This window comes from Fictibacillus nanhaiensis, assembly GCF_036213205.1.
In the GTDB taxonomy this organism is placed as follows: domain Bacteria; phylum Bacillota; class Bacilli; order Bacillales; family Fictibacillaceae; genus Fictibacillus; species Fictibacillus nanhaiensis_E.
The window spans coordinates 57,672-288,357 of record NZ_JARMFC010000001.1 but is presented as its reverse complement, the minus strand read 5'-3'; the positions used below and the strand labels follow the sequence as shown (position 1 = coordinate 288,357).

Here is a 230,686-nt window from a genome sequence, read left to right as displayed (position 1 = left end):
ACGATTGACGTATATGCCCCCGTTTAGTAAACTAACCTAAGGATTATGGGGGTGTCTACATCATGGATTTGCTATTGCCGCAATTCATTATTTCAATGTTGCTGTTTATGGTTCTATTCTTTGGAATCGGTTTCTTATTTAACATGCTTTTACGTGCTACTTGGTTTATGGTTATTCTATATCCAATAGTCGTCATTATGATAGTAGATGACATTCGGTTTTTTGAGTATTTTACAAAGCCAGGTACGAGTCTTCAGTTACTTGGAAGTGATCTTTTGAATTTGTCAGCATCAGATATAACGATACTTGCTTGTGGATTGATCGGTGCGGTTCTTTCTGGAATTGCCATTAAGATGCTACGAGTACGCGGCTATCAGATGTTTTAAAAAGCCCCTCATTTAGGGTTTTTTTTATTTGCACTTTTTTCCTTTTTATTTCAAACGGGTATACATAATAATCTACCGGGGAAGGAATAGATAGGAGAGGAGTGGACAATTTTTGTTGATTTTAAGAAAAATTGTAAAGAGAACCACGATCGTTATCCTATTTATATGTGCAGTATTTACAACATTTCGTTCCATTTCTGGTGTAGAGGCAGATGATCTAGCAACTTGGCTAGATAATAAACAGTCAGACAACAAGATTATTGAGACTACACTAAGTGTTTTAACAGCGTCTCTAAAGACTATGCCTACGATCTATAAACCTAACGTGATGATTTCATCTGCTGAGGTGAAACACCGATCCCTTGAAGATGAGATAAATCTTAGTCAATATCCTTCAGTTAAAGTGACAGCAACAGGCTATACGGCTGGTCATGAGAGTACGGGTAAGACGAAAAGTCATCCTGCATACGGAATCACCAAATCAGGATTAAAGGTGAGAAGAGACCTCTATTCTACCATTGCAGCAGATCCTTCAATCTTTCCGATCGGCACTGTTCTATGGGTTCCAGGATACGGTTATGGAGTAGTGGCAGATACAGGATCAGCCATAAAAGGAAACAGACTAGATCTTTTTTACAATACGGTAGACGAAGTGTATAAAAAGTGGGGCAAGAAGAATATTGATGTATATATTGTCGAACGTGGAGACGGAAAGATTACAGAAGATGAACTGAATAGTCTAAACGAAGCAAAGTCCATGCAAGTGTTTAGGCAGCAATATTTATATAAATAATAAGAGCTTCAGGTTTAAGTGACCTGAAGCTTCTTTATGTAGATTTCCTCTTCTTCTGGTAAGAATGCAGGGTAGTTATGTGGATGAACAAGTGCAGCTAATCGTTTCATTCCGATAATTAATCGCGGTGATGGCCGGCAGAATAGAGCCTCTTCAAGCTTGAAAATTTTAGTGCAGACACTAGCCTCTAATTGGTCCCACCCTTCTCTTTTCTTAATGTGAGAAATCTGCATCTTTTCTGTTTTTACACCGACCCAAACCATTCCTATAATATCTGGCTTACGGTTTACAACATCTTCCCAAGATGTTTGAACACTTGCCAGTTCCACGTCTCGAAAAGAGTTTTCCCCGCCAGCTAGATAAGCGATTTCTGTTAGCCAGTTCACTTTACCAGGTGTAAAGACGGGTTTTGGCCACCATTCAAAATACACTTTTTTTCTATTTTTTATGGTGTTGCTTATTGCCTCGTATTGAATGATCTCATTTTCCATCCATTCAGATACTTTCCTAGCTTCTGATAAATTATTTGTTCTTTTACCCAAATCGAGCAGATCATTTTGGATATCAGTTAGACTTTGTGGATTATAAACGACATGTGGAATACTGCGACGCTCTAATTCCTCTATGTTTTTCTCCATTCCAGGTACACTCAAACTAGCTAGTACAAGATCAGGTTCTAGAGATTGAAGTTTATCCATGTTAATCGATAAATCAGGACCTAATCTTGGAAGTTTCTCTATTTCAATTGGCCAATCTGAAAAGTCGTCGACTCCGACCAATTTTGAAGTTAATCCTAAAAAATGTAGCAGTTCCGTATTGCTTGGGCAAATTGAAATGATTCTCAAAGAGAAGAACCTCCTATAATATAAACAACCATGCCAAAAATAACGTTTGAAGAATTCCAAGAAGTCCACCAAAGAATACTTCACTAGGACGATGTCCGAGAAGTTCTTTTAATTCTTTCCTTTGTTCTTCCACCTTTTTTTCCTGAAATTTCTCTGATTCCCTCACGTGGTTTCTGAATTCCTCTACTAAGTCATTCAATACGGCTGCTTGTTCTCCTGCATGCCAACGTATACCTTTTGCATCGTACATGACGATGATTGCAAACATGGCGGCGATGGCGAAGAGAGTTGAACCTGTACCGTGCAAGGCTCCAACGGCTGTTGCTAAGGAAGTAACAGATGCTGAATGTGAACTTGGCATTCCTCCCGTACTAATAAGTAACTCCCATCTAATTTTTCTAGTATGATAAAAATGTATAGGTATTTTTAGGAATTGTGCTGAAAATACACCAAGTAAAGCTGCTATTAATGGAAAGTTCAATAATATATCTGGCATGAGGACGATCCTTTCAATATGGTGATTTTAGTATGGCTGTTTTAGATAGTTGTTACCCGATTTAGGTTCAGTTCAATCGTTACATCACATTGAACGAAAAAAGGAGGAAGCAAGAATGGAGTATTTTCCTCAAGAATATTACGAGTTTTTTATTGTTTTTAACGATGGAGATTATTACACAGGACACGATCTGCTAGAAGCAGTGTGGCTTACAGATCGCAGTAACTTGTTCATCAAGGGGCTGCTACAAATGACTGTAGCTCTCTATCATTATGAATACGGAAACCTTAAAGGGGCTAGAGAAATGATGAGGGTTGCTAAAGAGTATCTAACTCCATATAGACCATCATATTGGCAGTTGGATGTGGAGAGAGTATTAAAGTTTATTGATCATTGTCTTGAAGTCATACCTAACCTTCCTGACAGGGTAAAATTTGAAGCAGTTGCTCAACTGCCAGACCTGCCAAAACTTTATATAAATTTAGAAGAATAAAGCAACGTGAATTCGAAATATTCTAATAGAAAGAGTATAATGAGAAGCAGAGCTTTATAACGAATAAGGGGGAACTTTAACATGTTTACGATCAAACAACTCTGGAACACTAGCGAACAAGAAGAAGTCCTACTGGTCGGTTTATTTCAAGAACCAAAACTCACTGGTGTAATGGCAGAGATGGATAATAACTTAAACGGATCAATTACGGATCTTATAAAAGAAGGTGATTTATCAAATCGCCTAAAAAGCATTAAAAAGCTTAATACGTTAGGTCAACTAGGAACGAAAAGGATCTATTTTGCTGGTTTAGGAAAGCGTGAAGATTATACGTATGACAAGGCTAGAAGCACGTTTGGAAGAGCGGTTCAAGAAATCACAAAAGAAAAGAGAACGCAATTCTCTATATTGCTGGATACGTTCCATACGGATCAGCTTTCGATCGAAAAGCTTGCCCATGCTTTTAGTGAAGCAGCGGGCACCGCTGTTTATAAATTTGAAGACTACAAGAAGAAAACGAATGAACCGCAAAAACGGCTAGAAGCCATTACTGTTTACACGGAAAACAATGGAGCAGAAGCTGGGCTGACGAGCGGATTTGCTTATGCGAAGGGAATTAACTTTGCGCGAGATCTTGTGAACACACCTGCGAACCTTCTTACACCTACAGACCTTGCTGCAGAAGCCATTGATGTGGCGCTTGAATATGGCATGGAATATGAGATCCTTGAAAAAGAAGACATGGAGAAGCTGGGAATGGGAGCGATACTCGCTGTTAGTAAAGGATCAGAGCAGCTTCCTAAATTGATCACGGTAAAATATCAAGGTGGTAAAAAGGAAGATTCATATGTTGCCTTAGTCGGAAAAGGCTTAACATTTGATGCTGGAGGTTATTCAATTAAACCTGCTCTCAACATGCATGAGATGAAAAGTGATATGGGAGGAAGTGCAGCGGTATTAGGAGCGATGGAGGCGATCGGCCGACTGAAGCCTGAGATTAACATTATGTTTGTGATTCCATCTTCAGAGAACTTGATCAATGGAGAGGCTATGAAGCCAGGAGATGTGATCACTTCACTGAGTGGAAAGACAATTGAAGTTCGAAATACGGATGCAGAAGGACGTCTCATACTAGCTGATGCGATTACGTATGCAAAGGAACAAGGAGCAAAGTATATTGTTGACGTTGCGACTTTAACTGGCGGAGTGGTCGTTGCACTAGGAGATTGTACAACAGGTGCTCTAACGAACAGTGAAGGCTTTTATGAACATATTAAGCAATCGGCAGCTGATGAAGCAGAATTATTATGGCTACTTCCAAGTTTTCAGCCATTTAAAGATATGTTAAAAACAAGCGATGTTGCTGATCTTAACAACTCAACAGGCAGACTTGGTCATGCCATTACAGGTGGATTGTTTGTAGGTGAGTTCGCTGAAAATACACCTTGGGTACACTTAGATATAGCAGGTACCGCCTATTCCGGCAAATCTACAGAGTTAGGTCCAAAAGGAGCGACAGGTGTTATGGTTCGAACACTTGTTAACTTCGTAAGAAACTTTAAAGCATAATAGTTAAATAAAAACTGGTTCTCATCAATGAGAACCAGTTTTTTATTTTGGGTTTGACAAAATCCCTTTATCCATGATACTTTGTTAAAGGTTTAACATATTAGTGATTTAGCGAAATAAAGCAATAAAGTTATTTGAGGAGGAAATGAAATGAATGCTGTGGTATTAGCGGTAGCTGTTATGCTAGTACTTAGCCTTTTACGTATACATGTTGTTGTAGCCTTGTTAATCGGAGCCTTAGCTGGCGGATTTGTAGCAGGAATGGGTTTAACAGAAACCATAACAGTATTTACTGAAGGCTTAGGATCGAATGCCGTTATCGCACTAAGTTATGCGTTATTAGGAAGTTTTGCCGTTGCGTTATCTCGTACGGGGCTTCCAAAACTGATGGTTGAAAAAGCAATCGTCTTGGTCGGAAAAGAAGGGGAATCAAATAAGAAGTCATTATCAAAAGTACTAATCCTTTTTATCATCCTTATGATTTCTTCATTCTCACAAAACTTAATTCCAGTTCATATTGCGATCATTCCAATATTCATCCCGCCATTATTGCACGTTTTAAATGAATTGCAGCTTGATAGAAGATTAGTTGCGACTGTAATTACGTTTGGTTTGATCACGCCGTACATGTGGTTCCCGGTAGGCTTTGGAGGAATCTTTCATGAGATTCTTCAAACGAACATGAAAGATAGTGGGCTGACTGTAAAGATGGATCAAATCCCTACTGCGATGACGATTCCATCCCTAGGAATGATTGTTGGTCTATTGATCGCTGTCTTTATAACGTATCGTAAACCACGACAATATGAAGATAGAACGACCGGAATGACTAAGAGTGATGATGAATCTTATACTGCTCGTTCGATCACAGTAGCTGTTTTAGCGATTGTGGCTACATTGTTTGTACAACTACAAACAGACTCAATGATCTTCGGAGCATTATCAGGGATCATTGTTCTGTATTTTAGCGGTCAGTTAAAATTGAATGCTTCAGATGCGATATTAACTGAAGGTATGAAAATGATGTCGTATATTGGATTTGTTATGATCTCTGCTGCAGGTTTTGCCGCAGTGATGCGAGAGACAGGGGAAGTTGAAACATTGGTTAAAGATAGTGCAGAATTAATCGGAAACTCAACTGCTCTCGGCGTTTTGTTAATGCTAGTTATCGGATTGCTTGTAACGATGGGAATCGGCTCTTCGTTTTCAACGATTCCGATCATTACAACCATTTTTGTACCACTAGCTGGAGAACTAGGATTAAGTGTTATGGCGACGATCGCCTTAATCGGTACAGCCGCTGCTTTAGGTGATGCAGGCTCTCCTGCTTCTGATAGTACACTTGGTCCTACATCTGGTCTGAATGTTGATAATCAGCATAATCACATCTGGGATACGTGTGTACCGACATTTTTGCATTACAATATCCCTTTAATCGGATTTGGATTTATTGCTGCAATGGTATTATAAAAAGTTTGTTATCACTAAAAAACCGCCTTGTGCGGTTTTTTGTTTTTATCAAAAATTTATCGGTTCATCACATGCTATTTTTCAACATAAATACACATGCTAAAACCAAGGAGGGAAAAACCATGACAAAACGTAAACACTCTTGGGATGCAGCAGCGAAAAACAACTCAACACCAACAGAAAGCATGACAAGCGTAGAATTCTCTGATGAAAAGTTTAGTGATGAATTACCAAAAAGAGATACCCAAAGCCCAAGATCAAAAGGAAAATAAAAATAAGCTGACTCCTAAAAATGTAGGAGTCAGCTTTTTTATACACGATTATTCAAAAAAAGTAAGTTCGGGAACCCACTGCTTCATATGTGTTTTTATTTCTTCGTAAGATTTTTTCATTGCAGGTAAGTCTTTCATCGGGTGAATTACAAAAGGTCGGTCTACATAGGTTGGCAGAAATTTCGGTTCTGATAATTCGATGGTTTTTTCCGATCCTTTTTGCCGTTTCGTTACTTTCAGCTGTACGACCCCACCGATGTCTTTATATTCTCGTCTCTGACCAGATAAGAAATTACCGAGAGAATAAGCGACGAACGTTTTTGATCCGTCACTTGCGGTCTCCCATTTTACAGGTTGCAGAACATGTGGGTGGTGCCCGATGATGATGTCTCCGCCTGCTTCGGTTACTACTTTCACGATATTTTTTTGAAACTCATTCGGCATCCTCTCATACTCGTTTCCGAAATGAAGAGAAACAACATTAACATCAGATAACTTTCTAGCTTCTTTAATGTCGCGCTTGATCCGCTCTACTTCAATCAGATTGACAAGATGATTCTTGCCTGTAGGTACAGGAATTCCGTTCGTTCCGTATGTATAACTCAAAAAGGATAACGTAATGTCATTTCTTTTGATCAGTCTAATATTTTGTCTGTCTTTGTCTGTTAAATATGAACCGGTGTACATCACATCTATTTGATTCCAATAGTTCAAGGCACTTACGATAGCTTTTTCTCCACGGTCAAGTGTATGGTTATTTGCTAATGTAACGAGATCAACACCGTTTGCTTTTAAAGCATCACCTACTTCATGTGGTGAATTGAACGAGGGATAGGACGATAGACCAAGCTGTGTACCACCGATCATTGTTTCTTGGTTAGCAATCGTAATATCAGGCTCGGTTAAATATGATTTTACTGAGGTGAAGTTGCGATTAAAGTCATAGCCTTTTGCAGTTTTCGCTTTATTATAGACCGTATCATGAATCAAGATGTCACCAACTGCAGCAAGTGTGAGATCCGTTGTTTTTTCTTCAGGCTCTTGAGAAATCGGCTCTGTCTTTATTTCTTTTGGCTGAGATGTATTTTCTTGTTTCGGTATCTTTTTTTCTTCTACCGTTTGTAAATCTGCGTTATTATACATATATATAAATGCGATTGTCGAAAAGAATACGACTACAATTCCTGTGAACCACCAAATACGTTTCAGTGGTAACACCCCCTTTCTGTCTATCATAATGGAAGAAGTGGGGATATGTATATGTCAAATTACTCGGTATTGAAAACGGTTCCAATTCTTGCATTCGGGAGGAAAGTACAAAATGAGACAAATCACAGCGCAAACGGTAGACCTTATGGACCAAAATGATGAACTGGCTTCTTTTAAAAAAGAGTTCTATACAAAAGATGAATCGATCTATCTAGATGGAAACTCACTAGGTCTTCTATCTAAACGTGCAGAACAATCCTTGCTAGATGTATTAAATGACTGGAAAGAGCATGGAATCGACGGATGGATGGGTGGAAAATACCCCTGGTTTACGTTAAGTGAAAAACTTGCTGAAAAACTCTCTTTACTAGTTGGAGCTGAAGAAAAAGAAGTAATCGTAACAGGTTCAACTACCGTAAACCTTCATCAATTGGTAGCTACTTTTTTTGAACCGAAAGAGGGGAGAACGAAGATATTAGCAGATGAACTCACTTTCCCGTCTGATATCTATGGCTTACAAAGTCAGTTGAAATTGAAGGGGCTAAATCCTGACACCGATTTGATTCAAGTTGGAAGCAAGAATGGATTAACGCTTGATGAACAAGATATCATTGATAGGATGACAGAGGATGTAGCCCTTATTCTACTTCCTTCTGTTCTATATAGAAGCGGACAATTATTAGATATAGAACGTTTAACGCGTGAAGCACACAAAAGAAATATACCAATCGGATTCGATCTTTGTCACTCGATCGGAGCTCTTCCTCACGAACTTAGCAAATGGGGCGTTGATTTTGCATTTTGGTGCAATTACAAATATGTAAATGCAGGTCCTGGTGGAGTCGGAGGATTGTACGTTAATAAAAATCATTTCACGAAAACGCCTGGGTTATCCGGTTGGTTTGGCAGCAAAAAAGAAACGCAGTTTGATATGGACCACCACTTTGATGCAGAGAATTCTGCCGGCGGTTATCAAATTGGAACACCGCATATGCTGAGCACAGCTCCATTGATTGGGTCGTTATCTATTTTTGAAGAAGCCAAGATCGATCGCATTCGTACGAAATCTTTAAAGTTAACGACTCTGCTCATGGACATGTTGAATCAAGAGCTCCAAAACGAGTTTACAATTGTAAATCCACTGGACGATAAAAGAAGAGGCGGGCATGTTGCTCTTATGCACAATGATTCTGCGAGAATTTGCAAGGCATTAAAAGACAATGGCATCGTTCCAGATTTTAGAGCACCTAACATTATTCGTTTAGCTCCTGTTGCTCTGTATAATTCTTATCGGGATGTATTTGAAGCAGTCCAAATCTTAAGCAAGATCATGAAGAATCGTGAATATGAGAAGTATGAAAATAAAAGAGAAGTTATTGCATAGGGAGTGGCAGATTTGAAACTATTTGATATATCCATGCCGCTTTACAACGGAGTACCGGGTTGGCCAGGGGATACACCGTATCATTTCGATCTTGCTTGGACAAAAGAAGATTCTGGTTCTGTAAACGTTGGAAAAGTGGAGATGAGCACACATACCGGTACACATATTGATGCACCTTATCACTTCACGAGTAGCGGCGAAAGAGTCGGAGGTTTGAACCTCGAATTATATGTTGGGCGAGCAATAGTTATTGAAGTGACGGATATGAAAGAGATAACTGCTGAGCTTCTAAAAGATAAAATACAAGCTGGTACGAAAAGAGTTCTGTTCAAAACAAAATGCTGGAAAGATAGATCCGTATTTCCTAAACAGATCGTGCCCCTATTACCTGAAGCAGTTAAATGGTTGAGCGAGTGTGGAGTCGGCTTGGTGGGTGTAGATATGCCATCCGTTGATCCACTAGATAGCAAGGAGTTAGGAGCACATCATGCTCTTTATGAGCACAACATTCATATATTAGAAGGCATTATTTTAGATGATGTACCTGAAGGAGAATATGAGCTGATCGCTCTTCCGCTTTCGTTTGACGAGGCTGATGGAAGTCCTGTGAGAGCCGTTCTTAGAGAACTAGCAGAATAACATTCCATATGAACAAACACATCATTTCGTGTTTGTTTTTTCTTTTGTGTTAATAAAAGATGAAGGTTTCGCAGTAAAACCTGCTTTTTTGAGATTTTACCTATTGTTCCTTATAATAGATGAGAGATACTACTTGGAGGACAGCTATGTACAAATATGGATTTACTAATTATTTTGAAGGAATTTTACATTTTACTGGGCATGATGTGGTGCAGGTAGGCCAATGGACAAATGTATATGTTTCTTTTGAGATAGATAATCTTGAGATTTTGCCTGAAGGACTCAATGAGCCGAGTGCGTTAGTTGTCTATGATGGAAATGGTGAGCTGCAAGAAATCATTGCTCACGATGAGGGTGTTGATTGTGAATATAAGTTCACGGATAAGGAAAAAGAACAGATCAACGAATATCTGCTACACATAGATTTGAAACACGAAAATGAGGAGTGAGTGAAAATGAAAATTACTGGTATTGAACCAACTCCAAGTCCAAATTCAATGAAGATTAATCTAACAGAAACTCTACCGGGATCTGAACGTTACAACTATAAGAAAGATGAAGCTGAGAATGCTCCAGAATTTATTCAGGAGATCCTTAAAGTGGACGGGGTTAAAAGTATTTATCATGTTGCAGACTTCATTGCACTAGAACGAAACCCTCGTGCAAAATGGGAAGATGTACTCGCGGGAGTTAGATCCGTTTTTGGTCAAGAAGAAGAGCTGGATACATCTGATCAGCAAGCTCAGCAAGAAGATGAGATAAAAGAAATTACGGTTCTTGTTCAAATGTTCAGAGGACTTCCTATGCAGATCAAACTTAAAACCGAACAGGAAGAAAGACGAGTAGGACTAGCTGAGCGATTTGCTAAAGCTGCACTAGAGGCTCAAGATTCTTCTGATAACCTTGTTATGGAAAGACAATGGGAAGAACAAGGAGTACGCTATGGTACATTTGAACAAGTAGGTAGTGAAGTAGCCGAAGAGCTATTAGCCGTATATCCTCAAGAGCGATTAGACCAATTAGTAAAACAAGCATATGGCTCAAACACAGAACAACAAGTTGAAGTAGAAACACTTACCACTTCAGAAGTAGCGAGAAAACTTCTCGACTCAGATTGGCAGACGCGCTATGCCGCATTAGAAAGAATAAACCCATCCATTGATGATGTTATGGTACTGAAACAGGCTCTTAAAGATGAAAAACCTTCTATTAGACGCTTGGCAGTCGTCTATTTAGGCATGATTGAGGATGAAGCTGTGTTACCTCTTCTATACTTAGCTCTCGAGGATAAGAATGTTTCTGTAAGACGCACAGCTGGTGATGCTTTATCTGATTTAGGTAATGCAAAAGCAATCCCTGTAATGTGTGATGCATTATCTGATAAAAATAAACTAGTAAGATGGAGAGCAGCGCGCTTCTTATTTGAAGTTGGTGATGAGACAGCACTTCCTGCTTTAAAAGCGGCTCAGGATGATCCTGAGTTTGAAGTGTCACTACAAGTAAAAATTGCAATTGAGCGAATTCAAAGCGGTGAAGAAGCAGCTGGTACAGTGTGGCAACAGATGACAAAGAGTCGCGAACAATAAGAAAGAGGTTGGCCAATGAGGACATGGGCCAACCTCTTTTACTATTTGATCAAGATGTTTCTTTTTGAAATTCAGTACTTTGAGTGATTCCTTGCTCAATAAAACGTGTGATTTCACTGCATATTTCTTGCGGCTTTTCTTCCATCAACAGATGTCCACATTTTTCGTAAACGATAAGTTCAGCGCTAGGAAGATCACGTTTTAAACGAAAACCTGTTTTAACAGGCATCACTTTATCCTCTTTTCCCCATAACATCAATACGGGCTGTTGAACCTGATTTAAGTCCTGTGAGCACATATCTCCTTCTCGTTGGCGTAGTAATCTGATTAAGGAATGGATGAATGCTACTTCGCTAATGGGTTTCTTATAACTTTCAATCATCTCTTCCGTTACCAGCTTTGAGTCATGTAAGACAGAAAGTAAATTTTCTTTTACATCTTTTCTTTTAATCCAATTGCGCATTCCCCAAGTAAACAACGGTAGGTAAGAACATGCGATTAAAGAACGGCTTGCTCTTTTTACATATGAACAACAGCCAAGAAGAATTAACTTTTCAATTCGGTCTGGAGACAACTTTGCTGCATGCATAGAGATTTGGCCGCCCATCGAATGTCCGATTAGAATGGCGTTTCGAATGTTTAAAGCGTCTAAGAAATCTATAATCAATTGTCCATAGTTAGAAAGCTTGTAGATGAACTTTGTCGATTTTTCACTTTGTCCGAACCCAGGAAGATCAATAGACACGACTTTATACGACTTAGTTAACTGTGGAAGCAATTTTCTAAAACTTACTGTTGAAGATAAAAATCCATGCACGAGAACTACCACTTTTGCATTTGGGTCTTCATGATCAAAGTATTCATAATATATTTGAACATTGTTAACATTAATTCGATATCCTGGATAATAATTGTGCTTTTCATTAAGAGCCATGAATGCCTTACCTCCGTCCGCAGAATTCTATGAGTAGTTTCACCAATCGACCCACAAGATACAACGAGAAATTATTTCCTCTTTTTTTTACTTCCTAAAAAATTTTGTATCCGTATAAAGTTACATTGATGCAGTTGATTTCCGCTCCAGGTTGCACGCTTTCCATGGGGCGATCGGTGAGCCTCCTGTCTAGTTGCAGTGACTAGCCCTTCGAGGTCAAAAGTTAAACGGTCAAGAAGGCAAAGTACGCCTTCCTAGGTTTGCTTGTCGGGGCTAAATGACACTTCCACTTTTCGGACTGCCGCTTTGCGCCTTTAAGGGTCTCACCTGACCGCTCGACCCATAGGAGTCGGAAACCTTACGCTCCAATCAACTTGCATAGAAGAAAGAGAAAAAGAAAACATCCAAAACAGCCTTTTAAAACTTAAAAAAAGTAATGGAAAGCCAAAATATGTGCGTTTGCCTCTATTCCTCTTTACCCACTTCGTACATATTTTAATAAGGAGTAAGAACGCATAAAGAAATAAGAGGAGGTAGCAGGATGGCATTTCCATATTATCCTTACTATACCCCGTATGCTTATGGAGCTTACGGTTATGGCGGCTATGGTTACGGTTGGATCTGGGCTGTAATAATTATAGTATTTATTCTCATCTTGATATTTGGTGGCTGGTGGTGGTGGAACACCAGAGACTAACAGATTAAGGCTTGGAGGTAGGGTCTTCAGGCCTTTTTTTGCTTAAGTATGGATGAACAGTTATGCGGGGATAATGAAAGAAAAAAATGGAGAGATGTTATGCATAGTCGACAAACAGTCCGCTATATATGTGAAGAATACGTAAGCGGTAACTGTTATTATTACAAAAGTGAAATCATTACACATGATAACTGGAAAAATCTTGACTCCCTTTCCTGGTCAAGGCCCCGTCCAATATCGGAAAAGACCTTTCTGAAACAGAAGAAAGCAGGATTTAGAACTGAGCATAAGTTTATAAAAAAAGAACCTGCTGTGGTCGTTTCACTGCACAAAACAAAAACCGTCTAACATGGCGGTTTTTTTGTTTGCAAAAATTAATTACATAGTAAAGGTGTTTTTGGAAAAGGGTTACATCTTTTTTTAGAAGGGGATACAAGTAATAAAGATACTGAAGGAGGTAGAGATTTTGGATAAATTTCGAATTGCCAAAGATACGTTGGGAGAAGTAAGGGTCCCTAAAGAGGCATATTATGGAGCTCAGACACAACGAGCGGTAGAAAATTTTCCGATCAGCGGTATTCGGTTACCGTTTTCTTTTATAAAAGCACAAGCCATCATTAAAGCTAGCGCAGCATTCGCTAATAGAGAATGTAAGGCGTTGAGTCAAGAAAAAGCGAATGCCATTATTTCGGCAGCTGATGAAGTAGTTAACGGAATCTTGAAAGATCAATTTGTTGTAGATGCCTATCAAGCAGGAGCTGGCACTTCTCAAAATATGAACATGAATGAGGTTTTGGCTTCACGTGCTGCTGAAATATTAGGCGGGGAGAAAGGTGATTATTCACGTGTTCACCCTAATGATGATGTAAATATGTCACAATCCACCAATGATACGATTCCGACAGCTATACAAATTTCAGTTGCATCTGAACTTCAAGCAACCCTTTATCCTGCTCTTTATCGCCTGATTCAAGTCTTGAAGGAAAAGGAAATAGAGTTTCACGAGATAATTAAAGCAGGCAGAACCCATTTACAAGATGCTGTGCCTATACGATTAGGCAGTGAATTCAAAGGTTACAGAGGCACCCTAGAATCTGTAAAGGATGCTTTAGAACATTCAGAGAGTTATTTATATGCTCTAGGATTAGGTGGCAATGCTGTAGGAACAGGAATAAACGCTCATCCTGAATATGCACAACTCGCCATAAATCAGATAGCACAAAAAACGAAGTTACCGTTTACACAGAGTAACAATACATATTCATTTATGCAGAATACGAATGCAGCGATTCGAGTAAGCGGCCACTTAAAAGAATTAGCTCTCCACCTAATAAAGATATCGAGTGACCTCAGACTGTTAAGCAGTGGTCCAAGAACAGGTTTTGCTGAGATCATGCTGCCAGCTGTACAGCCAGGATCATCGATCATGCCAGGCAAGATCAACCCGGTCATATTAGAAAATATGTATATGATCTGTTCCCAAGTAATAGGCAATGATGCATGTGTATCTACTGCTGCAATCGGAAGTCAGTTAGAGATTAATGCAATGATGCCTGTGATCGGTTTTAATGTACTCCAATCTATCACAATCTTGAGCAATGGTATCACTATATTCACAGAAAAATGTTTAAAAGATATCAAAGCAAATGAAGCGAATATACAAAATTGGTTACAGCAGAGTCTGTCACTCGTAACAGCACTAAATCCTCATATTGGATATGAAAAAGCAGCAGCTGTAGCAAAAACAAGCTTTGAGACAGGTAAGACATTAAAGGAAGTGCTGGTTACAAAAAAAATCTTAACTAGTGAAGAAGCTGACAGAATCTTGGATCCAAATTCAATGATTTAAAGTTATGTTGTAACTTTTAAATCGCTTTTCTCGACAAATATAGTACAGATTTCTTGTTTTTCATATTATTAACAAATAATTAGTGAAGATTGGAATTTACAGAGGTATAATAGAGGAGTTCATTCACATATAAAGGGAAAAAAATAATATTCTGGAAAACCAATTAGTTAACTTGGTTTAATAAATGAAAAGTGGACATTTGAACTGTTTTTTGGGGAGGAACTTGAAAATGTGCGGTTTTATTGGATATATGCTAAACACGCCTGAGACGGTAGAACAAACAGAAACTGAACAATTAATCAATATGACAAACATCATTACTCATAGAGGTCCGGATGATAGTGGTCATTTTGTAGATCAGTATGTACGCTTCGGTTTTCGCCGTCTAAGCATCATTGATATTGAAAGTGGTAAACAACCACTCTCATACGAAGATGACCGATATTGGATTATCTTTAACGGAGAAATATATAATTATGTTGAAATAAGAAAAGATCTGGAAGAAAAAGGTTATGTATTTAAAACACATTCAGATACCGAAGTTATTCTTGCTCTATTCAGCGAGAGAAGAGAAAAAGCTTTTACTGAACTTCGAGGAATGTTTGGCTTTTTAATCTGGGATAAAGATAAGAGAGAACTTTATGGAGCAAGAGACCGTTTCGGTATCAAACCTTTTTTCTATCTTGAGGATGATGAGGGACTTTACTGTGCTTCTGAAAAGAAAAGTATTAACGTTATTAAAGAGAAGCAAGAAGTAGATGCTGAAGCCCTTCACCATTATTTGACGTATCAATTTGTACCAGAGCCAATGACCTTAACAAAGGGGATCAAAAAGCTCGAACCGGGTCATTATTTTGTGAAAAAAGCGGGTAGACCCATTTCTATTCAATCGTATTGGAAGCCTAGTTTTAAACCAAGTAATATGTCACTTGAAGAAGCGAAGAAGGAAATTCGCTCTGTTATGCGCGATTCAGTAAGTGTTCATATGCGTTCTGATGTTCCAGTTGGTGCTTTCCTATCCGGAGGAATAGATTCAAGTGCAATTGTTGCTTTAGCTAGTGAACTGCATCCATCTCTAAAGACGTTTACAGTCGGATTTGAAAGAGAAGGATTTAGTGAGATTGATGTAGCTGTTCAAACTGCAGCTGCATTAAATGTTGAAAATATCCACTATTTAGTTAAACCTGAAGAATTTATTAAAGAGCTTCCAAGAATCATTTGGCATATGGATGATCCAGTAGCAGATCCAGCTGCTGTTCCCCTGTATTTTGTCGCTCGTGAAGCAGCAAAGCACGTGACGGTAGTTCTTTCTGGAGAAGGTGCGGATGAGTTATTTGGAGGATACAACATCTATCATGAGCCACACTCTTTAAGACATCTTTCTTCATTACCAAAAGGTGTTGCGAAGGGTCTAGCTGCCATTGCGAGCGTATTGCCTGAAGGTGTTAAAGGTAAAAGTTTTCTACAGCGAGGAAGTATGACAATTGAAGAACGTTATATTGGTAATGCAAAAATGTTCTCAGAAAGTGAAAAAAGTAAGCTCTTAAAAGAATATCGTCCTGCTTACAACTACAAAAATGTAACTAAGCCATTGTATGATGGAGCGAGAGCTTTTCATGATGTTCATAAAATGCAATACATTGATCTGCATACTTGGATGAGAGGCGATATTCTTGTTAAAGCTGATAAGATGACGATGGCTCATTCGCTAGAATTAAGGGTGCCTTTCCTTGATAAAGAAGTATTTGATGTTGCTTCCAAATTGCATCCAAGTCTTACAGTAACGAATGGAACAACAAAATATGCACTAAGGGAAGCGATGAACGGAATCGTTCCTGATTCTGTGCTGCATCGCCGTAAATTAGGATTCCCTGTTCCAATCCGTCATTGGTTAAAAAATGAGATGTATGATTGGGCTAAACAACTCATTCAAACGAGCCAAACAGAACAATATCTTGTTAAAGATGTGGTTTTAAATCTGTTAGACGGGCACCGTGATGGCAAAGGCGATTACAGCAGAAAAATATGGACCGTGCTCATGTTTATGTTATGGCATCAAATAAATATTGAAAAAACGTATCACTTTGGTGAAGACCTCTCGCCAAAACAAGATCAAATTCAAGAAATGATGGTATCAAGTCGTTAGAACACACTCTTTATTAGTTTTGCTTGTATGATTTAGTTATGTTATACTTAACAGGTTAAAAAATAGTTAGGAGTGTTTTCATGAATTTTGAAGTAGGTAGCATTGTTGAAGGTAAAGTTACAGGCATTAAGCCTTTTGGTGCGTTCGTTGCATTAAATGATAATGTACAAGGTCTTGTACACATCTCTGAAGTTTCACATGGTTTCGTTAAAGATATTAACGATGCATTGAGTGTTGGTGACGTTGTGTCAGTAAAGGTTCTTTCTGTTGACGAAGACAGCAAGAAGATTTCACTGTCCATCCGACAAACACAGGAAGCTCCAGCTCCTGCACCTAAAAAAGAACGCCGCCCAGGTGGATTCAACAATAATAACAAAAAGAGCAACACAAACAATCAAGACGCTAACAAAGGTTTCAACACTCTTGAAGCTAAACTTAAAGATTGGTTGAAAGAGTCTACAGATCGTCAAGCTCAACTAAACAAGCGCCTTAAAAAGTAATAAAAAAACCTCTCGATCGAGAGGTTTTTTTTATATCCAAATTATACCCGACTATGTTCTGTATGACCTTCTCGGCTAAGTTCTTCGGAAGGTTTAAACAATAGTGTTAAACAGTAAAGACCAGAAAGACCTACTAGACCATAAACGATGCGGGCAAGAAAGGCATCTTGACCTCCAAAAATAGCAGCAACTAGATCAAACTGAAAGAAACCGATTAAACCCCAGTTGATGGCTCCAATGATAACTAACGCAAGTGCGAAACGCTGTAATCCACTCATGTAATTCCCTCCTCATTTTTAAAATAGAAGTGCTTTTTTAGGTTTACATTAAATGCCTATATTTATTCATTCCCTTAATCACTGGCATGAAACGATTCAATAAAACACATGCTAGTATTCGGTAAGCTAATTACTTTACATTACATTTTATGTCCCACATAATTCGGATTAACCATGTAAGAAGGAGAGATATCGATGAACGAATATATATATTACAATCCAACTCGATTAGTATTTGGGAAAAATCAAATTCAAACTTTAAAGGACGAACTAGGGAAATTCGGAAAGAAAGTCCTTGTTGTATATGGTGGAGGAAGCATAAAACGAAACGGTTTGTTCGATGAAGTCATGAATGAACTAAACAAGATGGATGCAGATGTTAGTGAGCTTTCAGGTGTGGAACCGAACCCTAGAGTATCTACTGTTCGAAAAGGCGTAGAAATTTGCAAAGAAAAAGGCATCGATGTTTTATTAGCCGTTGGTGGCGGAAGTGTTATTGACTGCACAAAGGCAATTGCAGCTGGGGCAAAGTATGATGGAGATGTTTGGGATATCATTACTCTAAAAGCTCAAGTAGAAGAAGCACTTCCGTTTGGAACAGTTCTTACGTTAGCAGCGACTGGATCTGAAATGAATTCAGGTTCTGTTATCACGAACTGGGAAACGCAAGAGAAATATGGTTGGGGAAGCCCACTTGTTTTCCCTAAATTTTCAATTTTAGACCCTACTTATACGTTCTCAGTACCTAAAGATCAAACGATTTATGGAATTGTAGATATGATGTCCCACGTATTTGAACAATATTTCCATAACGCTACAAACACACCACTACAAGATCGCTTTGCTGAATCTATTCTACTAACAGTAATGGAAACTGCACCTAAGCTTTTAGATGATCTTGAGAACTATGAGTTGCGTGAAACAATCCTCTATAACGGAACGATGGCCCTAAACGGTACACTACAAATGGGTGTTCGAGGTGATTGGGGAAGTCATAACATTGAACATGCTGTTTCAGCAATTTATGATATTCCACATGCTGGCGGCTTAGCTATTCTTTTCCCTAACTGGATGAGACATAATGTGGATACGAATGTAGCTCGCTTTAAGCAGTTGGCAGTTCGAGTATTTAACGTTGAAACAGAAGGCAAGTCGGATAAAGAAGTGGCTCTTGAAGGAATTGACCGTCTTTCTGCGTTCTGGACGTCGCTCGGAGCTCCGAATGCTCTTAAAGATTATGACATTGATGATTCAAAGCTTGATCTTATTGCAGATAAAGCGATGGCAAGAGGTGAGTTCGGTAACTTCAAGAAGCAGAATAAAGAAGATGTACTAAACATTTTAAGAATGTCTTTATAAATGATATGAAATGTAAGCCATATAAAAAGGGGGAATTGATCCTTCTATTTATATGGCTGATTTTTGAATATTTCGTCTTTTGTAAAGAAACCGATTACATTTGTCCGGTTTCTTGATTTGGTCCTTGTACTTGTATAAAGTGAAAGAATAATGATGTTCTAGGAGGCTTACATATGACAAAGAAACTTAGTTTTGATTATAGCAAGGCCCTTTCTTTTATTGGTCAGCATGAAGTAGATTATCTTACAGGCGCGGTAAAAACGGCTCATGAAGCGATTCATGAAAAAACTGGTGCAGGAAATGACTTTCTTGGCTGGGTTGACCTTCCTGAAAACTACGATCGTGAAGAATTTAGCCGAATCGTAAAAAGTGCTGAAAAAATTAAAAGTGATTCTGATGTACTGATTGTTGTTGGAATCGGTGGCTCATACTTAGGAGCACGTGCAGCGATCGAAATGTTAAATCATTCATTTTATAACCTTTTAGCAAAAGAAGACCGCAAGACACCGCAAGTATTCTTTGCTGGACAGAACATTTCATCCACATATGTTAAAGAACTTTTTGATGTATTAAAAGATAAAGATGTATCTGTAAATGTGATTTCTAAATCTGGGACAACGACTGAACCAGCGATTGCGTTCCGTATCTTTAGAAAGTTCTTAGAAGAAAAGTACGGAAAAGATGAGGCTCGTAAACGTATTTATGCAACTACTGACAAAGCTCAAGGTGCACTGAAAACTTTAGCGAACGAAGAGGGCTATGAATCCTTTATCATCCCTGATGATGTAGGTGGACGATATTCAGTGCTGACTGCTGTTGGTTTATTACCGATTGCAGTAAGTGGCGTGAACATTGAAGAGATGATGAACGGAGCGAAAGAAGCTGCAGCTGATTTCAACAACCCTAACCTTGCAGAGAACGAAGCTTATCAATATGCTGCTGTTCGTAATGCTCTTTATAATAAAGGAAAAACCATCGAACTAATGGTAAACTACGAGCCGGGTCTTCACTATGTTTCCGAGTGGTGGAAGCAACTTTACGGAGAAAGTGAAGGAAAAGACTACAAAGGCATCTACCCAGCGTCAGTTGACTTTACTACAGATCTTCACTCAATGGGGCAATACGTGCAAGAAGGTCGTCGTGATCTTTTTGAAACCGTGCTATACGTAGATCAAGCACGAGAAGAAATCACGATCGAAGAAGATGATCAGAATTTGGATAAACTGAATTTCTTAGCTGGTCAGACAATGGACTTTGTTAACAAGAAAGCATTCCAAGGAACTATGCTTGCTCATACAGATGGTGGAGTTCCAAACTTAGTAGTAAGTATTCCTGAAATGACACCTTATCATTTTGGATATATGGTCTATTTCTTTGAAAAAGCGTGTGCGGTGAGTGGCTACTTGTTAGGTGTTAATCCATTCGATCAACCGGGAGTAGAAGCATACAAGAAGAATATGTTTGCTCTACTAGGTAAACCTGGATTTGAAAAAGAAAAAGAAGAATTAGAAAAGCGTCTATAATCACTTAATAGCCTGACTCAATCAATCGTTGAGTCAGGCTTCTTTTATAAAATAAAGTTCAAATAATCTCTTGTTTAATTGGATACGCTAAGAAATAGATCATGAAGGGGTGACTTTGATGAAACCAATAAAAAGTACGCTTGAAAATGAGTGTTGTGCATTAAATGAAGCTGAAGATGTGTTGAAAGGGATGGGCTTTTCTTACGGTGGGAACTGGGATTACGATCACGGATATTTTGATTATAAACTGGATGATGAAGTAGGGTATACGTTTTTAAGAATTCCTTTTCAAGCTATTGATGGCCAATTAGATAAAAAAGATACGACTATTCAATTTGGCGAACCCTTTTTGTTGGCTCACAAATATCAGGTAGGGCTCGACGACAATGCCGAGACTGGTAATATCTCAGGAAGCTTTAATCAGTTTTCAGAACCACAAGACCCTGATGCAACAGTTGATCAAAAATGGATTGGTATCGCCAAAGGTTTAGTGAAAAAAGTAGAAACTACTATATTAAATTAAAAACAGATAGTCAATATCGGCTATCTGTTTTTCTTATACAATCTCATTTGCAAGGCTAGAAACCATTGCGTTTGAAGCAAGGTTTGAAGTGTGTATAATATGGTCTGCACCAGCACGTGTTGCGTTTGCTGTTTGCTCTGTTGTTAATACTTCTGCATGAATAGATACTGTGGGATTCAATCCTCTTGCTGTAAGAATAGAAAGAATCGTATTCGTATCAGCCTCTAATTCCTTTAAGTTTGCATCAGCTGTAATTAAGATGGTATGAGCTTGTTGAATATGAGCCATTATCCAAGTACGATCTTCGCTAGGCTTAGCATGGATAAAATGAATGCCTTCAACGTATAATGGGTTTTCTTTTAAAGACTCGTCGATTAAAACAATATGGTTTGACTTCAGTTGATCTTTAAGAGCTTGAATCGTATGTCTAGCTCTTTCGTTCCAGCCGACTATAATGAAATGATCCTTATTTTTATACATATTTTTCCCCTCTATAAAACGATTTTCTCTTTTAACAACTGAACTTGCCAAATGAACCGTCAAAAAGGCAAAAAAAGACGCGCCAATGAACACAAGGAAAATAGCTAGTACCCTTACTTTAGTTGATTCAGGAGTGAAATCGCCATATCCAACTGTGCCAGCCGTAATTACGGCCCAATAAAATCCTTCAAAGATTGTTGGAAATGTTTTTGTTTCAAAGAAGTGAGCTAAAATAGCGCTTGAAAATAAAATGCTAAAAAGGATAATGGCAAGTCGAATGAGCATCGGCATTCTTAGATAAGCATAATAAATAGACCGCATACAAACACTCCTCCTATTATCACTATTGCCATAAAAGTTAGGTGTCTATACCGATCGAAAACAAAAACCCCATGACTAAAGTTAGTCTGGGGTTTGCCGGTTATGATGCCTCTTCTAAAGGTGGTGGTTCTTCAATTGATGAATCTGATACGACTTCATTTTCTGTTGTCTGTTGTAACTCTTCAGCAGCTTTAGTTTGTTCAACTTCTTGTATGGATGCTGAAGTTGGTGTAAGACATGAATGTTCTTTTGAAGCATTTTGATGATAAGTGGCTAATGCTTTTTGTTTTAACTCAGCATCGGTAACATGGGATGTTACTTTAATGCGCACTTCTATAACGATACCATCAATAATAATTTCAATATATATCCAGTGTTCTTTAGGTGTTTCCTCTTTAGGTGTTTCCTCTTTAGGTGTTTCTTCTTTAGGTGTTTCTTCTTTAGGTGTTTCCTCTTTAGGTGTTTCTTCTTTAGGTGCTTCTTCTTTAGGAGCCTCTTCTTTAGGCTTTTCTTCCTTCGGAGTATCTTCCTTCGGTGCTTCTTTTGGAATGTTTTCTTTTGGTAGTTCTGGTTTAGGCTTTTCCTCTTTTGATACTTCCTGTTTTGTTTTTTCTTCCTTCGGTGCTATGATGACAGGCGTACTCTTCGTTGGTGCCTTGTGTGTATTCTTATCCTGCTCACCGCTAGAGGTAGAAGGAGTATTTACATGTTTTTCTTGCTCATTCTTAACCGGTTTTTCAGCTGGCTTCTCTTCCTTTTTTGGAGCAGTAGGTATTTCAGCATGACTGACAGGTAATTCGAACGTTTTCTTTTTCTGAGGTTCTTGTACTTTTTCTTGAACAGGTATTACTTCCTTCTCAATCGTTACCTCGTTACTCGAATCTTTTGTATCTAAGATAGGTAGAGGTGGTTCGTATACAAGATCTTCTTTTTTATCTCCAGAAGCATCAACTGCTTCAAGATCCTTTTTTAAGAGCTCTTTTATAGGACCCACTTTTTCGGAAATCTCTTCTATTGTAAGATTTGAAATCTCGTTCTTTGTAATTTTCATACCAGACTTCTTAGCTGCTTTATAAATGGCATAGTGACCAGGTGACATTTTCATCTTTTTAGATTGCTCGCGTTCCTTAGAACTCATCACGACAGTTGTCATGTCAATCGATTTCTGTTTAGCTTTTTCAGTCATTACTTTGTTAACTTTTTGTTTGATTTCTACTTCTTTATCTGCAGGTATTTCTTCTGATAATGTTGTAGTAATTAAAACTTCTTCCTTTGCCTTTAGATAGCCAAGGTCTTCACACGTCTCAAAAATAAGATCAGTTACATGGTCAATGTTTTCATTCTCCCAATTGTCTAACTGATCAAGAACCATGTTTCCTTGCTGATTATAAGCCAAGATATCAAGTACTCTCATTTCTTCATCAATCTTTAATTCAAGACTAGGATCCATGTTTATGCCGACATATGCATAAGCCCCAGGTCCTGATACTGGTGCGAGTACCTGAAAGAACAAGAGAAAGATTGCCAGTGCTACAGCAGTTCCTGTTTTCCAGTTTACGAAAATAGAGAAAATAGACTTTTTGTTCTCTTGCCTTACTGGAAGACGAATTTCTTGGCCGACCATATAGGCTGCATTGGTATTTTTAATCTTTTTGAATTCTCCGCCTTCAGCAAGAACGATGACATGGCGTTTGTTAACTTCTACAATAATCGCTTTGTTCATTAGTGTTTTCCTCCCGTGCCAGGAACATATTGCAGCAACACTTGATAGTTTTCTATAAAGATAAGGGTAAGAGCGGTTATGTATTCTCGCTGTTTTTTCATGGTGTACTTTTGATGCTGTGTACTTTCATTGTGAAGAAGGGGCAACCGTTTCCACGTTAGAAAGTAAGTCCGCATCTCAGGATCTTTCGAGATTTCTTCAGCAACTTTTATGGCTTGCTGTCTGTTTTCTAAATCCTTAGGAGTACTGGAGACTAAGTGACTAAACTCTATTCCATATTCTTTTAAGCGCATCTTAAAATGCGATATTTCTTTTACAGGATCTGGTTCATCCGTGGTATTCGTACATAGACTCAACGATGAATTTGAAGACGGTGTTTCAAACACAGGCTGCAATGATTTATTTTTTTTCGTAAACCAACGGCGGATCAAATGTTCCCCCTCCTTCCGAAAAATATGTAAAATTATATATTTCAAGATAATAATAACCAAATTATTATAGTATACTTTCCTATGAAAAAATAGGGAAAAAAGTCACAAGAGTAAATGTTTACGAAGTTTGATAGCACGAATAGATGGAAAAGCTGTGAATGGGTGATGAAGCTTGAAATATAATAAGGAAGATCGAGAAAAATATAGTGAAGCTATAGACCGCATGCAAGAGGGATTAGACAGCATGATTGATTTATACAATGAAGCAGAAGATGATGAAGAGCTCATTCAATATGATGAAGAGGTAATTGTCGCAATCAGGCAAGCAAAAGAAAGCTTTGGAGGTCAATTTATCGACCAAAAGATAAACACGATCGTCAAGGAAGTGCTGTCGTTCATGCAAGGGGGACAGACCCCCGACAAAGACAAATAGCGCTATTTTGTCCATCTAAAGAGGACACTTCGAACCAAAACAACCGCCTTCAGAAAGCAACTGAAGGCGGTTGTTTTGGTTCATCTTATAAAACATACAAGAAAATCGGAAACATGTTCCAACAAAACCAGAGTGTGAGGATAAACAGAATAGAGATAGGAACAGAAACTGTGTATTGGATCCATCTCGTCGTTTCAGAACTGAGCTGCCACACTCTACGAACAACTAGAATCAACACAGGTATGGTTAAGACGAGAAAGAACAATCTTACCCAATATTCATAAGTCACTGAATCAGGTGTTAATGAGAGTAAGCTGATCATACTCACGATGCCTATCATTCCGTATGAGGGCCAGATTACTTGTTTCAACTTCTTAGAATCGTGTATCGTTAGAAGATAGAAAGCAAACATGCAGAGTAAGGTGAATACGATCATAGGAGACCTCCTAACTTGTTATCTTTTACTCTATTCTTTGTTTATTTTTTTATGAGAATGCTATTCAATCATCCTTTTCATGAAGAGAGCTTCTACCAATTAAATTACGAATAAGAAAGGTGATAGGAATGAAAATTGCAGTTATTAACGGCAGCTCTAGAGAACATGGCAACACGGAAGCACTAACTCAAAAGGCACTACACGGAATTCAGCATACTTCTTTTTACCTCAAAAACTATAAAATCAACCCTATAGATGATCTTCGCCATGATGCAGGTGGATTTGTTAAGGTAGATGATGATTACGAAGAATTGATCAAACAGATTCTACAATACGATGTCCTTATTTTTGCTACACCTGTTTACTGGTACGGAATGAGCGGTATTATGAAAAATTTTGTAGATCGATTCTCTCAAAGTTTAAGAGATGAAACACTTAACTTTAAGAAAGCAATGAGTGATAAAAAAGCTTATGTTGTTACAGTTGGAGGAGATCATCCACGAATAAAAGCGCTACCGTTGATTCAACAGTTTCAGTATATATTTGACTTTTTAGGTATAGATTTTGTTGGTTACTTAATAGGAGAAGCAAACGCACCTGAGGAGATATTATCTGACTCTAAGAGCTTAGTAGATGCTAAGTCATTTAGTACAGCTATATTAAAGCACACTGAAAAATAATCAGTGTGTTTTTGTATTTTCATTACGAAAAATGTACGAAGGGATTTCTTAAAAGTGTTCTTAGAGTGGTTCTAGTTATTACGTAATAGAAACATCTCTAAGTCTTTATTGACGATCAAGTTGAATCCAAAAAGAGGAAAATAACTCTTGTGTTTTTTTGAATTTAATAGAAAAATAAAGAAAAGGCATTTCTTGTAAATACTTAAAAAAATAATTCAACAAGGATGTAGAACATGCGAGAGACTTCGTTTGAATTACAAAATAAAAAACAAATGATGCATACGTTCTATGAAGCGGTTAATAGTGGGATTATCGTTTTAGAACCATGTGGCACAATTCTTTATGCTAATACAAAAGCGTATAGCATGTTGAGATTGACTGATTCAGAAGTAGAAGGCTCATATATATTTGAGTTGCCATTTTTTTTAACAGATTCTAACAAAGAGAAATGGTCACTTCAAGAAGCTTACCATCAACATGTGAAGAGAAAAAAAACAGTATATGAGATTGAAATTGATCTTATATGTAAAAACACGGGCTTTTCGTCTTCGTTGTCAGTTTCTATCAGTCCTCTTACTGATAGTAGGAGCGATCTATCGGTGCTCACTCTAACAGATAACCGGCAATTAAAAAGTACGGAAAAAAAATTAAATCGCAGTCAGCAACGCTTTTATTCACTAGTCAATTCAATGGAAGACACTGTCTTTACGTTAGACACTAATTTTGTACATACAGGCATCTATGGACGTTGGATGGAGAAGCATGGTGTGAAGCCAGCCTACTTCTTAGGTAAAACCGTTCGCGAAGTTTTTGGTGATGAGATTGCTGAAGGTCAAGAGAAAGCATGTCGTCTTGTATTGCAAGGTAAATCTCAATTTTATGAGTGGAGTAATGTGCGTGCTGGTGAACGTCTCTATTATCAGGCTATCCTATCTCCCATTAATAATGATCAGGGTCAAGTGGAAGGGATTGTAGGTGTTTCGAGGGATATCACCCAAAGCAAAAGGATGGAACTAGGACTTCGAGAGAGTGAGGAGAGGTTCCGTCAGTTTGCCGAGAATGCAAAAGACATCTTTTGGATGCAAGATTATAAAACGCATCAGCTACTTTATATATCAAAGGCTTATAAGCAAATATGGGATGCTGAAGAGAAGGATCTGATTGAATCTGTTTTTACAGACGTCCACTCGGAAGATCAAGAAGCTGTTTCAGCGTTCATTAATTTAATCGCGCAAGGTGAATCACAGATTGAATATCGGATACATGGAAAAAATAACAGAGTCCGATGGATCAGAACAAGAGCATTTCCGATCACCAATGACGAAGATGAAATCTATCGAATAGCGGGTATTTCAGAAGATATTACAGATTTAAAAGAAAAAGAAGAATTGCTGAGAAAATCAGATAAACTTACTGTCGTTGGTGAGTTAGCGGCAGGGATCGCTCACGAGATTCGTAATCCGCTTACAAGTATCAAAGGATTCGTCCAACTCATGAAAGCAGACATGGAAGATCTTCATAGTGAGATCATCTTGTCTGAAATGGATCGGATTGAATCGATCATTACTGAATTTTTAGTATTAGCTAAACCGCATCAGGAAACCTTTTTTCAGCATAGAAACGTGAATGATTTTATTAAACAGACGATCACGCTGTTAGATTCAGAAGCGAACCTTAATAACGTTCAATTCGAAACGCATTTAATGAACGTACCTCAGATTCTTTGTGAAGGAAATCAAATAAAACAAGTGATCATTAATGTGATCAAGAATGCTATAGAATCCATGGATAGCGGAGGCACCATTTTTGTAGAAACTGGAGCACATGATGAAGGCTATGTCTTTATTAAAGTTACCGATCAAGGAGCTGGGATCAGCGAAGAGCGACTTGCAAGACTTGGCGAACCCTTCTATTCCAATAAAGAAAAAGGGATAGGATTAGGGCTGATGGTATCCTTAAAGATCATTGAGAATCATCATGGAAACATCACATTTGAAAGTATGTTAGATATTGGGACAACGGTTACAATATTGTTACCGACTAAGCTTTTACCATAAAGATTTGATCATGCGCATTTCAATATATTTGAAATGCGTATTTTTTTGCTTGCTAAATAAGTGTTTACGAGTTTTTTGTAAAGGGTAACCATATACAAGATGCATGAAAAATCTGACCTTTTAGATAGGTGAGAATTTGCGTAAAATTGAGAACATTTCCAATTCATGCCACCCTTGTCTAGTAGGGGAATCTACAAAATGGGATATTCAAGGAGGATAAGAATGAAAGATTTCAAGAAGAAGATCGGGATTTTAGCTGTAGTTTTTTCAATGTTTGTACTAGCTGCATGTGGCAGTAGTGAATCAAGTGACGGGGGTCCGGAATTAAAGAACGAAGGTGAATTTAACTTTATCGTATCAGGAGAGTTTCCACCATTCAGCTCTGTTGATAAGGAAGGGGAACTAACAGGTTTTGATGTTGCAGTCGGTAAGGCGATTGCTAAAGAACTTGGTTTAAAGCCTGTTCCAGAAAAGTTTAAATTCCACGGCGCTGTATCCGCTATTAAGGCAGATCGTTTTGACGCAGCAGTGGCAAGCCATACAATCACTGAAGACCGCAAGAAAGCAGTGAATTTTAGCGAGCCTTATTATTACTCAGGTCCGGTAATCTTTACAAGACCAGACAGTGATATTAAAACAAAAGAAGATTTAAAAGGAAAAGAAGTTGCTGTTTCAAAAGGTTCTACCTATGAAAAATCTGCACAAGATTTTACAGATCAAATTAAAAACTATGACAGTGATGCTACAGCATTGCGTGCTTTGAGCGAAGGTAAACACGATGCGGTTATTACTGACGCAATCACGGGTAAACAAGCGATTGAAAAAGGATTTAAGATCGTCGAACAAGAGCAGCTTGGTACGAGTGAACAAGCGATTGCCATTAAAAAAGAAGATAAAGAATTGCTAAAAGCGATAAATAAGGCATTAAAGAAAATGAAGGATAACGGTGAGCTCGCGAAGCTTAGTGAAGAATACGTCGGTGCTGATATCACAAAGAAGCCTGAATAATGGTGGAGCCGCCCTCATGAAGTTACGTGCAGGGCGGTTTTCATTTATCTAAACAATTCTAATTTCACACCATTTACAAAGATAAAAAGGGGAGGACAATGGCATGTTTGATCTCGCACACATTTTAGACGTATTAGCAGAAAGTTATCCGCTCTTCATGAAGGGACTTTGGATCACTCTACAACTTACCTTTGTATCTATCTTGATCGGTACCGGGATTGGACTTATTTTTGCGTTATTTAAAATCTCTGGAATTAAAGTCCTAAATTGGATCGCGAATATTTATATTGCACTGATTCGTGGTACGCCGTTAATCGTACAGATTTTCATTTTTTACTTTGGTCTAGCCGAGTTAGGCATTTCTGCTTTTTGGTCAGCGGCTTTTGGTCTTGCTATGCATAATGGTGCTTACATTGCTGAGATATTCAGAGGGTCCATTCAGTCTGTTGATAAAGGACAAATGGAGGCTGGGCGCTCTCTAGGTATGACTTACGGGCTGACGATGAGAAGAATTATCTTACCTCAAGCCTTTAAACGAGCACTACCACCTCTAGGCAATCAATTTATTATCGGTCTGAAGGATTCATCATTAGCATCCTTTATTGCCCTAAACGAGTTGTTCAGCATAGCAACCACACAAGGATCGAGGACATTTGACGAGATGACGTACTTGATTATTGTAGGTGTGTACTATCTTATACTCGTACTTCTTTTCACATTACTTGTTAACCTTTTAGAAAAGAAACTATCAGCTGGGGAATAGGAGGTGTCTGATTTGAAAAAAGAAATGATACGCATTGAAAACTTAAAAAAGAGTTTTGGAGATCTAGAAGTATTAAAAGAAGTAAATTTAAACGTACAAGAAAGTGAAGTTGTCGTCTTGATTGGTGCTAGTGGATCTGGCAAAAGCACGTTGCTTCGATGCATTAATTTCCTTGAGATTAAAAATGGAGGTAAGATCGTCATCGAAGGAGAAGAAATTGATCCTAAAACACATAACTTAAACGAAGTACGTCAAAGAGTAGGGATGGTTTTTCAGCACTTTAACTTGTTTCCGCACAAGACGGTATTGGAAAATGTGATGGAAGCTCCTCTTAATGTGAAAAATCAGAATAAATCAGAAGCTGAACAAGAAGCAAAAGCTTTACTTGGAAAAGTTGGTCTTTCAGATAAAGCAGATGTTTATCCAGCAAAATTATCTGGTGGGCAGAAGCAGCGTGTTGCTATTGCAAGAGCGCTTGCGATGAAACCAGATATCATGCTTTTTGATGAACCGACATCGGCACTCGATCCAGAACTTGTAGGAGAAGTGCTCGCCACGATGAAAGAGCTAGCGCAAGAAGGGATGACGATGGTGGTTGTGACTCATGAGATGGGCTTTGCAAAAGAAGTTGCAGATGAGGTCGTTTACATGCACGATGGGCAGATCTGGGAAAGAGGAAAGCCGGAAGAGCTTTTTGATGCTCCAAAAGAAGAGCGTACGAAAGACTTTTTGAGCTCTATTTTATAATGAAACAAAAAGGTGTAGCGTATAAGCTGCACCTTTTTAATGTCTGTTTTGTACGATGGAAGTTTGAATGTCTTTCTCGTTTCTTTCTTGGATCATAAGGACAGCGCCAAGCACAAATAGAATACCGATAATTTGAACGAAGGAAACAGCCTCTTTATACAGAATCAGTCCCATCAATGTAGCTACAACCGGTTCAATAGTAGATATGATAGCTGCTTTACTTGCATCCATCTGCTTTAAGCCTTGTGTATAGAACCAGTAAGCGAATACGGTTGGGAAAAGTCCAAGTCCGACAATATTTAATAAAACGGAGGAATTAAAGACTAGTGTATTAGCGGAAGTTATACCGCTGATCGGAAATAAAGCAAGCATCGCAAAGAAAAAAGTGTAGATGCTGATGGTTAATGTTTCATACTTTCGACTAGCTAACTTTCCAAAAATACTGTAAAGCGAATAGCCAAACCCGGCTCCTAAGCCAATCAGAAGACTAGTAATCGATAGTTCTAATTTAGAGGAGAACAGACCTGAGACGAGTGTGCAGCCAATAAAAGTAGCGATAAGGGCTAACAGCTTCTGATGAGTCAATTTTTCCTTAAATACGATACTAGAAATCACTAGCACAAAGGCTGGTGCCGTATAAAGGAGAATAGCTGCTATGGCAAGTGATGACGTTTGTATCGTCGTAAAATAACACCAATTAAAGAAAGAAACACTTAATATCCCCGTTCCTAGGAAATACCAAGTATCTTTTAGTGAAATTTTTAATAATGCAGGATCTTTTATAACAATCCAAAGAAGAAATAATAGGAAAGCACTAATAGCTCGTAGAAAGACGATTTGTAATGATGTAAAACCTGCTAGTGAGAGCTCTTTAACGAAAAAACCGATGATTCCCCAAAGAGATGCGCCGATCGCTACATATAGAAGAGCAAGTTTAGTTTGATAAGCCAAATTGGTTCATCTCCTATAAAGAAAATTATAATCCTACTGAAACTCTAACAAAAAACACCTTTACTGTATATCACAATAAAGGTGTTTCGGAGTTTCTACTACTATTCCATCTTATGCTTTATCTTTTCTACTTCCTCTTCTTCCTCTTTAACGATATTATCATCAATGTCTTCTTTAAAAGCAAAAGAAAGTAACAAAGATACTAATATCCCTCCACCGATCAAGTTGCCGATTGTTGCAGGAATTAAATTAAGTAGTATAAATTCATACCAACTGTATTCAAATCCTTCCAACACTGTAATACTGAAATATCCCATATTCGCCACGGCGTGCTGGAAATTCCCTGCTTCAAAAATAATAACCGGTAATAAGATGCCGAATATTTTACCCATCACATCTCGTGCAGCTGTAGCGAGGACGGCTGCAATTCCGATGAGCCAGTTTGCAAGAATACCAGAGAATAAAACTTGAAACCAACCCCATGTTCCTCGTTCAGTAAATTCCATCTTTTTTTCCATGAACTTTAAAAGGGTTTCATAAAACTCTTTGTCTAATGAACCTGACATATTTAGAAGGAACCCAACAAATAATGCTCCTAAAAAGTTACCAATATAACAGATCCCCCAAAATCGCAGAACCTTTTTACTAATCCAGTACTTGCTCTGTAGAATATAGCTGGGAAGTAAAACATTAATTTCCGTAAAGAGAATAGACCCAGATAAAAAAATCATAGTATAGCCGATCGCGAATCCAACACCTGATAGGAGGTTATAGGTACCAGTTGTGTCTACTCCTATAGATAACAAAACAGAACCTAGTGCACCAAATGCGATAAATGCTCCTGCCATAAAAGATAAGATGAATTGTGCTAAGTTTGTAATCTGTAAAGAAGCTTTGCCTTCTTCAATAAAATACTCAATAATCTGTACGGGGAAAAAGTATTGTCGATCTGGAACATCTGCTTTTTTGTTATTTTTGTTATCCTGATTCTCTTTCATTTTTGCATTCCCTCTTGTTTTGTCATCCTCGTCCTATTACTCTTCCCATTATTAGAAGCAAGCAAAACCAAATCTAAATAAATTTATACAACAAATCTTATTATTTACTTTTATATACCAAATTTATATGTAATTTGACTTAATTATGGTAAACAAATTGAAATATTAAAGGCGACTATCCTCATGCGAAGCCGTGCTACTCCTTATCTATACTATTAATATATTCAAATAATTTTATAGTGTATTGAAAGGAGATAACAGATTGAAAAAAGGTCTAGTGTTGTTTATGGGGATATTGCTTGGGAGCTTATCATTTTGGAGTTATAAGGGAGAAGCAGCAAGCTATGTAAATCCAAATCAGACGTATACATATGAAACGATGACGAGTAACATTAAAACACTTGCTCAAAAATACCCAGGGTTAGTTCAATACCGTTCAATTGGAAAAACACCTTATGGCAGAGACATCTGGGCGGTAAAGCTAGGAAGAGGTGATGCTACGGTCTTATACAATGCATCGCATCATGCCAGAGAATGGATGACGACTAATATCGTGATGGAAATGATCGATCAATATAGTGAACGTTATGTTTCGAACGGTACGATGGACGGCTATAATGTTGCAAACGTATTGAACAATACGTCGATCTGGTTTGTACCTATGACGAATCCAGATGGTGTCGTCCTTCAGCAAAAAGGATTGTCCGCTTTTCCTACATCAGCTCATGCCAATCTCATTAAGATGAATGGTGGAAGCAAAGATTTTAAAAGATGGAAGTCGAATGCCCAAGGGGTTGATCTGAACAGACAATATCCTGCACGTTGGGAACAGATTTCAAATAATGCAAAGGCTCCTTCTTATAAAGATTACAAGGGTAGCGCTCCACTTGTAACGAAGGAAGCAAAAGCGGTGTCGGCTCTCACTTATCTAGTAGATCCTGAAATAACAAATTCTTACCATACAGCTGGAAGAATACTATACTACCATTTTAATTATGGAACCAACACCTTTGAAGGGGACAAAACGCTCGGTACAACCCTTGCAAACATGACAGGGTATCGACTAATCCCTCCTGATACACAGTTATCAAGTGGTGGTGGATATAAAGATTGGTTCATTCAAACCTTCAAACGGCCGGGCTTTACGTTTGAACTTGCTCCATATGCAGGTGAAACGAATCCTCCGATCACGATTATTAATGAAGAATGGACAAGGAACAAAAAAGCAGGACTTTATATGGCAGTAGAAGGGGATAAGCGTTGGGAGAAACGTATAACACCATTGACCAAAACCATCACTCTTACTCAAAAAGTTCCTTTGCATGACCGTCCTAATGTAAATCATAAAATGGCAGCAGCAAGTCTCTATCCAGGGACTTATAAAGCGAATGCAGCGTATGGAAATTTTTATCGTATACAAACGATCCTAGGACCTAAATGGATCGCAAATTAATAATGACAAAAAACAAGCAGCCATCCAACTGCTTGTTTTTTGCTTTCAATCTTCCAATATTAGCTGCAGTATTCCTTAGTAAAGAACACTTTAGGAATAAACCTAGAAAAGTTTGGAAGGATAAGGTTTGAATAAAGAATTAAGGAGGCTGTACTATGCAACAACAAAATCCAAATCCAATGCAGAATCAACAACCGACCTACCAAACACCGCCACAAGTAATCACTGGAAAAGATTTGAATTATGTAAAAGACATGTTGTCATGGAACTTGCTAGGTATGAAAAAGGCACACTTTATGGCTGGACAATGTCAGGATCAAGAAATAAGAGCGGTACTTGAGAAAGCTTGTCAAATGCATGAAAATCACTATAAACGGATTATTACCCATATTTCTGGTCTACCAGAAATGATGAACCAGTCAACACCTGGTTTGAAAAATTAGGAGGGAAATTAGTAAATGAATCAAAATAATAAAATTCAAAATCCGGAAACGGTGGTTGCCAAGACACCTCAGATGAATGATCGAGATTATATCAACGATGTTCTATCATATGAAAAATATATGACAGATTCTTATTCAACTGCATTAAATGAGGCTAGTCACAATGCACTATATCAAGATTTGCTTGCTATATTTAACGAAACACAGAATATGCAGAGAGAACTTTATAACATGATGTTTAAAAAGGGTTGGTACGCACTTGAGTCTGAGGATACTCAAAAAGTTCAACAAACGTATCAACAATTTTCTAATTATATGAACCAATTCCCTCATCAAGGATCAACTCATTAATTTCATAACTTTAAAAAAACTGCCCTCAAAAAACTTTTGAGAGCAGTTCTTTCTATGCACTGATAGAATGGGAAGAATCTACTTTTGGTTCTGGAACAAACATAAGGATCGTAATACCTATGATAAACAGAACGACAAGACTAAACACAGCACTAGCGGAATTTCCGGTAACTTGAGCGGTTACAGCTATTAACAACGGCCCCATAATAGAGGCGAACTTGCCAAAAATATTATAAAAGCCAAAGAATTCGTTCGAGTTTTCTTTCGGTACTAGTTTAGCGAAATACGCACGGCTCAGCGCTTGTATTCCACCTTGAGAAGTAGCGACTAGCATGGCTAAAATCCAAAAGTCCATTGTTGTTTTTAAGAAGTAAGCATAAATACACACGATGATGTAGACCACAATTCCAACGTAAAGCATCTTCTTACCTGTAAATCTCTCTGCTAATCTTCCGTATAGAATGGCAAACGGGGCAGCGACCACTTGTGTTACAAAAAGGATGATTAAAAGATTAGTAGAACTGATTCCAAGATCTGAACCATAAGCGGTGGACATCGTTATGATGGTCCCGACGCCATCGATATAAAAGAAATAGGCGAGCAGAAATAAAAACAGAGCTCGATACTTTCTGATTTCTTTCATTGTTTTCCCTAAACGTTTAAAGCTGTTGATCAGAGGTTTAGGCTCTCGTTCAATACCGTACTTCTGATAAACGTTCTTCAGCATAGGAATCGTAAAAACTCCCCACCATATCGCAGTAATCAAAAATGCAATCTTACTAGCTAAAGTAGTTGAGATCGGCAGAACTTCATTTTGTGCCAACACAATAATTGCGATACTGATTAAAAAAGGTATCGTACTTCCGATATACCCTAATCCAAAACCTCTTGAAGACACTCTGTTCATTCTTTCTTCCGTTGTTACATCGGTTATAAAAGCATCATAAAAGACATTGGATCCGCTAGAACCGATAGCAGTCAATGTATAAAAAATTAATAATAAGTGCCATTGATCACTTGGAATAAAAGCTAAAGAAGCGGTAGAAATAACACCAAGTGCCACAAAGAAAGTGAAGAAGCGTTTCTTTAATCCTTTGTAATCAGCGATCGTTCCTAAAACAGGACTCAGCATCGCTAAAATAAACGTGGCAATCGCGATGGTATATCCCAAATAGGCTGTAGAATCTGATGAACTGACACCTGCATTTGTTGCAGCTGCTTTAAAGAACAAAGGAAATACAGCTGTTGAGATAATAATAGAATACGCTGAGTTTGCCCAATCATAGTACATCCAGCTATTCTCTTCTTTCGTAAACCGTTTCATAGGTTTTGTCCTCTCTCTACTAGAATTTTAGTAAAAAACTAGTGGGTTAAAAAATCTTGTACGACTTTACCATCCGTTTTTCCTAAATCTAGACCTAATAGTTTAGCAAACGTTGGCCCTTCATCAATTAAATGCATGGAAGGAACTACAACATTTCTTTTTATCCCTTTACCTGCTAATAACAGAATAGTGGTGTAGTCTTCTTTTTGTGGAGAATAACCATGACAAGCATGCGTGTAACGTTTTGCCCTCACATCTTGATCTGTAATGTGGTTTAGAAAAGAGCCTTCATGATCCTCGTTAAAATAAAAACCTCGTTTCGCTTCTACCATAAACACACAACGATCATCAGCACCTGTTGCAGCCGCTTGTTCTTGATTGTAGATTTTTTCAATACCATTTTTCTTATCAATCCATAAGTGGTTCAGAAGCTTTTTTAATACCTCCTTTGTTTGTAAATCAGATGAATCCTTAAGGTAAATATATGCTGATCCATCACAACTTTTGCAATAGGCTTTCCAATTTTGTATTGTGCCTTTTGAATCAGTGTCTATTAATTGATGTTCCTTAAATACCACATTCAGTTTAATAGCTTTGCTCTCATCGAGTGCGCTATGATCTCCTAATACAGCGATCGTCGTTTCTTCATAGATACCGGCTTTCTGTAAGGATTCGATAATTTTGCCAAGTCTGTCGTCATGTCTCTTAATCGCATCCATCGCTTCACCAGAAGAAAAGCCATGGTAGTGCCGCTGTGAATCTAAATCCACAAAATGCACAAGCAATAGCTGAGGTTTTTTATTTTTAATCGTATGTATTGTGGATTCTAAAACAAAATCATCAAGCTCAGGCTGGTTCAAACCACTACGCAGATGTCCAAATCGACGGTTCATATCAAGTTGATATCTTTTACTTCCGTTTAAGAGAGAAACAGGAATCTGGTGGTGCCACTTTCGGTTTGCAAAGATCTCAGGCATATTGTAATCGATGTTCGCTCTTGCAGTCACTGGCCAAAGAAGAGCACCGGTAGTCATACCTGCTTTTTTAGCTTCATCGTATAAAGTAGTTCCTTTAATATGTTTTCTGTGCCAATACCAATCAGGCGAAGCTTTCCCTGGCTGTGTTAACGTGTTGTTAACAATTCCGTGGTTTTTTGGATACCTCCCTGTAACGATTGAAGTATGACATGGATACGTTACAGAGGGATAGATGGTCTCTACTTTTTTGCAATGAGAGCCTCGATTTAAAAATTCTTTAAAATGCGGAAGCTGCTCTAACGTAGGAAAATCAAGGGAAGAAAGACAGTCAAAAGAGATGACAACTAAATGATTGGTTAGACGGGACATAATACTCCTCCAAAAGTTGCTAAGATTAACCATTCTAAATTAAATGATAGCATAAGGGAATATAACGCGTGTAAAGTCTGTGTGTGAATTATAAAAAAACATACCATTCCCTTTCCAAACTTTGTAAGTTATGTTATGAATGAATTATCTCATTATATAGCGGGTGATGAAGTGATCAAATGGTGGTTAGGTGTTGTAGTGATGTTTTTTATCACAACTGGGGTAATTCTTTACGTCTTCACGATGGATTATGCTTCTGAAAAAGCGATGATAGAAATCACAAAAGAATTAAAGTCGAATGAAGATGAGATCACGAAACTTCTAGAAGACCCAGAAATTAGAAAGTACATAGAAACAGGGAAGCCTCCAAAGCAGAAGTTACCATTTACTACAAAAAATGATGCTGTTCAATTCATCTCTGAGAGATACACGATTCAAGAATTAGCTTCCATTAGAGAGAAGGTAAGTAAAGGCTTGAATGAGGATGAAAAGCTAGCTGTATATGAAAAGCTGTTAGAAAAAGTAACGGATAATGAGCTGATGGCGCTTAAAGTAGTCGCTTTAAAAGAGATAAAGAAAAAATAAAAAAAGCCCCCACAGGGCTTTTTTCTATGCCATTAAAACGATACTCTAATCTTCCCATCAACTTTTGAAATATGATAGCCCTCAAATTCACCAGTTTTAACTTGAATCTCTTTCCCTGTTTTAATGACTTCTTGAATCTGATCTTTAATCGTAGGGTGCATATCGTATAAAACCTCTACGTTTTCGATAGAAGCCATATTGATACCCGTGCTAAAACTCATAATCATTTGATCTGTAGAATTATCAAACATAACAAAACAATCGCTATCTTCAATCGCATAAAGAGTGGCATTATGTTTCTTTGCGATGGCTACTAGATGTTTTAAGTTCTCATGTGTATCATCCATTAAGCTAACATATGTGTAGTCACCGATGATTTTAGTTTCTGGTAACTTCGTTTGTGCTTGCTCTTCTTTTGGTTTTGCCTCCACATTTTTTGTCTGTGGTTGTACAGCAGACTTTGTTTTAGGTTGTGTTGTTTGAATTTTATTTTCTTTAGGCTTATCGGAAATCTGTGGCTGTTCTACTTTTTCTTTTACAACTTGTTTTTGAACTATTTTTTCAGGTTGAACAGGAACGTTCACTTTCGATGCGGCTACCTGTTTTTTATTTTCTTCAACAGCATTTTCTTTTAGTGTAAGGTCTTCATTTAATCGCTCTGGAGTAACTACCTCATGTTTAAGAGGAGCGTTTTGTTCGGTTGCTCTTACTTTGCTCTCAAATTCGATATCATTTAATACCCCGATTGTTAGTAATGCTGTTGCTGTAAAAATGACCGTGCGTTTTTTGAATTTCAATGTTATGTCCTCCTCATTATCTTGTTATTTATTAGACGAAAGAAGGACTAATATGGTTTCACTAATATTACAGAAATATTTCATAAATGTTACAAAGTACATTTTCCTATAAAAAAACTTGAACCTTAAAGGGGATTCTAGGGATAGAAAGAAGTCATATAATACGTCGGTGTGAGGGGGAATAAGGCGAGCATACTATCTTTACATATTTATGAAAGCGCATTCAAAGTATATTGTCTTCACATTTATTTCATTGGAGGGGATTATGTTTATGCTAGGCATGGAAGATGGACTTATCGCATTTGTATGGGTAGCTACCGTAGTTTCAGCATTAGGGTGTGTTGTCTTTGGTGGAATCATGTGGAACAGAGGAGGCGATGACTCAAAATGAATTTTGCAGTTCTCATTCCGATTCTTCTTGTATATATGAGTATCATGTCTTTGTTGGCATATTATGGATATAAAAAGACGGTAACAGAGTCAGATTATTTAGTAGGCGGGAGAAATATTCATCCTGCGATCATGGCATTATCATACGGAGCAACTTTTATTAGTACGTCTGCCATTGTTGGTTTTGGTGGTGTGTCAGCAGCTCATGGATTTAGCTTATTATGGCTAGCTTTTCTGAACATCGTACTAGGCATATTTGTCGCTTTTGCCATTTTTGGAACGAAAATTAGAAAACTTTCTCTAGATCTAAATGCTACAACTTTTCCTACTTTGTTAGGGAAAAGGTATGACTCCAAATTTATCACAGTGTTTTCGGGTGCTATGATCTTTATTTTAATGCCAGCGTATACAAGCATCGTTTTGATCGGTGGAGGAAGATTTCTTCAAGAGTCACTTTCGATGAATTTTAACCTCGCTCTTATCCTATTGGCTGCAATCATTGGGATCTATGTCGTAACAGGTGGAATTAAAGCCGTAATGTATACCGACGCGTTCGGAGCGGTTGTTATGTTAATCGGTATGGCTATTTTCCTATTCGTCACCTATCAAGCAGTAGGAGGCATTATGGAGGGGCATGACGGATTAACCGCGATGAAAAATCTAGTTCCTCAAGTTCTTGTTGATCAAGGCCATCAAGGTTGGACGAGCATGCCTGAATTCGGATCTCCGCTTTGGTGGACCATTGTAAGTACCATAATTATGGGAGTTGGAATAGGTGTTCTAGCGCAGCCTCAACTTGCTATGAGATGCATGACTGTAAAAGATGATCGAGCACTTTACCGATCTGTATTAGTCGGTGGGGTTTTTATCTTTTTTATGACAGGTGCAGCATTTGTGATCGGCCCGTTAAGTAATCTATACTTTTATGAGAAAACAGGGGAGATCGCGTTAACAGCCGCAAAGGGCAACGTTGATCTTATCATTCCAATCTTTATAAACCAAATCATGCCTGAATGGTTTATTTATCTCTTTACACTCACCTTATTATCCGCAACAATCTCCACGATAAGTTCACTAATTCATGTACAAGCAACGGCTTTTGGTCAAGATATTTTAAAAACACTCGGTGTAAAATCTCTATTTGGTTCTAAGCTTAACCCTTCGAGAATCGGTGTGCTTATTGGAGTGATTGCTGCAGTGATATTAGCTTATTTGCTTCCCGCTGGAATCATCGCCCAAGCGACTGCTTTTTGGTTTGGTATTTGTGCGGCAGGATTCATGCCAGCTCTGATTGGAGCACTATATTGGAAAAGAGCTACGAAGACTGCAGCTACAGCAAGTATGATCGTTGGTTTTTCTGTCAGTATTATCGGTTTCTTATTCATACACCTTAAAGAATCTGCTGCTATTGGATTATCACAGGCTTGGTTCGGAAAAGCAGCCATATTTCCTTTTCCATGGACACATATAGATCCTCTTTTCTATGCCTTACCTTTGTCTTCAGCCGTATTTATTATCGTTAGCTTACTCGATAAAAGAACTAGCTTTACACAGAAAAAAGAAAAAGAACCGATAATTTCAGCTGTATCTAAATAAAAATTTTAGAAGTAAATTCATTTAAATTGAAGAAGTATGAACCTCCATTATTTGTTGCAAACTAGGAACAGATTAAGGAGGTTTTTTTTCATGGAACAAGTAAAAGTCATTATAATGAAATTTATTGTGTGCCTTATCGCATTTTGGATCGGACTCGATCTGTTCTTTGACGCTTCGCTCAGTGATATTGTTTCTTTTGCGGTTACGACGACTGCAATCACATATATTGTAGCGGACCGTATTTTGTTACCGAGAATAGGTAAGAACAACACGTTGATGGCGGAATTTATTCTAGCGTATGTAGTGGTCTGGATTTTTGGGTCGATTCTTTTAAATGGCTACATGCAGATTGCGTGGGGAAGTGTAATCGCAGCGGGTATTATTACCGCTACTGAAGTTTTTGTTCATCAATACTTATTAAAGCATATGCCTTCAAAAACAAGAGAGAAAACCCAAAGGCAACAAAGAAGATTCAGACCAGGTTTTCGTTATGCAACAGAATTTGCTGAAGAACAAGATCCAAGGGATAACAAGAAAAATGATTAAAGTTCTATTGTAGAACTTGTCCAAAAAAGTACCTTGAGACACTAGTCCCACGGTACTTTTTGTTATCTATTTTGTTTCTTAACACCGCGTGAAGTCGCTACTTTTCTAATCCATACACCATTCGTATTCGGGTTGATCGTACGACCCAACGTATTCGGTTGCTGTTCGCCAGCAATCGTATCTGTGACGCTGTTAATGTGTATGGTAATGGGTGTAATAATCGTACTCTGTTCGATTCTAGAATTACAGATATTAACAGTCGTAAGATTTTTATTTCCATTTAAAATATCTTTTGCGATCCATGTGTTGTCTTTAACGATTGGTTTTTGAAAGTTCCCCATATGCATTCATCCTTTTTAAACAAAACTCATGGAACATAAAGCTCCATTTATATAGTGTATGCATGCTTTTAGAATGGGGAAAGGCTCAAGGAATTATTTGTGACAAATGAAGTGCAAAATATGCGCATGCACAATTTCTTTTCAATAAAAAATCCCTTGCCGGTTCGTTCTCAAGGGATTTAGAAGTTCTTATATATGGTGGAGACTAGCGGGATCGAACCGCTGACCTTTTGGCTGCCAGCCAAACGCTCTCCCAGCTGAGCTAAGCCCCCGAATCTTACTGACATACAAAAGTATATAATTATTCTGAAAATGGAGCAAGTCCTTTTTGGATAAATTTGCATACCTTCTTCTGTAACTTCAAATAATGATTAAGATACATAAAATTAGAACTTAAAGATTCTAATTCTCTTCTAAATGACACTTTCACAAAAAGATATAAGTCTTTTTTACCTTAAAAGTAATGTCGATAAAATTGGTATAGACAACTAGTCCTAGTAGTTACAAGGACTTAAGTTCTGTTTTGTCTCCATGCGACAGGAACCGCTTTTTTTCTACCGAAAAGTGACAAAGAAAGAAAGCGCTACCAAATTTCAAGGAGGTTAGTAATGTGAAAACATCAATAAACATTCGGTATGTTCTTTTGATTGCCCTATTGATCATTCCTATGTTTGCTGGAGTTGGGAAGGCTGAAGGTGTGTCAGCCAAACATAAAAGAAATGAAGGCTTAATGATTGCTCAAAATATGCCGCAACTAAATAAGCATATTAACGGCGATACAGTAGATTTAGCAGCATTGATAACAAGTGAAGATGGAACATATGTCGAAGTGACAAATCATTTAATATGGAAATCCCTTAATAAAAAAGTTGCCTCTGTAAACAGTGATGGCCATGTAAGCTTAAACGGTAAGAATGGTACAACAATCATCATAGTAACAGATGGTAAGTCGTTCGACAAAATCGGAATACGTGTTAAAAACGGAAAGGCAGAATTTTTAAAACAAAAACATTCAAAATATGACTTGATCACAAAAGCGATAAAGTCTATGACAGTTAAAGAAAAGATAGGACAAATGTTGATGCCGGATTTCCGTAATTGGAATGGGCAACCTGTAACAGAAATGAATGATGAGATTAGAGAACTTGTAAAAAAATATCACCTCGGTGGGGTTATTCTATTTAGGGAAAATGTAGTAACTACAGAACAAACAGTCAGATTAGTTGATGAATATAAAAAAGCAAATGAAGAGTACGGATTATTAGTTTCAATCGACCAAGAAGGTGGAATTGTGACACGTTTGCAGAGCGGTACCGATTTCCCAGGAAATATGGCGCTTGGTGCCACAAGATCATCGGAGATGGCGGAATCTGTCGGACATGCCATTGGATCAGAGCTTCATTCTTTAGGGATTAATATGAACCTTGCTCCTGTCTTGGATGTTAACAACAATCCAGATAATCCCGTCATTGGAGTACGTTCATTTGGTGAAGATCCACAGTTAGTCGCTGATTTAGGCACCGCTTATACAAAAGGATTACAAGATTCAGGTATGGCTGCCACTGCTAAACACTTTCCAGGTCATGGAGACACGGCAGTTGATTCCCATTTAGGTCTGCCTTCTGTTCCACATGACAAAGAAAGGTTATTAGAAGTTGAGCTATATCCTTTTCAGCAAGCGATGGATGAAGGTATCGATGCAATTATGACAGCACATGTTACCTTTCCTAAAATTGATCCGACAACTGTTATTTCAAAGAAAGACGGAACTGAAATAGCTCTTCCTGCAACTTTGTCACATGAAGTCTTAACGAACTTAATGAGAAACGAAATGGGCTTTAATGGTGTTATTTCTACAGATGCACTAAATATGAAAGCCATAGCCGATCATTTTGGTGCAGTTGATGCAGTAATTCGTGCAGTAAATGCTGGAACAGATATCATATTAATGCCAGTGGGATTAGAAGAAGTCGCAAACGGTTTATATGAGGCAGTCGATAATGGTGAAATTACAGAAAAAAGATTGAACCAATCTGTCGAGCGTCTATTGACGTTAAAAGCGAATCGAGGTATTTACAAACAAGTAAATGAGACACCAGTTGAAGAAAAAATTGATCATGCAGAGAAAGTGGTTGGAAACCAAGATCATAAGGCTTTAGAAAATGAAGTGGCGAGAAAGTCAATAACACTCGTAAAGAACGATAATCTTTTACCGGTTAATAAGAACGAGGTTAATTCGTTAGTGGTTATAGGCAACACTTATATTGAAAACCTTCAAAAAGCGTTAGCTTCTCACCACTCATCGGTCGAGTTGATTAAAGCAGATAAACCATTAAATGCAGAACAGTTGGAAAAAGTAAAAGATGCCGACCTCGTTGTACTCGGAACCTATACGTTTAACGTGGCTGGACGCTCACCGTCTTCACCTCAAATGCAGATGATCAATCAAGTTATGGATACAGCACCAGATAAAACAACAGCTGTAGGTATAAGAAATCCTTATGATATTATGGCGTTCCCTGAAGTTACAGCTTATCTTACACAATACAGCTTCAGAGATGCGAGCTTTAGGGCAGCAGCAGAAACCATTTTCGGAATGAACAATCCTTCAGGTAAGCTGCCTGTTACGATCTATGAAGATGGTTTAGAACAGATTCTATATCCGTTTGGTCATGGAGAAAGCTACTAATAGGAGGAGAATAGACAATGAGAAAATGGGGAATTTTTTTAGCGCTATTGATGTTATTTTCTTTTATGCTGCCAGGTGCTCAAGCTTCGAACCACAACGGTTTTGATCATAAGACAAGATTTAAAACAGGCTTAGAACAACTCTTGAGTCATGAAATGAAGGTATTAAAAGGCAAGAAGGTCGGTTTAATCACGAACCCGACAGGAGTAGATCGTAACTTGAACAGTATCGTTGACGTTTTATACAATCATCCAGATGTAGAGCTAAAAGCATTGTATGGACCTGAACACGGAGTACGAGGAAGCGCTCAAGCTGGAGAATATGTTGAATTTTATAACGATCCAAAAACAGGTCTTCCTGTATATAGTTTGTACGGAGCCACGAAAAAGCCAACTCCTGAGATGCTTGAAGGTATCGATGTTTTAGTGTTTGATATTCAAGATGTAGGTACACGTTTCTATACGTATATTTACACGATGGCTTATGCGATGGAAGCAGCAAAAGAGAACGATATACCATTTGTCGTACTCGATCGTCCGAATCCACTAGGAGGTAAAGAAGTAGAAGGGCCAGTATTAGATCCTGCGTATTCTTCATTTGTTGGTCTCTATCCTATTCCGTTAAAACATGGAATGACTGTAGGAGAGTTGGCAAAATTATTTAACAAAGAGTTTGATATTGATGCAGATTTAAAAGTGGTAGAAATGAAAGGATGGAAGAGATCCTGGAGCTATGAAGACAGTGGGCTCCAATGGGTGTTGCCTTCTCCTAACATGCCAACAAAGGATACTGCACTTGTGTATCCTGGAAGTGCGCTGATTGAAGGGACAAATGTATCAGAAGGTCGCGGGACGACTAAGCCGTTTGAATTGATCGGTGCTCCATTTATTAACGGAGATCAACTAGCTGAGAAATTAAATAAAGAAGCTCTGCCTGGCGTTACATTTAGAGCGGCTTCGTTTACACCTGCTTCATCTAAGCATGCTGGAAAGCTATCTCACGGAGTAGAGATTCATGTGAAGGATGAAAGGTTATTCCAGCCTGTGCTTACTGGAATCACGCTTGTAAAAAGCATTCATGACCTTTACCCAAACGAGTTTGAATTTAGGGCAGAAGACAGTAGAGGGATCTCTTTCTTCGATCTATTAGCCGGAAACGGATGGGTTCGAGAATATATTGAGACAGGACGAACTGTAGATGAAATCGTTTCTAGATATAATCAAGAACTTGAGGATTTTAAAGATTTAAGAAAAAAATATTTGTTGTATTAAGTGTGAGAAAGAGCTAAGGCGTTTCTTTAGCCTTAGCTTTTTATTTGAATTTTCTGACTGGTATAGACAACTAGTCATAAGAATGTTAGGCTAGGCATAAAGTGTTAAAGGGGAGTGGACATGAAACCTAATATATTACTAGTTGGAAATTTGATTAACGAAGAAGGACAGCTTGTTAAAAACGGATATCTGTGGATTCAAAAAGATAAGATTCACCATGTTGGTCCTACAAACCCTTTTTCACCAGATGCAGAAGTTACAAGATATGACTTGCCTCAGGACTGTATCATCCTCCCTGGTATGATTGATATTCATATTCATGGTGCTGCTGGAGCAGATTTTATGGACGGAACGCAAGAAGCGCTAGAGATTGTTGCAAAACATCTCCCAGCAGAAGGAACGACATCCTTTTTAGCAACAACGATGACAGAAGACACTCCTGTTATTCATAAAGCACTGAATGCTGCTGCAAATTTCATAAAACAATCTCAGTGTTCAACCGCTGAAATGATTGGCATTCATCTTGAAGGACCTTTTATTTCCCACAAACGAGCTGGCGCGCAGCCTAAGTCTTTCATTCTGAAGCCTGATGTACATCATTTTAAAGAATTTCAAAAATCGGCTAGTGATCTTATTAAACTCGTTACGCTAGCGCCTGAAATGGATGGTGGATTAGAGCTTACAAAGTACTTATCATCTCAAAATGTGATTGCGTCGATCGGTCATAGTGATAGTTCTTTTTTGGAAGTGAAAAAGGGAATCGAATCAGGTGTTTCTCATGTCACTCATTTATTTAACGGAATGCGTGGCATGCATCATCGAGATCCAGGCGTTGCAGGTGCCGCTCTTTTACAGGATGAATTGAAGGTTGAGATGATCGTTGATGGTGTTCATGCTAGTCCAGAGATGATTCGTCTGGCTTATCAATCTACTGGTTCGGAACGTACTATTTTGATTACAGATTCGATGAGAGCAAAAGGTCTAGGAGAAGGAACTTATACACTTGGTGGTCAGCTCGTAACTGTAAAAGCTGATGAAGCTAGATTAATTGACGGAACTCTAGCAGGAAGTATTTTGCCGATGAACGTCGCTGTGAAAAATATGATGGATTATACGCATTGCTCTTGGTCGGATATTGTGAAAATGACGAGTGAGAATGCTGCAAAAGAGCTACAGATCTTTGAACAAAAAGGAAGTCTTTCGGTGGGTAAAGACGCCGATATTACGGTGTTTACCGAGGAATGCGATGTACTTATGACATTTTGTCGAGGCGAACTTATGTATCATCGAAAGGGGGAACGTGTTTGAGATTAATTAAAGTTTCCGACGAAGATGAGCTTGGAAGAATGGCAGCTGAATATGTGTTTTCAAAAATAAAGAGTTCAGAAAGAATTGTACTTGGCCTTGCAACAGGTAGGACACCTTTAGGCATGTACCGACACCTTTCAAAATATAGTAAAGAGTATAAGCAGTCCTATTCTCATGTGCACACTGTAAACCTTGACGAATATGTCGGATCGAGTGCTTATCATAATTACATGCAACAAAACTTTTTTGACCATATCGGAATCCATAAGAATCAAACTCATCTCCCAGATGGTATCGCCGTTGACCTTGAGAAAGAATGCACTCGGTATGAAGAAGTGATTCAACAACTGGGTGGTATTGATCTACAGGTGCTCGGTATTGGAGAGAACGGGCATATTGGTTTTAATGAACCTGGTACAGATTTTAATTCTCGCACGCATGTAGTGAAGTTAACAGACTCCACATTAAGCGCGAATGCTAAATATTTTACACAAGAGAAGCAGCCCCAAAAAGCCATTACGATGGGAATCAGCACGATACTTGAGAGTAAAGAAATTCTACTTCTTGCTTCTGGTGAAAAAAAAGCAAGGGCATTAAAAGAATTATTTCAAGGTATCCTGAATTCCGATATACCAGCGACAGCTCTCAATCAACATCCTAACGTTACTGTGTTAGCTGACGAAGGTGCGAGGAGTCTTTTAGAAGAGGAGAGTTAAGTATTTTTATGATAGATAAAACATCACCAATGCCACTTTACTTTCAGATCGAAGAAGCGATTAAGCAAAAAATCGATAAAGGCGAATGGGAATCTGAAACCATGATACCCTCTGAAAGAGAGTTTGCTCTAAGCTATGAAGTAAGCCGCATGACAGTTCGGCAGGCTATCAATAATCTTGTAAATGATGGCTATTTAACTCGTAGAAAAGGAAAAGGAACGTTTGTAGCTGAGAAAAAAATAGAGCAAAAGCTTCTAGGTCTTACAAGCTTTACAGAAGACATGAAGTCACGAGGCTATAAGCCCGCATCTAGACTCATATCTTTTCAAAAAACAATCGCTGAACACAGAGTAGCAAAAGCACTTGAAATCGAAGAAAACCAAGAAATCTATGAGATTAAACGTGTTCGCCTTGCAAATGAAATACCAATGGCGTTCGAGACGACTTACGTTCCCGTGGATCTTCTTGAATTAAATGAATCACATATAAAAGAAGGTTCTTTGTATTCTGAAGTTGAGAATGCAGGCTTTGTAATAGATTATGCGACACAAAGTTTAGAAGCGTCCATTTCGCGTGAAGCGGAAAGCGAGATACTTGAGATTACTAAAGGCGCAGCAGTTCTTCTTATCAAGAGACAAACCTATTTAACGACAGGTAGGCCACTTGAACTTGTTCAGTCTGTGTATCGAGGCGATCGCTACAAATTTATGATCGATATGAAACGCTGATCATAAGCGTTTTATATAAAAATGAAAGCGTTTACTAAAAGGGGGAAGAAGCATGGGGAAAGAGCAGCAAATGGCTCAAGGTATCATCGAAAAACTTGGAGGTTCTTCAAACATCCAATCGTTGATGCACTGTATGACGAGAATTCGGGTTAATTTACACGACCCGTCAAAGGCAGATCTAAAAGGTCTTAAAGAAGTAGATGGTGTGTTGGGTGTCGTTGAAGATGATACACTGCAGATCATTGTCGGACCTGGTATCGTTAATCGCGTCACGCTTGCGATGAGCGAGGAAACGGGTATGAACATCCAATCTGTTGATGAGACGGATCCTATGGACCTCGAACAGATTGCCCGGATGAATAAGGATGCTATCAACAAGAAGAATGCAACACCTTTCAAACAGTTTTTACGCAAGATCGCTAGCATCTTTATTCCGCTGATTCCAGCAATCGTAGCGTCTGGTTTAATAGCTGGATTTTCAAACGTAGCTGTAAGAAGTGGTGCTGACCCAGAATCTTCAATCATGCAGATGCTCAGCTTAATTGGATGGGGTGTATTTAGTTACCTAGCTGTGTTTGTTGGTATAAATACTGCCAAAGAATTCGGTGGAACTCCAGCATTAGGTGGAGCAGCAGGTATTTTGCTTATTAACCCGGGTCTTGCGAATATTACCCTCTTTGGAGATCCACTTGTAGTAGGACGTGGTGGATTGATTGGTGTAATGCTTGCCGCGGTTTTAATCGCCTTTTTGGAAAAGCGTATTAGAAAGTTTGTACACCCTTCAATTGATATTATTGTTACGCCAACATTGGCCTTATTAATTACAGGCTTTGCTACGCTATTTGTTCTTCAGCCAGTAGGCGGATTTTTGTCAGATTTAATTACTAAAGGTTTGTTGAATTTAATTGATATTGGCGGTATTTTCTCTGGACTTATCTTAGCAGGAACATTCCTTCCATTGGTTGTAACAGGATTGCATCAAGGTTTAACACCAGTGCATATGGAGCTTATTAATACGATCGGTGATGATCCATTATTACCGATTCTAGCCATGGGTGGTGCAGGGCAAGTTGGTGCGGCTTTTGCGATCTACTTTAAGACAAAGAACCAACGTCTTCGTAAAGTTATCAAAGGTGGATTACCTGTAGGTATGCTTGGAATCGGTGAACCGCTAATCTTTGGTGTTACCCTTCCGCTCGGGCGGCCGTTCTTAACAGCATGTCTAGGAGCAGCAGTTGGTGGAGCGTTCCAGGCATTCTATGAAGTTGCTACGATTGCCATCGGTGTGTCAGGCATTCCACTCGTATTCCTTGTAAACGCAAATGAAATGGTTCTCTATTTAGTAGGTTTAGTAATTGCTTATTTCTTCGGATTCTTATTCACATGGACGTTTGGATTTAAAGAGAGTATGGCAAAAGACATCTAACGAATCAGGAGTGAACGTTTTGTGTTATGGGATTTCAATTTACCTGAGTGAATCAGACACTTTTAATAAAAACTGGATGGAGAAAGCCGCTAAAAGTGGCTTTCAATACATCTTTACTTCTCTTCATATTCCTGAAGAAAAAGATGTGGATTACGTTAAACAAATTAAATGGTTAGGGAAAACGGCTCAAATGTTTCATATGGAAGTAATGGCTGATGTATCACCGGCTTCTCTTGAGCGGTTGGGTTTATCTTTCTCTGAACTGCCGTCCTTAACAGACTGGGGCATTTCGGGTATCAGGATGGATTATGGGTTTACAGCCAAGCAGATCGCTTGGCTGTCTCACCACCTGAAAGTTGGCCTGAACGCAAGTACCATTGACGAAGAACAGCTTAAGAAGTTGATAGATGAGGGGCTTCAACCGAATCAAACAGAGGCTTGGCACAACTTTTATCCAAAACCGTTTACAGGTATCTCAAAGCAATCTCTTTATGAGAGAAATGCTCTGTTTCATCGGTTTGGAATCAAAACGATGGGATTTATTCAAGGTGATGAAAAATTACGCGGACCTCTTCATTTAGGGCTTCCTACAATTGAGAATCACAGACATGTATCACCAGCACTTGCTGCATTGGAACTACAAGAAATGAATACGGACAAAATCTGTGTAGGAGATTTAAACCTGACGAACAAAACTTTGCAAGAGTTAAAGTTTTTAATGGAAGGTACTGTCCCTCTTTATGCCGATTTGAACAAAGGATACGAGACATTCGATAACAAGGTTCATACGAATAGAATGGATGCTGCAGAGTATGTGGTCAGGTCCGTTGAGTCACGACATCAGCCTTCTCATTTTCAACCAGAAGCTCATGAATTAGATGTATTTAATGAAGGAACGATAACGGTTGAAAACGAGTTATATGGTAGATATGCGGGCGAACTTCAGATTTGTTTAGAAGATATTCCTGCTGATTCAAAAACGAATGTAGCGGGTCGTGTTAATAAAGAGAGTTTGTCACTGATGAAGAAAGTTGGAAGTGGCAAGAAATTTGTGTTACTGACTTCTTCCGTGAAATAAATAACAACCATAATAAAGGAGATCAAGATGGACTTAACCAAATTGGCTACAGAAAAAAGAAACCCTGACACGTTAACAATTGATGAACTTACAACTTTAGAAGTGATCCAAAAAATACACGAAGCCGATCTGGGAGTAGCCAGTTGCATTACTCCTGTTTTAAATGAAATCAGTTCTGTTGTTGATAAAGTAGTCACCGCTTTTGAAAATGAAGGTCGATTGATTTATATCGGCGCTGGAACGAGTGGACGGTTAGGTGTGTTGGATGCATCGGAGTGTCCTCCCACATACGGCACAGATCCAAAGTTAGTAGTAGGGGTAATTGCAGGCGGTGATTATGCCCTTCAGCATGCAATTGAAGGAGCGGAAGATGATGCAGAGTTAGGTCAATCCGATCTTGAAGCTTTAAAAATAACTGAAAGAGACGTTGTTGTTGCTATTGCGGCTTCTGGCAGAACCCCATATTGCTTGGGTGCGATGAATTATGCCAAAACAAAAGGCGCATTAACTGCAGCTCTTGTTTGTTCTCTGAATTCACCGATGGAAAAGCTTGCGGATATTAGCATTCCTGTTATTACGGGGCCAGAAGTGGTCACAGGCTCTACCAGAATGAAAGCAGGCACCGCTCAAAAACTCGTGTTAAACATGATCAGTACGGCCAGCATGGTGAGATGGGGTAAAGTTTACAGCAATTTAATGGTCGATGTTCAACCAACGAATGAAAAACTAAGACATCGAGCTAAAAATATTATTATCGAAGCTACTGGAGCAACTGATAAAGAAGCGGAAATGGCTTTGCAAGAACAAGGTGGCAACACAAAGGCTGCTATCTTTCAGCTTGTTACAGGCGTTACTCCACATGAAGCTAAATTACAACTAGAACAGCATAAAGGAAAGTTAAAAGAAGCAATACGTAATTTTACTCAAAAGTGAGAGGGGTAGGTATGATGTTAGGTTTCTTACAGCGGATTGGTCGGGCGCTCATGCTTCCGATTGCAGTTCTTCCTGCAGCTGGACTTTTGCTACGTTTTGGTCAAGACGATTTATTAGACATACCATTCTTAGTTGCTTCAGGAAATGCGATTTTCGGTCATCTAGCACTATTATTTGCGATAGGCGTCGCAGTAGGTCTATCAAGAGATGGAAGTGGAGCTGCTGGACTTGCAGGAGCAATCGGTTACTTTGTATTAACAGAAGGAGCGAAAACATTTGCCGAAGTAAACCTGAATTATGACGGAAAGTTTGATATGTCCGTTCTAGGAGGTATTCTCGCAGGGGTCGTAGCCGGACTTTTATATAATAAATTTTATAATACGAAATTACCAGAATGGCTTTCTTTCTTTGGAGGTAAACGATTTGTTCCAATCGTAACGGCCGGAACGATGGTGCTTCTAGCGCTTGTATTTGGATTTATCTGGCCATACCTTCAGATGGGGTTAGAGAACGTTGGTACTTGGATCACTAGTGCAGGAGCAATTGGTGCAGGTATATTCGGTTTCTTTAACCGCTTATTGATTCCACTTGGACTTCATCATGTACTCAACAGCTTCTTATGGTTTGTATTTGGTGAATTTACAGGTGAAAATGGAAAGGTGGTTACGGGTGACCTGTGGAGATTCTTTGCCGAAGATTCTAAAGCAGGCTTCTATATGGCTGGATTCTTCCCAGTAATGATGTTCGGATTACCAGCTGCTTGTTTAGCCATGATTCATACAGCAAAAAAACATCGAAAGAAAGCAGTTGCTGGTATGTTGGGAAGTTTAGCACTTACTTCCTTTGTAACTGGAATCACAGAACCAATCGAGTTTGCGTTTATGTTCCTATCACCTTTACTGTATGTGATTCACGCTGTATTAACCGCTGTTTCTATGTCGGTTGCAGTATTATTAGATATTCATCATGGCTTCACGTTTTCTGCAGGAGCAATTGATTACTTCTTAAACATCGGTATCTCACAGAACGGTTGGTTGTTACTTCCGATGGGAGCGGTTTATTTTGTCCTGTACTATGGTATATTCCGTTTTCTGATTGTGAAACTGAACTTGCAAACACCAGGCAGAGAAGATGAAGAATCCATTGAATCAGAAGCTGCAGCAACTTCTACAGCAAGTGAAAAGTACGAAACAGCAGCGTCAGCTTATTTGAGTGCGCTCGGTGGAAAAGACAATATTGTACTGCTAGAAAACTGCATTACTAGATTAAGAGTACAGATTAAAGATTTGTCACAAGTTGATGAGGAGGCACTAAAAAAAGCAGGATCAAAAGGGTTAATTAAGCTTAATAACCAAAATATACAGGTGGTTGTCGGATCAGAGGTAGAACCGATCGCGGATTGTATGAGAGATAAGCTATAAAGCTAAAAAAAAGACCGCCATCTTCTTTTAAGAAAATGGTGGTCACTTCTTTATTATACGTTCCAATAACCACTTACTGGTACGTTTGCCGCGTATCCATAGGAACATGGGTAAGCATATACGCAGCAGTTTCCATTAAACGAGACGGCTCCGACAATAATGAGCAGCACGAATAGTACCACATAAAGCGTAAAGCTATCAGAACAGTACTTTCTTGACGACATATTTTCACTCCTCTTCTTGCATGTGAGAAGCCGATTTCTCTCCTCAGCTCATTTTATGCAAGTAGGATGAGCATAGAAACGGTGATAAACGCCTCATTTTAAGAGAGTTGCCGTCAAACAGAAGTCTATTTATATGCTTCATCTAAGATAATATATAAGTAATCTACGAATTCACCTTTTGAGAACATCGTAACTTCATATACATTACCAAGGTCGTTGTACACGTAAGCGGTGTCTGTGTCCGTTGTTTCTTCAACATCTACAGGTAGACCAGCAAGTTCAAGTGCTCTAGTCATTTCTTCTTCATTAAACAAGATTTCTTCATCTATTACAGAATATACAAGACGAGCTGCTTTTCCTTCCACAAACGTTACAGCATACTTATCATTTTGATAATAGTTTACAATAGCAGGAACGAATTCAGTCGTGCCTGAGTAGCGGAACTGAATCTTTTCAGACCGGTTAGGCTTACCCCACCTGTCACTTATTTGTTTTTCGGAAGAATTCGTTAGTTCACTGGCAACAAATTGATGTTCGCTAGTTAGATAGTCCTTTTGCTCACTCTCATCATTTTCTGCTTCACCTTCAGCAGTGCTGTTTTCATCTTCAGTTGTTGTTGTCTCTGTTGCTTCTGAGTCTTCTTTTTCTAAATCAGATGTGGAACTATCAGTAGATTCTTTCTTCTCTGCTTTTGTTTCTGAGCTTCCTTGTTCATTTTGTTTCGTATCCTTTGAACAAGCTGTTACAAAAAGTAACCCAATTATAAGAAATAGTGTTATAAGTTTTTTCATGATACTCCCTCATTATGTAATTCATATAGTTAAACAGACACTTCCAATGTTAACAAAAGAGTATAAAAATTGAAAATGAAAAGTTTGGCAAATGAAGAAACTTATATGCATTTAAGAATAGAATGACATTTAAATACCTCATTTTCATAAAATAAGGATATACATTTCTCAGTATGAAAAGCTGTTATCGTTTTTTTGTTTTGAAAGTATCCGCTTACATCTCGTACTTATCTTTCACTGGAGAAGCGCTGAGTAATACTTTTAGGAAAGAACTCATTATCAGTCGAATACACGTACGATTATTTCATTTTGTTAACAAATCAACTACAATATATGGTAGACATCCATTTTATAAGCATGAATGCGGAAGGGCAGGTGGAATAGGATGCAGTATATTGTGTATGATTTAGAGATGACAAACCGGCTCTCAGAGATTATTGAGATTGGTGCTATTCGAATGGTCGAAGTTGATGGTGAACTTAAAATTTTGGATACGTTTCAATCATTCGTTCAACCTAAAATGGATAAGTTGAATACACGAATTACAAATCTCACTGGTATCACAAAAAAAGATTTAATTTCCGCTCCTGTTTATACAGAGGCTATTGAAAATTTTAGATCCTGGATCGGTTTAGAAGAATATTATCTTTGTTCTTGGGGACCAGAAGATAAATGGGCACTTATTACTGATTCAACTTTTCATAAAGCAGACACAGATTGGATTATCAATCATAATGATCTGCAATTTCATTTCAGTATCCTACACGATAGTGAAAAGGGATTTCGATATGGATTGTCGCGTGCACTCCAAGCTATGGAACTTGTATATGAAGGATCTAAACATAGAGCACTAGACGATGCCATGAATACAGCTAGAATTCTCACTAAGATCTATCGAAAGATCAAATTTGTCAAAAACCCGACTTCGTTTTTAGAATCAAAGCTTTTTGAGCCTGAAAAGCTAGTATATAAAACCAAGTCGGAAGTAAATGAATCACCCTTTGCTTCCTTATCAAAGTTATTTAACTAAAGTAATTTTAGTTTTAAATGTAAACTTTTCAATGCAAATAGTTTACTCATATGGACGCGATAGGACTTATTTCCTGTTCCTTCGACCTCCTTCGACAAAAATGTGTAGGTATTATAGGGTAAAATCCATAAAAAGTAAGATATGTCGTCATTTGACGAATTGTTTTTGTAGGAAAATGACCTTAGTTTCGATAATAATAGTAAGCGTAGGGGGTGTTTGTTGGTGGATACTACATATTACATAACCAATAAAAACAATCAGTTGTTGGAACTATTGAACACGATCGACCATTGCTTATCGGATGCAAGACTTGAGGAAGTGGATTCAATAATCAAGCTTAAAGAGGAATTGTTAGCAAACGATGGTATACATATAACTCCAGAGCAAATTAATAACATTATTTCTTTACTGTTATCATTCGTACCTAATACAGTTAGAGAAGTTGGTTAATTGAGAATCTCTTCTTAAAGAGGTTCTTTTTTTACTGCCTAAACTTTTATTCGTCTGAAGGTTATTTTTTTAGGGGGTAGAAATAGAAAATAAGAAGTGATTCACTTCTTATTTATATACCTCAACCTCTTCTTTTGTCTTTAATTCTTTCATCTCATTTTTAAATCTTTCTTGTAAACAACTTTTGTGGCCATACAATACGAGCATGTCACCTTCTTGGATTTTGGTCGTATAACTATCCTTTCTTACTGTTACATCTCCTCGCTTAATAAAAAGAACAATCAGATCATCATCTTCTTCAATGATGTCTTTTAATTGTTTCCCCATTATTTTTGAATCTTTATGTATGGGAAGCTCAACTACGACATCATCTTCTTCAAAATACATAACATCTCTTAAAGGAAGATCAGCTAAGTTATAATTTTTTTCCATGTGACTTTCGAACGTTCGCTTCATGTATTGTTTTAACTTTGGGACGCTTAAGATTACATATAAACTGATGAGTACTAAAATAATGATTCCGAGTTCAATCGAACGAAATTCATCTGATAAGATGTTGCTTATTGATGAGATGATAACCGCTAATGAAAAGACTCCGAACAAGATAAGAAACGTACTTAATCGTCTGCGTACTGGATGTTCTAGGATCAACTCTGATTCTCCGGTCGTAAATCCAGTGGCGGTAAACATTGAGATGACCTGAAAGCGAGCGATCTCTTTTTTAAGACCAGTAAGTGTGAATAATAGAACGTTAATTTCAATTACAATTCCTATGATTGCAAAATAAAGCAAAGTGAATAAAAAACCCACAAAGGCACCTCCGTTAAAATTCTTCTTTACCTGTATACCCTTATTTTCTATTTATATAGAGGAAATAAAATATTTTATTCGTTTCATAAACATATATAGCCCCTCATATAGTTTGGTACAGGAGGGATGTAGATGATCGGTTTTCTTATTACCTTAGTGCCCGCAAGTCTATTGTGTGGAGGAGTTGCTATGTTAATTCATACTTTTGTGAAGACAGATACCTATCATTATGATCAAGAAAATCTTTGGGAAGATACATCACTTACATCTGAAGACTATCGTTTGAAATAATCCATTAACACATTCATTACTTGATATTTTCCCTCGTTATGGTAAAAAGTAATATAACAATAACTTGTAACAGAAACGAGGATTTGATGTGCGGAAAGTATCAAAAAAATGGTTAATTGGTGGTACAGGACTAGCCCTCATACTATTCCTTATCTTTCAATTTTATGGAGAAACAGAAGGAGCGAGCGATACACAAACCATAAAGGTTGTCGCTCTTGGTGATTCATTAACATACGGAGTTGGTGACCCATCTAAAACAGGCTATATTGGAATCGTTAAAAGAAATATTCAGCAGCAAACAGGCAGAAATGTAATCATTAATAATTTTGGAATCAGTGGACAGCGTTCCGATCAATTGTTAAGACAATTGGAAAATGGAGTCGTGATCAAGTCATTAAGACAAGCGGATCATATCTTTGTTTTTATAGGTACTAATGACTTTCGCCACGCTGCCAGTTGGAACTTTCGCCAGTTGCCTCAGCAGAAATTAACACTCGGAAAAGAAAAGCTAAGAAACAACTTAAGTAAAACACTGACAGTTGTGAGGGAAAACAATTCGTTTGCCCCGGTTTATGTATTAGGTCTTTATAATCCTTATTTCGGAAAAGAATACGATCCAACCGCTGCAGAAAGTATTAAGACTTGGAATGAAGCGATCGTTGAGGCAAGCAAAGAAAGCACGCTTACTAAGTACATTTCCACCTTTGAACTCTATGAAAATGTTGAGAAAGAATTGTATTTTTCTGATTCTATACATCCCAATAGAAGGGGATATAACAGATTAGGTAACTGGGTTTATAATCAATGGAAGCCTTTAAATCAGGAATGACCTCGTAGAAGCTTATACTTCTAAGAGGTTTTTTTATTTATACATCGATGCTCTTTGAAAGTTGTTGATTTCCGCTCACAATTGCACGCTTTCTGGCGATCGGGGAGCCTCTTGCCGCTTTTCGGCATTAGGTAAAAGAAGTGTCTTAAGTGTTAGGCAAGCCCCTTACATTCCAACCAACTGTCAAAGAAGACAAGTTTTCAAAGTAACAATCTTTTAGAGAAGATCATTTTTAAAAAACGATTGACTTGAGAATGATTATCATTATAATTAGAAGTGAAGTTGATAATCGTTTTCAATTACTTATACATAGAAGGGGTAACTGACTTATGTTTAAAAAGAATATTTTCACTGCTGTAGTAATGGTCCTACTAGCTGCTTTAGTCTTAGCTGGTTGTGGTAAATCTAACGAGGGTGCAAGTTCAAGTGACAACGATGCAAAAAAAGAAGAGAAAAAAAGCGGGGAAGTAAATTTATATACAAGTCGTCATTATGACGTTGATGATAAAATTTTTGCTGATTTCACAAAAGAGACTGGTATTAAAGTAAACCTTATTAAAGGTGAAGAAGATGAATTGATCGAGCGTCTCTCTAGAGAAGGGAAAGCAACAAAAGGAGATCTTTTCTTCACATCTGATGCTGGCCGTTTGCACTGGGCAAAAGATAAGGACCTACTTCAGAGTGTTGAAAGTGATACATTGAATAATAATATCCCTGAGAATTTAAGAGATAAAGATAATCAATGGTTTGGTCTAACAAAGCGTGCACGTGTAATCGTATTCGATAAGAAAAAAGTCGATGAGTCTGAACTTTCTACTTATGAAGCATTAACTGAGGACAAATGGAAAGGTAAAGTATTGATCCGTTCGTCTGAGAATATTTATAATCAATCATTAGTATCTTCATTTGTTTCATTAAACGGAAAAGATGAAGCAAAGAAGTGGGCAGAAGGAATCGTGAACAACATGGCTCGTGATCCACAAGGTGGTGACCGTGACCAAGCAAAGGGTATCGTTGCAGGTGAAGGTGATGTTGCCATCATGAACTCTTATTATTTCGGTCAGATGCTTAACTCAGAAGACCCTGAAGAAGTGAAAGTTGCTAAACAGCTAAGTGTATTCTTCCCTAACCAAGAAACAACAGGTACGCACATTAATATTAGTGGTATTGGTGTTACGAAACATGCTAAGAACAAAGAGAATGCTATTAAACTAATGGAGTATCTATCTAGTCCAGAAGTACAAAAAGTATTTGCGGAAGCAAACTACGAGTATCCGGTTAATAAAGAAGTTGAACCTTCAGAGCTTTTAAGATCTTGGGGTAAATTTAAAGAACAAGATCTTAACCTCTCTGAGCTAGGTGAAAACAATGCAGACGCTGTTAAGATTATGAATGAAGTTAGCTGGAAATAAACATTAAATGCCGTATCACGATCTGTGATACGGCTAATTCCATGTAACAACAAACAACAAGAACAATGCTGATGAGTAAAGAAGGTGAAGATTATGTATTTAATTCGAAAAATAAGATCACAGTTTAATAGTTGGGCTTTGCTTAGTGTGATTTTTTCTATATTAATCCTTTTACCAGCTTTGCTCATCATGGTTCAATTATTCGCTGGGAGTAACGAGAATTGGGAACACATCAAAGAATTTATGTTAAAAAACTATATCGTAAATTCAGTGACACTTGTAAGTTTTACAGGTCTTTTCACAGTTCTAATCGGGGTGAGTGCGGCATGGCTAATTTCTGCATATAAAGTTCCTATGCATCGTTTCTTTAAATGGGGTCTCATACTACCTCTTGCGATTCCGCCATACATTGGAGCCTATACGTACCATGGAATTTTAAATTACACGGGAGTCATTCAGACGACATTAAGGAACCAGTTTGGTATAAAAGTAGATCAGAAGTTTTTTGACATCATGAACATCCCAGGTGCTGTTTTCATTTTTACGATGTTTCTTTATCCGTATGTATATATCATTACAAGAAGTTTCTTAGAAAATCAGTCATCATCACTGATTGAGAATGCACGTTTGTTAGGAAAAGGATCGTTCATGACGTTTACTCAAGTCGTACTTCCTGTGTCACGTGCAGCGATCGTTGGTGGAGTTAGTCTTGTGATTCTTGAAGTCTTTAACGATTACGGAGTAGTTAAATATTTTGGTATTCAAACGTTTAGTACCGCCATATTTCAAGCTTGGTTTGGAATGGGAGATATCTATTCGGCTATTAAGTTAGCGGGTACCTTGATGTTGATTGTAGTGTTGATTTTAATACTAGAAAAAGTGATAAGGGGCAGGAAGCAGTATAGCTATTCCACTTCAAAAGTACGCCCCTTACAACCTAAAGAACTTAAAGGTTGGAAAAAATTCGCTGTGCTTAGTTTTTTCATCTCTTTATTTGCTCTAGCTTTCGGAATTCCTTTCATACAGCTTATACACTGGGTGTATATGACTTATGACGTTATTTTAAATACAGCTTTTGTTGACTTGATATGGAACTCGATCTTTGTTGCTGCTATAGGTTCAGTTATTATCATTATTGTCGCCCTAATCATCGCCAACTTTAGCCGTCTATCAAAAGGATGGATGGGAAAGCTTTTTTCAAAAATAACGGTTTTAGGGTATTCGATTCCAGGAGCTGTAATAGCAATAGGTGTACTGACTTTATTTCTTTCACTAGACGAAAAGGTATTTACGGTATATGAATGGTTGGGGTTAGAGCCAACCCTTGTACTGAGTCTTAGTATTAGTATGCTGATCTTTGCCTATGTTGTGCGCTTTCTTGCAGTTGGTTTTAACTCGATTGAATCGGGTTTTGATAAGGTAGGAACGGTATTCACTGAAGCTTCAAGAACCCTAGGGATGTCGGTTACGAAAACGTTTTTTAAAGTGGATATTAAGATGATTAAAGGTGCTATTGCTGGTGGTTTTATTCTTGTTTTTGTAGATATTTTAAAAGAGCTGCCTCTTACTCTTATTCTTCAGCCTTTTAATTTTTATACGTTGGCTACAAAAACATTTCAATATGCTAGTGATGAACGTATTCATGAAGCATCTGTTTCATCAATGGTAATTATATGTATAAGTGCACTTTCCATCTTCTTTTTACACAGAGTTTTAGAAAAGGAGCCAAAATAATGTTTGTTCAAATCAAAAACTTAACGTTTCATTACAAAAATTCGCAAAAACCTTTGTTTGAAAACCTTTCTCTAAGCTTTAAGCAGGGAGAAGTGTCAGTGATCTTAGGAGAAAGCGGAAGTGGGAAAAGTACGTTACTTCGTCTTATAGCAGGGCTGGAAGTGCCATCAAAAGGATCGATACTCATCGATCAAGCAGTCATGAACGATAACTTCCGTTTTGTTCAGCCGGAAAAACGTGGTGTAGGTTTGGTTTTTCAAGATTATGCTTTGTTCCCTCATATGACTGTTGAAAAGAACATTAAATTTGGCCTAACGAAAATGAATCGAAAACAGAAACAAGCACGTATGGAAGAATTATTGGCTATTGTGGGAATGGAGGACTATGCATCTCGTTATCCTTATGAGTTGAGTGGAGGGCAGCAGCAGCGTGTTGCACTAGCAAGGGCTATGGCCCCAAATCCATCTTTAATCATGTTTGATGAACCATTTAGCAATCTTGATTCTAAGCTTCAACTACAGATTCGGAATGAATTGCAGGAAATTCTTAAACGTACTGGAATCACTTCTATTTTTGTTACTCACGATGAAGAGGATGCACGTGCTATAGGTGACAGGATCATACTGATGAACAATGGAAAGATACAGGATGAAGGGCGTCCAGAAATGGTATTAAAAAGTAATAAAGAACAATTATCATTGGCATATGTATAAAAAAAACCGGGATATCCCGGTTTTTATTTTTTGAATTGATTATCTAATTTACCGTTCATGTCGATTAAAAATCCGATTTCCCGTCCTAGTAACTCACCTAGTTCTTTTGCTTTTTTTTCACTTTCGTTCTTTATTTGTTCAATCGTAAGTTCACCTTTTAATTTGGATGCTCCAACGATAATGCTTAATTCACCTTTTTCATAAAATACGATCTTCATTGATTAATACCTCCCTGAGAAATAGAACCTTATATATATTTCGTTTTTTTCTATATGCTTATGGGGTAGAAGTGAGAATATGGAAAAACATTCATCATGAAACAATTAATTGGAATAAATAAGCATAGCGAGTATTCTTGACAAAAATTTATGTATGTTGATAAAATTAGAGCATATTATATATGATTCGCTGAATTCGGTTGTTCTATTCTATAGAACATTCTGAAGCGGGGGAACCACGATATGGCTTTAAAGCCTCGGGATGAATCTGTGCATGCACAGAAGGGACAACTCTCAATTTCCTAATCCGACAGCTAACCTCGTAAGCGTTTTTGGAGAGAGAACTCTATACATGGGCTCAGTCTATGTGTTGCGGTGTATTCCCACGGAAAATCCTCTCTATTTTCGGTGGGTTTTTATATGCAGCAAATAGGGCATGTATTAGTATAAATTTCTTCAGAGTTACTTCACACAAAATAGTAAGAAAATTTTAACAAAGGGGGTATTTTAATATGAAATTATCAACTAAGATCTTGATCGCTCTGGCACTTGGGGTTGTTGCTGGTCTCATTCTTAATCTAGCTGTGCCTGATGCTTTCTCAACACTGGACAAATATGTATTAAAGCCAGTTGGGACATTATTCTTAAACCTTATTAAAATGTTAGTTGTTCCAATTGTTTTCTTCTCAATCGTACTTGGAACTGCAGGATTAGGTGATCCTAAGAAACTTGGAAGAGTGGGTGCCAAAACAGTTGGCTACTTCTTGGGAACTACAACGATTGCAATTATTATCGCTATGGCTTTAGCACTTGTCTTTAAACCTGGTGTAGGTGATTTTAAAACAGAAGGTGCTAAGTTTGAGCAACAAGAAGCACCAGCGGTAACTGACACGTTGCTGAACATTATTCCTACTAATCCGATACAAGCAATGGCTGAAGGAAACATGCTTCAAATTATCGCGTTTTCCGTATTTGTAGGATTTGCTCTAACGATGTTGGGGAGCAAAACAAAAGGGATTATGGATTTAATTGAACAAGGTAACGATATCATGATGTATCTTGTAAACCTAATTATGAAATTTGCTCCATATGGCGCTTTTGCATTAATAGCTTCAGCAGTAGGTAGCCAAGGAATGGATGCGATTAAAGCGATGGGCTTATACATGAGCGTAGTTATTCTAGCTTTATTCGTTCACTCTGTAGTCGCGTATGGAGGTTCAATTGCTCTATTCGCAAAGAAAAGCCCGCTCTGGTTCTTTAAAGGGTTTGCACCTGCAATGTCAGTAGGATTCAGTACGTCTAGTTCGAATGCTACACTTCCTATTTCAATGAAAACTGCTCAAGAGAATCTTGGTGTACGAAAATCAATAAGTGGTTTTGTACAGCCGCTTGGTGCAACGATTAACATGGATGGAACAGCTATCATGCAAGGTGTCGCGACAATTTTTATCGCTCAAGTATATGATGTTAACTTAGGTTTAACACAAATGCTTACTGTTATTTTAACGGCAGTCCTTGCTAGTATCGGTACAGCAGGTGTTCCTGGAGTAGGATTGATCATGTTAGCGATGGTATTGAACTCTGTAGGATTACCTGTCGAGGGCATTGCGTTAATCCTAGGTGTTGATAGACTTCTCGATATGCTTAGAACAGCTGTTAACATTACTGGTGATGCTGCTTGTGCGGTTATCGTTGATAAAGGTGAAGACAAGCATCTTGGAACTCGTGAACAAGAAGTTAGTGCTTAATTAAATGCTAAAAAGCCACAGTGGTTAAAAACCTCTGTGGCTTTTTTAATATGCCGATTTCCTTAGTTTACAAATTATGAGTAAATAAATGTAAGCACTGACGAAAAAACATGGTAAAATAAGAAAATACATAATGAGATTTCGGAGTGATCTTCTTGGAAAAATGGCTAGAGATACTAACGCTTGCAGCAAAGATCATATGGGTACAGATTCAAACCGTAATTAATCCTATCATCGAGTTAACAGAGAGCGCGATGAATTCTTTTTGGTTTGTTTTTTCACTCACGATCATCATAGGATACGTATTACTGAAGCTTGTACAGAACGCAATTACCTTCTATCAAGCTCACAATTTTATTCACCGAAAAATGAATAACGAACCCGCTAATGATATTGAATTCACCTTATTTATGAAATCTCTTTGGAAGAAAGATCGATCTAGAGGTTTAGTAGCAAATGCTAAAGTAGCTAAAAGCAGATACCTTCAGTTTAATGCACAAGAACGTTTATCCCTGCAGACCTACTTGCAGTATAGGCTAAAATTTTTACGTGCGAACCAGCCGTTGTTCATCTTGGGAGCAGTTGTAATTGGATTGCTTTCAAGTATTTCAGTGAATGTTTTACCGATTGAAGCAGCTGCACTTACTGCTGAAAATGTAATAAAAACAACGCTGTTCATCCTTTTTTGGCTGTTCATTATGCAAACTAAATACGTTTCTATGAAAAAACAAACGTATCATCATCTGGCATGGATGCAAGATACCAATCGGACAACAGCGGTTGATTACATGCAAGAAGAGAATGTTATGGATTCAACGAACAAAGAAAACAACCCTGCGTATTAACGAGATACGTAAGGGTTGTTTTTTATCCAAAACCTAAAAGGATAATGAACGGCTTCTTCGGCATACTGTATACCTATACGAGGACCTGAAATAATTTCATTCGGTACTAATTCAATTCCTTCTTCTATTCTTATATTTCCCTCATTCATTTTCTTACCATAATCATTTAGTGTGAATCCCATTGCTTTGCTTAATTTACCTGGGCCATTTGTTAGCTGGATTTTGTTCTTTATTCCCACTCTTCGTTGCTTCATTTTTTCTATTCCTTCTATTGGTTGTAGAGCTCTAATTAGTATAGCTTCAGGTTTATTAACAGGTCCTGAAACGATATTAAAGCAAACGTGCATCCCATAAATAAAATAGGTGTAAATTGTACCTGCTTCACTGTACATCACTTCTGTTCTATCTGTTCTTCGGTTGTTAAAGGAATGAGCAGCTCGATCTTCAGGTCCTAGATAGGCTTCTGTTTCCACGATATAACCAGATGTTATTCCATCATCATCGACATGTATCAATTTCATTCCTAAAAGTTCTTTTGCTAGCTCTAGAGTAGGTAATTCCCATAAATTCATTTTCTTCTCCTAGCTATGTATGACATGTTTTATTATTAAGTACAATAACAACAGGCTCTTGCTCATGTAAAATTATGTTTCCTTTTGTCGAAGTTTTACAAACCTTAAAAAAGAGGAAATGACGAAAGAAAAAAGAATATTTTTTATAAAGCAGATGAATAGGAGGCGTTTAATATGGACGGTTGGGTGAATGAAACAGGAATTTATGAAAATCTCTCCAAACGACGCTGGGAGTACTGGGAAGTAAGTCAACATGGAATTAAAACCATGGTTTCCTGGCTATGCTGGAATGCCCCTAATTCGGTTTATGAACAATGGAGTAAATCTGTCTTACACTAGCAATAAACTCGTTTAAAGTTCCTTTTCTTATAAGGAGCTTTTTTGTTTGCTAATCAGGCTTGAATCTTCTTTTATGTGGTTAGAATGGATAACAATGACTCACAAAAAGGAGAAGATTTTATATGGATTCCCATAAAGGGCAATTGCGAAGAGCGGTTGAAGGACGTAAACAACGACTCATTCAACATCTGATTCATAGAGGTTTATATGGGTATGAAGATCACAGGCATCTAACGGATTTTACATTAAGTGAACTCGAATTAGAATGGAAAAATGCTCAATTCATTGATCAAGAAAACCATATAAGCTAAATCGTTTAAATAGTAAAAAAATAATGAGTCCCTTTAACTATTTTCTGATATAATATACCTATTAAATAGGGAAAATGTCTTGAGTATTGAAAATTACTAGGACATATTTCCATAAATCGTTTGATAAAGGCAAACTCATTGAAAAGTGAGGACGCAAAGCTAAAGGGGCTTCATTTTGCAAATATGCCAGCCAGCTACCTTACGAAATTATCCTTCGATTTATAAAATCATTTAGGAGGGATATCATTGAATCAGCACTTATTATTCTTTTCATGGTCAGCGATTGGCTTTTATTTTGCAATCATTATTTTTATCGCGCTCTTGCTATTTTTCACTGGAAACAAGCTTAAAAAAGATAACAGAATTATAGATGTTTTTACTAATATTCTAATCATCATAGGCGCTATCGCATGGGTGTTTATTACAAAATAAACAATGAATTTTTAAAATTTCCAAATTTTTAGTAAGGATAAGCACAGAACCCTCACGTTATAATGAATACATCAATGAGAGGGGGATTAACAATTGGGAGCTAAAGTGAAAGTAAACCTTACAGACGAAGATAAAGAATTGTTAGTTGAAGCATTGTTGAGCCAAGGGTATGCATACGAAGTTGTTGATTCTGAGCTAAAGGATCTAGAATACGAGCTTAAGCCAGGCTATGAATCAAAAGTAAAAAGATTAAACGCACTTATTAAAAAATTACATAATTAAAAAATAAAGCAAAAGACCTTTTCTCAAGGGTCATTTGCTTTTTTTGTTAAGTATCATGTATCTAATAATCCTTTTCTTCTAGCTTCCATACGCCATTCAGCTTCTTTTACTAATCTTCTTGGCAGTTTACCTCTATTTTTTAAGAAGGACCAATATGTTAAATATTGTTTAGGTCTCGAAACTGGTGAGACATTTCTAGCATACTCCCACCAAGAAATTTCGTTTGCCTCTAAGCGTATTAAAAAAAGATCGTCGCCTTTTACCATAAAACTCACTCCTGTCTTGCCTTTCATTACCAATAGTATTGACTCATTTCAATAAAATAACCGAAAAAAATCATGGCACTTTATTTTATGCAATCTGTTATCTAACGTTTAGGACAAAAAGTAATTTTTTATTTTGGCAGGAAATAAGTTATGAAGCTTGAATCTTTAAGTTACTAAAGGAAGGTCGTGCTAATGACATAGGGGGGTGGTCCAGTTGGAGCAAGTACTCATGTTTTCATCACTATTAGCTCCTTTGGTTACAGCTATGATGGAGCTCTTAAAACGTACTTTCCCGATTCCGAAAAAATATATACCAATTATTAGTTTTTTTATGGGGTTAATCATTGGATTGCTAGCTGCTCCTGTGACAGATATGAATGTAGAACTACGATTGTGGTCTGGAGGAATAGCAGGATTGGCTGCAACAGGATTGTATGAGATCGGCAAGAAAAGTAAAAAATATAAGAGAGCAAGTTAATGAGTTCTGTTGTAATTTTTATGGCAGCACATACAACGATCTTTTAAAAAGGGTTTAGAATTTCGAAATCAGTGAATAGATTATAGTAAGAAAACAATGTAAGGCGGTGAAATGTCATGAAAGCTTTTCTAGCACTATGTTTGGCTGTAATGCTATCATTCATCATTGTCCCTAACATTCCTGAAAACGTTCAAGAAAAGTCCGGTGCTTCGGACAAGATTATTACTCAGCCAGTAACGGCTGAAGAAAAGAAAGAAAAGCAAACTGTACCTGTATTTTCTGAGGAAGTCGCGAAGAAACAGGCGAATGGCTTTATTGAAGCGCTTAAGCAAGAAACGGATGAAAACTATAGAGTTTTAAATTATTCTAATAAAGAAGAATATATGACTTACTTAACGAATTTTGTGTCAAAAGATCTAGCTATTTATTATACGGATGGTTTGTTTGAGGAACGCGAAAGTTCTCTATACATTATACCAACTGAGCTTCCACCGTGGCTGGAGGAAAGTGAACCGGTAATTATTAAACAGCTTTCAGATCATTCTTATAGAGTTCACCAAAAAAATGAGTCTGACCTATATGGATCATATGAAATTACGCTAGGATATGAGTACATCGATGGAAAATGGATCATTACATTTGCATCTGTAGATTGAAACATGGGTGTCACCACCCATGTTTTTTTACGATTAGATTGAATAGACTAGGTTTGTTGCATAATAGATATGAGGTAAATTGTTAACTCTAGTCGCTTACATTTGGAGAACTGCAATTAAAATAAATGGACTTCAAATGTTGTGAACTTTACAATAAAGGAAACAGTCGAGATGGAGTAGTGTGATGGATATAATTACATTTAAAGATTTCTATAACAACACTGTACAATTGTCGTTTTCAGACCACCCCTTTTCGGATACGCCAAAACACGTTTGGTGTTTGTGTAAGTTTAAAGATCAATGGTTGCTGACAGAGCATCCGAGACGTGGAATTGAATTTCCTGGTGGAAAGGTAGAACCTGGAGAAACAGCAGATGAAGCAGCCGTTCGGGAAGTTTTTGAAGAAACGGGTGGAAGAGTATCAGATCTTAAATATATTGGTCAGTACTTTGTCGATGGAAAAGGCGGAAAGATCATTAAGAATATTTATGTAGCTACTGTGGATAAAATCCTTTTAAAGCATCGTTATTTTGAGACGAACGGGCCAGTCCTTATGAGTGAGTTACCTGAAGATGTATCTACGGATAAAACGTTCAGTTTTATGATGAAAGACCAGGTGCTGAAGGAGAGCATGAAGTATGCTCTCAAACATTCCCTGGCCTAACCATGAATTTATGTGCGGTGCTTAATAAGTTTTCGCTCCAGAAATTCTACTCCTTGGTACATAACAGTAGCCATTACAGCAATGATCAATAGGCTCATGAGTACAAGGGTAAAGTTAAAGACTTGGAAACCGTAGATGATCATGTAGCCTAGGCCTTGCTTTGATACAAGAAACTCACCTACAATTACACCAACCCATGACAACCCCACATTTACCTTTAAAGAAGATATGATATTCGGAAAACAGGCTGGAAGGATAACCTCCTTAAAGCACTGTTTTTTATTTCCTCCAAAAGAGCGAACTACTTTAATATAGTTGGCATCCACATTTTGAAATGCCGTATATACGACGAGTGTTGTAATGATTATCGAGATTAAAATGCCCATTGCAATGATCGACCCAAAGTTCGGACCAATCGCAACGATTAAAATAGGTCCCAACGCTACTTTCGGCATGGCGTTTAGAACGACAAGATAAGGATCAAGGACTTTAGATAAAAAAGGCGACCACCACAGAAGAGCGGCAAGTAAAGTCCCAAGCAATGTACCTAATATAAATCCTAATACAGTCTCACCTAGAGTGAAAATAACGTGAATATAAAGTGATCCATCACCAATCTTTTCAATAAAAAGAGTTCCGATCTTTGTTGGTGAACTAAACAGCAAAGGATTGATCCACCCTCGTATAGATGATAATTCCCACAAAGAGAAAAAGCTGATAAAGATAAATAGTTGAACAAGTCGGATATTTCGATTCTCTTTTTTTATCGATTCCAGATACTCTTTGTGTATCTTACTCTTTATCGTTTTGTTCAATGTGCTCCAACTCCTCCCATATTTGCTGAAAGGTTGCAGAAAAGTCTGGATGCTGACGAGCTTCAAAGGGAGGGAGAGTCTTTAATGTTTCAGGCATCTTAAATGTCCTGAAAATACGTCCAGGATTTGTTGATAACAAGATAACGGTATCGCTCATCGCGATTGCCTCACCGATATCATGTGTGACTAAGATCGCTGTCTTTCCATGTTCTCTAAGAGTAGAAGATACGAGATCTTCAAGTTTTAATTTCGTTTGGTAATCAAGCGCTGAGAATGGTTCATCGAGCAATAGAATCTTAGGCTGTGTTGCGAGTGTTCGAACTAGCGCTACCCTCTGTCTCATTCCTCCAGAAAGCTCTGAAGGATACTTTGTTAATGTATGATCTAATCCGATCTCTTTAAGAAGTCTAACAGCTGATTGAACGTTTTCTATTGTATATTGATTCCTCAGTTTCAAACCAAGGGTAATGTTATCCTGAATTGTTTTCCATGGAAACAAATAGTCTTGCTGAAGCATATAACCAATCTTTGGGTGCGGAGAAGTAACAAGTTGGTTATTCACCATTACTGATCCCACCGTTGGAGTTAGTAGACCAGCGATCATAGATAGAAGTGTAGATTTACCACACCCGCTTGGTCCTAATATGGATATAAACTCACCTTCTTGTACAGAAAGCGTAATATCTTCTAAGGCCGTTGTGGCAGACGTTTTGGAAAAGTAAGTTTGCCCGACTGATTTTAGTTGTAATAAAGCCACGACGATCCCTCCTGATCTCGTATTTGGACTTCCAAAAAACCACCTGTGAAGCTTCTTGTGTAAAAGTGCTACAAGAAGCTCACTTTGGTAGCTTTGTTTGTATATAGAGGCGTATTGTTTCTTTACTTAATGGCTTTCTTGGCTATTGAAGTATCAACAAGAATGGTATAATCCACTTTCTTCGGAAGTTCTCCTGCTTCGTCCATAATGGTTTGTAAATTGTTCCACTCTTCTTCATCTAATATCGGGTTAAGAGCGAAACTGTGCTGACTCTTATATCGATCTACAACCGTTTCAATAAGTTCCACAGAGGTATCTTCAAAATAAGGTGCGATTACTTTTGCGATCTCTTTTGCCGAATGATTCTCGACCCATAACTGCGCTTTATATAAGCCTTTTGTAAATTTTTCTAATGTTTCTTTGTTTTCTTTCATATAGCTTTGTTTTGCCATGAATGTTGTATAAGGAATCTTTCCAGACTCGGCTCCGAACGAAGCGACAATGTGTCCAATTCCTTCTTGCTCAAAAAGACTTGCTTGTGGCTCGAATAGTTGAACGTAATCTCCAGTTCCAGAGGCAAAGGCGTTTGCAATGTTAGCAAAATCAATATTTTGAATCATTGTTAGATCTTTCTTAGGGTCGATTCCGTGTTTCTTTATACCAAACTCACCTGCCATTTGAGGCATGCCGCCTTTACGCTGGCCTAAGAAAGTACTGCCTTTTAGTTGATCCCATGAAAAGAATTCCGGTTTTTTCCTTGCAACTAAGAAAGTACCGTCAGTCTGAGTAAGCTGTGCAAAGTTAATAACAGGGTCTGTCGATTCTTGTGCGTGTACATAGATCGTGGTTTCAGAACCAACGAGTGCTACGTCTGCTCCATCAGATAGAAGGGCCGTCATCGTTTTGTCGCCGCCCCAGGTGGTAGTCAGCTCAACCTCCAAACCTTCTTCTTTGAAAAAGCCTTTTTCTATGGCAACATATTGCGGAGCATAAAAAATGGATCGTGTTACTTCGGCGATTCTGATTTTTTCTTTTTGGGGGCTTGAGGTATTGCACCCTGCCAGCAGCATGGAGAAAGCTAGTAAACAAGTGAAAAGTATCATTAGTTTCCTTTTTAAATATTTCATGTTGATCCTCCTGCACATAGGGATGAAGTCATGACTTTTATGTAATAATGTATGTGATTGGTGCAAATGTGTGTTTGCCCACAAAAATAAAGGAGTGTAGGAATGAAAAAAGCAAAAATGATAGAGTGGCAGCGATTTCCTTCTCCACATCCTACCATTCGCTTGTATGTAGTTACTTATTTAAATGATGGGTTAAAAATAAAAGGACTAGCAGCACTTCCAGAAGGAAAAGGACCTTTTCCAGGTTTCCTTTATCTTAGAGGCGGAATCAAGTCCATTGGCATGGTAAGAATTGCTAGGATTATTCAGTTTGCCTCACAAGGCTTTGTTGTGATGGCTCCCTATTATCGAGGAAATCAAGGGGGAGAAGGCAACGAAGATTTTGCTGGAGAGGATCGGACAGATGCATTTGCAGCTTTCGAGGTATTGAAGCAATTTCCTAAAGTAGATTCAGAGAACATTCATGTGTTTGGCTTTTCTCGCGGGGGTCCTATGGCGTTATTTACAGCGATAAAATTTCCTGAGATTCGATCAGTCGTCACATGGGGCGGTGTGACTGATATGGCCATCACTTATGAAGAGAGAGAAGACCTGCGCAGGATGATGAAGAGAGTTATTGGAGGAACACCTGTGAAATATCCAGAAGAATATGGATGGCGTTCACCTCTTAACAATTGTGAGAAATTAGATACACCGTTACTTTGCATTCATGGTATGAAAGATGAAAATGTAAGCGTAGAGCATACACTTAAGATTGAAAAAAGGCTAAAAGAGCTCGGAAAGCCATGTGAAACATGGATCTATCCTGAGTATACACATTATTTTCCGCCAAAAGAGAACCGGAAAATTACATATGCTTTGTGTGAATGGATGAAAGGACATGGAAAAGAGCTAAAATAAGTGCTTCAGCTCCTTTAACTAATTTGCGCATATTCGCAAAATAAAAAGACCTTCCATTGCTAGAATGAAAGGTCTTTATTCAGTATATTAAACGAGTGGTCCAGCTTGAGATATCTCTGCTGATACAGACTTGAATTTTTCAAAGTTCGCATTAAATTGACCTGCAAGCTCTTTCGCTTTAATGTCATAAGCGTCTTGATCACTCCACGTTTTCTTCGGCTGAAGAACTTGATCTGGTACGCCAGGGCAATGTGTAGGAATATGAAGTCCAAATATAGGATCTACAACTGTTTCAACAGAAGCAAGTTCACCTTCTAGAGCAGCCTGCACCATTGCGCGTGTATGACCCAAATTCATACGTTTTCCAATACCGTACTCTCCACCTGACCAGCCTGTGTTAACAAGATATACTTGAACGTTGTGCTGATCGATCTTCTTGCCAAGCATCTCAGCGTAGACGGTAGCAGGTAGCGGTAGGAATGGGGCGCCAAAGCATGTTGAGAACGTAGCTTGTGGTGAGGTTACGCCTCTTTCTGTTCCTGCAAGTTTGCTCGTGTATCCTGATAAGAAATGATACATCGCTTGCTCTTTAGTAAGCTTGCTGATCGGAGGCAATACACCGAATGCATCAGCTGTTAAGAAAATGATTGTGTTCGGGTGTCCGGCAACACTTGGTTGAATAATGTTTGGAATAGCATCAACAGGATATGCAGCACGTGTGTTTTCTGTTAGTGAAGAATCTTTATAGTCTGCTTCTCTTGTAACTGGATCGATCATTACGTTCTCTAAAACGCTTCCAAAACGAATCGCATTCCAAATCTGTGGTTCTTTTTCTTTAGAAAGATCGATTGTTTTTGCATAACATCCACCTTCAATATTGAAAACACCAGTGTTAGCCCAACCATGCTCATCATCTCCGATTAAACGACGGTTCGGATCAGCAGATAATGTAGTTTTTCCAGTTCCAGATAAACCGAAGAATAAAGCTACATCTCCTTCATTCCCAACGTTTGCAGAACAGTGCATAGATAGGATGCCTTTTTCAGGAAGAATATAATTCATTACAGAGAATACAGATTTTTTAATTTCACCTGCATATTCTGTTCCACCGATCAGAACAATTTTCTTTTCAAAAGAAACGATAATAAACGTCTCAGAGTTTGTTCCATCTTCAGCCGGATTAGCTTGGAATCCTGGTGCTGATATCACAGTGAATTGAGATTCATGAGAACCTAGCTCATCGTGGTTCGGGCGTACAAACATTTGGTGAGCAAAAAGGTTATGCCATGCATACTCATTAATAACTTGGATAGGAAGGCGATACTCGCGGTCTGCACCAGCAAACCCCTTGAATACGAATAATTCTTCTTTATTTCCTAAGTATTGGAGTACTTTTTTGTATAATTTATCAAAGTTTTCTGGTGAAAATGGTTTATTTACCTTTCCCCAATCGATTGTATCTTTAATGGAGGCATCTTCAACAATAAATTTATCCTCAGGGGAACGGCCTGTATATTTCCCCGTTGTAGCTTGAAGTGCTCCTGTGGATGTAAGGATGCCCTCGTTGCGTTGAAGAGATTTTTCTACCAAAACCGGAACAGGTAAGTTCTGGTGAGTTGTTTCACGGGTCACAAGATCGTTTAAGGTTGTCGTAAATTCCAAAGTATTCATATGAGACAGTACCATCCTTTATCCTAGAGTGATATATTCGAAAATTAGTATAACACATTGATTTAAATAATGTATACTATTTTATGAAAGTGCATCAAAAAAGTTCTTACTTCAGAAAAAAAGAACAAAATTATGTGAATTATCCATCTTATTTAAAACGCTTTCATTCTATAGAATATAATACTCCAAACTTATTGCTATTCATAGGGTTTTCTATTGACAGAGAGTGAGCATTACGCTATCATATTTCGAGAACGGCTACTCTTATTCTGAGTAGGTGGAGGGACAGGCCCTATGAAACCCAGCAACCGACATGAAAGTGGCAACTATAACGCCACTGGAAATGAAAAGGTGCTAACCTGCAAGGTGAAAATAACCTTGGACAATAAGAGGTTGAAGGCATTTTGGTTTTAAAACCTTTTCCCTCATGAATGTATGTGAAACAGGGAAGGGCTTTTTTTATGCCTTTTTCAGGTTGAGAACATAAACTGTGTGAAATAGATAAGAATAAAGTACCGTATCATACTTAAAAGCAGTTAAAGGGAGGATATTAACTTGTCCAAAAAAGTTAGTCGTCGTTTATTTACATCAGAATCCGTTACAGAAGGCCATCCAGATAAAATCTGTGACCAAATCTCAGATGCGATTTTAGATGAAATTTTAGCTAATGATGCAAATGCTCGTGTAGCATGTGAAACATCTGTAACTACAGGTCTTGTACTTGTTGCAGGTGAGATCACAACTTCTACTTATGTAGATATCCCGAAAGTTGTTCGTGAGACAATTAAAGAAATCGGTTATGACCGTGCAAAATATGGTTTCGATTCTGAAACATGTGCAGTATTAACTTCTATCGATGAGCAATCTGCTGATATCGCGATGGGTGTTGACCAAGCTCTTGAAGCAAGAGAAGGTTCTATGACAGATGCTGAGATCGAAGCAATTGGTGCAGGTGACCAAGGTCTAATGTTCGGATTTGCTTGTAACGAAACAGAAGAGCTTATGCCTCTACCAATCTCACTGGCTCATAAATTATCTCGCCGTCTTACAGAGGTTCGTAAGACTGAAGAGATTCCATACTTGCGTCCAGATGGAAAAACTCAAGTAACTGTTGAATATGATGAAAACGATAAGCCTGTTCGCATCGACACGATCGTAATCTCTACTCAGCACCACCCTGAGAACACGCTTGAAGAAATTCAAAAAGACATCAAAGAAAAAGTAATCACGCCGGTTGTTCCTGCTGAACTAATCGACGAGAACACAAAATACTTTATCAACCCAACTGGCCGTTTCGTAATCGGCGGACCACAAGGTGATGCTGGTCTTACTGGACGTAAAATCATAGTAGATACTTACGGTGGATATGCTCGTCACGGTGGCGGTGCATTCTCTGGTAAGGACGCAACTAAAGTTGACCGTTCTGCTGCTTATGCTGCTCGTTATGTTGCTAAAAACATCGTAGCATCAGGACTTGCTGATAAAGTTGAAGTACAACTTGCTTATGCAATTGGTGTTGCTCAACCAGTATCAATCGCAGTAAACACGTTTGAAACAGGTAAAGTTTCTGAAGAAGTTCTTGTAGAACTAGTTCGCAACAACTTCGACCTTCGTCCGGCTGGAATCATTAAGATGCTTGATCTTCGCCGTCCGATCTACAAGCAAACTGCTGCATACGGCCACTTTGGACGTACTGACATCAACCTTCCTTGGGAGAACACAGATAAAGCTGCAGAGCTTAAGAAACAAGCGAATATTTAATGATAGCAAAACCAGACTTCCTTTTGGGAGTCTGGTTTTTTAATGTGGTAAGCAATCTGTCAGTTTAGCAATCTTTGTTGAAAATCGGATAAAAAATTTTATGTACGGAATTATTCGTCATTTTTACGGATAAATGTGTCTTATCTCCGGATATATTTGTGATTACCTCGTATAAAATTTTGGTGTGTCTTCCAAATGAACATCTGAATCGCTAATGTTCATCGGAGGGATACAAAGTATATATAAATGTAATTTTAAGAAAGTGATATCTCAATTTTGAAATATCCCCTCATTTTCGTATTCAGATTATTCTCTTCATGCTACGCAATAACCGTTTTATTTTTATTCTTCTTATAAATTGCTTCCTCATACTGCATCAAAAGGTTTCCGAAAATAGCTGACCAGGATTGAGTCAACGCATAGTTTCTCGCTTTTAATTTCATAGACTGCAAGAGCAAAGGGTCTTCCATCAAAGAGACGATATTTTGAATGAATGAATTAGCATCTCCAGCTGTGCAGATCTTACCCGTAATTCCATCTTGAACAATCTCAGTAACACCTCCAGAGTCTGATACAATGCTAGGCAACCCAGATGCAGCTGCTTCTAGAACAACATTACCGAACGTTTCAGTAGAAGAAGGAAAGACGAACAGATCGGCTGTAGCATAAACTTGCGCGAGTTCTACTCCAGATAGATAACCTGCACATGTTACATTTGAATGTTTTTTCTCCCAATGATCGACAACGTTTCGACTAGGACCATCACCGACAATCAACCAATGAACACACTCTCTTAAAGTGGTAGGCAATTTGTTTATTATCTCTTGTAGAACATCTAGATCTTTCTCTGGTGCGAGTCTGCCAACAAACAAAAAGATATACTTTTCTGTGATTTTATATTTTTCACGGACATGATAATCGCGATTTTGAGGTGTGAACATATCACAGTCAACTCCTCTAGACCATATTTCAATATTGGTAAAACTTTTTGAATACAAAACTTTCCTTGTTTCTTCACTCGGTACAAATATTTTTTCAAAAGGTCTATGAAACCATTGTAGATATCGCCAAAGCAAGGGGAATAAAAAATCAAGATGGTAGTGTGCTAGGTAGCGGTCAAAATGTGTATGATAGGAGGCAACCATGGGAATGTTTTCTTTTTTTCCGTATCTCATTCCGAACAGGCCAATATTAAAAGGAGTAGCGACGTGTAGGAGGTCAGGTTTGAATTTATTTAATTCTCCATCCAATGCTTTCAACTGGGGAATGGCAAGCCTGCACTCTGGGTAAAGAAAGAGTGGCAGGCTTTTCATTCCATAATATTGTTTGCATTCTGTTTCTTGATTCATCTCTTCAAAAGAAGGCATGATAACTTTATATTCAACACCATTGATTTCTAGGTAATCCGTTAGTCTTTTTAAAGTACGAGCAACTCCATTAATTTGTGGATGAAACGTATCTGAAAAAAGAGCAAGCTTCATTTCTTCATCTCCTTTTTATAAGAAATAAGGCAAGATAAAGCTATTCACTAAAAATAAAGAAAAGAAGCTGGAGCTGATGCCTAGAATCATCCCTGCAAGTACATCTGATGGATAGTGTAGCCCTAAATACATACGAGAGATGGCAACCAATAGGGCAGCGACCAATAAAAATATTCCGAAAAAGGGATTCAATAGTATCAAAGGCGTGACGATTGAAAAAATAGCTGTGGTATGACCGGATGGAAATGAATGATCTTTTAATGGATTATCGCAGATGTTCGTATCAGGAAGACTTAAATATGGTCTCTTTCTCGGATACATTTTCTTAGAAATCGCAACAGGAATGTGGCTGATCAATAATGACAGCATACAAACGATTCCCCAAGACTTTAAATGCATAGGGAGAAATAACAGAAGCAGAATACTTGTTGAGATGGTGGCTGTTGCACCACCAAGGTGCGTCCACAAGTGAAAGAAATGATCCATTGAATTCCTGTGCAGTCTTCCATTAATTAAACGGAAAAATGTACACTCTTTTTCATAAAGCCAATCGATTACTTTTGCCATGAATATCCCCCTTAACATTCTTTTTGTGTTCGATACTATAATAATAAAATACAATTGTAAGGGGAACATGAAGACAATATGAAATTATTATAAAAAATCCATCCTGCGAGTGCAGAATGGTTAGAAATATATTTTCCTGTCACGTTCTTCTGTTAAGATTTCCACTCCAGAATTAATCCGTTGTGAGCACTCGTAGTTCGAATTCATCTCAAATCATTTGTTTCTATGTTAAAATTATGGGCAAAACATACAGAACATACAGAGAGATGAGGTGGAAGTACATGTATGCAGGAATACACCATGTATCCTTACTTGTTACAAACCTAAAAGAATCACTATATTTTTATGAGGAAATTCTCGGTTTCAAACAAAATAAAAAACGCCCGCAGTTTGATTTTCCAGGCGTTTGGTATGATATCGGTGATACGCAGCTTCATTTGATCGTTCATCCTAAAGGTAAAGCTAGAAGAAATACGACAGAGATCGATAGTAGAGACGGTCATTTTGCGATAAGAGTTACCGACATGGACAAGCTGTTAAAAACATTAGATTTGCATAATATTTCTTATGTGAACAAACCAACAAACAAAACAGATTGGCATCAGGTTTTTGTAAGTGATCCTGATGGTAACCTGATCGAGTTTAACGTTTAGGCTTTAGTGATTTATAATACTGTCCTTTCTCGTAATATTCACGTCGGATGCGGTTCATGTCCGTGATATCTTCTTCAGTTAATTCTCTGATTACCTTAGCAGGCCGACCGAAAGCTAAGGTATTAGGTGGTATCTTTTTTCCTGGTGGAACAAGACTTCCTGCACCAATAAAAGCTCCTTGTCCGATGTGAGCTCCATCGAGCACGAGTGAACCCATTCCAATCAATGCGTTCTCTTCAATGACACAGCTATGTAAAATCACACTATGACCAACTGTAACGCCATCTTTTAAATGAAGAGGGCGGTTAGGGCTTTGGTGAAGTACTGAATTATCTTGAACGTTTACATAGTTTCCGATGATGGTCGGGGAAACATCTCCTCGTATGGATGTGTTAAACCATATAGAAGAATATTCGCCAATCTGAACATCACCCGTAATGGTTACATAGTCTGCAATAAAGGCAGTTTCTGAAATCTTAGGTTGTTTATCTCCGAATGGATAAATCATCTTTATACACTCCTATTATCATTTATTTATCTATCTACAGTTTAGCAAAATCATTAAGTCTTATGAATAGAGAAGAGGGTGGAGAAATGTGGACTTGGAAAACAAAAAGGAATGCAATCGGAACAATCGTTGTCGTGCATGGAGCAAATGAACATCACGGCAGGTATGATTGGGTAATCAAGCAATTGAACGAGGCGGGCTTGCATTGTGTTTCAGGAGATCTTCCGGGTCAAGGTACGACAACAAGAAGAAGAGGGCATATAGATGCTTTCGGCGATTATATTCAAACGATAGAAAAATGGTTTATAGAAGCTGAGAAATTTGGCCTTCCCGTTTATATTTTAGGACATAGCATGGGTGGCTTAGCTGTAATCAGAACCTTGATGGAGAAAAGGCTTGACGTTAAAGCGGTTATCTTATCTTCTCCTTGTTTAGGGTTGGTTCATTATCCATCAAAAGGCAAAGAAGCCGTTTCTGTCCTATTGAACAAACTCGCTCCGAGTGTAAGGTTAGCGACTAACTTACCTGAAGGCAGTGCTACAAGGAACGAAGAGATACGTGTTCGTGATAGAGAAGATAAGTTGATCGTTAAGAAAGTTTCTGTTAGGTGGTATCGAGAGTTGATTAGTTCGATCAAACATGCTTTCGATCATTATAAAGAATTCCCAAATGTACCTTTAATGCTTTTACAAGCGGGGGATGATCGAATCGTGGACAAAATGAAAGTGTTGCAATGGTTTAACGCCGTAGACTTAGAAGAAAAATGGTATAAGGAATTTCCATCACTATATCATGAAGTATTAAACGAGCCTGAAAGAGATCATGTGTTTAATTATGTAAAAAAATTTATATTTCTGCATAGCGATGTCCATTAAAGAAAAAGGTAAGGAAGAAATAAATAAAAGGAGCCATCTTATGAACAAAGTTCCGGTTCACCCTTGGGGATTGATGTATTCCGTTTATACGCATATTTTTCCGGCTGTCAGTCATCTGCTTAAGACATGGCATGACAGAGCTGAAAAAATTCCGAACCCAGAATTAAGAAGACAGGCAGTTAGCAGCATTTCGGATAAAATGTTTCATTGTGAAGGAGGAGCTATCCTTACCCTTTTAGCAGGAAATCATCGTAAAAAAGCGATCGAGTTTGTAGTAGCGTACCAAACAATCAGCGATTATTTAGATAACCTGTGTGACAGAAGCACTTCACTGAATGAAAAAGATTTTCGAGCACTTCACGAAAGTATGTTTCATGCCCTATCTCCTGGCGCTGTTCCGACTAATTATTATCGTTACAGAGATGAACAGGACGACGGTGGTTATTTAAACGAACTAGTCTACACGTGCCAAAGCATATTGTCAGAGATGAAAGCTTATCCGAATATCGCAAGTGAACTAATCGGACTTGCTTCGATCTATTGTGACTTACAAGTACATAAACATGTAATCGTTCAAGAGAGAGAGCCGCGTTTGATCAGTTGGTTCGGAGAGTATCAATCTGTTCTGCCAGATATTACTTGGTACGAATTTTCAGCTTGTGCAGGTTCGACGCTTGGCATCTTCTGTTTAGTCAGCTATGCGTTTCAAGGAAACTTCACGAAAGAATCTGCTGCAACAATAAAAAAAGGATATTTTCCATGGCTGCAAGGTCTTCATATTCTTTTGGATTATTTTATTGATCAAAATGAGGACAAGTTAGAGGGCGATCTTAATTTTTGTACGTATTATAAAAATGATCAGCACATGTTAGAACGAATGGTTTATTTTGCGGAAAAAGCCGAGAAAAGCTGTGCAAACCTGCCTAACTCAAGGTTTCATCGCTTGATTCAAAGAGGTCTTTTAGGAATCTATCTTGCGGACAAAAAGGTGTCTGAGAGCCCTGGAATTAAAAAGATGGCAGCAAAGCTCGTTAAAGTTGGAGGAGCGACAAGTTACTTTTTTTATGTGAATCGAAAATTATATCAAAGATTAAAACCTTCTATCTCATAGTTGTTGCACTTGTAAGTGGTTGATTGTCGATATAGGATGCTTCGCTTTAAGGAGAGGGGTATGTGTAGGTAGTAGCGAGTGCGCAATATGTCGAGGAATGTAAACTCGTGGATAAAGGACAAAAACTTTTGGATTGAGAGACAAATCTCGTGGATAAACAGATGAAATTTCTGGATTGCGTGCTCAAATTTCTGGATTGATGATGCACAATACCCTAGGGTGTATATATGACGACGAGTTTCTGATACATGAAAAAAGGCTGAATCAACTTTAATTAGTTGAATTCAGCCTCTTTTTTCGATTGCTACTACAAATGGCGGGTTGTTTTTTTGATTAATAAATTCATATTGTAAAACATGAGCCTGTTTTTGATCCAGCTGTGTTACATAATTCATGACTAGTTCTTTTTCTCTTTTACCCTCTTCATGTCCATGATAGATCACGAGTATGATTACTCCTTCAGGTTTTAATAGTTGCAAGAGCTGTTCAATTGCACCGATGGTAGATGATCCTGTTGTTGTAATCGATTTGTCGCTTCCAGGCAAATAGCCGAGGTTAAAAATAGCGGCTGTTACTTTTGAATGAAGGTCACTAGGTAGCTTATTTGTAAACTCTTCATGCGAGGCATGAAAAAAGGTAACGTTAGGATCAGCTCCTTGATCGGTCAGGCGCTGTTTTGAGTTGGCAATGGCTTGTTCCTGAATGTCAAAAGCAAATACATGGCCATCTTTGCCAACTAGTTTGGATAGAAACAACGTGTCGTTTCCGTTTCCGCATGTGGCATCAATGACGAAATCGCCCTCTCCACAAAACGATTGAAGAAGCGTTCTTGCAAACGGGAGTACACCCTCTAATTTCATTTTGTGTTCACCTCAGACGTATTATAAAATTTCCCTTGAAAACTATTTCTGTTTTTAAGCTCACTTTCAATGGCGTTTAACACTTTCCATTTGTTAAGACTCCACATTGGTCCGACCAATAAATCAGATGGACCGTCACCAGTTAATCGATGAATCATCATTTGAGGTGGAAGAATCTCTAGCTGGTCACAAACAAGTTTTACATACGTGTCAAAATCAAGAAATTCTAACATGCCTTGTTCGTATTGTTTGACCATAGGAGTCTTTTTTAGAAGATGAAGCAAATGAATCTTGATTCCTTGAACATCTAGCTTCGCAACTTCTCGTGCTGTTTCCATCATCATTTCAGGAGTTTCTAATGGCAATCCGTTAATAATGTGAGAACACACTCTAATGTTGTGTTTTCGAAGTTTTTCAACACCTTCTACATATGTTGCGTAGTCATGAGCTCTGTTTATGAGCAGAGCTGTTCGCTCGTGTACAGTCTGAAGTCCTAACTCGATCCAAAGATACGTTCGTTTATTTAAGTCAGCTAAATATTCAATCACATCATCAGGTAAACAATCAGGTCTCGTAGCAATGGAAAGTCCAACAACGCCTTCTTGTTCGAGTACCGTTTCATAAAGCTCTTTTAGTTGCTCAACAGGAGCGTACGTGTTGGTGAAAGCTTGGAAATAGCCTATATATTTACCATTTTTCCATTTAGAATGCATTCTTTCTTTAACGGTGTGAAATTGTGTGATGATATCATCACGCCGGTTCCCAGCAAAATCTCCTGAACCACTTTGAGAGCAGAAAGTACATCCTCCAAATGCCGCGTTCCCATCACGATTCGGACAATCGAATCCTCCGTCTAGTGGCACTTTAATAATTTTATCTCCGAAATGGGACTTTAGATGCTGATTCCATGTGTAATATCTTTTTTCTCCAAAATAATCTGGTTTTTCAATAAGGTGTGTCATCTTTCTCACTCCTTCATACGGTGATGAGCACCATATGACATTGTAGCATGTTCGCGCTGTGAGCGGCAAAGCGAGTTGTCAGTACTTTCAAATTGTAAAGTACAGGAAAAAGGAATAAAATACAGAGTGGATTTATGACATCTTAGTTAGCAAGCGGGGGATATTTATGCCAGCGAAAGTATGGCTGCTCATTATTGGAATGGCGCTTAATGTAACGGGCTCAAGTTTTTTGTGGCCGATCAATACGATTTTTATACATGAACACCTTGGTAAATCGCTTACCGTAGCAGGAATTGTTCTATTGTTAAATTCCGGTGCTGGAATCATCGGTAATTTAACAGGAGGGTTGTTGTTTGATAAACTAGGAGGCTACAAAACGATTATGCTCGGAGTCTCCATTTCTTTTACAACTTCCTTCTTATTAATCTGGTTTCATGATTTTTGGATGTACAGTGTGCTTCTTGTTTTTATGGGATTTGGAATGGGGATCGTCTTTCCGTCTATGTATGCATTAGCAGGTACGATGTGGAAAGAGGGTGGAAGAAAGGCGTTTAACCGAATCTATATTGCGCAGAACGTAGGGGTAGCACTCGGTGCTGCTCTTGGTGGTTTTGCAGCGTCTTATTCTTTCACACTATCTTTCATCAGTTGTTCTACTTTATCTTTTGTATTTTTTATTATTGTGTTGTTCGGCTTTAAAGACATTGATGAAACAGAAGAAGCATCTGTGCAGACTGTTTTTTCTCAACGAAAAAGAATTCATAACAAAGAAGCTTTCATGGCACTATTGATTTTATGCGGCGGGTATCTGTTAGCTTGGATTGGCTACGTTCAGTGGCAGTCCACGATTGCTGCTTATACGCAATCATTAGGAGTAACATTAAAAATGTACAGCTTGCTTTGGACTGTTAACGGTGTGTTTATCGTTCTCGGTCAGCCGCTAGTTAATCTTTTCTTAAAAAAGTGGCTGCACTCTACAACATCGCAAATTTTGGTCGGGTATTGTATATTTGTCATCTCTTTTGTGATGGTTGGAAATGCAAAGGACTTTAGCGGCTTCATGTTGGCGATGATTGTACTTACTATCGGTGAGATGCTCGTGTGGCCGGGCGTTCCATCTATCGCAGCCGAACTCGCACCTGAAGGCAGAGCAGGATTCTATCAAGGAATTGTAAATTCAACAGCGACAGGCGGCAGAATGCTCGGTCCGCTCTTTGGAGGAATGATTGCTGATCTATTCAACATATCCGTATTGTTTCAAACGATTATCGGCTTGATGGTGCTTGCTTTCATATTGACGATCATATACAGCAAGAGTCGACATGCCATACAGCAGACTGAAATTCCTCAACAAGCTTCTTGAGGTTTATAAATAACGTAAAATGAAGAGACCGTGATGTGATGATCACGATCTCTTCGTTTTTTATTGAATTAAGCGGCTCTTGTCTCTTCTTTTGAAAGAAGTTTTGCAGACATCAATCTTCTTCTTATCGTAATACCAAGAACAGCTGCTAAAAGGGCTTTAATTACACCTACAAGCAGAAAAGGAGTTACTCCAAGATTCATCGCTTGTTCCCAGCTTAAGCTTGCAATGAACTTTAATTGAACGGCACCGAACACAAGTGTGATCACCATACCCACAATGTTTGCAACAATAGCTGGCATAAGAGTAAAACTTGTCTTTTCTAAAATGAGGCCAGTGATATAAGCGGCGATAATGAATCCAACGATATATCCTCCTGTTGGACCGATCAATACCATGAACCCACCTTTAGCTTCAGAGAAAACGGGGAGACCGATCGCACCCATAGCGACGTAGATCATCACAGCTAGTGTGCCGTATTTACGGCCTAAAATGGTAGCACAAAGCCCAATCGCTAAAGTCTGACCTGTAATCGGAACCACTGGAAGTGGGATGGTTAGTTGGGCGAGAATTGCTGTAATTCCTGCCATAAGTGCTGCGTAAAGTGACATCTTCAGTTTTTTGTTGCTTTCATGCATGTTTGTTGCACCCCTTTAAAATGTTAACGTAAAAATAATAACAGTTAACATTACATTAAACAGCTCTATAATGTTTGTCAAGATAACGCTTACAACAATACAACCTATGTTTTAAAGTGGTAAAAATAGGTTATTATACTTCTAAACAACCTTGACATTTTAGGAAGTTATTCATAAAATACAAATTAGCATCTAAATTTTTAATAACGATGATAGGGAGTAGTAAAAAAAGAATGGAAAGTTAGAGAGTTGACGGCTGGTGCAAGTCAACCCGGACTTTTTTGAACTCGCCCTTTAGTTGCAAGTGTGAATGAAGTAATACTTGCCGTTCGCCGCGTTAAGGTATGTTCCGAGTGAATGCGATTTTTGCATTAATCAGGGTGGTACCGCGGCAGGTTTAAATTGTTAACTAACCTTTCGTCCCTAATGTTTATTAGGGGCGGGAGGTTTTTTGTTTTTTTAAAAGTACAGTTTTTTAAGGAGGATCGGTTATGTATTATAACCACAAAACAATCGAGAAAAAGTGGCAGCAGTTCTGGGATGAGAACAAAACGTTCCAAACAAAAGAAGAATATGATAAAAAGAAATTTTACGCGCTAGACATGTTTCCATACCCATCAGGTGCTGGTCTTCATGTAGGTCACCCAGAAGGTTATACGGCGACAGATATTTTATCTAGAATGAAGCGTATGCAAGGATATAATGTACTTCATCCAATGGGATGGGATGCTTTCGGACTTCCTGCAGAACAGTATGCACTTGATACAGGAAACGATCCGGCAGAATTTACAGAAACAAACATTAACACGTTCCGCAGACAGATTAAAGAGCTTGGTTTCTCTTATGACTGGGACCGTGAAGTAAATACAACGGATCCTTCTTATTACAAGTGGACTCAATGGATCTTTATCCAACTTTACAATAAAGGCCTTGCTTATGTGGACGAAGTACCTGTGAACTGGTGTGAAGCACTTGGAACAGTACTTGCAAACGAAGAAGTCATCGATGGGAAAAGTGAACGCGGAGGTCATCCTGTAGTTCGTAAACCTATGAGACAATGGATGCTTAAGATTACAGCGTACGCTGACAGACTATTAGAAGATCTAGATGAACTAGACTGGCCAGAGAGCTTGAAAGACATGCAACGAAACTGGATCGGTCGCTCAGAAGGCGCTGAAGTTCACTTTGATGTAGATGGACATTCTTCTAAAATCACTGTGTTCACAACACGACCAGATACACTTTTCGGAGCAACATACTTAGTTTTGGCTCCTGAAAATAAACTAGTAAACGAAATTGTAACAGAGGATCAAAAAGAGGCAATAACCGCTTATCAAAGACAAGTAGAAACAAAGTCTGATCTTGAACGTACAGAACTTGCAAAAGAAAAATCTGGAGTGTTTACAGGGGCATATGCCATTCATCCTGTAACAGGTGCTAAATTACCGATCTGGATTGCAGACTATGTACTAGCAAGCTATGGAACTGGAGCAATCATGGCAGTTCCTGCTCATGATGAACGTGATCACGAATTCGCAGTTAAGTTTGAACTTCCGATCGCTGAAGTGGTTGCCGGCGGTAATGTGGCAGAAGAAGCGTACACAGGTGATGGGGAACACGTTAATTCAGATTTCTTGAATGGCATGCAGAAAGAAAAAGCGATTGCAACTATGAACGAATGGCTATCACAGAACGGAAAAGGTGAGAAGAAGATCACGTATCGTCTTCGTGACTGGTTGTTCTCACGTCAGCGTTATTGGGGTGAACCAATTCCGGTCATCCACTGGGAAGATGGCACGATGTCGACGGTTTCAGAAGATCAACTTCCTCTTCTTCTACCAGTTGTTAAAGAGATCAAACCTTCTGGTACAGGGGAATCTCCACTTGCTAACGTTGAAGAGTGGGTAAACGTTGTTGATCCTGACACAGGAATGAAAGGACGTCGTGAAACGAATACGATGCCGCAATGGGCAGGAAGCTGCTGGTATTACCTTCGATATATCGATCCGAAAAACGAGGAGCAATTAGCATCTCCTGAGAAGCTTAAGCATTGGCTTCCAGTTGATATTTATATCGGTGGTGCGGAGCACGCAGTGTTGCACCTTCTTTATGCTCGTTTCTGGCATAAGGTTATGTATGATCTAGGTATCGTTCCAACAAAAGAGCCTTTCCAAAAGCTCTTCAATCAAGGGATGATTCTTGGAGAAAATAATGAAAAGATGAGTAAATCTAAAGGGAACGTTGTAAACCCAGATGAGATTGTATTAAGTCATGGTGCCGATACGCTTCGATTGTATGAGATGTTCATGGGGCCACTTGATGCTTCCATCGCATGGAGTACAACAGGTTTAGACGGGGCGCGCAGATTCCTAGATCGTGTTTGGAGATTGCTTCTTGCTGAAGATGGAGAGAAGATAAACCCTTCCATTCAAGATACACAGGGCACAGATGCCTTCAATCGTCTCTATCATATGACGGTTAAGAAAGTAACAGAAGATTATGAAGGGCTGCGCTTCAATACAGCCATTTCACAATTGATGGTTTTTGTAAATGAAGCAAACAAGCAAGAAGTTCTTCCAAAGGATCTCATGCAAGGTTTTGTTAAGATGCTTTCACCAATCGCTCCGCATATTTGTGAAGAGCTTTGGGAAATGCTAGGTGGAGAAGGCAGCATCGCATATGCATCTTGGCCAGTATGGGACGAAGCGCAACTTGTCCAGAATGAAGTGGAAATTGTTGTTCAAGTTAACGGCAAACTTAAAGCGAAGATGACGATTGCCGCTAACATCAGCGGCTCCGACATGGAAGAAGCTGCTCTAAAAGATGAATCAGTTCAACAAAGCATCGAAGGAAAGACGATTCGCAAAGTCATTACAGTTCCAGGTAAGCTTGTGAATATCGTTGCGAATTAAAGGAGGCATATGCTCATGGAAGAGTTAAAAGAAATTTCACCAACAGAAGTAAAACAATTGCTCCAAGAGGGAAAAAAGATTTCTCTGATTGATGTTCGCGAAGATGAAGAAGTAGCTGAAGGGAAGATCCCAGAGGCAGCGCATATCAAAATGGGTGAGATTCCTGTTCGTTTAGATGAAATAAACAAAGACGAAGAGCACATCATCGTTTGCCGTTCCGGACGACGCAGTGAGAATGTAGCTTATTTCCTGCAAGATCATGGATTTAAGGTAAAGAATATGACAGGTGGCATGTTGGAATATAATAAGAATGAAAACTAAAAAAAACTCTCTGCTCAAGACTTGAGCAGAGAGTTTTTTTGATCCTTAAGTTTACTTTATTGAAGAATGTTTAAATTTCCAAGAAACAGCCGATAGAAAGGGTATACTTATTAGCCTTGGAGGCTTACAAATGCCATTAAAACACGCAAAAACTAAAAAATGGACCTATATCATAGCGATTTTGTTTACGTTACATACTGTAAGCACAATTGGATTAATGTACAATCAGAGCTATTTGATGTATGGGATCGATCTAGGAATTGTCGTTCTTTTTGCAATTTTGATTTATAAGATGTTAATCGTAAAAGATAGCTATGCAATAAATTTAGAGCATGAAATTTCAAATCACAAAGAAACGTTCGCAGAATTAGAAGCGAGCAGAGTGAAGCTTCAAAATATATTCGACAGTATCGATGTTGCGATATGGTCTCACAATTTAAAGACGAATAAACTTATGATCACATCTGGGATTGAAAAATTATATGGTTATCCTTTGCAAGCTTTTTATGATGACTCAGAATTATGGAAAAAGGTCATTCATCCAGACGATGATGAGATCATTATAAACCGAGGCATTGCGATTCAAAGCGGATTGATTACTACAAGCGAATATCGAATCATGAAACCGAACGGTGAAATACGCTGGATTCAAGATCGAGGAATTCCTTTTTTGAATGCGAACAGCGAGTTAGTTGACTTTAACTCTATTCTTATTGATATAACAGAAAGAAAAAGAGCTGAGATTACGATTGAGCATATGGCTTATTATGATGAATTAACGGGACTGCCAAATCGTAATGGCTTTATGCAGGCGATAGAAAAACAAATAATAGAAGCAGACCTACAGAATCAAAATCTAGCTCTCTTATATGTAGATCTAGATCGGTTTAACGTTCTAAATGATACCCTTGGACATAGCTTTGGCGATCTGTTGCTTCAGAAGGTGGCAGAACTGTTAAAGGTTACGGTTTCTTATAACGGTACTGTGTATAGAAGAGGCGGAGATGAATTTCTGATCTTGTTAAACTTTACAGAGATCAGTGAGATCAACCAAAAGGCAGAACAAATCATTCGAGCTTTTACAAGACCGTTTAAGTTGAGTGGACATGAAGTATTTACAACACCAAGCATTGGTATCAGTACTTATCCAGCGAATGGTTCAGACAGTGAAACACTCTTAAAACGTGCTGACTCTGCTTTGTACCAGGCGAAAGAAAAAGGACGAAACAACTATCAATTTTTTGCAGAACAACGTGATGGGAAGATGGAAAGAAGGTTAAATCTCGAGCATGGTTTAAGAAGAGCTTTAACGAACAAAGAATTCTTTCTCGTTTATCAGCCTTTGGTTCATATAGGTAATAATAAAATTCTAGGTGTTGAAGCATTATTGCGCTGGAATAAAGAAGATGAAGGGATGATCTCTCCTGCGGAGTTTATTCCGATAGCTGAAGAAACGGGGATGATCCTACCAATCGGAGAATGGGTATTAAGAGAAGCCTGTTTGCAAGGTGTGAGTTGGCATAAAAATGGTTATAGCGACCTCTTAATCTCGGTAAATATTTCGGTTAGACAGCTATTAGAAGAAGCTTTTATTGAGAGAGTGGAAAGTATCTTAGCTGAGACTGAATTTCCTCCTACTTCTTTGGAGTTGGAGATAACTGAAAGTACGACGATGCAAAATATGGAGGAAGCTCTCCCTATATTGAATTCTTTAAGAGCAAAAGGAATTCGCATATCAGTCGATGACTTTGGTACAGGTTACTCCTCTTTAACGTATTTGAGACAATTGCCTGTCGATACATTAAAGATTGATAAGATGTTTATTGATGATATCTTAACAGATTCAAAAGCAGGAGCGATTGTAAAAACGATAATTGATATGGGACACAATCTTGATTTTAGTGTAATTGCTGAAGGGATCGAAAGCCGTGAGCAGATTGATTTTTTAATCGAACAAGGGTGTGTATACGGACAAGGCTATCACCTTTTCAAACCTCTTCCTGCTGATGAACTCAAAAAACAATTACATAACAATGTTGTTATGAATTAGCAAAAAGCTTAAAACACCGTGGTTAAAACGATGTTTTAAGCTTTTCAATTGATTATCAAGTCTCTTTTTTCGAAAGAGGTTCGTAACTTGACCCATAAACAATACTTCAATTACACAACTAAATGTTTTATTAACTTCATTTCGTGAAACACTACATAAGTAGACAAATAGAAGGAGTGGATATGTAGTGAATGTATTAGTGATCGGAGCGAACGGTAATATTGGTAAAATGACGTCTAACATACTAGCTGATCAAGAACACTCTGTAAAAGCGATGGTGAGAAAGAAAGAACAGCAAGATCATTTTCAGCATGAGAATATTACTGCCGTTTTAGGTGATTTGGAACAGGATTTTGAACATGTTTATGATGGGATTGAAGCTGTCATCTTCACTGCTGGTTCTGGTGGTCATACAGGACCCGAGAACACGGACGCTGTAGATTATGAAGGAGCGGTAAAGTCCATACAATTAGCGGAAAAATATAAAGTGAAACAATTCATTCTAGTAAGTTCGGTTGGTGCAGACACTCCTGAAAAAGGACCAGAAGGACTTCAGCATTATTTAGAGGCAAAAGGAAAAGCCGATCAAGAATTGATTAACAGCACATTGAATTATACGATCTTGCGTCCAGGTGCGCTAACAGATGAAGATGGAATGGGAATGATCCAAGCCAAAGAAAAACTGAACGAGCGCGGATCTATCCCTCGAGCAGATGTAGCAAGAACACTTGCAGCATGCCTTGGAAATGAAAAAGTTAAACACAAAGTCTTTGAATTGATTGAAGGTGAGGTACCTATCCAAACGGCTCTTGAAAATCTGTAAGACAAAACTAGTCAAAACACAACAAAGGATAAGCATCTCCGAAGGCCGAAAGAGTATCAAAACTCTTGGCTAAAAGGGGATGCTTTTTATGATTCAAGTAAAAGTCTTTGATGAAGATCATGAAGAGGATTTAGAGAACGCTTTGAATGAGTTCTTGAGTATCGTTCCTCCTGAAAATATTGTGGATATCAAGTATCAAATAGCCGTATGTGATAATGTGCACTCAGAGGATGATACGATGTTTTCTTTTTCAGCAATGATCATCTATAAAAAAATAAGTTCTCCTAAATAAAGAAGAGCAGCAACCACTATGTTGGTTGTCACTCCTCGTATTTTGTAAGGCTCTAGCTCTAGCTTAGCTCAATGCATGGTAAGCTGCGTTAGTTCCCGCAATATTTCCTGTTACAAAAGCAACGGTTATATTATAACCACCTGTGTATCCGTGCAGATCTAAGATTTCACCACAGAAGAATAAGCCTTCTTGTTTCTTAGATGCCATCGTTTGAGGTGCGATTTCTTTAACTGAAACGCCGCCTCCTGTAACGAAAGCTTTTTCGATAGATAACGTACCGTTAACCGAAAAAGAGAAACTCTTCATTTGTGCAACAAGCTGACGAAGGTATTGTTTGGATACTTGATCAGCAATGGAGTCACCATCAATCTCAGCGCGTTCGATTAAAAAGTGAAGAAACTTTTCTGGAAGCAATCCTTTAAGTACATTTTTAAAGGCTTTTTTAGGTTCAGAATCTATTCTTTTCTGCAGGGAATTAAGCAATGTTTCTTCATTTTCATCTGGAAACGAATCAATTCTCATCTCGATAGAGGGTACATCGAACTTCTTCAACGCTTTGACTACATATTGACTGCACCGCAATGCTGCAGGTCCGGATACTCCAAAATGAGTAAAGATCATGTCCATCTGATGGGCCTTGATCATCTTGCCTTTTGGATTCCAGACAGAGAGTGCAACATTTCTTAACGAGATACCTTGTAAGGTCTTTTGTTTGATGAAGAGTTCATTAGAAGTGATGGGAACCTCAGTCGGATAGAGCTCTGTGATTGTGTGCCCTGCTTTCTTTGCCCATGCATAACCATCCCCTGTGGATCCCGTATGTGGAACAGATTTGCCACCTACGGCGATTACGATCGACTTCGTTTGAATTACTTCTCCGCTATGGAGAATGATCTCATGAATATCTTCTCCAAAATGTATCGTTTTTACAGGGGTGTTCGTTCGCATCGTAACACCAAGCTGCTTTATTTTTTGTAAAAGGGCAGCAACAACATCAGTCGCTTTATTAGTAACTGGAAACATCCGTCCATGGTCTTCTTCCTTCAATTGAATTCCTAGTCCTTCAAAAAATTGAATAATGTCTTCGTTGTTAAAAACGGAAAAGGCACTGTATAAAAAACGGCCGTTACCTGGAATGTGTTTAATAATTTCTTCGACAGGCAAACGGTTTGTGACGTTACAACGTCCTCCACCCGAAATTGCAAGTTTACGACCTAGCTTTTCTCCTTTATCAATTAATAGTACACGAGCACCATTGGTAGCAGCACCTACACTCGCCATCAGGCCAGAGGGTCCACCGCCGATCACTATACAATCATAAATCATACGATCCCAACTTTCTTATACGTTCAATAAAAATCATTTCATACAATAGCATAGCTTAATCAAAAAGACTATAAGTTTCATAATCCTTACTTTTTTGCAAAAAGTTAAAGTAGGTTACATCCGCTTTTAATGTGATACAATATCAATAATGTTTTTTAGGATGATTAGTAGGAGCTGAAAATAGTTGTCTCGATTACTTCGTGGAACATTGATTTTATCCGCTGCGACGTTTTTCTCAAAATTCATCGGATTGATCTTTGTAATTCCATTTACAAATCTAGTAGAAGAACAAGGTATGGCTCTATACGGCTATGCTTATATTCCATATACCATATTACTTAGTATTTCCACAATGGGGGTTCCACTTGCTGTTTCCAAATTTGTTTCTAAATATAATGCATTAGGAGATTATGCAGCAGGAAGAAAATTGCTGAAATCCGGTCTTCTCGTCATGACACTGACAGGGACTCTAGCTTTTGTCATCTTGTATATGTTAGCGCCTATACTTGCTAATCAGATCATTGATGAAAAGGGTGGACAAGGTAACAGCATCGAAGATATTACTTTAGTTATTCGGATGGTAAGTACTGCTTTGATCGTAGTTCCTTCCATGAGTCTGATTCGCGGTTATTTCCAAGGCTTTCAATCAATGGGGCCAACAGCGGTGTCGCAAGTCGTTGAACAGATCGTTCGAATTGTGTTCATCTTGGTTGGAAGTTTCGTCGTAATCTCTCTAATGAACGGGGAAATCACTACAGCCGTCGCGCTTTCTACATTTGCAGCTACACTAGGTGCAATCGCAGGCTTAGCCGTTCTTATCTGGTATTGGATAAAAAGAAAACCGCATCTGGACAAGATGTATAGAGAAAGTAAACCTGTTGCAGATATATCCTTAAAAGATATATATAAGGAAACGATTAAATATGCGATTCCGTTTGTAGCTGTTGGTCTAGCTATACCGCTCTATCAGATGGTAGATCAGTTTACGATCGTTAACACGCTTGATAAAAGTCTAGATTATACACTAAAAGAAGCGGAATCAGTATTTGCCATCATCACACAAATCGCCCATAAGCTTGTTATGATTCCCGTATCATTAGCAACTGCTCTTGCACTAACCTTAATACCTGTGATTACGAAATCTTTTACTCAAAACGATGATGAAATTCTTCACAAACAGATCACGCAAACGTTTCAGATGGTGCTGTTCTTAACTGCACCAGCAGCGATCGGGTTAACGGTACTTGCGTATCCTGCATATGGAGCACTTTTTGGGTTATCGTCTATGGAAACCGGTGGTTATTATCTTCAATGGTACGCGCCGACTGCGTTATGGTTTGCGATGTTTACAGTTACGGCAGCAATACTACAAGGGCTTAATCAGCAACGTTATGCGTTTATCAGTTTATCCGCTGGCTTTTTAGCAAAATTAATATTAAACAAGCCTTTATTATTGCTGTTCGGTGGGACTGGCTCTGTCATTGCGACAGACATCGGATATACACTTTCTATCTTGTTTAATCTGTATATCATCAAAAAATACAGCGGATTCTCATTTAAGTGGGTATATCGAAGAGCTGTTCTGATCACGTTATTTTGTGCAGCGATGGCAGTTACCGTTATGATTGTATCCACGCTTTTAGGAGAGGCAGAAACAAGGTTTGATACGATCATTACATTAACGATGGGTATTTTAACTGGTGGAGCGGTGTACGTGTTCTTAAGTCACCGATCAGGACTATTAAATATCATATTAGGAGATCGCATTCCTTTCTTGAAACGCAGAAAATAAGCATAAGAAAAAAGAAGGCTGATTATAGGCCTTCTTTTTCTGCGATAGTCTTTATTTACTCTGATTATTCTGTTCATCGTACCATTTAAGTTGATTACCGATACTGTAGCCTTCGAGCGGGACTTCAAATTGAAAACCTGCTCTTTCAAGCGCGGGCTGTAAAAATTCTCGGTATACCCAACCACCATGAATATAAATCTTACATTGAGAGGGCTTGATGATTTGTTCAAGGTCTTGAATAACGTGATGAGCCCATTCCCGTTTTTCAGATGTCTTAAAATTTTTGATAGAAACATTATACGGTTCAATGTATTGGTCTTTCGTTACTAGTCCTTCTTTTGCACTAAAAAAGTAAAAATCATCATAATGGTCTTGTGCGTATTGAACAGACTTAACGAATAAGGGACTTATGTATAAATCTATAGCTGCAGAAGGGGTAGATGCTTTTTTTCGTGCAGTTGCTAGAAGACCTATTTTCCTTTTCATTCCAATTCCTCCTATAGTACTAAACTACCCTGTTTCTTCAAAAATCAATCAATTTTTTACAATAATATAGGAAAAAAAGATCATTAATTTAGGAGGTTTTATTATGAGAATTGATAAATGGTTATCAAATACAGGTTATGGAAGCAGAAAAGAGGTAAAACAACTATTAAAATCAGGTGCAGTTACGTTGAACGGTGTTATTATAAAGGATGCAAAAACTCAAGCGAAACCTGATCTTGATCGTGTAATGGTGCATGGTGAAGAAGCTGTATATAAGGAGTTTATCTACTTGATGATGAATAAGCCTCAAGGAGTAATTTCAGCGACTGAGGACTCTAGGCACGAAACGGTAATTGATCTGCTTTATATGGAAGATCAGAATTTTGAACCGTTCCCTGTTGGAAGATTAGATATTGATACAGAAGGATTATTGATCTTGACTAATGATGGCCAGTTGTCACACTCTTTGTTATCACCCAAAAAACATGTTCCTAAGACGTATTACGCCAAAATCAATGGATCGATACCAGACGATGCATTCGAAAGCTTTAAAGAAGGTGTCATCTTAGATGATGGGTATAAAACAAAGCCTGCCTCTTTAAAAATCCTAACCAATAATGACAAAGAATCTGAGATCGAGCTAACGATAACTGAAGGGAAGTTTCATCAAGTAAAAAGAATGTTTGAGTCAATCGGTAGAAAGGTCGTTTACTTAAAACGAATTCAGATGGGCCAACTTAAGCTTGATGAAACGCTAGAGTTTGGAATGTATCGAGAGCTTACAGAAGAAGAACTAACCTTACTTTCTGTAAAAGAGGATGTTTTTGAATAATATTTAAGGGGTATCTTCCAATAAAAAGGAGATGTATACCTATGAAATTATCTGCAGAAAAGTTAATGGGTGCAAAAGCTCAAAATTATATGACATCGACTGAACAAACTGAGCATAAGATCAACGATATTTTATTTAATATGTACGACCATCGTTTATGTTATTTTACGTACACCGTTGACAACGGAATTAATCAGCGTGAAGAGATTCCCTCAGATAAACATATGGAAACAGTAGTAGCTGCCACTTCAGGCATCGGTACACAACATACTCCATTTACAGGAAATTCCAATCTTGCTGCTAATCAGAACTATACGAAAGAAACCTTTTTTATCCCTTGGCATCAAGTAAAAGAATTTGATGAAGATAAACTCGTTTTTTCTGGAAATGAGTTACAAAGAGATGAACCTAAAGAGTGTTATTCTTATATGGCTATAAAAGATTGGACTGTTATCGATCAAGATGGTGAAAAAATCGGAAAGATAAAAGATTTAATCATTGATACAGATCGTCAGCAAATCATCGGTTTTTCTCTTTCGGAAGGATTTTGGAAAAATTTATTTGGGCAAGATGATAAGTATATGCCAGTTTCAGGAACGCCAAATTGGGAAAACCGTGAATGGAATATTGAAAGAACGCCTGATCTGCTCTTAAAAGACAACAAGGATGAACTTTAAAATGATTTGTTAATAACAAAAAAAGTCCCCGCTAATTAATTAGCGGGGATTATTTAATGTAAGAACTTATCCGAAATTTTATTTTATCTTTTTAAGATACTTTTACTTTTTTTCCTGTTGTTTCCCACATACCTCGGGCAGGACTGGTTACTAAATTGTTATAAGAGAGGACGTTAAGATCTCTCTGGATGGTACGCTGCGTAGTTCCAAATTCTTCAACTAGTTCTCGTGTTGTTACAGTACCTTTCTTGCGAATAAACAAATACAGGGCTTTCACACGATTCAACATTCTGTCAGTTGAAGGACTCAAAAAACCACTCCTTGTTATTTAGATAGTTGTTAACACACTATATGATACCAGTCTAAAGTTAATGAAATATGAACGTTGTATTACATTCTTTTTAATTCTTAAGACCCATCCTTTTTAAAAAAAATAGCGAAGAATCCGTATCGGTTCTCCGCTGCTTAAGCCATTAGATGTAGTAGAAACGTTCAAAAAGATGTCTGTGCGGCTAGGCAGCAAAACCTCATAACGAACATATGATCCTAAATATAAAGATATAGAGGAAAATTGTTGGTTAACCCACACAACACCTCCTGTTTGGCACAATTATACACTAAAATATCTATTTGTCAATACCCCATAAATCCCGAGTAAGCCAATTCATCTAACCTTTTTAGTGGGAATAAGGTACAATAATAAGGTCATTAAAAACTATATTGCGTTAGGAGCGATGAGGTGTATATATTACAAAAGCTGATGAATAAACTTATCGTTTTGAATAAGTTGGGAATTTTTTCGTTTACCTTTTTTATCGTTATCTTTTCGTCAGTCGTTATGCATTTTTTAGAGCCAAAAACATTCCCTAACTGGTTTGACGCCCTGTGGTATGTAATGACCACTGTTACTACAGTCGGTTATGGTGATTATTATCCAGTAACCACAGCAGGTAGAATCTATGCGATCTTTATCTTTTTAATCGGTATCGGTATTGCTGGTCTGGCTATTGGGAAACTGGTAGAAGCATTAAGCGCTCATCGTAAGCGTAAGGAGGAAGGAAGATTGAGCTTTAAAGGTAGAAATCATTTTGTAATTATCGGATGGTCTGAAAAAGCAAAATATGCGGTTAGTGAGATTATTGAGACTCATCCTGATATTGAAATCGTACTTATTGATAACTTGCCTGTTACACCGATCACACACCATAATGTATATTACGTTCAAGGTGATCCCTCTATAGAAGGCACTCTCGTACAAGCTAACTTAAAAGAAGCAAAATCAGTACTTGTGTTTTCAGATGATTCAATTCATGATTCAGCACTCGCTGATGGAAAAACTCTTTTGATTGTCACATCCGTAGAACGCTTAACTCCACACATACATAGTACGGTTGAAATCAAAAAAGAGGAACATATTAAAAACTTTAGGCATGCTAAAGTAGATGAGTTTGTCTTAAGTCACGAAACCGTTTCCCGTATGGCTGTGCGATCCGCCTTTTCTAAAGGTATTACAGAAATCTACACACAGCTTCTTTCTCATAAAGAAGGAGAAAATTTATTTGAGGTGCGAAAACGATCAGAATGGGTAACGTATAAAGACGCTTTTGACAGTTTGCTGAAACAGGGTGCTACACTAATTGCGGACGGCAACGATCTTTCGATTAACAAAAAGTTGGATCAGACAATTCCTGATGATGCACGTCTCTATATTATCTGCAGCAAAGATGAATACGAATCAATCATATAACGGTGATTGAAAAGATAATCGTAATGAACAATTTCTTTTGAAAGGATGTAAGTGATGAATCAGATCAATTGGAAAGAAGAAGTTGAACTGAGAAAGAAAGACCTTATGGAGGATTCACAAGGCTTACTACGTATTCCTAGTCTGCTCGATGAAGAAAATGCCAAAGAAGGAGCTCCATTTGGTCCGGAAATAGAAAAAGCTTTGTCTTATATGTTAGACCTTGGCAAAGAAAGTGGAATGATTGTAAAAAATGTGGATGGATATGCCGGTCACATCGAGATTGGAAGTGGAGACGACATCGTAGGTGTTCTATGTCATGTTGACGTAGTACCACCCGGTGACGGCTGGTCTGTAGAGCCTTTTGGAGCAGAAGTGAAAGATGGGAAGATCTTTGCACGAGGTGCAATTGATGATAAAGGACCTACAATGGCAGCTTTTTATGGTATGAAAATCATCCAGGAATTAAAGCTTCCACTCTCGAAGAAAGTCCGCATGATCATTGGTTGTGATGAAGAAAGCAACTGGCGATGTGTGAGACATTACTTTACGAAAGAAAAAATGCCAGCGATTGGCTTTGCACCCGATGCAGATTTTCCGATCATCTCTGCAGAAAAAGGTATCTTTGACGTAGAGTTTCGCCTAGACAACAATCAAAAGGAAGAAACAAGTGGCCTTCAATTGCTTTCTTTTAAATCGGGTCAACGTTTAAATATGGTTCCAGATTACGCGGAGTCTAAAATTCAAGGAAGCGATTTAGACGAAATTCAACTTTCATTTGAAGCATTTGGTGAGAAATCTGAAATAGAATATCAAGCTCAAATCGAAGGTGATGCTTTAACTCTAAAAGTTAAAGGCAAATCTGCACATGGTAGTACACCAGATATGGGTAAGAATGCAGGTCTTATTCTTGGTGAATTCTTGAACTCTCTTCCTTTCACTGGAAACGCTAAGTCATTTCTTCGCTTGTTGGACGAACTTACAGGCGAATATACTGGAAATAAACTAGATATCGCTGCAGAAGATGAGGCGAGCGGTAAGCTAACAGTCAATGCGGGAATCCTGTCGTATGATCAAGCAAAAGGCGGAAAAGTAGGGTTAAATATACGCTATCCAGTTACACATGATAGCAAGAAAATCGAAAATGCTTTATCGACAAGAGCGAAGACTGATCATTGGTCGGTGAGAATTATTGAAAACAACCCACCTAACTATGTTGAAGAAAGTCACCCATTGATTCAAACACTTCAAAAGGTTTACGAAGATCAAACCGGGAAAAAAGGTGAGTTGATGGCTATTGGCGGTGGTACTTATGCTCGGTCATTGGAAACAGGAGTTGCTTTTGGAGCGTTGTTCCCTGGGCGAGAAGATGTGGCTCATCAAAAGGATGAACACATGTTTGTAGAGGATTTACTTCTTGCTGCTGCCATATACGCTCAAGCGATTTACGAACTAGCTAAATAGCAAGTGAAAGAGGGTACATCATGATTAATACGTCCGATAAAACCTCTATCAGTCTAAAAGGCTTTTATCTTTTAAGTTTTTTTGGTCTAGGGAGTTTATTTCCGTTATTAGGTGTTTATTTTAAAGATTCAGTAGGTCTCAGCGGGACAGAAATTGGAACCTTAATGTCCATCAGTCCAGTCGTCATGATCTTTGCTCAGCCTCTATGGGGTGTGGTTACAGACTATTCAAGGCGTCCAAGGTCTGTGTTAGTTCTATCATTACTGTTAACAGCTGGGTTTGGGTATAGTATCTACCTGTTTGAGTCCTATTTTTGGTTGATCGGGATACTTATCGCGTTTTCATTTATGCAGAGTGCTCTAGTCCCTGTTTCTGACAGTATTCTTTTGAATTATGTACAAAAAGAGAACAAGCAGTATGGAAATTACAGACTTTTTGGGGCGGTTGGGTTTGCAGTAGCTGTATATATAGCTGGAAAACTTTCAGATTCCATTGGAATTCAAGTGATTTTCTATATGTTTACGGCCGTTCTTCTTCTCTGTATTTTATTTGTAATCAAAATGCCGAAAGATAACCAATCGCTCCGTACAGATCTAAGGAGGGGGATTGGGCAGCTAGTCAGGATGCCTTCCTACCTAGTTTTTCTCGCTGCTACTTTTTTGGTGTTTGGTCCTATCTTTGCTAATAATTTTTACTTTGGATTTTATATTCAAGAAACAGGCGGAACTCTAGCAGGTGTTGGACTAGCCTTCTTGATCGCTGCTGGAAGTGAAGCTCCGTTTATGAAATTTGCTGGACTCACCATAAAAAGGTGGGGAATGATGCATATTATGGTCTTTGCAGCGACGGTTTCTGCTGTTCGTTGGACCTTTTATTTCTTTGAACCAACGTACCAGATCGTACTAATGACAACCATCGTACAAGGATTTTCAGTCGGGTTGTTTATTCCAGCAGCGATGGAATATGTTCGAACCTATACACCAGTAGAAGTGAGAGCAACCGCAGTTTCCCTATACACAGCTGTAGGGAATGGCTTAGGCTCTTGGTTTTGTACGTTTGTAGGCGGTGTGATCTTTGATAAATACACCATCTTTTATACGTATTTATTTTTTGGCGCTTTATCGTTTATAGGACTGATAATGGTGTTAATCCTCACAAAGATGGAAGTGCAAGGTCGAATACTGATTCAAAGATCTCTGTAAAAATTTTTTTGACCTGAAGTGGAAAGTAACCACCCTAATCTGAAATAATGTACAACAAAAGCATCCCAATTCTGTTTGGGATGCTTTAGTCTTTTATTCAAATTGAAATAGATCACTCGATAAATAACGTTCACCTGAATCACACGTCATGCAGATTACAACTTCACCTTTTTTACGTCTTTCCGCAATTTTTAAAGCGGCATAAACAGCTGCTCCTGATGATGGACCGACCAGGATGCCTTCTTCTGAAGCAAGACGTCTTGTAACTGTATATGCGTCTTCATCATTAACTTGAACAATCTCATCATAAACCTCTTGATTTAAGATAGCAGGGATGAAACCAGGACTTGTACCTACAAGCTTATGTTTCCCAGGCTTTCCACCGGAAAGAACAGGAGACCCTTTAGGCTCTACGACATGAACAGTTAAATTCGGAAAAAACGTTTTAAGTTGTTCACCCGTACCTGTAATCGTTCCTCCTGTACCAGCAGGTGCGATAAAAGCCGTAAAGGGCTTGTTTAACTCTTCGATGGCTTCTTTAATCTCAATCGCTGTGCTTCCTCTGTGTGCATCCGGGTTCGAAGGGTTCTCGAATTGCATAGGCATGTAGCTGTTAGGAATTTCATCAGCAAGCTCTCTTGCTTTTTTTATTGCTCCAGGCATCTTTTCATCACCAGGTGTTAACACCACTTTTGCTCCATATGCTTTTAAAAGATTAATTCTTTCTTCTGTCATCGTATCAGGCATCACAATTATGGAAGAATAACCTCTAGCGGCTGCATTCATAGCGAGTCCGATCCCTGTATTTCCTGAAGTAGGTTCGATAATCGTAGAGCCTTCTTTTAAAATGCCTCTCTGTTCTGCATCAATGATCATATTATAAGCAGCTCGGTCTTTCAGGCTCCGGCTAGGATTGTAATATTCTAGTTTTACATAGACATCCGCTCCTCCTTGATGAGGAAGTCGATTTAACTTTACGATAGGCGTATCACCGATTAAATCCGCGATATTTGTAACAACTCTCATAAACTGCACTCCTTTTCCTTGCTGATTTAATTATAACAAATAAGTCACGCGGGAAAAAAGCAGATGTATCATAGTTATTCTTTGATAAAATAAATGAAGGTGCGTGAGAAGTATGCAAAGACATTATTTTTTGGCAGTCAAGCTTACTAATGAGATTAAATTAAAGCTTGCTGAAATCTGTAACCGTACAAAGAATGAACATCACTTTAAAACATGGGTACATCCAGAGGACTTTCATATCACTTTAGCTTTTCTAGGTGCTGCTTCGTCAGAACAGCTTCAAACTCTTCATAAGTTACTTAACGAAGAGTTAAGTATTACAGAGAATAATTTTTCTCTTCAAATAAACCGATTCGGCTTTTTCGGAAACGAACAACACCCACGAATCTTTTGGGCAGGTGTTGAAGAAGAACACTGTTTATATAATCTGCAAAAACAAGTTGCTTATGTATGTGAGAAGGTAGGTTTTCAACTTGATAAAAGACCTTATGCTCCACACATTACCTTAGCAAGAAAGCATATAGAGTCAGATCATATTGCGGTGGATTCACAACAATGGTGGAATTGCTATGGCGAGAACGTATCATTCATAGCAGACGAGATCGTTCTCTATGAAACACATGTTGATAAACAGCCCAAATACCACGTTATACACTCATATTCTTTTTAGAGATGAAACAGAGGGGAGATCCAATGGCGCAACTGGTAAAATTACTTGATTACGTATCAAGATATGAAAACAATTTATATCACTATCAATCTCTATTTATGCGAATTAAAGAAAATCGCTGGAAAGCATTTCAACAACAAAACGAAACTGACAACCGCAAGCGCTCACATCAAGAATTTCGAGAAAAATTATTCCATCATCAGATGAACTGGGCGACTTCGACTGTAAAAGAGATCTCAAATTGGGATAAAAAATATCTTTTTGATGAAACGCTAAAGTTGCTCATTAAAGGACTTCCTGATAACTACTTTTTGTTCTATGAACCTGTTTTTCAAGTGAAGAATGCAGGAGTGGAACTAAATATAATTTTAGTAGGGCCTACAGAGGTGTGGCTGATCGTTTGGATGAATGGAGAAGGAATTTGGCAAGAAGCAGATAACAAACGTTTCTGGAAAAATGTTCGACATGAGCAAAAGGAGACCGTTTTAAGTCCTTTTATTCGACTCGAACGCATGCAATCTTTAGTACGAGAAACTTTGGAATCCTATCAAAAACAGTTGTCCTTAAAGTCATGTATTGTTGCACCTGACTCATTTATTGATTTTACGAGTGATTGGAGAAGAGTAGGATATGTAGATAAACGTAATTTTAATGAGTGGCATGCACTTCTGCAACAAAATCCGGCACCCATTAAAGGTCTGCAATTAAAATTCGTGTCTGATCTCCTCAAACGAGGCGTAACAAAATCTTTATACAGAAAAGATCCGTTATCCAGTGAGTCTGAGTTTCATTTTGAAGGTATTTGAGAGATTTTGTCGAAATACTTCTAAAAACATAAGATTGAGGACGCACTGAATGAAAAAATATTTCTTTATCATCAACACAAACAACGCAAAAGCGCTTTATACTTTTGATCAATTAAAAAAGGCAATGGACGAGGAAGAGATAAGCTATAGAACGTTTTATACAGAGTATAGCGGTCATGCCACAGAAATTGCGAAGAAGATTACATACATAAACAAAGATGATATTAAAGCTGTTATCGCTGTAGGTGGAGACGGTACGATACATGAAGTTTTAAACGGTATGAAAGAAAATCCTAGCATTCCTTTAGGATTTATATCTGGAGGATCTGGCAATGATATCGTGCGAGTACTAACAAAGGATGTTAGGGGGTTAAGAAAACAACTTGAATATTTAAAGCGCAATCGAATGGTCAAGACTGACTCGGGAAGTCTTCAACTTTTAGGAAGAAAAAATAAAATCCAGTCTTTTATAAGTGCTGTTGGTATAGGTTTAGATGGAGAAGTAGCAAAGGTTACAAATGAAGCGTCTTATAAAAAGTATTTACATAAGCTAAGATTAGGTTCACTAGCATATGTTTTTACATTGTTTAAGGTTCTAAAGTTTTATGTGCCTGACTCCATGGAAATTAGAATCGATGGACAAGAACATAAGTTTACGAATGTCTGGCTTGTAGCTGTTGGTAACATGCCCTACTATGGAGGGGGCATGAAAATTTGTCCTTCAGCTAAATGTAATGATGGAGTTTTAGATGTTTGTGTTGTACATGATCTATCTCTCTTCAAACTTTTATTGCTCTTTGTTTCTGTATTTTGGGGTGGTCATGTTAACGTACAAGGTGTATCTCAGTTTACGGGTAAAGAGATTGAAGTGATAACACGTAGATCAGTAGCTATTCATGCAGATGGTGAATATAAAGGGACTACTCCAGTTCGTATCGACGTTCAACCGGGTACAGTTTCAGTTAAAATATAAATTATTAAAAATGAGTGGGGATAAAAATGAAATGGACAGATTTTTTTAATATTGCTCTTTTTGCATTCCTTTGGGTTATGTTGATTGAAAAGAAGTCAGGTTTGAAGAATTGGATTTTAGATGTAACCAATGACCATCTAATTCTTGGAATTGTTGTACCTGTCATCGTTTACGCGGCAATTGTTATTGCCGGAAGAATCATGAAGAATAAATATTTAAATGCGGAGTGAAAATGAAAAACTCTTTTTGGTTATCTTCGCCAAAAGTGTGAGGCTGCCTAAAGTAATCCAATCTTACTTTTGGGATGGGCCTCTTTTTTATATAAAGGAATAACAAATTCATTTTACGTTCAATATGATGTAATAGCGATAAAAAGGGGTGAGTTCGTTGAAAAGTGATCACAATTCAATGTCCGCATATATCGATGATTTTTCGATGATAACCATTGTAGTTAATAAGCCCTTTTCGATCATCCCGTCTCTTTCATTGGTAGATGATAAGAAGGTATTGCAGCCATTAACCATCGATAAACAAGAACACTATCATGATCAGGTAATCTATAAATGTAGAACAAGAATGCCAATCGATCTAAAAAATCAATATTGGGTAACATATTACGATAAAAGAATTCCCTTAAAGATTGGTAGCATTGTTCGTACAGCAAAGTTCGATAGCCTCTATTATGATGAAAGTAGTCTAGGAGCGAATTACACACCAGAAAGTACAACATTTAAAGTTTGGTCACCTGTTGCTTTTGCAATGATTCTCAAGTATAAACATCAGCATTCTAATGCCTTTATTGAACAAAAGATGTTAAGGACTGAAAGAGGAGTCTGGCAAGTTACGTTAGAGGGTGATCATCACCTAACAGAATATATGTTTGCTGTAAACGTAAATCATGAATGGGTAGATACAACTGATCCTTATTCTAAGTCTGTTACTGCAAACGGAGTACATTCTGTTGTAATCCATCTACCTGAAACAGATCCTGAAGGTTGGAATCGATCTGAAAAAAAGATCAACCTTCGTTCAAAAACGGACAGTATCATTTATGAGGTTCATGTTCGGGATATAACCATTCACACAGATAGTGGTGTCTTAAATAAAGGAAAGTATTTAGGATTAACAGAACATGGAACAAAAACATCTAATGGATATCCTACGGGATTGGATTATTTAAAAAGCCTTGGAATAACTCATGTTCAGCTGTTGCCTGTTGCAGACTTCGGAAGTGTTGATGAAAAAAATCCTAATTCAGCGTACAACTGGGGATATGATCCTGTTCATTTCTTTTCCCCAGAAGGATCGTACGCTACGAACCCTTATGATCCGATATGTCGAATAAAAGAACTTAAAACAATGATTCAAACACTGCAACAAAATGGGCTCTCAATCATTCTAGATGTAGTTTACAACCACGTCTATAAACGTGAGGAATCATCATTTGAAAAGCTTGTGCCAGGCTATTATTTTCGCTATGACGATGGTGGTAACCCAGTTAATGGAACGGGCGTAGGAAATGATACTGCATCCGAAAGGAAAATGATGCGCAAATTCATCTTAGATGCGCTAATATTTTGGATGAGTGAATATAAGGTGGATGGATTTAGATTCGATCTGATGGGGATTCATGATGTTGAAACAATGAATCAGGCAGCAGAAAAGTTAAAATCTATGAACCCAGGCGTATTTTTACTTGGAGAAGGCTGGGATTTAAATACAAATTTAGAGCCGGAACGAAAAGCTACTCTCGCATCCGCCAAGAAGATGCCATCTTATTCATTTTTTAATGATGCGTTTCGTGAACATGTTAAGGGCAGTATCTTTCCTGAGGGTCAAAGCGGGTTTATTAATGGTAATGAAGATGAACGAATCAAACATCAGATGATTCATGTGATGAAGGGTTATGCAGGACATCATGTTACGTTTATAAAAGCAGAACAAAGCATTAATTATACAGAATGCCACGATAATCACACATTGTACGACCTTTTGTACATTAGGCACCCCTTTGAAGGTGATGTAATGAGAAGGAAAAGGCAACAGCTTGCGTTAGCGTTTACTCTTTTTGCACAAGGTGTCCCATTTATCCACTCGGGGCAAGAATGTTTTCGAACGAAAAAAGGAGAAGAGAACAGCTATAACCTCCCTGACACGATCAATGCGATCGACTGGAACCTTGTTGAGTCTCTCCATCAAGAAGTTGACTATTTTAGACAGCTGATAAGGATAAGGAAATCACAGCCTATCTTTCGTGATAACTCTGCTGAGCTTTTAGAATGGGTGGTACCAGATGGTGGATTAGGATTTAAGTTGCACCTTCCTTCCACCGATATAAAGAATGGTTCTTCTTATTGGAGCAAAGCCTTATTACTCTTCAACCAAACAGCTAAACCAATAAGCATACCTATAGAACAAAATAGATGGACGATAGCTATTGAGGATGTTAAATACACTAATCAAATTTTAAACAAGGATTTGTACAGATTAGAGTCGTTATCTTTTTCTTTACTTTATTCTGTTTAGAATTGTAAAGAATCAAGAATCAAGTGCTTTTCTACATTTTTTGTGTTAAAATAATGACTTCGCAGTAATTTAATTTGATACGGAAATGCTATTATTTTTGATAGAACAACTATAAAAAAACGGATTTCGTAACTAGACAAGAAGGTGAACATTTTGGAACAGATTTTGGGAGAAGATTGGCAGGTTTCCCCTGCTGGCGGAGCGACGGGAGAAGCATATATAGCTGAATATGGGAACCAAAAACTGTTTTTAAAGCGTAATTCCTCTCCGTTTTTAGCTGTTCTTTCTGCAGAAGGAATTGTTCCTAAACTTTTATGGACGAAAAGATTAGGGAATGGAGACGTAATAACAGCTCAACAATGGCTAAACGGTCGTGAATTGAAAGCAGCAGATATGAAGAGTGAGAATGTAGCCGAACTTCTGGCAAAAATTCACCGATCTCAAGAACTGCTGGGCATGATGAATCGCTTAGAGAAAAAAAGATTAACGCCGGTTGACCTTTTAAACGATATACAATTGCAGATGCGTAAAGAGAAAGACTATCTAGAAATCATCAATGATTCCTTCGCTTATTTAATGGAGACGGCGTCTGAGGTAGAAGTCGATAATTTGGTTGTATGCCACTGTGATGTTAATCATAACAATTGGCTGCTAAGCGATTCCGATGAATTATATTTGATCGATTGGGATGGAGCCATGATTGCTGATCCTGCTCTTGATCTTGGAATGCTTCTCTATAGCTATATTCCTTACGAAAAATGGGAAGAATGGCTCGAAAAATATGGGGAAACACTTAATGATGATTTAGAAAGAAGAATGCATTGGTATGTTTTGGCACAAACCATAAGTTCATTTTTCTGGTATAAAGAAAAAGGACAGTCTAAAGAGACTGCCCATTTTGCAGAAAGTATTAAGAAACTTGCTGGTTCGATCTAACACTGACAATATATAAGTTCATCTGACACTATTTCCTAGGGAATAGTGTCTTAATATGGATGATGTGTTTGAATCGTGTTGATCCATGTTTCTAAATGAGGACGATGATTAGTAATATGTTCTTCTAAATGCTGATGTGAAAATCCGGTATGACTATATTCGTTAATATTGGATAAGATGCTTCGTACTTCTTCATGAACTGCACCGTTCTCCATTAAATGTGCAGCAAGACGTTCTAATTGAGCACATTCGGATGGTGAACCAGCACAATCGGTATAATGGTCTTGAAGAAGATCTCTAATGATATGCAATTGATCGTTATGATTTAATGGCATTTTGCTGCACATCCTTTCATTGCATAGCATATGGATTTTGCCAAAAAATATCCTTCATTAGACGAATAAGAAACAAGTGTTATTGTTTATAAAAGTGTGAAAAGTGGGGAGAAAATATGCGTCAAAGATTTAAACCTTGGGCTAAAGATAAATTAATTGATCATCCTGAATACGTTTCAGTAGAGCCAGAAAAGATGAAAGGAAAATGGCACTCTTTTTTTGGGAACGACAATCCGATTCATATTGAGGTTGGAACAGGTAAGGGACAATTTGTTAATGGTATGGCTAAACAAAACCCTTCTATAAATTATTTAGGGATGGAGCTTTACGACAGCATCATCATCACTGCATTGGACCGTATTCTAGAAGACGAAAAACCAAACGTTAAACTGATTAGAGCAGATGCATCACAAATGCTAGATTACTTTGAGCCAGGTGAAATTGAGCGTGTTTACCTCAACTTTTCAGATCCTTGGCCAAAATCCAAGCATGCAAAAAGAAGATTAACGCATGAAAGTTTTCTTAAGAGATATGAGACGGTATTAAAAAAACCGGGTGAAATTCATTTTAAAACGGATAATCAAGGGTTGTTTGAGTATTCACTTCATAGCATGTCAACCTATGGTATGTTCTTTAACCAAGTAAGTCTAGATCTTCATAAAAGTGATATGCAAGACAACGTTATGACAGAATATGAAGAGAAATTCTCAGAAAAAGGATATCGAATTTACCGTATGGAAGCACAATTCCGTTCATAAAGCACAATTCCGTTCATAAAGATTCAAGCATATGCTTGGGTCTTTTCTTTTCATACCATCCTTGTTTCTTATGATACACTTGAACAGAGATCGAAATGAAAGGAGACAGAAAATATGGATCAGTGGAAAATTGGTACGAAAACATTAACATGGTTGGATGGCGGGGTCACACATATGGATGGCGGTGCTATGTTTGGAGTCGTTCCTAAACCGCTTTGGGAAAGAAAATATCCTGTTAACGACAAGAATCAAATTGAGCTTAGAACTGAACCTATTCTTGTTAAGGGTTTTGAAGGAAAGAACATACTGATTGAGTCTGGGATCGGTTATGGAAAATTAACAGAAAAACAAAAAAGAAACTATGGCGTTACAGAAGAATCCCTTATAGAAAAAAGTTTAAAAAAAGAAGGATTAACAACAGCTGACATTGATATTATTCTTATGACACACATGCACTTTGATCATGCTTCAGGGCTATCAAGATGGGAAGATGATCAATTAGTACCTGTTTTTGAAAACGCTATTATTTATACTTCTGAAACAGAATGGAATGAGCTAAAGAATCCAAATATCAGGTCTCAGAATACATACTGGAAAGAAAATTGGGAACCTATTCAGCAACAAGTAAGGACGTTTAAAGAAGAGATAGAGATTATGAAAGGTATCAGAATGGTTCATACAGGTGGTCATAGTGATGGACATTCGCTGATCGAGCTAACGATAGAGAATGGAGAAAAGCTCTATCACATCGGTGACATCATGCCAACGCATGCACATCATAACCCATTATGGGTGCTTGCTTATGATGATTATCCTATGACTTCGATCTTTCAAAAACAAAAGTGGATAAAGCCTGATACATGGTATTTCTTTTATCATGATTGCATTTATCGTGCAGTTAAGTGGGATGAAAAAGGAGACATGACAGAAAGAATACCACGTTCCCCGAAAATGTAAAAAAACCGTCACATATTTTCCATTTTCAAGTGAATGTCGAAATCGACAGGATATGTTAAAATATGAGAGGCATGTATTTATGAACTTTATTTATATCTTAAAGGGTAAAAAATGAGAGGGGATTTGAAAATGAAAAAACAGTTAGTTGCCATTTTTACCGTTTTAGCACTGTTTTTATCCATGGGTACTTTCGTATCTGCTGAACAAGCTACAGATGAAATGAAGAAGACGATTGAAAAGGGAATTGAAAGTAAGCACAAAGATTTAAAAAAGGGTTCTCTAACTTTAACAGATATTGAAACATACCCAAATCAAGACTCAGAATTAGATGCATCAGAAGTAACAGTTGCTATTGCTAACTATGACACAGTCAGAGATAACATCTTTTACTTCGATCACACAGAAGTTGTTTTCTATGATGCTGACAAGAACGAACTTTTAGCTGAAGCGGCAGTTGCTAAAGCAAATTCTCAAATTAAAGATTATAAAAAAGCACACGAATCAGATCTTGGAACACATATGGATTGGATCGTTGTTACAGCACTACTATTTGTTTTAATTCTAGTTCCATTATTCATTTTAACTGTTTGGGAAAAGCGTCAGTATCTTACTACGAAATTTAAGATTGATAACAATCTTTACGACCAAACAAAATTATATCGTTAATCTCTATAAGAAAACCCTTAGGAAAAATGTCCTAAGGGTTTTCTTTACTTTTGAACGAGTTCTAACAGACTTCCAGTTGAAGCATCGATTAAGAATTCGAAATGCGACGCTTCCCTTCCAGGTGATGAGTTTGAAAAGCCACCCTTAAATACAGAGTATGGAAGGCCATGCACGTTCTTTTCTTCAGAGTTAACCATGATCCAGGCTCCTGAGATTGTGTAATGATCTCTTGCTTTTTCCTTAAATTGTTTTAGCGCTTTTTCTGGTGTGATGGCTTCTGTCTGTTTCTTTGTAACAACATAACCGATTGCAGCACCTGTAAGGCCTGCTAGAATCAGGTTTCTCCAATTCATTACTATTCCCACCTTATGTATATACATTTTTCAAATCATATAGTTCCTTCATTATCAGTATAACAAAGAAAAGCCTTCTTTTTCTTGGGCTTTTTTGATAAGATACACTTGATAAAGCTGGAGGGTTCGAAATTCCCACCCCTCTTAAAACAAAACTAGGGAGCGTGAAGAATGAACATTTACACTCTCTGCGTTATTAGCAGAGTTTTTTTGTTTTCGTGCTCCATTCGAAAGGATGAACTGGAATGACTTATAAAATTCCAACAGATGTTCAAATACTGGGTCGCGACATTAAGAGCGATCAGTTAAAGTACCATAATAAGCGGGTTGCAGTATGCAAAGAGTTTACGTTTGATGCGGCTCATCATCTGCATTGCTATGATGGAAAATGTAAAAATCTCCATGGTCACACATACAAACTAGTTATTACAATGAGCGGATTTGTAAATTCAATCGGCATTGCCGTGGATTTTGGAGAGATAAAAGAAATCTTTAAATCAGCAATTGACAGTAAATTAGATCATCAATATTTAAATGAAGTTCTTCCGCCGATGAATACGACTGCAGAAAATATGGTAGTTTGGATTTGGGAGCAAATAGATCATGAACTAAACGAACGAGGTCTAAGTGAACAAGGTCACAGGTTAGAAGAACTTAAACTGTATGAGACACCTACTAGCTATGCTGTAATGAAAAGAGAATGGATGGTGGAAAAGGATGATGTTTAATCTGCCGTCTAAAGACGTTTGGAAACACTGGAAAGTTCCTATGGTCGAGATTTTTGAAACGGTTGAAGGTGAAGGGTTACAAGCAGGGTATCCAACAGTCTTTGTTCGTGTTTTTCATTGCAATCTTCGCTGCACATGGTGTGATACGACATATAGTTATGCGCCTGCTAAGCCAGAGTTTGAAGCAACGATAGAAGAGATTGTGAATACGATCAAGACGTTCCGCTCACAACGAATCTGTTTCACAGGTGGAGAGCCTTTAATCCATAGAGAAAAGTCAGCTGCCTTACTTCTAGCTATGGCTGACTTGGATCATATTGTAAATATCCATATAGAAACGAATGGAGCTATTGATTTACAGCCATTTGAGCAATTGCGCAACTCTCACCATGATTTACAAAAAAAGATGAGATTCGTTATGGATTACAAGCTCCCAGCTTCAGGTGAGATGGACAAGATGCACATGGAGAATTTCAAAGAGCTTCAACACCAAGATGAGATTAAATTCGTAGTTGGATCAGAGAACGATTATGAGATAACGAAACAAGTAGTCTCTAAACATTACAGAAATGGTCAGATTTGTGTAAGTCCGGTATGGGAAAGTATGCCTCCGAGACGTCTTGTTGAACTTTTATTGGAGAATCCACTACCAAATGCGAAGCTCAGTCTTCAGCTTCATAAAGTAATTTGGCATCCGGAAGAGAGAGGGGTTTAACCCATGAACAAAAAAGCGGTTATTGTTTTAAGTGGAGGACTTGATAGCACAACCTGCATGGGAATTGCAAAGGCGGAAGGGTATGACTTATACCCGATCACCTTTCACTATGGGCAACGACATAATCGAGAAGTTGAACAAGCCATTGAAGTCGGTAAATTTTATGGTGTAGCAGATCACCGAATTGTAGATCTTACTTTCTTAAAAGATATTGGCGGAAGTGCCCTTACAGATGAAAAGGTAGATGTTCCAACTGAGGCAGAAGAAGGAATTCCTGTAACATATGTGCCTGCTAGAAATATGATTTTCTTATCTCTCGCAAGCGCTTATGCTGAAGTCATTGGAGCCACTGCGGTTTATACAGGTGTTTCAGCGGTTGACTTTAGCGGCTATCCAGATTGCCGTCCAGAATTTATTCAGAGCATGGAAGAAACGATTAATCTAGCAACAAAAGCGGGTGTGACAGGAATAAATATATCAGTTGAAACACCATTGATCTCTTTATCTAAAAAGGAAACGATTGAAAAAGGTCTTTCTCTTGAAGTGCCATATGATCTAACAACATCTTGCTACAATGGGAAAGAAGCAGCTTGCGGACAATGTGACAGCTGTGTATTACGTTTAAAAGGTTTTAAAGAAGCAGGAGCGGTCGATCCGATCATTTACGAAATCTAGAACATTCATAAGTATAGAAAACCCCTTCTTATAAGGTGTACAATAAAAATGTACATGTGACTAATTAGAAGGGGTTGTTTTTATATGAATAAAGAAACACTCGACTTGTTTAAAACATTGACTGAATTGCCAGGAGCACCAGGCTTTGAAAGAGATGTTCGTAAGTTTGTCCGAAAAGAGATCGAACCTGTATCCGATGAAATTATTCAAGATGGTCTTGGCAGCATCTTTGGTGTTAAAAAAGGAAATGGTCCAAAGATTATGGTAGCGGGGCACATGGATGAAGTCGGTTTCATGGTTACGAAGGTTACGAAGAACGGTATGCTTAAATTTCAAGAGTTAGGTGGCTGGTGGAGCCAGGTTCTGTTAGCTCAACGTGTAAATATTTACACGGATAAAGGTGATGTTATTACAGGTATTATCGGCTCGACTCCACCTCATCTTCTTTCTGAAGATCAGCGAAACAGACCGATGGGTATAAAGAATATGTACATAGATATTGGCGTAGATAACGATCAAGAAGCTCATGACCTAGGTGTAAGACCTGGACAGCAAATCGTTCCGATCTGTCCGTTTACACCGATGGCCAATCCAAAGAAAATCATGGCTAAAGCATGGGATAATCGATATGGTGTAGGATTAGCGATTGAACTATTAAAAGAACTTAAAGATGAAACGTTGCCTAACGAATTGTATAGCGGTGCTACGGTTCAAGAAGAAGTAGGACTTAGAGGATCCAAAACAGCAGCTAACTTAATTCAACCTGATCTATTTTTCGCATTAGATGCAAGTCCAGCGAATGACATGATGGGGGATAAAAGTGAGTTCGGGCAGCTTGGGAAAGGTGCATTATTAAGGATTTTAGACAGAACGATGGTAACTCACCGTGGAATGAAGGAATATATTTTAGATACAGCCGAAACGCATAGAATTCCCTACCAGTACTTTATCTCTCAAGGTGGAACAGATGCTGGAAGCGTACACATTTCCGGAAATGGTGTACCTTCCGCAGTGATAGGGATATGTTCACGTTATATTCACACGCATGCTTCAATGATACATGTTGACGATTATGCCGCTGCAAAAGAATTGCTTATTCGACTTGTTAAAACAGCAGATGAATCCACATTAAGAACAATCTTAGAAAATAGCTGAGGATGAACGAACAATGAAAATCGGAATTGGATCATCTAACCCTGCAAAAATTAGGGCAGCTCATCCTTTTATTACCCATTTTGAGGAATCAGAACTCGTATCCTACTCATCGGAATCATTAGTTTCTGCACAGCCTTTTTCTGATGAGGAAACCAAGATCGGTGCAATCAACCGTGCAAATGATTGTGTAAAGCAAGGAGCGGACATCGGTATTGGTTTTGAAGGCGGTGTTATGGAGATGGAAGATGGCATGTATTTATGTAACTGGGGAGCGGTGGCTGACCAAGATGGAAACGTCTATTCAGCTGCAGGAGCGCGCATTCTACTACCATCGGGAATCGTAACAGGTCTGAAGCAGGGTAAGGAACTTGGAACATTAATGGGTGAATTAACAAAGGACCCGGAGATTAGAAAAAAGGATGGAGCGATAGGTGTCTTCACTAGTGGCATGCTATCTAGGAGTGAGATGTTTTTGCATATTTCCACGATTCTTTTGGGGCAATATGTATATAGTTTAAACAAATAAATAGAAGCGTGCGTTCTATTGCGCGTGTATCTTTCAACAAGAAGGTTGTTAGTAAGGTTTGTACCCCTTACCTAACAACCTTTTTTGAATGAATAAGAATAATCAGGGAAAATTAGAAACAAAAACGTAAGGCGGATTTTAACTTTGAACTTATATTTGAAAAGAGTGCTGATCTTTTTTGTTATCCTCATCGCTTTTTGTGCAGGGTGGATCATATATGAAGTTTCACCCCCTGACGGTACGGCGGAGAAGGCTTTTGTTATAAAAGAGAACAGTGATTTTAAAACAGTATCCAAAAGTTTAAATGAAAATGGATTTATTAAAAGCCCTTTTTTATTTACAGTTTATGCGAATTTTACTGGGAAGAAAAATAGCGTTGTAGCAGGAGAACATACGATTAAACAAGGAAAAGGGTATAAAGAGATCTTACAAGATCTTTCTACTTTAGCAAATGAAACAGAAGCCTTAGAAGTGATTATTCCAGAAGGATTGACTGTATTAGAGATTGCAGAACGTTTAAATAAAGTGGGAGTTGTGGATAGAAAGCAATTCCTTAATGAAGCAAAACCGTGGGAAACATTAACTGAAGATCAACAAGAACAATTAGGAATTAATAATAAAGTCAAGAAATCCAATATTAAATTTGCAGTTGAAGGACTTCTTTTTCCAGACACTTATTATTTTGAGAAGAAAATGAATGCAGATGAAGTGATTCATCAAATGATTCAAAGGATGATTGAAGAAACAAAGGAAATCTCAATTACTACTGATCACACTCCTTATGAAATGATAACATTAGCGTCAATTATTGAGAAAGAAGCACTATTGAATGAAGAGAAGCGTAAAATCGCTGGTGTTTTTATGAATAGGATAGAAGAAGGGAAGAAGCTGCAATCATGTTCTACCGTTCAATATTTGCTTGAAAAACCAAAAGCAACATTAAGAAGAAAAGACCTTAAAATCAAAAGTCCATACAATACGTATATCAACAGTGGTCTACCACCAGGACCGATTTCAAGTCCGGATCTTCCTTCATTAAAGGCAGCAGCCGATCCAGAAGATCATGACTATTATTACTTTGTTGCAAAACAGGATGGTACATGGAGTCATTTCTTTGCAAAAACGTATAAACAACATAGAAAATATACTCAATTGAGTGGAAATTATTAAAACCCGGTGGGTGATCACCGGGTTTTATAACTTAGTCTTCTTTTTTAGATTCACGATCTAAAGAATGATCAGTCTCCGTGATATTCTCTATTTCCTCTTGTATCTCCTCTTCGTCAACATGGTGAACAGGAGCTATTTCTCTGTCTGCTTCCATTTCTTCTCGGTATTCATCTTCTTGAACTACAAACTCTTCTACATCACTATCATCAACTGTAGCTGCAGCTTCATGGTAAGTATCCATAAATTCTACCTCTTCATCAGTGGTTAGAGATTCTCTTTCACCTAAAGAAAATTGATCTACCTCTTCTTGTAAAGTAAGCGCAATTTCTTGGAGTTCTGTCGCAGCAACGTTTACTTGGTGGATGGCTTCTTTTTGGTGAATACTTGAAGCACTAACTTGTTCACTTGTAGCAACAGATTCCTCAGATATCGCACTTACTTCAAAGAGCTTTTCAGATAAGTTTTCATTAGCCGATTCAACACGATCAATCGCACTTTTTACTTGAGAGATTCTTCCGTTAATTTGAGAAACATTTTGAATGATGCTTGAAAACGCTTTTTCTGTCTGCTGAACGGATTCTACTTGATCAACACGATATTGTTCAAAGCGCACCGTTTCTTTTGATAACAATTCCATTTGATTTGTCATGGATTTTACCAGCTGCTGAATTCTTAGTGCTTCATTCTTAGAACGCTCAGCAAGCTTTCGAACTTCACTGGCAACAACTGAAAAGCCTCTTCCAGCCTCACCAGCTCTTGCAGATTCTATGGCTGCATTAAGTGCAAGAAGGTCTGTGCTTCCAGCTATCTCTTGGATCGTTTCAACGATTGAATTGATCTGTTTGGATTGTTTGCTCGCGTCTTGGATTTCTGAAATAAGGCTTTGAGCTAATTCTAAAAAGTTCTCAGAATGTGTATTTAGTTGATGGACGATGCTGGAGCCAGCTTTTCCGTCATTTTCAGCTTGCATAGCATCTGAAGCAATCTCGTCACTGATCGATGCGGTTTCTTTTATATATCCAGTCACATCAGAAAGCAGAAGTGTACATTCCTGCAAGTGATCAGCCTGACTTTGAGCTCCTGTTGCCACTTGTGAGATCGCTTCTGTCACTTCATCACTTTGTGCTGTGGTTTCTTCTGATACGGCTGCTAAGTTTTGAGATGAACTCGTTAGTTTCTCCGCTGCATCCTTTACTTCGTTCATTGATCTTTGCATTTTTTCTGCCATGCGATTGAAGGTTTGAGCTAGTTCTCCCATTTCATCTTTAGAATTTGTCTCTACTCGATAAGAGAGGTCCCCATCACCAATAATGGAAGCACCTTCTTTTAGAACGGAGATAGAAGATTGAATAGATCGTAATAGCCAAACACCGATTACACTTAATATCGATAAGATTACGATACTTAAACCAATTAAACTGATCGTTAGCCAAAACTTAACTGATTTTTGGTTTTTAGTTAGTTCTACATTTTCCTTCTGCAAATTATTTTCTGCATCTTTCGTTGATTGATCTACAACATTAGCGATCTTTTCAAAAGTCGAAATATCATCCCCGATTTTTTTTGTGATCGATTGGATCGTATCTGCAGAAGTTGTATATTTTAATAAATTCGATTTGAAAGTAGACAACTGATCGGCAGGCAGGTTTTTCTCATCTAACATTCGATCAAACGTTTGAGCACTTTCTTTAAAGCTTTCAACCGTCGTGCTGTCATACTTAATATGAACATCTTTTTCATAAGTTTGCATTTGCAGCAGTGTGATCAATAAAGTTTGGTCGTTCATGGCTTTCACTGATTCATAAAAGTTGTTAGATGTTTCTGTCATCATCTGCTTTAATGAGTTAAGTTGAGTGGTAAGACTTGTAGCAGAATTAAATGACGTTTGATAAGCAGACAAGTCTTTTTCTATTCCTTTAATTGAAGAATTTTTCGTTTCTTTAGCTACTTTACTCGTTTCTTTTTGTAGGTCACTTAATGAAGATAGAACCTTTTCTTTAGACTCTGTGTTAGGGTCTCTTAAATACTCTTGTTCAAGTTTACGCACTTCATTAAATGCACTCTGAATATCATTACTAGACCGTAATGTTAATTGTACTGAATCTCTTTCTTCTTCCATTTGGGTGTTCTGCCATAAAAATAATCCAATAAATGCAAGTATTAGTACCATTCCGGCTAAACTGATGAAAAGCATCAGTCGCACTCTTCTTCGTATCGACATGTTCATATGAATCCCCCCTGCCATTTTATCGGTCTTTTTTGAATTATTTTAAGTTTCGAAGTAAAAAGAATTGTATGTAAAACTAATTAACTTTACACCTGTCTTTACATGAGTTTAAAACAAGTTATAATGTTTGAGGGACATGTTTAACAGAACAGCTAAAGGAGTCATTTCACATGAGGAAATTTTTATATAAAAAAGGGGTAAGTCTATCACCCAAAACGTATTTTATTACGGGGTTTCAATATTTTGCATTAGGATTGATGGCATCGCTTATCGTAGGACTGATTCTAAAGACGATCGGTGAACAACTCTCGCTTCCATTTTTTACAGAGATGGGACAGCTAGCGATGACTTTGATGGGTCCAGTGATCGGTACGGCAGTGGCGTACGGATTGAAAGCACCCCCACTCGTTATTTTTTCAGCAGGTATAGCGGGGGCAGCAGGAGCAGATCTTGGGAGTGTTGCGGGCTGTTATGTAGCAGCATTGATTGCTGTTGAAGCCGGAAAGCTAGTATCTGAAGAAACAAAATTTGATATTTTAATTACACCTGCAGTTACAATTTTTACAGGTTATACGATTGCTACATTTATTGGACCGGGAATTGATCAATTCATGAAGGCGTTTGGTCAGCTTGTTATGTGGTCAACCGATCAGAGGCCATTGATCATGGGGATATTAGTAGCTCTATTGCTTGGCTTTGCGCTAACAGGTCCGATTTCTTCAGCCGCAATTGCGATGATGCTAGGCCTAGAGGGTCTAGCCGCTGGTGCAGCAACAATTGGATGTGCAGCTCAAATGATTGGGTTTGCAACAAGTTCATACCGGGAAAATGGATTTGGAGGGTGGCTAACACAAGGGATCGGAACATCAAAACTGCAGTTTCCGAATGTGGTAAGAAATCCGTATATCTTAATTCCGCCAACGGTTGCAGGCATACTACTAGCACCGATCGGAACTCTTTATTTTCAAATGAAGAACATTTCAGCCGGAGCAGGAATGGGAACGAGTGGTCTCGTAGGGCAAATTATGACGCTCAGGACGATGGGCTTTACCTTTGAAACGTTTCTTGCTATATTTATTTTGCATTTTATAGGACCAATTATCATAAGTCTGATACTTTCAGAATGGTTAAGAAAAAAAGGATATATTAAATTTGGCGATATGAAGCTGAATCAATAAGGAGACGGTCTAAATGGAAAACATCAAATCGATCGAACAATTTAATGAAACAATCAAAAAGGATGTTACAATAGCTGTTTTTTCTGCAGACTGGTGTCCAGATTGTGTGGTAATTAAGCCGATTCTACCAGAAATTGAAGAAGAATACTCAAACTATCAATTTGTCTATGTGGATCGTGATGAACTGATCGAACTTTGTCAAGAGCTTGATATTTTTGGTATTCCAAGCTTCTTAGCCTTCAAGGATGGCGAGGAGATCGGACGATATGTGAATAAAGAGAGAAAAACAAAAGAGCAGATTGTTGCCTTTTTAGAAGAGCTTAACATTCCTTCAAAATAGGTCAAAAGAGTATGTTATAATAACAAAAAAATGATTTTTTTAGGTGAAGGGAAGTTTTTTGATGGCTAAAGTTGAAGTAAATCACAGCAAATATGAAGGTATTCGTTTTGACATCCAAGATGAGAACGTAATCCTTGTTGATATATTAGAAACAATTCCTTATGAGTATGTAGGAAAAGATACAATGGTAACCATTCCTACGACTGAATTTACATCTGTATGTCCTTGGTCAGGTCTTCCGGACTTTGCTGATATCATCATCAGCTATATTCCAAATGAAGATCTAGTAGAAATGAAGTCTTTGAAGTATTATCTAACTTCATATCGTAACGTTGGAATCTACCAAGAGCATGCTACAAATCGTATTTTGGAAGATCTAGTTAAGCTCCTTAAACCAAAATATATTAAAGTAGTTGGAAACTGGAACGCGCGTGGCGGATTAGGAACAGAAGTAGTAGTAGAATATAAAGAAGAAAACAGCAAGTAAACGAACAAAAACCTCCATTAGGAGGTTTTTCACGTTACGAGTAACGGTCGTCTAAGAAAGGAGGATTCATACATGAGCAGTTCCATTAAACTAAAGAAAACATTACAAGAGAGACTTATGAGTCCAACCCGAGAATTTTCATATGATAGGGAAGATGAAACACTTCGAATTACGAATAAGGTAACGGGGAAAGGTGTATCCTTATCTCTCGGAGGACTCAGTGCGCGCTGGTCGAAAGAAAAAGATGAACTTATCGATAAACTTGTTTATTACGTAGAAGAAGGGTTGAACGCCGCTTCTCATGAAGAAGAAGGTTCTAATAGCTTATCACGCATCTTCCCAGTCATACGTTCTGCTTCCTTCCCTACAGAAACACAAGAAGGAGAAGAACTGTTCTATCAAGAGCATACAGCAGAAACAAGGATTTATTATGCTTTAGACCTAGGCAAAACCTACAAACTTCTAACGAATAATAAGATGAGGGAGTTGAAGGTAGAAAAGTCTCAAATACTTGATGCTGCTAGGTTCAATGTTAAAAGGTTATCAACAGATCATAAAGAAGACCAAGTTGCTGGAAATACGTTTTACTTTTTAAATCATAATGATGGCTACGATGCTAGCAGAATTCTAAACGTTAATTTCTTAGAAGATATGAAGAAAAATATCTCTGGAGAAATGGCGGTTGCCATACCACATCAAGACGTACTGATCGTTGCAGATATCAAAAATAAGCAAGGATACGATATCTTGGCTCAGATGGCGATGCAATTTTTCATGAACGGACGAGTGCCAATTACAGCTTTACCGTTTGTGTATGAAAACAAAGAGCTAGAACCAATCTTTATTTTAGCCAAGAATAAACCAGTAGAAGAGGAAACAACAGATTGATTTATAATAAAAGCCGCTAGAAACATCTAGTGGTTTTTATTTCTTATCTTTTTACACGCATGTGCTATAGATGAATATTTAGACTATTGTTTCTCTTCTATTTTCGCTACAATAAAGAAACAACCAACAGAAATAGGTGAGAAGATGAGTTGGATAAAAAAATTAATGAACACGTTTTTTGACGATGAAAATGAAGATGACTCCTACTATGAGGAAGAGAGAACCAGAAGCCAAGAGCCTGTTAAAAAACAGCAAGCTATTGAAAGAGTGGAAAATACTCAGAAAACGAAACCAGCTCCTTTTGCAAGCAATGGAAGAAAAACGTCTCAATCAAATATACAGCATCCTGCGAAAATGCTGCATAAGTATCCTGAGAATGCGCCATTTCGTTTTCCTGTAATCCCTGATGAAAAAAACTCAAAACCAGCTGCACAACGTCATACATATCAACAGAAAGAAACACAACAATTTAATACCCCTGTCAGGGAAGAAAAATCATATCGAGAAGAGCGCCCTGTTCGTGAGCAACGATCTTTTCAAAATGACAACAGAAGATCTCAAGCAAAATCCACTAATTTTAACCAAGAACCAAAACGTCAAGCATTTAAAGCATCTAACGTTCCATCGCCTGTTTATGGATACGAGAGAAGAAATAAGAGTGATGCTCAGATTAAACCAGAACAAAAGGAGACCACTCCTGAGGTTAAATCTCGGTTTACGCCAACAGATGTACCATCCCCTGTATACGGATATGGAAAGAGAAAGCCAGAAGGTATATTGTTCATCGGTAGAGATATACCTGAAAAGGATTCTGTTACAGAAGAACTTTTAAAGACTGTTGAAGAAGTGTTACCTGCTGCAACAACAAAAAGCTCAATGGGTATACAAGAGATTGAGCGTGAGACCTCTCAATTTCAAGAATTGAATCAAAGTATGGTTAAATCAGAACAATTACCTGTTGAAGATGAAGTAATCTTGGGACAGGATGTAGTATCCCAAGAAGAACAGCACATTGAGTCGCTTGAAATGGTTGCTGAATCACCAGACTTGTATGTGTCGGAGGATAATAGCGAGGTTTACTCTTTGAACGTAGAGAAACAGCACCAAATGATTGAACCTGTTGATGTGTCTGAAGTTGCCGAGAAACGAACGGAAAACCCTGAAGCGCAACATGTTCAAGAGATAACTCCTATTAAGGTTGAAGAAAAGCAAGAACGAGAAAATGTAGTAATTGAACAAACACAGCCGAAGAAAGAAGCTCCAAAAAGTGGCGGACAATTTGTTCCTTTTAATGTGCTAATGCTAAAAAAAGACAGGAAGTCGCTAGCACGACCTGCTTCAAATTCAGAAATACGTCAGCCACAAAGCAGACAAATCGCAAGAACAGAACTAAACACTCATCAAAGCGCTGAATCTGTAAACAATCAGCTGTTTGTTCCATTGTCATTATTGAATAAAGCGAAGGTTTCACTTGAAGATGATGATCTGTGGTTGAACGAACAAAAGCATACACTACAGTCAACACTAGATAACTTCAATGTGAATGCAAAAGTAGTTCATATGACAAAAGGTCCTGCTGTTACACGTTTTGAAGTTCAACCTGCTCCAGGCGTTAAGGTAAACAAGATTACAAATCTTACAGATGACATAAAACTTAGCCTGGCTGCTCGCGATATAAGAATTGAAGCCCCGATTCCAGGAAAGAATGCAATCGGTATAGAAGTGCCGAACCAGCATAGCAGAGCTGTTTATTTACGTGAGATTATTGAAGATGATGTGTTTAAGGATTCAGCATCTTCCTTAACAGTGGCTCTCGGTTTAGACATCTCTGGAGCACCAGTGGTGACTGATCTTCAAAAGATGCCGCACGGACTTATAGCAGGAGCTACTGGATCAGGAAAGAGCGTTTGTATCAATTCTATACTTGTGAGCTTGCTGTATAAAGCAAAGCCGGAAGATGTTAGACTTTTACTTGTCGATCCTAAAATGGTCGAACTCGCACCATACAATCATATTCCGCATCTAGTGACCCCTGTTATTACAGATGCAAAAGAAGCTACGGCTGCATTAAAATGGGCGGTCGAAGAAATGGAACGCCGCTATGAAGAGTTTGCAAAAACAGGTGTACGTGAGATCAAGCGTTACAATCAAAAGATGGAAGAAGAGCAACATTATAAAAACAAGATGCCATATATTGTTGTAGTGATTGATGAACTAGCTGACCTTATGATGGTATCACCACAAGAGGTTGAAGAAGCGATCTGCCGAATTGCTCAGAAGGCAAGAGCATGTGGAATCCACCTTCTACTCGCAACACAGCGTCCATCCGTCGATGTTATCACTGGCCTGATCAAAGCCAATGTACCAACTCGTACGGCATTCGCAGTTTCGTCCGCGATCGATTCTCGTACCATTCTAGATATGAGTGGTGCAGAGCGCTTATTAGGGCGAGGCGATATGCTCTTTATGGAGAATGGATCGAACAAAGCAGTCCGTATTCAAGGTACCTTTGTTTCTGATGAAGAAATTGAAGAAGTGACACGCTACGTAAAAGAAGAGTATCAAACAGAATATCTTTTTACGCGTGAAGAACTGATTCAGCATCAGCAAACAACAGAAGTAGAGGACGAGCTTTTTGAAGAAGCGTGTTACTATGTAATCGAAGTAGGCGCTGCGTCATCTTCTAGCTTGCAACGAAGATTTAGGATCGGTTATAACCGAGCAGCAAGATTAGTAGACATGATGGAAAGTTTCGGTCTTGTCTCTGAAACGATGGGAAGTAAACCAAGACATGTTCTTCTTACACAAGAAGAACTAGAGAATCGATTATATAGCGGTGTTGAGTAATAAATTTATAGGAAAGAGCTGATTATAGGGGACGCCTTACATCGGCTCTTTCTTTTTGTAAGCAGATTGGCTTAGTCTCGATTTAACAGAAAGTAAGGGTATCGGCAAAATTAAAATTATATCGCCAAGAAACAGATTATATCAGCGAAAAAAACTTTTTATAGGCAAAATTTCGATTATATCGGCAAATTTAGCTGATTATCATTTTTTTTAACTTTCTGGTCACTTTCTAAAATACTCTATTAAATGATTTTCTTGAGTTATTGTGCCTTGTTCGCTATTATAGTGTGGGGAATAGTTCCCTTCTTTTATACCTTGGAAAAAGTCATGAGGAGTAAATTAATGAAAGAGATAGAATTAAAGCTGCAAGGAAAAATCAAGCGGCTCACGAATAAAACATTTAAATTTGATGAACGGATCAGAGAAGGCTGGTTCTCTGCTGTTTATTTTCTTAAAACCTGTGAAATTGTAGAATCATTTAAACCAGACAATATCGTAACGATGCAATTCTTTCAAAAAAGTGACGCCGTCTTGTGCGGTTCAGATGAAGCGATCGCGCTAATTAAAACCTTTGCTAAGGATGTAGATTCTTTAGAGATTCATTCTTTAAAAGATGGAGATAAAATCTCTCCGTTTGAAACGGTTTTAACGATAAAGGGACCTTATCAAAATTTTGGTTTCTTAGAAGGAATGATTGATGGAATTCTAGCCAGAAGAACATCAGTTGCTACGAATGTTTATAATGTTGTAAAAGCTGCTAGCAAATCTGGTATCCAGAAGCCGGTCATTTTTATGGGAGACAGAGACGATCATTTCGCACAGCAAGCTGGAGATGGCTATGCATCTTATATTGGTGGCTCAACTGCTCAGGCTACACATGCGATGAATGAATGGTGGGGCAAAAAAGGTATGGGTACGATGCCACACGCCCTCATTCAAATCTTTAATGGGGATATTGTAGAAGCTACGAAAGCTTATCACGCGAAATACCCGGAAGATGATCTGATCTCTCTCGTTGATTACAACAATGATGTGATAACAGATGCTTTAAAAGTTGCAAGAGAGTTTGGAGAGACCTTAAAAGGGGTAAGGGTTGATACTTCAAGAACGATGGTCGATCAATATTTCTTCAGAAACCCTGATGTACTAGGGTCGTTTGATCCTAGGGGTGTGAATCCAGAACTGATCTTTGCACTTCGAAAAGCGCTGGATGAAGAAGGCTTCCAACATGTTAAAATTGTAGTTAGCGGTGGATTCAAAAAAGAAAGAATCGAGCAGTTTGAGGAACAGAAAGTACCCGTAGATATTTATGGGGTAGGCAGCAATCTATTAAAGATCAATATTGGGTTCACGGGTGATAACGTTATGATGAACGAACAGCATCAAGCAAAAGCTGGAAGAATCTATCGCCATAATCCAAGACTAGAACTAGTGGAATAACATATCATTATTTTAGAGAAGTTGGGAAAAATAGATAAACAGCTCTATTAGACTTTTATCATTTGTCTATCATGGTGATGGGACAACAACTTTGCTATAATGGTTCAAGTATTCCGAATCAAGCCTGACTGTGCATAAATAACCGTTTCATTCAGCAGGCATATAATAATACAAATAGGCCTTTTAGAAGGTGTTCTTTTTGTGGAGGGCTATACATGACAAAATACCATTTTATTGGAATTAAAGGGACAGGAATGAGCCCGCTGGCACAAATCCTTCATGACACTGGTCATGATGTTCAAGGATCTGATATTGAGCAATATATCTTTACTCAAACAGCACTTGAAGAGAAGAATATTCCAGTGTTACCGTTTGACAAGAACAACGTTGAAGAAGGTCAAACGATTATCGCAGGTAATGCTTTTGGCGAACAGCATGAAGAGATTCAAGCTGCAAATGAGAAAAATATACCTATTCATAGATATCACCATTTTCTTGGAGAGTATCTATCTAACTTTACATCGATTGCAGTAACAGGATCGCACGGAAAAACGTCAACAACGGGATTATTAGCACATGTTGTAGGAGCAGCAAAGCCTACTTCTTATCTAATCGGTGATGGAACAGGAAAAGGAAGCAAGGGTAGCGAATACTTTGTGTTTGAAGCATGTGAGTATCGCAGACATTTCTTATCTTACAATCCGGATTACGCGATTATCACAAACATTGATTTTGATCATCCTGATTATTTTTCTGATCTTAAAGATGTAATCAGTGCATTTCAAGCCATGGCGATGCAGGTAAAAAAAGCGATCATCGCATGCGGTGATGATGCAAATCTTCAAGAGATTCATGCACAAGTGCCAGTTGTATTTTATGGTTTTGGTGATCATAATGATTTCCAAGCCAAGAACGTTAATCGTGGTGATGAAGGGACAACATTTGATGTGTTTGTCCGCAACACGTTTTATGGGACGTTCCAGATTCCAGGATACGGCACACATAACGTATTGAACGCACTTGCAGTCATTGCGATCTGTCATTATGAAACATTACCTATGGATATTATCAAAGAGCAATTAAAGAGCTTCACAGGGGTTAAAAGACGTTTCTCTGAAAAATCAGTTGGCGATCAAATCTTGATTGACGACTATGCTCATCATCCAACGGAGATTAAAGTAACGATTGAAGCGACAAAATATAAGTATAAAAATCGTGAAGTGGTAGCGATCTTCCAACCGCATACATTCACACGAACAAAAACGTTCTTAGATGAATTTGCAGCAGCCTTAAGTGAAGCAGATCATGTATATCTCTGTGATATATTCGGCTCTGCAAGAGAGAATGCTGGGAATCTTTCAATTGAGAATTTGATAGAAAAAATTCCTAACGCTCAATTCATTACAGAAGATAAAGTTGATGTATTAAAAAAATACAAAGATGGTGTTTTATTGTTCATGGGAGCTGGAGATATTCAGAAGTTCCAAAGAGCTTACGAGGAAACACTAACTGCTAAACCATAAGAAAAAAAGACTTGCCGGCTGGCAAGTCTTTTTTGTATCTTCTTTTGATTAATTCGTGAAAGTTTATACCTGTGAAGGCTTATGCTTCATTGACAAGTTAACTGTAGTGCAAGGTGGGAGACTCCTGGTGGCTCACCGCATGCCCCCCCGGAAAGCGAGCATCCTGGAACGAAAATCAACTACTTACATGAGGTTTTTCTACTAGTATTACTTTAAATTCTCAGGATTTAATTGCACTAATTCAGGTAGAACGAAAACGCCATCTTTACGGATCAACACATCGTCAAAGAAAATCTCCCCGCCACCGTATTCTGGACGTTGAATCATAACCATATCCCAATGGATGTTTGATTCATTACCGTTATACGCTTCTTCATATGCTTGACCAGGCGTAAAGTGGAAACTTCCATCGATCTTCTCATCGAAAAGGATATCTTTCATCGGATGCTTGATGAACGGATTTACACCGATTGCAAATTCACCCACATAACGAGAACCTTCATCCGTATCAAAAATCTTGTTAATACGCTCAGAATCGTTTGCTGTGGCTTTTACGATCTTCCCGTTTTCAAACGTTAGTTGCACATTTTCAAATGTAAAACCGTTATATGGAGATGGCGTGTTATAGAGAATCGTTCCGTTAACGGAATTTTTAACGGGAGCTGTAAACACCTCACCATCTGGAATGTTGTTTTGTCCTGAACATTTGATGGATGGAATATCTTTAATCGAGAACGATAGATCTGTTCCAGGTCCTGTGATACGAACTTTATCCGTCTTATCCATCAAATCTTTTAGTGCGGTCATCGCATCATCCATTTTTCCATAATCAAGGTTACATACTTCAAAATAGAAGTCTTCAAAAGCTTCTGTACTCATGCTAGCAGATTGTGCCATAGAAGCGTTTGGATAGCGTAGTACACACCATTTCGTCTTTTTAATACGAATATTACGGTGCATTGCAAAGATTGTTTTTTCGTAAAGTGCCATTTTTTCGGAAGGAACATCAGACATTTCGTTGATGTTGTCACCAGATCGAAGGCCGATGTAAGCATCCATCTGGCTCATAAGCTCACCTTCGTGCTTCGCGATTATCTCCATCTGCTCTTCTGTTGCTTGTGTGTATTGAGCGCGCATTACTGAATGGTCTTTTAGTAAAACGAATGGGAAACCGCCAGCAGCATATGCTTCTTGAACAAGTGCGTTCACTAGTTCTTTTTGCAGCCCGAAGTTTTCAATCAATACTTTTTCACCTTTTTGCAGGTTTACCGAATATGTAATCAAGTTTTTTGCTAGTTGTTGGATTCTTGGATCTCTCATGTTGAAGAAGCCCCCTATATATTTGATATCTTCTTTATTTTAACTTAATTTAAACAATTTGTAATGTTCTAGAAAAGGATTTTAATGAAGTGGTAAAGAATACTATAAAAAACACGTTTTCTTTGATAAAAACTCGGGAAAAAGCAATAATATACTTTCAGGAGGTGTCTCGAATAATGGATATCATTATTTCAATCAGTGTAGCATTAGTCGCAGTTGCATTTGTCGTACTCGTTTATTTTTTATCAGGGGCTTTAAAATCTCTACAAATCACCCTCAATCATGTCGCGGTAACGCTAGAAAGTCTAGAGAAGCAATTAGATGGCGTAACGCGCGAGACAACCGATTTGTTACATAAAACAAACCAGTTAGCCGAGGATGTTCAAAAGAAATCAGATTCTCTTAATAACGTGTTCTCTGCAGTTCAAGATTTCGGTCAATCCGTTCAAAAGGTGAACCAATCTGTCCGCAAAGTAACAGACCAGATTACGGTTGAAACAGAGCGACAGTCTAAACAAATATCGCAAGCGGTTCAATGGGGAAACGCAGCATTGAATTTATGGGAAAAATACAAACTCAAAAAATCCAATGTTGACACAGCTACAAATCAATATTCCAGAGGAGGAGTGTAAATGAGCAACAACAACAATCAAAACATCGACAGCAAAGATTTTATTATCGGTGCTCTTGTTGGAGGTATGTTAGGGGCTGCTGCTGCGCTATTATTAGCGCCGAAAGCAGGGAAGGAATTGCGAAGCGATCTGAATGAACAAGCTGTCTATTTAAAGGATAAGAGTAATGAGATCTCTCATTTGGCTCGTGAAAAATCCTCAAACATTGTTAAGACCGTATCTGAGCAATCGAACCAAGTTGCTACGAAGGTTAAAGATCTTACTTCAAACTTACGCAAGGATATTGATAAGTGGCGTGCGAAAGAAGAACAAAACGCGTCTGAACTGTATGGTGAGATTACAGACGATTTACAAGATGAAGGTAAGTTAGATTATGATCATGCAAATGAGCAAGAATTAGTAGAGCAAAAATATTGATAAGTATGGTGTGAATATGAAAAGATAAGAAAAAGAACTTGTTTCTTTTTCTTTTCTTTTTATTATGGAGGTAGAAATCGATATGTCACTCATTCAATTACAAAACGAACAAGATTGGAACCTAGTCAAAGAACAAAGAAATCGCATTATTTTAATGAAAAACAGTACAACATGTCCTGTAAGTCATGAAGCTTTTAAAGAATTTCAAAAGTTTGCAGCGGATAACGAGAACGAAACGTTGTATTATTTGAACGTTCAAGATTCACGACCGCTCAGCAATGCGATTGCTGAGCAAACAGGAGTGAAGCACGAATCTCCTCAAGTATTGATTTTCGATGGTGATAAGGTGGTTTGGCATGATTCCCATTGGAACATCACAAATAAAAAGCTTGCACAAGCGAATGAAAAAACAAAAGCGTAGCAGAAATTGCTACGCTTTTTCTTCGATTTTTAAACAAGGATTTCGAATTTTAATAGTAAATGATCACCCGTTTGGATTTCGGTTTGAAAGCCGGCTTTTTCCCCGTTCTTTAACAAAATCAAGCTCTCACCAGATTTTGGTTGTAGTGTAAATTCCACTTCTGTAAAAACATCTTGAAAAATAAACGGTTGTAGATCTCTCTTCTTCATAACAAGTCTTTCCTGAGCATGAAGAACCGAATCGATACACAGTTTTTCGTCATCACGGTAAAATGTATAAAGTGGTCGTACAAGAGTAAGTTTTTCTTCATTAAAAATAACCGTACATGACTGATAAAGGTTTAGGTCAAGTGCATTCGTTACATGTTTCAAAGTTATTTGCTCTGCTTCAGAACGTTGATAAGCTAATTTATCTCCGTCGTTCCATGTTGTATGAAGGGTAACACTTTGATTGTTAAGTTGCACCTTACTCGTGATTGTAGTAGGAAGTGAGAGAGGATTACCATCTACAAAAATAGTAAAATCCGAATTCTTTGTTTCACTACTCCACTTTTTTAGATCAAATATATCTGAAAGGGTCGAAGGGAAGCGATAATAACAATCATCTCTATCAGATAATAACGTATTAGCGCTTACACGTTGTTCATTTACATAATAATGTGTTTCAAACGTCTCAGCTTTGCCGTTCACCCATAACGTTTTTACAGAGTGGTCGCCAAACGCCTCTTTTACCGTGATCTCTGCATCCTCGCCATTACTTCCTTGTTCATAATGAATCGATGCATCCTCAGAGACTTCATCTGAAAGTGTACAAGGAACGCCATTCATCTCAATTGATGGAGTTGAACCAATCCTTCCTTTAAACATCTTTACTTCACCATTCAACTGAACCATCAATCCCATTCCTGGTTTACCGTAAAGTTTTGAAAGATCAGCTCCACCGGCAATCAAAGCATCACCGATTGTAAGTTTTTTTACTTGAAACAAGCGTATAGTTTTTCCATTCACAGAAACCGTTACATATTTAACGGGATTTTCTTTGGCGGCTATTCCTATACCTACAGGTGTTACGAGTTCAGGACCTTCTTCTTTTAAGGAAGGGATCAAGGATTGGATAGCGTTAAGCCCACGAATCGCTACGCGCTCAATAGGCAGATTAAGCTTTTCAGCCACTTTCTCACGTAATTGAGGTGTTAAACTGCCTCCTCCTACAAGCATGATCGCCTGTGGTGCTTTAGCGTTCAATCGAAGGACTTCATTTGTGATCCCTTCTGCCAAATTATCTATCGAATACGAGATATTCGAAATGACTTCAGATGTATTTTTCTCAGATGGAAAGCCTAAGATGTCTGTGTAAGTTACAACAGCCTCTTCCGTTAACGAACGTTTAATCTGCTCAGCTACAGGAAAATCCAGCAAAAACGCAGAACTGACTGCTTCTGTAATTTCATCTCCTGCAACGGGAACCATTCCATACGCAATGACTGTCCCTTGAGCGGTTATCGCAATATCTGAAGTACCTGCTCCAATGTCAACAAGAGCTACATTTAACTTTCTCATAGAAGGTGGAATCAGCACATTGATGGCTGCGATCGGTTCTAACGTTAGAGCTTCCATCTCGAGTCCAGCTTCACGTAGAGCTTTCATCAAAGAATCTACAACCACTCTTGGTAAAAATGTAGCAATAACTTCTACACTAGCTCTGTTTCCTTGCTGCCCGATAAAGCTCCCGATCTCCTGCTCGTCGAGATAATAATGCAGGACAGAATATCCAACACAATCGTAGAGTAGATTTGTCTTTTCATCTAAAAGGCTGGCTAACTGAAATTGAGCTTGCTGAACGGCTGCAAGTTCCATTTGGATCACTTCTTCATGAGAAGAGATATCACCAAGTGAAAGGTCTTTTTCAGCACGGCCACTTACTGTCTTAAGAGCTCGTCCTGCTGCAGCCACACAAACTTTTGTAAGTGAACCCACTTCAAGTTCGAGCTGTTCTTTTATGGTCCTGATTACTTTGGCAACAGCTGGTATGTGGTGGATCTGGCCATCAAGCATAGACCGTTCTTCATGTTCGATCATTTTTTTATGTAAAATCTCATACTTTCCGTTTTCATGCTGTTTTAAAATCATACCGACCACGGAACGTGTCCCGATATCTAGTGCGAATAAAAGATTTTTGTCCACGAAGGCACCTCTTTTTGTTACGATAGATGTATAGGTAGTCCTATAAGTGATAGAAAACGTCCTAATTATTAGAAATGTATCATATTTCTTACATTATATAAATACTGAGGTGCTAAGATATGAATCATCTAGAATTAAACACGTTACGAGCAGAACTTGATGATGTGAATAAAGAGTTATTAGCGATTATCAATAAACGTGGTGAGCTTGTTCAGCGTATCGGTAAGATTAAATCTGATCAAGGTATGAAGAAGTATGATCCTGTCAGGGAAAGACATATGTTAGATCTCGTTTCATCAGAAAACGAAGGTCCTTTTGAAACAAGTACACTTCACCATCTTTTTAAAGAAATATTTAAAGCAGGTCTAGAATTACAGGAAGTAGATCACAAAAAGGAGCTTCTTGTCTCTAGAAAGCAAAGACCTGAAGATACGGTTATTTCTGTTAAAGGAATGGAGATTGGACACGGAAATCCTATTCTAATTGCTGGTCCATGTGCTGTAGAAAGTTATGAGCAAACGGCTTCTGTAGCAGATGCTGTTACGAAAAGAGGAGTAAGACTATTACGAGGCGGAGCGTTTAAACCTCGAACGTCACCTTACGATTTCCAAGGATTAGGTGTGGAAGGACTTCAGATCCTAAAAAAAGTAGCAGATGAATACAATTGTGCTGTGATCAGTGAAATTGTGCATCCACAAGATTTGGAAATGGCATGTGAGTATTTAGACATCATTCAAATTGGTGCTCGAAACATGCAGAACTATGAGTTATTAAAAGCAGCAGGAAAGCTCAATAAGCCTGTTCTATTAAAAAGAGGACTCGCAGCAACGCTTGATGAGTTTATTAATTCTGCGGAATATATCATGTCACAAGGAAACGGTCAGATCATCCTTTGTGAAAGAGGTATTCGAACGTATGAACGAGCAACACGAAACACGTTGGATATTACAGCAGTGCCCATTTTGAAGCAAGAAACACATCTGCCAGTATTTGTTGATGTAACGCACTCAACAGGAAGGAAAGACTTGCTCCTTCCTGCTGCAAAGGCAGCTTTTGCTATCGGAGCGGATGGAGTGATGGCAGAAGTACATCCTGATCCAGCAGTGGCTTTATCTGATGCTGCACAGCAGATGAACATCGAAGAATTTCAAAGCTTTGTTGAAGAACTTGTTCCTCTCGTTTTCTTAAAATAAATCAAATGGTTTAACATGTGGTCAATACAGAACCGGCAGCTTATGGATGTAACTGCCGGTTTTTTGTATAGGAATAACAACTGTGAAAATGCGTATGATTCTGCCTTTTTTCGCCAAAAATAAGTAAAATAGGTGCATTTTAATTTATTCTATTTTTAATGTATGAATAAATAGTGAAACATGTCTCTATTCGTTGCCTACTTTACTACTTTATCGTATGATAATAGCATTACATAGCTGTCGGATATGCAGTATATAAGGAGGATTTTTTTTGAATACAACAATTTATGATGTAGCTCGTGAGGCCGGTGTCTCAATGGCAACGGTTTCTCGTGTTGTTAACGGAAACCCAAACGTCAAGCCATCTACTAGAAAGAAAGTACTTGAAGCGATTGAAAGATTAGGTTACCGTCCGAATGCTGTAGCAAGAGGACTAGCAAGTAAGAAAACAACAACGGTCGGCGTTATCATCCCAGATATCTCTAGCATCTTTTTTGCAGAATTAGCTCGTGGGATTGAAGATATTGCAACCATGTATAAATACAATATTATCCTTTGTAACTCTGATCAGAACAAAGAAAAGGAGATCCACCTTTTAAATACTTTACTAGGTAAGCAAGTGGACGGAATTGTTTTCATGGGTGGAAAGATTACAGAAGAGCATGTAGAGGAATTCAAACGTGCGGCTGTTCCGATCGTTATGGCAGCGACTGTTGATATGAACGAAGAAGTACCATCAGTTAATATCGACTATCAAAATGCTGTTTATGAAGCCGTTTCTCACTTGCTTGAAAGAGGTCATTCATCTGTTGCGATGGTAACAGGACCATTGGAAGACCCAATCAATGGCTATTATAAGTTTAATGGTTACCGTAAAGCTTTAGAAGAGCATGGTAAGAAGGTTGACGAAAGCCAAGTATTCGTTGGTGAATACACATATGATTCTGGAATTGAAGCGGTTGAAAGCTTCTTGGACAGTGGAAATAAGCCTTCAGCTGTATTTGTAGGTACGGATGAAATGGCATTAGGTGTGATCCATGGTGCACAAGACCGAGGTTTGAACGTACCAGACGACCTTGAAGTAATTGGATTCGATAACACAAGACTGGCAACAATGGTTCGTCCAACATTATCTACGGTAGTTCAGCCGATGTATGATATCGGAGCTGTTGCGATGCGCTTATTAACAAAACTGATGAACAAAGAGACGGTTGAAGAACATACGGTAGTATTACCTCATCGTATTCAATTTAGAGATTCTACAAAACAATAACGAAGTGTTGAGGTGGGCGAAGTGAGGATTGGCATCATCGGTGCGATGGACGAGGAAATCGTTTATATGAAAGAAGCACTGGATATTTATGGGGAAAGTGTTTTTGCTCAAAATAAATTTTATGAAGGTACACATCATAATAAAGAGATCGTTTTATGTAAGTCTGGCGTAGGGAAAGTAAATGCAGCGATTACCACACAGATTCTTATCGATCGCTTTCAAGTCACTCATGTTCTTTTTACAGGAGTAGCAGGTGCACTTGATCCTGAACTGGAAGTAGGAGATATCGTTATCTCTTCAAGTGCAATGCAGCACGATATGGATGCCTCTGCGTTAAGTCCAGATTTTCCTAAAGGAACAATTCCAATGTTTCCGTTTGATTCTGAGTTTAGAGCAGATGCTCAGCTAGTAAAACTGGCAGAAGCTGCGGCAGAAAGATTACAAGGGCCTAAAGTGAAAATCGGAAAAGTACTAAGTGGTGACCAGTTTATAGCAGATCGTGAACTTGTTGAATTATATTCTGCTCTTTTCCAAGGAACTTGCATCGAAATGGAAGGATCAGCAGTAGCTCAGGCTTCATTCTTAAATGAAGTACCCTTCGTGATCATACGCTCGATCTCTGATAAAGCAAACGGTGAAGCGCCAGCTAGTTTTGCTGAATTCACTGCACTAGCGGCACGCCGTTCTTCAGACATGGTCGAAAGCATTATTGAATCATTATAGAATGACTCTGGAAAACTGACCCGTCAAATGGATGGGTCAGTTTTTTGGTTGTGGTGGGTATTGTTGATTCTTGTCGAAAAGTGGTTTGAAATTTTTATCCATGAAATTATTTTAAATTACCGTGAAATTAAACCAGATTACCGTGGATATATTTATGATTACCGTGAAATTATGAACTTGCACATGGATTAGAAGGTCTCAAACAACTGCAATTAGGCAAATAAGCATAGAAAAGAGGACTAAAAAATTTTAGTCCTCTTTCTTTATGAACTCTTTTTAATGGAGTACAAGCTTTTCTCCAATGTTGCTCTGTTTTTTGACGTGATCTCGTCTTTTCTTGGAATCGGCTTATAGATTCCAGATTCATCTTCCCATGTATGTGGAAGAGGATGCTTCGCCTCGTTCGTCCAACGCTTTAGCCAGTTTTCTGCGATTTGACCTGAAGGTGCCTGATCGTTCATCACACACCAAAGATAAGACCAAGCCCTCGGAACGACTCGCCAAATATCATAACCTCCACCACCTGTTGCTATCCAGCGGCCGCCGCAATATTTTTCAGCGACTTTCTTTGCAATCCTTGGAATTTCAGTATACGTTTTCATCGTTACAGACAAATGAGTCAAAGGATCATAATAATGAGCGTCAACACCATTTTGTGTAATGATGACATCAGGTTTAAAGAAATCGGCAACTTCCCACAAACTCTTTTCATAACATTCTATAAAGGACTCATCTTCTGTAAAGGCATCAACAGGAACATTGAAGGAAAAGCCATAGCCTTTTCCAGCACCTTTTTCATGGATAGAGCCTGTTCCAGGAAATAAATATCGTCCTGTTTCATGGATGGAAAGTGTACAAACATCTGGATCATCATAAAAAGCCCACTGCACACCATCACCATGATGGGCATCCGTATCGACATATAAAACACGTGCATTATATTTTCGTTTCATATATTCAATCGCGATTGAGCTGTCATTGTAGATACAGAATCCAGAAGCTTTTCCTCGAAAACCGTGATGCAGCCCTCCGCTGAGACTAAGAGCGTGCTTGGACTTCCCTTCCATCACATGATCTACTGCAGTAAGAGTGGCTCCTACAATCCAGCTGCTTGCTTCATGCATGTTTGGGAAAATAGGTGTATCTTCTGTACCAAGTCCATAGTTTAGAGCGATCTCTCGGTTGAGCTGTCCTTTTCCAGACTGCTTTACGGCTTCTACATACCCTGAATCATGAATCATCATGATCTCTTCATCTGTAGCTTGTCTTGGCTTAATAATCTGATCTTCATCCAAACACCCTGAATCTCTTAACAATTCATAAGCTAGCTGTACTCTGAGCTGATTGAAAGGATGCGTCTCACTGAACTTATATCCTAGAAGTTCTGGTGAATAAACAAAAACAGAATCATTTTTCATCGCGTTCACCCGGAACAGGTGGCCACTTCACTTCATAGCCGTTTTCTACCAAGTGTTCAATGACCGGAAGCGGGTTCATCGTTCCAACACGAAAAACGATAATCTTTTCTCGCTCATTTTGAGAAGGATAGACAAGAACAGAGCTGATGTTCAAGTGAAAATCTTTCAATACACTAGCAACCTTAGCCAGTTCACCAGCTTCGTTCGGAACGGCCACCTCTAAATGAGACCCAGGTTGATGAGTACCTGTTAATAAGATAAAAGCATGCAGCATCTCTCGTTCGGTTACTAGACCGACTAACTTCGTTTCTTCAAGTACTGGAATACAGCTTACACTATGTTCATAAAAAATCGTGGAAAGTTCCTCTGCGATGTCGAAAGGATGAGCTGAAAAGATGGATTGTTTCATTATGCTTGAAACGGGCTTCTCAAAATCTTCTGGATGCTCATTCTGATGAAAGATAGATGGACTCGCATCCTTTACTTCACGATCTGTTACCAGCCCTAGTAAGTCTCCATTTTTATCGATCACAGGCAAGTTTCGAACGTCTTTATCTATCATTAGTTGAATAGCTGTACCGATCGTTTCATTCTCATGAATCGTTACAACATTTTTTTGCATCATATTTTGAACGATCATATCGTAACACTCCCATTTGATTTTCTCTCTCGTCTATCGATTAGATTAGTACATAAAACGATTTTTAAAACGTAGTCGGTCAAACTGTTGAATCGTGTCTAAGTCGATCCTTTTTCCGATACGGACCATCAAGCAGTTGGCCGGATGTGAACTGATTTCAGGGTCATCTGTTGCCATATACTCCAGGTCACCTGCGTTCATCATCTTTTCCATGACTTTTCGATAATCCCAAACGGATAGTTTCGTTCCTTTTAAGTCCCAGTGCCAATAATATTCTGTCGTGATAATAATATAATCTTCCATGGCATCATCCATCATGGAAACTTTTAATAACGTTTTTCCGACTTTAAAGTTGCGATAATCAGGTATGACCTCGATCGCACCTAATTCAAGTAAATTTTCCATTTTTCCTTCAGACCATCGCTCTAACGGATCTGGATAGACGTATGTAACATAACCGACAACAGTATCCTTATTTCTTGCGATTATGATTCTTCCTTCAGGTAGTCTAGCGATTTCAGTTACTGCTTTTTTTTGCTCTTTGGCGGGCCTGAATGCTTTTAAATCTTCATGGAAGGAAAGACCATCTAACGTTTCAGCTGATACAGGTCCTTCGACCGTAATGGTTCCGTGACTCGTCTTTAGTGCTACACAGTTGTATGTTTTTGTATGTTTCATTTTTACACCACCTAGGTTGGTTTCCAACTTCTATTATACATTATAAAATCATGTTGTAAGGGTTTACATAGCGGTTTTTATAGATAGTTCTAATAAGTTAAAAAATTTAGATAATATGATATAATTAGAGAGATATTCAAAAGGGAAGGGAGATTTGGCAATGAAACTGGAAGCGCTTCCGATAATAAAAGGTGATTTTAATCTACAAGATTATGAGGCTACATACGGAGCATTTGATTGGAAAGACATTGAAAAAGAATTCTCCTGGCACAAAACAGGACGAGTTAATATGGCATATGAGGCTATAGACCGTCATGCAGCATCCCATCGTAAAAATAAAGTAGCGCTGTACTTCTCGGATCAAAATAGAGATGAGAAGTACACGTTTAAAGACATGAAAGAGATGTCTAACAAAGCGGGTAACATGTTACGTCAAATAGGTGTTGAAAAAGGAGATCGTGTCTTTATCTTCATGCCGCGTTCACCTGAACTTTACTTTACGTTCCTTGGCGCGATCAAGCTTGGAGCGATCGTTGGCCCATTGTTTGAAGCATTCATGGAAGGGGCAGTTAGAGACAGACTTGAAGATAGTGAGGCAAAAGTGCTTGTTACCACGCCAGCGCTTTTAGAGCGTGTCCCGGTTGATCAACTACCGAAATTGAAGCATGTTATTTTGGTAGGAGAAGATGTTAAAGAAAAGGGGCCATATGTAAACTATTTTGACCGAATGAAAAAAGCATCAAAGGATCTAGTTATTGAATGGGTGGATCGCGAAGATGGATTAATTCTTCATTATACGTCTGGATCGACTGGCAAACCAAAAGGTGTACTTCATGTTCATAACGCGATGCTTCAACATTTCCAAACTGCAAAATGGGTTCTTGATCTAAAAGAAGACGATGTGTACTGGTGCACGGCTGATCCTGGCTGGGTGACAGGAACTTCTTATGGAATATTCGGTCCATGGTTGAACGGCGCGTCAAGTGTCATTCGTGGTGGACGTTTCTCACCAGAAGACTGGTATGGAACGATTGAGAATTATGGAGTAACGGTCTGGTACAGTGCTCCAACTGCTTTTCGTATGTTGATGGGCGCTGGTGATGAAGTGGTAAAGAAATTCGATATGTCCTCACTTCGACATATTTTAAGTGTAGGTGAACCTCTTAACCCTGAGGTCGTTAGATGGGGCATGAAGGTGTTTAACTTACGCATACATGATAACTGGTGGATGACAGAAACAGGTGGTCAGCTGATCAGCAACTACCCAGCGATGGAAATTAAGCCTGGTTCTATGGGTAAACCGTTCCCAGGGGTAGAAGCAGCGATCATTGACGACCAAGATAACATATTACCTCCATATCGAATGGGCAATCTTGCTATCAAAAAAGGATGGCCATCCATGATGCGTGCAATCTGGAACAATCCTGAAAAATACGACTCATATTTTACGCCAGCTGGCTGGTATGTTTCCGGAGATTCCGCGTATATGGACGAAGATGGATACTTCTGGTTCCAAGGTAGAATTGATGATGTTATCATGACTTCTGGGGAGCGAGTAGGGCCGTTTGAAGTAGAAAGCAAGCTAGTAGAACACCCAGCTGTTGCAGAAGCTGGTGTTATCGGAAAGCCAGATCCTGTTCGAGGAGAGATCATTAAAGCGTTCATCGCTCTCCGTTCTGGTTATGAAGCAAGTGATGAACTGATTGAAGAAATACGTAGTTTTGTAAAAGCTGGTCTTGCTGCACATGCTGCGCCGCGTGAGATCGAATTCCGTGATAAGCTGCCGAAGACAAGAAGCGGTAAAATTATGCGTCGCGTTCTTAAAGCTTGGGAGCTTGATCTTCCAACAGGTGATCTCTCTACGATGGAAGATTAATTCTAACGATGAAAAAACCCTCGAATTCAATTCGAGGGTTTTTTCTTATGGTTTTGTGTTGTTGCTGGAGGCGGATCACCTGTGCCAGGATCTGCAGGTTCAGTTGGTGGCGGTGGATCTTGTGGCTCATCAGGCTTACCACCAGCTCCATCTGTTGGTGGAGCTGGTGGTTCAGCTGGTGGTTTCTTTTCACCAACTTGAACTTTTGTTTGTGCAGGTGATTCTTTACCTGCTATATCCACTGCTGTAACATAAACGACGCCAGGAGGTACTTTGGCAGAAGTTTTATCAGCGGTTACAGAGCCGATTTTCATAAATGATGTACCATCTGATGAGTGATAGATGCGATAACCGATTACATCATTCTCTCCGTGTGATGCCCAAGATAGCACGCCATCTGACATTTTCGCACCTGCAACAGCGGAAGGAACTTTGCCGTTCTCTTTTAACTCTTTTTCAGGAACAATGTTGTTCAATAAATTCGTTGTATTTGTTAATTTGTTTAGTGCTTCTAAACCAAGCTCGCGAAGGAACTCTTCCTTGATCAGAACACCATCTTTTGTGAACTCTTGTGGTGTTGAAGGAAGTGCTTTATACTTCGCATCGCCTACAAGCACATAACGACCTTTAGTGAGTGTGTCGTCTACTTCATTAGGTGTGAACTTCGCATTAAAGAGATCAGTCGTAACGAGTCCAGCACTTCTACAAAGATCAGAAGGCAGTTTACCCGATATTCCACAAATCTCACGACGCACGATTCCTGAAGGCATCGCGAATTGCTTGTCAGGATCCATTAATTGTGGTGAATGCTTATAAGCTGCGTTTGCAAGTAGGGACCAAATTCGTTGATTTCTTTTCCCAGTACCGCCGTTCCCTTTAGCTAGTGAATCAGGCGTATCATATCCTATCCATACTCCAAGGGAAACGTTAGGATTTGTTCCTACAAACCAAGAATCAATATCATCGTTCGTCGTACCTGATTTCCCTGCCCAATCGGTGCTAAAGGAAAGATAACGGTTAATATTATTTCCTGTACCACCATTTACAACGTCACGCATCATATCTAGCAATAAGTAAGATGTTTGAGGTGAGTAAACTTGAACGGGATTTGCTTTATGCTGATATATTAATTCACCATTATTTGATTCTATTTTTTCAATCATGTATGCATCTACGAAATTACCACCGTTTGCAAACGTCGCAAATGCATTTGTGTTCTCTTCAACAGTAACACCATTGGTCATTCCTCCGATAGCAAGTACAGGTACTCCTCTATCATTTGGGCTTAGAGAGGAAAAACCCATCTTTTCCAGTCGGTTAAGAGCTTCATCTGTATTTACTCTCAAATAACTTCTAATTGCAGGTGTGTTTCTTGACCATTTTAAAGAGTGTCTAACCGAAACAAGTCCATCGTATTTACCATCCCAGTTACCAATTGAGTGAGATCCAGATTGGATAGGTGTATCAGGAACGATTGACCCTGGCTGCACCTTACCTGTTTCAAGAGCTAGAGAATAGGCTAGCAATGGCTTCATTGTGGAACCGTTCTGTCGCTTCATATACGTAGCATGATTTGTTTGCTCACGATTAAAGTCACGGCCGGCAACGAAACTAATAATCTTACCAGTCTTGTTGTCTATTAAAGATGCTCCTACTTCTTCGGGTTCTGGTTTATCTAATTTTTTACCTCTAACATATTCATTAGCTGGACCAAAAAGATTATCATTTGCTACTACTGCTTGCATCTCGTCGTATATTTTTTGATTTATCGTCGTATGAATCTTAATCCCTTTTTGACGAACTTGAATTCTAGCATTGTCTTTGTATTCCTTTAGTTCTTCAGGTGCTAGTTTATCAAATTTCTTACCGTCTTTTTCAGCTTGAATTTTTGCCAAAATTTCAACTGTACGGTTTTGAACTTCAACCGTTAATGCAGGATATTTCTCATAAGAAGATTGCTGCTTAGTCGTAAGATTCTTTTTAACGTCGTATTTTATCGCTTCATCATATTCTGCTTGCGTAATAGAGCCTTCAGATAGCATTCTATTTAGGACTGTTTGCATTCGTTTAACTCCAGCAGAGATGTCTTCTTTAGGAACACCCCCATTACTAAAAGGGGTATATACGAATGGGTTCTTTGGGAGTCCAGCTAAATAAGCTGATTGAGCTAGATTTAGCTTAGAAGCTGGTACCCCGAAAATTCCCTCTGCAGCAGCTTGAATACCTGCTACATTTCGCCCTGAAGAATTTCTTCCGTACGGTACTATGTTTAAGTAAGCTTCTAAAATCTGATCTTTTTTAAGTACTTTCTCAAGTCTCATGGCTAATAAGATTTCTTTTGCTTTTCGATCAAAAGAAACTTCATTTGTTAGAATTTGATTTTTAATTAGTTGTTGAGTTAAGGTACTTCCGCCAGTAACAATAGGTGCACCAGAAAACTCTTCATACATGGCACGGAAGATTGCTTTAGGAACAACACCTTCATGTTCATAAAAGTATTGATCTTCTGTAGATATGACAGCTTTTATGACAAAAGGAGAAACTTCCTTTAAACTAACCTCTTGTCTATCTAAATCTGATTGAAGTTTACCCATGTATTGATCGTTGTCAAAGTATACGGTACTCGTTTCTTCATAATTATAAATATCTTCTTTCATAGAAGTGTGAGCTCGCACGGGTTCGTCTTTTACAAGAGAAGCGAAGAAACCAGCTCCTACACCTGCTGCGAAAACACCACCGAGGATAAGTAATACAGTTACAATCAAGAACATGTTCCATGTGACATTATATGTAATTCGTGCTGTTCGAATAATTCCTTTTTCTTTCAAAAAGTGGACAAATTTCTCCCATTTTTGCTTCAATTCATCAAAACGAGACATCATTTGGTAATCCCTCCCCCTCGTGTATTATAACATAAGGTCGATTTATGATAGAACACCGTTTTTGAAGATGAAGATTGACATGAAATTCAACTATGTGGTAAAAATAAATGAAGATTATTATATGTTGAAAGCGAAGATAGGAATGAGTAGCAGGTGTCTCCCTGTTTCAGAAAGCTGGTGGTTGATGCGAACCAGTATAAAGGCATGCTGTGAATTACCTCCTGGAGCTGTCTCTGTGAATGTTTAGTAGCAGAGAACGGATAAAACCGTTACGAAATGAAGTGAAAAGCCTTTTCTTTGGCTTTTAATTAGGGTGGTACCGCGAGATTGTCATCACGTCCCTTTCCAACAGGAGAGGGACTTTTTTTATTGTCATTAAACATCATCATTAAACAACGGAAGGAAAGATAGGCATGAATATTCTACAAGATCTAGAATTTAGAGGTCTTCTTAATCAAGTAACTGATCAAGAGGGATTGCAAAAAGAACTTGAAAAAGGAATCGTAAAGCTTTATTGCGGATTTGATCCGACTGCAGACAGTCTTCATATTGGAAACCTGTTACCGATTCTTACACTCAAACGTTTCCAAGAAGCTGGACACCAGCCGTTTGCGCTAGTTGGCGGTGGAACAGGTTTAATTGGGGATCCAAGTGGTAGACAGACAGAAAGAACATTAAATGAAGCCGAGATTGTTGTTCAATGGACTGACAAGATTAAAAATCAGCTTTCAAGGCTACTTGATTTTGAAAGAGAAACCAATCCAGCGAGAACAGTGAATAACTATGAATGGTTAAGTCAACTTACGATGATTGAGTTTCTTCGTGACGTTGGAAAGAATTTCTCAGTTAACTACATGCTTGCCAAAGATTCAGTTGACTCTCGTTTAGAAGCGGGGATCTCTTTTACCGAGTTCTCGTACATGATTTTACAGTCGTATGATTTTCTTAATCTTTTCCAAAAAGAAAACGTAAAACTTCAAATAGGTGGAAGTGACCAATGGGGGAATATTACAGCTGGTATGGAATTGATTCGTCGTTCTGGCGAAGAAGAAAAGGCTTTTGGACTAACGATTCCGTTAATCACAAAAGCGGATGGAACGAAGTTTGGTAAAACAGCATCTGGAACGATCTGGTTAGATGCAGAAAAAACAACTCCATACGAGTTCTATCAGTTCTGGGTAAACGCAGCCGATGCGGATGTGATAAACTGGCTAAAATACTTCACATTCTTATCTAAAGAAGAAATTGAAGTACTTGAAAAATCATTAACTGAAGCACCAGAAAAGCGTGAAGCGCAAAAAGCGTTAGGTCGTGAAGTTACAACATTAGTTCATGGTGAGGTAGCTTACAAACAAGCAGTAAAGATTACGGAAGCACTTTTCAGTGGAAATCTTTCTGACTTAACAGCTGCTGAGATCGAACAAGGATTTAAGGATGTTCCTTCTTTCATGGCTTCAAATACAGAAGACGTAAACATTGTAGATCTTCTTGTTGATGCAAAGATTTCACCTTCTAAAAGACAAGCGAGAGAAGATGTAACGAATGGTGCTGTATCGATCAATGGCGAAAAGGTTCAAGATACAGCTTATATGATTGGTGAGAATGACCGCATAGAAAACAAGTTTGTCATTATTCGTCGCGGTAAGAAAAAGTACACGTTGATCAGATACTAAAAAGAGTAGGAATCCTTTGGTGAGGGGTTCCTCTTTAAACTTTATTAAGGGATGTGTTTGTTTTGAAGAAAATTCAATTGGCAGAAGACCTCCAATTTTCACAGATCGTTCACGGTCATTGGCGTTTAGCAGAATGGGATCTCTCTCCTGAAGAGCTTGTTACACTTATGGAAAGATGTATAGAAGCAGGAATTACAACGTTTGATCATGCTGATATTTATGGGAACTACATGTGTGAGGAACTCTTTGGACAAGCCCTAGCTCTTAAACCTTCTTTAAGAAAAGACATTCAGATCGTAACTAAGTGTGGCATTAAACTCATATCTGAAAATCGTCCTCAACATACGATAAAATCCTATGATACGAGTAAAGAACATATCATCTCTTCTGTAGAAAATTCATTGCAAAAAATGAATACAGACTATGTAGATGTATTGTTGATTCATCGCCCAGATCCGTTTATGGACCCATCTGAAACAGCAGAGGCGTTTCACATTTTAAGAAAAGAAGGGAAAGTGAGACATTTCGGTGTTTCTAACTTTACTCCTAAACAAATGGAAATGCTGCAGAGTGAGTATGATGGACCACTTGTAACGAATCAGATCGAGTTGTCCGTTCTTCATGAACAGCCATTCTTTGATGGTACGATCAATCACCTTCAAAAAGAGAAAGTTAGACCGATGGCTTGGTCACCTCTTGCTGGAGGAAGATTATTTAAAGGAAACGATGAAAAATCAGTACGAGTGAAAAAGGCTTTAGAAAAAGTTGCTCGTGAAACAGAAGCCTCTTCCATAGATGAGGTAGCTTATGCGTGGCTGTTGAAGCATCCATCACAGATTATGCCGATTGTTGGTAGCGGAAAAATGAATCGTATTGAAGCTGCGATAAATGCAGTGAACTTACCGCTAACACGCGAGCAGTGGTTCTATATTTTACAAGAAAGTATGGGTAAAGAAGTAGATTGATTTATACTTTAAACATACAATATTAATCCAAAATCCACACAGATGCTGTGTGGATTTTTTTATTATATTTATAGAACATTTTATTAGTAATTAGTTCCTTAGTAGTATAATATTAGAAATAAATATTAAAAGATGGGGATGCAACAATGTTAACATTAAGCAATAACCGCTCTACGAAGAGTACACAAGTTCTGAATGAAAGCGCTGTACTAGCAGCAATCGATCGATCTGTAGCTATGATTGAATTTGACCCACATGGAAAAGTACTATGGGCAAATGAAAATTTTGCAACTACGATGGAATACAATGTTGATGAGATGCCGTTATTGATACATAAAGAATTTTGTACAGAAGAGTTCTTGCGAAGCGGTGAATATGATCGTTTTTGGAGAAGTCTTAGAGAAGGTAAAACATTTCAAGAAAAGATACAACGTGTAACCAAATCAAATCGTTTAATCTGGCTGGAAGCTACATATACCCCTGTTTTGGACGAGAATCAAAAAGTGACAGCTGTAGTTAAGATCGCAACAGATATTACGAAAAGAGAAAATAATACGATCACGGTGGCATCTGATCTTCAACAAATGTCCCTAGAGTTGCTTACACGCGCGGAAGAAGGAATAAATAAAAGTAATGAGATCTCTATATCAACTGAAAAATTAGTATCTGAATCCAAACAAAATTTATTGATTTTAGATTCTCTGAAAAAACAAGCTACTTCCATTGAAGATATTGTTAAGACGATTCGAGAAATTGCGGCACAAACAAATTTGTTAGCTTTAAACGCAGCGATAGAAGCTGCTCGGGCTGGTGATCACGGAAGAGGATTTAATGTTGTAGCGGTCGAAGTGAGAAAACTTGCTAATCGTGTGCAAGACTCCATTCAAGAAGTAAATGCACATATTTCAGGAATTACAGGCGAGATCAACAAGATCAATGATGTGACTCACCGATCTCAAGAAGGTATAACGAATAACAAGCAATTGATTGAACAAGCGATGCAAGAGTTTTTAGGTATTGAAACTGCTGCGCGACAATTAGAGTCACAGGCAAGTAAGTTTAAGGAACTTTTATAAAATGATAAGATAGTCTGATTTCACTCCTATCAACTATCAAAGCAGATAGGTAATTGAATGCTATCTTGTGTGAGAATAACGCTAAAATAAGAAAAACCCCTAATTCCTTTAAAAAGGATAGGGGTTTCTTTACTCTTATTAACGAGAGTAGAATTCAACGATAAGTTGTTCTGTGATCTCAGCTGGAAGTTCAGAACGCTCTGGTAAGCGAGTGAAAGTACCTTCCAATTTGTTCTCATCAAATGTTAAGAAATCAGGTACGAAGTTGTTTACTTCGATCGCTTCTTTAATAGCAGAAGAGTTGCGAGATTTTTCACGAACACCGATTACATCGCCAGCAGATAGACGGTAAGAAGCGATATCAACACGCTTGCCGTTTACTGTGATGTGACCGTGGTTTACTAATTGACGAGCTGCACGACGCGTACGAGCAAGACCAAGACGGTATACTACGTTGTCAAGACGAGATTCTAAAAGAATCATGAAGTTTTCACCGTGGATACCAGTCATTTTACCAGCATCATCAAAAATGCGGCGGAATTGACGCTCGTTTACACCGTACATGTAACGAAGCTTTTGCTTCTCTTGTAATTGTAAACCGTATTCAGAGATTTTTTTACGTTGAGTTGGACCATGTTGTCCTGGTGCGTATGGACGCTTAGAAAGTTCTTTCCCAGTTCCGCTTAGAGAAATTCCAAGACGACGAGAAACTTTCCATGTTGAACCTGTATATCGAGCCATTATAGACTCCTCCTTCACATGTTTGTTTGTGTTAAAACAACAACAGTGACTATGACCTTTTCATAAGCATATTTTGTATAAAAAACATCTTCACTTCAGCAGCCTATGAAGCTACGTGATGTTCCCGAATTAATAAAAACCCAAGTACAAAATAAAAACTGATGATGGACACAGTGCCGCTTATTTTACACAAAGAATAGTATAAGCTTTTTGGTTATACCGTGTCAACTATATCTACAAATACATAAAACATTTTCAGGGACAAATTGTAAAAACATTAAAATTCATATATGATATGTTTAAGAAAGCGCTTACATTTATATTGCCTTTAAAGGAGAAGTAAAAATGGATACGAAACGCTTTGAAACAGATGTGATTCATAAAGGGTATAACGCAGAACAACATAATGGGAGTTTAGCTCCTCCTATATTTCAAACCTCAACTTTTGTTTTTGATAGCGCAGAAACGGGTGCTGCACGATTTGCTGGCGAGCAGGATGGTTATATCTATTCAAGACTCAGCAATCCTACCGTTGCGATGTTGGAAGAGCGGATTGCAGCGATGGAAAGAGGGGAGAAAGGACTAGCGTTTGGATCTGGCATGGCAGCAGTGTCAGCTATTCTGCTCGGCTTAACGAAAACAGGTGATCATATTCTTTGTTCAGAAGGAGTATATGGTTGTACATTTGGCCTTCTACAGCTTATGGAAGAAAAGTATCATATTACACACAATTTTCATCCTATGAACGATGAGAAGTCGATACGTTCAGCGATTAACGATCATACTACTGTCATCTATATTGAATCTCCGATAAATCCGACGATGAAACTTGTTGATCTAAGTATGGTGGCAAGAATTGCAAAAGAATATAACATTCCCGTTGTAGTTGATAATACATTTTCATCGCCATATCTTCAGCGTCCACTTGAATTAGGTTGCGATATTGTTTTGCACAGTGCGACGAAATATTTGTGTGGTCATGGGGATGTCATCGGAGGTCTAGCGGTAGGTAAGCAAGACATGATGAATAATCTTGCAATGACCACCCAAAAGGATATAGGTGGAGTAATGTCTCCATTTGATGCCTGGCTGCTTTTAAGAGGAATCAAAACTCTCCCTGTTCGAATGGACCGTCATTGTGAGAATGCGAAAAAACTTGCAGACTTGTTAAAGAAACACCCTGCAGTAAAACGAGTTGTGTATCCAGGTGATCCTGATTTCCCACAATATGAGCTTGCGAACAGACAAATGTCTAACGCTGGTGGTCTGATCAGCTTTGAAATAAGAGGAGATAAAGCGGTCGCTCAAAAGTTTATGAATACATTAAAACTGATTAAGATCGCGGTTAGTCTTGGTGATGCCGAAACACTTATCCAGCATCCTGCTACGATGACGCACGCTGTCGTACCTCGAGAGAATCGTATTCAGATGGGGATCAGCGATCAGCTTCTACGCTTATCGGTTGGCTTAGAAGCATGGGAAGATATCTGGGATGATATCGAACAAAGCTTAGATTCTTTATAAAAAAAGCCCTGCGCTCATATTGGCGCGGGGCTTCGTTAATAGGTAAGAGAAATTAGATATATCGAAGTAAAACCTCACAAAACTTTTCTAAGTTCTCTTTGTCGATCTCATCAAATCGTTCTTTCTCTGGACTATCAATATCTAGAACACCTAACAGCTGTCCGTTTTTAACTAACGGAACAACGATCTCGGATTGAGAAGCTGCATCACAGGCGATATGTCCAGGAAACTCATGAACATCCTTTACTACTAATGTTTCTTGATTTTGAGCGGAAGTTCCACAAACTCCTCTTCCAAGCGGTATTCTTACGCAAGCTGGCAGCCCTTGAAAGGGTCCAAGAACTAATTGCTTCGTCTCTTCTTCAAGAGTATAAAAACCAACCCAGTTTACTCTGTCTAAGAATTGATTCAATAAAGCAGAGGCGTTTGCAAGGTTTGCAGTCGTATTTCTTTCACCTTCTAGTAAAGCAGAAAGTTGTTTCAACAGAAGAGAATACCCTTCATTTCTGTCTGTGCTATATTGCTGAACGGAAAACATCAAGATTCCTCCTAACTTGATAAATTGTTTATTCTATCCTATCAAATAATGTTGAACTATACACCCAAAAGCCCTTATTTGTCGAGCGATTATTAAAGGTTTATGTCTCTCGTCCAAGAATTTTATACAAGAGGGAAGGACGGTGGAAGAAAATGAAGGCAGATCCGATGGAAACGAAACTTAAAATAGCGGAAGCAGCGATTGCTCTTTTTACAAGCCAAGGTTTCAAAGGAACGACTGTTAGGCAAATAGCTAAAAAAGCAGGAGTCAACCTAGCATTAATTTCGTATCATTTTGGAGGTAAAAAAGGGCTTCTCGAAGAATTGATCACTTCATTTTTTGAAGGCTATATTAGAAGGATTGAAATCATATATCATACTTCGAGTTCCCCAACGGTTAAAGGAAGTTTTATTGAAGTGGTAGAAGCTTTGCTGATCTATCAACAAAGAAACCTTCCTCTAGCACGATTTGTTTATCGCGAAATGACGCTTGATTCAACATTAGTTCGTGAACTCATGTCAACTTACTTAATTAAGGAAAAGTACTTTTTGCAAACTCTGTTCGAAAAAGGGATGAAGAAAAAGGAATTCAGAAGGCAGCCTGTGGACTTTTTAAGCATTCAGTTCAAGGATATGATGATGCTTCCGTTCTTGCATCCATTATATTTAGCTGAGGTGTATCAGATAAATGCTGAAACAGAGACGTTCATTCAACCTTATAAAAAATGGATGATGAACTGGTTTGATAAATGTGTTTGTCTTCCTGAAAGAAAAAACCCCCTACTTTCTGCTGTTCAAAAGCCTTTATTTGGCTCTATTCAAGAGAAATGGGGAAGTTAAAGTTGCTGTTGTTTCTAATTGATCCAATCCTTGACCGAGTCCCTTAGCACTGTGGGCATCAGACCCATAGACGAGAGGGATCTTTCTTTTTTGTGCCTCTTTTACGATCCAATTAGAAGGATAAGGCTCCAAACAATAAGGCTTAACTGCGCCTGCTCCGTTATAATCGAGATACATATTACGTTCAGTCAAGATTGTTAAAATTTCTTCTACTTCCTTTTCATAACTAAAATCTGGAGGGAAAAGTGTCTGAAACTTCTTCGCTAATGTGATATGACCTATCCTTTTTGGCTGGTGCACTCCAAATGAATGACTAATTGATTTTTTAACAGTTTGAAAGTAGAGGGAGTAGACAGCAGAAAGACTACCTGACTGTTCAATCAATTCTCTAAAAACGTTCTCATCGTAATCCATGCAGAAGTGCTTATTTTTGACCTTAAGAAAATGAACAGAGAGAATGGCATCATCGAGCTCTGGCCAAACTTCTTTAAGAAACGTGTTTGTCTCCTCTTCATATCCATCGATAAAATCTATTTCTAAACCAGTAAATATCTCAATTTTACTTTTGTAATACCTCTTAACTTCCCTCAACGTGTCAAAGTATCTTCCTAGTTGTTCATATGTCATGCTACTATCTTTCGTTGGAGCAGGATCGTTAAATGAAAGAGGCAGCGGTGCATGCTCTGCAAAGGTAATACCCTTCACGCCTAAAGAGATAGCTCTTTCGATATACATTTCAAATGTGTCTGTAGACCCATGCGGGCAAAAAGGCGTGTGGACATGTCCATCATAGTACATCTTTCTTACTCCTCCTTTCGACAAAATCTTCATTAAATTGGAAAAAAATTATCAGATTATGCAATTTTTTTGCGTCAAATGTTTGTTTACATGTTATCATAAAAGCATTAAACTGCAATTTTATAGAAATAAAAATTAAATATAATCATTAAAGTGATATAAACAAACGAATACATAATATAGGCAATATAGAATTTGAACAGATAGAAAGGGTGCCTCTGATGATATACATAGTCATTGCCATCGTTACATTCCTAGCATTGATCCTGTACGGTGCCATGTCACGCCGAAGAGTGTATAAAGAAATAGATCGACTTGAAGCATGGAAGATGCAAATTATGAATCGCCCATTAACAGAAGAAATTTCAAAAGTTAAGGGTATGGCGATGATTGGTGAAACGGAAGAAAAATTTGAAATGTGGCGTCAAGAATGGGATGAGATGGTAACGACTCAACTTCCTAATTTAGAAGAAGATTTATTTGATGCTGAGGAGTATACAGATAAGTATCGTTTTAAAAAAGCTAAATCTATTTTAGCTGGTGTAACTCAATCACTTGAAAAAGTTGATATGAGAATTAAAGAGATTACTTCTGAGATCAATGAATTAGTTACGAGTGAGGAACTGAATCGAGAAGAAATCGTTGAAGCGAAAGAAAAACTTCAAGAAACAAAGAAGTACTATTTAACACATATCCGTGCTCTTGGACAGACAGCACCTATTTTTGACAAAGAGCTGGACGAGATCAAAGCGTTGATTGAAACCTTTGAATCATTAACTGTACAAGGAAGCCATCTAGAGGCTAGACAAAGACTTGTAGAAAGTTTAAATCGTATTTCAGATTGTAAAACAAAGATGCAGGGTGTTCCTGAACTTCTTGTGATCCTGCAGTCTGATATACCAAATTCACTGAAAGAACTAAGCGCAGGTTTTACTGAGATGGAACAGCAAGGCTACGTTCTACATCATATCGGTATCGAAAAAGAAATCAGTTCTTTGAAAGATCTTAACGAACAAGCACTGAACCGAGTGTTAGATCTGGAGCTTGAGAGTGCTCAAAAAGATATGGACGAAACGGTACAGAAAATGGATCAGCTCTATGAAATGCTTGAGAACGAAGTGCACTCTAAACAATTTGTAATCAGTGAAAGAGAAGTGTTTTTCACTTCTATTCAAGATCTACAAGATAGAATTGAGAATTTAAAGCAAGAGACTCAAATTGTTTCTTCAACTTATTTAATCGAACAAAATGAAGCAGAGATGCAAAAGAAAATTGAAAAACTGTTTCATAAGCTACAGAGCCGTTTCTTAATCATTGAAGATTCAATAGACGAAAAAAGAGAGTCTTATTCTGTTATCCGCGAAATGATGGAAGAGATGCAAAAACAGATGGAAGAGCTGCAACGTTCTCAAAAAGTATATGAAGAAATGCTTCATAACTTAAGAAAAGATGAGCTTGAAACGAAACAAAGCTTAAGAGAGCTAAGAAAGAAATTGCTCGAAGCAAGAAGAATGGTACAAAAGAGCAACCTTCCTGGACTACCGGAACACTACTTGATCACCATCGGGAAGGCAGAAGAATATATCATTGAAGTTTCTAAAAAGCTGGATGAGAAACCTCTTGAAATGTCAGATGTTTCTTATGTGCTAAACAAAGCTCACGAAGCAGTAAACGAAGGTTACGATGAAACTTCTAAGATGATTGAGAATGCTTTCTTAGCAGAGAAGCTCATACAGTACGGAAATAGATTCAGAAGTTCTTATCAATCTGTTTCCGTTCGATTGATTGAAGCAGAGATCGCTTTTCGAAATTATCAGTATGAAGATGCTCTTGAGATTGCAGCTTCTGCGATAGAAAGTGTTAGACCTGGAATCCTTAAAGAGATGGAAATCAATTTAAAGTCACATGTATAAAAACTGTTAGGATTCAATTCCTGCAGTTTTTTTGCTGTTTAAAAGAAATTTATTTTAGTGAGTTAACAAAACTAGGAAGTAAGTGGAGATGTGCACGATAGCTAAATTATGGTATGATAATGAAATGTGTGTTTTAGAACGGTTTGGAATGGATAATTGGAGGATTCAACAATGATTTATTTGGATAATAGTGCAACAACAAAGCCATATAAGGAAGTACTTGATACGTTCGTTACGGTGTCAGAAAAGTATTTTGCCAATCCATCTTCCCTTCATTCAAAAGGAGGCGAAGCTGAGAAATTGCTTGGTCAGGCCAGAAAGTCAATTGCTCAGTTACTGGAGGTTGCGTCAACAGAAGTCGTTTTTACCTCTGGTGGTACAGAAGGCAACAATATTGCGATCAAAGGGATTGCTTTTCAACATCAAAATCGAGGTAAACACCTTATAACATCTTCTGTTGAGCATGCATCGAGTCATGAATCCTTTCAATATCTTGAATCACAAGGTTTCGAAGTAACGTATCTTCCAGTAGATCACAACGGTTTGATTTCATTAGAAGAACTGGAGCGTTCGATCCGGCCAGATACGATTCTTGTTTCACTTATTCATGTAAATAACGAAACGGGAACCATTCAACCTATTCAAGAGATAGGTAAGATCTTGAAAGAGCATCCGAAGATTTTTTTCCATGTCGACAATGTTCAAGGTGTCGGTAAGGTTGACCTGCCACTAAAAGAGTGGGGGATTGATCTATGCACGATATCTGCACATAAAATTCACGGTTTAAAAGGAAATGGAATTCTGTTCCTGAAGAACGGTGTGAGTGTCTCTTCTTTATTCACTGGTGGGGAACAAGAATTAAAGAAAAGAGCCGGAACTGAAAATGTTGCAGGTATTGTAGCTATGGCAAAAGCGTTAAGGTTAATTCTTCAAGAGATGCAGGAAAAGAAAGAAAATTTATTTGAGATTAAACAGTTCTTAATTGAAGAGTTAAATTGCATAGATGGAATAGACATCAATACTTCTATGAAGTACTCAGCTCCTCACATTATTAATTTTTCAGTGAAGGGTATCAAACCAGAAGTGTTAATCCATTCCCTTGATAAAAGAGATGTGTATGTATCTACTCGATCTGCATGTTCGTCAAAACAAGGTGGAGCTAGCCGTATCTTACTAGAGATGGGGTTAGGAGAAAATCGTGCTTCAACGGCCATTCGTTTGAGTACCTCTTATGGAAACACATTGAAAGAAGCAGAACTGGCATTAGAGATATTAAAAGAAGAACTAATAAATATTAAGAAGGTAATGAGGTAATGAAGATGATTTATGATCATTTAGTCGTACGTTATGGTGAGTTATCACTAAAAGGAAAAAACAGAAGACATTTCGAATCACAGCTTTTTGAAACAGTAAAAAGAAAAATGCGACCATATCAGGGTTTAAATATGGCAAAACATTTTGACCGAATTGTGATTGAGTTAAACGGACAATCTTATGAGCCGATCGTCAAAACACTACAGGATATATTCGGAATCCATTCTATCAGTTTAGCTGTAAGATCTGAAAATGACTTAGAAGCGATCCAGAAAGCAGCGTTAATCGCTCTTAATGAAGCGATGGAAGGAAAGAAGACGTTTAAAGTTACTGGTAAACGCTCTTTAAAGTCTTTCCCTGTTAATTCGATGCAGCTTAACCAAGAAGTTGGGGGATACCTTCTAAGAAACACGGAAGGGTTAACTGTCGATGTTCATAAACCAGATGTAAATGTAAAAGTGGAAGTAAAAGATACAGGAACTTACATTAGCTCAAAATCTTTTGAAGGAGCTGGCGGTCTGCCGATTGGTGTGGGCGGTAAAGCGATGCTTATGCTTTCAGGTGGTATCGACAGTCCAGTAGCTGGATATTTAACAATGAAGCGTGGAGTTCGTATTGAAGGTGTTCATTTTCATAGTCCGCCATTTACAAGTGAACGAGCAAAACAAAAAGTAGTCGATCTGACGCAAGAGCTCACTCGCTATAGCGGAGGCAAGATCAAGCTTCATGTTGTACCTTTTACAAAAATTCAACAAACGATCAAGGATAAAATTCCATCTAGTTATAGCATGACGATCATGAGAAGGGTCATGCTAAGGATCACTGAACGATTAGCGGAAAACAACCATGCGATGGCTATTGCGAACGGAGAGAACCTTGGCCAAGTTGCAAGTCAGACGATGCATAGCATGTATGCGATTAATGAAGTAACAAACATGCCGATCCTTCGCCCCGTTATTACAATGGATAAGCTTGAGATCATGAATATATCGCAAAGAATTGGAACATATGATATTTCAATTCGTCCTTATGAAGATTGCTGTACAATTTTCTTGCCATCTGCACCAAAAACTAAGCCGAAACGTGAGAAAGCTATTCGGTTTGAGAAAAATATTGAAAATCTTGAAGAGTTGATCGAAGAAGCGGTTAATGACGTTGAGACGCTGATTCTTGAAGAAGGGAAATCAACGGACGAAACGTTTGATGATTTGCTCTAGAGGTCATTTTTATAGCTTAATTTGTTTGTCCATGTAAGTAGTTGTTTTCCGTTACAGATGCTCGCTTTCCGCGGGGCAGGCGGTGAGCCACATTCGTACGTTTCACGTATAAGTGTCTCACCTGACCGCTTGTCCCGCAGGAGTCTCGCATCTTCCACTTCAATCAACTTGTCAATGAAGAGAAAAGAAATGACCCAGGTGAAAAAGTCTGCACATTGTGTAGACTTTTTTCGGTTTCATTCAAGAGCTGTTGCTGTTACATTTTGATTGTCTCTTCTTGGCAAGTTGATTGGAGCGCAAGGTTGCCGACTCCTATGGGACGAGCGGTCAGGTGGAGACTCCTAATGGCGCAAAGCGGCAGGAGGCTCACCGTTCGCCCCATGGAAAGCGTGCAACCTGGAGTAGAAATCAACTACTTTCATAAGCATTCTTCCTAACTAATATTCTAAAATGGCAACACACACAACAATTTCCAAGAATTGAATCGGCCATTTAGACACATCTTATTAGTACAAAGGAGGTGAAACAACATGGCAAACCAAAACCAATTAGTAGTACCAGGTGCACAACAAGCTGTAGACCAAATGAAGTATGAAATCGCTTCTGAATTGGGTGTAAACCTAGGACCAGATTCAACTGCACGTGCTAACGGATCTGTAGGTGGAGAAATCACTAAGCGTCTAGTAGCTCAAGCTCTAGGTGGATACTCTAAATAAATAGTAAATGGCTAACGGAGCGGGTTGTCCCCGCTCCTTTTATTTTTGTCGTAGTATGACTAAATTTTAAAAATTTTCAAAAATATATTATAATGGAGAAAATCAACATGAAACAATCGAAAGGGTGAAGAAAATGAATTTGATTGCTCCAAACATTTATAATTTAACAGAAGAAATGGAAAAGTATGCTTTAAATCCAGAAAAAAAGGCGTTAATCTGGATGGATGAACAAGGCGTGATCGAGGAGATTACATATAAAAATTTATTAGACAGAGCCAATCAAATTGCGAATTCACTTGAAGAATTAGGGTTGGCTAAAGGTGATCGTGTTCTAATCATCATGCCTCGATTAATCGAAACGTATGCTGTGTATATCGCCTGTTTGAAAGCAGGAATTTCTGTAATTCCTTGTTCTGAAATGTTACGAGCAAAGGACCTAAGCTACCGCGTCCAACATAGTGAGGCGAAAGCAATTATTGCCGACTACAGATTTACAAAACAAGTTAATGAAATCAAAGATACGCTGCCTACTCTTACATACAAAATTAGTGCTAACGGGGAAACAGATAACTGGTTAAGCTTGCAAGCGATAACGAATAATGTAAGCGCTTCCTATAAAGCTCCTGAAACGGCAAAGGATGACATGGCTTTTTTATCTTACACATCTGGTACAACAGGTCAGCCAAAAGGTGTCGTTCATACACACGGATGGGCATATGCTCATATTCGTACTGCTGCTAAAAGCTGGTTAAACATTTCGGAAAGTGACAAAGTTTGGGCAACTGCGGGACCAGGTTGGCAAAAGTGGATCTGGAGCCCTTTCTTATCAACATTAGGCACAGGCTCTACCGGATTTGTTTATCAAGGTAAGTTTGATCCAACCAAATATTTAACACTATTGCAAGACCAACAGATCTCTGTATTATGCTGCACACCTACAGAGTACCGCTTAATGGCCAAAGTAGACAATTTAGATCAATACAAGTTACCGCATCTAAGAAGTGCTGTATCGGCAGGCGAACCGCTTAACCGTGAAGTGATCGATACATTTGAAAAATACTTCCACATCAAAGTGCGTGATGGGTATGGGCAGACAGAGAATACGTTATTAGTCGGTACGATGGAGGGAATGGAGATCAAGCCAGGTTCAATGGGGAAGCCAACTCCTGGAAACGATGTTGATGTTATTGATGAGAATGGACAACCAGTTTCAGCTGGAGAAGTTGGGGATATTGCCGTTCATAAAAACTGTCCTGCTTTGTTTAAAGAATATTACAAAGACCAAGATCGTACGATGATGGCATTCCGTGGTGACTATTATGTGACGGGTGATAAAGCGAAAAAAGATGCTGAAGGTTATTTTTGGTTTGAAGGCAGAGGTGACGATATCATTATCTCCTCAGGGTATACGATTGGTCCTTTTGAAGTAGAGGATGCGCTTGTTAAACACCCAGCTGTTAAAGAATGTGCGGTAGTAGCAAGTCCAGATGAAATACGTGGTCATATTGTCAAAGCGTTTGTTGTGTTACGAGATCAATCAGCGAAAAACGCGGCCTTAACAAAAGAACTTCAAGAACACGTAAAAGAACTTACAGCTCCATATAAATACCCAAGATCCATAGAATATGTTGAGGATCTTCCAAAGACAACTTCAGGAAAGATTAGACGTATCGAGCTACGTCAGTTAGAAGCATCGAAATCAAGATGATTTTTAAGGAGAAAGCAGATACCTTATCTGCTTTTTTGCTTGGTTTTTAAGTTATACTACTTTTAAAAGAAGATGGGTAAAGGTGGTCAAATAAATTGGGGACTCTCTTTTATAACGGAAAAATCTATACGATGGCAAACGAAGGTGAATATATTGAAGCTGTTTACGTGGAGAATGGTCATATCATTAAAACAGGAAAGGAAATACATTTATCAGATACGTTTAGTGAGCATATTACAAAAAGGATTGATCTAAATGGGAACGTCATGTATCCGGGATTTGTGGACAGTCATCTGCATCTGATCGGTCATGGTGAAAAATTGATAAAACTTGATCTCTCAGAATTGACTTCTGCTGAAGAGATGGAACATGCACTTCGAGAAAAAGCGGATACACTTCCATCGGATGAATGGTTGATCGGAGAAGGATGGAATGAAAACAATTTTATTGACCGTAAGATTTTTCATAGGCAAGAATTAGATGAGATTTCAGGAGGACGACCTGTTCTTTTATCAAGAGTGTGTCGGCATGCATTTCTAGCGAACACACAAGCGTTAGAATTGGCAGGTATAACTAAGGAGACGATCGATCCCCCAGGTGGGATTATCGTAAGAGATAAAGATGGAGAAGCGACAGGGCTCTTACATGATAGTGCCGCAGAACTTGTAAAGAAAGTTGTGCCAGAGGGTTCACAGAACTATTTGAATCAAGCCTTAAAAACCTCTATAAAGCATTTGCTTTCATTAGGATTAACTGGAGGTCATTCGGAAGACTTAAGCTATTACGGGTATGTAGAAAGACCGTTGAGTGCTTATCGATCTGTCATTGATGGAGAAGAGATTAAGTTTCGAGCTCATCTATTGGTTCATCATGAAGCTTTTGAAGACTTTAAGAATGTTAAAAAGGAGTATGAGCTGCCTTTTGTTGAATATGGAGCTTTAAAAATATTTGCAGATGGAGCTTTTGGAGGGCGAACCGCGTGGCTATCTCACCCATATAATGATGCGCCGGAAACTTCAGGAGTGTCTATACATGGAGATTACGAACTCGCAAAACTTGTTCAAAAGGCGAGGGATCATCATATGAATGTGGCTGTACATACGATTGGTGATATGGCATTGAAGCAAACGATTGAAGCGATAAAGCACAAACCAGCAAAGGAAGGTAGAGATCGTCTTATTCATGTTGGACTTGTAGACGATGAATTAATTGCTGACATGAAACAACTACCTGCCATATTAGATATACAACCAGGATTTGTAGCATCAGACTTTCCATGGTTGATTGAACGTCTTGGTACGGAACGAATTCCAAATGCTTTTCCTTTCAGAAGATTGCTTGATGAAGGATTAATTTGTGCGGGGGGCTCTGACGCTCCAATTGAACCGGTGAATCCGCTTCTTGGGATATTTGCTGCAGTAACCCGAAGAAAGCCAGGGGAGACTCATGAAGGTTACGTCCCAGAGCAAAAATTAACGATGTTTGAAGCGATATCTTTATATACAATCGGAAGTGCCTCTGCCATCATGCAAGAGCATGTTAAAGGTATGATTAAAGAAGGATACCTCGCTGATTTTACGGTTCTAGATCGAGATCTATTCTCTATTTCAGAAGATGAGATTTTAGAGTCAAAGGTTATGTTTACGATTGTGGACGGTGATATCGTCTATGAGAATACCGGTGAGAACGACAAATCATAAAATAGAGTAAGAAAAAACAGTCTGCTGTTAAATTAAATGCAGGCTGTTTTTTCTGGTTTTTATATTCTACAAAAAACTTCTTTTTACTTTATGCCAAAATGAGTTGTCTTTTAATTTTACGGTCTTAATCTTTTTATTCGTAAGTTCAAAATTCAAGGTTTCACAATGTTTAATACTCATTGCTTCATTATCCATACCGATGATTGGATAGTGGCTGTTATCATGCTTTATCTTTAATGTCATTTTCCGGTTATCACTGAGTATAAACGATGAACCTAGCGTACGATAATGATTGTTATTTAATGAAGCGAGTTCACTGATTTGGTAGCATGCGAGCATCGGGTCAACGACCGCACCATTAACTGACTTATTATATGCGGTACTACCTGTAGGTGTCGATATGATCATTCCATCCCCACGGAAGGTTTCAAAATATAGATCATCGATGAAGACATCAATCTCTAGAGTTCGAATAATAGAAGAACGAAGAGAACATTCGTTTAAGCAGAAAAACGACCCTTGTCCATCAATGGTTACAGATAGTGCAGGATATTTTCGCACTTCGACCTGTTCGTTTTTCATCGCATTTATCATACCTGCTTGATCATCAATATGAAAATCGCAATAAAATTCATTCTCAAGTGTGCTGACACCTACATAAAGACAATCATCTCTGAAACCAGTCTTACGGACTGCTTGTAAGAAGGTGCCATCACCACCGATGCTAGCTATGATGTTTGCTTCTTTATCATCTTCCACTACTTCAAATCCCTCTTTTATGGCTAATGATAGTAATGAGTTGATTTTTTCTAAAGTGCGTTCTTCTTTTTTGTAAAAAAAGAAAATTTTATTACGAACCGCCATAATTGCTTTCCTCCCTTAAATTTCTCTGCTTCACTATTTTGTTCTGAGTGATGAGATCAAATTCTTAATTCCATTGTAACAGACAGACATCATAAGGTTTAGATTGAATGACCTCTGCCCATAATGAAAAGATAACAGAAGGGGAGAGCATGTATGGTTTGGGTTACAATCATAATTGGTATCTTACTATTTTTATTAATCGTGATAAGTTTTTCTACGATCCACATCTCCATTTATTTCGTTCATCGAAATGATAATACTAACATTCAAATCAATTTTAAAATGTATCATTTTTTAAAATATAAATTGAATGTGCCATTAATAATGGTGGATGCTCAAGATCACTCCCTAAAGATAAGAGAAGAAAAACAAACGACACTTGGACAGAAAAAGGAAAAGAAGAAGATTACGTTCTCACAAATAAAAAATCAATATAAATCATTTAAACAGATGTTAAATCATATTAACCATTTTTATCAGATATTTGCAGCATTTTTGAAGAAGATGAGAGTGAAGAAAGTAGAATGGCACAGTGCAATCGGACTCGGAGAAGCATCTTCGTCTGCCATAGCAGCAGGTGTGTTATGGAGTTTCAAAGGGATAGGGATACAAGTGATGAATACGTTTTTTAAACTTGAAGAATCTCCGAATGTTTCTGTTGTACCTGTTTTTCAGGGAATGCATAGTGAAACGCGCTTTTCTTGTATGATTTCATTCAAAATCGGGCATGCTATTGTCGTTATGTTAAAAATCTTAAAATCCTGGCGAATAGTAAGACGTTCGACTAAGGTGAATTCTGAATATATGACTGGAGGCATGTAAAAAATGAGTGAACATCCAATCCAGGGTTTAATGAAAACCGCGATGGAAAACTTAAAAGAAATGATTGATGTAAATACGATTATTGGTGATCCTGTGGAGACACCAGATGGCAGTGTCATACTTACTGTATCAAAAGTTGGATTTGGATTTGCTGCAGGTGGAAGTGAATTCGGAGGACAGGAAGAATCCCGTAATTCATCTACACAGCAAGGTTCTTCTAGTCAATCAAAAGAGATGCCTTTTGGTGGAGGAAGTGGAGGCGGGGTTTCCATCACTCCGATTGCATTTTTAGTAGTAAGTAATACAGGGATCAAGACGATTCACTTAGATAATAGTACGCACCTTTACGAAAGAATCTTAGATCTAGCACCTGGTGTGATTGACAAGCTGCAGCATCTTATGAGCAAGAACAAGAACAATCATGGGCCATCAAGTACACAAACACATGAGTTTTAAAAAAGCTAACATCTCGTTAGCTTTTTTTTCTGGCTTGCTTTAAGATGAAAGGGGAAGTACATAATTTAACCTTAAAGGAGGAGTAAGCATGGCTGTAACATTTAAAGAAAAACCAGTTACATTACTAGGAAATGAAGTAAAAGTAGGGGACCAAGCTCCAGATTTTAAAGTGTTGGCAAATGACATGTCTGAAGTTAGTCTTGCAGATTCAAAAGGTAGCGTACGTTTGATCGCTGCTGTTCCTTCAGTAGATACAGGCGTATGTGATGCTGAAGTTCGTCGTTTTAATGAAGAGGCATCTAAGCTTGATAACGTTAAAGTATTAACGGTTTCAGTGGACTTGCCTTTTGCACAAAAAAGATGGTGTGCTGCAGCAGGAATTGAAAATGTTCAAACTCTATCTGACCACCGTGATCTTTCATTCGGTAAAGCATACGGTGTTGCGATCGAGGGGCTTCGTCTTCTTGCACGCTCCGTATTTGTTATTGATAGCTCTGATAAAGTTACTTATGTAGAATATGTGAACGAAGTAACGAGCCATCCAAACTACGAAGCAGCAATCGAAGCAGCAAAAGCAGCAAAATAAGTATTCTCACATCTCCGGTACAGCTTTCAACTACCGGAGATTTTTTTGTTCATTTTCTGCTCATACCTTCCATTTTATGAATGGTAGAAGTTAATGATTGTATATACCGTACGTAGTTTGCTAAAATGTTTCCTGTGAAAACTTAGGAGGAAGCTATAGATGAGTTCTTTTAAAGATGTAGAAAAGCTATTTGTTGTTCTAGATAACACAGCTACGGCAATTAAGGATAAACTTGAACTGCCTTATTTAGACGCTCTTGTAGAATCAGGAGAAAATCTGTTCTTTCAGGAGATACCAAAAGAATACCCGAAAGAATTATCAACTGTATTAACAGATGAATACAAAAAAGTGAATGTTACCGAATTCGGCAAAGAAGAAACGCGTAAAGCCTTTCAGTTGGCTGTACTAAAAGGTATGAAAGAAGCTGTTCAGCCCCATCATGCGATGACGCCAGATGCGGTTGCACTTTTTGCAGGATACCTCGTTCAAAAATTCATGAAAAAATCCGAAAACCTTACATTGTTAGATCCTGTAGTCGGTTCAGGTAACTTGTTAACAGCTGTTATGAATCAGTTGAAGGACAAAGAGTGTGTATCGTTTGGAGTTGAAGTGGACGAAACTCTTTTACGTTTAGCGTGGGTCAATGCAAATATCCAAAAACATAAACTAGAGCTTTTTCACCAAGATGTGATAAAACCACTTTATGCAGATCCTGTTGATGTGGTAGTAGCCGACTTGCCTGTAGGATATTATCCAGACGACGAAACAGCAAGAGCCTTTAAAGTTCATGAAAAAGAAGGACATACTTATGCACATCACTTAATCATTGAGCAAGCGGTTCATCACTTGAAAGAAACAGGAATTGGGATTTTTATCGTGCCGAACAACCTATTTGAAAGTGAACAAGCTGATTTGTTCACAGGTTGGATGAAGGAATCAGTAACCGTACTTGGTCTTCTTCAACTACCTGAATCATTATTCAAGTCCTCCGTGCATGCAAAAAGCATCCTAATTCTTCAAAAGAATGGAGAAGGTGTGATAAAGCCTAAACAAGCGATGTTGGCACAGCTTCCATCCTTCTCAAATAAGAATGGATTAGGAAATGTTATGGAACAGATAAATGAATGGTTTAAAACAGAGTGGGAACGTGAAAAATAACAGCGTGGGTCTATCCTATGCTGTTTTTTTCATGGATTTGCAAACGGATTCAAGTCTGAATTGCATGAATATAAGGTGTAAGCGTTTTACAACCTTGATATTAATAAGGGTCAATGTTTAAATAAGGAAGGATTATAGTTTCGAGTGAAATGTAAGTGTGATTCCACAACCTACTATTTCATTGAATATGAAGGAGATGGCTATTTTGGCTAAAATTATTGCAATTAACGCCGGAAGCTCGTCCTTAAAATTTCAGTTGCTTCAAATGCCTGAAGAAGAAGTACTGACTAAAGGACTTGTAGAACGTATCGGATTAAATGATTCAGTTTTCACTATCGAAGTGTCTGGTGAAAAAGTAAAAGAAATTAAAGATATCCAAGATCATTCAGAAGCAGTATCGATGCTTTTAGATAAATTAGTAAAACATAACATTATTTCTTCTCTAGATGAGATCGAAGGAATCGGTCATCGTGTTGTACATGGTGGAGAAAAGTTTAACGACTCTGTTCTAATCACTGATGAGGTTCTTCATGAAATTGAAGAGATCTCTTATCTTGCACCACTGCACAATCCAGCCAACGTTGTTGGAATCAAAGCATTCAAAAATGTACTGCCTAACGTAGCTGCAGTTGCTGTTTTTGATACTGCTTTCCATCAATCCATGCCTGAAAAATCATTCTTATACAGCCTTCCATACGAATATTATGAAGAGTACGGAATTCGTAAATACGGATTTCATGGAACAAGCCATAAGTATGTTTCAGAGAGAGCTGCTGAGCTTCTTGGACGTCCGGTTGAACAACTTCGTCTTTTATCATGCCACTTAGGTAACGGTGCAAGTATCGCAGCCATTGAAGGCGGAAAATCGATTGATACATCAATGGGCTTCACACCATTAGCAGGTGTTACAATGGGTACTCGTTCAGGTAACATTGACCCGTCATTGATTCCTTACATCATGCAAAAGACAGGTCAAAGTGCTGAAGAAGTAATCAATGTATTAAACAATAAGAGTGGAATGCTTGGAGTTTCTGGATTCTCTTCTGACCTTCGCGATATTGAAAGTGAGGCAGAAAAGGGTAACGAACGTGCTGAGCTTGCTTTAGAAGTTTTTGCTAGCCGTATTCATAAATACATTGGATCATACGCTGCAAGAATGGCAGGTATTGATGCGATCATCTTTACTGCCGGTATTGGTGAGAACAGTACGGCAGTTCGTGAGCGCGTACTTCGTGGCCTAGAGTTCATGGGTGTATATTGGGACCCTGCTCTTAACCAAGTTCGTGGTAAAGAGGCATTTATCAGCTATCCTCACTCTCCTGTAAAAGTTATCGTAATTCCTACAAATGAAGAAGTGATGATCGCGCGTGATACAATGCGCTATGCGATGTAGTTTTAGACACAGCCTTTTTTCCGGAAAAGGCTGTTTTTTTGTGTTTAGATATGCAGGTGAAAGGAGGAATATAGAGGTGTTTAGCGTAAACCATCTAATGAGCAAAAAATTAGCGTTCACCTTTCAAAAGATGGAGGACAAATATGTACATAAAGGAACAATATCTTTACATGAACAATCAAACTATAAAAGCTGTAGTTCGAAATTATGAACAAAATGATTTTGCTGAACTCCTTACGATTCAAAAAGAAAGCTTTCCTCCTCCGTTTCCAAAAGAATTATTATGGAATGATAAACAGTTGCATAACCATATCTCGCTCTTTCCAGATGGAGCTCTATGTGTAGAAATCGATGGAGTCATTGCTGGATCCATAACAAGCTTACTCGTTAATTATGATTTGAATCAACCAATGCATACTTGGGAAGAGATAACGAGTAATGGCAATATTACGAATCATGATCAAAATGGGAACACACTTTATGTTGTAGATATTTGTATACGGCCATCACACCGAAAATTAAATTTAGGCAAGCTTCTTATGCAGGGATTGTACGAAACTGTCGTTCACCTTAAATTGGAGCGATTGTTGGGTGGAAGTAGGATGCCCGGATTTTCTCAAGCTTCCCATCTTCTTTCCCCTCAACAGTATGCAGATAAAGTGATTTCCGGAGAGCTATATGATCCAGTCGTTTCTTTCCTATTGCGCTGTGGTAGAACTCCGTTGATGCTTATACCAAATTATATAGAGGATGAAGAATCGTCTAACCATGCTTTATTGATGGAATGGAAAAATCCTTTTCTGTAAGTTTGCTCATTCTTAGATTTTTTACTTTAAGAGAGATTTATACTACACTATTTAAAAGGTTTTAAAGGAGGATATTGTATGGCCTTAACAGAGCGTGAAGAACAGATCTGGCAGGAAATTAATGCGTGGGAAGAAGATTTTTTTACATATGAACCAACGGATTTTGGCCGCACTTACGAAAAATGGGCAACAAAGCAGATGGACCTTCTTCCCGACGAGATGCAAGAGACGATAGGAGAGTATGTAGATTCTGCACTGTTTCATATTCATGCTCTTATTCAAAATTCTCAATTCCAACTAGATACGAAGCAAAGGCTGTTGTCTGAAGCAAGAGTCTTTAGAGATGATATCTATGAAATTGAAGATCTAAAAAAGTGTTCGATCGATCAGTTATCGTATATGGCAGACCAGCAGATTGCAAGAAACAGACTCTTGTCATTTTCTCAAGGAGGACTCGCGGGAACAGGAGGACTTCTCTTTTTAGGTACAGACCTGCCTGCAATGGTTGCTCTAGGAATCCGCTCTGTGCAATCTATCGCGATGCACTATGGATATGATATACAGAGACCTGCAGAAATGATGCGTTCGTTAAAAGTTTATCATGCAGCAACGATGCCAAAGCGTTTTCAGCAGGAAAAGTGGGACGAACTGATGGTTGAGATCAGGGAGGAAGAAGATCCGATTTTTTATGCAGGAAAAGATGTGATCGCAGATGTGTCCTGGATGTCTCATCCGATACAGCAAGCTGTGAAGATGATGGCGATCCTCCTTCTTAGAAAGAAACTTACTCAAGGTCTGCCGATCTTTGGTATGGCACTCGGGGCTATCATGAACTATCAACAGTCGAGAAAAATTACAGAAATTGCACACAAGTTTTATCAAAAAAGATATCTTTACGAAAAATATTAAGAAACAGGTGTTGCATCCATGAGTGTTCAAGAACATAAAGCTCAAGCTCCAGAAGTTGTTAGATGCATGATCGTAACCGTTAGTGATACACGTAATGAAGAAACAGATAAGAGCGGTAAATTGATACATGCTTTTTTAGAGAATGATCATCATAAGATTTCTGATTATAGAATTGTAAAAGATGATACGAAATCTATACGAGATGCTGCAGAATACGGCATACAGAATGAAGACATTGATGTTGTCCTTTTTAATGGAGGCACAGGGATAGCTTCTAGAGATGTAACGATCGAATCGTTAACGACTTTATTTGATAAAGAGATCCCAGGTTTTGGTGAGCTTTTTCGCATGTTAAGTTATACAGACGATATTGGATCTAGTGCGATGCTAAGCAGAGCAGTAGCGGGGGTTAAGGATAGGACAGCGATATTTGCACTTCCTGGTTCGTCAGGTGCTGTAAAACTTGGCATGGAAAAATTGATCCTACCCGAGCTGTCACATGTAGTTCAACAGCTAAAAAAATAAAACTGTTTTCTAAAGAGCGAAATCAACTATTTTCAAAGAGTGACAATGTATACGAAAACAGCACAAAATAAAGAGGATGCATTTGGGCTTTGCATCCTCTTTATTTTTATGTGAAGACTTCTAATTAAGAAGAGTAACCATTTATGAATACTCTGATTCAATCGTGTATTTTTGATGTTATACCCTGATTCAATCTATACCATAACCAAAGATCGTTGATGACAGATGCCAGGCTTGCAATTTTATTGTTCAATTCGCAAGAGACCTCAAAACGTTCTTCAGTCGATAATTGATCTTGCAGCTCGTTAATTTTCTCTTCAATCTCTCCGATTCGGTCTGGAATTCTTCCTCTTATCCTTTCCCAATGCAACATAATCGCTTCTTGAGTGTATCTATCGTACTTATCCCATACTTTATTTAAATGTGGAACAAAGATTCCAAGCCTTTCATCCCAAACAAAGTCATTCTGCAACTGAAATCACCTCTATTCTTATTGTACAAAAGGGTGGGTGCTGATGGTAGTTAAAAGTTCAAATGTTATTTTTATTCATTTTCAAGAATAACCTTGCAATCCCTGTGATGTTTTTGTTATAGTATGAACTATCATAAATGGTATTTTTATAAACAAAAATGTATAAAAATAAATAAATATTCATTTTTGTCTATAACAAAAGGAGAGATTTCATATGGGGAAAAAGGTAGTTTTAGCTTACTCAGGAGGATTAGATACGTCAGTTGCGATTCCGTGGCTGGCGGATAAAGGATACGAAGTTATTGCATTATGCTTAGATGTTGGTGAAGGGAAAGACCTTCCTTTTATACAATCAAAGGCGCTATCAATCGGAGCATCGGAATCGATCGTACTAGATGTTCAAAAGGAATACGCTGATGAATATGCATTAATCGCGCTACAATCACATGCATTATATGAAGGAAAGTATCCGCTCATTTCTGCATTAAGCAGACCGTTGATCGCGAAAAAGTTAGTTGAAACTGCTAAAAAATATGGAGCTACTGCCGTTGCTCATGGATGTACCGGAAAAGGAAACGACCAGGTTCGCTTTGAAGTTTCTGTCGCTGCACTAGCTCCTGATCTTGAGGTACTTGCACCAGTTCGCGAATGGAGCTGGTCGCGAGAAGAAGAGATTCAATATGCAAAAGAACATGATATTCCTGTACCAATCAAAAAGGAAAATCCGTTCTCAATTGATCAAAATTTATGGGGAAGAAGCAATGAATGTGGTATTTTGGAAGATCCTTGGGCTGCTCCGCCAGAAGAAGCTTATGAGATGACTGTTGCTCTCGAACATACGCCAGACGAGCCGCAGATTGTCGAGATTGGATTTGAACAAGGTGTTCCTGTATCACTGAACGGTCAAAATGTTACCTTAGATGTTCTGATCAATCAGTTAAACGAATGGGGAGGCGCACATGGTGTTGGACGAATCGACCATGTTGAAAATAGATTAGTAGGTATCAAATCCCGTGAAGTTTACGAATGCCCAGCGGCAACAACGCTTATCAAAGCACATAAAGAGCTTGAAGACCTAACATTAGTTAAAGAAGTCGCTCACTTTAAACCGATTATTGAAAAGAAGATGACTGAACTGATCTATGAAGGTTTATGGTTCTCACCATTAAACGCATCATTAAAAGCCTTTTTAGATGAAACACAAAAACATGTAACAGGTACTGTACGTGTTAAATTCTTTAAAGGTCATGCGATCGTCGAAGGAAGAAAATCACCTTATTCTCTTTATGACGAAAAACTAGCAACATATACATCAGATGATGCTTTTGATCATACAGCTGCGAAAGGATTTATCTCTTTATGGGGACTTCCTACAAAAGTAAGCAGCATGGTTCAAAAAAATGAGGTGAAAGTGTGAAGAAGTTATGGGGAGGACGTTTTTCAAAACAGCCTGAAGAATGGGTAGATGAATTTGGAGCCTCCATCTCTTTTGATCAGCAATTGGCGAGTCAAGACATTAAAGGAAGTCTGGCTCATGCTAAGATGCTTTATCAATGTAAGATTATTGATGAGAGTGCTTATGAAAATATTAAGAATGGTTTGCTTTCTCTACAGTCAGAGGTGGAAGAAGGGGAGCTTACGTATTCTGTTAAATATGAAGACATCCATTTGAACCTGGAAAAATTATTAACCGATAAGATTGGCCCGGATGGAGGCAAACTTCATACGGCAAGGAGCCGAAATGATCAAGTCGCAACAGATTTTCACCTTTATGTTAAAGAAGAAACTTTATTGATTATTAATCATATAGAAGAATTGCAAAAAGCTCTGTTGAATCTTGCAGAAGAACATGTAGAAACGATCATCCCTGGGTACACACACCTTCAGCGTGCTCAGCCAGTCTCCTTTGCTCATCATCTTTTAGCGTATTTTTGGATGCTCGACCGTGACAAAGGAAGATTACAAGATAGTTTAAAGCGTAGTGATATGATGCCTCTTGGTGCTGGTGCTCTAGCAGGAACAACGTTTGATATCGACCGCAACATTACGATGAACGAGCTAGGCTTCAAAAATAAGTATCTCAACAGCTTAGATGCTGTAAGTGATCGAGATTTTGCGATTGAATGCTGCAGCAATGCATCTATGATCATGATGCATCTGTCTCGTTTTTGTGAAGAACTGATTCTTTGGTCCTCAGAAGAGTTCGGATTTATTGAGATCAGTGATAGCTTCACTACAGGAAGCTCCATGATGCCGCAAAAGAAGAACCCTGATATGGCTGAATTAATTCGAGGGAAGAGCGGGAGAGTATATGGTTCGTTAATCTCCCTACTTACCTTAATGAAGGGATTGCCACTTGCATACAATAAAGACATGCAAGAAGACAAAGAACCTGTATTTGATACGGTAAAAACCGTTAAAGGATGCTTAAGTATCATGACGGGCATGATGAATGAAGTAAAGATTCATGTTGATAAGATGAATAAAGCCGTTCATCAAGACTTTTCTAATGCTACAGAGCTTGCAGATTACCTAGCGAAAAAAGGAATTCCATTTCGAGAAGCACATGAATTAGTGGGACAGATGGTCCTTCATTGCATTCAAAACAGCTGCTATCTCCTAGATGTGTCACTAGAGGAATATCAAGAATGGTGTCCGCTCGTTGAAAATGATCTGTTTGACGCGCTATCTCCAATAACCGCGGTAGAAAGACGAAATTCAGAAGGCGGAACTGGTTTTGAAGCCGTTCGTCAGCAGATTAAGGTAGCTCAAACAAAAATGGCCGTTTCCAATAATTAGCTCAAATGAACTTTCCTCAGAAGACGAAAACTATGGTTAAAGTCTTGTAAGCGAAGGAGGAAAGATGATGGAGAATGAAAAACGTCCAAATCAACAGCTTGAATATGATGCTGAAGGTGAAATGACCGTTCATCAGCAGATAACAGAAGCTTATCAAAGTGGAATTGTTGATAAAGTAGATCAAGGACAGCAAAGAACAAAACTTGATGAAGAAGAAAGCCTCTCATAACACAAGTATAGGATAGCTCAACTACACGAGCTATCCTTTTATTATTCTCTTGCGATCACGAACAAAGGCAGAATTTTTCTTCAACCAAAAACGAGAATGTTCTTTTTCCTTTTAGGGCACCTTATAGCTGTCTTGACTTTATTCATATTCTATTGAGATTCAACTTTTTATTTTGGATTTTTGGTGGTATGTTAACTATAGAATAAAGAAAAAATTTCCATGTCAATTAAGGGAGGGTACAACATGAAAATAGGAGTACCAACTGAGATCAAGAATAATGAAAATCGTGTAGCGATGACACCAGCAGGCGTATTGAATCTTGTGGCATCAGGTCATGAGGTCTTTGTCCAAAAAGGCGCTGGAATCGGATCAGGATTTACAGATGAAGAATACGAAAGTGCTGGTGGTGTAATCGTAGAAACACCAACTCAAGCATGGTCGATGGACATGGTTATGAAGGTGAAAGAGCCACTTCCTGAGGAGTACTGTTTTTTTCGTGAAGGTTTAATTTTGTTCACCTATCTACATCTAGCACCAGAGCCGGAACTAACGAAAGCATTAACAGATAATAAAGTAGTTGGCATTGCGTACGAAACAGTTCAGTTGCCAAACGGAACACTACCTTTGCTTACACCGATGAGTGAAGTAGCAGGAAGAATGGCTGCTCAAATAGGAGCACAATTTTTAGAAAAGCCAAAAGGTGGTCTAGGTATCCTTCTTAGTGGAATCCCTGGTGTAAGACGCGGTAAAGTAACAGTTATCGGAGGCGGAGTGGTCGGGACGAATGCGGCTAAAATCGCTATGGGTCTAGGAGCAGATGTAACAATCATCGATTTAAACCCAGAACGTCTTCGTCAGCTCGATGATATTTTTGGTGTTGAGATCAATACGCTCATATCCAATCCGCTAAATATAGCTCTCGCCGTTCAAGAATCAGCATTAGTTATTGGGGCTGTTTTAATTCCTGGAGCAAGGGCACCTAAGCTTGTGACTGAAGAAATGATTAAAGGCATGCAGCCGGGGTCTGTAATCGTAGATGTTGCAATCGATCAAGGTGGGATTTTTGAAACGGTTGATCGAATTACGACACATGATAATCCAACATATGAAAAGCATGGAGTTCTCCACTATGCTGTGGCTAACATGCCAGGAGCTGTTCCGAGAACCTCAACGATTGGTCTGACTAACGTAACAGTACCGTATGCTCTTCAAATTGCAAACAAAGGTTATGTTAAAGCGTGTTTAGATAATGAAGCTCTACTAAAAGGTATCAATACATTGGATGGCTTCGTAACATACAAAGCGGTCGCTGAGTCGCATCAACTGGACTATAAAGATGCTGTATCTATTCTAAATTCGAACAAATAGAAAACTCAAAAAAAAGTTCGTATTCCTTTTCTCTGGAATCGGACTTTTTTTCTGTTCTATAATAGGGTATGTAACATTAGTAATGGTTTCAGCGTTTAATTTGAGGAGGGAGCATGCGCTTATGAAAGTGACATATCACGGACATTCTGTACTTGAAATTGAAACAGAGCAACATTCCATTTGGATCGACCCTTTTATTAACGGAAATGGACAAGCTAAGATCGATGTTAAGGACGTAAAAGCTGATGTGATTCTTTTAACACACGGTCATAACGATCATGTAGGAGACACGGTTGAGATCGCAAAAGCAAATAACAGCTTGGTTGTTGCGCCATTTGAACTTGCTGAGTACTTACAAACACTTGGAGTAGAGGCGCATCCTATGCATATAGGTGGAAGCCGTACATTTGATTTTGGAAAAGTAAAATTCACTCAAGCTTTTCATGGATCAAGTTACTCACAAGAAGATGGCACTGTCGTGTATACAGGAATGCCAGCAGGAATTTTATTCTCACATGGTGGGAAAACGTTATATCATGCAGGAGATACGGCTCTATTCTCTGATATGAAATTAATTGGAGAGTTTGCAAAACCCGATATTGCTTTCTTGCCTATCGGTGACAATTTTACGATGGGCCCAGAGGATGCATTGATCGCAGCAGAGTGGATTGGTGCTAAGGTAACCGTTCCAATCCATTACAATACGTTTCCTGTGATCGAGCAGGATCCAGAAACTTCATTCACATCTAAACTCGGAAACAAAGGAAAAGTGCTTAAAAGCGGTGAAAGCTTAAACGTATAATGATTCTAACCTCCCTTTCAATGCATACGAATGATAGTAAGGGAGGTTGTGTTTTTTATGAGACAAGAAAAAATGGCAAAAGTATTAATGTTGTTGGTGCTTTTCTATGTAGCGATACCTGTTATATCGTTTGACGGCCCGCTTCTGCAACAACTTTTCTCAGTAGCATGGATAGGGTTTGCCAGTATGCTTTTGGTCAGCTTATTGTTTAAAAGGGATACGGCTCCGAAAAGGGCTGTTAAAAAACAAAGTATGACATTAGATCCTAAAATGAAAAAAGGGATGCATATGGAAAGTTGAGTTTCTGTTGTGATGCCTGTATAATCTGTATTAGTCAAAGTTATAAAACAGATAGATACAGGTAGAAGGAACGGTGAATGTAATGCTAACCAAGCATGAACAAATATTACAGCATATATTAGATCTTGATGTCGGATCAAAAATCTCCGTTCGGCAAATTGCAAAAGATCTGACGGTTAGTGAAGGAACAGCTTATCGTGCAATAAAAGAAGCTGAAAATCAAGGAATCGTCAGCACGATTGAACGTGTTGGAACGATACGTATTGAAAGACAAGCAAAGAGTAATATTGAAAAGTTAACGTTTGCTGAAGTTGTTAATATTGTTGAAGGACAAGTACTTGGAGGGCGCGCTGGTCTTCATAAAACGCTGCACAAATTTGTAATCGGTGCTATGAAACTTGAAGCGATGATGCGTTATGTTGATGCAGGAAGTTTGTTGATCGTTGGTAACCGTGTGAACGCGCATGAATTGGGACTAAAAGCAGGAAGTGCAATCTTAGTTACAGGTGGATTTGATACTGATGAAGAAGTGAAACGACTCGCTGACGAGCTTGAACTTCCTGTTATCTCAACTAGCTATGATACCTTTACTGTAGCAACCATGATTAACAAAGCAATCCATGACCGTTTGATCAAGAAGGATATCGTTTTAGCATCTGATATTTTAATTCCTATCGATGAAACGCATTACCTTTATCAACACGATAAAGTAGAGAGATGGCACGAACTGAATGAACAAACGATGCACAGCCGTTATCCGGTTGTAGATCAAGGTAATCGCGTGACTGGTGTAGTCACTTCAAAAGATATCATTGGTGTTCCTGTTTCCATGCAAGTGGAAAAAGTAATGACTCGTGCACCTTTAACTGTTACGGAAAAAACATCTGTTGCAGCTTGTGCACATATGATGATATGGGAAGGCATCGAACTGCTCCCAGTTATAGGTACTTCGCATAAATTAATCGGAATTTTGACAAGACAAGATGTATTAAAAGCGATGCAGATGATGCAAAAGCAGCCTCAAGTCGGTGCAACCTTTGATGATCTGATTACAACAGAGTTAAAAGAGCACAAGACAGATAATGAGACAACGTATTTCTGTAGAATTACACCACAGATGACCAATCACCTTGGTACTGTTTCTTACGGTGTCTTAATGACGATTGTGACGGAGACTGCGCGAAAAGCATTGAGGAAAATTAAAAAAGGTGACCTTGTAGTGGAGAATGTAACGTTTTACTATATTAAACCAGTACAGATTGATAGTGATATCGAACTGATCCCACGAGTGCTGGAAGTGAGCAGGAAATTCGGAAAAGTAGATGTGGAGATCCATCATGATGGAAAGATTGTTGGAAAAGCAATGATGATGGCACAGTTGCTTGATCATCGTTCGTAATAACTGTTTTAATTACCTTCGCAGCCTTTAAATGTAGTTTATTTCAGCTCAAGGTTGCTACGCTATCCGCGGGGCGACGAGTGAGGCCACTTGCCCCTTTAGAGAAAGAACCTTTAGAAAAAGCACCTAAAAAAATACAAAAAGTCCCTTCTGCAGGGACTTTTTTATCAATACGTATTTAATTTTTCTGTGCTTCTTCACGTGCGAGCGTCAAGAAATGCTTGTACATTTTATAATTCATGATTATAAGAACAATACCATAAATTAAGAAGATAAGTGCCACCCAAAGCTGTACACGTCCCTCAACTGCTGTTAGTTCGTTCAGACCGAAGGAAGCTAAGAACGAGCCGAGAGCCATTTTTGCTTTTGTACCTGTCCATCGCTTTAAGAATGGTTCTTTTGCACGTACTTCAGAAACTTTATAGAACACATATAGAGCAAAAGAAAGTATAATTAGGATAATAAAAATAGGCATTGAAAATTCCCCCACGTATTTACTCCACTATATTGTAAACGTTTAAAACTATAATTGCCACAACGACATCTAAAAGGAGTCTGCTATGAAAGAACAAATCTTACAAGTGATTGAACAGTATGAAAAAATAATCATTCATCGACATGTCAGACCAGACCCGGATGCGCTTGGGTCACAAGGTGGGCTTTCTGCCATCCTAAAGGCAAGCTATCCTCAAAAAGAAGTGTATGTTGTAGGGGAAGAGGAATCGGAACTAACCTTCTTAAACGCAATGGATGTCATAGAGGATGATGTTTACAAAGGTGCTTTAGTCATTATTTGCGATACAGCGAACTCACCTCGCATCAGTGATCATCGTTATTCACTAGGAGATTTTATCATTAAAATAGATCATCATCCAAATGAAGATCCCTATGGAGACCTGATCTGGGTGGATACAAATGCAAGTTCTACATCAGAGATGATTATGGATCTTTATCTTTGTGGATCAACATATGGACTTAAACTTGATGAACATGCTGCCCGACTTATCTATGCTGGTATTATTGGTGATACTGGGCGTTTCTTATTTTCAAACACGACTCAAAAAACACACCATTATACAGCTGCGTTATTAGAGACAGGATTCTCACCATCAGAAATTCATGAAAACCTCTATAAAATATCAGAAAAACTAGTTAGGCTGAACGGTTATGTTCTTCAAAACTTTTCGATTGCAGACAATTGTGTAGGGTATATTCATTTAACGAAAGATACGTTAGAGAAGTTTGGCACTTCTGCAGGTGAAGCATCACTGTTAGTAAATTCTTTCTCGCATGTTGAAGGCTTGTTAGCGTGGGTATTTTTTGTTGATGAACCAGATCAGATCAGAGTTAGATTGCGATCGAAAGGACCTGTGGTTAATAAGATCGCAGCTAAATTCAATGGCGGGGGACATCCAAGAGCATCAGGAGCAACGGTATATACAAAAGATGAAACGATGTCTGTACTTGCTGAACTTCGAGATCTCTGTAAAGAATATAAAACCAAATAAAAAAGGCCTCATCGGGGGGCCTTTTTATGCTTTAGCATGAAATGATCTAGTTAGCTTTTTCAGGGATAAACCAAGAGCCAACATCTGTTACATCTTCATGCACTTTTAAGTTTAATTTTGCAAGCTCTCTTTTGATTAGGTCTGCTACTTCTTTCGTTTCTGCAAAAGCAGAAAAGCCATTCTGTAATTCCTTTACCTTTTCACGGGCAAGTTCTTTTCGATTAATAATCATGTAGTTTCCCCCCCAATAATCACTCTTAAATTATTCTTTACACATATTTTATACAAATGAAGGAGGGATTGCCATTTCTTTGCCCAAAGATTCATAAAAACGTAATATTTCGACCATTATTTATGCATAATCATTCACTGATTTTGGCTGAGATATAGATTCGAAGAACACCAGTGTATAAATACAAATGGTCGATCTTGACTTCAAAAGCTTGCTCATCGTCATCGAGTCGGTACGTTTTATTTTCAATAGCTTGTACGAGTAATGAATGGCTTTTAGCGAGTGTTTCTGTGTCTTCTCCTATAAGATGCTCTAGGTCGTCTTCAACTGCTTTCGCCAAGTGCAGCCTTGTTAAGTTTGATAACTTTGAAGAATCTTGGTTTGAAAATCTTGCATTCACTTCATGAAGTTTAAACTTTTTGGCAAGTTCTTTGTTGGCTTTTTCATCATCTGAGGTTAAGATTTCGTTCTTTTTTTCTAAATCATTTATTTGTACTTGTTGTTTCTTAATTTTAACAACTAGCCGTTCATGAGCTAAGCCCCCTTGTATTAAAAAAAACGCCCAGCCTATAATAAATCCAATCGCTATCCCAGCAAAAAAACGCTGGTAGCCTTTTCGTTGATATAGCGGGGGGATCCTCATCAGTTGATGTTCTCCTGGCTGAGCCATTGAATCAACTGCATGGCAGAATTAGCACCAGCAATCGCGACGAAAATATAAGTTAGTTGTTTGAAAATCTCTATAGTAGCGCCGTTTTCAAAACTTCGCTCAAAGTTTGTGATCGTATCGAATGTACCGCCGATAGCAGCGACGATTGCCCATATTTTAAGTCTTTTCGCAAGTTCCATCATCTCTAGGATAGGTGCTTTTCCTACAAGAAAAGCAGCAAGACCGCCGATTAACGCTCCTCCTAACAAAACACCGAAAGCAATAGCAAAATCCAATATGATATTCGCAAAAAATTCACGTACCATGAGACAACCTCCCCTCTTACTCAATGTATGGGAAATGGGTGGAGTGTATGCTCGTTTCATTTTTAAAATAATATCTATATTAAAGGCTGTTTTCTATAGAATTGTTGCTTTAGGATGTTTTATTATTTTCTTCATTGCAAGTTGATTGGAGTGCAAGGTGTGAAACTCCTAAGGGACGAGCGGTCAATCCTAAAAGTGGAAGTGTCTCGTTCAGCCCGGACCAGCAAAAGTTGAATGGGCTATGAAGGCGCAATTTGCTCATCATCCGCCTTTTATCTTTTGACCTCGAGGGGCAAGTCACTGCAACTAGACAGGTGGCTCACCGCACGCCCCGTGGAAAGCGAGCAACCTGGAGCAGAGATCAACTGCTTCAAAGCATTTTAGAAACATCCTGAAATAAGAAACTTGACCAATGATAACTGTTTCATTAACACATGCGAACTTCTGTACTATAATGGAATGCAAACAGGTGCGTAAAGGAAGTGATGGTATGGGATTTGTCCCACTGCATATACATAGTGAATACTCGCTTCTTGAAAGCTCTTGTCGGATCGAAGAGCTTATTCAATATGCAAAAGAGATTGGGTATACATCTTTAGCAATAACTGATAAATCAAACATGTATGGTGCCTTAAAGTTTTATACAACATGTGTAAAAGCTGGCATTAAACCTATCATTGGGTTGGAAGCAGAAGTTGGAAACCATCATGCAGGTACAAAAGAGAAGATAAGTTCAGCTAATAAACTTCTTTTGTATGCGATGAACGTAGAAGGTTATGAGAATCTATTAAAACTTACAACGCTTATGCAGACAAAGCTGGACGGAGTAGTATCACCCCTTTCTTATGATGAATTATCAAAACATGCAGCGGGTCTAATCGCTGTTTCTTCAGGTATGGAAGGTGAGATTCAACAATATCTTACTCGTGAAAATCTCGACGATCAAAAATTAAATCAGATTCTTCACTTATATAAAACGTACTTCAAAGACCGTTTTTACCTTGGATTAGAAGATCATGGGACAGGTTTAGAGAAAACTATCAATCTCCAATTGCAAAACCTTTCAAGGAAATATCTCATTCCTCTCGTGTGTATGCATGAAACATATTATATGAAAAGAGAGGATGCAGACGCACATGATATCTTGCTATGCATTAAACAAGGTGAGAAAAAAAACAATCGTGATCGATTTAAACTACAGACCGATGAGTTTTATTTTAAATCCCCATCTGAGATAGAACGTCAATTTTCCCATGCAGAGGATGCATTAGAGGAAACGGTTAAACTGGCAGAAAGGTGTATGCTCCAGCTTGATCTGGGTAACATTGCTTTGCCCAAATATCCTGTTCCTGACAATAAGAACAGCTTTGAATATTTGACTGAGCTTTGTAATGAAGGCCTTTTGAATCGGTATGATACGATAACTCCTGAAATTAAAGAACGGTTAACATACGAACTTAACATTATTAAAAACATGGACTTTGAAGATTATTTCTTGATTGTTTGGGATTTTATGAAATTTGCACATGACGAAAAGATGATAACAGGGCCAGGGAGGGGTTCGGCAGCAGGTTCACTAGTGGCTTACGTTCTTCAGATTACGAACGTTGACCCGATTCATCATCAGTTGATCTTCGAGCGCTTCTTAAATCCTGAACGGATTACGATGCCGGATATTGATATCGACTTTCCTGATAACCGTCGTGATGAAGTACTAAGTTATGTGTCGCGAAAGTATGGTACGGATTATGTCGCGCAGATTATTACATTTGGTACATTAGCAGCCAGAGCGGCGATAAGGGATGCGGGTAGAGTGATGGATTTTGCCCCAGCTCTCATCGACCTTACCGCAAAGAATATCCCATCAAGACCAGGAATCACGTTGGAGGCTGCTCTAAAAGAATCTGCTAGCCTTCAACAAGCGTTCAAAACAGAGCCTGATGTGAGAAAGCTTGTTGAGATCGCGATGACACTTGAGGGGTTACCGAGGCACGCTTCAACTCATGCTGCAGGAGTAGTCTTGTCAGGAGCTCCACTTGTTCAAAAGGTACCTTTACAAACCGGTCATGAAGGTATACCGCTTACACAATACAGTATGGAGTGGCTAGAGGCTGCCGGTCTATTGAAAATGGACTTTTTGGGTTTGAGGAACTTATCGCTCATTGAAAATATTTTATTGGCGATCAAAGAAAATGAAAATGTGAAGATTAATCTAAATGAAATTCCATTCGACGACATGAAAACATTTGAGCTTCTTGCAAAAGGGGATACTACAGGTGTGTTTCAGCTTGAGTCTGATGGGATGAGAAAAGTTCTTCAGCAGCTTAAACCGACAGAGTTTGAAGATATCGTGGCCGTAAATGCTCTTTATCGACCAGGTCCGATGCAGAATATTCCTGACTATATCGCGGGCAAGCACCGTCAGAAGACCGTACACTACATGCATCCTGATCTAGAATCGATCTTAAAATCAACGTACGGTGTCATAGTGTATCAAGAACAGATTATGCAGATTGCAACAAAAGCTGCTGGTTTCACACTTGGTGAAGCAGATTTGTTGAGAAGAGCAGTAGGTAAAAAGAAACGGGACATTCTTCTTCGTGAGCGGCAACACTTTGTTGAAGGTTGTTTAAAGCAAGGCTATGATGAAAAATCAGCAGATGCATTATATGACTTAATTGTTCGTTTTGCTGATTATGGGTTCCCAAGAAGTCATGCTGTTGCATACAGTGTCATCGCTTATCAGCTTGCATTCTTAAAAGCTAACTATCCTGCCTACTTTATGGCCGCCCTGCTTTCAAGCGTTATCGGCAATCATGATAAAGTAAATCAATATATTAAAGAATCCGAACAAAGAGGCATTCCTGTTCTTCCACCATCTATAAAAAAGGGAAGCGAAATTTTTATTTCAAAAAGATCTCATATTTCATTCGGGTTATTGGCTATAAAAAATGTTGGATACAATGCTATTAAGATGCTGATGGAAGAGAATGAAAAAGAACCGTTTCAAGATCTGTTCGACATTTGTTCACGCTGTCCTCAAAAAGTTGTGAATAAACGTACACTTGAATCATTAATTTTTGCAGGAGCCTTGGATGAATTGGGACAAGATAGAGCGGTGTTGCTAGCTTCATTAGAAACTGCTATTGAATATGGAGAAGAGTTTCAGGAGATCTCTCGAAAGAATCAGATGTATCTTTTTGATGATGATATTAATCTACCTAAACCTTCTTACGTTTCCGTTCAATCTTTTCAGGAAAGTGAAAAGCTTAAGTTTGAAAAGGAAGCTCTAGGTTTTTTCTTTTCCTCACATCCGCTTCAACGATACCGAACGACGTTAAGCAGCTGGAAAGCCGTACACATAAATGAATTAAACGAAAAAAGATCTTTCGTTCGTCTAGGTGTATTAGTAGACAAAGTACGAGCGATTAAAACAAAAAAAGGAGAACTCATGGCTTTCTTGACCATTAGCGATGAAAGTGGTGAGATAGAAGCCGTTGCTTTTCCAAAAGTCTATGAAGTCCATCACTCTCTTTTGCAGAAAGGACAACAATTGTTTATAGAAGGAAGTGTCGAGCTTCGTAACGAAGCATTACAGATACTTGTGAATAAATGTAAACTGTTACAAGATTTGAAGTCGAACGAACAGCCAACTCTTTTTATTAAAATAGATAAAGACCATAAGTCACCTCAGCATCTAAATGCGGTGAAAGCGATTCTTGATGAATCAAAAGGAAGTACATCTGTTGTTCTTATCTATGAAGAAAATAGACAGAAGGTCCAGATCTCTCAAAAAGTAAATGTTTCTGAAAATTTGTTGTTAGAATTGCAATCTGTTATTGGTGAGGGTAATGTCGTATTTAGAAGAAATTAAAAACCTTTACAGCTTGTTAACTTTTGTTATAATGGATGAGTCAATAATAGTGGTCTGACCACCTCCTAATTGGCTCATCAACCTTAAATTTAAAATCATTAGGAGATGAAAAAATGTCTACATTAAGAGAAGAAGCACTACACATGCACCGCACACATCAAGGGAAATTAGAATCGAAATCAAAGGTACCTGTACGTAACGCGAAAGACTTGAGCTTAGCGTATTCTCCTGGTGTGGCAGAGCCGTGTAAAGATATTTATGATGACAAAACGAAAGTCTATGACTATACGATGAAAGGTAATACTGTAGCTGTCGTTTCTGATGGGACAGCTGTGTTGGGTCTCGGAAATATAGGACCTGAAGCTGCACTTCCTGTAATGGAAGGAAAGGCGGTACTTTTCAAGAGCTTTGCTGGTGTTGATGCGTTCCCAATCTGCTTGAATACTACAGATGTGGACAAGATCGTTGAAACAGTAAAATTGCTTGAACCTACATTTGGTGGTGTGAACTTAGAAGATATCGCTGCGCCGAATTGTTTCGTTGTCGAAGAGCGTTTAAAGAAAGAAACCAACATTCCAATTTTTCATGATGATCAGCATGGCACTGCCATTGTTACATTAGCTGGTCTAGTTAATGCGCTTAAATTAACAGGACGTGAAATGTCTAAGATTAAGGTCGTTGTTAATGGAGCTGGGGCAGCTGGGATAGCTATTATTAAATTGCTAGACCGTTTTGGTGTGAAAGATATTATCATGTGTGACACTAAAGGTGCGATTTATGAAGGTCGTCCGTTTGGAATGAACTCTGTAAAAAAAGAAGTTGCAAACTTTACGAACCGTACAAAACAAGAGGGAACACTTGCTGATGTAATCAGTGGCTCAGATGTTTTTGTCGGTGTTTCAGTAGAAGGTGCATTAACAAAATCAATGGTTGAGTCAATGAATCCAGAGCCGATCATCTTTGCTATGGCCAACCCAAATCCTGAGATCATGCCTCATGAAGCGCGTGAAGCAGGTGCTATGGTCATTGGAACAGGTCGTTCTGATTTTCCTAACCAAGTAAACAACGTGTTAGCGTTTCCTGGTATTTTCCGAGGTGCTCTTGATGTTCGTGCAACACACATCAACGAAGAAATGAAAATTGCAGCCGTACATGCGATTGCAAATCTAGTCAATCCAGTAGAATTGACAGCTGATTATGTAATCCCTGCACCATTCGATCCGCGTGTTGCACCTGCTGTAGCGGCGGCTGTAGCGACTGCTGCCATGGAAACAGGCGTTGCAAGACTACGTGTGAATCCTGAAGACATTGCTGAAAAGACTAAGAAACTAGCTATCATCGGAAAAGATGAATGAAACCGGTAAAGGAGAGAGGAATGTCTGTCCAGCCTACCGAAAAAGTATATATTGAAATTCTTAAACAAATTAAAGCTATTATTGTTGAGGACGGTCTTCAAGCAGGTGACAAGCTCCCTTCTGAAAGGGAGCTGAGTGACCGCCTGAAGGTTGGAAGATCATCTGTCCGTGAAGCATTGCGATCTCTAGAGCTTCTTGGTCTGATTGAGACAAGAAGAGGCGAAGGTACCTTTATACGTGAAGCAACCGGACATCGGCTTGTTGAAGTGCTAGCTTCTTTCATTTTAAATGACAATAAAGCGAGACACGATCTTCAGGAAACAAGACATATTGTTATTAAAGACTGTGTAGAGCTTGCTGTCCGTAGATGTGGATCTTCCACCATCGCAAAACTTACACATCTTATTAAGAAGATGGATACTAACGAACAAGAGCAAGTTAACGAAGTTTGCAAGCAATTTGAAAAGATTGTGATTCAAGCATGTGGCAATCATCTTCTTTATCGTTTATATGTAGAACTAACGGGTTATGGGTCTTCATTGCAACGAGCAAATTCGTATTGGCCACGTACATTATGTGAGGAAGTTTTGGCTCTTTTAGAAAAAAAAGACGCTGTGAAACTGACGGATTTGTTATCAAAACAAAACGATGCTCTAAACGCAATCGAATAGGTGGTGTTATTCATTTATGATAAAAGGATTGTTTGTAAAAAAGAAAAAGTATGCCACAATACCGACTGGTAAAGTTAAACAAGACGTTCCAGAAGGAATTATGAGTAAATGTCCTGAGTGCAAGCACATCATGGTAACAAAAGAACTAAGAAAAAACCTGCTTGTTTGTCAAGGTTGTCAATACCATTATCCAATGTCATCACAGGAACGAATAGCTTCACTAATTGATGAGGGAACATTTACAGAATATGATGCAGACATGATTTCTGGAAATCCATTAGAGTTTCCAGATTATGTGGAGAAACTTGAAGGCGACCGAAAGAAGACCAAAATTAACGAAGCTGTTGTTACAGGTGCAGGTCAGATAGATGGCCTTGATGTAACATTAGCGGTTATGGATTCTCGCTTTAGAATGGGTAGCATGGGTTCTGTTGTAGGTGAGAAAATCACACGTGCGATCGAGCACGCGATCGAAAAAGAGACTCCGTTTATTATCTTTACAGCATCAGGCGGGGCTAGAATGCAAGAAGGCGTATTAAGCTTGATGCAGATGGCTAAGACGAGTGTAGCTCTTAAACGATTAAGTGACAGAGGGTTGTTGTTTATCTCTATCATGACACACCCGACAACAGGTGGAGTATCTGCAAGTTTCGCATCTGTTGGTGATTACAATTTCGCTGAACCTAAAGCGTTGATAGGGTTTGCTGGAAGAAGAATCATCGAGCAAACGATTCGTCAAGAACTACCCGATGATTTCCAGACTGCTGAGTTCTTATTAAAGCATGGGCAGTTAGACAAAGTCATTCATAGAAGTGAAATGAAGAAAACATTGAGTACGCTATTAAAGATTCATACAGAAGGGAGGGTATAAGGCATGGCGGCAGAACTAGAATTTGAAAGACCGATACACGAACTGGAGAAAAAGATCGCAGAACTTAAGTCATTTATGGATGAAAAAGATATTGATTTAACTGACGAGATCAAAAGGCTAGAAGAAAAATTATCTAATCTTGAAAACAGTACGTATTCAGAGATGAAACCTTGGGATCGTGTTCAAATTGCCAGACATGCTGAACGCCCAACAACCCTTGATTATATCAACTTTCTATTTACGGATTTCATCGAATTACACGGAGACCGTCTTTTTGGTGATGATGAAGCGATTGTTGGTGGCGTAGCTTTTTATAAGGATCTTCCTATAACGATCATCGGACACCAAAGAGGGAAAGATACAAAAGAGAACCTTCGTCGTAACTTTGGTATGCCACATCCAGAAGGCTATCGTAAGGCGCTTCGCTTAATGAAACAAGCGGAAAAGTTTAATAGACCTATTATCTGTTTTATTGATACAAAAGGTGCTTATCCAGGAAAAGCAGCTGAGGAAAGAGGGCAGAGTGAGGCGATCGCTCGTAACCTAGTTGAGATGGCTGGATTAACTGTTCCTGTTATTTGTGTTGTGATCGGAGAAGGGGGAAGTGGAGGAGCACTAGCTTTAGGTGTAGGAAATCATGTGCACATGCTCGAGAACTCCACGTATTCTGTAATTTCTCCAGAAGGTGCAGCTGCCATTCTTTGGAAAGATGCTTCAATGGCAAAAAAAGCGGCAGAGTCTATGAAGATCACTGCTCCAGACTTAAAAGAGTTAGGAATTATAGACGAGATTATTGAAGAAGTGAAGGGCGGAGCTCATAAAGACGCTAAGCATCAAGCAGAATTGATCGACCAGGTTTTGGAAACTTCTCTAGATTCTCTGTTGTCTATGTCCCAAGAAGAGCTCATAAACCAACGCTATGAAAAATATAAAAAAATCGGACAATTTGGGTTTGTAAACGATTCCATTGTTGTTAAATAAGGAATGTGCCTTTCTGCTTGTAGAAAGGCGCATTTTTTTGCCTATTGTTGTCTATTGTGTTCAACATTTGAACATGATATTTTAGTAAGACGAGAGAACTAGAGAGGTGAAATGTTTCATGGAGCGGATAGGAGTTCTAACAAGTGGTGGCGATTCACCAGGCATGAACGCTGCGATTCGGGCAGTTGTTCGAAAAGGAATCTACCATGACTTAGAAGTTTATGGGATATACAATGGTTATGCAGGACTAATTTCAGGGAATATTAAGAAACTAGAATTAGGATCTGTTGGAGATATTATACATCGTGGGGGCACAATGCTACACTCAGCACGTTGTTTAGAGTTCAAAACGCCAGAAGGACAACAAAAAGGTATCGAGCAGTTAAAAAAATTCGGTATTGAAGGATTAGTCGTTATTGGTGGGGATGGCTCTTTCCAAGGTGCTAAGAAATTGTCTGAGCAAGGTTATCCAACGATTGGTGTACCAGGTACGATCGACAACGACATCCCTGGAACAGATTTCACAATCGGTTTTGATACAGCATTAAATACAATTATCGATGCTATCGATAAGATTCGTGACACAGCTACTTCACATGAGCGTACGTATATCATCGAAGTTATGGGGCGTGACGCTGGTGACTTGGCTCTATGGGCTGGCCTTGCAGATGGTGCTGAAACAATTCTCATTCCAGAAGAAGACCATAAGATGGACCAAGTTGTACAAAAGCTTCAACGAGGACACGAGCGTGGTAAGAAACACAGTATAATTATTGTCGCTGAAGGTTGTGGAAGCGGCGTTGATGTTGCTAAAGAGATCGAAAGGCTCACAGATTTCGAAACAAGGGTTACGGTTCTTGGGCACATTCAACGTGGTGGCTCCCCTACAGCTTTTGACCGTGTACTAGCAAGCCGTCTAGGTGCGCAAGCGGTTGAACTTCTATTAGAAGGGAAAGCTGGGCGTACAGTAGGTATTGAAAATAACAAACTTGTTGATTATGACATTACAGAAGTATTATCTAGAAAACATTCTATCGATAGACAAATGTATAAGTTATCACAAGAATTATCCATATAATCTGCTTAATGCATCGTACGGCTGCGGTATAACTGCAGAAGCCTTACGATGCCTTTCTGCGAAAAAAGAAAATCAGGAGGCCATTTACATGATGCGCAAAACAAAAATCGTTTGTACGATAGGTCCGGCAAGCGAAAGTATTGATAAGTTGAAAGAATTGATGAATGCAGGGATGAACGTTTCCCGTCTAAATTTCTCACACGGTGACTTTGATGAGCACGGTCAACGAATCATCAACATTCGTGAGGCATCTAAAGAGCTTGGAAAAACAGTTGCAATCCTTTTAGATACGAAAGGTCCTGAAATCCGCACACAAACGCTTGAAGGCGGAGTTGCTGAACTAGTAGCTGGAAACGAATTAATCGTTTCAATGGAGGAAGTTGTTGGTAACGACAAAAAGATCTCTGTAACATACCCTGGACTTGTAGAAGACGTACATGTAGGATCAAGAATCCTTCTTGATGACGGACTGATCGAACTTGAAGTAACAGCGATCGGCGAAAAAGAATTGACTACAAAAATTTTAAACTCCGGTACATTAAAGAATAAAAAAGGTGTGAACGTACCTAACGTTAGTGTGAAACTTCCTGGTATCACAGACAAAGATGCAAAAGATATCGAGTTTGGTATCGAGCAAGGTGTTGATTTTATTGCTGCATCTTTCGTACGTCGTGCAACAGATGTTCTTGAAATTCGTGAAATCTTAGATCGACACAATGCAAACCATATTCAAATCATCCCGAAGATCGAGAACCAAGAAGGTGTAGATAATATCGATGAGATCCTTGCTGTTTCTGATGGTCTTATGGTAGCGCGTGGTGACCTTGGTGTTGAGATTCCAGCAGAAGAAGTACCTCTTGTACAAAAGATGCTGATCAAGAAGTGTAACGAGCTTGGAAAGCCAGTTATTACAGCAACTCAAATGTTAGATTCCATGCAGCGTAACCCGCGTCCTACACGTGCTGAAGCAAGTGACGTAGCAAACGCGATCTTTGATGGAACAGATGCGATCATGCTTTCAGGTGAAACAGCTGCTGGTACATATCCAGTTGAAGCGGTTCTTACAATGCATAAGATTGCTAGCCGTGCTGAAAGCTCTTTGAACTATAAAACATTATTATCTTCAAGAAGCAAAGAGAGCAAAACGACCATCACAGATGCGATTTCTCAATCTGTTTCCTTTACAGCTCTTAACCTTGATGCAGATGCTGTTATTACGGCAACTGAAAAAGGACAAACAGCTCGTATGATCTCAAAATATCGTCCAAAAGCTCCTATTATCGCTGTAACAAGCAACGAAGATGTATGCCGTAAGCTTGCACTTGTTTGGGGAGTAACACCAGTAAAAGGTGAAAAAGCTGGAACAACAGATGAAATGTTCCAAATTGCGATTGATTCAGCACTTAAAGCTGAAGCTGTTCAACATGGAAATCTTGTCGTAATCACTGCAGGTGTACCAGTAGGTGAATCAGGATCTACAAACTTAATGAAAGTTCACATTATTGGTGATGTGCTTGCTAAAGCTCAAGGGATTGGACAATCATCAGCTTCAGGAAAAGTAGTTGTAGCTAAAACAGCTCAAGAAGCGATGGAAAAGATGACTGAAGGCGCAATTCTTGTAACAGTTGGAACTGATCGTGATATGATTGCTGCATTTGAAAAAGCATCAGCTGTTATTACAGAAGAAGGCGGATTGACAAGCCATGCTGCAGTATGTGGAGTATCTCTAAGTATTCCTGTTATCGTTGGCTTACAAAATGCCACAGAAATCTTTAAAGATGGACAAGAAATCACGATAGATGCTTCTGTTGGATATATTTATGACGGAAGAAAAAACGTTATCTAATTGTCGAAAAGAGAAGGGTGAAACCTTCTCTTTTTTGATTCGTAAATTAATTGGAATAGAATAAATCTCTTATTATTTGTTTAACGAAAGCGGTGGTTTAAGTGTTTCGTAAGCTATTACCTATCTTTATTCTTATTCCTGCCATTGAAGTAGCTCTGTTTATCTTGGCTGGGCAATATATAGGGATTCCTGCAACGATTGCTGGAATATTTTTTACCGGTATATTAGGTGCTTATCTAGCAAAAAAAGAAGGGGTAGAGACGCTCCAACGCGTGAAGATGCAGCTCGAGAGCGGTCAGATGCCAGGAGAAGCAGTTCTTGATGGCGCTTGTATTCTAGTCGGCGGTGCATTACTCTTAGCACCTGGATTTCTAACTGACATAATAGGTTTCTTTTTGCTTATCCCTCCACTAAGAAAACCAGTGAAGTTGTGGGTGAAAGCGAAACTCTTCCAAAAGATGCAATCAGGACAGTTTTACTTCATAAAAAGAAGGTAAAGTCACTATTTACTGCCAGAGTCAACATAGCAGATCAAATGAGGCAGTTTCTAAAAGATTTTTGCTTTCAAGTCTGCTTATGTACTCTTCTTTGACGGTTGATTGGAGTGAAAGGTGCGAGACTCCTGCGGGACAAGCGGTCAGGTGAGACCCTTAAGGGCGCAAAGCGGCAAGGGGCTCACCGCCTGCCCCGCGGAAAGCGAGCAACCTGTAATGGAAATCAACTACTTTCAGAATCACCAATGAATACAAAAACATAACAAAAAGAACGATGCTCACTTTCAGCATTCGTTCTTTTTATTTGTGTATAGGCTTCATAACAAATTGATAGAGTTCATGAAAGAACTTTGCTTCGTACAGCGCACGAATCACTACTAGGATAACTGGCCCGATGATTAAACCGACAAACCCTAGAAGCTGGAAACCTGCAAAAAGAGAGACTAAAGTAGCCAGAGGATCGAGTCCGATCGTTTTTGATAGAAGCTTTGGTTCCATGATTTGTCTTTGTATAACAACAACACCGTACAAAATTGATAGTCCGATTGTGAGTGTATAATTTCCTGTTAAAAAGCAATAAGCGATCCATGGCAGAAAGACAGCACCTGTTCCGAGGTATGGTAAAAGGTCAATTGCTCCGATAAGAACAGAAATGGTAACTGCATAATCAATATTCATCAACAAAAGACCTACTAGAACGATACATGCTGTTATCGAGATTAAGGTTAACTGTGCTTTTAAAAAACCGAATAAAGCTTTTCTTAGCTCCAAATACACGGTTGTTATGGTATGGATTAACTTCTCAGGAAAGATAGCGTTAAGAAAACCAGTTAATCGATACCAATCTTTACTTATAAAAAAGGATGCGAGTAGAGAAAAGACGAAAACCGTTAAAAAAGTTGGAAGACTTACAATCATTAGAGAGACACTATTAATTACTGTCTGTGTCATACTGGAAGCATTTGTGGTTATCCCGGTTCCGATCTTCTCGATATTATCCATTACCGTTTCTTGTTGATCTGTTCCCAACTTGCTATAGATGGAGAGTAAATCCTGATATAAAGGGAGAACATTCGTTTTAAATGATCGTTCAAAGTAAAATACCAATTCTTGAATATAAGCAGGCAACTCATGTGCAATATAGGCAAAACCAGTCATCATCTCTTGGATAAGCAAGGTTAGTAACAAGACAATTGCACCTAAAAGACCTAATATAGAAAGAATGACGGCAATTGCTCTATTTACTTTGAACCGATCCACAATAAAATCTACAAAGGGGTTTATCATAAGTGCTATGATCGCTCCTGCAATGAATGGATAAAGAATAGCAGAAACATAATAGACAGAAAAAATAAGGGCAACTGAGAGGGATAAAATAAATGCAATACGCAACAAACGATGTGTCAGTTCAGCATACAAATTTTACACCTGCCTTTACGTACATACTAATTAGTGAGAAAGGAATGAAAATATTTGGAACCTTTACTTTTTTTATTCGGATTATTAATCATTGGCTTACTGGCAAAAAATCAATCTTTAATTGTCGCGGTTGCATTTTTGTTAGTGTTAAAATTTACCGGTATGGGTGATAAATGGTTTGCTGTTATCCAGCAAAAAGGAATAAATTGGGGCGTGACGATTATCACAATTGCCGTATTAGTACCGATAGCATCCGGTGAGATCGGGTTTAAACAGTTGTCTGATTCATTGCGTTCTTACTATGCGTGGGTCGCCTTATTATCAGGCATTTTCGTAGCAATAATCGCAAGTAAAGGACTTCATCTGTTACAAAATGATCCTCATATTACGGCTGCATTAGTCTTTGGGACAATACTTGCTGTTGCTCTTTTTCAAGGAGTGGCTGTAGGACCTTTGATCGGAGCAGGAATCGCTTATATGGCCATGAAATTAGTAGGAATGTTTTCAGGTTCATGACGCTTTCCGCACGAATTAAGTGATATCCGTTCACAAATATCAGATTATTGTTTATAATTGATGTGTATGTCCCATTTCCTTTAAATAGTCTTTCATTTTTCAAGTCTCAGTTTCGAGATTAAAAAAGTTGGGAATGTAACCTTGAATCCAGCTTTTTTATTAAAAGGGAAATGTAAGCTCTTTCTATTTTTTAAAAAGTGAAACAATTAAAGGAGAAGAGAGAATAACAGAAAAAAAGGAGAGATAGCCATGACAGCTACAAGAGGATTAGAAGGAATTGTTGCAACGACTTCTTCTGTCAGCTCTATCATTGACGATGTATTAACCTATAGAGGATATAGCATTGATGACTTAGCTGAACATGCAACTTTTGAGGAAGTTGTATACTTGCTATGGAATGGTAAACTGCCTTCCCAATCTGAACTAGAATCATTTAAATCAGAACTTGCTGAGGCTAGTGAGCTGCCTGTTGAATTGTTGGAACAAATGAAATCGCTTCCTTTGAAGAATACACATCCTATGACTGTACTGCGTACAATCGTGTCAACATTAGCGATGTATGATCCAGAAGCAGAGGATATGTCTACAGATGGAAACTACAAAAAAGCCATCCGTCTTCAAGCTCAGATGTCATCACTCGTAACGGCATTTGCACGTATTAGGGAAGGAAAAGATCCAATTGCTCCTAAAAAAGAACTTAGCTATGCTGCTAACTTCCTATATATGCTTACAGGTAAAGAGCCTGATGAAATTTCTGAAACAGCTTTTAACAAAGCATTAGTTTTACATGCTGACCATGAGCTAAATGCATCCACGTTCACTGCACGTGTTTGTGTGGCTACACTTTCTGATATCTATTCAGGAATTACAGCAGCGATCGGTGCTTTAAAAGGACCACTTCATGGTGGAGCAAACGAACAAGTAATGAAGATGCTTTCTGAGATCGGTGAAGAATCAAACGTAGAATCTTACTTGGACAGCGCGATCGAGAACAAACAAAAGATCATGGGCTTCGGTCACCGTGTTTACAAGAACGGCGATCCTCGTGCAAAACATTTGCGTGAAATGTCTAAACAGCTTACATCTATTACAGGTGAAGAAAAATGGTACACGATGAGCGTAAAGATCGATGATACGCTTAAGCAGAAGAAAGGCTTGTTGCCAAACGTAGACTTCTATTCTGCTAGTGTTTATCACAGCTTAGGTATCGATCATGACCTATTCACGCCAATCTTTGCGATCAGCCGTGTTTCTGGCTGGATTGCACATATCTTAGAACAATATGAGAACAACCGTTTAATTCGCCCTCGTGCTGAATATATCGGACCTGACATGCAGCAATATGTGGCTTTAGAACAAAGATAATATAAAAACTATGGGTTATATCTTAAAAAGAGAAGGGATTCTTCTTCTCTTTTCCCTATGTTTTTTAGTAGACTAGTATAGTACATGCAATACAAGAATTAGGAGGAATTTAGAAATGTCTAACGGAGAACGTATTACAGTCGACAATGGTGTATTAAACGTACCAAATCAACCGGTGATCCCTTTTATCGAAGGTGACGGAACTGGTCCTGATATTTGGGCTGCTGCTTCACGTGTTCTAGAAGCTGCTGTTGAAAAAGCATATAACGGTGAGAAAAAGATCGTATGGAAAGAAGTTTTAGCTGGAGAAAAAGCATTCAACCAAACAGGTGAGTGGCTTCCAGCAGAAACTCTTGATGTAATTCGCGATTACATAATTGCGATTAAAGGACCTTTAACAACGCCAGTAGGCGGAGGAATCCGTTCTTTAAACGTTGCACTAAGACAAGAGTTAGATCTATTTACTTGTCTTCGTCCAGTTCAATACTTCAAAGGTGTTCCTTCACCAGTAAAACGCCCTGAAGATACAAACATGGTTATTTTCCGTGAGAATACAGAAGATATTTATGCTGGCATCGAGTATGCAAGTGGATCTGATGAAGTTAAAAAATTGATTCAATTCCTACAAGATGAGATGGGTGCTAACAAAATCCGTTTCCCAGAAACTTCAGGTATCGGTATTAAGCCGGTTTCTTCAGAAGGTACTCAACGTCTAGTTCGTGCAGCGATTCAGTATGCGATCAACGAAGGACGTAAGAGTGTAACACTTGTTCATAAAGGAAACATCATGAAATATACAGAAGGTGCTTTCAAGAACTGGGGTTATGAGCTAGCTGAAGCTGAGTTTGGTGACAAAGTATTCACATGGGCTCAGTATGACCGCATCGTTGAAGAAAGCGGAAAAGATGCTGCGAACAAAGCTCAAGCAGATGCAGAAGCTGCAGGTAAGATCATTGTTAAAGACTCAATCGCTGATATCTTCTTACAACAGATCTTAACTCGTCCAGCTGAGTTTGATGTAGTAGCTACAATGAACTTAAATGGAGATTACATCTCTGATGCTCTTGCTGCACAAGTTGGCGGTATCGGTATCGCACCAGGTGCAAACATCAACTACGAAACAGGACATGCAATCTTTGAAGCAACTCATGGTACTGCTCCAAAATATGCTGGTCTTGATAAAGTAAACCCATCATCTGTTATTCTTTCAGGTGTGTTGATGCTTGAACATCTAGGATGGGGAGAAGCTGCTAAATTAGTACTTTCTTCAATGGAAAACACAATTGAAAGTAAAGTTGTTACTTACGACTTTGCACGTTTGATGGACGGCGCTACAGAAGTTAAATGTTCTGAGTTTGCTGACGAACTAATCAAAAACATGTAATCTAACTGACCCCTTTTTATAAGGGGTCTTCTCAACATATTTTATGTTTTTTTAAACTGTTCCTGGAGGGAAAGACATGGCTAACAAACGAAAAAAGATTTCGGTTATTGGTGGAGGATTTACAGGAGCAACAACGGCTTTTATCTTAGGACAAAAAGAAGTTGGGGATGTAGTATTAGTTGATATTCCTCAAATGGAAAACCCTACAAAAGGTAAAGCGCTAGACATGATGGAAGCAAGTCCTGTTCAAGGTTTTGATGCATCGATTACGGGTACGAGCGATTATGCAGATACAGCAGAATCTGATGTAGTTGTTATAACAGCAGGAATTGCTCGCAAACCTGGTATGAGTCGTGATGATCTTGTAAACACAAACGCCGGAATCATGAAAAGCGTAACGAAGGAGATCGTTAAACATTCTCCTGATTGCACGATAATCGTTTTAACAAATCCAGTTGATGCCATGACATACACGGTATTAAAAGAATCTGGTTTTCCTAAAAGCCGTGTAATCGGACAATCAGGAATACTAGATACTGCACGTTTCCGTACATTTGTTGCTATGGAACTTAACGTATCTGTAAAAGATGTTACTGGTTTTGTTCTTGGCGGTCACGGAGACGATATGGTGCCACTCGTACGCTACTCTTATGCAGGTGGAATTCCGTTAGAGAAATTAATCTCTAAAGAGCGTTTAGACGCGATTGTCGAGCGCACACGTAAAGGTGGAGGGGAAATCGTTAATCTCTTAGGTAACGGATCTGCTTATTATGCACCAGCTGCATCTTTAGTTGAGATGGTAGAAGCGATTGTAAAAGATCAACGCAGAGTGCTTCCTTCAATCGCCTTTTTAGAAGGTGAATATGGATACGATGGTATCTGTCTCGGCGTCCCAACGATCTTAGGCGGTGGCGGTCTAGAAGAAATCATTGAACTTGAGCTGACGGCAGAAGAGAAAGCAGCGCTTGATCAATCGGCTGAATCTGTCAAATCAGTTATGAAAGTATTAGCATAAGCGTGTGAGAGATTCGGGCAAATCCCCGAATCTTTTCTCCAGATATTTATGAAAGCGTTATCATCAAGAGGGGGGTCTTTAAATGCTGATCGGAAAAAAACGAAAACTCGGAAGAAAAATAGACGAGATCCAAGCTGGGGAAAAATTAGAGATGCAAGAAACAATTGAAGACAAAGATCTTCTCTTGTATTTAGGCTTAACAAACGATAACAACCCACTATTCATCCAACACGATTATGCAACATTGACACCTTATAAAAAGCCTGTCGTTCCACAGGTCATGTTGATGGGTATGATAACTTCGGCAATATCAAAATATTTACCGGGTCCCGGAAGTTCGATTGTTGAATCAAGTTTCACATTTATCAAACCCGTTTATCATTATTCCAAATTAACCTTCTTATTTGAAATTACAGAAGTAAATAGAGATAAGCATATGGTGCATATGAACGTTAGAGCAGAGAATGAGGAAGGAATCGAAGTGTTAAAGAGTAATTTACACGTTTGTCCTCCATATGTTCCAAAATCGATTACATCTAATACAATGGAAAATTTTTAAACCTTTCTTATGAAAGGTTTATTTTTTTTTGCTCTAATAAAGTTGATATGTCCTCTTTACATATACAAATATGCTGTAAATGTATATAGGAGGCGTACAAGAGCATTTTATACGAGGTAAACATCATTATATCCGTAGATGAGAGCCATATATCCGTAAAACTACCGATTAATTACGTATATAAAATTTTTTATTCGATTTATCTATCCCAATTAGAACAATAAACATAAAAAAATCTTATCAATGTAAAGGGAATGTTAAGGATATGTAAAGTCACTATGAAAATTTTGCGATTTTTGTACACACTATAAAAAAAATAGTATGATAAATTTGTACAAGTCGTAAAAAGGTGGGAATATGATGAGCCAAAAGTTACTCGTAGTAGAAGATGAAATTTCGATCTCAACATTGTTGCAATTTAACTTAGAACAAGCAGGATTTCAAGTAGTTACGGCAATGGATGGCAAGAGTGGTTTAGAAAAAGCGGAAAGCGAAGAACCTAATCTAATCATATTAGACCTTATGCTGCCGGAAATGGATGGAATAGAAGTTTGTAAAGAACTCCGTCTAAGAAAATTAAATATTCCTATTCTCATGTTAACGGCTAAGGATGATGAATTTGATAAAGTGTTAGGCCTTGAGTTAGGTGCGGACGATTATATGACTAAACCGTTCAGTCCAAGAGAAGTGGTAGCAAGGGTGAAGGCGATCCTCCGCAGATCATCATCAGCTAATACGGATTCGGAAAAGAAAAAAGAAGAAGTGGAACATCTTAAAATTGGTGAAGTTGATATTTATCCAGAAAACTATGAAGCATATTTCAGGGAAAAAGCACTAGAGCTTACACCGAAAGAATTCGAACTGCTCGTTTATCTTGCTAGACATAAGAGTCGGGTTCTTTCAAGGGAACAGCTGCTTTCCGCCGTTTGGAACTATGATTTTGTAGGTGACACACGAATTGTTGATGTTCATATCAGTCATCTAAGAGAGAAAATCGAGAATAATACACGTAAGCCAATTTATATTAAAACCATAAGGGGATTAGGATATAAGCTAGAGGAGCCTCAATAATGCATGATTTTAAAAACCGAGTCCTTACTTTTTTCCTGCTCGGTATACTGCTGGTTTTCATATTGCTAGCTCTTATTATGGGGAACATTGTTCACCATAGTGTGAAAGATAAGCGAATGGAATTTTATAAAGGTGAATTAAGCCTAATCGAACAAGTCCTTAATACAGAAAAATCAAAGTCAACGATAACCAACTTATTAAGAACGGCCTCTAAAGATCTTAAGGGTGAGATTTATGTGCTCGATTCAGATTGGAACGTAATATACACATCTGACGGAGACAGTCCACGTAACATGTCTTTGTATTATCCAAAAGGTAAAAAAACGAATGATCAAGATCTTGTGTTAAAGAATGAAGACGGAAGATTGTACTATACGTTAAAAAAGAAAGATGAAACGGGATTTATACAATTTGCCATTCCTGAGGGTGCTGCCGAATCTGAAGAAAGATCGATATGGATCATTATGTCGATTGGCTTCCTTATCTGTTTTATCATTATTCTTTACGTGTCTCTTAAGGTGATTCATAAGATCGTTAGACCTGTAGAAGAGGCTACTCAGACTGCGAAAGAGCTTGCTAAAGGTAATTTTAAAGCGAGAACATATGAATATTTTGGGGAAGACATTGGTGAATTGAACTACTCATTAAACGTATTAGCCCGTAACCTAGAAAAGATGACAAAATCTCAGGAATCACAGCATGATCGCTTGATAACATTAATTGAAAATATGGGAAGCGGACTTATTCTAATTGATAAAAATGGCTATATCAACTTAGTAAACAAAACGTTCAAAGAACTGTTTAAAGAACACACAGATTATTGGACGGGTCATCTCTTCTATGAAGTATTTCCTTACACATCCATCAAGGATATAGTAAAAGAAACTTATCTAACAGAGAAAAAAGTGAGAAGAAACACAGTTATTCCTATTCACATCGATACAAAACATTTCGATGTCTATAGTGCGCCTGTCATGAACGCGAGAGGTAAACTTAAAGGGATCGTGCTTGTTTTTCACGATATAACTGAGCTTAAGAAACTCGAGCAAGTAAGAAAAGATTTCGTTGCTAATGTATCACATGAACTTAAAACGCCGATCACTTCTTTAAAAGGGTTTGCTGAAACTTTATTAGATGGTGCAGGTGAAAATGAAGAGTTTAGAAATAAATTTTTAACGATTATGTTAAATGAAAGTGATAGGTTACAGGCGCTTATCCAAGACTTGTTAGATCTTTCTAAAAGTGAGCAAGGGTTCTGTCTAGAAACTCAATCTATTGATTTAGGCTCTTTAGTTAACGAGACCTTTGAGATTCTTCAGCCAAAAGCTGAAAAGAAAGGTATTCTTCTATCCGTTGAAGTTACAGGGCAGACTGTTATGGATGGAGATTCACCTCGATTGAAGCAGATCATCATCAACCTTGTATCGAACAGCTTAACCTACACCCCTGCTGGTGGACGTGTAAACGTTAGAGTGGAAGAACTTACAGACCATGTGAAGCTGCTTATTAAAGATACAGGAATCGGTATCAAAGAAAGTGAGATTCCTCGAATATTTGAGCGGTTTTACCGTGTGGACAAAGCCAGAAGCAGAAATTCAGGAGGCACTGGATTAGGGCTTGCAATCGTTAAACACCTAGTAGAAGCTCATCACGGAACAATTGAAGTTCAAAGTAAACCAGGTGAAGGTTCACAATTTACAATTCTGTTTCCGAAGAAATTTAAGTTGTAAGTTTTACAATTCCTTTACACACTTGTTTTCTTAAGTTAATAGTTCAATCTTATGATTAAAGTATCCTTTTTCAGTACCCCCTTAGCGAGAGTCCTTCATGGATTCTCGCCTTTTTTTATGTCCAAGTGCTCTTCTGTTCCTACTTTTTTGTTTCTGGTTGTCATCGTGATACAATAGATGATAGAAGAAATGTCCTCAGGAGGTTATGGACTTGGCGAAAACAAATAAATTAGTGCTTATTGATGGAAATAGTATTGCGTATAGAGCTTTTTTTGCTCTACCACTTTTAAACAACGATAAAGGTGTTTATACAAACGCAGTATACGGATTTACTCAGATGCTTCTGAAAATTTTAGAAGATGAAAAGCCTACTCATATCCTCGTTGCTTTTGATGCAGGGAAAACAACATTCCGACATAAGACATTTGGTGAATATAAAGGCGGTCGTCAGAAAACACCACCCGAACTGTCAGAGCAGTTTCCTTTTATCCGACAATTGTTAGATGCATTTAAAATCAAACGTTATGAGCTTGAAAATTATGAAGCAGATGACATTATTGGAACCCTTGCTTCATATGCTGCTGATGGAAACTGGGATGTGAAAGTGTTCACGGGTGATAAAGACTTACTTCAGCTCGTTACGCCTGATGTTGAAGTGGTGTTGACAAGAAAAGGAATCACTGAGGTTGAGGCATATACCGTTGAACATGTGAATGAGCGGTACGGGATTACGCCGCACCAAATCATTGATATGAAGGGGCTAATGGGAGACCCTTCCGACAATATTCCGGGAGTACCTGGGGTGGGAGAAAAGACTGCGATCAAATTAATCAAACAATATGGAACGATCGAAAAAGTTCTTGATTCAATTGATGAAATCTCAGGTGCTAAGCTTAAAGAGAGATTATCGGAGAATAAAGAACAGGCCATTATGAGTAAAGAGCTTGCTACGATAACGAAAGAAGCTCCTATTGAAGTCAGTCTGGAAGAAACGAATTACGATGGTTATGAAACGTCTTCTGTATTTCCTCTATTCAAAGAGTTAGGATTTAATTCATTGCTAGAACGCTTGGGTAGTGATGAAGAAATTTTTCAGGATGAAGAAAAAGAAGAGCTCAATTTTAAAACGGTAACTAAAATCGAAATTGATATGTTAAGAAGCCCTTCTTCTTTAATTGTTGAAACGTTAACTGAAGATTATCATAAAGCTAAAATTCATGGTTTCGCTTTAAGTAATGATGCTGGGACCTTTTATATTCCTTCAAGTCTTGCAGATCAATCAGAAGAATTTCAGGAATGGCTGCAAGATGAAAACCAAAAGAAGAGGATGTTTGATGCCAAGAGAGCACATGTTGCATTACATGGGCAAGGAATTGTGTTAAATGGTATTGAATTTGATATTCAGCTCGCTTCATATCTGCTTAATCCATCTGAATCCCTAGATGAAGTAGCAGATGTTGCGAAGCAGTATGGCAAGTCTAATGTTGACGTAAATGAAGCTGTATACGGTAAAGGTGCTAAGAAAAAGCTGCCAGAAGATGAAGCTGTTCTCGCTGAGCACCTCTCTAGAAAAGCATATACTGTTTTTCAGTTAAGTGACCTTCTGGATGAGAAGTTAAAAGAAAATGAACAGAGTGATCTGTTCTATCAGTTAGAGATGCCATTAGCTCTTGTATTAGCAAAAATGGAAGAGTTCGGCGTAAAAGTAAAATCAGACACACTTCAAAAAATGGGTGCTGACTTAGATGTACAGTTAACAACACTTGAAAAAGACATTCACGAACTTGCTGGGATATCGTTTAATATTAACTCCCCTAAACAATTAGGAGAAATATTATTTGAGAAGCTTAACTTGCCGCCAATTAAGAAAACTAAGACGGGGTATTCGACTTCAGTAGATGTATTAGAGAAATTAGAAGGAAAGCATGAAATCATCAATAAGATACTAATCTATCGTCAACTTGGTAAGTTAAGATCAACTTATATTGAAGGTCTGTTGAAAGTAGTAAAAGAAGATACGGGTAAGATTCATACGCGCTTTAATCAGGTTCTAGCTCAAACGGGAAGGCTGAGCTCTATTGATCCTAACCTTCAAAATATTCCGATCCGTTTAGAAGCGGGAAGAAAGATCAGACATGCATTTGTTGCATCACAGCCTGGCTGGAAAATTCTTGCCGCTGATTATTCGCAGATTGAACTGCGCGTATTGGCTCATATTTCTCAGGATGAAAACTTGATGGAAGCATTTAAGACAGAGATGGATGTTCACACGAAAACCGCCATGGATGTTTTTCATGTAGAAGAGAGTGAAGTTACCTCTGAAATGAGAAGACACGCCAAAGCCGTTAACTTTGGTATCGTATATGGAATCAGTGACTATGGTCTATCACAAAGCCTAGGTATCACGAGGAAAGAAGCTGGGGAATTTATAGCGTCATATTTGGATAGTTTCCCTGGTGTTCAGCAGTACATGAAGGACAGTGTTTCTGAGGCAAAACAAAATGGTTTTGTTTCAACCCTGCTTCATAGACGACGTTATCTGCCCGAAATCAATAGCAGAAACTTTAACCTGCGAAGTTTCGCAGAGAGAACAGCTATGAATACTCCGATTCAAGGGACAGCTGCAGACATCATAAAAAAAGCGATGGTCGATATGGATCAGCGGTTAACAGACGAAAAACTAGAAGCGAAAATGCTGCTCACTGTACATGATGAACTTATTTTTGAAGTGCCAGAAAATGAGCTGCAAAAACTTGAAGAGATCGTTTGCGAAGTGATGGAATCAGCAGTAGAACTTGATGTGCCATTAAAAGTAGATGTAAACTGGGGAGATTCCTGGTTCGAAGCAAAATAATAATGAACAGCATCCTATAGATCAGGGTGCTGTTTTTCTAATAAGGTTGGTGAAAGCATGCCTGAGTTACCTGAAGTAGAAAATGTCAAAAACACACTGAATCAATTTCTTCCGGGGAAGTTGATTACAGATGTGAAAATATACTGGGAAAATATTATTAAACATCCAGGAACGGAAGAGTTCATCTTGAAGTTAAAGGGTCAAACCTTTCAAAATGTGTATCGAAGAGGTAAGTTTTTAATTTTTCATCTTGATGAAGATGTATTAGTGTCTCACCTTAGGATGGAAGGAAAATATGGATTGAATCAAAGTGATGAGCCATTTGATAAGCATACACATGTTATTTTTCAGTTTTCTGATGGAACTGAACTTAGATATCGAGATGTGAGAAAGTTTGGAACCATGCATTTGTATCCAAAAGGAACAGAGGAAAGTCATGCGCCCTTAAAAACTTTAGGTATAGAACCACTATCAGATTCTTTAACAGCCGCTCTTCTAAAGAAGCTATTTGCTAATCGAAAACGCAACATAAAATCGGTATTGCTTGATCAGACTCTTCTTGCTGGTTTAGGAAACATCTATGTAGATGAAGTTCTGTTTCAGGCAGGAATCCATCCAGAGACACCAGCGAATAAATTAACACAGCCTAAGTTAAAGAAATTGAAAACTGCAATTACTGAAATTCTTTCTGAGTCTGTGAAGCACGGCGGAAGCTCGATACGCTCTTACACAAACGCGGTTGGTGAGACGGGTGGTTTTCAGCTGAATTTGTTTGTATACGGGAGAAAAAATGAAGCATGTCGTGTGTGTGGTACTGAGATCGAACGATTGGTTGTAGCGGGAAGAGGGACTCACATTTGTAAGACTTGTCAAAAATAAACCATTTCTGAGCTCCTTTCATATACTACGTTTACCGTTAACTGAAAGGAGTACAGGAACAATGGTGGCTTACTCATTTGTTTTACTGGCACTAGCCGTCAGCCTGGACAGTTTTGGAGCCGGATTAACGTATGGAATGAAATCCATTAAAATTCCTTTTCGCTCCATTATCATCATCGCAATTTGTTCAGCTGTTACCTTTTTACTTTCAATGTTGCTTGGATTTACATTAGAACAATTTATTTCACACAAGACAGGTGAGATTTTGGGAGGTGTGATTCTTCTCGGAATCGGAATCTACTCTCTATGGCAGGTTTTCTTACCAGAGAAAGAGAACATTGAGTGCGTGGAAAAAGAACCTAAGAACATTGTGCTTTTTGAAATTAAGTCGTTGGGCATTGTTATACACATCCTTAAGAAACCAGTTATGGCAGATATCGATAAGTCTGGATCTATTACCGGCTTAGAAGCCGTTCTGCTTGGAATAGCATTATCGCTTGATGCCTTTGGAGCGGGAATAGGAGCTGCACTCATCGACTTGTCCCCTTCATTAACAACTATTACAATTGCGATGATGAGCGCTTTATTCTTATGGGGTGGTATGGTTTTAGGATTATATCTTTTTAATAAAACAAACTGGATGAAGGGATTATCAATCCTGCCAGGCGTTTTGTTGATCGTAATGGGATTATTAAAAATGTAACACTGGAGGATAACTTGTGATTATTGGATTAACAGGAGGCATTGCAACTGGGAAATCAACAGTCAGTAACATCATTAGGAGTCAAGGAATTCCTGTAGTTGATGCTGATATCATTTCTAGAGAAGTTGTTATGCCAGAGAAAGAAGCGTATCAGAAAATCGTTGCTTGTTTTGGTGAACAAATATTAAATGATGACAAGACGATAAACAGAGCAGGATTAGGAGAGATCATTTTTAACGATTCAGAAAAAAGAACGATGCTAAACGACATTGTTCACCCTGCTGTTAGAGAAGAAATGAGACAGCAAGCTGATGCTTATCTTCGTTCAGGAGAGTCTATAGTGGTTATGGATATACCTCTCTTGTTTGAGAGTCAGCTTACACATATGGTAGATCGAACGTGGCTAGTATATGCTACGCCAGAAATACAACTACAAAGATTGATCAAACGTGATGATTTTTCAGAGAAACAAGCGATGTCTAGAATCCAATCACAGATGCCGATTGATGAAAAGAAAGAATTAGCTGATGTTGTAATCAATAATAATCAATCACTTTTAGAGTTAGAGAATGATGTTCTTTCATTGTTAGAACAAACGAAAAAGCAGGCCTGATACCATTTCAGGTCTGTTTTTCTTATATGAGCCCTTTTTCAGCCTAATTTTAATAAAAGTATGTTCTTTTCAAGTGTTAATATGATATACTAATTACAGATAGATACGATAAAGAGTATAACACATTGGAAGGAGCAGCTTCATGAAAGCAAAAATCGCAATTAATGGCTTGGGGAGAATAGGAAGAATGGTCTTCCGCAAAATGATGGAGAACGATGAATTTGAGGTTGTAGCTGTTAATGCCAGCTATCCAGCAGAAACTCTTGCTCACATGGTTAAGTACGATTCTATACATGGGACGTACCCTGGAGAAGTTGTTGCTGGAGAAGATGCCCTTTTTGTTGATGGAAAAAAAGTTCAATTAGTTAACTCTCGCGATCCTCGTGAACTTCCGTGGGGAACGTTAGGCGTTGATATTGTTATAGAAGCAACTGGGAAATTTGTTTCACAAGAATCTGCGGGTCTTCACATTGAAGCAGGGGCAAAGAAAGTAATCATTACTGCGCCTGGGAAAGATGAAGACATTACAATTGTTATGGGAGTAAATGATAGCGATTACATTTCCTCGAAACACCATATAATTTCTAACGCATCGTGTACAACGAACTGTTTAGCTCCAGTGATAAAAGTGCTTGATGATCAGTTCGGAGTACAATCTGGAATGATGACTACTGTACATGCATATACGAATGACCAAAAAAATATTGATAACCCTCATAAAGACTTGAGACGCGCACGTGCATGCGGCACCTCTATTATTCCAACTTCTACAGGTGCTGCAAAAGCGATTGCGAAAGTATTGCCTCATTTAGAAGGTAAACTGAATGGCATGGCACTACGTGTTCCAACACCTAACGTATCTTTGGTTGACGTTGTTGTGGAGTTGAAGACTTCAGTATCTAAAGACCAAGTCAATCATGCTCTGCAATCCGCTTCAGAAGGATCAATGCGTGGAATCTTAGGATACAGCGATTTGCCGCTAGTATCAATTGACTATAATGGAAATGAAAACTCTTCAATCGTAGATGGCTTGTCAACCATGGTGATGGACGGAAATAAAGTAAAGGTCCTGGCTTGGTACGACAACGAATGGGGTTATTCTTGCCGAGTAGTAGATCTAGCTAAACATGTAAGTGTTGCTTTGAATATGCCGGTACAAGAAAAAAATGTTTCTGTATCATAAAAACATTCATGAAAAATAGATAGAAGATGAGAGCTGGATTACACACCAGCTCTTTTCTGTGTTTTAGTAATCTTATTAATTTTACAATTGACCTTATCCTTAAAGTACAATATAAAATTGATACAAAAAATTTGCCTATAGTTATTGCAAATAAATTTTAAAAGAAGTATACTATGATTCGTGAACTTCAAATAAAGCAAACTAAGGCATTGAATGCTACTTAAAGGGTTAGGACCTCTTTGGACTAACTTGCCCCCGTGGTAGATATTCGATACCGCATGCTTGAAGGCATGATTATTTTTAAAAGGGGGACTATGCTAATGGATACAATGGGAAGACACGTAATTGCTGAGTTATGGGGTTGTGATTCTGAAAAATTAAATGACATGAAATTTATTGAAGAGACATTCGTTGACGCTGCATTGAAAGCAGGTGCAGAAATTCGCGAGGTTGCTTTTCATAAATTTGCTCCACATGGTGTAAGTGGAGTTGTTATTATCTCTGAATCTCATCTAACTATTCACAGTTTTCCTGAGCATGGTTATGCAAGTATTGATGTATATACGTGTGGAGATCGAATTGATCCTAACGTAGCTGCTGATTACATTTCAGAGGCACTTGGCGCTAAAAAGCGCGAAAACTTGGAAGTTCCTCGTGGAATGGGTCCAATTTCTGTTGCCAAATCAAAAGTTACTGCTCAATAATCAAAAACAGAATGTACGTGAGGTGTGAGAAATCACACCTCTTTTTTATTTCACTCATTATAGGGAATAATAGGACACAAATTATATTGCTTTGGAGGACTACTATGTTTAGAAAACTTCAAAATCTAATGGAAAATCATGCGGAAACGAGTGAACAGCATGTGGACGAAAGACTTAGAACCCATTATTTTAAAGCTAATAAACCTGAAGTAATGAATGTGATTAAACAGATTTTAGATGAAGACATGAATTTTCATGAGCTAGGTTTTTCTGAAGAAAGGGGAGAAGTAACGTTTGAAGTGAGACAGCCTAAGAGTGCGTTTGTCGTTATTAGTGTTATAACAGTTAAAGCAAATCGAACTGCTGTAGATTTGAACGTTTCAACAGAATCTGCTCTTCCTTTTAATTTTGGCAATAATCAAAGACTAATCGTTAACATTTATGAAATCTTAAAAGAAAAACTAACGTTTGTTGGAACGTCAATGGCTGAAAAATTGTAGGAATAGCTTGTCACATTCCTCCCTTTTCTTTAAGATAGATAGAGAATAGAAAATTTTTTGGGGATGATTACAATGAGGTGTCCTACTTGCCAGCACAACGGAACAAAAGTGCTTGATTCAAGACCTGTACATAGCGGAAGGTCCATTCGCCGCAGAAGGGAATGTGAATCTTGCAGCTATAGATTTACTACATTTGAAACGGTAGAACAAACACCGCTTATCATTGTTAAGAAGGGCGGAGAACGAGAAGAGTTCAGCCGTGAAAAGATCCTTAGAGGTCTTATTAAAGCTTGCGAAAAAAGGCCTGTCCCCTTGGAAACACTTGAAAATATTGTAGATAGTATTGAAAAAGAATTGCGAAACTCAGGTGCTTCTGAAGTTTCAAGTACAGCAGTTGGTGAACAGGTGATGGAACATCTATCTAAAACAGATGAAGTTGCTTATGTAAGATTTGCCTCTGTTTATCGTCAATTCAAAGATATCAATGTGTTTATACAGGAACTGAAAGAACTAATTAACAAGGAGGAGCGTTAAAGCGTATCTTAAACTGCTGCAACGCTTTTTTTATTCCAATCTCTATCCGTATTCTGCACTTTAGGAAACGGCTAATATATATGAACGAAGTAATCTGGCTGACGATACTAACATCCGTCGGCCACATTATTTTTAAGACTTTTAAACAAAGGGTGAAAACGATGACGGTACATTTTCAGGAAGTTGTGCCCGTTGATACGTATTCCGTCCAGTGCAAGGGTATGTTGCATGAAATAGATCATAAGGTTCTTACTATGCTATATCAGCCGTTGGTTGGCGCATTTGCACATAGTTTATACATGACATTGTGGTGCGAAGTAAATATGGATCGGCAGACACAAAAACATCAGCACCTCATGAACGTTACTCAGTTCTCGTTAAAAGATATTTTATCGGGTAGAAAGAAATTAGAAGCGATCGGTCTCTTGAAGACGTTTAAAAAAGACGGTGATAGTTCTAGGGAGTATATTTATGAGCTTCAGCTCCCCCTTTCGCCAAACGCTTTTTTTACAGATGGCTTTTTAAGTATATATCTCTATAATCGTTTAGGAAAATCGAAGTTCAGTGAAATAAGAGAATCCTTTTATATCTCTCAAACTGATGTGTCAGAATATAAAGATGTGACCGCTTCATTCAGTGACGTGTTTACTTCTTTGCACCCATCTGAAATGTCATCAAAGAGTTATGCAGAGATTCACGAAAACGTTCTTCCAAAAGATGTCTCTTTACATGAAAAAGGCAATCATGGGAAAGTTGTACTAAGTGAATCTACCTTTGATTTTGAAGCGATGGTAAATCAAATCTCATCTTTTATCGTACCTAAAGAGGTTATCACTCCTAAATTAAAGGAGGCCATCTTTAAGCTGGCATATATCTATCAGTTACAACCGATGGATATGAGTAAGCAGATTCAAAACGTGTATTACTCAACAGGAGAAATTTCTGCAGAGAGCTTAAGGAAAGAAATTCAGAAATGGTATCGATTTGAACATGAAGAAGTTCTACCTGTTCTAGCGTTAAAAACGCAGCCAGTTCCTTTAAAGGCTCTTCATGGCATGCAACCTCAATCAAAAGAAGAAGAACTAATCAAATACTTTGAAGAAGTGTCACCTTATCGTTTGTTAGAAGATTATTCAGGTACAACACCTTCAGAAGTGGACCTTAAACTTGTTGCGTATTGTATGATCGATCAGAATTTAACGCCAGGTGTTACGAATGTTCTGTTAGATTACGTTTTATCTGAGAATGATATGAAGCTTGCAAAAGGATTGATCGAACGGATTGCTTCACATTGGGCTCGCAAAAGAGCACAAACTGTTATGGATGCGATGTCCTTAGCTCGAGACGAAAAACGTAAATATAAAGAGTGGCAAGACAAGAAGGTAAATTCAGGTTCTTACAATAAGGGTAATAAAAAGAGTAACGTGACTGTTCCTGAATGGCTTAAACAGGATAAAGTGTCATCGGGTCAGACTGATGATTCTAGAACTGATGCTACAGAGGATGAGAACCGTAAATGGCTTGAGAGTTTGTTAAATAGTTCGAAATAAAGGGGGGAAATAATATGGAATCCATAAAGGAATCTGTTAAGAATATGCCGGGGTTTGATAAGTTTCAGGAAAGATTTGAGCAAATGAAGCAACAAGTGCTTACAGATCCAGGGGTCATGCGTTTTCTAAGAGAGAACCCTGACATATCAGATGTCCATGCGGAAAAATTATTGTCCAGTTTCTACACCTTTAAGAACGAACAGCATGCTTGCCGTAACTGTCCAGGTTTAGAGAAGTGTCCGAACCTCATGCAAGGATATCGTTCTGAACTAACAAAAGTCAGACATACTGTAGAGCTTAGATACAAGCCATGTGAATTAAAAATTATTGATGAGCAAAAGAAATCCATGACTTCATTGATTAAGAGCTACTTTATACCTAAAGAGATACTAGAAGCGAGATTCGATCGTTTGTACAAGCATAGTATTGATGATACAAGACGTAATGCGATCTCGAAGGCTTATGAATTTGTCCAGATGGCAGGTTCGGGTCAACAATCAAAAGGAATCTACTTCTATGGAAAATTCGGTGTTGGTAAAACGTATCTTTTAGGCGCGATCGCGAATGGATTAGCTGAGAAAGGCGTCCACTCTTTGATCATTCATACACCAGAGTTTCTTCGTGAAATGAAATCTTCACTTTCTGACGGTACATTTGACTCTAAGATGGAACTGTTAAAGACCGTTCCAGTACTAATGCTTGATGATCTTGGGGCTGAAAATATGACGAACTGGGTCAGAGATGAGATTATTGGAGTCATCCTTCAATATCGAATGATGGAAAAATTGCCTACTCTCTACACGTCTAATTGTGATTTTGAAATGCTGCAGCAACATCTATCGTATTCTCAAAAAGGCGGACTTGATGAACTGAAAGCCCTCAGAATCATGGAGCGAATCAAACACTTGAGTACTCCAGTTTTTATGGGTGGTAATAAAAACTTCAGAGAAGATTTTTAATATAGTTTCTGCTCTTTTAAAGGGCAGAAGCTTTTTTCTTGAAAACCCAAAGCTGTCTCTTCTACTAAAATATGATAGGATAAGAAGACCAAGATCTTAAGACAATGTATTCGGAGGTTACCGATGAGTATAGAATTTATTTTACAAAAAGCTTTAGATGGCGAACGTTTATCGGTAGAAGATGCCGTTAAACTTTATGAAAGTGATGAAGTAGAACGCATGGGAGAAGTTGCGGATATTATTATGAAAAGGTGGCATCCTGAACCGATTACCACATTCGTAATTGGACGTAACGTAAACTATACAAACTTTTGTGATACATATTGCAGGTTCTGCGCATTCTATAGAGCTCCAGGAAGCAGCGAAGGCTATGTGTTGGATGATGATGTGATCTTCCAAAAGATACAAGAGACAGTTGATGTAGGTGGTACAGAAATCCTTATGCAAGGTGGAACAAATCCTAACTTGCCATTCAGCTACTATACAGACTTATTAAGAGAGATCAAAAAGCGCTTTGACATCACAATGCATTCATTTTCTCCAGCAGAAGTATGGAAGATGGTTGAAGTATCTGGTCTGTCTCTAGAGGAAGTGCTCAGAGAACTGAAAGAAGCTGGACTTGATTCCCTTCCAGGTGGAGGAGCGGAGATTTTAGATGACCGCACTCGCAAGAAGATTAGCAGACTTAAAGGCTCGTGGACAGAGTGGATCGATTGTATGAAAACAGCTAAAAAAGTTGGTCTGCATTCTACAGCTACGATGGTTATCGGATTTGGAGAAACATTCGAAGAACGTGCGCTTCATTTACAGCGTGTTCGTGATGCGCAAGACGAGACGGATTGTTTCTTGGCTTTCATCTCTTGGACATTCCAGCCGGATAACACGAATATGAAGGCTGAAAAGACGACTCCAAGAGAGTATCTGAAGAATGTTGCGATCTCTCGTATTTTCCTAGATAACATTCCTAACTTCCAATCTTCTTGGGTTACGATGGGGCCAGAAGTTGGTAAAAAATCTCTTCATTATGGCTGCAATGACTTTGGCAGTACGATGATGGAAGAGAATGTTGTTTCAGCAGCAGGAACGACTCACAAAGTAAACACGAATTTGACATTAAGATTGATTCGTGAAGCAGGTAAAATCCCTGCTCAACGTAATACAAAATATGAAACACTCCGTGTGTTTGAAAATGAAGAAAAAGCTGATAAGGATTTTGTGATGCAAAACTAACAGTGAAGCACTTGGCATTTTTATGTCGAGTGCTTTTTTATTTTGTTTAACCTAGAGTGAAAAAGACTCAGCTATGACTTTTGTATTAAAAATAATTATCTTAATTTTCCTTATATTTAAAATTTTGTGTATAATATAAGAATATTTAGAATAAAGGGGGAAATATAGGAATGGAAATGAAAAGAAAAATGAAAATGGGACTAATAGGTTTATCTGCTGCGTTTCTTGTAGCTTGCTCTTCGGGTTCTGGAGATAAGCTGACGGTTGGTACGGATGCGGCATATGCCCCCTTTGAATCCTTAGACGGTGAAAAAATTGTAGGATTTGATGTAGATCTGCTTGATGCAGTTATGAAAGAAGCAGGGCTTGATTATGAATTAACTAATAAAGGATGGGATCCTTTATTTATCGCTCTTCAGAATGAAGAAGTTGATGCAGGGATTTCGGCTATTACGATTAATGACGAACGTAAGAAAAGTTATGATTTTTCCTCACCATACTTTGAATCGATTAACATGATCTTAGCGAAAGAAGGAACGTCGATTAAGAGTGCAAAGGACTTAGAGGGAATGAAGGTTAGTGTGCAGAACGGAACGACTGGTCAAGAGGCACTAGAAAAAATGTTTGGTAAGAGTGAAAACATAAAGAAGTATGAAAACAATGTATTAGCGATACAAGCACTTTTAAACGGTGAAGTAGAAGCAGTTGTAGCAGATAACGCCGTAGTGCAAGAATATGAAAAGAACAATCCAGATAAAAAACTAGTAACAATCAGCGATAAAGAAAATTTCGATAGCGAATTTTACGGAATCATCTTCCCTAAAGACGGTGAACATCAAGAAGAGATCAACAAAGCGATGAAAAAAGTCATCGATGATGGGAAATATGCTGAAATCTATAAAAAATGGTTTGGTGAAGAACCAAATGTAGATGTGCTGAAACAATAACATTCTCAGGAGGTCTACATGGAATATTCTTTACAGATTATCAGTGATTACATGCCTTTGTTTTTAAAAGGAACATGGGTGACGGTACAGTTATCATTTTTAGCGATTCTATTTGGTACGCTATTAGGACTATTTATTGGGCTCGGCAAAATGGTAAAGAATCCTTTTATTCATCTTCCGTGCATGTGGTATATCAGTTTTTTCCGAGGTACTCCATTGCTCGTTCAGATTCTGTTGATTCATTCAGCACTTATGCCGCTCTTTATGAAGCCGCCAAACGTGTTCATTTCAAGCGTACTAGCTCTTTCGCTTAACGCTGCTGCCTATATTGCAGAAATATTTAGAGCAGGAATTCAATCGATTGATAAAGGGCAGATGGAAGCGGCGCGTTCACTGGGCATGAATCATGTACAAGCTATGAAACATGTTATTCTTCCACAAGCATCTAGAAGAATGATTCCTCCTCTAGGCAACGAGTTTATTGTACTTATTAAGGATTCTTCCTTAGTTTCCATTATTGCTACTCCTGAATTGATGTATTATGCGAGGGCGATGATGGGTCAATACTACCGACCTTGGGAGCCATACATGACAGCTGCTCTAATGTACTTAATCCTAACGCTAGGCATGGCATTTATTTTATCAAGAATAGAGCGCAAATTTGTTTATTAAAAACAACCCTACCTACAGGGTTGTTTTTTCTTTTGTAAGTAACATGTTTTAGGACCTCGTCCCATATAGTGTATTATTGAGGATTTTATATGGGGGGGACTTATTTGGTCGCGATTGCTTTTTCACACCCATCAGATGGTATAGCTGTTTTGAAGAGAATGATCAGAATGGCAGCTGAGCATAGAATAAACCCTTCCTTTGCCAAATTATCTGAAGCTTCTTCAAAAATTCTTGAACTGCACATACATGAGAAAAAATCATTCGTATTGGATGTGTTAACGGAATTTACTCGAAACAAAGTAGAGGATATTTGTTTGAAGGAAATGATTGAACAAGCATTTTGTTACAGTGATTCAGCAGAGCAAAAAGAGATCTTATCTATCACAAAAAGTATCATACTAGGTGAGATTGAAGGAATACCGGATGTTAAACACCTACCAAACTTAAATGAAGTGATCCGAAGGCAATGGGAATCGATTCTAGAAGCCAAGACAGACTTTTTAGAGTTTGAATCATTTATAAAATTCAGGCTGAAAGAGTATTTAGCAACTTTGTTGAAGATTGTTGAATGTGCCATTGATGAATACAAGCTAGAACTAGAGTACCAAATGTTCGTGGAGCAATTAAGAACGTGCTTAACGAAACAAAGAACATTTACTTCAGCAGATATCGTAATTATTTTTGAACAAGAGCAGATTCTTCTTTTTGATGAACATCAAAACCAATTAACTCATACTGAATTAATGATGTTCCATGAAAAGGCACTCCGGCTAACAAATGTAACGAATCTAGATGAAAGACTCTTAGGCCCATTAGTTGGACTATCTCCAAATTCCGCTAGAATCTATGCTTATGATATCGATCATCCATTACTTCAAACTGTGAGGAACATCTTTCAGGAAAAGGTAACAATCACTCCAATTGAAAGGATGTCTTATAAGGATCATCGGTCATATCGTAAAAAAAAGTCATAAACTTACAGAGTCCTCTTGCTTTTTGAAAAACGACTGCATATAATAGGTGTATAATTTTATCATTCAATCTGTATTGATAAGGACACGAAGCATATTTTTACGGTTCATAGAGAGGGAAGTCATGGCTGAAAGCTTCCTAACACGGAAAAATGCTTTACCACCTTGGAACTTCAGCGGTGAAAATCTCTAGTAATCGCTGACGGTCGCAGTCCGTTACACTGTCCGAGTGCCGAATGGCTTGTTAAAAGTTATCGGAACAAGGGTGGAACCACGAGATAATCACTCGTCCCTTCTATAGGGACGGGTGTTTTTTGTTTTCAATCAGATAAGACCCCAAAGTAAAAAGGAGATGTTTTACATGTCGTCAATTTCAATCAAGTTCCCTGACGGTTCAGTCAAGGAATTTCCTAAAGGCGTTACTTCTGAACAAGTAGCAGAGAGTATCAGCCCAAGTTTGAAGAAAAAAGCAGTTGCAGGGAAAGTAAACGGACAGTTATTTGATTTCTCACGTCCTATCGAAGAAGATGCATCGATTGAGATCGTGATGCAGGATTCTAAAGAAGGTCTTGAAATGACAAGACATTCGAATGCCCATTTACTAGCTCAAGCCCTTAAGCGACTTTACCCAGATGTGAAACTTGGAATTGGACCAGTTATCGATAACGGGTTCTACTATGATGTAGATATGTCCCATAACTTAACACCAGAAGATCTGCCTCTGATCGAAAAAGAAATGAAGAAGATCGTAAATGAAAACCTTCCAATTGTTCGTAAAGAAGTTAGTCGTGAAGAAGCGCTTGAGATCTATGAAAAATTGAACGATCACTTAAAGCTTGAGTTGATCCGAGACCTTCCTGAAGGTGAAAAGATCACAATCTATGAGCAAGGTGAATTCTTTGATCTTTGCCGTGGGCCGCACGTTCCTTCAACTGGGAAAATCAAAGCTTATAAATTAATGAGCATCTCAGGTGCTTACTGGCGTGGAGACAGCGACAACCAAATGCTTCAACGTATTTATGGTTCAGCGTTCTTAAGCCAAAAAGACTTGGATGAGTATCTACACTTTATTGAGGAAGCTCAAAAACGTGATCACCGTAAACTAGGAAAAGAATTAGAGTTATTCATGTTCTCAGAAGAAGCACCAGGAATGCCGTTCTATCTTCCTAACGGTCAGACAATCCGTACTGAGCTTGAGAATTTCTCACGCGAACTTCAACGCCAAGTGGATTACGATGAAGTACGTACTCCGTTTATGATGAACCAACGACTATGGGAGCAATCAGGGCACTGGGATCATTATCATGAAAACATGTATTTCTCTGAAGTAGACGATACAAAGTTTGCGATGAAACCGATGAACTGTCCAGGTCACATGCTGATCTTTAAGAACAAATTACATTCATATAGAGACCTTCCAGTACGTATGGCTGAGTTCGGTCAAGTGCATCGTCATGAATATAGTGGCGCACTGAACGGTATGATTCGTGTTCGTACGTTCTGCCAAGATGACGCACATATCTTTGTAACTCCACAGCAGATCGAAAGTGAAATCAAGAACGTATTTAAGTTAGTTGATAAAATCTACAGCACGTTTGGTTTTGAATATTCTGTAGAACTTTCTACACGTCCAGAAGATTCTATGGGTGATGACCGCCTGTGGGAACAAGCTGAGGGTGCATTGAAAAACGTTTTAGAAGATTTAGGAATGAACTATCACCTAAACGAGGGAGATGGAGCGTTCTACGGTCCTAAAATCGACTTCCATATTAAAGATGCACTTAAGAGAAGTCATCAGTGTGCAACGATTCAGTTGGACTTCCAGATGCCAGAAAAGTTCGACCTGACTTATGTAGATGAAAATAATCAAAAGGTACGTCCAGTCGTTATTCACCGTGCGATCTATGGTTCGATCGATCGTTTCTTAGGAATCTTAGTTGAGCACTTTGCGGGAGCGTTCCCAACTTGGTTAGCACCTGTTCAAGTGAAACTAATTCCTGTATCAGATGTTCATAACGAGTACGCTTATAAGCTTCAAGAAGATTTGAAGAAGCATGCTGTTCGTGTTGAAATCGATACTAGAAATGAAAAGATGGGTTATAAGATTCGTGAAGCCCAGATGAAGAAGATTCCTTACATGCTTGTTTTAGGTGACAAAGAGATTGAGGACAATGCAGTAAACGTTCGTAAGTATGGTGAGCAAAAGTCAGAGACGGTTTCTTATGAAGATTTCCGAGATAAGATTTTAGCTCAGATTAACGAAAAGAGATAAGGATTTAATGAGAGTGGCCAATGCTGAATTGGCCCTCTTTTATTTATAGTGAAATGAAAAGTGGACAGTAAAATGCTCAATGTGGACAGTAAATTACTGGAATTGGACAGTAAATACTCAAGAGTGGACAGTAAATCTGAAAAAGTAGACAGTAAATATTCTAAAATGGACAGTAAAACAACAAAACGTAAGAGATGAATAAAAAAACTCTTGCATTCCTTTCGTAAACGAAGTAAAATTAATTTCGTTGCTGTTATTACATTCGTTGTTTGACACGGATGTCTCCAATGTGTTATAGTATGTAAGGTTAATAAAATAAGCAAAGCATCAAACAAGCAGAAGCACCCGCTTCTCACCTGACTCGACGTCTTTAGAGACTGTTGATGGGTAGATGGATATTCAGGCATGTCAAAATGTACATAGCCGGTTTACTATGTGTGGGTGATCGTTGCGCCGACGCTTTTTTTATTTGCAGAAATAACAAGTCGAGTGTTTTGAAACGCTCACTGAAAAAATTTGGAGGTGACTTACTATTAGTAAGGACATGTCTGTCAATGAAGGTATTCGTGCTCGTGAGGTTCGCTTAATCGGTCCTGATGGAAGCCAGCTTGGCATTAAAACAAGACAGGAAGCTTTAGACCTTGCAACAAACGCAAATCTTGACCTTGTTCTCGTTGCTGCAACTGCTAAACCGCCAGTGTGTCGTATCATGGACTACGGTAAGTTTAAATACGAGCAACAGCGTAAAGATCGTGAAGCACGAAAAAATCAAAAAGTCATTACGACTAAAGAGATTCGTTTAAGTCCAACAATTGAGGAAAACGACTTTAATACAAAGCTTAGAAATGCCCGTAAGTTCCTTGAAAAAGGCGACAAAGTAAAAGCAAGTATTCGTTTCCGTGGACGTGCAATCACTCATTCTCAAATCGGAAAAACGGTATTGGAAAAGTTAGCGAAAGAATGTGAAGATCTTTCTACGGTTGAAACAAAACCGAAAATGGAAGGTCGTAGCATGTTCCTTATCCTTGCACCTAAAGCCGAAAAATAATTTTTACCAGGGAGGATAACCATTATGCCTAAAATGAAAACTCATAAAGGTGCTGCGAAGCGCTTTAGAAAAACTGGATCAGGTAAATTGAAGCGTGCTCGCGCTTATACTAGTCACTTGTTTGCTAACAAGTCTACAAAAGCTAAGCGTAAGCTTCGTAAAGCAAAACTTGTTCACAGCGGTGATTTCAAACGTATCCGCACATTGTTAACTTACAAAAAACGTTAATCGTTCATTAATCGATTTAAAAATAGGAGGTTTTTAATATGCCAAGAGTAAAAGGTGGCTATGTAACACGTCGTCGTCGTAAAAAAGTTCTTAAACTAGCTAAAGGCTATTTCGGTTCCAAACATAAATTATTTAAAGTAGCACAACAACAAGTATTCAAATCACTTATGTACGCTTACCGTGACCGTCGTCAAAAGAAGCGTGACTTCCGTAAGCTTTGGATCACTCGTATCAACGCTGCTGCTCGTACAAACGGTCTTTCTTACAGCCGTTTAATGCACGGTCTTAAACTTGCGGGTATCGATATCAACCGTAAGATGCTTTCTGAGATTGCTATTACTGACGAAAAAGCTTTCGCTGAACTAGCTTCAAAAGCAAAAGACAGCCTAAAAGCTTAAGTAAAAAAAGAAAAGATCATTTCCTCATTTGATGGAGATGATCTTTTTTCATTCTGAAGGGAAACAACAAGGTGTTAATCATATATTTAATCATTTTAAACGTAGCCGCCTATTATGTTATGAAAAGAGACAAGTTATCTGCCAAAAAGGGCGAATGGCGTACACCTGAAGCAAGACTTTGGATGATCGCTATTATTGGTGGAGCACCCGGTATGTGGCTTGCTATGAAAAAGTTACGTCATAAGACGAAACATCCATCATTTCGCTACGGGTTGCCTCTTTTAAGTATGTTTATAACGGTTCTAGCGGGTTGGTTTATATAGTAACTATTCTTGTTGAAGGTATCGTTTGTCTTTTAGGAACAACCTCCAGAAAATATAGAAACCTGGTGCCAAAATGGCGAGACCAACGATATACATAATCATTAAGGAGTAGAACGTTTCTGGTGCAGTAAACGCCTCATAGATCGTTAAATCAGGATACACGATGTAAGGCAGATGAGCTAATCCATAACCAACGCTTGCAAGACCATATTGTAAAACAGTTGCTAATAGTGTAAGACGCGGCCGTCCAATTCCTGGGCGGTTTTGTTTTGGCCACCAAAGAGAAGCATATGCAACAAAAAACGCAATCAAAGAAAGAATAAACCAAATTCTTTGGTCCATGAGATTGTCGATGAGCCAGCGCGATTCTGGTGTAATAAACAACAGCGTGAAGAGCGCGGCGAGCAGGGTTAGTGGTCCTAACATAATCGCATTGCTACGATATAACCTGTATGCATCCTCTTTTTTTGAAACTCTTGCATAATCCGCTAAAAATAATGAAGAAAGATACAACTCAGATGTAAGGCCGAAAAGCACATACAAATACAGTGTTGGACTTGTGAAAAGTTTAGAAAGCAATAGGCTCTGAGTGTCTCCGTCAACAGCGATGAAACCACCTTGTGAAATAGGAAGCACGGCAATCAGCAAGGAGGGTATGAGAAGGCCAGAGATACCTGAGATGACAAACATCGTTCTGCGATAGCCTTGAACAGAATAAGAGAACACCATAAAAGCACTTCGGATAGCAAGCAAGAAGAGAATCAAAGAAACAGGAACGAGCATGACTGTTCCGAGAGTATAAGCTCCTTTAGGAAAGAAGCCAACAAACGCAACCACTAAAAGTACTAAGAACGTGTTTGTGATTTCCCAAGTGGGAGACAAGAAACGATTTGCAATCCTTCCTGCCATCGTTTTATGGTTGTTGTAGATCATCGCCCAGAATCCAGCTCCAAAATCGATCGAACCGAAAATGCTATAGATAAAAATAAAGGTCCACATCATCAAAATCGCTAAAACTTCTTCGCTCATCCTTCATTCCTCCTTTCTAACTCTGAAGTTTTTCCATATCCTTTGAAACAGGGTTTCGTTTGAAATAAGCCGTTAAAATCAGTACGGTTAACACGCTGAGTAAAGCATATAAGCCTAAGAATAACAGGAAGAGTACACCAAGATCTTCATTCTTAGTCGCAGCTTCGGCCGTCGTTTGCACTCTATATATGGTCCATGGCTGTCTACCACTACAGCTGAAAACCCAACCGAACTCGATGCCAAGCATAGAGAGTGGACCAGATAAAACAAGCGACCACAACAGCCATTTGGGGAATGGTTTTCCTTTTCTTTTTACGAAGAACCACCAGTAGGCTAAAGCCACTGCTGCGAGGCCTAATAAAAGGGTTCCGATCCCTACCATCAAATTAAAGAGCGTGTGAACATAAAAAGGTGGCCATGTTTCTCGAGGAAACTCGTACAATCCTTTTACCTCTGTATCGAATTTTCCAGCCGCAAGCCAGCTGAGTGCCCAAGGTATTTCGATTCCGTACTTTACTTCCTCAGTCTTAGGATCTGTATAACCCCCAATGGCAAGTGGTGCATACCTTTGAGTCTCAAAAAGACCTTCAGCAGCTGCTAGTTTTTCAGGAGAATGCTGGTGCAAAATCTGGGCTGAATGATGCCCCGAAACTGCTGAGACAAAGCTCATCAAGAGAGCGACAGTAAGAGACATGAACAACCCTTTTAAGTGATAAGCTCGTTCGAGTTCAGGTCGCTTCTTTAAAAGTTTAAAAGCTGCTACAGAAGCAACAGCAAAAGCTCCGGTCATATAAGCGGTTATGGCAACGTGAAAGGAAGAGGATAGAAAGCTAGGATTGAAGAAAGCATCCCAAGGGGAGACATCATAGATCGTCCCATCTGGTTTGATCTTAAATCCATCCGGAGTATTCATCCACGTATTAACTGCAGAAATTAAGATGGCCGACGCAACAGCTCCAAGTGCTACAAAGAATACTGATATCAAACGGAAATATCTTGGCAATCTGTCAGCAGCATAAACGTAAATAGACATGAACAAGGCTTCTAAAAAGAAAGCGAAAATCTCAATCTGAAAGGGAAGAGATATAACTTTTCCTACAATCTCCATAAATCCTGGCCACAATAAAGATAATTGTACGCCGACGATCGTACCTGATGGAATAGCCACTCCTAATAAAACAGCAAACGCCTTTGTCCAGCGCTTAGCCATAATGGCATAATCATTGTCACCTTTCACTTGATGTATGATTTCGGCGATAACGATCATCAAAGGAAGACCAACACCAAGTGTTGCAAATATAATATGAAAACCTAGTGATGTACCAAAGAACGCTCTCGCAAGTACAACTGTATCCATGATGGACTCCTCCTAAGAAACTAAGAACTATGTAAGCAAACAATCTATATTTAAGGTGTCAAAAAGAAGTGGGGTTTATGCATACGAACATTCTGTCATACAGAGCTCGTCTTCTGTCATATGCTGACTTAAAGGGGGGTGAGTGCGTGTTAGACAATAGTAGTGTGTTCATCGAGGTGCTCAAGTTCAGTGGAATCTTTGCCCCTTTATTGTTCATTCTTCTTCAAGCGTTTCGACAGTTCTTTTTTCTTCCGGTCGGCCTGATCTGTCTAACAGGAGGAATCTTGTTTGGTGCAGTTGCAGGCGCATTCTATTCAGTCATAGGTATTACGCTCTCAAGTGTTTTGTTTTACTGGGGAATGAAGAGTATGCCTAAATTGATGAAAAAAGTAAAAAAACTGCAAAAAAAGTGGATTGGAAAACGAATGCCGTTCTCGGTAGGTCAGATTGCTATTTTAAAAATGATACCCTTTATGCATTTTCATTTGTTGAGTCTATGCTTGATCGAGATTTCGTCAAATTTTAAAGAGTATACAAAAGCAAGTATCATATCAAACGTCCCGATTGCTATTCTTTATTCTTCGTTCGGCTCGGTGTTGCTTTCTCTTTCGCTCGTAACCTCTGCAGCTATCATTATTGTGTTGTCTGTATTGTTTTATTTATTGAGAAGGAAAGAATGGGTGATCAAATGGAGTGAGTTTTTTGAGGAAGAGAAAGAAGAGCAGCAAAAACAACGCATGCCTGCATAAGGTGTGCTTTTTTTCAGAATTTTTTTAGCGTATGATGTAGCCCTTGTAGAGTTGATTTCCATTCCAGGTTGCTCGCTTTCCATGGGGCGAACGGTGAGCCTCCTGCCGCTTTGCGCCTTTAGGAGTCTCCACCTGACCGCTCGTCCCATAGGAGTCTCGCACCTTCCATTCCAACCAACTTGCAAATGAAGTTAGTAATAAAATCAGAGCACCCATCTTAAATACAAGCTTTTTCTTAATCTGGAATTCCTTTGTATAAAGAACAATCAAAAATTCACCCTCGAATGTAGGACTAGTTAACGTTATAATAGCTTAGGAATGAAAGGCAGGGATAGACATGAAAATTAAAGAACTCTTTTCCATGCAGAACGAATTGAACATGCGCATAGTAAAAGAACATAATCTTGATAACTCATCATTATTTGAACAAAGAAAATTAGCATTTCTTGTTGAGCTTGGTGAACTGGCGAATGAAACAAGATGCTTTAAATATTGGAGTAAACGTCCTGCTTCTGAAAAAGAAGTAATCTTAGAAGAATATGTAGACGGGCTACATTTTGTCTTATCAATTGGTTTAGATTTGGGCTTTAATGAGGTTAAGGTGACGAATGAGGTTGATCTTGGCGAGAAGATGGACAAGATAGATATAAATTCTATATTTTTAACTCTTTATCAACACGGTTCTCGAACCTTAGCAAACGATGAGTTTCAAAGGTTTTTTGATACATTTTTAGGACTAGGTGTGAAGCTCAGCTTTACTTTTGAAGAGATTGAAGCTGCTTATTTTAAAAAGAATGCAGTGAATCATGAACGTCAAGATACTGGTTATTAATAAGAGACCATCTTTAGGCTCTAATGAAAAAAACCCGGGAACCCGGGTTTTACTTCAAGCCGTCTGAAAGTGTGTTTAAAATTTCTTCCTTCTTCTGCTGATCAGAGTTTTTCCAGATCACTTCAAAAAGAACGCCAAGACCAGGAAGCATTTTTTCTTCTCCACTCTCGATGGCATCTACGATCGTATCTTGTAACTGCTCTTTATTGTTGCCAGTAACGTTATGCAATACAGCTTTTCTTAGGTCTAGATTCATGGATATGCACCTCTATTAATTTTTTCTTTTTTTATTGTGTACGTTTTGAGCATGTTTTATGAGAAAAAATTAAAATATTTATGATTTAAAAGGAGAACACTTGAAAATGAAGCACATTGAATCAGAATCCAACGCTTCCTTGAAGCAATGGAAAAAACTTCATACAAAAAAAGAACGAGAAAAATCAGGGACATTCTTACTTGAAGGTCCTCATCTTATAGAAGAGGCAATCGAGTCTGGTGCAAAACTTCAGCATGTAATTATTGAAGAAAATTTTGAAGTCAATGAAACATGGTTAAAAGAAAAATTCACCCTCTGGTCTGTTCCAACTAAATTGATGAAACAGCTTTCCGAAACGGAAAAACCTCAAGGAATCATTGCCGTTTGTGAAATGGTGGATCAATCTGAAGAGCTTATTAAAAAAGGCGGACGTTACCTCTTAATTGACGGCGTTCAAGACCCAGGAAATCTTGGTACGATTATTCGAACAGCTGATAGCGCTGGCCTTGATGGCGTATTTTTAGGTGAAGGTACAGCGGATCTTTATAATGGTAAAACCGTTCGATCAACGCAAGGCTCTTTGTTTCATCTGCCGGTCGTTAAAGCGAACCTTCTAGATGTGATTGAGCAGTGTAAAGAACATGATCTACCCGTATTATCTACATCCCTTCAAAACTCTGTGGATATGCGAGAAACGCCTGAAGTTGAGGGTTTTGCATTAATCATGGGCAATGAAGGCGCAGGTGTGCAGGAGATTCTTCAACAGAAATCAACATTGAATGTGAAGATTCCAATCTTCGGCAGTGCTGAGTCTCTCAACGTTTCTGTTGCAACGGGCATTCTATTGTATGAATTACAGCGAAATCGAATGTAATTTGTGACATAGCGTTGCAATTATAGAATTTTTTCATATATAATGTAAAAGATGAATGGAATAGATATTAAAAACGAAGATGGAGAAAAGTAGATAATGATTCCGCCAAAAAGGGAGGAAATGTCCTGGACTGTGAGCATTTCTTTGGTAGGTGTTATTGAATTCACTCCTGAGTTGTCACCTGAACGTTAAGTAGGGCTGACCGGCGAAGAGCCGTTATTAAAATGAAGTGAACAGTGTTTTTTCATTGTTAAATTGGGTGGTACCGCGAACTCCTCGTCCCTTATTGGATGAGGAGTTTTTTATATTTTTAAGGAGGGGTTGCACGGTGAAAGACCGTTTAGAAGCTCTAAAAGTAGAAGCGATCGGACAGATCAAAGAAGCTCAAGATTTAAAAGATCTGCAAGCTGTTAAGGTAGCTTATTTAGGAAAAAAAGGTCCCATTACTGAGGTATTAAAAGGGATGGGGAAATTGTCTGCTGAAGAAAGACCTGTTATTGGTGCTTATGCCAATGAAGTTCGTGACAGCATCCAACAGGAATTAGATAAAAAACAAAGTGAGCTTGAGCATGCAGCGATCGCAGAAAAACTTTCAAACGAAACGATCGATGTTTCATTACCAGGAAGACCTGTAAAGAAAGGAAATCCGCATCCGTTAACAGCTGTTGTTACGGAAATTGAAGATCTTTTCCTAAGCATGGGCTTCACGATCGCTGAAGGACCAGAAGTAGAAACTGATTATTACAATTTTGAAGCTCTGAACTTGCCAAAGGGACACCCTGCACGTGATATGCAGGATTCATTCTTTATTACAGAAGATATCCTTCTTCGTACACAAACGTCACCTGTTCAAGCGCGTACGATGGAAAAGCATGAAGGAGAAGGACCTGTAAAAATTATTTCTCCAGGTAAGGTTTATAGACGAGATAATGATGATGCTACACACTCTCATCAGTTCATGCAGATCGAAGGACTAGTTGTTGACCAAAATGTTCGTTTAAGTGACTTAAAGGGTGTGCTCGAAACGTTCGCTAAAAAAATGTTTGGTGAAGATCGAAAAATTCGTCTTCGTCCAAGTTTCTTCCCTTTTACAGAACCATCGGTTGAAATGGATATCTCTTGCTTTAAGTGTAGCGGAAAAGGCTGTTCGATCTGTAAGCAAACAGGTTGGATCGAGATCTTAGGAGCAGGTATGGTTCATCCGAACGTGCTTGAGATGGCTGGATTCGATTCGAAGAAATATACAGGTTTTGCATTTGGTATGGGACCTGAGCGTATCGCGATGCTTAAATATGGAATTGATGATATTCGTCATTTCTATGCGAACGATATCCGGTTTTTAAAACAATTTAAAAATGCATAACTTGAGGAGGGGAATTAAATGCTAATCTCTTATAACTGGCTAAAAGAATATGTAAACGTAGAAATCTCACCATCTGAGCTCGCAGATAAGATTACAAAAAGCGGAATTGAAGTGGAGATGGTCGAGTCATTAAATAAAGGAATCAGTGGAGTAGTTGTTGGATATGTTGAAGAATGCATTCAGCATCCTAACGCTGACAAGCTTAGAGTTTGTAAAGTAGATGTTGGTCAAGGTGAAGTCTCACAGATCGTGTGCGGTGCACCAAACGTAGCAGAAGGACAAAAGGTTGCTGTTGCTGTCCCTGGTGCCGTGCTTCCGGGTAACTTTAAAATCAAAAAAGCAAAACTTCGTGGTGAAGAATCTCACGGAATGATTTGTTCACTTACAGAGCTAGGTGTAGATACAAAATTAGTACCAAAAGAATATTCTACTGGAATCTTTGTGATGCCATCTGACGCAGAGCCTGGAAGCGATGCTTTAGAATATTTAAATCTGAATGACCATGTATTGGAACTTGGACTTACACCGAACCGAGCTGATTGTCTGAATGTGATCGGTGTAGCGAATGAAGTAGCGGCAATTCTAGAGCAAGAAGTGAGACTACCAAACACAACGATTAAGACCACTGAAGAAAAAGCGGAAGATTTTATTTCAGTAAGCATTGACTCGTTTGAAGATAACCCTTATTACGGAGCGATGATCATCCGTGATGTTAAAATTGGTCCTTCTCCCCTTTGGATGCAGAATCGACTGATGGCATCAGGCATTCGTCCGATCAATAACATTGTTGATATCACAAACTATGTACTTCTTGAATATGGTCAGCCTTTACATGCATTTGACTACAACCGATTAGGTTCTAAAGAGATCGTTATCCGCCGTGCTACAGAAGGTGAGAACATTCAAACGCTTGATGATCAGAATCGTAAGCTTAAAGAAACTCACTTAGTGATCACAAACGGAAAAGATCCAATTGCAGTAGCAGGTGTTATGGGCGGAGCCACAAGTGAAGTCCAATCTGACACAACAAACGTACTTTTAGAAGCAGCGTATTTCACTTCAGGTCGTGTAAGAGCAGCTTCTAAGGACCTTGGTTTACGCAGTGAAGCGAGTTCGAGATATGAAAAAGGCATCGATCGTAACCGAGTGTATGCAGCAGCAATGAGAGCCGCTAGCCTTATGGCTGAACTTGCTGGAGGCAAAGTGGCTGAAGGAATTGTTGAAGCTGGTAAACGCGAAGTTAACACATACAGTGTGAAGATGGATGTTTCAAGAATGAATAACCTTTTAGGAACAGAGATTTCATCTGAACAAGCTGCGTCTATCTTTAACCGTTTAGGTTTTGGATATAAAGAGACTGACGGACAGTTCGAAGTAAACGTGCCTTCCCGCAGACCAGACATAACGATAGAAGCAGACTTAATCGAGGAAGTAGGACGTATCTATGGATATGATCGCATTCCTACTACGTATCTTTTATCCGAAGCGCGTCCTGGTGGATTAACAAAGAATCAGGCACAACGACGTAATATTAGAACGTACCTTGAAGGTGCTGGGTTATATCAGGCTGTAACTTACGCATTGACTACTCCGGCAAAATCTACCCATTTTTCGTTCAGCCAGGAGAAGGTATATCCGATCTCTGTCGCACATCCGATGAGTGAAGAGCGCAGTACGTTAAGAATGAGTTTATTGCCACAGCTTCTTGAAGTGCTTCAATACAACAGAAATCGCTCGATGGAAGATCTCGCTATTTATGAGATGGGATCCGTCTTCATCAATCGTCAAGAAGTATTAACAGATCTTCCTGAAGAGTACGTCTTCGTATCTGGTGCTGTCACGGGTGTATTTAATGAGCATCTATGGCAAGGAGAAAGAAAGACTGTTGATTTCTATGTGTTAAAAGGTATTTTAGAAGGTCTAATGAGTGAATTGAATCTTTCTGAGCGTATCACGTATGAAGCTGGAGAAATCGAGAACATGCATCCAGGAAGAACAGCGATTGTGAAACTCGATGGTATTTCTGTAGGATTTGTAGGTCAGCTTCACCCCGCTCTTCAAAAAGAGTTGGATGTGAAAGATACGTATGTGTTCGAGTTGAACGCAACTAGTCTTTTAGAGAAGGAAACAGATCAGATGGTCTATCAAACATTACCGCGTTATCCATCTATTACACGAGATATTGCTCTTGTTGTAGATCAACAACTTCCAGCAGGAGACTTGACAACTGTGATTCAAGCTGCAGGTGGAGAATTATTAAAAGAAGTAAATCTTTTTGATCTGTATGAAGGTGATAAGATGGAAGCAGGTAAGAAATCACTTGCATTCTCACTTAAATATTTTGATCCAGAACGAACGTTAACAGATGAAGAAGTAGTAACGGCACATAACCGCGTATTAAAGAGCTTAGAAGAACGCTTTGGCGCTCAGCTAAGAAAATAAATTACACAAAAACCGGCTCATCCATGGATGAACCGGTTTTTTTAATAGGCTGTTTTCTAAAAGATTGTTGCTTAAAATCTTTTTATTTTTAACTTCTTTGACAGTTGATTGGAGTGGAAGGTGCGTGCCAACTACTTGAGATGCTTCTCGCAAGGCATGCGACGAGGAAGCTAACTGCGGTAGCATTAACTTGTAGACGCAGGAGCAAGAATACTTCTATGAAACGGCTCAGGTGAGACACTTAAAAGTGAAACGTACGAATGTGGCTCACCGCCTGCCCCGTGGAAAGCGAGCATCCTGGAACGGAAATCAACACTCCCAAATCAGAAACAGCCTTTTAATACCATCTACTCCTACTGACTTCGTTTTTTGCTTAACAGCTTCAAGGCTTTTTGTGTATTTGCAAAATGCTTCTTTGTGGCGGTATCAAATACAGTCTCTCCATACTTTTCAACAAGCTCAGCAGCCTTTACATCCACGTGTGGACCTGCCCCTTTTGGAATTACAGTATTGAAACGATGCCCGAGCTTATCCATTTCTGCTAAGAAGCTGTATCTCGCCAAGATGGAAGCAGCAGCAACAGAAAGATGAATCGATTCACCTTTTGTGGCAAAATAAAGCCCCTCTTTTAAGAGGTTCTTTTCTCTTGTTAAATAGTTAAAGTACACACCAGGTTCACAGAACTGATCGACTAATATACCCTCAATCTCTTCACCTTCAATTTTTGCTTTTACATTTTGCAGAGCTCGGTTATGAAGAATAGCCTTAATCTTACCTTGGGTCATACCTTTTTGTTGAAGTTCGTTATACTTCTCATTATTCAGTACGAGAAGTGAGTATGGAACGGTATGAATAAGTTCTTTTGCGATCTGAATGATCTGTTTGTCATTTAAGTGCTTAGAATCTTTCACACCTAGTTCTTTTACAAGTTCTAGATTTTCCCTAGAAACGTATGCTGCAGCAACAGTCATCGGTCCAAAATAATCTCCTGTTCCAACTTCGTCACTTCCGATCATCGACAATTGTGCTGCATTCTGTGGTGGAGCATACTGATGAGGCGGCTTATTTGTTTTGCTCCTCGCTTTTGGGACGGAAACTTCACCAGAATATTTTTCCGAAGCAGCTTCAGCTCCCTTCCCTTGGAACAAGACTTTTCCTGACTGGTATGCTGTAACGGTGCAATCTGAGAGTTTTGCTGAAAAAACGGCTCCAGGTGGAGTTTTAGCTGATAGAACGGATGAGAGTTCCTTTTTCATTTTCAGTATTTCTGAATTTGTCATCTTTTTAACAACGTGAGACATGATAATGATCCTCCTAATAATGAAGAGATTTCCAAATATATCAAAAAAACGCTACAATAGAACAGAAATATTTTCAACTATGAACGATATTTGATAAGATAAAGATTAGAGTATTCATTAAATGAATGATCCTTTGTATGTTAAGGAGGTTATTTTGTGGCGGAAGAGAAAAAGAAAAACCGTACGACGGTCGAAATCTATGGACAACGATATGTAATTGCAGGGACCGAATCCTCCAGCCACATTCATTTAGTAGCTGATAAAGTAGACTTGAAAATGAGAGAGATTCAATCTCATAACCGGTTTCTCGACACGAAACAACTAGCTGTACTTACAGCAGTAAATACAATGAACGAATATTTAAAGATTAAAGAAGAGCTGAAAAAATTGCAACAGCGAATTGGAAAAGAGGAAAGTTAGTATGTTGGATTTGATTTTAATTATCGTATTAGCAGGTGGATTTTTAATCGGTTTAAAAAGAGGCTTCATCATGCAGCTCGTTCATTTGGTTGGTTTCATCGCAGCCTATATCGTGGCTTATCTGTATTACGATGAACTTGCTCCAAAGTTAGAGTTATGGATTCCATACCCTTCTTCAAATGATAGTTCAGTAACCTTTTTAATGAACAGCATATCACTTGAACAAGCTTATTATAATGCGATTGCCTTTGCTATCCTGTTCTTCGCCACTAAGATTATTTTACAGATTCTCGGATCCATGCTTGATTTTCTTGCAAACTTACCGATTCTTCATACATTTAACAGATGGCTAGGTGGCTTACTAGGTTTTGTAGAAGTTTATTTAATCGTATTTATATTATTGTATATTGCAACACTAGTTCCGATCGAAGCCTTTCAAGCTCATTATGAAAATTCATGGATCGCACAGGGAATGGTCAAAAACACCCCCGTATTTTCTGAGTCAGTAAAGGAAATGTGGATGAAACATATGGCATAACTTCTCCCAACGCGGAGAAGTTTTTTCTTTGTTGTTTATACTGAGTTGATCTTGAATGTAGTTGATTTCCGCTTTAGGCTGCTCGCTTTCCGCGGAGCAGGCGTCAGCAACCTTACGCTACAATCAACTTTGGTCGATGAAGCAAGAGGATATGGTGCTATGGGGATAATAACACAAATGATAAAAGCCATTATCATACTTACTAGCATTACAATGAATAGTTGAGGTGAGCTCATTATGGTAAATAAAAAAGAGGTAGTACGTGCACTTGAACAGATTGCTTTGTACCTTGAGATCTTAGGAGAGAACTCGTTTAAAGTTTCCGCTTATCGTAAAGCAGCGAATGCTCTTGAGAGTGATGAGCGAACGATGGATGAGATCGGTGATGTGTCGAAACTGAAAGGAATCGGCAAAGGTACAGCTGCTGTAATCATAGAAATGATAGATAAGGGTGAGTCGGACCTTTTAGGTGAACTTCAGGAAAAAGTTCCGTCTGAACTGATAACACTGCTACAAGTTCCAAATCTCGGAGGTAAGAAAATAGCTAAACTTTATTCCGAGTTAGGTGTAACGAATATTGAATCTCTAAAAGAAGCATGTGAAAATGGTAAGGTAAGAGAATTGGCAGGGTTTGGCGCTAAAACAGAAGAGAAGATTTTAGCATCGTTAAAAGATTTAGGGAAAAGACCGGAGAGGCTTCCTATAGCATACATGTTGCCGATTGCAGAAAAAATAGAATCTCAGTTAAAAAGAATGAAAAGTATTGAGAAATACTCTAGAGCAGGAAGTCTAAGGCGATACCGTGAAACGATCAAAGACTTGGATTTTATTATTTCAAGTGAACATCCGAATGAAGTAAAAGAGCAATTATTGAAACTTGATGGAGTCATTGATGTGATTGCCAGCGGGGATACTAAGGTCTCCCTCGTACTAGATGAGAAGTTTTCTGTATCCGTAGACTTTCGTATTGTCCAACCCCAACAGTTTGCTACTACACTGCATCATTTTACAGGCTCGATGGAGCATAACGTTAAAATGCGTCAGCTTGCAAAGGCAAGAGGCGAAAAGATCAGTGAATATGGTGTGGAAAATGTAGAGACAGGTGAAATTCTTACGTTTGAAACGGAAGAGGATTTCTATGCTCATTTCTCGTTAAGTTGGATCCCGCCTGAAGCGAGAGAGACTGGTGAAGAAATAGAGCTATTTAAGGATGGTCATGACCTTATTCAATTATCCGATATAAAAGGCGATCTTCATCTGCATTCTACTTGGAGCGATGGGGCGTTCTCGATCGAAGAAATGGCTGAGGAAGCACGAAGCAAAGGCTATGAATATATGGCGATCACGGATCATTCTCAATATTTAAGAGTAGCGAACGGTCTAACTCCCGAGAGAGTACGTATGCAACGGCAAGAGATCAATAAGTTAAATAAAAAGTATACTGATTTTAAGATACTCGCTGGAATCGAGATGGATATTCTCCCAGATGGTACACTTGATTATGATGATGAATTGTTAGAAGAAATGGATTTTGTCATTGCAAGCATCCATTCTGCGTTCTCTCAAGATCAAAGCAAAATCATGGATCGTTTAAAGACGGCGTTAACACATAAGAAAGTTAATCTGATCGCCCACCCGACGGGCCGTTTGATCGGACGCAGAGAAGGATATGACGTGGATGTTGAAACACTGCTGCAACTTGCTTATGAAACAGGTACAGCTGTTGAGTTGAATGCAAATCCGAATCGCCTGGACCTTGCACCTGAATGGCTTAAGAAAGCTCAAGAACTAGATGTTAAGGTAGCGATCAATACAGATGCACATTATAAAGACACGATGAAACATATGGAGATTGGAGCAGCGGTTGCCCGAAAAGGTTACATTCAAAAAAGCAATGTGTTAAACACAATGACTTTAAAAGAACTCGAAACCTATTTAAACCGCAGATTGCTCTAAATCCTGGGATCAGGGGGAAGAATATATGCAAGAAAAAATGCTGCGTGTTTTAGAACTAAGAAAAGTGATAGACCGTCTAAAAAAGCATGCAAGCTGCTCACTTGGACTAAATAAAATAGATTCTCTAATGCCGTTTACAGCCCTAGAAGAAGTAAACGAAGCTCAAGATGCTACAGATGAAGGGGTAAAAGTTCTCCGATTAAAAGGACAAGTTCCATTCGGCGGAATCTTTGATGTTTCATCAAATGTTAAACGCTCAAAGATTGGCAGTCTTCTAAATGAAGAAGATTTGATGGATATCGCTTCTACTCTTTATGGTGGTAGACGCTTTAAGCGATTTATCGAGGGCTTGGTAGAGGATGGTATAGAACTTCGTATTTTAAAGAATGCAGCGGAAAACATCATTCCTCTACATGAGCTAGAACAGGAAATCAAAAGCTGTATCGATGACAACGGACATATGATGGATAGCGCTAGTCCTGAACTTCGTGCGATTCGCCAGCAGTTGCGTACGTTTGAGACGCGCGTAAGAGAAAAGCTGGAATCAATCGTCAGATCATCCAGCTATCAAAAAATGTTATCTGACTCCATCATAACAATTCGTAACGACCGATTCGTTATTCCCGTTAAACAAGAATACAGAGGTAATTTTGGTGGAATGGTTCATGATCAATCAGCGAGTGGAGCGACTTTGTTTATTGAACCTCAATCAGTTATGACGGTTAACAATCAAGTGAAAGAAGCTAAAGCAAAAGAAGCGCGCGAAGTAGAAAAGATTTTAAGAGAATTAACTGCTGAAGTCGCAGAACATGCTGATGATATTTTGTTGAACGTAGATATTTTAGCAGAGATGGATTTTATTCTAGCAAAAGCTAGATTCGCCAATGAGCTAAAATGTACGCGTCCGATTATGAATGACAAAGGATTTATATCACTGAATAGCGGCAGACATCCATTACTCGATCAAGAAACGGTTGTTCCAACAAGTGTGATGCTAGGTGGAGAGTATCAATCACTCGTTATAACAGGTCCGAATACAGGTGGTAAAACGGTTACCCTAAAAACGATCGGACTGCTTACTCTTATGGCACAATGTGGCCTGCAGATACCTGCTGGAGAAGAGTCAGAAATGGCTGTCTTTAAGAATATCTATGCTGACATTGGTGATGAACAGTCTATAGAACAATCATTGAGTACATTCTCTTCACATATGGTTAACATCGTAGACATCTTAAACAAGATTGACTTCGAATCACTCGTTCTCTTTGATGAACTTGGAGCAGGGACAGATCCTCAAGAAGGTGCAGCCCTAGCTATTTCGATTCTAGACTTCGTTTTTGCGCGTGGAGCACGTGTCGTAGCTACAACCCATTATAGTGAGTTAAAAGCATATGCATACAACCGACCTGGTGTTATGAACGCTTCTGTAGAATTTGATGTGCAGACGTTAAGACCTACATATCGATTATTAGTGGGAGTGCCAGGCAGAAGTAACGCGTTTGAGATCTCTAAAAGGCTTGGGCTCCGTCAAGATATTATTGATTCAGCTCGTTCTCAGATCAGTGAAGATGAGAATAAGATTGATAATATGATAAAGTCTTTAGAAGATAATCGTATAAAAGCAGAAAAAGAGATGGAAGAAGCAGAGAACAGAAGAAAAGAAGCAGAGTCTATTAAGGGTGATCTAGAAAGAGAACTCGAACTGTTTCAGAATGAAAAAGATCGATTGTATGAAAAAGCGAAGCAGGAAGCGGAACAAGCGATTGAAAAAGCACGTGAAACAGCAGAAGAGATCATTACTGAGATTCGTGAACTTCAAAAATCTGGAGGACAGATTAAAGAACATAAACTGATCGAAGCGAAAAAGAGATTAGAAGAGGCTGTTCCGAAATCAAAAGCCAAAAACAAGAAGCTAAAAGCAGTATCTACAAAGGAAGAGTATGTTCCAGGTGACGAGGTACGAGTACTTACAGTAGGTCAAAAAGGACATATTGTTGAAAAAGTAAGCAACAATGAATATCAAGTTCAAATAGGGATTTTAAAGATGAATGTGTCTGAAAAAGATTTAGAGTGGGTAAAACAAAGTAAACCGAAACCTGAACCGCGTTCATTCGTAAAAGTATCAGGAAACTCCGATTCTTCTCGCCCAGAACTTGACCTAAGAGGAAAAAGGTATGAAGATGCTATGTTAGAAGTGGATCGATATCTGGATGAAGCACTTCTAGCTGGTTTTAACCAAGTGTATATCATCCATGGTAAAGGGACAGGTGCACTTAGAAAAGGTGTTCAAGAGCTGTTGAAAACGCATCGAAATGTTAAATCCACTCGTATGGGTGCAGCTGGTGAAGGCGGAGGCGGAGTAACAGTCGCTGTATTGAAATAGTATAGTGAATTAAACCAAGCCGTTTACAAAGGGGTATTGTTGAATGGATTTTATGAGTAACGCTTTTATTAAAACAGCAGCTAACTATAGCGTTGTCGTGCTATGTTTAGTCGTTTTTTTGGCTGTGTTTGAACTGGTTACGCGTTATAAAAACTGGGTCGAGATCAAGAAAGGAAACTTTTCTGTTGCTATGGCAACTGGGGGCAAGATTTTCGGTATCGCGAACATCTTTCGTTACTCGATCGCTCAAAATGATTCTATACTAATGATGATAACGTGGAGTGCCTATGGATTCATCCTGCTTTTGATCGGTTATTTTATCTTCGAATTCTTAACCCCAAAGTTTCAGATCGATAAAGAGATCGAGAACGATAACCGAGCAGTTGGTTTCATATCGATGATCATCTCAATTGGTTTATCATTTGTAATCGGTGAAGGAATCGAATAGCTGAAGGGAAAAGATATGGAAACATTATTTAAAGTGTTGTTTGTATTAAGCGGAGTATTCATCGCTGCAGGACTTATCTACTTATTTTTCTTTGCTTAAGTTTCAAAACCAGTTCTCGATTCGGAGAACTGGTTTTTTGTTTTCCTTAAGACTGTTCTGTAATTGTTATTAATCTTTAATGATTGTTTTACTTAGTATTACTTAAAAATGAATGTTGTTTTTGTTATTTCTATTTCTCTTCTGTGCTAGTTGATTGTAGCGTAAGGTTG

229 protein-coding genes, 1 tRNA gene, 1 pseudogene, 3 riboswitches and 4 other annotated features are annotated in these 230,686 nt (G+C 38.5%); of the genes and pseudogenes, 172 read left to right on the top strand and 59 right to left on the bottom strand.

Annotated elements, in window-relative coordinates; translation table 11 throughout:
* Positions 1-62 precede the first annotated feature (62 nt).
* Positions 63-386: a YuiB family protein gene (locus P4V41_RS01415; protein WP_328083079.1), complete on the top strand. Its 324-nt coding sequence runs from the start codon at positions 63-65 to the stop codon at positions 384-386.
* A gap of 118 nt (positions 387-504) precedes the next feature.
* A complete protein-coding gene (locus P4V41_RS01410; protein WP_328083461.1) occupies positions 505-1,179 on the top strand; it encodes a 3D domain-containing protein in 675 nt (224 codons plus the stop codon).
* Positions 1,180-1,193: 14 nt separating this feature from the next.
* Here the strand turns inward: P4V41_RS01410 and P4V41_RS01405 are convergent, their stop codons facing one another.
* Both P4V41_RS01405 and P4V41_RS01400 read right to left on the bottom strand, forming a co-directional pair.
* Positions 1,194-2,024, bottom strand: a complete 831-nt coding sequence (locus P4V41_RS01405) for a cobalamin-binding protein (protein ID WP_328083078.1) — start codon at positions 2,022-2,024, stop codon at positions 1,194-1,196.
* A gap of 13 nt (positions 2,025-2,037) precedes the next feature.
* Positions 2,038-2,520 carry a divergent PAP2 family protein gene (locus tag P4V41_RS01400; protein ID WP_328083077.1) on the bottom strand — a complete coding sequence of 161 codons (483 nt, stop codon included), beginning with the start codon at positions 2,518-2,520 and terminating at the stop codon, positions 2,038-2,040.
* A 115-nt stretch (positions 2,521-2,635) separates the two neighbouring features.
* On the opposite strand from P4V41_RS01400, the gene P4V41_RS01395 reads away from it, so the two are divergent.
* The 4 genes from P4V41_RS01395 (at position 2,636) to P4V41_RS01380 (ending at position 6,324) form a co-directional block, all read left to right on the top strand.
* Positions 2,636-3,013, top strand: a complete 378-nt coding sequence (locus tag P4V41_RS01395; RefSeq protein WP_328083076.1) for a DUF309 domain-containing protein — start codon at positions 2,636-2,638, stop codon at positions 3,011-3,013.
* 81 nt (positions 3,014-3,094) lie between these two features.
* Positions 3,095-4,582: a leucyl aminopeptidase gene (locus P4V41_RS01390; protein ID WP_328083075.1), complete on the top strand. Its 1,488-nt coding sequence runs from the start codon at positions 3,095-3,097 to the stop codon at positions 4,580-4,582.
* A 150-nt stretch (positions 4,583-4,732) separates the two neighbouring features.
* Positions 4,733-6,052 carry a Na+/H+ antiporter family protein gene (locus P4V41_RS01385; protein ID WP_328083074.1) on the top strand — a complete coding sequence of 440 codons (1,320 nt, stop codon included), beginning with the start codon at positions 4,733-4,735 and terminating at the stop codon, positions 6,050-6,052.
* 122 nt (positions 6,053-6,174) lie between these two features.
* Positions 6,175-6,324 (top strand): hypothetical protein, encoded by a 150-nt coding sequence (locus tag P4V41_RS01380; protein WP_328083072.1) that lies wholly within the window; start codon positions 6,175-6,177, stop codon positions 6,322-6,324.
* Positions 6,325-6,372: 48 nt separating this feature from the next.
* Here the strand turns inward: P4V41_RS01380 and P4V41_RS01375 are convergent, their stop codons facing one another.
* Positions 6,373-7,542 (bottom strand): CapA family protein, encoded by a 1,170-nt coding sequence (locus P4V41_RS01375; protein ID WP_328083071.1) that lies wholly within the window; start codon positions 7,540-7,542, stop codon positions 6,373-6,375.
* 103 nt (positions 7,543-7,645) lie between these two features.
* Between P4V41_RS01375 and kynU the strand changes: the two genes are divergently transcribed.
* The 4 genes from kynU (at position 7,646) to P4V41_RS01355 (ending at position 11,142) form a co-directional block, all read left to right on the top strand.
* Positions 7,646-8,917 carry a kynureninase gene (gene kynU / locus P4V41_RS01370; RefSeq protein WP_328083070.1) on the top strand — a complete coding sequence of 424 codons (1,272 nt, stop codon included), beginning with the start codon at positions 7,646-7,648 and terminating at the stop codon, positions 8,915-8,917.
* 12 nt (positions 8,918-8,929) lie between these two features.
* On the top strand, positions 8,930-9,556 hold the full coding sequence (kynB, locus tag P4V41_RS01365; protein WP_328083069.1) for an arylformamidase: 627 nt from the start codon (positions 8,930-8,932) through the stop codon (positions 9,554-9,556).
* 146 nt (positions 9,557-9,702) lie between these two features.
* A complete protein-coding gene (locus P4V41_RS01360) occupies positions 9,703-10,005 on the top strand; it encodes a hypothetical protein (protein WP_328083068.1) in 303 nt (100 codons plus the stop codon).
* A 6-nt stretch (positions 10,006-10,011) separates the two neighbouring features.
* Entirely contained in the window at positions 10,012-11,142 is a 1,131-nt protein-coding gene (locus P4V41_RS01355) for a conserved virulence factor C family protein (RefSeq protein WP_328083067.1), read from the top strand.
* 49 nt (positions 11,143-11,191) lie between these two features.
* Here P4V41_RS01355 and P4V41_RS01350 read toward each other — a convergent pair whose 3' ends face one another.
* Positions 11,192-12,076, bottom strand: a complete 885-nt coding sequence (locus tag P4V41_RS01350; protein ID WP_328083066.1) for an alpha/beta hydrolase — start codon at positions 12,074-12,076, stop codon at positions 11,192-11,194.
* 541 nt (positions 12,077-12,617) lie between these two features.
* Here P4V41_RS01350 and P4V41_RS01345 point away from each other — a divergent pair.
* The 4 genes from P4V41_RS01345 (at position 12,618) to yugI (ending at position 17,268) form a co-directional block, all read left to right on the top strand.
* Positions 12,618-12,773, top strand: coding sequence for a sporulation protein YjcZ (locus P4V41_RS01345; protein ID WP_197131979.1), 156 nt, complete (start codon positions 12,618-12,620; stop codon positions 12,771-12,773).
* 466 nt (positions 12,774-13,239) lie between these two features.
* Positions 13,240-14,622, top strand: a complete 1,383-nt coding sequence (locus P4V41_RS01340) for a class II fumarate hydratase (protein ID WP_328083065.1) — start codon at positions 13,240-13,242, stop codon at positions 14,620-14,622.
* A 229-nt stretch (positions 14,623-14,851) separates the two neighbouring features.
* Entirely contained in the window at positions 14,852-16,768 is a 1,917-nt protein-coding gene (gene asnB / locus P4V41_RS01335) for an asparagine synthase (glutamine-hydrolyzing) (RefSeq protein WP_328083064.1), read from the top strand.
* An 80-nt stretch (positions 16,769-16,848) separates the two neighbouring features.
* Positions 16,849-17,268 carry a S1 domain-containing post-transcriptional regulator GSP13 gene (gene yugI / locus P4V41_RS01330; protein WP_066397183.1) on the top strand — a complete coding sequence of 140 codons (420 nt, stop codon included), beginning with the start codon at positions 16,849-16,851 and terminating at the stop codon, positions 17,266-17,268.
* 41 nt (positions 17,269-17,309) lie between these two features.
* On the opposite strand, the gene P4V41_RS01325 is transcribed toward yugI, so the two are convergent.
* A complete protein-coding gene (locus P4V41_RS01325) occupies positions 17,310-17,546 on the bottom strand; it encodes a DUF378 domain-containing protein (protein WP_328083063.1) in 237 nt (78 codons plus the stop codon).
* 195 nt (positions 17,547-17,741) lie between these two features.
* Here P4V41_RS01325 and P4V41_RS01320 point away from each other — a divergent pair, with 195 nt between their 5' ends.
* From P4V41_RS01320 to P4V41_RS01310, 3 genes are all read left to right on the top strand, one after another.
* Positions 17,742-18,905, top strand: a complete 1,164-nt coding sequence (locus tag P4V41_RS01320; RefSeq protein WP_328083062.1) for an iron-containing alcohol dehydrogenase — start codon at positions 17,742-17,744, stop codon at positions 18,903-18,905.
* Positions 18,906-19,078: 173 nt separating this feature from the next.
* Positions 19,079-20,428, top strand: a complete 1,350-nt coding sequence (locus tag P4V41_RS01315) for a glucose-6-phosphate isomerase (RefSeq protein ID WP_328083061.1) — start codon at positions 19,079-19,081, stop codon at positions 20,426-20,428.
* A gap of 118 nt (positions 20,429-20,546) precedes the next feature.
* Complete coding sequence (locus P4V41_RS01310; protein WP_328083060.1) at positions 20,547-20,951, top strand: YugN-like family protein; 405 nt, start codon at positions 20,547-20,549, stop codon at positions 20,949-20,951.
* A gap of 33 nt (positions 20,952-20,984) precedes the next feature.
* Here P4V41_RS01310 and P4V41_RS01305 read toward each other — a convergent pair whose 3' ends face one another.
* The 3 genes from P4V41_RS01305 to P4V41_RS01295 form a co-directional block, all read right to left on the bottom strand.
* Positions 20,985-21,752, bottom strand: a complete 768-nt coding sequence (locus tag P4V41_RS01305) for a potassium channel family protein (protein ID WP_328083059.1) — start codon at positions 21,750-21,752, stop codon at positions 20,985-20,987.
* Between the two features lie 100 nt (positions 21,753-21,852).
* Complete coding sequence (locus P4V41_RS01300; protein WP_328083058.1) at positions 21,853-23,475, bottom strand: anti-sigma-I factor RsgI family protein; 1,623 nt, start codon at positions 23,473-23,475, stop codon at positions 21,853-21,855.
* On the bottom strand, positions 23,475-23,906 hold the full coding sequence (locus P4V41_RS01295; RefSeq protein ID WP_328083057.1) for a hypothetical protein: 432 nt from the start codon (positions 23,904-23,906) through the stop codon (positions 23,475-23,477). The genes P4V41_RS01300 and P4V41_RS01295 overlap by 1 nt, the downstream gene beginning before the upstream one ends.
* A gap of 172 nt (positions 23,907-24,078) precedes the next feature.
* On the opposite strand from P4V41_RS01295, the gene P4V41_RS01290 reads away from it, so the two are divergent.
* Complete coding sequence (locus P4V41_RS01290) at positions 24,079-24,339, top strand: hypothetical protein (RefSeq protein WP_328083056.1); 261 nt, start codon at positions 24,079-24,081, stop codon at positions 24,337-24,339.
* A gap of 85 nt (positions 24,340-24,424) precedes the next feature.
* On the opposite strand, the gene P4V41_RS01285 is transcribed toward P4V41_RS01290, so the two are convergent.
* Positions 24,425-24,775 carry a hypothetical protein gene (locus tag P4V41_RS01285; protein WP_328083055.1) on the bottom strand — a complete coding sequence of 117 codons (351 nt, stop codon included), beginning with the start codon at positions 24,773-24,775 and terminating at the stop codon, positions 24,425-24,427.
* A 134-nt stretch (positions 24,776-24,909) separates the two neighbouring features.
* Here P4V41_RS01285 and P4V41_RS01280 point away from each other — a divergent pair, with 134 nt between their 5' ends.
* The 5 genes from P4V41_RS01280 to P4V41_RS01260 all read left to right on the top strand — a co-directional run bounded on the left by P4V41_RS01280 (position 24,910) and on the right by P4V41_RS01260 (position 30,030).
* Positions 24,910-25,455, top strand: a complete 546-nt coding sequence (locus P4V41_RS01280) for a flavodoxin family protein (protein WP_328083460.1) — start codon at positions 24,910-24,912, stop codon at positions 25,453-25,455.
* 233 nt (positions 25,456-25,688) lie between these two features.
* Positions 25,689-27,512 (top strand): PAS domain S-box protein, encoded by a 1,824-nt coding sequence (locus P4V41_RS01275; RefSeq protein WP_328083054.1) that lies wholly within the window; start codon positions 25,689-25,691, stop codon positions 27,510-27,512.
* Positions 27,513-27,734: 222 nt separating this feature from the next.
* Positions 27,735-28,520, top strand: coding sequence for a transporter substrate-binding domain-containing protein (locus P4V41_RS01270; protein ID WP_328083053.1), 786 nt, complete (start codon positions 27,735-27,737; stop codon positions 28,518-28,520).
* A gap of 103 nt (positions 28,521-28,623) precedes the next feature.
* The gene (locus tag P4V41_RS01265; RefSeq protein WP_328083052.1) at positions 28,624-29,283 is read left to right on the top strand and encodes an amino acid ABC transporter permease; all 660 of its coding nucleotides are present in this window, start codon (positions 28,624-28,626) and stop codon (positions 29,281-29,283) included.
* Positions 29,284-29,307: 24 nt separating this feature from the next.
* Positions 29,308-30,030, top strand: coding sequence for an amino acid ABC transporter ATP-binding protein (locus P4V41_RS01260; RefSeq protein WP_328083459.1), 723 nt, complete (start codon positions 29,308-29,310; stop codon positions 30,028-30,030).
* Positions 30,031-30,066: 36 nt separating this feature from the next.
* Here the strand turns inward: P4V41_RS01260 and P4V41_RS01255 are convergent, their stop codons facing one another.
* Positions 30,067-30,981, bottom strand: a complete 915-nt coding sequence (locus P4V41_RS01255) for a DMT family transporter (RefSeq protein ID WP_328083050.1) — start codon at positions 30,979-30,981, stop codon at positions 30,067-30,069.
* 101 nt (positions 30,982-31,082) lie between these two features.
* Positions 31,083-31,979 (bottom strand): formate/nitrite transporter family protein, encoded by an 897-nt coding sequence (locus tag P4V41_RS01250; protein ID WP_328083049.1) that lies wholly within the window; start codon positions 31,977-31,979, stop codon positions 31,083-31,085.
* A 262-nt stretch (positions 31,980-32,241) separates the two neighbouring features.
* Here P4V41_RS01250 and P4V41_RS01245 point away from each other — a divergent pair, with 262 nt between their 5' ends.
* The 3 genes from P4V41_RS01245 (at position 32,242) to P4V41_RS01235 (ending at position 34,226) form a co-directional block, all read left to right on the top strand.
* Positions 32,242-33,432: a M14 family zinc carboxypeptidase gene (locus P4V41_RS01245; RefSeq protein WP_328083048.1), complete on the top strand. Its 1,191-nt coding sequence runs from the start codon at positions 32,242-32,244 to the stop codon at positions 33,430-33,432.
* A gap of 155 nt (positions 33,433-33,587) precedes the next feature.
* Positions 33,588-33,875: a hypothetical protein gene (locus P4V41_RS01240; protein WP_328083047.1), complete on the top strand. Its 288-nt coding sequence runs from the start codon at positions 33,588-33,590 to the stop codon at positions 33,873-33,875.
* Between the two features lie 15 nt (positions 33,876-33,890).
* Positions 33,891-34,226, top strand: a complete 336-nt coding sequence (locus P4V41_RS01235) for a spore coat protein (protein ID WP_328083046.1) — start codon at positions 33,891-33,893, stop codon at positions 34,224-34,226.
* Positions 34,227-34,278: 52 nt separating this feature from the next.
* Here the strand turns inward: P4V41_RS01235 and P4V41_RS01230 are convergent, their stop codons facing one another.
* Together P4V41_RS01230 and P4V41_RS01225 are read right to left on the bottom strand one after the other, a co-directional pair.
* Positions 34,279-35,550, bottom strand: coding sequence for an MFS transporter (locus P4V41_RS01230; protein ID WP_328083045.1), 1,272 nt, complete (start codon positions 35,548-35,550; stop codon positions 34,279-34,281).
* A 38-nt stretch (positions 35,551-35,588) separates the two neighbouring features.
* On the bottom strand, positions 35,589-36,896 hold the full coding sequence (locus P4V41_RS01225; RefSeq protein WP_419181275.1) for an ectonucleotide pyrophosphatase/phosphodiesterase: 1,308 nt from the start codon (positions 36,894-36,896) through the stop codon (positions 35,589-35,591).
* Positions 36,897-37,031: 135 nt separating this feature from the next.
* Here P4V41_RS01225 and P4V41_RS01220 point away from each other — a divergent pair, with 135 nt between their 5' ends.
* Positions 37,032-37,481: a hypothetical protein gene (locus P4V41_RS01220; protein ID WP_328083044.1), complete on the top strand. Its 450-nt coding sequence runs from the start codon at positions 37,032-37,034 to the stop codon at positions 37,479-37,481.
* 32 nt (positions 37,482-37,513) lie between these two features.
* On the opposite strand, the gene P4V41_RS01215 is transcribed toward P4V41_RS01220, so the two are convergent.
* Positions 37,514-38,278: a hypothetical protein gene (locus P4V41_RS01215; RefSeq protein WP_328083043.1), complete on the bottom strand. Its 765-nt coding sequence runs from the start codon at positions 38,276-38,278 to the stop codon at positions 37,514-37,516.
* Between the two features lie 265 nt (positions 38,279-38,543).
* On the opposite strand from P4V41_RS01215, the gene P4V41_RS01210 reads away from it, so the two are divergent.
* The 3 genes from P4V41_RS01210 to P4V41_RS01200 all read left to right on the top strand — a co-directional run bounded on the left by P4V41_RS01210 (position 38,544) and on the right by P4V41_RS01200 (position 40,810).
* Positions 38,544-38,669 (top strand): symporter small accessory protein, encoded by a 126-nt coding sequence (locus P4V41_RS01210; protein WP_328083042.1) that lies wholly within the window; start codon positions 38,544-38,546, stop codon positions 38,667-38,669.
* On the top strand, positions 38,666-40,264 hold the full coding sequence (locus P4V41_RS01205; protein ID WP_328083041.1) for a sodium:solute symporter family protein: 1,599 nt from the start codon (positions 38,666-38,668) through the stop codon (positions 40,262-40,264). The genes P4V41_RS01210 and P4V41_RS01205 overlap by 4 nt, the downstream gene beginning before the upstream one ends.
* A gap of 90 nt (positions 40,265-40,354) precedes the next feature.
* Positions 40,355-40,810, top strand: a complete 456-nt coding sequence (locus tag P4V41_RS01200; RefSeq protein WP_328083040.1) for a YndM family protein — start codon at positions 40,355-40,357, stop codon at positions 40,808-40,810.
* Between the two features lie 62 nt (positions 40,811-40,872).
* On the opposite strand, the gene P4V41_RS01195 is transcribed toward P4V41_RS01200, so the two are convergent.
* Entirely contained in the window at positions 40,873-41,151 is a 279-nt protein-coding gene (locus P4V41_RS01195) for a hypothetical protein (protein ID WP_328083039.1), read from the bottom strand.
* 196 nt (positions 41,152-41,347) lie between these two features.
* Positions 41,348-41,423, bottom strand: a tRNA-Ala gene (locus P4V41_RS01190).
* Positions 41,424-41,818: 395 nt separating this feature from the next.
* On the opposite strand from P4V41_RS01190, the gene nagZ reads away from it, so the two are divergent.
* The 9 genes from nagZ to nagE all read left to right on the top strand — a co-directional run bounded on the left by nagZ (position 41,819) and on the right by nagE (position 52,721).
* Positions 41,819-43,840, top strand: coding sequence for a beta-N-acetylhexosaminidase (nagZ, locus tag P4V41_RS01185; protein WP_328083457.1), 2,022 nt, complete (start codon positions 41,819-41,821; stop codon positions 43,838-43,840).
* A gap of 17 nt (positions 43,841-43,857) precedes the next feature.
* Positions 43,858-45,111, top strand: coding sequence for a DUF1343 domain-containing protein (locus tag P4V41_RS01180; protein WP_328083038.1), 1,254 nt, complete (start codon positions 43,858-43,860; stop codon positions 45,109-45,111).
* A gap of 120 nt (positions 45,112-45,231) precedes the next feature.
* Entirely contained in the window at positions 45,232-46,419 is a 1,188-nt protein-coding gene (gene nagA / locus P4V41_RS01175; protein WP_328083037.1) for an N-acetylglucosamine-6-phosphate deacetylase, read from the top strand.
* Positions 46,416-47,135, top strand: a complete 720-nt coding sequence (nagB, locus tag P4V41_RS01170; RefSeq protein WP_328083036.1) for a glucosamine-6-phosphate deaminase — start codon at positions 46,416-46,418, stop codon at positions 47,133-47,135. The genes nagA and nagB overlap by 4 nt, the downstream gene beginning before the upstream one ends.
* 8 nt (positions 47,136-47,143) lie before the next feature.
* Positions 47,144-47,863, top strand: a complete 720-nt coding sequence (locus P4V41_RS01165) for a GntR family transcriptional regulator (RefSeq protein WP_328083035.1) — start codon at positions 47,144-47,146, stop codon at positions 47,861-47,863.
* 52 nt (positions 47,864-47,915) lie between these two features.
* Entirely contained in the window at positions 47,916-49,289 is a 1,374-nt protein-coding gene (locus tag P4V41_RS01160) for a PTS transporter subunit EIIC (RefSeq protein ID WP_328083034.1), read from the top strand.
* 19 nt (positions 49,290-49,308) lie between these two features.
* Positions 49,309-50,367 (top strand): DUF871 domain-containing protein, encoded by a 1,059-nt coding sequence (locus tag P4V41_RS01155; RefSeq protein WP_328083033.1) that lies wholly within the window; start codon positions 49,309-49,311, stop codon positions 50,365-50,367.
* 27 nt (positions 50,368-50,394) lie between these two features.
* Entirely contained in the window at positions 50,395-51,300 is a 906-nt protein-coding gene (gene murQ / locus P4V41_RS01150) for an N-acetylmuramic acid 6-phosphate etherase (RefSeq protein WP_328083032.1), read from the top strand.
* Positions 51,301-51,314: 14 nt separating this feature from the next.
* Positions 51,315-52,721: an N-acetylglucosamine-specific PTS transporter subunit IIBC gene (gene nagE / locus P4V41_RS01145; RefSeq protein WP_328083456.1), complete on the top strand. Its 1,407-nt coding sequence runs from the start codon at positions 51,315-51,317 to the stop codon at positions 52,719-52,721.
* Positions 52,722-52,774: 53 nt separating this feature from the next.
* On the opposite strand, the gene P4V41_RS01140 is transcribed toward nagE, so the two are convergent.
* Complete coding sequence (locus P4V41_RS01140) at positions 52,775-52,945, bottom strand: YjcZ family sporulation protein (RefSeq protein WP_144698432.1); 171 nt, start codon at positions 52,943-52,945, stop codon at positions 52,775-52,777.
* Positions 52,946-53,070: 125 nt separating this feature from the next.
* Entirely contained in the window at positions 53,071-53,736 is a 666-nt protein-coding gene (locus P4V41_RS01135) for a hypothetical protein (RefSeq protein WP_328083031.1), read from the bottom strand.
* Between the two features lie 385 nt (positions 53,737-54,121).
* Between P4V41_RS01135 and P4V41_RS01130 the strand changes: the two genes are divergently transcribed.
* Together P4V41_RS01130 and P4V41_RS01125 are read left to right on the top strand one after the other, a co-directional pair.
* Positions 54,122-54,766: a 3'-5' exonuclease gene (locus P4V41_RS01130; RefSeq protein WP_328083030.1), complete on the top strand. Its 645-nt coding sequence runs from the start codon at positions 54,122-54,124 to the stop codon at positions 54,764-54,766.
* Between the two features lie 222 nt (positions 54,767-54,988).
* Positions 54,989-55,216, top strand: coding sequence for a hypothetical protein (locus P4V41_RS01125; protein WP_328083029.1), 228 nt, complete (start codon positions 54,989-54,991; stop codon positions 55,214-55,216).
* A 108-nt stretch (positions 55,217-55,324) separates the two neighbouring features.
* Here P4V41_RS01125 and P4V41_RS01120 read toward each other — a convergent pair whose 3' ends face one another.
* Positions 55,325-56,026: a TrkA C-terminal domain-containing protein gene (locus P4V41_RS01120; protein ID WP_328083028.1), complete on the bottom strand. Its 702-nt coding sequence runs from the start codon at positions 56,024-56,026 to the stop codon at positions 55,325-55,327.
* A gap of 132 nt (positions 56,027-56,158) precedes the next feature.
* Between P4V41_RS01120 and P4V41_RS01115 the strand changes: the two genes are divergently transcribed.
* From P4V41_RS01115 to P4V41_RS01095, 5 genes are all read left to right on the top strand, one after another.
* Positions 56,159-56,317: a hypothetical protein gene (locus tag P4V41_RS01115; protein WP_328083027.1), complete on the top strand. Its 159-nt coding sequence runs from the start codon at positions 56,159-56,161 to the stop codon at positions 56,315-56,317.
* 88 nt (positions 56,318-56,405) lie between these two features.
* The gene (locus P4V41_RS01110) at positions 56,406-57,146 is read left to right on the top strand and encodes a GDSL-type esterase/lipase family protein (RefSeq protein ID WP_328083026.1); all 741 of its coding nucleotides are present in this window, start codon (positions 56,406-56,408) and stop codon (positions 57,144-57,146) included.
* 329 nt (positions 57,147-57,475) lie between these two features.
* Positions 57,476-58,558 carry a Fe(3+) ABC transporter substrate-binding protein gene (locus P4V41_RS01105; protein WP_328083025.1) on the top strand — a complete coding sequence of 361 codons (1,083 nt, stop codon included), beginning with the start codon at positions 57,476-57,478 and terminating at the stop codon, positions 58,556-58,558.
* Between the two features lie 93 nt (positions 58,559-58,651).
* Entirely contained in the window at positions 58,652-60,292 is a 1,641-nt protein-coding gene (locus tag P4V41_RS01100; RefSeq protein WP_328083024.1) for an iron ABC transporter permease, read from the top strand.
* Positions 60,292-61,005, top strand: coding sequence for an ABC transporter ATP-binding protein (locus tag P4V41_RS01095; protein WP_328083023.1), 714 nt, complete (start codon positions 60,292-60,294; stop codon positions 61,003-61,005). The genes P4V41_RS01100 and P4V41_RS01095 overlap by 1 nt, the downstream gene beginning before the upstream one ends.
* A 23-nt stretch (positions 61,006-61,028) precedes the next feature.
* On the opposite strand, the gene P4V41_RS01090 is transcribed toward P4V41_RS01095, so the two are convergent.
* Positions 61,029-61,223, bottom strand: a complete 195-nt coding sequence (locus P4V41_RS01090) for a hypothetical protein (protein WP_328083022.1) — start codon at positions 61,221-61,223, stop codon at positions 61,029-61,031.
* 178 nt (positions 61,224-61,401) lie between these two features.
* Positions 61,402-61,567: riboswitch (cyclic di-AMP (ydaO/yuaA leader) on the top strand.
* Between the two features lie 168 nt (positions 61,568-61,735).
* On the opposite strand from P4V41_RS01090, the gene P4V41_RS01085 reads away from it, so the two are divergent.
* Entirely contained in the window at positions 61,736-62,971 is a 1,236-nt protein-coding gene (locus P4V41_RS01085; RefSeq protein ID WP_328083021.1) for a dicarboxylate/amino acid:cation symporter, read from the top strand.
* 155 nt (positions 62,972-63,126) lie between these two features.
* Positions 63,127-63,816 carry a hypothetical protein gene (locus P4V41_RS01080; RefSeq protein ID WP_328083020.1) on the top strand — a complete coding sequence of 230 codons (690 nt, stop codon included), beginning with the start codon at positions 63,127-63,129 and terminating at the stop codon, positions 63,814-63,816.
* Here the strand turns inward: P4V41_RS01080 and P4V41_RS01075 are convergent.
* Positions 63,813-64,388: a DNA-3-methyladenine glycosylase gene (locus tag P4V41_RS01075; RefSeq protein ID WP_328083019.1), complete on the bottom strand. Its 576-nt coding sequence runs from the start codon at positions 64,386-64,388 to the stop codon at positions 63,813-63,815. The two genes, P4V41_RS01080 and P4V41_RS01075, sit on opposite strands and share 4 nt — an antisense overlap.
* A 174-nt stretch (positions 64,389-64,562) precedes the next feature.
* Between P4V41_RS01075 and P4V41_RS01070 the strand changes: the two genes are divergently transcribed.
* From P4V41_RS01070 to abbA, 4 genes are all read left to right on the top strand, one after another.
* Positions 64,563-64,727, top strand: a complete 165-nt coding sequence (locus P4V41_RS01070) for a hypothetical protein (protein ID WP_153237601.1) — start codon at positions 64,563-64,565, stop codon at positions 64,725-64,727.
* Positions 64,728-64,849: 122 nt separating this feature from the next.
* Positions 64,850-65,038 carry a Fur-regulated basic protein FbpA gene (locus P4V41_RS01065; protein ID WP_328083018.1) on the top strand — a complete coding sequence of 63 codons (189 nt, stop codon included), beginning with the start codon at positions 64,850-64,852 and terminating at the stop codon, positions 65,036-65,038.
* A gap of 118 nt (positions 65,039-65,156) precedes the next feature.
* A riboswitch (cyclic di-GMP riboswitch) is annotated at positions 65,157-65,240 on the top strand.
* A gap of 44 nt (positions 65,241-65,284) precedes the next feature.
* Positions 65,285-65,470 carry a hypothetical protein gene (locus P4V41_RS01060; protein ID WP_328083017.1) on the top strand — a complete coding sequence of 62 codons (186 nt, stop codon included), beginning with the start codon at positions 65,285-65,287 and terminating at the stop codon, positions 65,468-65,470.
* Positions 65,471-65,563: 93 nt separating this feature from the next.
* Positions 65,564-65,752, top strand: a complete 189-nt coding sequence (gene abbA / locus P4V41_RS01055; RefSeq protein ID WP_328083016.1) for an antirepressor AbbA — start codon at positions 65,564-65,566, stop codon at positions 65,750-65,752.
* A gap of 53 nt (positions 65,753-65,805) precedes the next feature.
* Here the strand turns inward: abbA and P4V41_RS01050 are convergent, their stop codons facing one another.
* A complete protein-coding gene (locus tag P4V41_RS01050) occupies positions 65,806-66,018 on the bottom strand; it encodes a hypothetical protein (protein WP_137788569.1) in 213 nt (70 codons plus the stop codon).
* Positions 66,019-66,232: 214 nt separating this feature from the next.
* On the opposite strand from P4V41_RS01050, the gene P4V41_RS01045 reads away from it, so the two are divergent.
* The 3 genes from P4V41_RS01045 to ytkD all read left to right on the top strand — a co-directional run bounded on the left by P4V41_RS01045 (position 66,233) and on the right by ytkD (position 67,816).
* On the top strand, positions 66,233-66,496 hold the full coding sequence (locus P4V41_RS01045; protein WP_328083014.1) for a holin: 264 nt from the start codon (positions 66,233-66,235) through the stop codon (positions 66,494-66,496).
* Positions 66,497-66,612: 116 nt separating this feature from the next.
* Positions 66,613-67,152, top strand: coding sequence for a hypothetical protein (locus P4V41_RS01040; RefSeq protein ID WP_328083013.1), 540 nt, complete (start codon positions 66,613-66,615; stop codon positions 67,150-67,152).
* Between the two features lie 184 nt (positions 67,153-67,336).
* Positions 67,337-67,816, top strand: a complete 480-nt coding sequence (gene ytkD, locus P4V41_RS01035) for an RNA deprotection pyrophosphohydrolase (protein ID WP_419181274.1) — start codon at positions 67,337-67,339, stop codon at positions 67,814-67,816.
* A gap of 8 nt (positions 67,817-67,824) precedes the next feature.
* On the opposite strand, the gene P4V41_RS01030 is transcribed toward ytkD, so the two are convergent.
* From P4V41_RS01030 to P4V41_RS01020, 3 genes are all read right to left on the bottom strand, one after another.
* The gene (locus P4V41_RS01030; RefSeq protein WP_328083012.1) at positions 67,825-68,631 is read right to left on the bottom strand and encodes an ABC transporter permease; all 807 of its coding nucleotides are present in this window, start codon (positions 68,629-68,631) and stop codon (positions 67,825-67,827) included.
* Complete coding sequence (locus tag P4V41_RS01025) at positions 68,609-69,388, bottom strand: ABC transporter ATP-binding protein (protein WP_328083011.1); 780 nt, start codon at positions 69,386-69,388, stop codon at positions 68,609-68,611. The genes P4V41_RS01030 and P4V41_RS01025 overlap by 23 nt, the downstream gene beginning before the upstream one ends.
* A gap of 122 nt (positions 69,389-69,510) precedes the next feature.
* Positions 69,511-70,458 (bottom strand): ABC transporter substrate-binding protein, encoded by a 948-nt coding sequence (locus P4V41_RS01020; protein WP_328083454.1) that lies wholly within the window; start codon positions 70,456-70,458, stop codon positions 69,511-69,513.
* 159 nt (positions 70,459-70,617) lie between these two features.
* Between P4V41_RS01020 and P4V41_RS01015 the strand changes: the two genes are divergently transcribed.
* Entirely contained in the window at positions 70,618-71,415 is a 798-nt protein-coding gene (locus P4V41_RS01015; RefSeq protein WP_328083009.1) for an alpha/beta hydrolase family protein, read from the top strand.
* Positions 71,416-71,502: 87 nt separating this feature from the next.
* Here the strand turns inward: P4V41_RS01015 and pckA are convergent, their stop codons facing one another.
* On the bottom strand, positions 71,503-73,086 hold the full coding sequence (gene pckA / locus P4V41_RS01010; RefSeq protein ID WP_328083008.1) for a phosphoenolpyruvate carboxykinase (ATP): 1,584 nt from the start codon (positions 73,084-73,086) through the stop codon (positions 71,503-71,505).
* 261 nt (positions 73,087-73,347) lie between these two features.
* Positions 73,348-73,478: riboswitch (SAM riboswitch) on the top strand.
* 163 nt (positions 73,479-73,641) lie between these two features.
* On the opposite strand from pckA, the gene metK reads away from it, so the two are divergent.
* Positions 73,642-74,847 (top strand): methionine adenosyltransferase, encoded by a 1,206-nt coding sequence (gene metK / locus P4V41_RS01005; RefSeq protein ID WP_144698476.1) that lies wholly within the window; start codon positions 73,642-73,644, stop codon positions 74,845-74,847.
* Positions 74,848-75,167: 320 nt separating this feature from the next.
* Here metK and P4V41_RS01000 read toward each other — a convergent pair whose 3' ends face one another.
* Entirely contained in the window at positions 75,168-76,328 is a 1,161-nt protein-coding gene (locus P4V41_RS01000; protein ID WP_328083007.1) for a glycosyltransferase family 1 protein, read from the bottom strand.
* A gap of 15 nt (positions 76,329-76,343) precedes the next feature.
* Positions 76,344-76,895: a phosphatase PAP2 family protein gene (locus P4V41_RS00995; RefSeq protein WP_328083006.1), complete on the bottom strand. Its 552-nt coding sequence runs from the start codon at positions 76,893-76,895 to the stop codon at positions 76,344-76,346.
* 281 nt (positions 76,896-77,176) lie between these two features.
* Here P4V41_RS00995 and P4V41_RS00990 point away from each other — a divergent pair, with 281 nt between their 5' ends.
* Positions 77,177-77,548 (top strand): VOC family protein, encoded by a 372-nt coding sequence (locus P4V41_RS00990; RefSeq protein WP_328083005.1) that lies wholly within the window; start codon positions 77,177-77,179, stop codon positions 77,546-77,548.
* Here the strand turns inward: P4V41_RS00990 and P4V41_RS00985 are convergent.
* Positions 77,538-78,056 carry a gamma carbonic anhydrase family protein gene (locus P4V41_RS00985; protein WP_328083004.1) on the bottom strand — a complete coding sequence of 173 codons (519 nt, stop codon included), beginning with the start codon at positions 78,054-78,056 and terminating at the stop codon, positions 77,538-77,540. The genes P4V41_RS00990 and P4V41_RS00985 overlap by 11 nt on opposite strands.
* Positions 78,057-78,142: 86 nt before the next feature.
* Here P4V41_RS00985 and P4V41_RS00980 point away from each other — a divergent pair, with 86 nt between their 5' ends.
* Both P4V41_RS00980 and P4V41_RS00975 read left to right on the top strand, forming a co-directional pair.
* Positions 78,143-78,931, top strand: coding sequence for an alpha/beta hydrolase (locus P4V41_RS00980; protein WP_328083003.1), 789 nt, complete (start codon positions 78,143-78,145; stop codon positions 78,929-78,931).
* Positions 78,932-78,971: 40 nt separating this feature from the next.
* On the top strand, positions 78,972-80,042 hold the full coding sequence (locus tag P4V41_RS00975) for a tetraprenyl-beta-curcumene synthase family protein (RefSeq protein ID WP_328083002.1): 1,071 nt from the start codon (positions 78,972-78,974) through the stop codon (positions 80,040-80,042).
* 284 nt (positions 80,043-80,326) lie between these two features.
* Here the strand turns inward: P4V41_RS00975 and P4V41_RS00970 are convergent, their stop codons facing one another.
* The gene (locus tag P4V41_RS00970; RefSeq protein ID WP_328083001.1) at positions 80,327-80,902 is read right to left on the bottom strand and encodes a class I SAM-dependent methyltransferase; all 576 of its coding nucleotides are present in this window, start codon (positions 80,900-80,902) and stop codon (positions 80,327-80,329) included.
* Positions 80,899-81,864, bottom strand: a complete 966-nt coding sequence (locus P4V41_RS00965) for a TIGR01212 family radical SAM protein (RefSeq protein ID WP_328083000.1) — start codon at positions 81,862-81,864, stop codon at positions 80,899-80,901. Before P4V41_RS00965 ends, P4V41_RS00970 begins: the two co-directional genes overlap by 4 nt.
* Positions 81,865-82,030: 166 nt before the next feature.
* Between P4V41_RS00965 and P4V41_RS00960 the strand changes: the two genes are divergently transcribed.
* Positions 82,031-83,227: an MFS transporter gene (locus P4V41_RS00960; RefSeq protein WP_328082999.1), complete on the top strand. Its 1,197-nt coding sequence runs from the start codon at positions 82,031-82,033 to the stop codon at positions 83,225-83,227.
* A 68-nt stretch (positions 83,228-83,295) separates the two neighbouring features.
* Here P4V41_RS00960 and P4V41_RS00955 read toward each other — a convergent pair whose 3' ends face one another.
* A complete protein-coding gene (locus P4V41_RS00955) occupies positions 83,296-83,865 on the bottom strand; it encodes a biotin transporter BioY (RefSeq protein WP_328082998.1) in 570 nt (189 codons plus the stop codon).
* A gap of 200 nt (positions 83,866-84,065) precedes the next feature.
* Positions 84,066-84,293: a binding site (T-box leader), on the top strand.
* Between the two features lie 63 nt (positions 84,294-84,356).
* Here P4V41_RS00955 and leuS point away from each other — a divergent pair.
* From leuS to P4V41_RS00930, 5 genes are all read left to right on the top strand, one after another.
* The gene (gene leuS, locus P4V41_RS00950) at positions 84,357-86,777 is read left to right on the top strand and encodes a leucine--tRNA ligase (protein WP_328082997.1); all 2,421 of its coding nucleotides are present in this window, start codon (positions 84,357-84,359) and stop codon (positions 86,775-86,777) included.
* 15 nt (positions 86,778-86,792) lie between these two features.
* The gene (locus tag P4V41_RS00945; protein WP_328082996.1) at positions 86,793-87,098 is read left to right on the top strand and encodes a rhodanese-like domain-containing protein; all 306 of its coding nucleotides are present in this window, start codon (positions 86,793-86,795) and stop codon (positions 87,096-87,098) included.
* Positions 87,099-87,228: 130 nt separating this feature from the next.
* Positions 87,229-89,148 (top strand): putative bifunctional diguanylate cyclase/phosphodiesterase, encoded by a 1,920-nt coding sequence (locus P4V41_RS00940; protein WP_328082995.1) that lies wholly within the window; start codon positions 87,229-87,231, stop codon positions 89,146-89,148.
* A 187-nt stretch (positions 89,149-89,335) separates the two neighbouring features.
* Complete coding sequence (locus P4V41_RS00935) at positions 89,336-89,971, top strand: SDR family oxidoreductase (RefSeq protein ID WP_328082994.1); 636 nt, start codon at positions 89,336-89,338, stop codon at positions 89,969-89,971.
* Positions 89,972-90,059: 88 nt separating this feature from the next.
* A complete protein-coding gene (locus P4V41_RS00930; RefSeq protein WP_328082993.1) occupies positions 90,060-90,263 on the top strand; it encodes a sporulation protein Cse60 in 204 nt (67 codons plus the stop codon).
* Between the two features lie 63 nt (positions 90,264-90,326).
* On the opposite strand, the gene P4V41_RS00925 is transcribed toward P4V41_RS00930, so the two are convergent.
* On the bottom strand, positions 90,327-91,589 hold the full coding sequence (locus P4V41_RS00925; protein ID WP_328082992.1) for an NAD(P)/FAD-dependent oxidoreductase: 1,263 nt from the start codon (positions 91,587-91,589) through the stop codon (positions 90,327-90,329).
* Between the two features lie 184 nt (positions 91,590-91,773).
* On the opposite strand from P4V41_RS00925, the gene P4V41_RS00920 reads away from it, so the two are divergent.
* Positions 91,774-93,381, top strand: coding sequence for a polysaccharide biosynthesis protein (locus P4V41_RS00920; protein WP_328082991.1), 1,608 nt, complete (start codon positions 91,774-91,776; stop codon positions 93,379-93,381).
* A 51-nt stretch (positions 93,382-93,432) separates the two neighbouring features.
* On the opposite strand, the gene P4V41_RS00915 is transcribed toward P4V41_RS00920, so the two are convergent.
* Entirely contained in the window at positions 93,433-93,867 is a 435-nt protein-coding gene (locus P4V41_RS00915) for a DUF6884 domain-containing protein (RefSeq protein ID WP_328082990.1), read from the bottom strand.
* A gap of 103 nt (positions 93,868-93,970) precedes the next feature.
* Here P4V41_RS00915 and P4V41_RS00910 point away from each other — a divergent pair, with 103 nt between their 5' ends.
* Both P4V41_RS00910 and P4V41_RS00905 read left to right on the top strand, forming a co-directional pair.
* Complete coding sequence (locus P4V41_RS00910) at positions 93,971-94,699, top strand: pseudouridine synthase (RefSeq protein ID WP_328082989.1); 729 nt, start codon at positions 93,971-93,973, stop codon at positions 94,697-94,699.
* Between the two features lie 41 nt (positions 94,700-94,740).
* Entirely contained in the window at positions 94,741-95,376 is a 636-nt protein-coding gene (locus P4V41_RS00905; RefSeq protein ID WP_328082988.1) for a PRC-barrel domain-containing protein, read from the top strand.
* Positions 95,377-95,467: 91 nt separating this feature from the next.
* Here P4V41_RS00905 and P4V41_RS00900 read toward each other — a convergent pair whose 3' ends face one another.
* Positions 95,468-95,686: a DeoR family transcriptional regulator gene (locus P4V41_RS00900; protein ID WP_066243921.1), complete on the bottom strand. Its 219-nt coding sequence runs from the start codon at positions 95,684-95,686 to the stop codon at positions 95,468-95,470.
* Positions 95,687-96,115: 429 nt separating this feature from the next.
* On the opposite strand from P4V41_RS00900, the gene P4V41_RS00895 reads away from it, so the two are divergent.
* The 3 genes from P4V41_RS00895 to P4V41_RS00885 are packed head-to-tail and all read left to right on the top strand — an operon-like array spanning position 96,116 to position 99,786.
* Entirely contained in the window at positions 96,116-97,123 is a 1,008-nt protein-coding gene (locus P4V41_RS00895) for a potassium channel family protein (RefSeq protein WP_328082987.1), read from the top strand.
* Positions 97,124-97,177: 54 nt separating this feature from the next.
* On the top strand, positions 97,178-98,584 hold the full coding sequence (gene pepV / locus P4V41_RS00890; RefSeq protein ID WP_328082986.1) for a dipeptidase PepV: 1,407 nt from the start codon (positions 97,178-97,180) through the stop codon (positions 98,582-98,584).
* 20 nt (positions 98,585-98,604) lie between these two features.
* Positions 98,605-99,786, top strand: coding sequence for an MFS transporter (locus P4V41_RS00885; RefSeq protein ID WP_328082985.1), 1,182 nt, complete (start codon positions 98,605-98,607; stop codon positions 99,784-99,786).
* 93 nt (positions 99,787-99,879) lie between these two features.
* Here P4V41_RS00885 and cysK read toward each other — a convergent pair whose 3' ends face one another.
* Complete coding sequence (cysK, locus tag P4V41_RS00880; protein WP_328082984.1) at positions 99,880-100,812, bottom strand: cysteine synthase A; 933 nt, start codon at positions 100,810-100,812, stop codon at positions 99,880-99,882.
* Between the two features lie 112 nt (positions 100,813-100,924).
* On the opposite strand from cysK, the gene thpR reads away from it, so the two are divergent.
* From thpR to P4V41_RS00850, 6 genes are all read left to right on the top strand, one after another.
* The gene (gene thpR / locus P4V41_RS00875) at positions 100,925-101,482 is read left to right on the top strand and encodes an RNA 2',3'-cyclic phosphodiesterase (protein WP_328082983.1); all 558 of its coding nucleotides are present in this window, start codon (positions 100,925-100,927) and stop codon (positions 101,480-101,482) included.
* Positions 101,483-101,505: 23 nt separating this feature from the next.
* Complete coding sequence (locus P4V41_RS00870; protein ID WP_328082982.1) at positions 101,506-102,288, top strand: hypothetical protein; 783 nt, start codon at positions 101,506-101,508, stop codon at positions 102,286-102,288.
* Between the two features lie 49 nt (positions 102,289-102,337).
* Entirely contained in the window at positions 102,338-103,261 is a 924-nt protein-coding gene (locus tag P4V41_RS00865) for a diacylglycerol kinase family protein (protein WP_328082981.1), read from the top strand.
* Between the two features lie 26 nt (positions 103,262-103,287).
* Positions 103,288-103,491, top strand: coding sequence for a hypothetical protein (locus P4V41_RS00860; RefSeq protein ID WP_328082980.1), 204 nt, complete (start codon positions 103,288-103,290; stop codon positions 103,489-103,491).
* A gap of 157 nt (positions 103,492-103,648) precedes the next feature.
* Positions 103,649-105,787, top strand: a complete 2,139-nt coding sequence (pulA, locus tag P4V41_RS00855; RefSeq protein ID WP_328082979.1) for a type I pullulanase — start codon at positions 103,649-103,651, stop codon at positions 105,785-105,787.
* A gap of 153 nt (positions 105,788-105,940) precedes the next feature.
* The gene (locus tag P4V41_RS00850) at positions 105,941-106,723 is read left to right on the top strand and encodes a phosphotransferase family protein (RefSeq protein ID WP_328082977.1); all 783 of its coding nucleotides are present in this window, start codon (positions 105,941-105,943) and stop codon (positions 106,721-106,723) included.
* Between the two features lie 50 nt (positions 106,724-106,773).
* On the opposite strand, the gene P4V41_RS00845 is transcribed toward P4V41_RS00850, so the two are convergent.
* Positions 106,774-107,058, bottom strand: coding sequence for a YtzH-like family protein (locus P4V41_RS00845; protein WP_328082976.1), 285 nt, complete (start codon positions 107,056-107,058; stop codon positions 106,774-106,776).
* Positions 107,059-107,174: 116 nt separating this feature from the next.
* Between P4V41_RS00845 and trmB the strand changes: the two genes are divergently transcribed.
* The 3 genes from trmB (at position 107,175) to P4V41_RS00830 (ending at position 109,439) form a co-directional block, all read left to right on the top strand.
* The gene (trmB, locus tag P4V41_RS00840) at positions 107,175-107,816 is read left to right on the top strand and encodes a tRNA (guanosine(46)-N7)-methyltransferase TrmB (RefSeq protein WP_328082975.1); all 642 of its coding nucleotides are present in this window, start codon (positions 107,175-107,177) and stop codon (positions 107,814-107,816) included.
* 114 nt (positions 107,817-107,930) lie between these two features.
* A complete protein-coding gene (locus P4V41_RS00835; protein WP_328082974.1) occupies positions 107,931-108,773 on the top strand; it encodes a YtnP family quorum-quenching lactonase in 843 nt (280 codons plus the stop codon).
* Between the two features lie 129 nt (positions 108,774-108,902).
* Positions 108,903-109,439 (top strand): hypothetical protein, encoded by a 537-nt coding sequence (locus P4V41_RS00830; RefSeq protein WP_328082973.1) that lies wholly within the window; start codon positions 108,903-108,905, stop codon positions 109,437-109,439.
* 44 nt (positions 109,440-109,483) lie between these two features.
* Here P4V41_RS00830 and P4V41_RS00825 read toward each other — a convergent pair whose 3' ends face one another.
* Entirely contained in the window at positions 109,484-109,792 is a 309-nt protein-coding gene (locus tag P4V41_RS00825; RefSeq protein ID WP_328082972.1) for a peptidase M4, read from the bottom strand.
* Positions 109,793-110,037: 245 nt separating this feature from the next.
* On the opposite strand from P4V41_RS00825, the gene queD reads away from it, so the two are divergent.
* The 6 genes from queD to mltG all read left to right on the top strand — a co-directional run bounded on the left by queD (position 110,038) and on the right by mltG (position 114,761).
* Complete coding sequence (queD, locus tag P4V41_RS00820; protein ID WP_328082971.1) at positions 110,038-110,520, top strand: 6-carboxytetrahydropterin synthase QueD; 483 nt, start codon at positions 110,038-110,040, stop codon at positions 110,518-110,520.
* Positions 110,510-111,235 (top strand): 7-carboxy-7-deazaguanine synthase QueE, encoded by a 726-nt coding sequence (locus P4V41_RS00815; protein WP_328082969.1) that lies wholly within the window; start codon positions 110,510-110,512, stop codon positions 111,233-111,235. Before queD ends, P4V41_RS00815 begins: the two co-directional genes overlap by 11 nt.
* Positions 111,236-111,238: 3 nt before the next feature.
* Positions 111,239-111,910 (top strand): 7-cyano-7-deazaguanine synthase QueC, encoded by a 672-nt coding sequence (queC, locus tag P4V41_RS00810; protein WP_328082968.1) that lies wholly within the window; start codon positions 111,239-111,241, stop codon positions 111,908-111,910.
* A gap of 84 nt (positions 111,911-111,994) precedes the next feature.
* The gene (locus tag P4V41_RS00805) at positions 111,995-113,065 is read left to right on the top strand and encodes a M42 family metallopeptidase (RefSeq protein ID WP_328082966.1); all 1,071 of its coding nucleotides are present in this window, start codon (positions 111,995-111,997) and stop codon (positions 113,063-113,065) included.
* Between the two features lie 13 nt (positions 113,066-113,078).
* Entirely contained in the window at positions 113,079-113,591 is a 513-nt protein-coding gene (locus tag P4V41_RS00800) for a DUF84 family protein (RefSeq protein ID WP_328082965.1), read from the top strand.
* 144 nt (positions 113,592-113,735) lie between these two features.
* A complete protein-coding gene (gene mltG / locus P4V41_RS00795; RefSeq protein ID WP_328082964.1) occupies positions 113,736-114,761 on the top strand; it encodes an endolytic transglycosylase MltG in 1,026 nt (341 codons plus the stop codon).
* A gap of 31 nt (positions 114,762-114,792) precedes the next feature.
* Here mltG and P4V41_RS00790 read toward each other — a convergent pair whose 3' ends face one another.
* Positions 114,793-116,988, bottom strand: coding sequence for a methyl-accepting chemotaxis protein (locus P4V41_RS00790; RefSeq protein WP_328082963.1), 2,196 nt, complete (start codon positions 116,986-116,988; stop codon positions 114,793-114,795).
* A 170-nt stretch (positions 116,989-117,158) separates the two neighbouring features.
* Here P4V41_RS00790 and P4V41_RS00785 point away from each other — a divergent pair, with 170 nt between their 5' ends.
* The 7 genes from P4V41_RS00785 (at position 117,159) to murC (ending at position 125,691) form a co-directional block, all read left to right on the top strand.
* The gene (locus tag P4V41_RS00785; protein WP_328082962.1) at positions 117,159-118,166 is read left to right on the top strand and encodes a PTS sugar transporter subunit IIC; all 1,008 of its coding nucleotides are present in this window, start codon (positions 117,159-117,161) and stop codon (positions 118,164-118,166) included.
* A 13-nt stretch (positions 118,167-118,179) separates the two neighbouring features.
* Positions 118,180-118,506, top strand: a complete 327-nt coding sequence (locus tag P4V41_RS00780; RefSeq protein ID WP_328082960.1) for a thioredoxin family protein — start codon at positions 118,180-118,182, stop codon at positions 118,504-118,506.
* Between the two features lie 61 nt (positions 118,507-118,567).
* Entirely contained in the window at positions 118,568-118,993 is a 426-nt protein-coding gene (gene queF, locus P4V41_RS00775; protein ID WP_066396893.1) for a preQ(1) synthase, read from the top strand.
* A 72-nt stretch (positions 118,994-119,065) separates the two neighbouring features.
* On the top strand, positions 119,066-119,881 hold the full coding sequence (locus P4V41_RS00770; RefSeq protein WP_328082959.1) for a DUF1444 family protein: 816 nt from the start codon (positions 119,066-119,068) through the stop codon (positions 119,879-119,881).
* Positions 119,882-120,025: 144 nt separating this feature from the next.
* Positions 120,026-122,728, top strand: coding sequence for a DNA translocase FtsK (locus P4V41_RS00765; protein WP_328082958.1), 2,703 nt, complete (start codon positions 120,026-120,028; stop codon positions 122,726-122,728).
* Positions 122,729-123,070: 342 nt separating this feature from the next.
* The gene (locus tag P4V41_RS00760; RefSeq protein WP_328082957.1) at positions 123,071-124,168 is read left to right on the top strand and encodes a nicotinate phosphoribosyltransferase; all 1,098 of its coding nucleotides are present in this window, start codon (positions 123,071-123,073) and stop codon (positions 124,166-124,168) included.
* 215 nt (positions 124,169-124,383) lie between these two features.
* Entirely contained in the window at positions 124,384-125,691 is a 1,308-nt protein-coding gene (gene murC / locus P4V41_RS00755) for a UDP-N-acetylmuramate--L-alanine ligase (RefSeq protein ID WP_328082956.1), read from the top strand.
* A 207-nt stretch (positions 125,692-125,898) separates the two neighbouring features.
* Here the strand turns inward: murC and P4V41_RS00750 are convergent, their stop codons facing one another.
* Positions 125,899-127,011: an aminopeptidase gene (locus tag P4V41_RS00750; protein ID WP_328082955.1), complete on the bottom strand. Its 1,113-nt coding sequence runs from the start codon at positions 127,009-127,011 to the stop codon at positions 125,899-125,901.
* A gap of 176 nt (positions 127,012-127,187) precedes the next feature.
* Here P4V41_RS00750 and P4V41_RS00745 point away from each other — a divergent pair, with 176 nt between their 5' ends.
* From P4V41_RS00745 to ytxJ, 3 genes are all read left to right on the top strand, one after another.
* Entirely contained in the window at positions 127,188-127,643 is a 456-nt protein-coding gene (locus P4V41_RS00745) for a DUF948 domain-containing protein (protein ID WP_197189589.1), read from the top strand.
* Positions 127,644-128,060 (top strand): YtxH domain-containing protein, encoded by a 417-nt coding sequence (locus P4V41_RS00740; protein ID WP_328082954.1) that lies wholly within the window; start codon positions 127,644-127,646, stop codon positions 128,058-128,060. It abuts the gene before it with no gap.
* An 82-nt stretch (positions 128,061-128,142) separates the two neighbouring features.
* Positions 128,143-128,481, top strand: coding sequence for a bacillithiol system redox-active protein YtxJ (gene ytxJ, locus P4V41_RS00735; protein ID WP_328082953.1), 339 nt, complete (start codon positions 128,143-128,145; stop codon positions 128,479-128,481).
* Between the two features lie 29 nt (positions 128,482-128,510).
* Here the strand turns inward: ytxJ and P4V41_RS00730 are convergent, their stop codons facing one another.
* Complete coding sequence (locus tag P4V41_RS00730; RefSeq protein WP_328082952.1) at positions 128,511-130,664, bottom strand: cell division protein FtsA; 2,154 nt, start codon at positions 130,662-130,664, stop codon at positions 128,511-128,513.
* 119 nt (positions 130,665-130,783) lie between these two features.
* Between P4V41_RS00730 and P4V41_RS00725 the strand changes: the two genes are divergently transcribed.
* The 3 genes from P4V41_RS00725 to P4V41_RS00715 all read left to right on the top strand — a co-directional run bounded on the left by P4V41_RS00725 (position 130,784) and on the right by P4V41_RS00715 (position 133,853).
* On the top strand, positions 130,784-131,857 hold the full coding sequence (locus P4V41_RS00725) for a bifunctional 3-deoxy-7-phosphoheptulonate synthase/chorismate mutase (protein ID WP_328082951.1): 1,074 nt from the start codon (positions 130,784-130,786) through the stop codon (positions 131,855-131,857).
* A gap of 271 nt (positions 131,858-132,128) precedes the next feature.
* Positions 132,129-133,130: a catabolite control protein A gene (ccpA, locus tag P4V41_RS00720; RefSeq protein WP_328082950.1), complete on the top strand. Its 1,002-nt coding sequence runs from the start codon at positions 132,129-132,131 to the stop codon at positions 133,128-133,130.
* Between the two features lie 21 nt (positions 133,131-133,151).
* Positions 133,152-133,853 carry a 5'-methylthioadenosine/adenosylhomocysteine nucleosidase gene (locus P4V41_RS00715; RefSeq protein WP_328082948.1) on the top strand — a complete coding sequence of 234 codons (702 nt, stop codon included), beginning with the start codon at positions 133,152-133,154 and terminating at the stop codon, positions 133,851-133,853.
* A gap of 263 nt (positions 133,854-134,116) precedes the next feature.
* Here P4V41_RS00715 and P4V41_RS00710 read toward each other — a convergent pair whose 3' ends face one another.
* From P4V41_RS00710 to P4V41_RS00700, 3 genes are read right to left on the bottom strand one after another with little or no spacing between them, the layout of a single operon-like run.
* Positions 134,117-135,271, bottom strand: coding sequence for an acetoin utilization protein AcuC (locus P4V41_RS00710; RefSeq protein WP_328082947.1), 1,155 nt, complete (start codon positions 135,269-135,271; stop codon positions 134,117-134,119).
* Entirely contained in the window at positions 135,261-135,911 is a 651-nt protein-coding gene (locus tag P4V41_RS00705) for an acetoin utilization AcuB family protein (RefSeq protein ID WP_328082946.1), read from the bottom strand. The genes P4V41_RS00710 and P4V41_RS00705 overlap by 11 nt, the downstream gene beginning before the upstream one ends.
* Positions 135,912-135,956: 45 nt before the next feature.
* Complete coding sequence (locus P4V41_RS00700; RefSeq protein ID WP_328082945.1) at positions 135,957-136,589, bottom strand: GNAT family N-acetyltransferase; 633 nt, start codon at positions 136,587-136,589, stop codon at positions 135,957-135,959.
* 160 nt (positions 136,590-136,749) lie between these two features.
* Between P4V41_RS00700 and acsA the strand changes: the two genes are divergently transcribed.
* A complete protein-coding gene (gene acsA, locus P4V41_RS00695) occupies positions 136,750-138,465 on the top strand; it encodes an acetate--CoA ligase (protein ID WP_328082944.1) in 1,716 nt (571 codons plus the stop codon).
* A gap of 26 nt (positions 138,466-138,491) precedes the next feature.
* Here acsA and P4V41_RS00690 read toward each other — a convergent pair whose 3' ends face one another.
* Complete coding sequence (locus P4V41_RS00690) at positions 138,492-141,344, bottom strand: transglycosylase domain-containing protein (RefSeq protein ID WP_419181279.1); 2,853 nt, start codon at positions 141,342-141,344, stop codon at positions 138,492-138,494.
* A gap of 127 nt (positions 141,345-141,471) precedes the next feature.
* Positions 141,472-141,693 (top strand) — a binding site (T-box leader).
* 67 nt (positions 141,694-141,760) lie between these two features.
* On the opposite strand from P4V41_RS00690, the gene tyrS reads away from it, so the two are divergent.
* The 3 genes from tyrS to P4V41_RS00675 all read left to right on the top strand — a co-directional run bounded on the left by tyrS (position 141,761) and on the right by P4V41_RS00675 (position 145,061).
* On the top strand, positions 141,761-143,020 hold the full coding sequence (gene tyrS, locus P4V41_RS00685; protein ID WP_328082942.1) for a tyrosine--tRNA ligase: 1,260 nt from the start codon (positions 141,761-141,763) through the stop codon (positions 143,018-143,020).
* A 62-nt stretch (positions 143,021-143,082) separates the two neighbouring features.
* Positions 143,083-143,985 (top strand): aldo/keto reductase, encoded by a 903-nt coding sequence (locus tag P4V41_RS00680; protein ID WP_328082941.1) that lies wholly within the window; start codon positions 143,083-143,085, stop codon positions 143,983-143,985.
* Between the two features lie 146 nt (positions 143,986-144,131).
* Positions 144,132-145,061 (top strand): methyl-accepting chemotaxis protein, encoded by a 930-nt coding sequence (locus P4V41_RS00675; RefSeq protein WP_328082940.1) that lies wholly within the window; start codon positions 144,132-144,134, stop codon positions 145,059-145,061.
* 138 nt (positions 145,062-145,199) lie between these two features.
* On the opposite strand, the gene rpsD is transcribed toward P4V41_RS00675, so the two are convergent.
* A complete protein-coding gene (gene rpsD, locus P4V41_RS00670; RefSeq protein WP_137788639.1) occupies positions 145,200-145,802 on the bottom strand; it encodes a 30S ribosomal protein S4 in 603 nt (200 codons plus the stop codon).
* Between the two features lie 345 nt (positions 145,803-146,147).
* Here rpsD and megL point away from each other — a divergent pair, with 345 nt between their 5' ends.
* Positions 146,148-147,326: a methionine gamma-lyase gene (megL, locus tag P4V41_RS00665; RefSeq protein WP_328082939.1), complete on the top strand. Its 1,179-nt coding sequence runs from the start codon at positions 146,148-146,150 to the stop codon at positions 147,324-147,326.
* Positions 147,327-147,378: 52 nt separating this feature from the next.
* Here megL and P4V41_RS00660 read toward each other — a convergent pair whose 3' ends face one another.
* Positions 147,379-147,864: a GAF domain-containing protein gene (locus P4V41_RS00660; protein WP_328082938.1), complete on the bottom strand. Its 486-nt coding sequence runs from the start codon at positions 147,862-147,864 to the stop codon at positions 147,379-147,381.
* A 152-nt stretch (positions 147,865-148,016) separates the two neighbouring features.
* Between P4V41_RS00660 and refZ the strand changes: the two genes are divergently transcribed.
* A complete protein-coding gene (gene refZ, locus P4V41_RS00655; RefSeq protein WP_328082937.1) occupies positions 148,017-148,703 on the top strand; it encodes a forespore capture DNA-binding protein RefZ in 687 nt (228 codons plus the stop codon).
* Here refZ and hisJ read toward each other — a convergent pair.
* Positions 148,668-149,501, bottom strand: coding sequence for a histidinol-phosphatase HisJ (gene hisJ / locus P4V41_RS00650; RefSeq protein WP_328082936.1), 834 nt, complete (start codon positions 149,499-149,501; stop codon positions 148,668-148,670). The two genes, refZ and hisJ, sit on opposite strands and share 36 nt — an antisense overlap.
* A 221-nt stretch (positions 149,502-149,722) precedes the next feature.
* Between hisJ and ezrA the strand changes: the two genes are divergently transcribed.
* The 6 genes from ezrA (at position 149,723) to P4V41_RS00620 (ending at position 158,069) form a co-directional block, all read left to right on the top strand.
* Positions 149,723-151,414 carry a septation ring formation regulator EzrA gene (gene ezrA, locus P4V41_RS00645; RefSeq protein ID WP_328082935.1) on the top strand — a complete coding sequence of 564 codons (1,692 nt, stop codon included), beginning with the start codon at positions 149,723-149,725 and terminating at the stop codon, positions 151,412-151,414.
* A gap of 171 nt (positions 151,415-151,585) precedes the next feature.
* Positions 151,586-152,728, top strand: coding sequence for a cysteine desulfurase family protein (locus tag P4V41_RS00640; RefSeq protein WP_328082934.1), 1,143 nt, complete (start codon positions 151,586-151,588; stop codon positions 152,726-152,728).
* Positions 152,729-152,733: 5 nt separating this feature from the next.
* Positions 152,734-153,945: a tRNA uracil 4-sulfurtransferase ThiI gene (thiI, locus tag P4V41_RS00635; protein WP_328083453.1), complete on the top strand. Its 1,212-nt coding sequence runs from the start codon at positions 152,734-152,736 to the stop codon at positions 153,943-153,945.
* A 530-nt stretch (positions 153,946-154,475) separates the two neighbouring features.
* Positions 154,476-154,661 (top strand): alpha/beta-type small acid-soluble spore protein, encoded by a 186-nt coding sequence (locus P4V41_RS00630; RefSeq protein WP_328082933.1) that lies wholly within the window; start codon positions 154,476-154,478, stop codon positions 154,659-154,661.
* Between the two features lie 133 nt (positions 154,662-154,794).
* Positions 154,795-156,369: an acyl-CoA synthetase MbcS gene (gene mbcS / locus P4V41_RS00625; RefSeq protein WP_328082932.1), complete on the top strand. Its 1,575-nt coding sequence runs from the start codon at positions 154,795-154,797 to the stop codon at positions 156,367-156,369.
* A gap of 95 nt (positions 156,370-156,464) precedes the next feature.
* Positions 156,465-158,069, top strand: a complete 1,605-nt coding sequence (locus P4V41_RS00620) for an amidohydrolase (RefSeq protein WP_328082931.1) — start codon at positions 156,465-156,467, stop codon at positions 158,067-158,069.
* 66 nt (positions 158,070-158,135) lie between these two features.
* Here the strand turns inward: P4V41_RS00620 and P4V41_RS00615 are convergent, their stop codons facing one another.
* A complete protein-coding gene (locus P4V41_RS00615; protein ID WP_328082930.1) occupies positions 158,136-158,933 on the bottom strand; it encodes an NAD kinase in 798 nt (265 codons plus the stop codon).
* A 153-nt stretch (positions 158,934-159,086) separates the two neighbouring features.
* Between P4V41_RS00615 and P4V41_RS00610 the strand changes: the two genes are divergently transcribed.
* The 8 genes from P4V41_RS00610 to P4V41_RS00575 all read left to right on the top strand — a co-directional run bounded on the left by P4V41_RS00610 (position 159,087) and on the right by P4V41_RS00575 (position 165,588).
* The gene (locus P4V41_RS00610; protein WP_328082929.1) at positions 159,087-159,755 is read left to right on the top strand and encodes a DUF2953 domain-containing protein; all 669 of its coding nucleotides are present in this window, start codon (positions 159,087-159,089) and stop codon (positions 159,753-159,755) included.
* Positions 159,756-159,758: 3 nt separating this feature from the next.
* Positions 159,759-160,211 carry a GerW family sporulation protein gene (gene ytfJ / locus P4V41_RS00605; protein WP_328082928.1) on the top strand — a complete coding sequence of 151 codons (453 nt, stop codon included), beginning with the start codon at positions 159,759-159,761 and terminating at the stop codon, positions 160,209-160,211.
* 88 nt (positions 160,212-160,299) lie between these two features.
* Positions 160,300-160,797: a thiol peroxidase gene (gene tpx, locus P4V41_RS00600; RefSeq protein WP_328082927.1), complete on the top strand. Its 498-nt coding sequence runs from the start codon at positions 160,300-160,302 to the stop codon at positions 160,795-160,797.
* 159 nt (positions 160,798-160,956) lie between these two features.
* Positions 160,957-161,955: a class I SAM-dependent methyltransferase gene (locus P4V41_RS00595; RefSeq protein WP_328082926.1), complete on the top strand. Its 999-nt coding sequence runs from the start codon at positions 160,957-160,959 to the stop codon at positions 161,953-161,955.
* A 205-nt stretch (positions 161,956-162,160) separates the two neighbouring features.
* The gene (locus tag P4V41_RS00590; RefSeq protein ID WP_328082925.1) at positions 162,161-163,348 is read left to right on the top strand and encodes an acetate kinase; all 1,188 of its coding nucleotides are present in this window, start codon (positions 162,161-162,163) and stop codon (positions 163,346-163,348) included.
* A gap of 143 nt (positions 163,349-163,491) precedes the next feature.
* On the top strand, positions 163,492-164,154 hold the full coding sequence (locus P4V41_RS00585) for a GNAT family N-acetyltransferase (RefSeq protein WP_328082924.1): 663 nt from the start codon (positions 163,492-163,494) through the stop codon (positions 164,152-164,154).
* 78 nt (positions 164,155-164,232) lie between these two features.
* A complete protein-coding gene (locus P4V41_RS00580; protein WP_328082923.1) occupies positions 164,233-165,063 on the top strand; it encodes an EcsC family protein in 831 nt (276 codons plus the stop codon).
* A gap of 18 nt (positions 165,064-165,081) precedes the next feature.
* Positions 165,082-165,588 carry a MogA/MoaB family molybdenum cofactor biosynthesis protein gene (locus tag P4V41_RS00575; RefSeq protein ID WP_328082922.1) on the top strand — a complete coding sequence of 169 codons (507 nt, stop codon included), beginning with the start codon at positions 165,082-165,084 and terminating at the stop codon, positions 165,586-165,588.
* A gap of 157 nt (positions 165,589-165,745) precedes the next feature.
* On the opposite strand, the gene P4V41_RS00570 is transcribed toward P4V41_RS00575, so the two are convergent.
* The gene (locus tag P4V41_RS00570) at positions 165,746-166,060 is read right to left on the bottom strand and encodes a hypothetical protein (protein ID WP_328082921.1); all 315 of its coding nucleotides are present in this window, start codon (positions 166,058-166,060) and stop codon (positions 165,746-165,748) included.
* Between the two features lie 214 nt (positions 166,061-166,274).
* Here P4V41_RS00570 and P4V41_RS00565 point away from each other — a divergent pair, with 214 nt between their 5' ends.
* The 7 genes from P4V41_RS00565 to P4V41_RS00535 all read left to right on the top strand — a co-directional run bounded on the left by P4V41_RS00565 (position 166,275) and on the right by P4V41_RS00535 (position 172,957).
* The gene (locus P4V41_RS00565) at positions 166,275-167,477 is read left to right on the top strand and encodes an argininosuccinate synthase (protein WP_328082920.1); all 1,203 of its coding nucleotides are present in this window, start codon (positions 166,275-166,277) and stop codon (positions 167,475-167,477) included.
* Positions 167,474-168,859 carry an argininosuccinate lyase gene (gene argH / locus P4V41_RS00560; protein ID WP_328082919.1) on the top strand — a complete coding sequence of 462 codons (1,386 nt, stop codon included), beginning with the start codon at positions 167,474-167,476 and terminating at the stop codon, positions 168,857-168,859. The genes P4V41_RS00565 and argH overlap by 4 nt, the downstream gene beginning before the upstream one ends.
* A 67-nt stretch (positions 168,860-168,926) precedes the next feature.
* Positions 168,927-169,088 (top strand): hypothetical protein, encoded by a 162-nt coding sequence (locus tag P4V41_RS00555; protein WP_197264996.1) that lies wholly within the window; start codon positions 168,927-168,929, stop codon positions 169,086-169,088.
* Positions 169,089-169,331: 243 nt separating this feature from the next.
* Positions 169,332-170,456 carry an alanine dehydrogenase gene (gene ald / locus P4V41_RS00550; protein ID WP_328082917.1) on the top strand — a complete coding sequence of 375 codons (1,125 nt, stop codon included), beginning with the start codon at positions 169,332-169,334 and terminating at the stop codon, positions 170,454-170,456.
* 121 nt (positions 170,457-170,577) lie between these two features.
* Positions 170,578-171,258 carry a metal-dependent hydrolase gene (locus P4V41_RS00545; RefSeq protein ID WP_328082915.1) on the top strand — a complete coding sequence of 227 codons (681 nt, stop codon included), beginning with the start codon at positions 170,578-170,580 and terminating at the stop codon, positions 171,256-171,258.
* 57 nt (positions 171,259-171,315) lie between these two features.
* Positions 171,316-171,558 carry a hypothetical protein gene (locus P4V41_RS00540; protein WP_328082914.1) on the top strand — a complete coding sequence of 81 codons (243 nt, stop codon included), beginning with the start codon at positions 171,316-171,318 and terminating at the stop codon, positions 171,556-171,558.
* Between the two features lie 82 nt (positions 171,559-171,640).
* A complete protein-coding gene (locus P4V41_RS00535) occupies positions 171,641-172,957 on the top strand; it encodes a DRTGG domain-containing protein (RefSeq protein WP_328082913.1) in 1,317 nt (438 codons plus the stop codon).
* 178 nt (positions 172,958-173,135) lie between these two features.
* On the opposite strand, the gene P4V41_RS00530 is transcribed toward P4V41_RS00535, so the two are convergent.
* On the bottom strand, positions 173,136-173,432 hold the full coding sequence (locus P4V41_RS00530) for a YtpI family protein (RefSeq protein WP_328082911.1): 297 nt from the start codon (positions 173,430-173,432) through the stop codon (positions 173,136-173,138).
* Positions 173,433-173,517: 85 nt separating this feature from the next.
* Here P4V41_RS00530 and P4V41_RS00525 point away from each other — a divergent pair, with 85 nt between their 5' ends.
* Positions 173,518-174,465 (top strand): bifunctional oligoribonuclease/PAP phosphatase NrnA, encoded by a 948-nt coding sequence (locus P4V41_RS00525; RefSeq protein WP_328082910.1) that lies wholly within the window; start codon positions 173,518-173,520, stop codon positions 174,463-174,465.
* A 46-nt stretch (positions 174,466-174,511) separates the two neighbouring features.
* Here P4V41_RS00525 and P4V41_RS00520 read toward each other — a convergent pair whose 3' ends face one another.
* The 3 genes from P4V41_RS00520 to P4V41_RS00510 all read right to left on the bottom strand — a co-directional run bounded on the left by P4V41_RS00520 (position 174,512) and on the right by P4V41_RS00510 (position 175,672).
* Positions 174,512-174,697 carry a hypothetical protein gene (locus tag P4V41_RS00520; RefSeq protein WP_066396796.1) on the bottom strand — a complete coding sequence of 62 codons (186 nt, stop codon included), beginning with the start codon at positions 174,695-174,697 and terminating at the stop codon, positions 174,512-174,514.
* Positions 174,698-174,827: 130 nt separating this feature from the next.
* Complete coding sequence (gene ytrI, locus P4V41_RS00515; RefSeq protein WP_328082908.1) at positions 174,828-175,340, bottom strand: sporulation membrane protein YtrI; 513 nt, start codon at positions 175,338-175,340, stop codon at positions 174,828-174,830.
* Positions 175,340-175,672 (bottom strand): YtrH family sporulation protein, encoded by a 333-nt coding sequence (locus P4V41_RS00510; RefSeq protein WP_066396792.1) that lies wholly within the window; start codon positions 175,670-175,672, stop codon positions 175,340-175,342. The genes ytrI and P4V41_RS00510 overlap by 1 nt, the downstream gene beginning before the upstream one ends.
* Positions 175,673-176,162: 490 nt before the next feature.
* Between P4V41_RS00510 and dnaE the strand changes: the two genes are divergently transcribed.
* The 8 genes and pseudogenes from dnaE (at position 176,163) to P4V41_RS00470 (ending at position 186,845) form a co-directional block, all read left to right on the top strand.
* On the top strand, positions 176,163-179,546 hold the full coding sequence (dnaE, locus tag P4V41_RS00505) for a DNA polymerase III subunit alpha (protein WP_328082907.1): 3,384 nt from the start codon (positions 176,163-176,165) through the stop codon (positions 179,544-179,546).
* Between the two features lie 113 nt (positions 179,547-179,659).
* Positions 179,660-180,901, top strand: coding sequence for an NAD(P)-dependent malic enzyme (locus P4V41_RS00500; RefSeq protein WP_066396784.1), 1,242 nt, complete (start codon positions 179,660-179,662; stop codon positions 180,899-180,901).
* Complete coding sequence (locus P4V41_RS00495; RefSeq protein ID WP_328082905.1) at positions 180,898-181,572, top strand: FadR/GntR family transcriptional regulator; 675 nt, start codon at positions 180,898-180,900, stop codon at positions 181,570-181,572. The genes P4V41_RS00500 and P4V41_RS00495 overlap by 4 nt, the downstream gene beginning before the upstream one ends.
* A gap of 16 nt (positions 181,573-181,588) precedes the next feature.
* Positions 181,589-182,462 (top strand): annotated as a pseudogene (gene accD, locus P4V41_RS00490) (acetyl-CoA carboxylase, carboxyltransferase subunit beta).
* The gene (accA, locus tag P4V41_RS00485) at positions 182,447-183,424 is read left to right on the top strand and encodes an acetyl-CoA carboxylase carboxyl transferase subunit alpha (protein ID WP_328082902.1); all 978 of its coding nucleotides are present in this window, start codon (positions 182,447-182,449) and stop codon (positions 183,422-183,424) included. The pseudogene accD and the gene accA overlap by 16 nt, the downstream one beginning before the upstream one ends.
* 118 nt (positions 183,425-183,542) lie before the next feature.
* Positions 183,543-184,502 (top strand): 6-phosphofructokinase, encoded by a 960-nt coding sequence (gene pfkA / locus P4V41_RS00480; RefSeq protein ID WP_328082900.1) that lies wholly within the window; start codon positions 183,543-183,545, stop codon positions 184,500-184,502.
* 91 nt (positions 184,503-184,593) lie between these two features.
* Positions 184,594-186,348 (top strand): pyruvate kinase, encoded by a 1,755-nt coding sequence (pyk, locus tag P4V41_RS00475; RefSeq protein ID WP_328083452.1) that lies wholly within the window; start codon positions 184,594-184,596, stop codon positions 186,346-186,348.
* Between the two features lie 101 nt (positions 186,349-186,449).
* Entirely contained in the window at positions 186,450-186,845 is a 396-nt protein-coding gene (locus P4V41_RS00470) for an FxsA family protein (protein WP_328082899.1), read from the top strand.
* 297 nt (positions 186,846-187,142) lie between these two features.
* Here P4V41_RS00470 and ytvI read toward each other — a convergent pair whose 3' ends face one another.
* Positions 187,143-188,261: a sporulation integral membrane protein YtvI gene (gene ytvI / locus P4V41_RS00465; RefSeq protein WP_328082898.1), complete on the bottom strand. Its 1,119-nt coding sequence runs from the start codon at positions 188,259-188,261 to the stop codon at positions 187,143-187,145.
* Between the two features lie 54 nt (positions 188,262-188,315).
* Between ytvI and P4V41_RS00460 the strand changes: the two genes are divergently transcribed.
* The 26 genes from P4V41_RS00460 (at position 188,316) to P4V41_RS00335 (ending at position 214,469) form a co-directional block, all read left to right on the top strand.
* On the top strand, positions 188,316-188,777 hold the full coding sequence (locus P4V41_RS00460; RefSeq protein ID WP_328082897.1) for a DUF441 domain-containing protein: 462 nt from the start codon (positions 188,316-188,318) through the stop codon (positions 188,775-188,777).
* 249 nt (positions 188,778-189,026) lie between these two features.
* Positions 189,027-190,142 (top strand): citrate synthase, encoded by a 1,116-nt coding sequence (citZ, locus tag P4V41_RS00455; protein WP_328082896.1) that lies wholly within the window; start codon positions 189,027-189,029, stop codon positions 190,140-190,142.
* 115 nt (positions 190,143-190,257) lie between these two features.
* Entirely contained in the window at positions 190,258-191,526 is a 1,269-nt protein-coding gene (icd, locus tag P4V41_RS00450; protein WP_197131549.1) for an NADP-dependent isocitrate dehydrogenase, read from the top strand.
* Between the two features lie 76 nt (positions 191,527-191,602).
* The gene (mdh, locus tag P4V41_RS00445; protein WP_066396759.1) at positions 191,603-192,541 is read left to right on the top strand and encodes a malate dehydrogenase; all 939 of its coding nucleotides are present in this window, start codon (positions 191,603-191,605) and stop codon (positions 192,539-192,541) included.
* A gap of 82 nt (positions 192,542-192,623) precedes the next feature.
* On the top strand, positions 192,624-193,100 hold the full coding sequence (locus P4V41_RS00440; RefSeq protein WP_328082895.1) for a MaoC family dehydratase: 477 nt from the start codon (positions 192,624-192,626) through the stop codon (positions 193,098-193,100).
* Positions 193,101-193,460: 360 nt separating this feature from the next.
* Positions 193,461-194,171, top strand: a complete 711-nt coding sequence (locus tag P4V41_RS00435) for a response regulator transcription factor (protein ID WP_328082894.1) — start codon at positions 193,461-193,463, stop codon at positions 194,169-194,171.
* On the top strand, positions 194,171-195,901 hold the full coding sequence (gene pnpS / locus P4V41_RS00430; protein ID WP_328082893.1) for a two-component system histidine kinase PnpS: 1,731 nt from the start codon (positions 194,171-194,173) through the stop codon (positions 195,899-195,901). Before P4V41_RS00435 ends, pnpS begins: the two co-directional genes overlap by 1 nt.
* A 211-nt stretch (positions 195,902-196,112) precedes the next feature.
* Positions 196,113-198,755 carry a DNA polymerase I gene (gene polA / locus P4V41_RS00425; protein ID WP_328082892.1) on the top strand — a complete coding sequence of 881 codons (2,643 nt, stop codon included), beginning with the start codon at positions 196,113-196,115 and terminating at the stop codon, positions 198,753-198,755.
* 57 nt (positions 198,756-198,812) lie between these two features.
* On the top strand, positions 198,813-199,634 hold the full coding sequence (gene mutM, locus P4V41_RS00420; protein WP_328082891.1) for a DNA-formamidopyrimidine glycosylase: 822 nt from the start codon (positions 198,813-198,815) through the stop codon (positions 199,632-199,634).
* 61 nt (positions 199,635-199,695) lie between these two features.
* Complete coding sequence (ytaF, locus tag P4V41_RS00415) at positions 199,696-200,337, top strand: sporulation membrane protein YtaF (RefSeq protein WP_328082889.1); 642 nt, start codon at positions 199,696-199,698, stop codon at positions 200,335-200,337.
* Between the two features lie 16 nt (positions 200,338-200,353).
* Entirely contained in the window at positions 200,354-200,950 is a 597-nt protein-coding gene (gene coaE / locus P4V41_RS00410) for a dephospho-CoA kinase (RefSeq protein ID WP_328082888.1), read from the top strand.
* Between the two features lie 142 nt (positions 200,951-201,092).
* Complete coding sequence (locus tag P4V41_RS00405) at positions 201,093-202,133, top strand: glyceraldehyde-3-phosphate dehydrogenase (protein ID WP_328082887.1); 1,041 nt, start codon at positions 201,093-201,095, stop codon at positions 202,131-202,133.
* A gap of 320 nt (positions 202,134-202,453) precedes the next feature.
* Positions 202,454-202,837 carry an adenosylmethionine decarboxylase gene (gene speD / locus P4V41_RS00400; RefSeq protein ID WP_066396744.1) on the top strand — a complete coding sequence of 128 codons (384 nt, stop codon included), beginning with the start codon at positions 202,454-202,456 and terminating at the stop codon, positions 202,835-202,837.
* Positions 202,838-202,941: 104 nt separating this feature from the next.
* A complete protein-coding gene (locus P4V41_RS00395; protein WP_328082886.1) occupies positions 202,942-203,337 on the top strand; it encodes a cytosolic protein in 396 nt (131 codons plus the stop codon).
* A 72-nt stretch (positions 203,338-203,409) separates the two neighbouring features.
* A complete protein-coding gene (gene nrdR, locus P4V41_RS00390) occupies positions 203,410-203,871 on the top strand; it encodes a transcriptional regulator NrdR (protein ID WP_066396742.1) in 462 nt (153 codons plus the stop codon).
* 80 nt (positions 203,872-203,951) lie between these two features.
* Positions 203,952-205,421 carry a replication initiation and membrane attachment family protein gene (locus tag P4V41_RS00385; protein WP_328082885.1) on the top strand — a complete coding sequence of 490 codons (1,470 nt, stop codon included), beginning with the start codon at positions 203,952-203,954 and terminating at the stop codon, positions 205,419-205,421.
* A 14-nt stretch (positions 205,422-205,435) separates the two neighbouring features.
* A complete protein-coding gene (dnaI, locus tag P4V41_RS00380; protein ID WP_328082884.1) occupies positions 205,436-206,380 on the top strand; it encodes a primosomal protein DnaI in 945 nt (314 codons plus the stop codon).
* A 123-nt stretch (positions 206,381-206,503) separates the two neighbouring features.
* The gene (gene mqnC, locus P4V41_RS00375) at positions 206,504-207,610 is read left to right on the top strand and encodes a cyclic dehypoxanthinyl futalosine synthase (protein ID WP_328082883.1); all 1,107 of its coding nucleotides are present in this window, start codon (positions 206,504-206,506) and stop codon (positions 207,608-207,610) included.
* Positions 207,611-207,786: 176 nt separating this feature from the next.
* Entirely contained in the window at positions 207,787-208,557 is a 771-nt protein-coding gene (locus tag P4V41_RS00370; protein WP_419181278.1) for a basic amino acid ABC transporter substrate-binding protein, read from the top strand.
* An 18-nt stretch (positions 208,558-208,575) separates the two neighbouring features.
* Positions 208,576-209,229, top strand: a complete 654-nt coding sequence (locus P4V41_RS00365) for an amino acid ABC transporter permease (protein WP_197131504.1) — start codon at positions 208,576-208,578, stop codon at positions 209,227-209,229.
* A 104-nt stretch (positions 209,230-209,333) separates the two neighbouring features.
* The gene (gene ytxC, locus P4V41_RS00360) at positions 209,334-210,203 is read left to right on the top strand and encodes a sporulation protein YtxC (RefSeq protein ID WP_328082881.1); all 870 of its coding nucleotides are present in this window, start codon (positions 209,334-209,336) and stop codon (positions 210,201-210,203) included.
* A gap of 64 nt (positions 210,204-210,267) precedes the next feature.
* Positions 210,268-210,497, top strand: a binding site (T-box leader).
* A gap of 64 nt (positions 210,498-210,561) precedes the next feature.
* Entirely contained in the window at positions 210,562-212,472 is a 1,911-nt protein-coding gene (gene thrS, locus P4V41_RS00355) for a threonine--tRNA ligase (RefSeq protein WP_328082880.1), read from the top strand.
* 544 nt (positions 212,473-213,016) lie between these two features.
* Positions 213,017-213,520: a translation initiation factor IF-3 gene (infC, locus tag P4V41_RS00350; RefSeq protein WP_289494894.1), complete on the top strand. Its 504-nt coding sequence runs from the start codon at positions 213,017-213,019 to the stop codon at positions 213,518-213,520.
* Positions 213,521-213,544: 24 nt separating this feature from the next.
* Complete coding sequence (gene rpmI, locus P4V41_RS00345; RefSeq protein ID WP_328082877.1) at positions 213,545-213,748, top strand: 50S ribosomal protein L35; 204 nt, start codon at positions 213,545-213,547, stop codon at positions 213,746-213,748.
* 38 nt (positions 213,749-213,786) lie between these two features.
* Positions 213,787-214,146, top strand: a complete 360-nt coding sequence (gene rplT / locus P4V41_RS00340) for a 50S ribosomal protein L20 (RefSeq protein ID WP_066291543.1) — start codon at positions 213,787-213,789, stop codon at positions 214,144-214,146.
* Between the two features lie 71 nt (positions 214,147-214,217).
* Positions 214,218-214,469 carry a DUF1294 domain-containing protein gene (locus P4V41_RS00335; RefSeq protein WP_328082876.1) on the top strand — a complete coding sequence of 84 codons (252 nt, stop codon included), beginning with the start codon at positions 214,218-214,220 and terminating at the stop codon, positions 214,467-214,469.
* A 3-nt stretch (positions 214,470-214,472) separates the two neighbouring features.
* On the opposite strand, the gene P4V41_RS00330 is transcribed toward P4V41_RS00335, so the two are convergent.
* Both P4V41_RS00330 and P4V41_RS00325 read right to left on the bottom strand, forming a co-directional pair.
* Complete coding sequence (locus P4V41_RS00330) at positions 214,473-215,498, bottom strand: cytochrome d ubiquinol oxidase subunit II (protein ID WP_328082875.1); 1,026 nt, start codon at positions 215,496-215,498, stop codon at positions 214,473-214,475.
* A gap of 16 nt (positions 215,499-215,514) precedes the next feature.
* The gene (locus P4V41_RS00325) at positions 215,515-216,855 is read right to left on the bottom strand and encodes a cytochrome ubiquinol oxidase subunit I (RefSeq protein WP_328082874.1); all 1,341 of its coding nucleotides are present in this window, start codon (positions 216,853-216,855) and stop codon (positions 215,515-215,517) included.
* Positions 216,856-217,001: 146 nt separating this feature from the next.
* Between P4V41_RS00325 and P4V41_RS00320 the strand changes: the two genes are divergently transcribed.
* Together P4V41_RS00320 and P4V41_RS00315 are read left to right on the top strand one after the other, a co-directional pair.
* Positions 217,002-217,604, top strand: coding sequence for a TVP38/TMEM64 family protein (locus P4V41_RS00320; RefSeq protein ID WP_328082873.1), 603 nt, complete (start codon positions 217,002-217,004; stop codon positions 217,602-217,604).
* Between the two features lie 337 nt (positions 217,605-217,941).
* On the top strand, positions 217,942-218,436 hold the full coding sequence (locus P4V41_RS00315; RefSeq protein WP_328082872.1) for a dUTP diphosphatase: 495 nt from the start codon (positions 217,942-217,944) through the stop codon (positions 218,434-218,436).
* Between the two features lie 49 nt (positions 218,437-218,485).
* Here the strand turns inward: P4V41_RS00315 and sspI are convergent, their stop codons facing one another.
* Complete coding sequence (sspI, locus tag P4V41_RS00310; RefSeq protein WP_066396708.1) at positions 218,486-218,692, bottom strand: small acid-soluble spore protein SspI; 207 nt, start codon at positions 218,690-218,692, stop codon at positions 218,486-218,488.
* Between the two features lie 106 nt (positions 218,693-218,798).
* Between sspI and P4V41_RS00305 the strand changes: the two genes are divergently transcribed.
* The 3 genes from P4V41_RS00305 (at position 218,799) to pheT (ending at position 223,371) form a co-directional block, all read left to right on the top strand.
* Positions 218,799-219,566: an RNA methyltransferase gene (locus P4V41_RS00305; protein ID WP_328082871.1), complete on the top strand. Its 768-nt coding sequence runs from the start codon at positions 218,799-218,801 to the stop codon at positions 219,564-219,566.
* 67 nt (positions 219,567-219,633) lie between these two features.
* Positions 219,634-219,853, top strand: a binding site (T-box leader).
* 41 nt (positions 219,854-219,894) lie between these two features.
* Positions 219,895-220,929: a phenylalanine--tRNA ligase subunit alpha gene (gene pheS / locus P4V41_RS00300; protein WP_328082870.1), complete on the top strand. Its 1,035-nt coding sequence runs from the start codon at positions 219,895-219,897 to the stop codon at positions 220,927-220,929.
* Positions 220,930-220,947: 18 nt separating this feature from the next.
* On the top strand, positions 220,948-223,371 hold the full coding sequence (gene pheT / locus P4V41_RS00295; RefSeq protein WP_328082869.1) for a phenylalanine--tRNA ligase subunit beta: 2,424 nt from the start codon (positions 220,948-220,950) through the stop codon (positions 223,369-223,371).
* Positions 223,372-223,724: 353 nt separating this feature from the next.
* On the opposite strand, the gene rnhC is transcribed toward pheT, so the two are convergent.
* Positions 223,725-224,672 (bottom strand): ribonuclease HIII, encoded by a 948-nt coding sequence (rnhC, locus tag P4V41_RS00290; RefSeq protein ID WP_328082867.1) that lies wholly within the window; start codon positions 224,670-224,672, stop codon positions 223,725-223,727.
* A gap of 156 nt (positions 224,673-224,828) precedes the next feature.
* On the opposite strand from rnhC, the gene zapA reads away from it, so the two are divergent.
* The 5 genes from zapA to P4V41_RS00265 all read left to right on the top strand — a co-directional run bounded on the left by zapA (position 224,829) and on the right by P4V41_RS00265 (position 230,417).
* Positions 224,829-225,092 carry a cell division protein ZapA gene (gene zapA / locus P4V41_RS00285; RefSeq protein ID WP_144698705.1) on the top strand — a complete coding sequence of 88 codons (264 nt, stop codon included), beginning with the start codon at positions 224,829-224,831 and terminating at the stop codon, positions 225,090-225,092.
* A 1-nt stretch (position 225,093) separates the two neighbouring features.
* Positions 225,094-225,630: a CvpA family protein gene (locus tag P4V41_RS00280; protein WP_328082865.1), complete on the top strand. Its 537-nt coding sequence runs from the start codon at positions 225,094-225,096 to the stop codon at positions 225,628-225,630.
* A gap of 237 nt (positions 225,631-225,867) precedes the next feature.
* Positions 225,868-227,586, top strand: coding sequence for a DNA polymerase/3'-5' exonuclease PolX (polX, locus tag P4V41_RS00275; protein WP_419181273.1), 1,719 nt, complete (start codon positions 225,868-225,870; stop codon positions 227,584-227,586).
* A gap of 25 nt (positions 227,587-227,611) precedes the next feature.
* Complete coding sequence (locus P4V41_RS00270) at positions 227,612-229,969, top strand: endonuclease MutS2 (protein ID WP_328082863.1); 2,358 nt, start codon at positions 227,612-227,614, stop codon at positions 229,967-229,969.
* 43 nt (positions 229,970-230,012) lie between these two features.
* On the top strand, positions 230,013-230,417 hold the full coding sequence (locus P4V41_RS00265) for a DUF350 domain-containing protein (protein WP_144698713.1): 405 nt from the start codon (positions 230,013-230,015) through the stop codon (positions 230,415-230,417).
* Positions 230,418-230,686 lie beyond the last annotated feature (269 nt).

Excerpts from the sequence above, each read along its gene's own strand:
- P4V41_RS01160 (WP_328083034.1), top strand. The coding sequence starts at position 47,916 with ATGGGGAAAGAGCAGCAAATGGCTCAAGGTATCATCGAAAAACTTGGA.
- P4V41_RS01130 (WP_328083030.1), top strand. The coding sequence starts at position 54,122 with ATGCAGTATATTGTGTATGATTTAGAGATGACAAACCGGCTCTCAGAG.
- P4V41_RS01040 (WP_328083013.1), top strand. The coding sequence starts at position 66,613 with ATGAAAGCTTTTCTAGCACTATGTTTGGCTGTAATGCTATCATTCATC.
- hisJ (WP_328082936.1), bottom strand. The coding sequence starts at position 149,501 with ATGTACTATGATGGACATGTCCACACGCCTTTTTGCCCGCATGGGTCT.
- ytaF (WP_328082889.1), top strand. The coding sequence starts at position 199,696 with ATGGTGGCTTACTCATTTGTTTTACTGGCACTAGCCGTCAGCCTGGAC.
- nrdR (WP_066396742.1), top strand. The coding sequence starts at position 203,410 with ATGAGGTGTCCTACTTGCCAGCACAACGGAACAAAAGTGCTTGATTCA.
- pckA (WP_328083008.1), bottom strand. The coding sequence starts at position 73,086 with ATGAATACTTTGGAATTTACGACAACCTTAAACGATCTTGTGACCCGT.
- P4V41_RS00535 (WP_328082913.1), top strand. The coding sequence starts at position 171,641 with ATGCTAACCAAGCATGAACAAATATTACAGCATATATTAGATCTTGAT.
- pfkA (WP_328082900.1), top strand. The coding sequence starts at position 183,543 with ATGGAGCGGATAGGAGTTCTAACAAGTGGTGGCGATTCACCAGGCATG.
- thpR (WP_328082983.1), top strand. The coding sequence starts at position 100,925 with ATGCAAAGACATTATTTTTTGGCAGTCAAGCTTACTAATGAGATTAAA.
- P4V41_RS00990 (WP_328083005.1), top strand. The coding sequence starts at position 77,177 with ATGTATGCAGGAATACACCATGTATCCTTACTTGTTACAAACCTAAAA.
- P4V41_RS01050 (WP_137788569.1), bottom strand. The coding sequence starts at position 66,018 with ATGGTAAAAGGCGACGATCTTTTTTTAATACGCTTAGAGGCAAACGAA.
- sspI (WP_066396708.1), bottom strand. The coding sequence starts at position 218,692 with ATGAATCTAGACCTAAGAAAAGCTGTATTGCATAACGTTACTGGCAAC.
- P4V41_RS00510 (WP_066396792.1), bottom strand. The coding sequence starts at position 175,672 with ATGGTACGTGAATTTTTTGCGAATATCATATTGGATTTTGCTATTGCT.
- P4V41_RS00545 (WP_328082915.1), top strand. The coding sequence starts at position 170,578 with ATGAAAGTGACATATCACGGACATTCTGTACTTGAAATTGAAACAGAG.
- P4V41_RS00740 (WP_328082954.1), top strand. The coding sequence starts at position 127,644 with ATGAGCAACAACAACAATCAAAACATCGACAGCAAAGATTTTATTATC.
- P4V41_RS00860 (WP_328082980.1), top strand. The coding sequence starts at position 103,288 with ATGAAATGGACAGATTTTTTTAATATTGCTCTTTTTGCATTCCTTTGG.
- P4V41_RS00305 (WP_328082871.1), top strand. The coding sequence starts at position 218,799 with ATGAAGCACATTGAATCAGAATCCAACGCTTCCTTGAAGCAATGGAAA.
- P4V41_RS01015 (WP_328083009.1), top strand. The coding sequence starts at position 70,618 with ATGAAAAAAGCAAAAATGATAGAGTGGCAGCGATTTCCTTCTCCACAT.
- asnB (WP_328083064.1), top strand. The coding sequence starts at position 14,852 with ATGTGCGGTTTTATTGGATATATGCTAAACACGCCTGAGACGGTAGAA.
- P4V41_RS01395 (WP_328083076.1), top strand. The coding sequence starts at position 2,636 with ATGGAGTATTTTCCTCAAGAATATTACGAGTTTTTTATTGTTTTTAAC.
- P4V41_RS00270 (WP_328082863.1), top strand. The coding sequence starts at position 227,612 with ATGCAAGAAAAAATGCTGCGTGTTTTAGAACTAAGAAAAGTGATAGAC.
- P4V41_RS01235 (WP_328083046.1), top strand. The coding sequence starts at position 33,891 with ATGAATCAAAATAATAAAATTCAAAATCCGGAAACGGTGGTTGCCAAG.
- P4V41_RS01300 (WP_328083058.1), bottom strand. The coding sequence starts at position 23,475 with ATGAACAAAGCGATTATTGTAGAAGTTAACAAACGCCATGTCATCGTT.
- P4V41_RS01390 (WP_328083075.1), top strand. The coding sequence starts at position 3,095 with ATGTTTACGATCAAACAACTCTGGAACACTAGCGAACAAGAAGAAGTC.
- P4V41_RS01400 (WP_328083077.1), bottom strand. The coding sequence starts at position 2,520 with ATGCCAGATATATTATTGAACTTTCCATTAATAGCAGCTTTACTTGGT.
- icd (WP_197131549.1), top strand. The coding sequence starts at position 190,258 with ATGTCTAACGGAGAACGTATTACAGTCGACAATGGTGTATTAAACGTA.
- P4V41_RS01085 (WP_328083021.1), top strand. The coding sequence starts at position 61,736 with ATGAAATTATCAACTAAGATCTTGATCGCTCTGGCACTTGGGGTTGTT.
- polX (WP_419181273.1), top strand. The coding sequence starts at position 225,868 with ATGGTAAATAAAAAAGAGGTAGTACGTGCACTTGAACAGATTGCTTTG.
- P4V41_RS00980 (WP_328083003.1), top strand. The coding sequence starts at position 78,143 with ATGTGGACTTGGAAAACAAAAAGGAATGCAATCGGAACAATCGTTGTC.
- P4V41_RS00885 (WP_328082985.1), top strand. The coding sequence starts at position 98,605 with ATGATTAATACGTCCGATAAAACCTCTATCAGTCTAAAAGGCTTTTAT.
- P4V41_RS00330 (WP_328082875.1), bottom strand. The coding sequence starts at position 215,498 with ATGAGCGAAGAAGTTTTAGCGATTTTGATGATGTGGACCTTTATTTTT.
- tpx (WP_328082927.1), top strand. The coding sequence starts at position 160,300 with ATGGCTGTAACATTTAAAGAAAAACCAGTTACATTACTAGGAAATGAA.
- P4V41_RS00540 (WP_328082914.1), top strand. The coding sequence starts at position 171,316 with ATGAGACAAGAAAAAATGGCAAAAGTATTAATGTTGTTGGTGCTTTTC.
- P4V41_RS01360 (WP_328083068.1), top strand. The coding sequence starts at position 9,703 with ATGTACAAATATGGATTTACTAATTATTTTGAAGGAATTTTACATTTT.
- P4V41_RS01205 (WP_328083041.1), top strand. The coding sequence starts at position 38,666 with ATGAATTTTGCAGTTCTCATTCCGATTCTTCTTGTATATATGAGTATC.
- P4V41_RS00905 (WP_328082988.1), top strand. The coding sequence starts at position 94,741 with ATGAAATTATCTGCAGAAAAGTTAATGGGTGCAAAAGCTCAAAATTAT.
- P4V41_RS00610 (WP_328082929.1), top strand. The coding sequence starts at position 159,087 with ATGGTTTGGGTTACAATCATAATTGGTATCTTACTATTTTTATTAATC.
- P4V41_RS00830 (WP_328082973.1), top strand. The coding sequence starts at position 108,903 with ATGAAAAAACAGTTAGTTGCCATTTTTACCGTTTTAGCACTGTTTTTA.
- pyk (WP_328083452.1), top strand. The coding sequence starts at position 184,594 with ATGCGCAAAACAAAAATCGTTTGTACGATAGGTCCGGCAAGCGAAAGT.
- P4V41_RS01095 (WP_328083023.1), top strand. The coding sequence starts at position 60,292 with ATGTTTGTTCAAATCAAAAACTTAACGTTTCATTACAAAAATTCGCAA.
- P4V41_RS01180 (WP_328083038.1), top strand. The coding sequence starts at position 43,858 with ATGAGAAAATGGGGAATTTTTTTAGCGCTATTGATGTTATTTTCTTTT.
- P4V41_RS00960 (WP_328082999.1), top strand. The coding sequence starts at position 82,031 with ATGCCAGCGAAAGTATGGCTGCTCATTATTGGAATGGCGCTTAATGTA.
- P4V41_RS00405 (WP_328082887.1), top strand. The coding sequence starts at position 201,093 with ATGAAAGCAAAAATCGCAATTAATGGCTTGGGGAGAATAGGAAGAATG.
- P4V41_RS00615 (WP_328082930.1), bottom strand. The coding sequence starts at position 158,933 with ATGGCGGTTCGTAATAAAATTTTCTTTTTTTACAAAAAAGAAGAACGC.
- P4V41_RS00365 (WP_197131504.1), top strand. The coding sequence starts at position 208,576 with ATGGAATATTCTTTACAGATTATCAGTGATTACATGCCTTTGTTTTTA.
- P4V41_RS01140 (WP_144698432.1), bottom strand. The coding sequence starts at position 52,945 with ATGTCGTCAAGAAAGTACTGTTCTGATAGCTTTACGCTTTATGTGGTA.
- P4V41_RS00805 (WP_328082966.1), top strand. The coding sequence starts at position 111,995 with ATGAATAAAGAAACACTCGACTTGTTTAAAACATTGACTGAATTGCCA.
- P4V41_RS01310 (WP_328083060.1), top strand. The coding sequence starts at position 20,547 with ATGAAACCAATAAAAAGTACGCTTGAAAATGAGTGTTGTGCATTAAAT.
- P4V41_RS00385 (WP_328082885.1), top strand. The coding sequence starts at position 203,952 with ATGAACGAAGTAATCTGGCTGACGATACTAACATCCGTCGGCCACATT.
- P4V41_RS00995 (WP_328083006.1), bottom strand. The coding sequence starts at position 76,895 with ATGGCAAAAGTAATCGATTGGCTTTATGAAAAAGAGTGTACATTTTTC.
- trmB (WP_328082975.1), top strand. The coding sequence starts at position 107,175 with ATGCGTCAAAGATTTAAACCTTGGGCTAAAGATAAATTAATTGATCAT.
- P4V41_RS01325 (WP_328083063.1), bottom strand. The coding sequence starts at position 17,546 with ATGAGTGGATTACAGCGTTTCGCACTTGCGTTAGTTATCATTGGAGCC.
- citZ (WP_328082896.1), top strand. The coding sequence starts at position 189,027 with ATGACAGCTACAAGAGGATTAGAAGGAATTGTTGCAACGACTTCTTCT.
- thrS (WP_328082880.1), top strand. The coding sequence starts at position 210,562 with ATGTCGTCAATTTCAATCAAGTTCCCTGACGGTTCAGTCAAGGAATTT.
- speD (WP_066396744.1), top strand. The coding sequence starts at position 202,454 with ATGGATACAATGGGAAGACACGTAATTGCTGAGTTATGGGGTTGTGAT.
- dnaE (WP_328082907.1), top strand. The coding sequence starts at position 176,163 with ATGGGATTTGTCCCACTGCATATACATAGTGAATACTCGCTTCTTGAA.
- P4V41_RS01115 (WP_328083027.1), top strand. The coding sequence starts at position 56,159 with ATGATCGGTTTTCTTATTACCTTAGTGCCCGCAAGTCTATTGTGTGGA.
- P4V41_RS01250 (WP_328083049.1), bottom strand. The coding sequence starts at position 31,979 with ATGAAAGAGAATCAGGATAACAAAAATAACAAAAAAGCAGATGTTCCA.
- P4V41_RS00725 (WP_328082951.1), top strand. The coding sequence starts at position 130,784 with ATGAATCATCTAGAATTAAACACGTTACGAGCAGAACTTGATGATGTG.
- P4V41_RS01265 (WP_328083052.1), top strand. The coding sequence starts at position 28,624 with ATGTTTGATCTCGCACACATTTTAGACGTATTAGCAGAAAGTTATCCG.
- murQ (WP_328083032.1), top strand. The coding sequence starts at position 50,395 with ATGGACTTAACCAAATTGGCTACAGAAAAAAGAAACCCTGACACGTTA.
- P4V41_RS00970 (WP_328083001.1), bottom strand. The coding sequence starts at position 80,902 with ATGAAATTAGAGGGTGTACTCCCGTTTGCAAGAACGCTTCTTCAATCG.
- thiI (WP_328083453.1), top strand. The coding sequence starts at position 152,734 with ATGATTTATGATCATTTAGTCGTACGTTATGGTGAGTTATCACTAAAA.
- mutM (WP_328082891.1), top strand. The coding sequence starts at position 198,813 with ATGCCTGAGTTACCTGAAGTAGAAAATGTCAAAAACACACTGAATCAA.
- P4V41_RS01100 (WP_328083024.1), top strand. The coding sequence starts at position 58,652 with ATGTATTTAATTCGAAAAATAAGATCACAGTTTAATAGTTGGGCTTTG.
- P4V41_RS00705 (WP_328082946.1), bottom strand. The coding sequence starts at position 135,911 with ATGATCGTTCAAAATATGATGCAAAAAAATGTTGTAACGATTCATGAG.
- infC (WP_289494894.1), top strand. The coding sequence starts at position 213,017 with ATGTCTGTCAATGAAGGTATTCGTGCTCGTGAGGTTCGCTTAATCGGT.
- P4V41_RS00780 (WP_328082960.1), top strand. The coding sequence starts at position 118,180 with ATGGAAAACATCAAATCGATCGAACAATTTAATGAAACAATCAAAAAG.
- nagE (WP_328083456.1), top strand. The coding sequence starts at position 51,315 with ATGTTAGGTTTCTTACAGCGGATTGGTCGGGCGCTCATGCTTCCGATT.
- P4V41_RS01415 (WP_328083079.1), top strand. The coding sequence starts at position 63 with ATGGATTTGCTATTGCCGCAATTCATTATTTCAATGTTGCTGTTTATG.
- P4V41_RS01065 (WP_328083018.1), top strand. The coding sequence starts at position 64,850 with ATGGATTCCCATAAAGGGCAATTGCGAAGAGCGGTTGAAGGACGTAAA.
- pheT (WP_328082869.1), top strand. The coding sequence starts at position 220,948 with ATGCTAATCTCTTATAACTGGCTAAAAGAATATGTAAACGTAGAAATC.
- P4V41_RS00495 (WP_328082905.1), top strand. The coding sequence starts at position 180,898 with ATGAAACCGGTAAAGGAGAGAGGAATGTCTGTCCAGCCTACCGAAAAA.
- P4V41_RS01200 (WP_328083040.1), top strand. The coding sequence starts at position 40,355 with ATGGAACAAGTAAAAGTCATTATAATGAAATTTATTGTGTGCCTTATC.
- P4V41_RS00745 (WP_197189589.1), top strand. The coding sequence starts at position 127,188 with ATGGATATCATTATTTCAATCAGTGTAGCATTAGTCGCAGTTGCATTT.
- P4V41_RS01305 (WP_328083059.1), bottom strand. The coding sequence starts at position 21,752 with ATGCGGTCTATTTATTATGCTTATCTAAGAATGCCGATGCTCATTCGA.
- P4V41_RS00265 (WP_144698713.1), top strand. The coding sequence starts at position 230,013 with ATGGATTTTATGAGTAACGCTTTTATTAAAACAGCAGCTAACTATAGC.
- rpmI (WP_328082877.1), top strand. The coding sequence starts at position 213,545 with ATGCCTAAAATGAAAACTCATAAAGGTGCTGCGAAGCGCTTTAGAAAA.
- P4V41_RS00565 (WP_328082920.1), top strand. The coding sequence starts at position 166,275 with ATGGGGAAAAAGGTAGTTTTAGCTTACTCAGGAGGATTAGATACGTCA.
- yugI (WP_066397183.1), top strand. The coding sequence starts at position 16,849 with ATGAATTTTGAAGTAGGTAGCATTGTTGAAGGTAAAGTTACAGGCATT.
- P4V41_RS00945 (WP_328082996.1), top strand. The coding sequence starts at position 86,793 with ATGGAAGAGTTAAAAGAAATTTCACCAACAGAAGTAAAACAATTGCTC.
- P4V41_RS00975 (WP_328083002.1), top strand. The coding sequence starts at position 78,972 with ATGAACAAAGTTCCGGTTCACCCTTGGGGATTGATGTATTCCGTTTAT.
- P4V41_RS01000 (WP_328083007.1), bottom strand. The coding sequence starts at position 76,328 with ATGAAGCTTGCTCTTTTTTCAGATACGTTTCATCCACAAATTAATGGA.
- ytxJ (WP_328082953.1), top strand. The coding sequence starts at position 128,143 with ATGTCACTCATTCAATTACAAAACGAACAAGATTGGAACCTAGTCAAA.
- P4V41_RS00770 (WP_328082959.1), top strand. The coding sequence starts at position 119,066 with ATGAGCAGTTCCATTAAACTAAAGAAAACATTACAAGAGAGACTTATG.
- P4V41_RS00845 (WP_328082976.1), bottom strand. The coding sequence starts at position 107,058 with ATGCCATTAAATCATAACGATCAATTGCATATCATTAGAGATCTTCTT.
- P4V41_RS00630 (WP_328082933.1), top strand. The coding sequence starts at position 154,476 with ATGGCAAACCAAAACCAATTAGTAGTACCAGGTGCACAACAAGCTGTA.
- kynU (WP_328083070.1), top strand. The coding sequence starts at position 7,646 with ATGAGACAAATCACAGCGCAAACGGTAGACCTTATGGACCAAAATGAT.
- P4V41_RS01225 (WP_419181275.1), bottom strand. The coding sequence starts at position 36,896 with ATGTCCCGTCTAACCAATCATTTAGTTGTCATCTCTTTTGACTGTCTT.
- P4V41_RS00925 (WP_328082992.1), bottom strand. The coding sequence starts at position 91,589 with ATGATTTATGATTGTATAGTGATCGGCGGTGGACCCTCTGGCCTGATG.
- queF (WP_066396893.1), top strand. The coding sequence starts at position 118,568 with ATGGCTAAAGTTGAAGTAAATCACAGCAAATATGAAGGTATTCGTTTT.
- cysK (WP_328082984.1), bottom strand. The coding sequence starts at position 100,812 with ATGAGAGTTGTTACAAATATCGCGGATTTAATCGGTGATACGCCTATC.
- acsA (WP_328082944.1), top strand. The coding sequence starts at position 136,750 with ATGAAACTGGAAGCGCTTCCGATAATAAAAGGTGATTTTAATCTACAA.
- P4V41_RS00965 (WP_328083000.1), bottom strand. The coding sequence starts at position 81,864 with ATGACACACCTTATTGAAAAACCAGATTATTTTGGAGAAAAAAGATAT.
- P4V41_RS01220 (WP_328083044.1), top strand. The coding sequence starts at position 37,032 with ATGAATGAATTATCTCATTATATAGCGGGTGATGAAGTGATCAAATGG.
- P4V41_RS01075 (WP_328083019.1), bottom strand. The coding sequence starts at position 64,388 with ATGAATTTATGGGAATTACCTACTCTAGAGCTAGCAAAAGAACTTTTA.
- leuS (WP_328082997.1), top strand. The coding sequence starts at position 84,357 with ATGTATTATAACCACAAAACAATCGAGAAAAAGTGGCAGCAGTTCTGG.
- P4V41_RS00585 (WP_328082924.1), top strand. The coding sequence starts at position 163,492 with ATGTACATAAAGGAACAATATCTTTACATGAACAATCAAACTATAAAA.
- P4V41_RS00785 (WP_328082962.1), top strand. The coding sequence starts at position 117,159 with ATGAGGAAATTTTTATATAAAAAAGGGGTAAGTCTATCACCCAAAACG.
- P4V41_RS01345 (WP_197131979.1), top strand. The coding sequence starts at position 12,618 with ATGGCATTTCCATATTATCCTTACTATACCCCGTATGCTTATGGAGCT.
- P4V41_RS00750 (WP_328082955.1), bottom strand. The coding sequence starts at position 127,011 with ATGAGAGATCCAAGAATCCAACAACTAGCAAAAAACTTGATTACATAT.
- P4V41_RS00910 (WP_328082989.1), top strand. The coding sequence starts at position 93,971 with ATGAGAATTGATAAATGGTTATCAAATACAGGTTATGGAAGCAGAAAA.
- ezrA (WP_328082935.1), top strand. The coding sequence starts at position 149,723 with ATGATATACATAGTCATTGCCATCGTTACATTCCTAGCATTGATCCTG.
- P4V41_RS01135 (WP_328083031.1), bottom strand. The coding sequence starts at position 53,736 with ATGAAAAAACTTATAACACTATTTCTTATAATTGGGTTACTTTTTGTA.
- refZ (WP_328082937.1), top strand. The coding sequence starts at position 148,017 with ATGAAGGCAGATCCGATGGAAACGAAACTTAAAATAGCGGAAGCAGCG.
- ytrI (WP_328082908.1), bottom strand. The coding sequence starts at position 175,340 with ATGAGGATCCCCCCGCTATATCAACGAAAAGGCTACCAGCGTTTTTTT.
- P4V41_RS00825 (WP_328082972.1), bottom strand. The coding sequence starts at position 109,792 with ATGAATTGGAGAAACCTGATTCTAGCAGGCCTTACAGGTGCTGCAATC.
- P4V41_RS00595 (WP_328082926.1), top strand. The coding sequence starts at position 160,957 with ATGAGTTCTTTTAAAGATGTAGAAAAGCTATTTGTTGTTCTAGATAAC.
- P4V41_RS00765 (WP_328082958.1), top strand. The coding sequence starts at position 120,026 with ATGAGTTGGATAAAAAAATTAATGAACACGTTTTTTGACGATGAAAAT.
- rplT (WP_066291543.1), top strand. The coding sequence starts at position 213,787 with ATGCCAAGAGTAAAAGGTGGCTATGTAACACGTCGTCGTCGTAAAAAA.
- P4V41_RS00525 (WP_328082910.1), top strand. The coding sequence starts at position 173,518 with ATGAAAGAACAAATCTTACAAGTGATTGAACAGTATGAAAAAATAATC.
- rnhC (WP_328082867.1), bottom strand. The coding sequence starts at position 224,672 with ATGTCTCACGTTGTTAAAAAGATGACAAATTCAGAAATACTGAAAATG.
- queD (WP_328082971.1), top strand. The coding sequence starts at position 110,038 with ATGACTTATAAAATTCCAACAGATGTTCAAATACTGGGTCGCGACATT.
- P4V41_RS00580 (WP_328082923.1), top strand. The coding sequence starts at position 164,233 with ATGGCCTTAACAGAGCGTGAAGAACAGATCTGGCAGGAAATTAATGCG.
- P4V41_RS00500 (WP_066396784.1), top strand. The coding sequence starts at position 179,660 with ATGTCTACATTAAGAGAAGAAGCACTACACATGCACCGCACACATCAA.
- tyrS (WP_328082942.1), top strand. The coding sequence starts at position 141,761 with ATGAATATTCTACAAGATCTAGAATTTAGAGGTCTTCTTAATCAAGTA.
- P4V41_RS00660 (WP_328082938.1), bottom strand. The coding sequence starts at position 147,864 with ATGTTTTCCGTTCAGCAATATAGCACAGACAGAAATGAAGGGTATTCT.
- P4V41_RS01380 (WP_328083072.1), top strand. The coding sequence starts at position 6,175 with ATGACAAAACGTAAACACTCTTGGGATGCAGCAGCGAAAAACAACTCA.
- P4V41_RS01320 (WP_328083062.1), top strand. The coding sequence starts at position 17,742 with ATGAACGAATATATATATTACAATCCAACTCGATTAGTATTTGGGAAA.
- nagZ (WP_328083457.1), top strand. The coding sequence starts at position 41,819 with ATGTTTGCTGGAGTTGGGAAGGCTGAAGGTGTGTCAGCCAAACATAAA.
- P4V41_RS00700 (WP_328082945.1), bottom strand. The coding sequence starts at position 136,589 with ATGAAACATACAAAAACATACAACTGTGTAGCACTAAAGACGAGTCAC.
- P4V41_RS00370 (WP_419181278.1), top strand. The coding sequence starts at position 207,787 with ATGAAAAGAAAAATGAAAATGGGACTAATAGGTTTATCTGCTGCGTTT.
- pepV (WP_328082986.1), top strand. The coding sequence starts at position 97,178 with ATGAATCAGATCAATTGGAAAGAAGAAGTTGAACTGAGAAAGAAAGAC.
- P4V41_RS00640 (WP_328082934.1), top strand. The coding sequence starts at position 151,586 with ATGATTTATTTGGATAATAGTGCAACAACAAAGCCATATAAGGAAGTA.
- dnaI (WP_328082884.1), top strand. The coding sequence starts at position 205,436 with ATGGAATCCATAAAGGAATCTGTTAAGAATATGCCGGGGTTTGATAAG.
- P4V41_RS00435 (WP_328082894.1), top strand. The coding sequence starts at position 193,461 with ATGAGCCAAAAGTTACTCGTAGTAGAAGATGAAATTTCGATCTCAACA.
- mdh (WP_066396759.1), top strand. The coding sequence starts at position 191,603 with ATGGCTAACAAACGAAAAAAGATTTCGGTTATTGGTGGAGGATTTACA.
- P4V41_RS01105 (WP_328083025.1), top strand. The coding sequence starts at position 57,476 with ATGTTTAAAAAGAATATTTTCACTGCTGTAGTAATGGTCCTACTAGCT.
- queC (WP_328082968.1), top strand. The coding sequence starts at position 111,239 with ATGAACAAAAAAGCGGTTATTGTTTTAAGTGGAGGACTTGATAGCACA.
- P4V41_RS00815 (WP_328082969.1), top strand. The coding sequence starts at position 110,510 with ATGATGTTTAATCTGCCGTCTAAAGACGTTTGGAAACACTGGAAAGTT.
- P4V41_RS01285 (WP_328083055.1), bottom strand. The coding sequence starts at position 24,775 with ATGATCGTATTCACCTTACTCTGCATGTTTGCTTTCTATCTTCTAACG.
- P4V41_RS00870 (WP_328082982.1), top strand. The coding sequence starts at position 101,506 with ATGGCGCAACTGGTAAAATTACTTGATTACGTATCAAGATATGAAAAC.
- P4V41_RS01355 (WP_328083067.1), top strand. The coding sequence starts at position 10,012 with ATGAAAATTACTGGTATTGAACCAACTCCAAGTCCAAATTCAATGAAG.
- P4V41_RS00395 (WP_328082886.1), top strand. The coding sequence starts at position 202,942 with ATGTTTAGAAAACTTCAAAATCTAATGGAAAATCATGCGGAAACGAGT.
- P4V41_RS01350 (WP_328083066.1), bottom strand. The coding sequence starts at position 12,076 with ATGGCTCTTAATGAAAAGCACAATTATTATCCAGGATATCGAATTAAT.
- P4V41_RS01240 (WP_328083047.1), top strand. The coding sequence starts at position 33,588 with ATGCAACAACAAAATCCAAATCCAATGCAGAATCAACAACCGACCTAC.
- rpsD (WP_137788639.1), bottom strand. The coding sequence starts at position 145,802 with ATGGCTCGATATACAGGTTCAACATGGAAAGTTTCTCGTCGTCTTGGA.
- P4V41_RS00800 (WP_328082965.1), top strand. The coding sequence starts at position 113,079 with ATGAAAATCGGAATTGGATCATCTAACCCTGCAAAAATTAGGGCAGCT.
- P4V41_RS00530 (WP_328082911.1), bottom strand. The coding sequence starts at position 173,432 with ATGCCTATTTTTATTATCCTAATTATACTTTCTTTTGCTCTATATGTG.
- P4V41_RS00930 (WP_328082993.1), top strand. The coding sequence starts at position 90,060 with ATGATTCAAGTAAAAGTCTTTGATGAAGATCATGAAGAGGATTTAGAG.
- accA (WP_328082902.1), top strand. The coding sequence starts at position 182,447 with ATGGCGGCAGAACTAGAATTTGAAAGACCGATACACGAACTGGAGAAA.
- P4V41_RS00835 (WP_328082974.1), top strand. The coding sequence starts at position 107,931 with ATGGATCAGTGGAAAATTGGTACGAAAACATTAACATGGTTGGATGGC.
- P4V41_RS00440 (WP_328082895.1), top strand. The coding sequence starts at position 192,624 with ATGCTGATCGGAAAAAAACGAAAACTCGGAAGAAAAATAGACGAGATC.
- mbcS (WP_328082932.1), top strand. The coding sequence starts at position 154,795 with ATGAATTTGATTGCTCCAAACATTTATAATTTAACAGAAGAAATGGAA.
- P4V41_RS00940 (WP_328082995.1), top strand. The coding sequence starts at position 87,229 with ATGCCATTAAAACACGCAAAAACTAAAAAATGGACCTATATCATAGCG.
- P4V41_RS00985 (WP_328083004.1), bottom strand. The coding sequence starts at position 78,056 with ATGATTTATCCATTCGGAGATAAACAACCTAAGATTTCAGAAACTGCC.
- P4V41_RS00315 (WP_328082872.1), top strand. The coding sequence starts at position 217,942 with ATGAAAATTAAAGAACTCTTTTCCATGCAGAACGAATTGAACATGCGC.
- P4V41_RS00280 (WP_328082865.1), top strand. The coding sequence starts at position 225,094 with ATGTTGGATTTGATTTTAATTATCGTATTAGCAGGTGGATTTTTAATC.
- P4V41_RS00690 (WP_419181279.1), bottom strand. The coding sequence starts at position 141,344 with ATGTCTCGTTTTGATGAATTGAAGCAAAAATGGGAGAAATTTGTCCAC.
- P4V41_RS00575 (WP_328082922.1), top strand. The coding sequence starts at position 165,082 with ATGAGTGTTCAAGAACATAAAGCTCAAGCTCCAGAAGTTGTTAGATGC.
- murC (WP_328082956.1), top strand. The coding sequence starts at position 124,384 with ATGACAAAATACCATTTTATTGGAATTAAAGGGACAGGAATGAGCCCG.
- P4V41_RS01315 (WP_328083061.1), top strand. The coding sequence starts at position 19,079 with ATGACAAAGAAACTTAGTTTTGATTATAGCAAGGCCCTTTCTTTTATT.
- P4V41_RS01270 (WP_328083053.1), top strand. The coding sequence starts at position 27,735 with ATGAAAGATTTCAAGAAGAAGATCGGGATTTTAGCTGTAGTTTTTTCA.
- P4V41_RS00915 (WP_328082990.1), bottom strand. The coding sequence starts at position 93,867 with ATGAAAAGGAAAATAGGTCTTCTAGCAACTGCACGAAAAAAAGCATCT.
- P4V41_RS01165 (WP_328083035.1), top strand. The coding sequence starts at position 47,144 with ATGATAGATAAAACATCACCAATGCCACTTTACTTTCAGATCGAAGAA.
- mqnC (WP_328082883.1), top strand. The coding sequence starts at position 206,504 with ATGAGTATAGAATTTATTTTACAAAAAGCTTTAGATGGCGAACGTTTA.
- P4V41_RS00865 (WP_328082981.1), top strand. The coding sequence starts at position 102,338 with ATGAAAAAATATTTCTTTATCATCAACACAAACAACGCAAAAGCGCTT.
- ytkD (WP_419181274.1), top strand. The coding sequence starts at position 67,337 with ATGGATATAATTACATTTAAAGATTTCTATAACAACACTGTACAATTG.
- ytfJ (WP_328082928.1), top strand. The coding sequence starts at position 159,759 with ATGAGTGAACATCCAATCCAGGGTTTAATGAAAACCGCGATGGAAAAC.
- P4V41_RS01230 (WP_328083045.1), bottom strand. The coding sequence starts at position 35,550 with ATGAAACGGTTTACGAAAGAAGAGAATAGCTGGATGTACTATGATTGG.
- P4V41_RS00520 (WP_066396796.1), bottom strand. The coding sequence starts at position 174,697 with ATGATTATTAATCGAAAAGAACTTGCCCGTGAAAAGGTAAAGGAATTA.
- P4V41_RS00955 (WP_328082998.1), bottom strand. The coding sequence starts at position 83,865 with ATGCATGAAAGCAACAAAAAACTGAAGATGTCACTTTACGCAGCACTT.
- P4V41_RS01090 (WP_328083022.1), bottom strand. The coding sequence starts at position 61,223 with ATGAAGATCGTATTTTATGAAAAAGGTGAATTAAGCATTATCGTTGGA.
- pnpS (WP_328082893.1), top strand. The coding sequence starts at position 194,171 with ATGCATGATTTTAAAAACCGAGTCCTTACTTTTTTCCTGCTCGGTATA.
- P4V41_RS00555 (WP_197264996.1), top strand. The coding sequence starts at position 168,927 with ATGGAGAATGAAAAACGTCCAAATCAACAGCTTGAATATGATGCTGAA.
- nagA (WP_328083037.1), top strand. The coding sequence starts at position 45,232 with ATGAAACCTAATATATTACTAGTTGGAAATTTGATTAACGAAGAAGGA.
- P4V41_RS01020 (WP_328083454.1), bottom strand. The coding sequence starts at position 70,458 with ATGCTGCTGGCAGGGTGCAATACCTCAAGCCCCCAAAAAGAAAAAATC.
- P4V41_RS01070 (WP_153237601.1), top strand. The coding sequence starts at position 64,563 with ATGGACGGTTGGGTGAATGAAACAGGAATTTATGAAAATCTCTCCAAA.
- P4V41_RS01385 (WP_328083074.1), top strand. The coding sequence starts at position 4,733 with ATGAATGCTGTGGTATTAGCGGTAGCTGTTATGCTAGTACTTAGCCTT.
- megL (WP_328082939.1), top strand. The coding sequence starts at position 146,148 with ATGGATACGAAACGCTTTGAAACAGATGTGATTCATAAAGGGTATAAC.
- P4V41_RS00760 (WP_328082957.1), top strand. The coding sequence starts at position 123,071 with ATGAAAGAGATAGAATTAAAGCTGCAAGGAAAAATCAAGCGGCTCACG.
- P4V41_RS00790 (WP_328082963.1), bottom strand. The coding sequence starts at position 116,988 with ATGAACATGTCGATACGAAGAAGAGTGCGACTGATGCTTTTCATCAGT.
- P4V41_RS01275 (WP_328083054.1), top strand. The coding sequence starts at position 25,689 with ATGCGAGAGACTTCGTTTGAATTACAAAATAAAAAACAAATGATGCAT.
- P4V41_RS01260 (WP_328083459.1), top strand. The coding sequence starts at position 29,308 with ATGATACGCATTGAAAACTTAAAAAAGAGTTTTGGAGATCTAGAAGTA.
- P4V41_RS00675 (WP_328082940.1), top strand. The coding sequence starts at position 144,132 with ATGTTAACATTAAGCAATAACCGCTCTACGAAGAGTACACAAGTTCTG.
- P4V41_RS00325 (WP_328082874.1), bottom strand. The coding sequence starts at position 216,855 with ATGGATACAGTTGTACTTGCGAGAGCGTTCTTTGGTACATCACTAGGT.
- P4V41_RS01210 (WP_328083042.1), top strand. The coding sequence starts at position 38,544 with ATGTTTATGCTAGGCATGGAAGATGGACTTATCGCATTTGTATGGGTA.
- P4V41_RS01195 (WP_328083039.1), bottom strand. The coding sequence starts at position 41,151 with ATGGGGAACTTTCAAAAACCAATCGTTAAAGACAACACATGGATCGCA.
- P4V41_RS00710 (WP_328082947.1), bottom strand. The coding sequence starts at position 135,271 with ATGAAAAATGATTCTGTTTTTGTTTATTCACCAGAACTTCTAGGATAT.
- ald (WP_328082917.1), top strand. The coding sequence starts at position 169,332 with ATGAAAATAGGAGTACCAACTGAGATCAAGAATAATGAAAATCGTGTA.